Source organism: Pseudomonas sp. QL9 (genome assembly GCF_041409665.1).
Taxonomy (GTDB): Bacteria; Pseudomonadota; Gammaproteobacteria; order Pseudomonadales; family Pseudomonadaceae; genus Pseudomonas; species Pseudomonas knackmussii.
In genome coordinates, this window is the sequence record NZ_CP166971.1 from 789,342 (window position 1) to 1,015,526 (window position 226,185).

214 protein-coding genes, 4 tRNA genes, 4 rRNA genes and 3 pseudogenes (2 of these 225 running past the window's edge) are annotated in these 226,185 nt (G+C 65.2%); 84 read left to right on the forward strand and 141 right to left on the reverse strand.

Translation table 11 applies throughout. The features are described from left to right. Positions 1–19: the final stretch of a patatin-like phospholipase family protein gene (locus tag ACA097_RS03650; RefSeq protein WP_160286432.1), read on the forward strand. It extends 1,016 nt beyond the left edge of the window; only the last 19 of its 1,035 coding nucleotides appear in the window; its start codon lies off the left edge, out of view; it ends in the stop codon at positions 17–19. Between the two features lie 12 nt (positions 20–31). Here ACA097_RS03650 and ACA097_RS03655 read toward each other — a convergent pair whose 3' ends face one another. Continuing rightward, entirely contained in the window at positions 32–931 is a 900-nt protein-coding gene (locus tag ACA097_RS03655) for a LysR substrate-binding domain-containing protein (protein WP_160286431.1), read from the reverse strand. Positions 932–1,124: 193 nt separating this feature from the next. Here ACA097_RS03655 and ACA097_RS03660 point away from each other — a divergent pair, with 193 nt between their 5' ends. The 5 genes from ACA097_RS03660 to ACA097_RS03680 all read left to right on the forward strand — a co-directional run bounded on the left by ACA097_RS03660 (position 1,125) and on the right by ACA097_RS03680 (position 7,131). Beyond that, a complete protein-coding gene (locus ACA097_RS03660; RefSeq protein WP_371370473.1) occupies positions 1,125–2,747 on the forward strand; it encodes a 5-guanidino-2-oxopentanoate decarboxylase in 1,623 nt (540 codons plus the stop codon). 359 nt (positions 2,748–3,106) lie between these two features. Continuing rightward, positions 3,107–4,210, forward strand: coding sequence for a PotD/PotF family extracellular solute-binding protein (locus tag ACA097_RS03665; RefSeq protein ID WP_371368574.1), 1,104 nt, complete (start codon positions 3,107–3,109; stop codon positions 4,208–4,210). A gap of 101 nt (positions 4,211–4,311) precedes the next feature. Then, the gene (locus tag ACA097_RS03670; protein WP_236658364.1) at positions 4,312–5,220 is read left to right on the forward strand and encodes an ABC transporter permease; all 909 of its coding nucleotides are present in this window, start codon (positions 4,312–4,314) and stop codon (positions 5,218–5,220) included. Beyond that, entirely contained in the window at positions 5,217–6,062 is an 846-nt protein-coding gene (locus ACA097_RS03675) for an ABC transporter permease (RefSeq protein ID WP_043250979.1), read from the forward strand. The genes ACA097_RS03670 and ACA097_RS03675 overlap by 4 nt, the downstream gene beginning before the upstream one ends. A 13-nt stretch (positions 6,063–6,075) precedes the next feature. Next, positions 6,076–7,131, forward strand: a complete 1,056-nt coding sequence (locus ACA097_RS03680; RefSeq protein WP_371368577.1) for an ABC transporter ATP-binding protein — start codon at positions 6,076–6,078, stop codon at positions 7,129–7,131. Positions 7,132–7,355: 224 nt separating this feature from the next. Here ACA097_RS03680 and ACA097_RS03685 read toward each other — a convergent pair whose 3' ends face one another. The 6 genes from ACA097_RS03685 to kdpF form a co-directional block, all read right to left on the reverse strand. Next, positions 7,356–8,051, reverse strand: a complete 696-nt coding sequence (locus tag ACA097_RS03685) for a response regulator (RefSeq protein WP_160286428.1) — start codon at positions 8,049–8,051, stop codon at positions 7,356–7,358. A gap of 43 nt (positions 8,052–8,094) precedes the next feature. Further along, positions 8,095–10,752 (reverse strand): DUF4118 domain-containing protein, encoded by a 2,658-nt coding sequence (locus ACA097_RS03690; protein WP_371368579.1) that lies wholly within the window; start codon positions 10,750–10,752, stop codon positions 8,095–8,097. A gap of 28 nt (positions 10,753–10,780) precedes the next feature. Beyond that, complete coding sequence (kdpC, locus tag ACA097_RS03695) at positions 10,781–11,329, reverse strand: potassium-transporting ATPase subunit KdpC (RefSeq protein WP_371368581.1); 549 nt, start codon at positions 11,327–11,329, stop codon at positions 10,781–10,783. 120 nt (positions 11,330–11,449) lie between these two features. Further along, complete coding sequence (kdpB, locus tag ACA097_RS03700; RefSeq protein WP_371370474.1) at positions 11,450–13,498, reverse strand: potassium-transporting ATPase subunit KdpB; 2,049 nt, start codon at positions 13,496–13,498, stop codon at positions 11,450–11,452. Between the two features lie 32 nt (positions 13,499–13,530). Continuing rightward, positions 13,531–15,225, reverse strand: a complete 1,695-nt coding sequence (kdpA, locus tag ACA097_RS03705) for a potassium-transporting ATPase subunit KdpA (protein WP_371368583.1) — start codon at positions 15,223–15,225, stop codon at positions 13,531–13,533. Positions 15,226–15,234: 9 nt separating this feature from the next. Next, on the reverse strand, positions 15,235–15,324 hold the full coding sequence (kdpF, locus tag ACA097_RS03710; protein ID WP_043250967.1) for a K(+)-transporting ATPase subunit F: 90 nt from the start codon (positions 15,322–15,324) through the stop codon (positions 15,235–15,237). Between the two features lie 285 nt (positions 15,325–15,609). Here kdpF and ACA097_RS03715 point away from each other — a divergent pair, with 285 nt between their 5' ends. The 5 genes from ACA097_RS03715 (at position 15,610) to ACA097_RS03735 (ending at position 20,223) form a co-directional block, all read left to right on the forward strand. Then, entirely contained in the window at positions 15,610–16,368 is a 759-nt protein-coding gene (locus ACA097_RS03715) for a response regulator (protein WP_371368585.1), read from the forward strand. Positions 16,369–16,394: 26 nt separating this feature from the next. Continuing rightward, complete coding sequence (locus ACA097_RS03720) at positions 16,395–17,465, forward strand: ATP-binding protein (protein ID WP_371368587.1); 1,071 nt, start codon at positions 16,395–16,397, stop codon at positions 17,463–17,465. A gap of 111 nt (positions 17,466–17,576) precedes the next feature. Then, complete coding sequence (locus ACA097_RS03725; RefSeq protein ID WP_371368589.1) at positions 17,577–18,104, forward strand: EF-hand domain-containing protein; 528 nt, start codon at positions 17,577–17,579, stop codon at positions 18,102–18,104. A 192-nt stretch (positions 18,105–18,296) separates the two neighbouring features. Then, on the forward strand, positions 18,297–18,941 hold the full coding sequence (locus ACA097_RS03730) for a FadR/GntR family transcriptional regulator (RefSeq protein ID WP_371368591.1): 645 nt from the start codon (positions 18,297–18,299) through the stop codon (positions 18,939–18,941). 28 nt (positions 18,942–18,969) lie between these two features. Beyond that, positions 18,970–20,223, forward strand: a complete 1,254-nt coding sequence (locus ACA097_RS03735) for a CynX/NimT family MFS transporter (RefSeq protein WP_371368593.1) — start codon at positions 18,970–18,972, stop codon at positions 20,221–20,223. Here ACA097_RS03735 and ACA097_RS03740 read toward each other — a convergent pair. From ACA097_RS03740 to ACA097_RS03790, 11 genes are all read right to left on the reverse strand, one after another. Continuing rightward, a complete protein-coding gene (locus tag ACA097_RS03740; RefSeq protein ID WP_371368595.1) occupies positions 20,220–21,278 on the reverse strand; it encodes an AI-2E family transporter in 1,059 nt (352 codons plus the stop codon). The genes ACA097_RS03735 and ACA097_RS03740 overlap by 4 nt on opposite strands. Before the next feature lie 75 nt (positions 21,279–21,353). After that, on the reverse strand, positions 21,354–22,157 hold the full coding sequence (locus ACA097_RS03745) for a DUF4892 domain-containing protein (protein WP_371368597.1): 804 nt from the start codon (positions 22,155–22,157) through the stop codon (positions 21,354–21,356). Between the two features lie 194 nt (positions 22,158–22,351). Beyond that, a complete protein-coding gene (locus ACA097_RS03750; RefSeq protein ID WP_371368599.1) occupies positions 22,352–23,212 on the reverse strand; it encodes an alpha/beta fold hydrolase in 861 nt (286 codons plus the stop codon). A 5-nt stretch (positions 23,213–23,217) separates the two neighbouring features. Further along, a complete protein-coding gene (locus tag ACA097_RS03755) occupies positions 23,218–24,021 on the reverse strand; it encodes an alpha/beta fold hydrolase (RefSeq protein WP_043250944.1) in 804 nt (267 codons plus the stop codon). Between the two features lie 98 nt (positions 24,022–24,119). Beyond that, positions 24,120–24,761: a LysE family translocator gene (locus tag ACA097_RS03760; RefSeq protein WP_043250941.1), complete on the reverse strand. Its 642-nt coding sequence runs from the start codon at positions 24,759–24,761 to the stop codon at positions 24,120–24,122. Between the two features lie 38 nt (positions 24,762–24,799). Continuing rightward, a complete protein-coding gene (locus tag ACA097_RS03765; protein WP_371368601.1) occupies positions 24,800–25,603 on the reverse strand; it encodes an AraC family ligand binding domain-containing protein in 804 nt (267 codons plus the stop codon). A 114-nt stretch (positions 25,604–25,717) separates the two neighbouring features. Continuing rightward, complete coding sequence (locus ACA097_RS03770) at positions 25,718–26,146, reverse strand: hotdog fold thioesterase (RefSeq protein ID WP_043250937.1); 429 nt, start codon at positions 26,144–26,146, stop codon at positions 25,718–25,720. A 15-nt stretch (positions 26,147–26,161) separates the two neighbouring features. After that, positions 26,162–27,829 carry an AMP-binding protein gene (locus ACA097_RS03775; RefSeq protein ID WP_371368603.1) on the reverse strand — a complete coding sequence of 556 codons (1,668 nt, stop codon included), beginning with the start codon at positions 27,827–27,829 and terminating at the stop codon, positions 26,162–26,164. Positions 27,830–28,056: 227 nt separating this feature from the next. Beyond that, complete coding sequence (sixA, locus tag ACA097_RS03780; protein WP_160286412.1) at positions 28,057–28,521, reverse strand: phosphohistidine phosphatase SixA; 465 nt, start codon at positions 28,519–28,521, stop codon at positions 28,057–28,059. Next, entirely contained in the window at positions 28,518–28,859 is a 342-nt protein-coding gene (locus ACA097_RS03785; protein ID WP_371368605.1) for a DUF4389 domain-containing protein, read from the reverse strand. The genes sixA and ACA097_RS03785 overlap by 4 nt, the downstream gene beginning before the upstream one ends. A gap of 10 nt (positions 28,860–28,869) precedes the next feature. Beyond that, entirely contained in the window at positions 28,870–29,892 is a 1,023-nt protein-coding gene (locus ACA097_RS03790; protein ID WP_043250930.1) for an NAD(P)H-dependent glycerol-3-phosphate dehydrogenase, read from the reverse strand. A 205-nt stretch (positions 29,893–30,097) separates the two neighbouring features. Between ACA097_RS03790 and ACA097_RS03795 the strand changes: the two genes are divergently transcribed. The 3 genes from ACA097_RS03795 (at position 30,098) to fabB (ending at position 33,994) form a co-directional block, all read left to right on the forward strand. Then, entirely contained in the window at positions 30,098–32,017 is a 1,920-nt protein-coding gene (locus tag ACA097_RS03795) for an ATP-binding protein (RefSeq protein ID WP_043250927.1), read from the forward strand. A gap of 232 nt (positions 32,018–32,249) precedes the next feature. Continuing rightward, positions 32,250–32,765, forward strand: a complete 516-nt coding sequence (fabA, locus tag ACA097_RS03800) for a 3-hydroxyacyl-[acyl-carrier-protein] dehydratase FabA (RefSeq protein WP_043250924.1) — start codon at positions 32,250–32,252, stop codon at positions 32,763–32,765. A gap of 11 nt (positions 32,766–32,776) precedes the next feature. Further along, positions 32,777–33,994 (forward strand): beta-ketoacyl-ACP synthase I, encoded by a 1,218-nt coding sequence (gene fabB / locus ACA097_RS03805; RefSeq protein ID WP_043250923.1) that lies wholly within the window; start codon positions 32,777–32,779, stop codon positions 33,992–33,994. Positions 33,995–34,555: 561 nt separating this feature from the next. Here fabB and rrf (ACA097_RS03810) read toward each other — a convergent pair. From rrf (ACA097_RS03810) to ACA097_RS03885, 16 genes are all read right to left on the reverse strand, one after another. After that, positions 34,556–34,671: ribosomal RNA gene (rrf, locus tag ACA097_RS03810) — 5S ribosomal RNA — on the reverse strand. Positions 34,672–34,777: 106 nt separating this feature from the next. Then, positions 34,778–34,893 (reverse strand): 5S ribosomal RNA (gene rrf / locus ACA097_RS03815). A 132-nt stretch (positions 34,894–35,025) separates the two neighbouring features. After that, positions 35,026–37,916 (reverse strand): 23S ribosomal RNA (locus tag ACA097_RS03820). A gap of 231 nt (positions 37,917–38,147) precedes the next feature. Then, positions 38,148–38,223: transfer RNA gene (locus ACA097_RS03825), tRNA-Ala, on the reverse strand. 15 nt (positions 38,224–38,238) lie between these two features. Next, positions 38,239–38,315, reverse strand: a tRNA-Ile gene (locus ACA097_RS03830). Between the two features lie 81 nt (positions 38,316–38,396). Beyond that, positions 38,397–39,933, reverse strand: a 16S ribosomal RNA gene (locus tag ACA097_RS03835). The 16S, 23S and 5S rRNA genes sit together here with 2 tRNA genes alongside, the layout of an rRNA operon. A gap of 952 nt (positions 39,934–40,885) precedes the next feature. After that, positions 40,886–40,962, reverse strand: a tRNA-Pro gene (locus ACA097_RS03840). 84 nt (positions 40,963–41,046) lie between these two features. Next, on the reverse strand, positions 41,047–41,403 hold the full coding sequence (locus ACA097_RS03845; protein WP_043250922.1) for a MerR family transcriptional regulator: 357 nt from the start codon (positions 41,401–41,403) through the stop codon (positions 41,047–41,049). Continuing rightward, on the reverse strand, positions 41,384–41,686 hold the full coding sequence (gene ihfA, locus ACA097_RS03850; protein ID WP_003090661.1) for an integration host factor subunit alpha: 303 nt from the start codon (positions 41,684–41,686) through the stop codon (positions 41,384–41,386). Before ihfA ends, ACA097_RS03845 begins: the two co-directional genes overlap by 20 nt. Positions 41,687–41,689: 3 nt before the next feature. Continuing rightward, on the reverse strand, positions 41,690–44,068 hold the full coding sequence (pheT, locus tag ACA097_RS03855) for a phenylalanine--tRNA ligase subunit beta (protein WP_371368608.1): 2,379 nt from the start codon (positions 44,066–44,068) through the stop codon (positions 41,690–41,692). Between the two features lie 37 nt (positions 44,069–44,105). Further along, entirely contained in the window at positions 44,106–45,122 is a 1,017-nt protein-coding gene (gene pheS / locus ACA097_RS03860; protein WP_371368610.1) for a phenylalanine--tRNA ligase subunit alpha, read from the reverse strand. A 98-nt stretch (positions 45,123–45,220) separates the two neighbouring features. Further along, on the reverse strand, positions 45,221–45,577 hold the full coding sequence (gene rplT, locus ACA097_RS03865) for a 50S ribosomal protein L20 (protein ID WP_043250919.1): 357 nt from the start codon (positions 45,575–45,577) through the stop codon (positions 45,221–45,223). An 18-nt stretch (positions 45,578–45,595) separates the two neighbouring features. Further along, on the reverse strand, positions 45,596–45,790 hold the full coding sequence (gene rpmI / locus ACA097_RS03870; protein WP_043250918.1) for a 50S ribosomal protein L35: 195 nt from the start codon (positions 45,788–45,790) through the stop codon (positions 45,596–45,598). Positions 45,791–45,850: 60 nt separating this feature from the next. After that, a complete protein-coding gene (gene infC / locus ACA097_RS03875; RefSeq protein ID WP_197539269.1) occupies positions 45,851–46,402 on the reverse strand; it encodes a translation initiation factor IF-3 in 552 nt (183 codons plus the stop codon). Continuing rightward, positions 46,402–48,324 (reverse strand): threonine--tRNA ligase, encoded by a 1,923-nt coding sequence (thrS, locus tag ACA097_RS03880; RefSeq protein ID WP_043250916.1) that lies wholly within the window; start codon positions 48,322–48,324, stop codon positions 46,402–46,404. The genes infC and thrS overlap by 1 nt, the downstream gene beginning before the upstream one ends. Before the next feature lie 229 nt (positions 48,325–48,553). Further along, a complete protein-coding gene (locus tag ACA097_RS03885; protein WP_371368613.1) occupies positions 48,554–49,387 on the reverse strand; it encodes an alpha/beta fold hydrolase in 834 nt (277 codons plus the stop codon). A 288-nt stretch (positions 49,388–49,675) separates the two neighbouring features. Between ACA097_RS03885 and ACA097_RS03890 the strand changes: the two genes are divergently transcribed. Both ACA097_RS03890 and ACA097_RS03895 read left to right on the forward strand, forming a co-directional pair. Continuing rightward, entirely contained in the window at positions 49,676–50,035 is a 360-nt protein-coding gene (locus tag ACA097_RS03890) for a histone-like nucleoid-structuring protein, MvaT/MvaU family (RefSeq protein WP_043250914.1), read from the forward strand. A 407-nt stretch (positions 50,036–50,442) separates the two neighbouring features. Next, entirely contained in the window at positions 50,443–50,667 is a 225-nt protein-coding gene (locus tag ACA097_RS03895) for a hypothetical protein (protein WP_043250912.1), read from the forward strand. A 59-nt stretch (positions 50,668–50,726) separates the two neighbouring features. On the opposite strand, the gene ACA097_RS03900 is transcribed toward ACA097_RS03895, so the two are convergent. Next, the gene (locus tag ACA097_RS03900) at positions 50,727–51,299 is read right to left on the reverse strand and encodes a DUF4946 domain-containing protein (RefSeq protein ID WP_371368615.1); all 573 of its coding nucleotides are present in this window, start codon (positions 51,297–51,299) and stop codon (positions 50,727–50,729) included. 172 nt (positions 51,300–51,471) lie between these two features. Here ACA097_RS03900 and ACA097_RS03905 point away from each other — a divergent pair, with 172 nt between their 5' ends. Both ACA097_RS03905 and ACA097_RS03910 read left to right on the forward strand, forming a co-directional pair. Then, positions 51,472–53,316 (forward strand): putative bifunctional diguanylate cyclase/phosphodiesterase, encoded by a 1,845-nt coding sequence (locus ACA097_RS03905; protein ID WP_371368617.1) that lies wholly within the window; start codon positions 51,472–51,474, stop codon positions 53,314–53,316. Between the two features lie 200 nt (positions 53,317–53,516). Next, positions 53,517–53,831, forward strand: a complete 315-nt coding sequence (locus tag ACA097_RS03910; RefSeq protein WP_043250910.1) for a hypothetical protein — start codon at positions 53,517–53,519, stop codon at positions 53,829–53,831. A 392-nt stretch (positions 53,832–54,223) separates the two neighbouring features. On the opposite strand, the gene ACA097_RS03915 is transcribed toward ACA097_RS03910, so the two are convergent. Next, positions 54,224–54,300, reverse strand: a tRNA-Val gene (locus ACA097_RS03915). Positions 54,301–54,485: 185 nt separating this feature from the next. Here ACA097_RS03915 and ACA097_RS03920 point away from each other — a divergent pair. Then, a complete protein-coding gene (locus tag ACA097_RS03920; protein WP_371368619.1) occupies positions 54,486–55,769 on the forward strand; it encodes an NAD(P)/FAD-dependent oxidoreductase in 1,284 nt (427 codons plus the stop codon). Between the two features lie 56 nt (positions 55,770–55,825). On the opposite strand, the gene ACA097_RS03925 is transcribed toward ACA097_RS03920, so the two are convergent. From ACA097_RS03925 to moaA, 5 genes are all read right to left on the reverse strand, one after another. Then, a complete protein-coding gene (locus ACA097_RS03925) occupies positions 55,826–56,740 on the reverse strand; it encodes a PA2778 family cysteine peptidase (RefSeq protein ID WP_371370475.1) in 915 nt (304 codons plus the stop codon). A 35-nt stretch (positions 56,741–56,775) separates the two neighbouring features. Beyond that, positions 56,776–57,171: a PA2779 family protein gene (locus ACA097_RS03930; RefSeq protein ID WP_371368621.1), complete on the reverse strand. Its 396-nt coding sequence runs from the start codon at positions 57,169–57,171 to the stop codon at positions 56,776–56,778. Between the two features lie 142 nt (positions 57,172–57,313). Further along, complete coding sequence (locus ACA097_RS03935) at positions 57,314–57,826, reverse strand: hypothetical protein (protein WP_371368623.1); 513 nt, start codon at positions 57,824–57,826, stop codon at positions 57,314–57,316. A gap of 80 nt (positions 57,827–57,906) precedes the next feature. Next, positions 57,907–58,734, reverse strand: a complete 828-nt coding sequence (locus ACA097_RS03940) for a transporter substrate-binding domain-containing protein (RefSeq protein WP_371368625.1) — start codon at positions 58,732–58,734, stop codon at positions 57,907–57,909. Between the two features lie 46 nt (positions 58,735–58,780). Continuing rightward, entirely contained in the window at positions 58,781–59,776 is a 996-nt protein-coding gene (gene moaA / locus ACA097_RS03945) for a GTP 3',8-cyclase MoaA (RefSeq protein WP_371370476.1), read from the reverse strand. Between the two features lie 178 nt (positions 59,777–59,954). Between moaA and ACA097_RS03950 the strand changes: the two genes are divergently transcribed. Continuing rightward, positions 59,955–60,608, forward strand: coding sequence for a TetR/AcrR family transcriptional regulator (locus tag ACA097_RS03950; RefSeq protein WP_043250905.1), 654 nt, complete (start codon positions 59,955–59,957; stop codon positions 60,606–60,608). Positions 60,609–60,845: 237 nt separating this feature from the next. Here the strand turns inward: ACA097_RS03950 and ACA097_RS03955 are convergent, their stop codons facing one another. Next, the gene (locus ACA097_RS03955; RefSeq protein WP_371368627.1) at positions 60,846–61,277 is read right to left on the reverse strand and encodes a heme-binding protein; all 432 of its coding nucleotides are present in this window, start codon (positions 61,275–61,277) and stop codon (positions 60,846–60,848) included. A 188-nt stretch (positions 61,278–61,465) separates the two neighbouring features. Next, positions 61,466–62,380, reverse strand: coding sequence for a LysR family transcriptional regulator (locus tag ACA097_RS03960; RefSeq protein WP_371368629.1), 915 nt, complete (start codon positions 62,378–62,380; stop codon positions 61,466–61,468). 110 nt (positions 62,381–62,490) lie between these two features. Here ACA097_RS03960 and gcl point away from each other — a divergent pair, with 110 nt between their 5' ends. The 8 genes from gcl (at position 62,491) to sstT (ending at position 72,681) form a co-directional block, all read left to right on the forward strand. Further along, positions 62,491–64,266 carry a glyoxylate carboligase gene (gene gcl, locus ACA097_RS03965; protein ID WP_371368631.1) on the forward strand — a complete coding sequence of 592 codons (1,776 nt, stop codon included), beginning with the start codon at positions 62,491–62,493 and terminating at the stop codon, positions 64,264–64,266. A 107-nt stretch (positions 64,267–64,373) separates the two neighbouring features. Then, positions 64,374–65,156 carry a hydroxypyruvate isomerase gene (hyi, locus tag ACA097_RS03970; protein ID WP_371368633.1) on the forward strand — a complete coding sequence of 261 codons (783 nt, stop codon included), beginning with the start codon at positions 64,374–64,376 and terminating at the stop codon, positions 65,154–65,156. Between the two features lie 96 nt (positions 65,157–65,252). Next, positions 65,253–66,143 carry a 2-hydroxy-3-oxopropionate reductase gene (locus ACA097_RS03975; RefSeq protein WP_371368635.1) on the forward strand — a complete coding sequence of 297 codons (891 nt, stop codon included), beginning with the start codon at positions 65,253–65,255 and terminating at the stop codon, positions 66,141–66,143. Between the two features lie 191 nt (positions 66,144–66,334). Further along, the gene (locus tag ACA097_RS03980) at positions 66,335–67,609 is read left to right on the forward strand and encodes a glycerate kinase (RefSeq protein WP_371368637.1); all 1,275 of its coding nucleotides are present in this window, start codon (positions 66,335–66,337) and stop codon (positions 67,607–67,609) included. Further along, positions 67,606–69,039, forward strand: coding sequence for a pyruvate kinase (gene pyk / locus ACA097_RS03985; protein WP_371368639.1), 1,434 nt, complete (start codon positions 67,606–67,608; stop codon positions 69,037–69,039). The genes ACA097_RS03980 and pyk overlap by 4 nt, the downstream gene beginning before the upstream one ends. A 404-nt stretch (positions 69,040–69,443) precedes the next feature. Further along, positions 69,444–70,334, forward strand: a complete 891-nt coding sequence (locus ACA097_RS03990; RefSeq protein WP_160286329.1) for an urea transporter — start codon at positions 69,444–69,446, stop codon at positions 70,332–70,334. A 69-nt stretch (positions 70,335–70,403) separates the two neighbouring features. Beyond that, on the forward strand, positions 70,404–71,237 hold the full coding sequence (gene dapF, locus ACA097_RS03995; RefSeq protein ID WP_371368642.1) for a diaminopimelate epimerase: 834 nt from the start codon (positions 70,404–70,406) through the stop codon (positions 71,235–71,237). Between the two features lie 199 nt (positions 71,238–71,436). After that, on the forward strand, positions 71,437–72,681 hold the full coding sequence (gene sstT, locus ACA097_RS04000) for a serine/threonine transporter SstT (protein WP_371368644.1): 1,245 nt from the start codon (positions 71,437–71,439) through the stop codon (positions 72,679–72,681). Between the two features lie 67 nt (positions 72,682–72,748). Here the strand turns inward: sstT and ACA097_RS04005 are convergent, their stop codons facing one another. Together ACA097_RS04005 and ACA097_RS04010 are read right to left on the reverse strand one after the other, a co-directional pair. Next, a complete protein-coding gene (locus tag ACA097_RS04005; RefSeq protein ID WP_371368646.1) occupies positions 72,749–73,849 on the reverse strand; it encodes a P1 family peptidase in 1,101 nt (366 codons plus the stop codon). A gap of 19 nt (positions 73,850–73,868) precedes the next feature. Further along, positions 73,869–75,233: an APC family permease gene (locus ACA097_RS04010; RefSeq protein WP_371368648.1), complete on the reverse strand. Its 1,365-nt coding sequence runs from the start codon at positions 75,231–75,233 to the stop codon at positions 73,869–73,871. A 195-nt stretch (positions 75,234–75,428) separates the two neighbouring features. On the opposite strand from ACA097_RS04010, the gene ACA097_RS04015 reads away from it, so the two are divergent. The 3 genes from ACA097_RS04015 to ACA097_RS04025 all read left to right on the forward strand — a co-directional run bounded on the left by ACA097_RS04015 (position 75,429) and on the right by ACA097_RS04025 (position 78,489). Beyond that, positions 75,429–76,232: a helix-turn-helix transcriptional regulator gene (locus tag ACA097_RS04015; RefSeq protein ID WP_160286326.1), complete on the forward strand. Its 804-nt coding sequence runs from the start codon at positions 75,429–75,431 to the stop codon at positions 76,230–76,232. A 137-nt stretch (positions 76,233–76,369) separates the two neighbouring features. Beyond that, positions 76,370–76,954, forward strand: a complete 585-nt coding sequence (locus ACA097_RS04020; protein WP_160286325.1) for an HD domain-containing protein — start codon at positions 76,370–76,372, stop codon at positions 76,952–76,954. Positions 76,955–77,097: 143 nt separating this feature from the next. Next, positions 77,098–78,489 carry an adenylate/guanylate cyclase domain-containing protein gene (locus ACA097_RS04025; protein WP_371368651.1) on the forward strand — a complete coding sequence of 464 codons (1,392 nt, stop codon included), beginning with the start codon at positions 77,098–77,100 and terminating at the stop codon, positions 78,487–78,489. Between the two features lie 169 nt (positions 78,490–78,658). Here the strand turns inward: ACA097_RS04025 and ACA097_RS04030 are convergent, their stop codons facing one another. Then, complete coding sequence (locus tag ACA097_RS04030) at positions 78,659–79,135, reverse strand: hypothetical protein (RefSeq protein WP_371368653.1); 477 nt, start codon at positions 79,133–79,135, stop codon at positions 78,659–78,661. A 212-nt stretch (positions 79,136–79,347) separates the two neighbouring features. After that, the gene (locus tag ACA097_RS04035) at positions 79,348–80,640 is read right to left on the reverse strand and encodes a dicarboxylate/amino acid:cation symporter (protein WP_371368655.1); all 1,293 of its coding nucleotides are present in this window, start codon (positions 80,638–80,640) and stop codon (positions 79,348–79,350) included. Positions 80,641–80,975: 335 nt separating this feature from the next. Here ACA097_RS04035 and ACA097_RS04040 point away from each other — a divergent pair, with 335 nt between their 5' ends. Beyond that, positions 80,976–81,977, forward strand: coding sequence for an AraC family transcriptional regulator (locus tag ACA097_RS04040; protein ID WP_371368657.1), 1,002 nt, complete (start codon positions 80,976–80,978; stop codon positions 81,975–81,977). Positions 81,978–82,085: 108 nt separating this feature from the next. Here the strand turns inward: ACA097_RS04040 and ACA097_RS04045 are convergent, their stop codons facing one another. From ACA097_RS04045 to ACA097_RS04055, 3 genes are read right to left on the reverse strand one after another with little or no spacing between them, the layout of a single operon-like run. Then, positions 82,086–83,429, reverse strand: coding sequence for an ATP-binding protein (locus ACA097_RS04045; protein WP_371368659.1), 1,344 nt, complete (start codon positions 83,427–83,429; stop codon positions 82,086–82,088). Next, entirely contained in the window at positions 83,426–84,103 is a 678-nt protein-coding gene (locus ACA097_RS04050) for a response regulator (protein WP_371368661.1), read from the reverse strand. The genes ACA097_RS04045 and ACA097_RS04050 overlap by 4 nt, the downstream gene beginning before the upstream one ends. A 51-nt stretch (positions 84,104–84,154) precedes the next feature. After that, positions 84,155–84,760, reverse strand: coding sequence for an outer membrane protein (locus tag ACA097_RS04055; RefSeq protein WP_043250861.1), 606 nt, complete (start codon positions 84,758–84,760; stop codon positions 84,155–84,157). A gap of 186 nt (positions 84,761–84,946) precedes the next feature. On the opposite strand from ACA097_RS04055, the gene napE reads away from it, so the two are divergent. The 6 genes from napE to ACA097_RS04085 are packed head-to-tail and all read left to right on the forward strand — an operon-like array spanning position 84,947 to position 89,501. Continuing rightward, entirely contained in the window at positions 84,947–85,114 is a 168-nt protein-coding gene (napE, locus tag ACA097_RS04060) for a periplasmic nitrate reductase, NapE protein (protein WP_043250859.1), read from the forward strand. Positions 85,115–85,123: 9 nt separating this feature from the next. Continuing rightward, on the forward strand, positions 85,124–85,603 hold the full coding sequence (gene napF, locus ACA097_RS04065; RefSeq protein WP_371368664.1) for a ferredoxin-type protein NapF: 480 nt from the start codon (positions 85,124–85,126) through the stop codon (positions 85,601–85,603). Continuing rightward, complete coding sequence (locus ACA097_RS04070; RefSeq protein ID WP_052355218.1) at positions 85,596–85,904, forward strand: chaperone NapD; 309 nt, start codon at positions 85,596–85,598, stop codon at positions 85,902–85,904. Before napF ends, ACA097_RS04070 begins: the two co-directional genes overlap by 8 nt. Further along, the gene (gene napA, locus ACA097_RS04075; protein WP_371368666.1) at positions 85,901–88,405 is read left to right on the forward strand and encodes a nitrate reductase catalytic subunit NapA; all 2,505 of its coding nucleotides are present in this window, start codon (positions 85,901–85,903) and stop codon (positions 88,403–88,405) included. The genes ACA097_RS04070 and napA overlap by 4 nt, the downstream gene beginning before the upstream one ends. 10 nt (positions 88,406–88,415) lie before the next feature. Continuing rightward, positions 88,416–88,895, forward strand: a complete 480-nt coding sequence (locus ACA097_RS04080) for a nitrate reductase cytochrome c-type subunit (protein WP_160286319.1) — start codon at positions 88,416–88,418, stop codon at positions 88,893–88,895. Between the two features lie 9 nt (positions 88,896–88,904). Then, positions 88,905–89,501: a cytochrome c3 family protein gene (locus ACA097_RS04085; RefSeq protein ID WP_371368669.1), complete on the forward strand. Its 597-nt coding sequence runs from the start codon at positions 88,905–88,907 to the stop codon at positions 89,499–89,501. A 300-nt stretch (positions 89,502–89,801) separates the two neighbouring features. Here ACA097_RS04085 and ACA097_RS04090 read toward each other — a convergent pair whose 3' ends face one another. After that, positions 89,802–91,001 carry a lytic murein transglycosylase gene (locus ACA097_RS04090; protein ID WP_371368671.1) on the reverse strand — a complete coding sequence of 400 codons (1,200 nt, stop codon included), beginning with the start codon at positions 90,999–91,001 and terminating at the stop codon, positions 89,802–89,804. A 115-nt stretch (positions 91,002–91,116) separates the two neighbouring features. On the opposite strand from ACA097_RS04090, the gene ACA097_RS04095 reads away from it, so the two are divergent. Then, positions 91,117–91,899 carry a dienelactone hydrolase family protein gene (locus ACA097_RS04095; protein ID WP_043250850.1) on the forward strand — a complete coding sequence of 261 codons (783 nt, stop codon included), beginning with the start codon at positions 91,117–91,119 and terminating at the stop codon, positions 91,897–91,899. Positions 91,900–92,205: 306 nt separating this feature from the next. After that, entirely contained in the window at positions 92,206–92,955 is a 750-nt protein-coding gene (locus ACA097_RS04100) for a 4'-phosphopantetheinyl transferase (RefSeq protein ID WP_371370477.1), read from the forward strand. A gap of 21 nt (positions 92,956–92,976) precedes the next feature. Here the strand turns inward: ACA097_RS04100 and modC are convergent, their stop codons facing one another. The 9 genes from modC to ACA097_RS04145 form a co-directional block, all read right to left on the reverse strand. Further along, entirely contained in the window at positions 92,977–94,065 is a 1,089-nt protein-coding gene (modC, locus tag ACA097_RS04105; protein WP_371368674.1) for a molybdenum ABC transporter ATP-binding protein, read from the reverse strand. 1 nt (position 94,066) lies between these two features. Next, entirely contained in the window at positions 94,067–94,747 is a 681-nt protein-coding gene (modB, locus tag ACA097_RS04110; protein WP_371368676.1) for a molybdate ABC transporter permease subunit, read from the reverse strand. Between the two features lie 13 nt (positions 94,748–94,760). Next, the gene (gene modA / locus ACA097_RS04115) at positions 94,761–95,516 is read right to left on the reverse strand and encodes a molybdate ABC transporter substrate-binding protein (protein WP_371368678.1); all 756 of its coding nucleotides are present in this window, start codon (positions 95,514–95,516) and stop codon (positions 94,761–94,763) included. A gap of 188 nt (positions 95,517–95,704) precedes the next feature. After that, a complete protein-coding gene (locus tag ACA097_RS04120) occupies positions 95,705–96,067 on the reverse strand; it encodes a YidH family protein (protein ID WP_371368680.1) in 363 nt (120 codons plus the stop codon). Continuing rightward, a complete protein-coding gene (locus ACA097_RS04125) occupies positions 96,067–96,480 on the reverse strand; it encodes a DUF6691 family protein (protein ID WP_371368682.1) in 414 nt (137 codons plus the stop codon). Before ACA097_RS04125 ends, ACA097_RS04120 begins: the two co-directional genes overlap by 1 nt. Positions 96,481–96,482: 2 nt before the next feature. Then, positions 96,483–96,917, reverse strand: coding sequence for a YeeE/YedE family protein (locus ACA097_RS04130; protein ID WP_371368684.1), 435 nt, complete (start codon positions 96,915–96,917; stop codon positions 96,483–96,485). Next, entirely contained in the window at positions 96,914–97,237 is a 324-nt protein-coding gene (locus tag ACA097_RS04135) for a helix-turn-helix transcriptional regulator (RefSeq protein ID WP_043250837.1), read from the reverse strand. Before ACA097_RS04135 ends, ACA097_RS04130 begins: the two co-directional genes overlap by 4 nt. 80 nt (positions 97,238–97,317) lie before the next feature. Next, the gene (locus ACA097_RS04140; protein ID WP_371368686.1) at positions 97,318–98,934 is read right to left on the reverse strand and encodes an ATP-binding protein; all 1,617 of its coding nucleotides are present in this window, start codon (positions 98,932–98,934) and stop codon (positions 97,318–97,320) included. Positions 98,935–99,028: 94 nt separating this feature from the next. After that, positions 99,029–99,730, reverse strand: a complete 702-nt coding sequence (locus tag ACA097_RS04145) for a response regulator (protein ID WP_043250833.1) — start codon at positions 99,728–99,730, stop codon at positions 99,029–99,031. Between the two features lie 714 nt (positions 99,731–100,444). On the opposite strand from ACA097_RS04145, the gene ACA097_RS04150 reads away from it, so the two are divergent. From ACA097_RS04150 to ACA097_RS04165, 4 genes are all read left to right on the forward strand, one after another. Then, positions 100,445–103,333 carry a ribonucleoside-diphosphate reductase subunit alpha gene (locus tag ACA097_RS04150; protein ID WP_371368688.1) on the forward strand — a complete coding sequence of 963 codons (2,889 nt, stop codon included), beginning with the start codon at positions 100,445–100,447 and terminating at the stop codon, positions 103,331–103,333. Between the two features lie 230 nt (positions 103,334–103,563). Continuing rightward, positions 103,564–104,811, forward strand: a complete 1,248-nt coding sequence (locus ACA097_RS04155; RefSeq protein ID WP_043250829.1) for a ribonucleotide-diphosphate reductase subunit beta — start codon at positions 103,564–103,566, stop codon at positions 104,809–104,811. Positions 104,812–104,951: 140 nt separating this feature from the next. Further along, entirely contained in the window at positions 104,952–106,172 is a 1,221-nt protein-coding gene (locus ACA097_RS04160) for a hypothetical protein (RefSeq protein WP_371368690.1), read from the forward strand. 336 nt (positions 106,173–106,508) lie between these two features. Further along, positions 106,509–106,973 (forward strand): Bro-N domain-containing protein, encoded by a 465-nt coding sequence (locus ACA097_RS04165; protein ID WP_371368692.1) that lies wholly within the window; start codon positions 106,509–106,511, stop codon positions 106,971–106,973. 85 nt (positions 106,974–107,058) lie between these two features. On the opposite strand, the gene ACA097_RS04170 is transcribed toward ACA097_RS04165, so the two are convergent. Then, entirely contained in the window at positions 107,059–107,385 is a 327-nt protein-coding gene (locus tag ACA097_RS04170) for a hypothetical protein (RefSeq protein ID WP_043250823.1), read from the reverse strand. A gap of 649 nt (positions 107,386–108,034) precedes the next feature. On the opposite strand from ACA097_RS04170, the gene ACA097_RS04175 reads away from it, so the two are divergent. The 4 genes from ACA097_RS04175 to ACA097_RS04190 all read left to right on the forward strand — a co-directional run bounded on the left by ACA097_RS04175 (position 108,035) and on the right by ACA097_RS04190 (position 112,525). Further along, on the forward strand, positions 108,035–109,984 hold the full coding sequence (locus ACA097_RS04175; RefSeq protein WP_371368694.1) for an LTA synthase family protein: 1,950 nt from the start codon (positions 108,035–108,037) through the stop codon (positions 109,982–109,984). A 166-nt stretch (positions 109,985–110,150) separates the two neighbouring features. Continuing rightward, positions 110,151–111,647, forward strand: coding sequence for a hypothetical protein (locus ACA097_RS04180; protein ID WP_371368696.1), 1,497 nt, complete (start codon positions 110,151–110,153; stop codon positions 111,645–111,647). A 171-nt stretch (positions 111,648–111,818) separates the two neighbouring features. Further along, the gene (locus ACA097_RS04185; RefSeq protein ID WP_236658361.1) at positions 111,819–112,028 is read left to right on the forward strand and encodes a hypothetical protein; all 210 of its coding nucleotides are present in this window, start codon (positions 111,819–111,821) and stop codon (positions 112,026–112,028) included. 152 nt (positions 112,029–112,180) lie between these two features. Further along, positions 112,181–112,525: a cupin domain-containing protein gene (locus tag ACA097_RS04190; protein WP_043250796.1), complete on the forward strand. Its 345-nt coding sequence runs from the start codon at positions 112,181–112,183 to the stop codon at positions 112,523–112,525. Positions 112,526–112,738: 213 nt separating this feature from the next. Here ACA097_RS04190 and ACA097_RS04195 read toward each other — a convergent pair whose 3' ends face one another. After that, positions 112,739–113,584 carry a CAP domain-containing protein gene (locus ACA097_RS04195; protein WP_371368699.1) on the reverse strand — a complete coding sequence of 282 codons (846 nt, stop codon included), beginning with the start codon at positions 113,582–113,584 and terminating at the stop codon, positions 112,739–112,741. Positions 113,585–113,728: 144 nt separating this feature from the next. Here ACA097_RS04195 and ACA097_RS04200 point away from each other — a divergent pair, with 144 nt between their 5' ends. Next, positions 113,729–114,427 (forward strand): hypothetical protein, encoded by a 699-nt coding sequence (locus tag ACA097_RS04200; RefSeq protein WP_371368701.1) that lies wholly within the window; start codon positions 113,729–113,731, stop codon positions 114,425–114,427. Positions 114,428–114,436: 9 nt separating this feature from the next. Here the strand turns inward: ACA097_RS04200 and ACA097_RS04205 are convergent, their stop codons facing one another. The 6 genes and pseudogenes from ACA097_RS04205 to ACA097_RS04230 form a co-directional block, all read right to left on the reverse strand. Then, on the reverse strand, positions 114,437–114,817 hold the full coding sequence (locus ACA097_RS04205) for a hypothetical protein (RefSeq protein ID WP_371368703.1): 381 nt from the start codon (positions 114,815–114,817) through the stop codon (positions 114,437–114,439). A 182-nt stretch (positions 114,818–114,999) separates the two neighbouring features. Then, positions 115,000–115,650 (reverse strand): glycoside hydrolase family 19 protein, encoded by a 651-nt coding sequence (locus ACA097_RS04210; protein ID WP_371368705.1) that lies wholly within the window; start codon positions 115,648–115,650, stop codon positions 115,000–115,002. Between the two features lie 9 nt (positions 115,651–115,659). After that, positions 115,660–115,941 carry a peptidase M48, Ste24p gene (locus tag ACA097_RS04215; protein ID WP_160286296.1) on the reverse strand — a complete coding sequence of 94 codons (282 nt, stop codon included), beginning with the start codon at positions 115,939–115,941 and terminating at the stop codon, positions 115,660–115,662. A 276-nt stretch (positions 115,942–116,217) separates the two neighbouring features. After that, positions 116,218–117,440 (reverse strand): IS3 family transposase gene (locus tag ACA097_RS04220; RefSeq protein ID WP_200890662.1). Its coding sequence is split into 2 segments (ribosomal slippage): positions 116,218–117,095 and positions 117,095–117,440, totalling 1,224 coding nucleotides; the frame shifts between segments, so codons are not numbered across the junction. 822 nt (positions 117,441–118,262) lie between these two features. Continuing rightward, positions 118,263–119,954, reverse strand: coding sequence for a ricin-type beta-trefoil lectin domain protein (locus ACA097_RS04225; protein ID WP_371368708.1), 1,692 nt, complete (start codon positions 119,952–119,954; stop codon positions 118,263–118,265). 297 nt (positions 119,955–120,251) lie between these two features. Continuing rightward, positions 120,252–120,866 (reverse strand): annotated as a pseudogene (locus ACA097_RS04230) (autotransporter outer membrane beta-barrel domain-containing protein). Positions 120,867–121,380: 514 nt separating this feature from the next. Between ACA097_RS04230 and ACA097_RS04235 the strand changes: the two are divergent. The 10 genes and pseudogenes from ACA097_RS04235 (at position 121,381) to ACA097_RS04280 (ending at position 130,703) form a co-directional block, all read left to right on the forward strand. Beyond that, positions 121,381–123,255, forward strand: a complete 1,875-nt coding sequence (locus ACA097_RS04235; RefSeq protein ID WP_371368710.1) for a hypothetical protein — start codon at positions 121,381–121,383, stop codon at positions 123,253–123,255. A 415-nt stretch (positions 123,256–123,670) separates the two neighbouring features. Further along, positions 123,671–124,456: a transcriptional regulator gene (locus ACA097_RS04240; RefSeq protein WP_371368712.1), complete on the forward strand. Its 786-nt coding sequence runs from the start codon at positions 123,671–123,673 to the stop codon at positions 124,454–124,456. Next, positions 124,453–124,953 carry a hypothetical protein gene (locus tag ACA097_RS04245; RefSeq protein WP_371368714.1) on the forward strand — a complete coding sequence of 167 codons (501 nt, stop codon included), beginning with the start codon at positions 124,453–124,455 and terminating at the stop codon, positions 124,951–124,953. The genes ACA097_RS04240 and ACA097_RS04245 overlap by 4 nt, the downstream gene beginning before the upstream one ends. Before the next feature lie 282 nt (positions 124,954–125,235). Further along, positions 125,236–125,940 (forward strand): response regulator transcription factor, encoded by a 705-nt coding sequence (locus ACA097_RS04250; RefSeq protein WP_371368716.1) that lies wholly within the window; start codon positions 125,236–125,238, stop codon positions 125,938–125,940. A gap of 160 nt (positions 125,941–126,100) precedes the next feature. Then, a complete protein-coding gene (locus ACA097_RS04255) occupies positions 126,101–126,688 on the forward strand; it encodes an NAD(P)H-dependent oxidoreductase (protein WP_371368718.1) in 588 nt (195 codons plus the stop codon). A gap of 283 nt (positions 126,689–126,971) precedes the next feature. Beyond that, positions 126,972–127,253, forward strand: coding sequence for a peptidylprolyl isomerase (locus tag ACA097_RS04260; protein WP_043250780.1), 282 nt, complete (start codon positions 126,972–126,974; stop codon positions 127,251–127,253). 287 nt (positions 127,254–127,540) lie between these two features. Further along, a pseudogene (locus tag ACA097_RS04265) lies at positions 127,541–128,179 on the forward strand (PAS domain-containing protein); the annotation flags it as partial. A gap of 153 nt (positions 128,180–128,332) precedes the next feature. Continuing rightward, positions 128,333–128,767 (forward strand): annotated as a pseudogene (locus ACA097_RS04270) (methyl-accepting chemotaxis protein); the annotation flags it as partial. Positions 128,768–128,940: 173 nt separating this feature from the next. After that, entirely contained in the window at positions 128,941–130,065 is a 1,125-nt protein-coding gene (locus tag ACA097_RS04275; protein ID WP_043250775.1) for a PilT/PilU family type 4a pilus ATPase, read from the forward strand. 143 nt (positions 130,066–130,208) lie between these two features. Then, entirely contained in the window at positions 130,209–130,703 is a 495-nt protein-coding gene (locus ACA097_RS04280) for a hypothetical protein (protein WP_043250774.1), read from the forward strand. Between the two features lie 3 nt (positions 130,704–130,706). Here the strand turns inward: ACA097_RS04280 and ACA097_RS04285 are convergent, their stop codons facing one another. After that, on the reverse strand, positions 130,707–131,579 hold the full coding sequence (locus ACA097_RS04285) for a YihY/virulence factor BrkB family protein (RefSeq protein WP_043250773.1): 873 nt from the start codon (positions 131,577–131,579) through the stop codon (positions 130,707–130,709). 217 nt (positions 131,580–131,796) lie between these two features. Between ACA097_RS04285 and ACA097_RS04290 the strand changes: the two genes are divergently transcribed. The 3 genes from ACA097_RS04290 to ACA097_RS04300 all read left to right on the forward strand — a co-directional run bounded on the left by ACA097_RS04290 (position 131,797) and on the right by ACA097_RS04300 (position 132,698). Next, entirely contained in the window at positions 131,797–132,270 is a 474-nt protein-coding gene (locus tag ACA097_RS04290) for a hypothetical protein (protein ID WP_371368721.1), read from the forward strand. Next, entirely contained in the window at positions 132,267–132,458 is a 192-nt protein-coding gene (locus ACA097_RS04295; protein ID WP_043250769.1) for a hypothetical protein, read from the forward strand. The genes ACA097_RS04290 and ACA097_RS04295 overlap by 4 nt, the downstream gene beginning before the upstream one ends. Positions 132,459–132,566: 108 nt before the next feature. Then, positions 132,567–132,698: a hypothetical protein gene (locus ACA097_RS04300; protein WP_269090902.1), complete on the forward strand. Its 132-nt coding sequence runs from the start codon at positions 132,567–132,569 to the stop codon at positions 132,696–132,698. Positions 132,699–132,847: 149 nt separating this feature from the next. On the opposite strand, the gene def is transcribed toward ACA097_RS04300, so the two are convergent. Continuing rightward, complete coding sequence (def, locus tag ACA097_RS04305; RefSeq protein ID WP_043250767.1) at positions 132,848–133,387, reverse strand: peptide deformylase; 540 nt, start codon at positions 133,385–133,387, stop codon at positions 132,848–132,850. A gap of 222 nt (positions 133,388–133,609) precedes the next feature. Between def and ACA097_RS04310 the strand changes: the two genes are divergently transcribed. Continuing rightward, the gene (locus ACA097_RS04310; protein WP_160286268.1) at positions 133,610–134,164 is read left to right on the forward strand and encodes a magnesium transporter; all 555 of its coding nucleotides are present in this window, start codon (positions 133,610–133,612) and stop codon (positions 134,162–134,164) included. Between the two features lie 85 nt (positions 134,165–134,249). Here the strand turns inward: ACA097_RS04310 and ACA097_RS04315 are convergent, their stop codons facing one another. Beyond that, positions 134,250–135,086: a S1 RNA-binding domain-containing protein gene (locus tag ACA097_RS04315; protein WP_371368724.1), complete on the reverse strand. Its 837-nt coding sequence runs from the start codon at positions 135,084–135,086 to the stop codon at positions 134,250–134,252. 30 nt (positions 135,087–135,116) lie between these two features. Continuing rightward, positions 135,117–136,886 (reverse strand): ABC transporter transmembrane domain-containing protein, encoded by a 1,770-nt coding sequence (locus ACA097_RS04320; protein ID WP_371368726.1) that lies wholly within the window; start codon positions 136,884–136,886, stop codon positions 135,117–135,119. A 157-nt stretch (positions 136,887–137,043) separates the two neighbouring features. On the opposite strand from ACA097_RS04320, the gene ACA097_RS04325 reads away from it, so the two are divergent. From ACA097_RS04325 to ACA097_RS04340, 4 genes are all read left to right on the forward strand, one after another. Then, the gene (locus ACA097_RS04325; protein WP_043250759.1) at positions 137,044–137,235 is read left to right on the forward strand and encodes a hypothetical protein; all 192 of its coding nucleotides are present in this window, start codon (positions 137,044–137,046) and stop codon (positions 137,233–137,235) included. 210 nt (positions 137,236–137,445) lie between these two features. Then, positions 137,446–138,540 carry an AI-2E family transporter gene (locus ACA097_RS04330; protein WP_043250756.1) on the forward strand — a complete coding sequence of 365 codons (1,095 nt, stop codon included), beginning with the start codon at positions 137,446–137,448 and terminating at the stop codon, positions 138,538–138,540. Between the two features lie 61 nt (positions 138,541–138,601). Further along, entirely contained in the window at positions 138,602–139,324 is a 723-nt protein-coding gene (locus ACA097_RS04335) for an rRNA pseudouridine synthase (RefSeq protein WP_043250753.1), read from the forward strand. Positions 139,325–139,506: 182 nt separating this feature from the next. Continuing rightward, a complete protein-coding gene (locus tag ACA097_RS04340) occupies positions 139,507–139,749 on the forward strand; it encodes a hypothetical protein (protein ID WP_043250751.1) in 243 nt (80 codons plus the stop codon). 3 nt (positions 139,750–139,752) lie between these two features. Here ACA097_RS04340 and ACA097_RS04345 read toward each other — a convergent pair whose 3' ends face one another. Beyond that, positions 139,753–141,561, reverse strand: a complete 1,809-nt coding sequence (locus tag ACA097_RS04345; RefSeq protein ID WP_371368729.1) for a monovalent cation:proton antiporter-2 (CPA2) family protein — start codon at positions 141,559–141,561, stop codon at positions 139,753–139,755. A 54-nt stretch (positions 141,562–141,615) separates the two neighbouring features. Further along, positions 141,616–142,335 (reverse strand): lipoate--protein ligase family protein, encoded by a 720-nt coding sequence (locus tag ACA097_RS04350; RefSeq protein ID WP_371368731.1) that lies wholly within the window; start codon positions 142,333–142,335, stop codon positions 141,616–141,618. A 154-nt stretch (positions 142,336–142,489) separates the two neighbouring features. On the opposite strand from ACA097_RS04350, the gene ACA097_RS04355 reads away from it, so the two are divergent. Further along, complete coding sequence (locus ACA097_RS04355; protein WP_371368733.1) at positions 142,490–143,689, forward strand: GGDEF domain-containing protein; 1,200 nt, start codon at positions 142,490–142,492, stop codon at positions 143,687–143,689. Positions 143,690–143,789: 100 nt separating this feature from the next. On the opposite strand, the gene ACA097_RS04360 is transcribed toward ACA097_RS04355, so the two are convergent. From ACA097_RS04360 to ccmA, 10 genes are all read right to left on the reverse strand, one after another. After that, positions 143,790–144,200, reverse strand: a complete 411-nt coding sequence (locus ACA097_RS04360; RefSeq protein WP_371370478.1) for a hypothetical protein — start codon at positions 144,198–144,200, stop codon at positions 143,790–143,792. A gap of 37 nt (positions 144,201–144,237) precedes the next feature. Further along, positions 144,238–145,449, reverse strand: a complete 1,212-nt coding sequence (gene ccmI / locus ACA097_RS04365) for a c-type cytochrome biogenesis protein CcmI (protein WP_160286261.1) — start codon at positions 145,447–145,449, stop codon at positions 144,238–144,240. Further along, complete coding sequence (gene ccmH / locus ACA097_RS04370) at positions 145,446–145,916, reverse strand: cytochrome c maturation protein CcmH (RefSeq protein ID WP_160286260.1); 471 nt, start codon at positions 145,914–145,916, stop codon at positions 145,446–145,448. The genes ccmI and ccmH overlap by 4 nt, the downstream gene beginning before the upstream one ends. Further along, complete coding sequence (dsbE, locus tag ACA097_RS04375; RefSeq protein ID WP_371368736.1) at positions 145,913–146,455, reverse strand: thiol:disulfide interchange protein DsbE; 543 nt, start codon at positions 146,453–146,455, stop codon at positions 145,913–145,915. The genes ccmH and dsbE overlap by 4 nt, the downstream gene beginning before the upstream one ends. 2 nt (positions 146,456–146,457) lie before the next feature. Continuing rightward, positions 146,458–148,434: a heme lyase CcmF/NrfE family subunit gene (locus ACA097_RS04380; RefSeq protein WP_043250732.1), complete on the reverse strand. Its 1,977-nt coding sequence runs from the start codon at positions 148,432–148,434 to the stop codon at positions 146,458–146,460. Between the two features lies 1 nt (position 148,435). After that, positions 148,436–148,915 carry a cytochrome c maturation protein CcmE gene (ccmE, locus tag ACA097_RS04385; protein ID WP_043250730.1) on the reverse strand — a complete coding sequence of 160 codons (480 nt, stop codon included), beginning with the start codon at positions 148,913–148,915 and terminating at the stop codon, positions 148,436–148,438. Next, positions 148,912–149,088, reverse strand: a complete 177-nt coding sequence (gene ccmD, locus ACA097_RS04390) for a heme exporter protein CcmD (RefSeq protein ID WP_043250728.1) — start codon at positions 149,086–149,088, stop codon at positions 148,912–148,914. Before ccmD ends, ccmE begins: the two co-directional genes overlap by 4 nt. After that, a complete protein-coding gene (locus ACA097_RS04395) occupies positions 149,085–149,831 on the reverse strand; it encodes a heme ABC transporter permease (protein ID WP_156958007.1) in 747 nt (248 codons plus the stop codon). The genes ccmD and ACA097_RS04395 overlap by 4 nt, the downstream gene beginning before the upstream one ends. Before the next feature lie 64 nt (positions 149,832–149,895). Then, positions 149,896–150,567 carry a heme exporter protein CcmB gene (gene ccmB / locus ACA097_RS04400; RefSeq protein ID WP_043250723.1) on the reverse strand — a complete coding sequence of 224 codons (672 nt, stop codon included), beginning with the start codon at positions 150,565–150,567 and terminating at the stop codon, positions 149,896–149,898. Next, positions 150,564–151,220: a cytochrome c biogenesis heme-transporting ATPase CcmA gene (gene ccmA, locus ACA097_RS04405; protein WP_371368740.1), complete on the reverse strand. Its 657-nt coding sequence runs from the start codon at positions 151,218–151,220 to the stop codon at positions 150,564–150,566. The genes ccmB and ccmA overlap by 4 nt, the downstream gene beginning before the upstream one ends. Before the next feature lie 190 nt (positions 151,221–151,410). Between ccmA and ACA097_RS04410 the strand changes: the two genes are divergently transcribed. Further along, positions 151,411–153,009 (forward strand): flagellar hook-length control protein FliK, encoded by a 1,599-nt coding sequence (locus ACA097_RS04410; protein WP_160286258.1) that lies wholly within the window; start codon positions 151,411–151,413, stop codon positions 153,007–153,009. Next, positions 153,006–153,353 (forward strand): EscU/YscU/HrcU family type III secretion system export apparatus switch protein, encoded by a 348-nt coding sequence (locus tag ACA097_RS04415; protein ID WP_052355210.1) that lies wholly within the window; start codon positions 153,006–153,008, stop codon positions 153,351–153,353. Before ACA097_RS04410 ends, ACA097_RS04415 begins: the two co-directional genes overlap by 4 nt. On the opposite strand, the gene ACA097_RS04420 is transcribed toward ACA097_RS04415, so the two are convergent. The 22 genes from ACA097_RS04420 to ACA097_RS04525 form a co-directional block, all read right to left on the reverse strand. Further along, positions 153,310–153,801, reverse strand: coding sequence for a hypothetical protein (locus tag ACA097_RS04420; RefSeq protein WP_371368743.1), 492 nt, complete (start codon positions 153,799–153,801; stop codon positions 153,310–153,312). The genes ACA097_RS04415 and ACA097_RS04420 overlap by 44 nt on opposite strands. Positions 153,802–153,953: 152 nt before the next feature. After that, positions 153,954–154,364 carry a DUF2802 domain-containing protein gene (locus ACA097_RS04425; protein WP_371368745.1) on the reverse strand — a complete coding sequence of 137 codons (411 nt, stop codon included), beginning with the start codon at positions 154,362–154,364 and terminating at the stop codon, positions 153,954–153,956. 1 nt (position 154,365) lies between these two features. Beyond that, on the reverse strand, positions 154,366–154,845 hold the full coding sequence (locus tag ACA097_RS04430) for a chemotaxis protein CheW (protein WP_043250714.1): 480 nt from the start codon (positions 154,843–154,845) through the stop codon (positions 154,366–154,368). Positions 154,846–154,924: 79 nt separating this feature from the next. Next, a complete protein-coding gene (locus tag ACA097_RS04435; protein ID WP_371368748.1) occupies positions 154,925–155,827 on the reverse strand; it encodes a chemotaxis protein CheW in 903 nt (300 codons plus the stop codon). An 82-nt stretch (positions 155,828–155,909) separates the two neighbouring features. Beyond that, positions 155,910–156,698, reverse strand: a complete 789-nt coding sequence (locus ACA097_RS04440; protein WP_371368750.1) for a ParA family protein — start codon at positions 156,696–156,698, stop codon at positions 155,910–155,912. Positions 156,699–156,744: 46 nt separating this feature from the next. Then, positions 156,745–157,623 carry a flagellar motor protein MotD gene (gene motD, locus ACA097_RS04445; RefSeq protein ID WP_371368752.1) on the reverse strand — a complete coding sequence of 293 codons (879 nt, stop codon included), beginning with the start codon at positions 157,621–157,623 and terminating at the stop codon, positions 156,745–156,747. Positions 157,624–157,636: 13 nt separating this feature from the next. Further along, complete coding sequence (locus ACA097_RS04450; RefSeq protein WP_160286255.1) at positions 157,637–158,377, reverse strand: flagellar motor protein; 741 nt, start codon at positions 158,375–158,377, stop codon at positions 157,637–157,639. Positions 158,378–158,394: 17 nt separating this feature from the next. After that, positions 158,395–159,501, reverse strand: coding sequence for a chemotaxis response regulator protein-glutamate methylesterase (locus tag ACA097_RS04455; RefSeq protein ID WP_043250704.1), 1,107 nt, complete (start codon positions 159,499–159,501; stop codon positions 158,395–158,397). Positions 159,502–159,550: 49 nt separating this feature from the next. Continuing rightward, positions 159,551–161,812, reverse strand: coding sequence for a chemotaxis protein CheA (locus ACA097_RS04460; protein ID WP_371368754.1), 2,262 nt, complete (start codon positions 161,810–161,812; stop codon positions 159,551–159,553). A 30-nt stretch (positions 161,813–161,842) separates the two neighbouring features. Then, the gene (locus ACA097_RS04465) at positions 161,843–162,628 is read right to left on the reverse strand and encodes a protein phosphatase CheZ (RefSeq protein WP_043250700.1); all 786 of its coding nucleotides are present in this window, start codon (positions 162,626–162,628) and stop codon (positions 161,843–161,845) included. A 19-nt stretch (positions 162,629–162,647) separates the two neighbouring features. Then, positions 162,648–163,019 carry a chemotaxis response regulator CheY gene (locus ACA097_RS04470; RefSeq protein ID WP_156958006.1) on the reverse strand — a complete coding sequence of 124 codons (372 nt, stop codon included), beginning with the start codon at positions 163,017–163,019 and terminating at the stop codon, positions 162,648–162,650. Between the two features lie 225 nt (positions 163,020–163,244). Continuing rightward, positions 163,245–163,988: an RNA polymerase sigma factor FliA gene (gene fliA, locus ACA097_RS04475; RefSeq protein ID WP_371368756.1), complete on the reverse strand. Its 744-nt coding sequence runs from the start codon at positions 163,986–163,988 to the stop codon at positions 163,245–163,247. Beyond that, positions 163,985–164,815 carry a flagellar synthesis regulator FleN gene (gene fleN / locus ACA097_RS04480; protein ID WP_371368758.1) on the reverse strand — a complete coding sequence of 277 codons (831 nt, stop codon included), beginning with the start codon at positions 164,813–164,815 and terminating at the stop codon, positions 163,985–163,987. Before fleN ends, fliA begins: the two co-directional genes overlap by 4 nt. A gap of 158 nt (positions 164,816–164,973) precedes the next feature. Then, positions 164,974–166,284: a flagellar biosynthesis protein FlhF gene (gene flhF / locus ACA097_RS04485; RefSeq protein ID WP_371368760.1), complete on the reverse strand. Its 1,311-nt coding sequence runs from the start codon at positions 166,282–166,284 to the stop codon at positions 164,974–164,976. 11 nt (positions 166,285–166,295) lie between these two features. After that, complete coding sequence (gene flhA, locus ACA097_RS04490) at positions 166,296–168,419, reverse strand: flagellar biosynthesis protein FlhA (RefSeq protein WP_043250695.1); 2,124 nt, start codon at positions 168,417–168,419, stop codon at positions 166,296–166,298. A gap of 120 nt (positions 168,420–168,539) precedes the next feature. After that, on the reverse strand, positions 168,540–168,722 hold the full coding sequence (locus ACA097_RS04495; RefSeq protein ID WP_371368762.1) for a DUF1289 domain-containing protein: 183 nt from the start codon (positions 168,720–168,722) through the stop codon (positions 168,540–168,542). A gap of 142 nt (positions 168,723–168,864) precedes the next feature. Next, positions 168,865–171,162: a beta-glucosidase BglX gene (gene bglX, locus ACA097_RS04500; RefSeq protein ID WP_371368764.1), complete on the reverse strand. Its 2,298-nt coding sequence runs from the start codon at positions 171,160–171,162 to the stop codon at positions 168,865–168,867. Between the two features lie 202 nt (positions 171,163–171,364). Then, complete coding sequence (gene scpB / locus ACA097_RS04505) at positions 171,365–172,336, reverse strand: SMC-Scp complex subunit ScpB (protein ID WP_371368766.1); 972 nt, start codon at positions 172,334–172,336, stop codon at positions 171,365–171,367. Between the two features lie 82 nt (positions 172,337–172,418). Then, positions 172,419–173,261 (reverse strand): ScpA family protein, encoded by an 843-nt coding sequence (locus tag ACA097_RS04510; protein WP_236658405.1) that lies wholly within the window; start codon positions 173,259–173,261, stop codon positions 172,419–172,421. A gap of 306 nt (positions 173,262–173,567) precedes the next feature. Beyond that, positions 173,568–174,782: a tryptophan--tRNA ligase gene (locus tag ACA097_RS04515; RefSeq protein WP_043250684.1), complete on the reverse strand. Its 1,215-nt coding sequence runs from the start codon at positions 174,780–174,782 to the stop codon at positions 173,568–173,570. Positions 174,783–174,828: 46 nt separating this feature from the next. Then, positions 174,829–175,458: an L-threonylcarbamoyladenylate synthase gene (locus ACA097_RS04520; protein WP_371368768.1), complete on the reverse strand. Its 630-nt coding sequence runs from the start codon at positions 175,456–175,458 to the stop codon at positions 174,829–174,831. Continuing rightward, positions 175,455–176,324 carry a PHP domain-containing protein gene (locus tag ACA097_RS04525; RefSeq protein ID WP_371368770.1) on the reverse strand — a complete coding sequence of 290 codons (870 nt, stop codon included), beginning with the start codon at positions 176,322–176,324 and terminating at the stop codon, positions 175,455–175,457. The genes ACA097_RS04520 and ACA097_RS04525 overlap by 4 nt, the downstream gene beginning before the upstream one ends. Positions 176,325–176,470: 146 nt before the next feature. Between ACA097_RS04525 and ACA097_RS04530 the strand changes: the two genes are divergently transcribed. From ACA097_RS04530 to ACA097_RS04560, 7 genes are all read left to right on the forward strand, one after another. Then, the gene (locus tag ACA097_RS04530) at positions 176,471–177,067 is read left to right on the forward strand and encodes a septation protein A (RefSeq protein ID WP_043250677.1); all 597 of its coding nucleotides are present in this window, start codon (positions 176,471–176,473) and stop codon (positions 177,065–177,067) included. A 1-nt stretch (position 177,068) separates the two neighbouring features. Beyond that, positions 177,069–177,368 carry a YciI family protein gene (locus tag ACA097_RS04535; protein WP_043250675.1) on the forward strand — a complete coding sequence of 100 codons (300 nt, stop codon included), beginning with the start codon at positions 177,069–177,071 and terminating at the stop codon, positions 177,366–177,368. Between the two features lie 113 nt (positions 177,369–177,481). Further along, positions 177,482–177,904, forward strand: a complete 423-nt coding sequence (locus ACA097_RS04540) for a translation initiation factor 2 (IF-2, GTPase) (RefSeq protein ID WP_371368772.1) — start codon at positions 177,482–177,484, stop codon at positions 177,902–177,904. Positions 177,905–177,917: 13 nt separating this feature from the next. After that, complete coding sequence (locus ACA097_RS04545) at positions 177,918–178,595, forward strand: response regulator transcription factor (protein ID WP_371368774.1); 678 nt, start codon at positions 177,918–177,920, stop codon at positions 178,593–178,595. 145 nt (positions 178,596–178,740) lie between these two features. Continuing rightward, on the forward strand, positions 178,741–179,190 hold the full coding sequence (locus ACA097_RS04550) for a Spy/CpxP family protein refolding chaperone (RefSeq protein ID WP_160286247.1): 450 nt from the start codon (positions 178,741–178,743) through the stop codon (positions 179,188–179,190). A gap of 94 nt (positions 179,191–179,284) precedes the next feature. After that, positions 179,285–180,622 (forward strand): sensor histidine kinase, encoded by a 1,338-nt coding sequence (locus ACA097_RS04555; protein ID WP_371368777.1) that lies wholly within the window; start codon positions 179,285–179,287, stop codon positions 180,620–180,622. 14 nt (positions 180,623–180,636) lie between these two features. Further along, complete coding sequence (locus ACA097_RS04560) at positions 180,637–181,098, forward strand: hypothetical protein (protein WP_371368778.1); 462 nt, start codon at positions 180,637–180,639, stop codon at positions 181,096–181,098. Here ACA097_RS04560 and ACA097_RS04565 read toward each other — a convergent pair. Next, positions 181,079–181,639, reverse strand: a complete 561-nt coding sequence (locus ACA097_RS04565; protein ID WP_371368780.1) for a nitroreductase family protein — start codon at positions 181,637–181,639, stop codon at positions 181,079–181,081. The genes ACA097_RS04560 and ACA097_RS04565 overlap by 20 nt on opposite strands. A 438-nt stretch (positions 181,640–182,077) precedes the next feature. On the opposite strand from ACA097_RS04565, the gene ACA097_RS04570 reads away from it, so the two are divergent. After that, positions 182,078–183,532 (forward strand): TrkH family potassium uptake protein, encoded by a 1,455-nt coding sequence (locus ACA097_RS04570; protein WP_043250664.1) that lies wholly within the window; start codon positions 182,078–182,080, stop codon positions 183,530–183,532. Between the two features lie 6 nt (positions 183,533–183,538). Here ACA097_RS04570 and ACA097_RS04575 read toward each other — a convergent pair whose 3' ends face one another. From ACA097_RS04575 to ACA097_RS04645, 15 genes are all read right to left on the reverse strand, one after another. Continuing rightward, a complete protein-coding gene (locus ACA097_RS04575; RefSeq protein ID WP_043250662.1) occupies positions 183,539–184,183 on the reverse strand; it encodes a DUF1345 domain-containing protein in 645 nt (214 codons plus the stop codon). Between the two features lie 57 nt (positions 184,184–184,240). After that, a complete protein-coding gene (fliJ, locus tag ACA097_RS04580; RefSeq protein ID WP_371368782.1) occupies positions 184,241–184,684 on the reverse strand; it encodes a flagellar export protein FliJ in 444 nt (147 codons plus the stop codon). A 40-nt stretch (positions 184,685–184,724) separates the two neighbouring features. Further along, positions 184,725–186,080: a flagellar protein export ATPase FliI gene (fliI, locus tag ACA097_RS04585; RefSeq protein WP_371368784.1), complete on the reverse strand. Its 1,356-nt coding sequence runs from the start codon at positions 186,078–186,080 to the stop codon at positions 184,725–184,727. Then, entirely contained in the window at positions 186,070–186,852 is a 783-nt protein-coding gene (fliH, locus tag ACA097_RS04590; protein WP_371370479.1) for a flagellar assembly protein FliH, read from the reverse strand. Before fliH ends, fliI begins: the two co-directional genes overlap by 11 nt. A gap of 3 nt (positions 186,853–186,855) precedes the next feature. Beyond that, on the reverse strand, positions 186,856–187,863 hold the full coding sequence (gene fliG, locus ACA097_RS04595) for a flagellar motor switch protein FliG (RefSeq protein ID WP_160286243.1): 1,008 nt from the start codon (positions 187,861–187,863) through the stop codon (positions 186,856–186,858). A 6-nt stretch (positions 187,864–187,869) separates the two neighbouring features. Continuing rightward, entirely contained in the window at positions 187,870–189,660 is a 1,791-nt protein-coding gene (gene fliF / locus ACA097_RS04600; protein ID WP_371368786.1) for a flagellar basal-body MS-ring/collar protein FliF, read from the reverse strand. A 19-nt stretch (positions 189,661–189,679) separates the two neighbouring features. Further along, positions 189,680–190,015 (reverse strand): flagellar hook-basal body complex protein FliE, encoded by a 336-nt coding sequence (gene fliE / locus ACA097_RS04605; protein WP_043250649.1) that lies wholly within the window; start codon positions 190,013–190,015, stop codon positions 189,680–189,682. Positions 190,016–190,209: 194 nt separating this feature from the next. Then, the gene (gene fleR / locus ACA097_RS04610; RefSeq protein WP_371368788.1) at positions 190,210–191,634 is read right to left on the reverse strand and encodes a sigma-54-dependent response regulator transcription factor FleR; all 1,425 of its coding nucleotides are present in this window, start codon (positions 191,632–191,634) and stop codon (positions 190,210–190,212) included. Positions 191,635–191,638: 4 nt separating this feature from the next. Continuing rightward, positions 191,639–192,844 carry a PAS domain-containing sensor histidine kinase gene (locus ACA097_RS04615; RefSeq protein ID WP_043257051.1) on the reverse strand — a complete coding sequence of 402 codons (1,206 nt, stop codon included), beginning with the start codon at positions 192,842–192,844 and terminating at the stop codon, positions 191,639–191,641. Between the two features lie 123 nt (positions 192,845–192,967). After that, positions 192,968–194,443: a sigma-54 dependent transcriptional regulator gene (locus ACA097_RS04620; protein ID WP_043250644.1), complete on the reverse strand. Its 1,476-nt coding sequence runs from the start codon at positions 194,441–194,443 to the stop codon at positions 192,968–192,970. Between the two features lie 226 nt (positions 194,444–194,669). Next, the gene (locus ACA097_RS04625; RefSeq protein WP_043250641.1) at positions 194,670–194,966 is read right to left on the reverse strand and encodes a hypothetical protein; all 297 of its coding nucleotides are present in this window, start codon (positions 194,964–194,966) and stop codon (positions 194,670–194,672) included. Between the two features lie 26 nt (positions 194,967–194,992). Continuing rightward, positions 194,993–195,373, reverse strand: a complete 381-nt coding sequence (gene fliS / locus ACA097_RS04630; RefSeq protein WP_043250639.1) for a flagellar export chaperone FliS — start codon at positions 195,371–195,373, stop codon at positions 194,993–194,995. Positions 195,374–195,505: 132 nt separating this feature from the next. Then, on the reverse strand, positions 195,506–196,906 hold the full coding sequence (gene fliD, locus ACA097_RS04635; protein WP_371368791.1) for a flagellar filament capping protein FliD: 1,401 nt from the start codon (positions 196,904–196,906) through the stop codon (positions 195,506–195,508). Between the two features lie 84 nt (positions 196,907–196,990). Beyond that, a complete protein-coding gene (locus ACA097_RS04640; protein ID WP_043250635.1) occupies positions 196,991–197,341 on the reverse strand; it encodes a flagellar protein FlaG in 351 nt (116 codons plus the stop codon). Positions 197,342–197,419: 78 nt separating this feature from the next. Next, positions 197,420–198,562, reverse strand: a complete 1,143-nt coding sequence (locus ACA097_RS04645; RefSeq protein WP_043250633.1) for a flagellin — start codon at positions 198,560–198,562, stop codon at positions 197,420–197,422. Between the two features lie 216 nt (positions 198,563–198,778). Here ACA097_RS04645 and ACA097_RS04650 point away from each other — a divergent pair, with 216 nt between their 5' ends. Continuing rightward, complete coding sequence (locus tag ACA097_RS04650; RefSeq protein ID WP_371368794.1) at positions 198,779–200,434, forward strand: hypothetical protein; 1,656 nt, start codon at positions 198,779–198,781, stop codon at positions 200,432–200,434. Beyond that, positions 200,431–202,293, forward strand: coding sequence for an FkbM family methyltransferase (locus ACA097_RS04655; protein ID WP_371368796.1), 1,863 nt, complete (start codon positions 200,431–200,433; stop codon positions 202,291–202,293). Before ACA097_RS04650 ends, ACA097_RS04655 begins: the two co-directional genes overlap by 4 nt. Positions 202,294–202,356: 63 nt before the next feature. Here the strand turns inward: ACA097_RS04655 and ACA097_RS04660 are convergent, their stop codons facing one another. The 13 genes from ACA097_RS04660 to ACA097_RS04720 form a co-directional block, all read right to left on the reverse strand. Beyond that, positions 202,357–203,946 carry a flagellar hook-associated protein 3 gene (locus ACA097_RS04660; protein ID WP_371368798.1) on the reverse strand — a complete coding sequence of 530 codons (1,590 nt, stop codon included), beginning with the start codon at positions 203,944–203,946 and terminating at the stop codon, positions 202,357–202,359. Positions 203,947–203,956: 10 nt separating this feature from the next. After that, complete coding sequence (gene flgK / locus ACA097_RS04665; RefSeq protein WP_371368800.1) at positions 203,957–205,954, reverse strand: flagellar hook-associated protein FlgK; 1,998 nt, start codon at positions 205,952–205,954, stop codon at positions 203,957–203,959. 9 nt (positions 205,955–205,963) lie between these two features. Then, on the reverse strand, positions 205,964–207,181 hold the full coding sequence (gene flgJ, locus ACA097_RS04670) for a flagellar assembly peptidoglycan hydrolase FlgJ (protein ID WP_160286232.1): 1,218 nt from the start codon (positions 207,179–207,181) through the stop codon (positions 205,964–205,966). A gap of 10 nt (positions 207,182–207,191) precedes the next feature. After that, positions 207,192–208,301 (reverse strand): flagellar basal body P-ring protein FlgI, encoded by a 1,110-nt coding sequence (locus ACA097_RS04675; protein WP_197539246.1) that lies wholly within the window; start codon positions 208,299–208,301, stop codon positions 207,192–207,194. Between the two features lie 14 nt (positions 208,302–208,315). Then, positions 208,316–209,008 carry a flagellar basal body L-ring protein FlgH gene (gene flgH / locus ACA097_RS04680; protein ID WP_043250618.1) on the reverse strand — a complete coding sequence of 231 codons (693 nt, stop codon included), beginning with the start codon at positions 209,006–209,008 and terminating at the stop codon, positions 208,316–208,318. 58 nt (positions 209,009–209,066) lie between these two features. Next, on the reverse strand, positions 209,067–209,852 hold the full coding sequence (gene flgG, locus ACA097_RS04685; RefSeq protein ID WP_043250616.1) for a flagellar basal-body rod protein FlgG: 786 nt from the start codon (positions 209,850–209,852) through the stop codon (positions 209,067–209,069). Between the two features lie 46 nt (positions 209,853–209,898). Then, positions 209,899–210,642 carry a flagellar basal-body rod protein FlgF gene (gene flgF, locus ACA097_RS04690; RefSeq protein ID WP_160286231.1) on the reverse strand — a complete coding sequence of 248 codons (744 nt, stop codon included), beginning with the start codon at positions 210,640–210,642 and terminating at the stop codon, positions 209,899–209,901. A 192-nt stretch (positions 210,643–210,834) separates the two neighbouring features. Next, a complete protein-coding gene (flgE, locus tag ACA097_RS04695; protein WP_043250610.1) occupies positions 210,835–212,142 on the reverse strand; it encodes a flagellar hook protein FlgE in 1,308 nt (435 codons plus the stop codon). A 31-nt stretch (positions 212,143–212,173) separates the two neighbouring features. Beyond that, positions 212,174–212,887, reverse strand: a complete 714-nt coding sequence (flgD, locus tag ACA097_RS04700) for a flagellar hook assembly protein FlgD (RefSeq protein WP_043250608.1) — start codon at positions 212,885–212,887, stop codon at positions 212,174–212,176. Between the two features lie 23 nt (positions 212,888–212,910). Then, positions 212,911–213,354, reverse strand: coding sequence for a flagellar basal body rod protein FlgC (gene flgC, locus ACA097_RS04705; protein ID WP_043250606.1), 444 nt, complete (start codon positions 213,352–213,354; stop codon positions 212,911–212,913). A 5-nt stretch (positions 213,355–213,359) separates the two neighbouring features. Then, positions 213,360–213,767 carry a flagellar basal body rod protein FlgB gene (gene flgB / locus ACA097_RS04710; protein ID WP_043250604.1) on the reverse strand — a complete coding sequence of 136 codons (408 nt, stop codon included), beginning with the start codon at positions 213,765–213,767 and terminating at the stop codon, positions 213,360–213,362. A gap of 582 nt (positions 213,768–214,349) precedes the next feature. Further along, positions 214,350–215,177 (reverse strand): protein-glutamate O-methyltransferase CheR, encoded by an 828-nt coding sequence (gene cheR / locus ACA097_RS04715; protein WP_043250603.1) that lies wholly within the window; start codon positions 215,175–215,177, stop codon positions 214,350–214,352. Between the two features lie 118 nt (positions 215,178–215,295). After that, entirely contained in the window at positions 215,296–216,228 is a 933-nt protein-coding gene (locus tag ACA097_RS04720; RefSeq protein WP_043250602.1) for a chemotaxis protein CheV, read from the reverse strand. Positions 216,229–216,295: 67 nt separating this feature from the next. On the opposite strand from ACA097_RS04720, the gene flgA reads away from it, so the two are divergent. The 4 genes from flgA to ACA097_RS04740 all read left to right on the forward strand — a co-directional run bounded on the left by flgA (position 216,296) and on the right by ACA097_RS04740 (position 218,858). Continuing rightward, positions 216,296–217,054, forward strand: coding sequence for a flagellar basal body P-ring formation chaperone FlgA (flgA, locus tag ACA097_RS04725; protein WP_371368804.1), 759 nt, complete (start codon positions 216,296–216,298; stop codon positions 217,052–217,054). Positions 217,055–217,186: 132 nt separating this feature from the next. Then, a complete protein-coding gene (gene flgM / locus ACA097_RS04730; protein ID WP_043250600.1) occupies positions 217,187–217,504 on the forward strand; it encodes a flagellar biosynthesis anti-sigma factor FlgM in 318 nt (105 codons plus the stop codon). 52 nt (positions 217,505–217,556) lie between these two features. Then, the gene (locus tag ACA097_RS04735) at positions 217,557–218,024 is read left to right on the forward strand and encodes a flagella synthesis protein FlgN (protein ID WP_371368806.1); all 468 of its coding nucleotides are present in this window, start codon (positions 217,557–217,559) and stop codon (positions 218,022–218,024) included. 129 nt (positions 218,025–218,153) lie between these two features. After that, on the forward strand, positions 218,154–218,858 hold the full coding sequence (locus tag ACA097_RS04740) for a flagellar brake protein (protein WP_371370480.1): 705 nt from the start codon (positions 218,154–218,156) through the stop codon (positions 218,856–218,858). Positions 218,859–218,893: 35 nt separating this feature from the next. Here ACA097_RS04740 and ACA097_RS04745 read toward each other — a convergent pair whose 3' ends face one another. The 6 genes from ACA097_RS04745 to ACA097_RS04770 form a co-directional block, all read right to left on the reverse strand. Beyond that, entirely contained in the window at positions 218,894–220,207 is a 1,314-nt protein-coding gene (locus tag ACA097_RS04745) for an MFS transporter (RefSeq protein ID WP_043257047.1), read from the reverse strand. A 187-nt stretch (positions 220,208–220,394) separates the two neighbouring features. Continuing rightward, positions 220,395–221,633: a glutamine synthetase family protein gene (locus ACA097_RS04750; protein ID WP_167333389.1), complete on the reverse strand. Its 1,239-nt coding sequence runs from the start codon at positions 221,631–221,633 to the stop codon at positions 220,395–220,397. A gap of 319 nt (positions 221,634–221,952) precedes the next feature. Next, positions 221,953–223,563, reverse strand: a complete 1,611-nt coding sequence (locus tag ACA097_RS04755) for an inorganic phosphate transporter (protein ID WP_371368808.1) — start codon at positions 223,561–223,563, stop codon at positions 221,953–221,955. Positions 223,564–223,838: 275 nt separating this feature from the next. After that, positions 223,839–224,735: a polyphosphate kinase 2 gene (gene ppk2, locus ACA097_RS04760; protein WP_371370481.1), complete on the reverse strand. Its 897-nt coding sequence runs from the start codon at positions 224,733–224,735 to the stop codon at positions 223,839–223,841. Between the two features lie 105 nt (positions 224,736–224,840). Continuing rightward, entirely contained in the window at positions 224,841–225,860 is a 1,020-nt protein-coding gene (locus ACA097_RS04765; protein ID WP_160286227.1) for a transporter, read from the reverse strand. A gap of 99 nt (positions 225,861–225,959) precedes the next feature. Further along, positions 225,960–226,185, reverse strand: partial view of a TIGR03364 family FAD-dependent oxidoreductase gene (locus ACA097_RS04770; protein WP_371368811.1) — the final stretch only. The gene runs 905 nt beyond the window's last position; only the last 226 of its 1,131 coding nucleotides appear in the window; its start codon lies beyond the right edge, outside the window; the stop codon is at positions 225,960–225,962.

A 226,185-nucleotide genomic window follows, 5' to 3' on the forward strand; every position in this document is an offset into this window, starting at 1 on the left:
CGAGGCGGAGAATTCCTGAACCACGGCAGGGTCAGGCGATCTGTTCGCCTTCGACCCCGGCGGCCTGCAGCAACAGCCAGTCGATCAACTCACGCAACTGCGGCGACGGTTCCCGGCGCTGCGGATAGACCAGGTAGTACGCCAAGCCGGTACGCACCTTCAGCGAGAAGGGCGCGACCAGGCGACCGGCGCGCAGATCGTCGCCGCTCAGCACCCAATCCCCCATCGCCACGCCGGCTCCCTGCACTGCCACCGACATGGCCAGGTCCAGGGTGTCGAAGTGCTGCCCCTTGCCGATATTTCTGACCCGCGTGCCGGCGGCGCGCAGCCAGGCTTCCCAGTCGCGCTGGTCGCGGGTGGGGTGCAGCAGCATGTGCCGTTCCAGGTCCGCGAAGACCTCCAGCGGCTGGGGCCCGGCCAGCAGTTGCGGGGCGCAGACCGGCGTCAGCTGCTCGTCGAACAGGCGATGACAGGACAATTGCTCGTCCGGCTGGCCGCCGTAGATCACCGCGGCATCGAACTCCTCGCTGCGGAAATCCACCGAGTGCTGCACGGTGGTGGTCAGCTCCACCGGCACGTCCGGTCGCTCGGCCTGCCACTGCAGCAGGCGCGGCAGCAGCCAGCGCATGATGCAGGTGGGCGCTTTAAGCTGCAGCGCCTCGCGCTTGCCGCCGACCTCGCCCACGGCCTCTTCGATCAGCGCGAACACCTGCTGGATGCGCGGCAGCAGCTCGCGCCCCTGTGTCGTGAGGCTCAGCCCGCGGGCCTGGCGCTGGAACAAGGGATAGCCCAGGTGGCTTTCCAGGCCGGCGATCTGCCGGCTCACCGCGCCCTGGGTGATATGCAGCAGACCGGCCGCATGGGTGAAATTGCAGCACTGCGCGGTGACCAGGAAGGTGTGCAGAGCAGGCAGGGGGGGAAGCCGCTTCATCGATGCCCAGGCATGAGGTGAGAACATGCCTAGTATGACAAATTTTGGTTTGTCAGCACCTGGCGCCGGCAGGCTCAATCCCGTCTCCCATACGCGCCCCCTCGACTGCCTCCCTGCCCCTCGCCCCTTGTCTGGCGTCGGCGAACCCGCCGAGATGGCGCGCCCGATCGACGACAAGAAAAGGACGATGACCATGGCCACATGCGGCGAAGTTCTGGTGCACCTGCTCGAAGGCTACGGTGTCGAGCAAGTGTTCGGCATCCCCGGCGTACATACCGTGGAGCTCTATCGCGGGCTTGCCCGCTCGAAAATCCGCCACGTCACGCCGCGCCACGAGCAAGGCGCCGGCTTCATGGCCGACGGTTACGCGCGCACCAGCGGCAAGCCCGGCGTGTGCTTCATCATCACCGGCCCGGGCATGACCAACATCGCCACGGCCATGGCCCAGGCCTACGCCGACTCGATTCCGATGCTGGTGATCTCCAGCGTGCAGTCGCGCAGCCAGCTGGGCGGCGGGCGCGGCAAGCTCCATGAGCTGCCGTCGCAGAGCAACCTGATCGCCGGTTGCAGCGCCTTCTCCCACACGCTGATGTCGGCCGCCGAACTGCCGGCCGTGCTGGCCCGCGCCTTCGCCCTGTTCCAGGCCGGCCGCCCGCGTCCGGTGCACATCGAGATCCCCCTCGACGTGCTGGTGGAGAACGCCGACGCGCTGCTCGCCAGCCAACCAGTCCAGGTAGCGCGCGCCGGCGCCGCACCGGCAGCGGTGGCCGAGATGGCCAGCCTGCTCGCAGGAGCGCGGCGTCCGCTGATCCTCGCCGGCGGCGGTGCGATCGATGCCGGCCCTGCCCTGCAGCGCTTGGCCGAGCACCTGCATGCCCCCGTGGCGCTGACCATCAACGCCAAGGGCCTGCTGCCTTCGCGCCACCCGCTGCTGATCGGCTCGACGCAGTCCCTCGAGGCCACCCGCGAACTGGTCAACGAGGCCGACGTGGTCCTCGCGGTCGGCACCGAGCTCGGCGAAACCGACTACGACGTGACCTTCGCCGGCGGATTCAAGATTCCCGGCGCCCTGCTGCGCATCGACATCGACCCGGATCAGACGGTGCGCAATTACCCGCCGCGTGCCGCGCTGGTCGCCGACTCCCGGCTGGCACTGGAAGCCTTGCTCAGCGCCCTGGACGGCCAGCCCCTGGCGGTCGACACCGAGCACTGGGGCGCCCGCCGCGCCGCCAGCCTGCGCGAAGTGCTGCTGGGAACCTGGGACGACAACCTGCGTGCCCAGACCCGCTTCCTGCGCGCCGCGCTGGACGAGCTGCCCGAAGCCGTGCTGGTCGGCGATTCGACCCAGCCGGTGTACACCGGCAACCTCACCCTCGACCTGGAGCAGCCGCGCCGCTGGTTCAACTCCTCGACCGGCTACGGCACCCTCGGCTACGCGCTACCGGCCGCCATCGGCGCCTGGCTGGGCGACGCGTCGCGACGCCCCGTGCTGTGCCTGATCGGCGACGGCGGACTGCAGTTCACCCTGCCGGAGCTGGCCAGCGCCGTGGAAGCGCACGTGCCGCTGATCGTCCTGCTGTGGAACAACCACGGCTACGAGGAAATCAAGAAGTACATGGTCAACCGCGACATCGAGCCGGTCGGCGTGGACATCTACACCCCCGACTTCATCGGCGCGGCCAAGGCACTGGGCTGCAAGGCGCATCGCGCGGGCGACGAAGCGGCACTGCGCGCCGCGCTGCGCGAAGCCGGCGCCAGCTCGCTGCCGACCCTGATCGAGATCGACCAGGCGACCTGGATGAGCAGCCTGGGCTGATGCCTCTCTCCCTGCCGCACCGGGCGGCAGGGATATTCCTGGGGATCGTTCCCCGCCCCGCGCCGTCTTCACGGCGCTTTTTTTCGACCGTGAAACAGCTCTAGAACGGACCTTCCAGGGGAGGCCTGTCGTTTGTGCATGGACGCACGCCAGCCATGCGCCCAGGACATGGCTCCGATGACATTTTTTCGATTGTTGGCCCCTCGCCGAGGTCGCAGGATGACCCCGCCGAAACGCCTGCACCCTCCGGATTCCGGGGCCGCCGGGCGTATCCGACAGGCGGGGGTCGACAGCCCTGACCACCCGCAACGCACCAGTGACCTTCCTCAACAAAAGCGATAAGAGCAAAGGAGTCCCAGATGGGCGAGCGTGATTTCAGCAGAAGGCAATTCATCAAGACCGTAGGTGCCGCCTCGGTAGCGGCAGCCGCCATGTCCATGCCGTTCGTCCGGGCCAGCGCCAGCGACAACCGCTTCCAGGGCAAGACCCTGCGCCTGCTCACCTGGTCCGACGACACCGGCCTTGCGGCACTGCGCAACATCGCCGCGACCTTCGAGGCCAAGACCGGCGCCAAGGTGATCGCCGACCGCACCGGCAGCACCTCGGAGATGGTCGCCAAGCTCAAGGCCGGCGGCGACCGCCCGCAGTACGACGTCATCACCCTGGCCGGTGTCGGCGCCGAGGGCCTGGCCAGCGCCGGACTGCTGGAAAAGCCCGACCTCAACCGCATCCCCAACCTCAAGGACGTACCGGCGAAATACCAGACCGGCGCCGACGGCCACGGCATCGGCTACCTGCTGTGGTGCAACAGCCTGGTGTACAGCACGCGCACCGTGAAGGACGTGCCGGACAGCTACGCGGCCCTGTGGGATGAGAACTACGCCGGCCGCCTGTTCCTGCCGCCGCCGAACTGGACCGAGGCCATGGACCTGATCATCATCGCCGCGAAGCTCGCCGGCGGTGACGAGCACAACATCGAACCGGGCTTCAAGAAGCTCGAAGAGCTCAAGGACCGGGTCATGATGCTAGGCGAAAACCCCAACCAGATCGCCGAGCTGTTCCGCACCGGCTCGCTGGACATCGGCGGCCTCTACGCGCCGGCGTTCTTCCCCAAGCAGATCCGCGACCCGAACTACGGCCTGGGCGCCACCTTCGGCATGAAGGAAGGCTTCTACACCGACCTGATGCTCTCGGTGCTGCCGAAGAACCGTCCGGGCGACACCGACCTGGCCCACGCCTTCATCGACCACTCCCTCGACCCCTACGTGCAGGGCAAGATGGCCGAAGACATCTTCAACGGCCCGGTCAACGCCAAGGCGATCATCTCGGCCGAAGCGCGCAAGAGCCCGTACATCCTCACGCCCGAGCAGATCGCCGAGAAGGCGATCATGCACGACAACGCCTTCCTCGCCACCGTCCACGAGCAGTGGATCCGTCGCTACACGGAAATCTTCTCTTCCTGATGCAGCCATGGCCGCCCCGGCAGCCATGAATCGTCGCGCGCCGGCAGCTCACCCTGCCGGCGTGCGACGCGGACATTCTCCGTTCTGACGAGAGACGCGACATGCAATCGAGCAATCCGACCCGCCCGGTCGGCGAGGCGCCCCTGCGCCCGCCCCGGCCCTTTTCACCGACGGCGCGTGCCTGGCTCTTCCTCACGCCGTCCCTGTGCTTCCTCATCGTGCTGATCGCCGCCAGCCTGTTGGTGCTGCGCATGAGCGTCGGCGAGAAAGGCGCCGAATGGACCGGTTTCAGCCTGGCCAGCTATGCCCAGCTGCTGCAGCCGTACTACCTCAAATCGCTGCTGCTGACCCTGCGCCTGGCCTTCTTCAGCGCGCTGATCGCGGTGCTGCTGGCGATCCCCGTCGGCTACAGCATGGCGCGCCTGCAGTCGCCCCTGCTGCGCCGGGTCTTCCTCGCCGCCGTGCTGCTACCGCTGCTGGTCAACCTGCTGCTGCAGAGCTACGGCTGGCTGGTGATCCTGGGACCGGCGGGCATGCTCAACAAGGCGCTGCTGGCCATGGGCCTGATCAAGCGCCCGGTGATGCTGCTGTACAACCAGAACGGCGTGCTCATGGGGCTGGTGCAAACCGCCTTCCCGCTCGCCGTCCTGCCCATCGCCAGCGCCATGCGCGGGATCTCGCGCAGCTACGAGGAAGCCGCCGCGACCCTCGGCGCCAGCCGCTTCCAGGTCTTCCGCCAGGTGGTGCTGCCGATGAGCCTGCCCGGCATCCTCACCGGGGCCACCCTGGTGTTCGCCTACAACGCCAGCAGCTTCGTGGTCCCGCTGCTGCTCGGTGGGCGCCGCGTGCCGATGCTCGCGGTGATGGTCCACGACCAGATCGCCCCGCTGATGAACTGGCCGGCCGCCTCCGCCGCCGGCGTCGTACTGATCGTCACCACCCTGGCGATCATGACCCTTTCGGAAATCGTAACCGGTCGCCGCAGGCGCATCCTGGAGGCCTCGCAATGAGCACCGCAACCCGCCGCCAGCCGACCCTGCCGGGCGATACCGGACGCTTCGCGCTGATCCTCTCCGGCTTCATCCTGCTGCTCGCCGTGCTGCCGATCCTGAGCATGATCGTGATGTCCTTCAGCGGCGCCGCGAACCTCGACTTCCCGCCCGCGAGCTACAGCCTGCAGTGGTACCAGGCCGCCTGGCACACCTTCGTCTCGCCCGACGCCAGCGACGTGCTGAGCCTGGGCAAGGCACTGACCACCAGCCTGCTGGTGTCCTGCCTGACGATGGTCCTCGCCACGCTGGTCGCGGTGCCGGCGGCCTATGCGCTGACCCGCTGCGAGTTCCGCGGCAAGGCCGTCGCCCTGCAGCTGATGTCGCTGCCGCTGGTGTTCCCCATGGTCGTGCTGGGCCTGGCCCTGCTGCTGGTGTTCGACAGCCTGCCGCTGCACCTGGACACCTCGCGCCTGGTCATCGCCCACGTGATCCTCGCCCTGCCCTTCGTGGTGAAGAACTGCACGGCGGCGATGGTGGCCATCGGCAGCGAAGTGGAAGAAGCCGCGCAGATGCTCGGCGCCTCGCCGCTGCGGGCCATCGTCGACGTGGTGGTGCCGCTCATGCGCTCGGGCATCCTCGCCGGGATGCTGCTGGCCTTCATCGTGTCGTTCAACGAATTCACGGTGACCTACTTCCTCTACAACATCGACGTGATGACCGTGCCGATCTGGATGTACAGCCGCACCGTGTCGTCGCTGGACCCCACCGTATTCTCGTTCGCCGTGCTGATCGTGCTCATCGACTTCGCCCTCATCTGGGCGCTGGAGAAGCTGGTCGGTGAAGACGGCGTGTCGTTCTGATTCGAGGTGAAACATGAATGGACTGAACCTACATAACGTCGAGAAGCGCTACGGCTCGGCCTGCGCCGTGAAAGACGTCAACCTGCACCTGCCGCAGGGCAAGCTGGTCTGCTTCCTCGGCCCTTCCGGCTGCGGCAAGACCACCCTGCTGCGCATGATCGCCGGCCTGGAAAGCCTGAGCGGCGGCGAGATCCTCCTCGATGGCGAGGACATCAGCCTGATCCCCGCGCACCAGCGCAACTTCGGCATGGTGTTCCAGTCGCTGGCGCTGTTCCCGCACATGACCGTCGGCGAGAACATCGCCTATCCGCTGAAGCTGCGCGGCGTCGGCAAGGCCGAGCAGCAGGCGCGGGTCGGCGAGCTGCTGCAGATGATCCAGCTGCAGCAGATGGTCGACCGGCCAGTGGCCAAGCTCTCCGGCGGCCAGCGCCAGCGCGTGGCGATCGCCCGCGCCATCGCCTCGCATCCGAAACTGCTGCTGCTCGACGAGCCGCTGTCGGCGCTCGACGCCAAGCTGCGCGAATCGATGCAGGTGGAAATCCGCCAGCTGCAGCAGCGCCTGAACATCACCACCATCATGGTCACCCACGACCAGCGCGAAGCCATGACCATGGCCGATGTCGTGGTGGTGCTTGGCGAGCACCGTGTCCAGCAGGTCGGCACGCCCATCGAGATCTACCGCAACCCGGCCAATGCCTTCGTCGCCGACTTCATCGGTTCGGGCAACATTTTCCCGGCGACCGCGTTGGGCAATGGGCAGGTCGGGCTGCCCGGCGGCGCGGCGCTGAATGCGGCGCACTGCCCGAGCATCCAGGCCGGCGCCAGCGTGCGCATGCTGGTGCGCCCGGAGGACCTGCAGCTGTCGATAGCGCAGACTCCGGCGGCCAACAGCCTGCCGGGCACCGTGACCTTCATCCGCGACATAGGCGCGACCATCGAGACCACCGTCGAGTGTTCCGGGGTCTCGCTGACCGCCCTCAGCACGCCCTGCCAGGACATAGGCCTGCGCGTAGGCCAGGCCGTCTCGGTGACCATTCCGGAACACGCCTGCCGCGTGCTCGGCGCCTGACGCAAGGGCTGGTGCACCGGCCGTGGTCGCAGGGCGCTTCGGGTTCGACCTCGAAGTGAACGGACAGGAAGGTGAAGCGGCGTACAACCGCGAACGGTTGTACGCCCTACGCCAGGATCGGGCCGAACCTAGGCCGGATAACGTTCGACGTTATCCGCCGATTGGCCTTGGTTCCGGGGTGCTTCGGGTTCGATCTCGAAGTGCGCGGTGGCACAGGTGGCGGGTTAGGCATCGCGCAAGCGATACCCCACGCCCGCCTCGGTGACGATGAAGCGCGGATTGGCCGGATCGTCGGCGAGCTTCTGCCGCAGGTGGCCGACCACCACGCGCAGGTAATGGGTGTCCTCGACGTGGGTCGGGCCCCAGATGTCCTTGAGCAGTTGCTGCTGGGTCACCACCCGGCCAAGGTGGCGGGCGAGCATGGCCAGCACCGCATATTCCTTGCGCGTCAGTTGCACCTCGACGCCGTCGAGGGTGACGCGGCGGTAGGCGAAGTCGAGGCTCAGCGGGCCGACGCCGACGCAGGCTTCCTGACTCTCGCCCTGGTTGCCCTGGCGCAGCAGCACGCGGATGCGCGCGAGGAATTCCTGGATGCCGAACGGCTTGGTCACGTAGTCGTTGGCGCCGCCGTCCAGGGCCAGCACCTTCTCGCTCTCGGCGGCGCGCACCGAGAGCACCAGCACCGGCACCCGCGACCACTCGCGCAGTTCGCGCAGCACGTCCTGGCCGTCCTTGTCCGGCAGGCCGAGGTCGAGTACTACAAGGTCCGGGCGGGTCAGCGCGGCCTGCGCCAGGCCTTCCTCGCCGTTGGCCGCCTCGACCACGCGGTAGCCGCCGGCGCTGAGGCTGATGCGCAGCAGCTTGCGGATCTGCGGTTCGTCGTCGATGACCAGGATGCAGGCAGCGTTGGTGGAGCTCATGGGATCCGGCGGGCTAGGGGAAACGGCGCCTAGCTTGGTCCTTTCAAGCACCGGCATCAAGTTCCTCCAGGTCCGGCTGGCGCTGCAGCGGCAGGTGCAGCGTGAGGCGCGTGCCGTGGCCATCGAGACCGTCGCCGACACTGATCCGCCCGCCATGGGCGCCGACCATGCCCTGGCAGATCGCCAGGCCCAGGCCGGTGCTCGGCCCGCCGCGATCGCCACGGGCGGCGGTGTAGAACATGTCGAAAATCTTCTCGCGCTCCGCCTCGGGAATCCCCGGCCCCTCGTCGCTGACGCTGAACTGCAGCTCCTCGCCGACCTGCTCCGCCGCCACCCGCAGGCGCCCGTTGGGCGGCGAGAAGCGCGCGGCGTTCTCCAACACGTTGACCAGCGCCTGCTCGATCAGCGCGGCATGTACGTATAGCAACGGCAGTTCGGCCGGCACGCGGGTTTCCACCCGGTACGGCGCGAGCAGCGCGCGCAGCCGATGCACGGCGCTGCCGACGATGTCCTCCGGCGCCACCCAGTCGCGCGCCAGCTTCAGCCCGCCGTGGCCCAGACGGGTCATGTCGAGCAGGTTCTGGATGTAGCGGTCCAGGCGCTCGGCCTCATCCCGCGTGCTTTCCAGCAGCTCCTTGCGATCGTCCGGCGGAATCGCATCGCCGAGCGCCAGCAAGCTGTCGATGGCGCCGCGCATGGTCGTCAGCGGGGTGCGCAGATCGTGGCTGACCGAGGCCAGCAGCGCGCTGCGCAGTTGTTCGGTTTCGCCGTGCAGGCGCGCGGCTTCCAGGTCGTCGGCCAGGCGTGCGCGGGACAGCGCCTGGGCCAGCGGCTGACCGAGCGCGGCGAGCAGGCGGCGACGCTGGCCGGGCAGCGGCTGGCCGTCCTTCGGGCGCACGCCGAGCAGCGCCAGCGGCCCCTCCTCCAGCGACAGCGGCCACCACCACCAGCGCCCCGAAGGCAGGGTGCCGGTGCCCAGCCCTGCGGGCTGGTCGTGTTGCCAGGCCCAGTCGGCGGCGGCGCGTTCCTGGTCCTCGAAGGCGCGCACATGGCCGCTCTCGATTTTCCATTCGTCGTGCTGGCGGCCGAGCACGCAGATGTCCAGGTCGCTCCACTGGGCGAACTGCTGGCCGGCGGCTGCCATCACCGCCTGGCGGTCGGTGGCGGCAGTGAGTTTGCGCGACAGCTCCAGCAGCGCGCCGGTCTCCTCCTGGGAATCGCGCAATACCTGCAACTGACGGCGCTGGCGGGCGGCCAGGTTGCCGGTGAGCGCGGCCATGAGCAGGAAGAACAGCAGGGTCAGTACGTCCTCTTCGCGCTCGATGGTGAACGAGAAGCGCGGGGGGATGAACAGGAAGTCGTAGGCCAGGAACGACAGCACTGCGCAAGCCAGCGAAGGCCACAGGCTGCTGCGCACCGCCACCAGCAGCACGGCGGCGAGGAACACCAGGGAGATATTGGGTAGCGCCAGCAGTTGCGACACCCCCCAGGCCAAGGCGCTGGCGCCACCGGCGGCGACCGCCGCCAGCAGGTAGTCGCGCCAGTGGCCGCGCTCGCGTGCCCGCGGCCCGGCCGGAGCCAGGTCCGCTTCGCTGTCCAGCACGCTGATTTCCAGCCCTTCGCCCAGGCGCAGCAGGCGCGCGGCCAGGCCACCGCCGAACAGCCGGCGATACCAGCGCTGCCGCGAACGGCCGACCAGGATCACGCTGGCGCGGCGTTCGCGGGCATGTTCAACCAGGGTGCGCGCCACCTCTCCACCGCGCAGCTGGAGGATCTCCCCACCCAGTCGCTCGGCCAGTTGCTGGGCGTTCTGCAGGTGCAGGCGCGACTGCTCGTCACGCGCGCCACCCGTGTCGACATGCACCAGCGTCCACGGCAGGTGTCGGCGCTCGGCCACCCGCGAGGCGTGGCGCACCAGGCGCTCGGCATTGTGTTCGCCGTCCACCGCCACCAGCAGGCGGCCACGCACGGCAGGCGCCTCGCTGCCCAGTTGGCGGTAGCGTTGCGCGAGGTCGGCGTCGACCCTCGCGGCGGCCGTCTGCATGGTCAGTTCGCGCAGCGCGGTGAGGTTGGTCTGGCTGAAGAAGGCGTCGATGGCCGCGCGCGCCTGTTCCGGCACGTAGACCTTGCCCTCGCGCAGGCGCTCGAGCAGTTCGCGCGGCGGCAGGTCGACCAGCAGCAGCTCGTCGGCCTCCTGCAGCACCCAGTCGGGCACCGTCTCGCGGACCTGCACGCCGGTGATGTCGCGCACCTGGTCATTGAGGCTCTCCAGGTGCTGCACGTTGACCGTGGTGTAGACGTCGATGCCCGCCGAAAGCAGCTCCTGGATGTCCTGCCAGCGCTTGGCGTGGCGGCTGCCGGGGGCGTTGGTGTGGGCCAGCTCGTCGACCAGCGCCAGTTGCGGCGGGTCGCGCAGCAGGCCGTCGAGGTCCATCTCGGCGAGCCGAATACCCCGGTATTCCGAGCGCAGCGGCGGCTGTTGCGGCAGGCCCACCAGCAGGGCTTCGGTCTCGGCTCGGCCGTGGGTTTCGACGACACCCGCGCGCAGCTTCACGCCCTGGCGCAGCTGGCCCTGGGCGGCCAGCAGCATGGCGTAGGTCTTGCCCACGCCGGGGGCGGCGCCGAGGAAGACCTTCAGGCGTCCGCGGCCATTGCGCTCCACTTCGGCTAACAGGGCGTCGGCGCGCTTGGAATCGGTCATGTCGGTCTCCTCGGGATTGCGCGCAAGTCTAGCGACGCGCCTGTTCGAGAGCCATGTTCAGCGCCAGCACGTTGACCACCGCCGGGCCCACCAGCGGGCGCTGGGTGTTCGCGTCGATCAGGCGCTGCACATCATCGGCCGGCAGATTGCGCGCGGCAGCCACGCGCGGCACCTGATAGAGCGCGGCCTCCGGCGGCAGCTGCGGATCGAGGCCGCTGCCGGACGTGGTGACCAGCGCCTGCGGCACCGGTTGCCCGCCTACCGCTTCGCTGGCGGCGTCCTTGGCGATGCGCGCGGCCAGCGCCGGGTTGCCCGGAGACAGGTTGGAAGCGCTGCTGGAAACGGTCGCGAAATCGCCGGCCGAGGGCCGCTCGTGGAACCACTGCGGGCCCTCGAACTTCTGCGCGATCAGCGACGAGCCGCGCACCTGGCCCTGGGCGTCGCGCACCAGGCTGCCATTGGCCTGCGCCGGGAAGGCGACCTGGGCGATGCCGGTGACGACCAGCGGATAAGCCACGCCGGTGACCACGGACAGCAGGGCCAGGGAGGCGATGGCGGGACGGAGTTGCTTGAGCATTTGGGTGTTCCTCGATTCGATTGGGCGTCTTCTGGGCTCCCGCATTCGCGGGAGTGACGGGATGGGACGCCCTCCCCCTCCTCGTCATCCCCGCGTACGCGGGGACCCGGAAACCGAACGTCAGGCCAGGCCCAGCGCTACCAGCAGCAGGTCGATGGCCTTGATGCCGATGAAGGGCGCGATGATCCCGCCCACCCCGTAGATCAGCAGGTTGCGCCGCAGCAGGTGCATGGCGTCGGTCGCCGCCACGCGCACGCCGCGCAGGGCCAGGGGGATCAGCGCGATGATGATCAGCGCGTTGAACACGATGGCCGAGAGGATGGCGCTCTGCGGGCTGGCCAGGTGCATCACGTTGAGCACCTGCAGCTGCGGATAGATGCCGGCGAACAGCGCGGGCAGGATGGCGAAGTACTTGGCCACGTCGTTGGCCACCGAGAAGGTGGTCAGCGCGCCGCGGGTCACCAGCAGTTCCTTGCCGACCTGCACCACGTCGAGCAGCTTGGTCGGGTCGCTGTCCAGGTCCACCAGGTTGGCTGCCTCGCGGGCCGCCTGGGTGCCGTCGTTCATCGCCATGCCGACGTCCGCTTGCGCGAGAGCCGGGGCATCGTTGGCGCCGTCGCCGCACATCGCGACCATGCGCCCTTCACCCTGTTCCTGGCGGATACGCGCCAGCTTCTTCTCCGGGGTGGCTTCGGCGATCACGTCGTCCACGCCCGCTTCGGCGGCAATCGCGGCGGCGGTCAGCGGGTTGTCGCCGGTCACCATCACGGTGCGGATGCCCATGCGGCGCAGCTCGGCGAAGCGCTCGCGGATGCCCGGCTTGACCACGTCCTTCAAGTGGATGGCGCCGAGCAGCTTGCCGTCCGCCACCACCAGCAGCGGAGTGCCGCCGCTCTGGGCGATGCGCTCGACTTCCTTGGCCAGGCTTTCCGGCATGTCGTTGCGGGCGCGGCCGATGAAGGCCAGCGCGGCGTCCACGGCACCCTTGCGGTAGACGTGGTTGTGGATATCCACGCCGGACAGGCGGGTTTCCGCGCTGAAGGCGATTGGGGTCATCAGCTCGCGCGCAGGCTCGGCAATGCGGTGCAGGCCGCGAACGTACTCGACGATCGACTTGCCCTCGGGGGTGTCGTCGGCCAGCGAGGCCAGCAGCGCGCCCTCGGCCAGCTGCACGGCGGCGACGCCAGGCGCGGCATGCAGTGCGCTGCAGCGACGGTTGCCGAAGGTGATGGTGCCGGTCTTGTCGAGCATCAGCACGTGCACGTCACCCGCCGCCTCCACGGCACGGCCGGACTTGGCGATCACGTTCAGGCGCACCAGGCGGTCCATGCCGGCGATGCCGATGGCCGAGAGCAGGCCACCGATGGTGGTCGGGATCAGGGTCACCAGCAGCGCTACCAGGAACACCAGCGGCAGGTGGCCGCCGGCGAACAGGGCGAAGGGCTTCAGGGTCACCACCACCAGCAGGAAGATCAGCGTCAGGCCGATCAGCAGGATGTCCAGCGCCACCTCGTTGGGGGTCTTCTGGCGCTTGGCACCTTCGACCAGGGCGATCATCCGGTCGAGGGTCGACTCGCCCGGGTTGACGCTGATCCGCACCACCAGCCAGTCGGAGACCAGGCGGGTATTGCCGGTGACGGCCGAGCGGTCGCCGCCGGATTCGCGGATCACCGGCGCCGATTCGCCGGTGATGGCCGACTCGTTGACCGCGGCCACGCCCTCGATCACCTCGCCGTCGCCGGGGATCAGCTCGCCGGCCACCACGCGCACCACATCGCCTTTGCGCAGGCTGCTGGCGGGCACGCTCTCGTAGGCGCCGTCGACGTTCAGGCGCTGCGCCATCAGGCCCTGGGTGCCGGCCTTGAGGCTGTCGGCGCGGGCCTTGCCGCGGCCCTCCGCGAGGGCCTCGGCGAAGTTGGCGAAGAGCACGGTGAACCACAGCCAGGCAGCGATCTGCGCGGCTACCGCGAGCGGCACGTTATCGCCGCCGGTGAAGCACAGCACGGTGGTGAGGACGGCGGTCAGCTCGACCACCAGCATCACCGGCGAGCGCTGCAGCTGACGCGGGTCGAGCTTGACGAAGGCCTGCAGCAGCGCCGGCTTCCACAGCGCGGCGAAGCTCAGGCTCTGGCGTTTATCGGAAGCGGGCATGGCAGCTTTCAGCGACATGTCCTGGGTCTTGGCATTCATCTGTTGGCTCCTCAGAAGCCGAGGGTCAGGTGATCGGCCACCGGGCCGAGGACCAGGGTCGGCAGGAAGTTCAGGCCGCCGACCAGGAGGATGGTCGCGGTCAGCAGGCCGATGAACAGCAGTCCGTGGGTGGGGAAGCTGTTCGGCCCGACCGGCACGCGCTTCTTCGCCGCCAGGCTGCCGGCAATCGCCAGCACCGGGACGATGTAGCCGAAGCGGCCGATGAGCATGGCCAGGGCGATCATCAGGTTGTGGAACGGGGTGTTGGCGCCGAAGCCGGCGAAGGCCGAGCCGTTGTTCGCGGTGCCCGAGGTGTAGGCATACAGCAGCTGGCTGAAGCCGTGAGCGCCAGGGTTGGTGACGGCCGATGCCGGGCCCGGCAGGCTGGCGGCGATGGCGCCGAGCACCAGCACGCCGACCGGCATCACCAGCAGGGTGGCGACCAGCAGGCGAACCTCGCGGGCCTCCAGTTTCTTGCCGAGGTATTCCGGGGTGCGGCCGATCATCAGGCCGGCGAGGAACACCGCGACCAGGACGAACAGCAGCATCCCGTAGAGGCCCGAGCCAACGCCGCCGAAGATCACCTCGCCGAGCATCATGTTGAACATCGCCACCAGGCCGCTGAGCGGGTTGAGGCTGTCGTGCATGGCGTTCACCGAGCCGTTGGAGGCGGCGGCGGTGGTCACGGCCCAGAGCACGCTGGCGGTGGTGCCGAAGCGGCTTTCCTTGCCTTCCAGGGGGGCGCCCTGGGTGATCGGCAGGTGCGCCAGGGTCGGGTTGGGCTGGTACTCGGCCCACAGCGCCACGCCCAGGCCGATGACCAGCATCAGCAGCATGCAGCCGAGGATCGCGCGGCTCTGGCGCAGGTCCTTCACGTAGTGGCCGAAGGTGAACACCAGCGCCGCTGGAATCAGGATGATCGAGGCCACCTCGAACAGGTTGGCCCAGGCGGTGGGGTTCTCGAACGGGTGCGCCGAGTTCACGCCGAAGAAGCCGCCGCCGTTGGTGCCCAGCTGCTTGATGGCGATCTGGCTGGCCGCCGGACCGAGCGGGATGACCTGGTCGGCGCCCTGCAGGGTGCTGGCGTGGACGTAGTCGAGGAAGGTCTGCGGTACGCCCTGCCAGACCAGGAACAGCGCCATCAGCAGGCACAGCGGCAGCAGGCCGTAGAGGGTGGCGCGGGTCAGGTCGACCCAGAAGTTGCCGAGGTTTTGCGTGGACTTGCGGGCAATGCCGCGCGCCAGCACCACCAGCACAGCCACGCCAACCGCCGGGCTGACGAAGTTCTGCACGGTCAGGCCGAGCATCTGGCTCAGGTAGCTCAGCGAGGCTTCGCCGCTATAGGCCTGCCAGTTGGTGTTGGTGACGAAGCTCACCGCGGTGTTGAACGCCAGGGTCCACTCCAGACCCGGCATGTGCTGCGGGTTGAGCGGCAGCGCGCCCTGCCCGACCAGGATGGCGAAGAGCACGGCCAGGCCGACCAGGTTGAAGGCCAGCAGGGCCAGGGTGTAGGTCTTCCAGTTCTGCTCGGCCTGCGGATCGACCCCGCAGACGCGATAGATCATCCGCTCCACCGGCAGGAACACCGGGCTGAGGAAGGTCCGCTGGCCCTCCATCACCTTGTAATAGAAACGTCCCAGCAGCGGCGCGGGCGCCAGTACCAGAACGAAGAAGGCCACCAGCAGCAGCACATCGTGGCTGTTCATGCGGCCTCCTTAGGTGCGGTCGGCGCGCAGCAGCGCCACCAGCAAGTAGATGAATAGTCCCGTGGCCAGAACCAGGGACACCCCGTCGAGCACGCTCATGTCTTTGTCTCCTCACGCAGGCGAATCCTTGCGATGGGGAAAGTGTCCGCAAAGGGGGTGTAAAGAAGCGATTGGCGGCCTGTCGGCGGGGCATAAAGAAAGCGTAAAGAAGCCTCTGGGGTCGGCTTCGGCGGGCTTTGTAGCAATCCGGATACACGCATGACATTTCGTCGATATGCACGTCCGTCAGGCTCCTCCAGCCTGGCCGCCCGTGTAACCGCGGGTTAGCATCCGCCCCCCTGCCCCGACACTCGCCGAGCGTGTCCCGCCCGCCACAGGACTCCCATGCAGCGCAGCCCCTCTCCCGCCACCACGCCCTCCGAAGCCCCCCGCCGCTGGACCACCCGCGCCCTGCTGGTGGACGACGACGAGCCGATCCGCGAGCTGCTCTGCGGCTACCTCGCGCGCTTCAACATCGAGACGCGCGGCGTCGCCGACGGCCAGCAGATGCGCCAGGCGCTGGCCGAGGAAAGCTTCGACGTGGTGGTGCTCGACCTGATGCTGCCGGGCGAGGACGGCCTGTCGCTGTGCCGCCACCTGCGCAGCGAGTCGGATATCCCGATTCTCATGCTCACCGCGCGCTGCGAGCCGGCCGACCGCATCATCGGCCTGGAGCTGGGCGCCGACGACTACATGGCCAAGCCCTTCGAGCCGCGCGAACTGGTGGCGCGCATCCAGACCATCCTGCGCCGCGTGCGCGGCGACGAGGGCACGCGCAACGAACCGCGCTCGCAGGTGCGCTTCGACCAGTGGCGCCTGGACAGCGTGCTGCGCCAGCTGCACACACCGGACGGCCTGGTGGTGCCGCTGTCGAACGCCGAGTTTCGCCTGCTCTGGACCTTCATCGAGCGCCCGCGCCGGGTGCTCAACCGCGAGCTTCTTCTGGACGCCGCGCGCGGCCGCGCCATCGAAGCCTTCGACCGCAGCATCGACCTGCTGGTCTCGCGGCTGCGGCAGAAGCTCGGCGACGACCCGCGCTCGCCGAAGCTGATCAAGACCGTGCGCGGCGAAGGCTACCTGTTCGACGTCGGCGAAATCGCCTGAGACGGCGCAAGGCCGGAGACCGATCGATGAAAAAGCGCACGCTGCACTTCGCGGATACCCTGTTCGCTCGCCTGTTCGGGGTCTTCCTGCTGGCCATCGTCATCGCCCACCTGCTGGCCTTCGTCTGGTTCGAGCACTACCACCGCCACGACTTTCCGCCTCCGCCGCCGCACGAGCAGGCCACCTTCGCCCCGCCTGCGCCAGGCCAGCCACCGGCGTTCGGCCCGCCACCAGGCCCGCCGCCCCATCACCCGCCACTGCTCGGTGGGCCCTTCCTGTTCCAACTGCTGACGTTGGTCGGCGCCGCCTGGTTCGGTGCACGCCTGTTGGCGCGGCCCGTGCAGCGCCTGGGCGACGCCGCGCGCCAGCTCAGCGACGACCTCGACAGCCCGCCGATACCCGAAACCGGCCCGCAGGAAGCCAAGCAGGCGGCGCAGGCCTTCAACCGCATGCGCGAACGCATCCGCGAACAGGTGCAGCAGCGCAGCCGCATGCTGGTAGCGGTATCCCACGACCTGCGCACGCCGCTCTCGCGGCTGAAGCTGCGCGTCGAGGAAATCGACAACCCGCAGCTGCGCACGCGCATCAGCCAGGACCTGAGCGAGATGATCGGCATGCTCGACTCGACCCTGCACTACCTGCATCAGGAGCGCGCCAGCGAGCCGCGGCAGTGGTTGGACGTCATGGCGCTGGTCGAATCCCTCGCCGAAGACGCCTGCGAGCATGGCGCCAAGGTGCGCGTCGAGGGCCAGTGCGCCCCGCTCAAGGTTCAATCCATGGCCCTGCGTTCGTGCCTGAGCAACCTGCTGGACAACGCCCTGCGCTACGCCGGCGATGTGGAGTTCGTCCTGCGCGACGGCGGAGGCCGCGTGGAAATCCGTGTGCAGGACCACGGCCCGGGCATCCCCGCCGAGATGCGCGAGCAGGTTTTCGAGCCGTTCTTCCGCCTGGAAGGCTCGCGCAACCGCAACTCCGGCGGCGTAGGCCTGGGCCTGGCGATCGCCCGCGACGCCGCGCGGCGCCACGGCGGCGAGCTGTACTTCGAGGAAACCCCGGGAGGCGGCGCCACCGCCGTGCTGAGCCTGCCGCGCACCTGACTTTGTCGGCGCGCACATACAAAGCGCACATACCCTCGACAACTGCCTCACCGACGCTGGCATGACCGGGAAACCGGGGTCCGGCAGAAGAACCTTCTTGGAGGCAGTCCAATGATCAGCGGAGTCAGCAGCTACAGCAGCTACTACAGCGGGCTAACCAGCACGCAGCGCAGCACCACCAGCAGCACCCAGACCACCACCAGCAGCACCGGCGGCAACGACAAGGCGAAAGCGTTCGCCGCCAACCTGTTCAAGTCGCTGGACAGCGACGGCGACGGCAGCATCAGCAGCGACGAGCTGACCGCAGCCAGCAGCGCTTCGAGTACCGACACCAGCGACCTGTTCAGCGCGCTGGACAGCGACGGCAACGGCAGCATCAGCAAGGACGAGCTGACCAGCGCCCTGCAGCAGACCCAAGGCGACATGCCACCGCCTCCGCCGCCCTCGGGCAGTGACGCCGGCAGCAGCCTGACCGCCAGTGCCAGCAGCGATTCGAGCAGCTCAAGCTCCAGCGACGGCAGCACCAGCAACTCCGACATGGTGCAGCAGATGCTCGCCATGCTGGCCAAGCACTACCAGGACAGCAGCTCGGCGAGCTACCAGAGCACCAGCGGTAGCCTGCTGAACGTCGCCGCCTGAATCGACGCGGGCCGGGCACCCTCCGGCCCGCGCGTCTTGCCTCTCGCCCTTGGCCTTTCGCTTTTCGCTTTCTGCCCATTCCCGCGACGCCATCCCAACAGTGCGTGCGCTTGTCCTGATTCCAGCACCTTGCCCTCGCCTCCCCACAGGCGTACCCTGCCCAACCGAATCATCCGATGATTGGATGTATATATGACAAATCCCCTGAAGCGCTCCCTCGTCGACATCGCCCTGGAGCAGATCCGCCAACGCATCGACAACGGCAGCTGGGCGCTCGGTGAGCGCCTGCCGCCGGAGCCGGAGCTCGCCGAGCGCCTCGGCATGAGCCGCAACACCGTGCGCGAGGCGGTACGAGTCCTCGCCTTCTCCGGCGTACTGGAAGTGCGCCAGGGCGACGGCACCTACGTCCGCGCTCGCACCGATCCCCTGGAAATCATGCTCACCCTGGCTCGGGGCTCCATCGAGCAGGCCCTGGAGGCACGTGGCGTCATCGAGGTCGAGGCCGCGCGCCTCGCCGCCCAGCGCCGCGATGAAGACGACATCGCCGCCTTGCGCGCGGCACTCCAAGCCAGTGCGGACGCCCATGGCCTGGACCTCGAGCAGTACGTCGAGTGCGATCTGGCCTTCCACCAACGCATCGTCGACAGCGCCCACAACCCTCTGCTCAGCGAGCTGTATCGCTACTTCTCGCAAGTGATCGGCGCCGGCCTGCGCCAGACCATCAGCGAACCGGGACGCCCGCAACCGGCCTTCGACCTGCACTGCCAGTTGCTCGACGCCATCGAACGTGGCGATGCCGACGCCGCTGGAGCGGCCAACCGCGCGTTGCTGATCTGAGCACTTCTTCTGCCTTGCGATACCGACCATGAAAGACTCCGCTCCCCATGGCGTCGACGAACTGTTGATCGACGCCGAAATCGACGACGCCCCGTCGCCTCCGCCCACCGCCCGCCGCAACGGACTGCTCCTGCTCGGCCTGGTGCTGGTGGCGCTCAACCTGCGCCCGGCGCTTTCCAGCCTTGCTCCCCTGCTCCACCAGGTGCGCGACACGACCGGTCTTTCGGCGGCCGCTGCCGGCCTGCTGACTACGCTGCCGGTGCTTTGCCTGGGGTTATTCGCCCCGTTGGCACCGCGCCTGGCCCGACGCATGGGCGCCGAACGCACGGTACTGGTGATCCTCGTGGTACTGGCCTTCGGTATCGTCCTGCGCAGCCTGTTCCCCGTCGCCGGCCTGTTCTTCGGCAGCCTGGTGGCCGGCGCCAGCATCGGCATCATCGGCGTACTGCTGCCGGGCATCGTCAAGCGCGATTTCCCGCACATCGCCGGGATCATGACGGGCGTCTACACCATGGCCCTGTGCCTGGGCGCGGCGCTGGCCGCCGGCGCCACCGTGCCGCTGGCCGGGTGGCTGGACGGCAGCTGGCAGCTGGCCCTGGCGAGCTGGGCAATCCCCGCACTGCTGGCAGCGCTGATCTGGCTGCCGCAGGCACGGCAGACGCAACATGCACAGCGCCATATCGCGAGCGTGCGCGGCCTGTGGCGCGACGCCCTGGCCTGGCAGGTCACCCTGTACATGGGCCTACAGTCGTCGCTGGCCTACATCGTCTTCGGCTGGCTGCCGTCGATCCTCATCGACCGCGGCATGAGCCCCACGGCCGCCGGGCTGATGCTTTCCGGCTCGGTGCTGGTGCAACTGCTCAGCGCCCTCGCCGCTCCCTGGCTGGGCACTCGCGGACGCGACCAGCGCCTGGTCGTAGTGCTGGTCCTGGCACTGACCCTGGCCGGGCTGCTCGGCTTCCTTTACGCGCCACTGGATAGCATCGGGCTCTGGGCGGTAGTGCTCGGCCTGGGCCAGGGCGGCACCTTCAGCATCGCCCTGGCGCTGATCGTGCTGCGCTCGCCCGACGCCCACGTCGCCTCGCACCTGTCAGGCATGGCCCAGGGCGTGGGCTACACGCTGGCCGCGGCAGGCCCCTTCGTGGTTGGCCTGGTGCATGACCTCACCGGCGGCTGGAATGCCGTCGGTGCGATCTTCGTGGCGCTGAGCGTCGGCGCGCTGCTGGCCGGCCTCGGCGCCGGCCGCGCGAAACTGGTCGGGGTGCGCAGCGAGGCGCCTTAAGGCGCCTTGTCGGTGGGCGGCGGCAGCACGCGTTTGGGGCTCTCGATCCAGTCGCTGACAAGGCTGTAGACCACTGCCAGCAGGACCGGGCCGAGGAACAAGCCGATGAAGCCGAAGCTGAGCAAGCCGCCGAGCACACCGAGCAGCACCACTACCAACGGCAGGTTGCCGCCGCGACTGATCAGGTAGGGCTTGAGGATGTTGTCCACGCCGCTGATGACGAAGAAGCCCCAGATGGCGAGGAACACCCCGTAGCCGTAGCTGCCCTGGACGAACAGCCATACGGTGGCCGGCCCCCAGATCAGCGGCGGGAACATCAGCAGGCTGCAGACGAAGGTCAGCCCGCCGAGGATGAAGGCGCCCGGCACGCCGGCGATCAGGAAGCCGATCAGCGCCAGGATCGCCTGTGCCGCCGCGGTGCCGATCACGCCGTTGACCACCCGTTGCACGGTACCGGCGATCAGCTCCATGTAGTGTTCGGCGCGCTGCCCGATCAGGCGTTCGAGCACCTGGTAGGCGAAATGCTCCAGGCGCCGGCCGTCGCGGTAGAAGAAGAAGATCAGTACCAGGCTCAGGACCAGTTCGAAGATGCCGCCGGCAAGCTTGGCCGAGCGCGCCAGTACCCAGTTGCCCATCTGCCCCATGTACGGTTTGAGGTTGGCGAACATGGCCACACCCTGCTGGTCCAGGGAATACCACCAGCCGATCAGGCGGTCACCGATCAGCGGGGTGCGCGCCAGCCACGGCGGCGGTGGCGGCAAGCCGGAGACCTGGAGGTTCTTCACCAACTCGACGCCGGCACGCATTTTTTCCGCCAGGCCAAAACCGAGCCAGAGCAGCGGCAGCGCTACCAGGACGATCCATAAAGCGGTCAGCAACCCGGCCGCCAGCGCCTCGCGGCCGCCCAGCAGGCGCGTCAGCAGGCGCATCAGCGGCCAACTGGCGAAGGCCAGCACGGCGGCCCAGAACAGCGCGGTCCAGAACGGCGCCATCACCCACAGGCTGGCGCCGAGCAGGAAGATCAGAAGAATGCGTAAAAGCAGGTTATCGAACATCGGGGCCGGACTCCTCGGCAACTCGGCGATGACGTCGGCCAGGGCCCGGCGCGACGTCGCTTCATCGTAGGTAACTCAACGCAGCCAGGTGAGGTGCAGGCCAGCGCCCTCACCGCTGCCCAGCTCCAGGCGCGCGTCGCGCACGTTCTGCGCGATCAGCGCAGTACGCCAGTCGGCGGCATGGCTGCCGGCGAGTTCGACGCGCACGCCGGTGTCCAGGCGCAAGGTGCGCACCAGCAGATCGAGCCAGGCGCCACCAGGTTGCGCCGGCACATGGCTGAGCGTCAGTTCGCCATTGGCCTTGAGCAGACGCAGCAGCGTCGCCGGGCTGGGCAGCAGCTCGCCGAGCGGCGCACCGGCATCCAGTTGCTCGGCGTGCAAGTAGGCGCGGCGGTTGCCACGGGTGATGGTGTAGACCGCCAGCAGGCTGTCCTGTTGCGGCGCGGCGAGGCGCACCAGCAGGTAGGCCTGCTGGTCGTCCGGGCCGTACAGCATGGAGCTGCCGAACACCGTGTTGGCCAGCAGGCTGCTCGACCCGCAGTCGCGCCCCTCGCACCAGAACAGCGGCGTGGCGTCGGCTTCGAGCAGGCTCTTGCGCGCAGCGGCAAAGGCGTCCGCGCTGGAGTCCTCATCGGGGAGCTGGTAGGTCAGCGAGGTCAGTTGGCCGACGGCGCGTACCTCGCCCTCCATGCGCAGCCGACCGCTGATGCGGCTGATCGCACCGCGCGGGTAGACCCGCTCCACGGAGGCGTTGCTGGAGAAGTCGACGATATTCGCGCGCGGATAGCGCGGCAGCACGGTCAGGTCGTGGCTATCGGGAACGTCGGCGGCGAAAACGGCGCCGGACAGTGCCAGGCCAAGAAGAAAGAGGAAGCGCATGATCAGATCGCGCACTCCCGTTGGCAGCAGCGCGGCGCATATGGCCCCACTGCGGTGAAATCCTTGTCGACGCGGGCGGCGGCCGTGGCGTAGAGCGCGATCATGCGGAAACTCCCTGCTGCGATCCGTGCAGCCTCGTGGCAAGCCCCGCTTTAGTCAAGCCGACGCCGGCAAGCGCATGCGCCCCTTGGCGATCATTCGAGGAGGAAAGACCGGAAGATCGCCGCCACTGCCTCGGCGCCGGACTCGTCGTCCAGGTGCAGGTGATGACCGCCGGGCAGCTCGTGCACGGCGAACGGACGCCCTTCGAGAATCTTCCGCACACCCGGCTCGGCAGCCAGCATGCCGCCCTGGGCCAGCACAAGACTGACCGGACACTGCAGGGCCTGGACGAAGGCGAAGGCGTGGGCGCGGGTCAGGCGCAGCGGCGACGGCAGGGTCAGGCGTGCATCGGAACGCCAGGTGAAACCACCGGGCACCGGCATCAGGCCGCGACGTGCCAGCAGTTCGGCGGCCTCGCGGCTGACCGCACCGACGCCCTTCATGCGCGCCTCGACAGCGCGGTCGATCGCCTCGTACACCGGCTTGCGCTTGTTCGGCAGCGCCAGTTGCGCCTTGAGTGCTTCGCCGAGCTTTTCCGGCGCCTTGTCCGCCTCGCCGGTGAAAGGCACCAGGCCGTCGATCAGCGCCAGGCGCTCGATGCGCTCGGGCATAGCGCCGGCCAACAGCACCGAGACGATCGCGCCCATCGAGTGGCCGAGCAGGGAGAAACGCTCCCAGCCCAGTTGCTCGGCTACCGCCAGCACGTCGTAGGCGTAGTCCCAAAGCAGGTAGCTGGCACCGGCAGCGCGGTGCGCCGAGTGGCCGTGCCCGGCGAAGTCCAGGGCGACGATGCGCAGGCCGTCCAGTTTCGGCGCCAGGCGCGCGAAGCTCATGGCGTTGTCCAGCCAGCCGTGCAATGCCAGCACCGGCTTGCCGTCTTCCGGGCCGAACAGGTGGGCGGCCAATTCGATGTGTGGCAGGTTCAGGCGGATCTCTTCGACCTTGGCTGTCATGACAATCACTTCTCCTCGTCGGCGCGGCGCTGCCAGCGCGCGAATATCTGCTTGATCAGCTCGGCGGTGTCGCGCGGCCGCTCCAGCGGGAACATGTGCCCGCCCGGCACCGACAGCGATTCGCCCTGCGGCACCCGGCGCAGCACGCGCGCATGATGCGGCAGCACGACCCGGCTGTGGCGACCGCGCACCAGGGCGAGCGGCACGACCAGGCCGCGCGGGCTGCCCGGCGCGGTGTGCGGCACGTTGCGGTAGATGCTGATCTCGGTGGCCGGGTCGAACCTCAGCCGCAACCCCTCGCCCTGCCGGGCCAGGCCGTGGCGCACATAGTCCTGCAGGCAGTCTGGGTCGAAGCGACGGAACAGCGATTTGCCGGCGAAATAGTCCAGCGCCTCGTCGAAATCGGCGAAATCCTCGCGCCGGCCAAGTGTGCGCCCGGCCGGGGTGATGCGGTCGATGAAGCCGAAACGCTTGGCGGCGCGGATCACCCACTGGTCGGCGAAGGTCAGGGTTGGCGAGTCGAGCATCACCACCCCGCGGTAAAGCTCCGGGCGGCGCATCGCGGCATGGTAATGCAGCAACCCGCCCAGGGAATGCCCGACGCCCCACACCGGCTCGCCCTGCCCTTCCAGATGGAACAGCAACTCGTCCACCAGATTCCCCCAGTTGGCGTTCACCGGGAAGCGCGGGTCGTGGCCATGCATCTCCAGGCGACGCACCTCGAACTCCGGCGCCAGGGCGTCGAACAGCTTGCCGTAGGTGGCAGAGGGAAAACCGTTGGCGTGGGCGAAGAAGATCGCTCGGGACATGCCGATCACCGCAAGAAAAGGATCGGGAAATTCTCCATCAGCACCGTCGCCCGGACAATGACCGCGGCGGCTAGCGGCCAGGGCACTCCGGCCAAACCTCAGAACTGCCGCGCCAGCCCTGCCGCGATGACGCCGGCGACGGTCAGGAACATCAGGCCGCAGAGGCCGTCGATCAGCGGCACCGCGCGTAAAAGACGCTGCTGCAGGGCCGGCTGGGTCAAGGTCACGCTAAGCAGGCTGAACCAGGCGAAACCGGTGCCGAACAGCATGATCGCCACCGCCAGCTTGCCCCCTACCGACATGTCCAGCGGGATCAGGCTGCTCAGCAGGGCGAGGAAGAACACCAACGCCTTCGGATTGCACAGATTAGTCGCCAGTCCGCGCAGCCAGGGCCCGAGCGGCGAGGCCGGCAGTTCGCCGTCGAGTCGCCCTGCCCCGCCCTTGCCACGGCGCAACCAGGCCCGGATCGCACCGATGCCAAGCCAGGCGAGGTAGAGCGCGCCGGCGCCCTGCAAAAGGCCGAATAACAGCGGCGAGTGGCGCAGCAGCAGGGATACGCCAGTCAGCACCAGGGTGCCGTGGACCAGGATGCCGCAGGCCAGGCCGAGGGCGCTGAGCACCCCGGCTCGACGCCCCTGGTGCAGCGCGGTGCGCACCACCAGCGCGACGTCCGGCCCCGGGCTGACCAGGGCGACGGCGAAGACGGCAGTGAGCGTGAGCAAGACATAGGCCTCCTGCATGACGGGATTCTCCTGTGGAAAAGCGAAAGAAGGGGGCGTCAGCGTGGACGCAGGCGAGCCGGCGGCAAGCCGTAGGTACGGCGGAACAACCGGCTGAAATGCGCCTGGTCGTAGAAGCCCAGGCTCAGGGCGATCTCGCTCAATGGCTGGCCGGCAATCACCCGCGGCAAGGCTCGCTCCAGACGCAGCTGCGTCAGCCATTGATGCGGTGGCAGCCCGCAGTGGTTGCGGAAGCGTCGCAGCACCTGCCAAGAACTGAGGTCGCAGAACGCCGCCAGCTCATCCAGCGTCGGCGGGCTCTCCAGGCGCGACTCGAGCCATTCGCGCAGTCGCCGCCAGGTCGCCGCTTCGAACCCCTGGCCGGGCTCGCGGATGCGCAAGCGGGAAGTGCGCTCCAGCAATGTCGCCAGTCCCTGCCAGAGTCGCCCTTCCTGTTCCAGGCGTTCGCCTGCCATCAGCACCTGGTGCAGGCCATGCAATTGCTGTTGCAGTTGCGCATCGCGCAGTTGGCTGGCGAGCAGCTGTGGCGTCCCCTGCCGACCGTCGCTGAAGGCGCGCGCAGCCTGCTCCAGCCACTGCGGCTCGAGCGACAACACGCGGATGCGGTAGCCGGCGTCGTCCTCGCTGGCGCCGTCATGGATGCTTTCCGGGGTCATCAGCAGGATGTCGCCGCCACCGGCGAGGCAGCTTTCGCCGCCATGCACATAGCGCTGTCTACCGTCGAGCATCAGCCCGATGTGGAAGTCCAGGTGAAAGTGCCGGGGAAAGGCGAAGCGATGGTATTCGGCGTCGATGAAGCGCACGCCGGGCAAATCGCTGCAGTGGTGTTCGATGCGTTCCATGGCCCCACTCTAGCGGCGCGGCGCGGGCGGGTCTTGGACAAAATTGCGGGGGTGGAGCGCCGCGCGGGCTGTTCGCAGGAGCGAGCTTGCTCGCTCCTGCGGGTATCTCGGGGTTCAGCGCTCCAGCGGCACCACCGCCATGGTCAGCCGCGAGATGCAACTGGGCTTGCCATCGTCCCCGTGCAGGCGAATTTCCCATACGTGGGTGGAGCGGCCGATATGCACCGCCTTCGCCACCGCCGTCACCCGCCCGCTGCGCAGGCCGCGCAGGTGGTTGGCGTTCACTTCCAGGCCCACGCAGTAGTACTTGCTGTTATCCAGGCACAAGTAGCTGGCGGTCGAGCCGACGGTTTCCGCCAGCACCACAGAGGCGCCGCCGTGCAGCAGCCCATACGGCTGGTGGGTGCGCGAATCGACCGGCATGCTGGCAGTCAGCGAGTCGTCGTCCACCGCCTCGAAGCGGATGCCCAGAACCTCACCGATGGTGTTCTTCTGGTTGGCGTTGAGGGCCTCCAGGTTCGGCTGGGTACGCCACAGGCTCATGCATTCACTCCTTGCTCAGTCATGCCACTGCACCGCTTCGCGGCGCTCGGCCCAGTCGTTGAAATGCGCGCCATAGGCACTTTCCACCACGTTGCGCTTGATCTTCAGGGTCGGTGTGAGGAAGCCGTTGTCCACCGTCCAGACCTCCTTCACCAGTACCAGGCCGGCCAGACGCTCGTGCTTGTCGAGCTCGCCGTTGACCTCCTCCAGCAGCGTGCGCAGGCTCTGCTCCAGCGCCGGACGCGAGCCGTTGGCGGCCTCCTGGCGGCCCACCTCGGAGAGCACGCAAAGGCCCAGCGGTGCCACCAGGCCGTCGCCGACCACGCAGATCTGCTCGATGCGTGAATGCACCGCGAGGCGATTCTCGATCGGCGCCGGGGCGACGTACTTGCCCTTGCCGGTCTTGAAGATTTCCTTGAGCCGGCCGGTCAGGCGCAGGTTGCCATCGGCGTCCTGCTCGCCCTTGTCGCCGGTACGCAAGAAGCCGTCCTCGGTAAGGGTTTCGGCGGTCTTCTCCGGGTCCTTGAAGTAGCCGAGCATGGTCGCGCCGCTACGCACCTGCACCTCGCCTTCGTCGCTGATGCGCACTTCCACGCCTGGGCTGTTCTGGCCGATCCAGCCCTCGCGCTGCTTACCGGGCCGGCACACATGGGAATAGCCGCAGTTCTCGGTCATGCCGTAGACCTCCAGCACGCTCAGGCCCAGGCGCTTGTACCAGTCGAGCAAGGCCGGAGGCACCGGCGCGGCACCGCACAGGGCGTAGCGCACCGCGTCCAGGCCTAGCCCGGCGAGGACCTTGCGCCCGACCAGACGCCCGATGATCGGCAAACGCAGCAGGCGGTCGAGCTTCTGCGCCGGCATCTGCGAGTAGACGCCCATCTGGAACTTGGTCCAGATCCGCGGCACGCCGAAGAACACCGTGGGCCGAGCGCGGCGCATGTCGGCAACGAAGGTATCCAGGCTCTCGGCGAAGAAGATCGTCTGCCCGGCATAGATTGACGCCATTTCCACGAACATGCGCTCGGCCACGTGGCACAGCGGCAGGTACGACAGAAGCCGATCATCCTCGCCTACGCCGAACAACTCGATGGCGTGGCTCGCGGCGAAATCGAAATTGGCGAAGGAATGCATCACGCCCTTGGGCGTGCCGGTGGTGCCGGAGGTGTAGATAAGGGTGGCGAGCGCGCTCGGATCGGGCAGCTGCACGTCCTGCAGCGGCTCAACGGCCTGGAGGTCATCCCAACTGTGATCGAAGCGGCCTTCTGGGTGCAGCGGCAGCGCCACGCTGAGCACGCCGCTCGGCAGCCCGGGCGCCATCGCCGGCCAGTCGTCGAGCTTGCCGACGAAGGCAACGGCAGTCTCCGAGTGGCTCAGCACCTGGCGCGCCGACTCGGCAGTGAGGTTGGGATACAAGGGCACCGAGACGTATCCGGCCATCCAGATGGCGATATCGGCGACGATCCAGTGCGCGCAGTTCTTCGAGATGATCGCCACCCGGCTTCCCGCCGGAAGCTGCAGGCTGCGCAGCCAGGCGGCGGCGCGCCGCGCCTGCTCGCCGACCTGGGCCCAGGTCAGGCTTTCCACCTGTCCGCCCGGCAACGGCTGGACCAGGTAGCGCTTGTGCGGATGACGTGCCTCGCGTTGCAGGAATTGCTCGAGCGGAGAACGGATTGCAGTGACCACATGCCCCTCCTTTTTTGTTGTTCTAGAGGTGTAGCGATAGATCGACCAAGCACTTGCTTGGTCGACTATTCCACGCCCGACAGAGGGCAGGCAAGCAGGGATATGTGAACTTTTGTAGGGAAATTCGTCAGACGAATATGACAGAACAGCGCTGTAATCCCGCTACGGAGCAGCGTTTCAGCGAGGGGGAAACGTCGAGGCCCCTAGCGGGGCCTCGTACAGCGGACTCAGGAATGCCCGGGATGGTAGAGCGATACCAGGTTCATCAGCCCCGCCAACGGGCAGTCGCCCTCAAGCTCTGCAAGCGATGCGGTGCCCATTGGAAGGGCCTCGTCCCGGCTGCCATGCACCAGCAGCCCACCGAGCGCGCCGATCAGCGGCTGGTGGCTGACCAGCAGCAGGTTCTGCTCGCCGCGCCCATCGAGAAAACGCAGCACATCGCGCGGATCGTCGTCTGGCGTCAACCAGGGCGCAGTGCCGACCGCTCCGGCGAAACCCAGGGCCTCGCGTACCAGCTCGGCGGTCTGCTGGGCCCGCACATAGGGGCTGGCGAGAATGCCGTCGAGCGCATGGCCGGCCAGGTGCCCGGCACTCTGCAGCACTTCCTTGCGGCCATGGGCAGTGAGCTGTCGGTCGGCATCACGGCGCGCCTGCGGCTCGGCCTGACCGTGGCGCAGCAGCCACAGTTTCACAGCTTGGGCTCCTCGTCCCGCACCGGGTGCGGCGCCGGCGGCACCGCATGGGCGGCCTCGCCTTCCGGGGCACGTGGAGTCGGCCAGTCGGCAAACGGCCAGGGCTTCTCGTCGCTGTTGAAGGTGCCGAAGCGGCCGATCTGGGCGAGGTACTGGCTGAGGCTGTCGCCGAAAGCCAGCAGGCCCGCGCTCGGTGCGCTGTAGATGATGCGGTAGATCAGCTGCACGACGACCACGGCGCCAAGCAGCATCTGGGCGACGTACCAGACCAGGGCGAACAGCAGCATCCAGAGGACGCGCAGGACCAGCGATTCCTTTTCCATACGATCGGCGGACATGTGTACCTCCTCAGAAACCACTGGTTGGAATGAAGTCGACATCGGTCTTCGGCTCGCCGCTCATCAGGGCCTGGATCACCTGGGCCAGCGTGCGCCCGCCGAAGAGGATGGCGTAGAGCCCGGCGACCAGCGGCATGTACACGCCCAGCTCGTCGGCCTTGGTCTTGAGCACCTTGAGGGTGTTCACCCCCTCGGCCGTCTCGCCCATGCGCGCTACCGCCTCTTCCAGGCTCAGGCCTTCGCCGAGGGCGAATCCGACCTGATAGTTACGGCTCTTGGGTGACGAACAGGTGACGATCAAGTCGCCCACGCCGGCCAGGCCGAGGAAGGTCATGGGGTTGGCGCCGAGCTTGACGGCGAAGCGGGTCATCTCCGCCAGCGCACGAGTGATCAGCATGCCCTTGGTGTTCTCGCCCATGCCCAGCGCGGCAGCCATGCCGGCGATGATGGCGTAGACGTTCTTCAGCGCACCACCCAGCTCGACGCCGAAACGGTCGGCGCTGGCATAGACGCGGAAGGTGCGGCCGTGCAGCGCTTCCTGCACTCGCTCGCAGAGCACTTCGTCCTCGCTCGCGACCACTGTGGCGGTCAACTCATGCTCGGCGATCTCGCGGGCCAGGTTCGGTCCGGAAATGACCCCGATGCGGGCTTGTGGAGCGATCTCCTCGAGGATCTGGCTCATCAGCTTGAAGCTCTGCGCCTCGATACCCTTGGTCAGGCTGATCAGCAGCTTGCCCGCCAGTTGCTCGGCGAACGGCTGCAGGACGTTGCGCAGGGCGCTGGACGGCACGGCAACGAAGATCAGCTCGCAGTCGCGCAACGTCGCCGCCAGGTCAGTGACCGGCTCGACGTTGTCGTGGATGCGCACGCCCTTCAGGTACCGCGGATTCTCGCGCTGGGCGCGAATGCTCGCGGCCTGCTCCTCGTCGCGCATCCATTGGCGCACGCGCTGACCATTCTCCGCCAGCAGGTTGGCGAAGGCGGTGCCGAAACTGCCACCTCCCAGCACGGCGATGGGTTGCTGCTCTGTCATGACACTTCCATAACGAACCGCACGAGGGCGGCGATTGGGGCATTATAAGGCCCCTCTGCCGAGCGGCCAGTGCGGATCAACGCACTGGCAATGGCCACGGCCTCGTTTAACATCCTCCAACCGAACAGAATCGAGAACAGGGCCGTTCCGAGTACGCCATGCTTCACTCCCGAATTTCGCTCGCGTCCAGCCACGGAGTCCGACCATGACCCCGCCCAAGGGCTGGAACATCCAGAACCGCATGCTCGCCATCAGCCTGGGCCCGGCCCTGCTGCTGACCCTGTTGCTGACCGGCTATTTCATCCACTCGCGGCTGCAGGACCTGCGCCAGGAGCTGAACCACACCGGCCAGCTGATCGCCAACCAGCTCGCGCCGGCGGCGGAGTACGGCGTCCTCAGCGGCAATCTTCCGGTGCTGCAGAGCCTGCTGCGCACGACCCTGACCACGCCACACGTGCGTTTCATCGAAGTCCGCAATCGCGACGACGAGATCCTCGTCTACGCCGAGCACGAGGCGGCTGTCGCCGGCCAGGAGAGCCCCAAGGTCGAGGTCTTCCACGCGGCCATCCAGCGCGAACATGTGGCGCCGGCTGAAGTCGCGGCACACCACAACCCGGGACAGACGTCCCCAGCGAGCGGTAGCGATGCCGACTACCTGGGGCGCGTGGTCGTCGGCATGGCCAACGACGCCTTCAGCGAGCGTCAGCAGGAAATCCTCTTCAAGGCCGCCCTGCTGGCCTTCTTCGCCCTGCTGCTCACCCTGCTCCTTGCGCGGCGCCTGGCACGGCGACTAGCAGCACCGATCAGCAGCATGGCCAGCGCAGTGCAGGCGATCCAGGCCGGCGATTACCAGACCCACCTGCCAATCCTCGACGAAGGCGAAGTCGGCGACCTGGCGCGCCACATCAACAACCTCGTCCAGGGACTGCAGCGAGCCAGCAACGAGCAGGAGCGGATGATTGCCCAGCTCGTGGCCTCCCGTGAGGAAGCCGAACAGGCCAACCGCAGCAAGTCGGACTTCCTCGCGATGATGAGCCACGAGCTGCGCACGCCCATGAATGGCGTGCTGGGCATGCTGCAGTTGCTGGAAACCACCGAGCTCAACCATGAGCAGGCCGAATACACGGCGCTGGCCACCGAATCCACCGAACACCTGCTCAAGGTCATCAACGACATCCTCGACTTTTCGCGCATCGAACGTGGCGCCCTGGAACTGGAGCGCATCCCGTTCAACCTGCTGGAGCTCATCCATGGCTCGGTGCAGGTGTTCCAGCACAGCGCCCAGCAACGCGGCCTGGATCTGCGCATGGACGTCCAGCGCGGGCTGGAGGCGCTGGAGGTGCGTGGCGACCCCACGCGGCTGCGGCAGATCCTGGTCAACCTGCTGGGCAACGCGCTCAAATTCACCGAGGAAGGCGCCATTCGTCTGGAAGTCCGCTGGCAGGCGCTGGACGACGAAGTGCTCTGGCTGACTTGCGCGGTGAACGACAGCGGCATCGGCATCTCCGCGGAGCGCCTGGAGCACATGTTCGAAGCCTTCCGCCAGGCCGACTCTTCCACCTCGCGGCGCTACGGCGGCACCGGCCTGGGCCTGGCGATTGCACGCACCCTGGCCGAGCGCATGGGCGGCACGCTGCAGGCGTCCAGCGAAGAAGGCCTGGGCTCGACCTTCACCCTCGAGATCCCCCTGCCCTTCCAGGCGCGCCATGGTGTCGCAGCTGCGGACCCGAATCGTCCCCCGGAATTGGCCAGCGGGCAGTCTGTTCTGCTGGTGGAGGACAATCCGGTCAACCAGACCGTCATCGAGGCAATGTTGCGCAGCCTCGGATATAGCGTCACCCTTGTTGGCGATGGAGCCCAAGCCGTAAGCACGGCCGAGCGCGAGCAGTTCGACGCCATCCTGATGGATTGCCGTCTACCGCTGCTCGACGGCTACGAAGCGACGCGGCAGATCCGAGGTCAGACAGGGCACCAACAGGTACCGATCATCGCCCTGACCGCGAATGCGCTGCAGGGTGATCGCGAGGCCTGCCTGGAAGCGGGCATGGACGACTACCTGGCCAAGCCTTTCAAGCGTGCCGATCTGCAGCGCATGCTGCAGCGCTGGATAGCGCCGGGACGTTGATCGCTCGGCCCTGTTCGCCCACACTGCGACACCTGCCGCAAACCCGTAGGGCTCGGCAGAAAGTGGAAAGCACCAAATAAAGTGAACAACCGTTCGCCCGGTGCTGTGACTTTAACTGTAAGGCAATAGTCTATGACTAGGCTGCCGCTGGACGCCGCGACAACAACCAGGCGCGCGGAGCCGCAGGACGATTGATGATCGCCCTGCCGTTGAGGATTTTTGAGGAGCTCGCATGACCAAACAAAACGCCTTCACCCGAGAAGACCTGCTGCGCTGCAGCCGCGGCGAGCTCTTCGGCCCGGGTAATGCGCAACTGCCCGCCCCCAACATGCTGATGATCGATCGCATCACCCACATCAGCGACGTCGGCGGCAAGTATGGCAAGGGCGAACTGGTCGCCGAGCTGGATATCAACCCGGACCTGTGGTTCTTCGCCTGCCACTTCGAAGGCGATCCGGTGATGCCGGGCTGCCTGGGCCTCGACGCCATGTGGCAGCTGGTTGGCTTCTACCTGGGCTGGCAGGGCAACCCCGGCCGTGGCCGTGCCCTGGGCTCGGGCGAAGTGAAATTCTTCGGTCAGGTCCTGCCGACCGCGAAGAAGGTCACCTACAACATTCATATCAAGCGCACCATCAACCGCTCGCTGGTCCTGGCTATCGCCGATGGCAGCGTTAGCGTCGACGGTCGCGAGATCTACAGTGCCGAAGGCCTGCGCGTCGGCCTGTTCACTTCCACTGACAGCTTCTAAGGGTTATCCGCATGCGTCGCGTCGTGATCACCGGCCTCGGCATCGTCTCCTGCCTGGGCACTGACAAAGAAACCGTATCCGCCAACCTGCGCGCCGGCCGTGCTGGCATCCGCCACAACCAGTCCTACGCGGACATGGGCCTGCGCAGCCACGTTTCCGGTTCGGTGAACCTCAACCTCGAAGAGCTGATCGACCGCAAGGTCCTGCGCTTCATGGGCGACGCCGCGGCCTTCGCCTACCTGTCGATGGAACAGGCGATCAAGGACTCGGGCCTGACCGAAGAGCAGATCTCCAACCCGCGCACCGGCCTGATCGCCGGTTCCGGCGGCGCTTCCACCCTGAACCAGATGGAAGCCATCGACACTCTGCGCGAAAAAGGCGTCAAGCGCATCGGCCCATACCGCGTCACCCGCACCATGGGCAGCACCGTATCCGCCTGCCTGGCCACCCCCTTCCAGATCAAGGGCGTGAACTACTCCATCTCCTCGGCTTGCGCCACCAGCGCGCACTGCATCGGCCACGCGATGGAACAGATCCAGATGGGCAAGCAGGACGTGGTCTTCGCCGGCGGCGGTGAAGAAGAACACTGGAGCCAGAGCTGCCTGTTCGACGCCATGGGCGCCCTCTCCACCCAGTACAACGACACCCCGGAGAAAGCCTCCCGCGCCTACGACGCCAAGCGTGACGGCTTCGTCATTGCTGGCGGTGGCGGCATGGTAGTGGTGGAAGAACTCGAGCACGCACTCAAGCGCGGCGCGAAGATCTACGCCGAGATCGTCGGCTATGGTGCCACCTCCGACGGCTACGACATGGTCGCTCCGAGCGGCGAAGGCGCGATCCGCTGCATGCAGCAGGCGCTGTCCACCGTCGATACCCCGATCGACTACCTGAACACCCACGGCACCTCGACCCCGGTCGGCGACGTTGCAGAAATTCGCGGCATCCGCGAAGTGTTCGGCGACAAGGCCCCGGCCATCAGCTCCACCAAGAGCCTGTCCGGTCACTCCCTGGGCGCGGCCGGCGTGCACGAGGCGATCTACTGCATGCTGATGATGGAAGGCAACTTCATCGCCGGTTCCGCCAACATCGACGAGCTGGACCCGGAAGTCGCCGACATGCCGATCCTGCGCGAGACCCGCGAAGGCGCCAAGCTCGACACCGTAATGAGCAACAGCTTCGGCTTCGGTGGCACCAACGCCACTCTGGTGCTGAAGCGTTACAACGGCTGATCTCTAGCCGAATCGAGAAAGGCGCCCTAGGGCGCCTTTTTTGTGCCTGCGATTCCTGTCTGCTGCCCTCCTGGCGCAGGCCAAGAAGGACATCCAAGCAGACCGATCTGATAAGAGCTGCCCGCAGCAACGATAAGACCACCTTCAGCAAACTGATGGCGGCAGCGAACGGGAAAGCAACGAGCAGGGGCGTTGAACCAGCTCATCAGCCATCTCTAGCCACACCCCCCAACCGGCATACCGAATATGCGCCAAACCTTCGTTGCCAGAATGGGAGCAAGATCGTTGGCACTTGAGCGCTGCGTGGCAATGCAGTGCTCAACTCCTCGACTCCGCCTGGGCTGCAGCATGAAGAGAATCGCGCAGGCCTGCGAGGAAGCCCTCCTGGAGTGCAGACGCGATGTCTCGCTAGCGCCCTCTGACTTGTCGCCAAAGGCTTCTAAACCGACGTTAAACAGCAGTATCTGCCCTCACCGACTGATAGCGGAACCGAGTATTTTTCCGCCCCAAAAGACAAAGCCCCCGACCAGCTTTCGCTGATCAGGGGCTTCGGAATTAGAAGCTTGACGATGACCTACTCTCACATGGAGAAACTCCACACTACCATCGGCGATGCGTCGTTTCACTTCTGAGTTCGGGATGGGATCAGGTGGTTCCAACGCTCTATGGTCGTCAAGCAATTCGCTTGGATGCTCGCCTTGGCGCTCATCCGAATTCGGTCTGCTTACACTAATAAGCAAAACCCCCGACCAGCTTTCGCTGATCAGGGGCTTTGGGATAGGTGCTTGACGATGACCTACTCTCACATGGAGAAACTCCACACTACCATCGGCGATGCATCGTTTCACTTCTGAGTTCGGGATGGGATCAGGTGGTTCCAACGCTCTATGGTCGTCAAGCAATTCTTTCGGATGCTCGTGGCTTACGCACACGCTCATCCAGATTCGGGTATGTGACAGGTAATTTGCGGTTCACACGAACTTTCGGTTCGTCGACTTCACCGTCTAACACACAAATTGTTTGGGTGTTATATGGTCAAGCCTCACGGGCAATTAGTATTGGTTAGCTCAACGCCTCACAGCGCTTACACACCCAACCTATCAACGTCGTAGTCTTCGACGGCCCTTTAGGGGAATCAAGTTCCCAGTGAGATCTCATCTTGAGGCTAGTTTCCCGCTTAGATGCTTTCAGCGGTTATCTATTCCGAACATAGCTACCCGGCAATGCCACTGGCGTGACAACCGGAACACCAGAGGTTCGTCCACTCCGGTCCTCTCGTACTAGGAGCAGCCCCTCTCAAATCTCAAACGTCCACGGCAGATAGGGACCGAACTGTCTCACGACGTTCTAAACCCAGCTCGCGTACCACTTTAAATGGCGAACAGCCATACCCTTGGGACCGGCTTCAGCCCCAGGATGTGATGAGCCGACATCGAGGTGCCAAACACCGCCGTCGATATGAACTCTTGGGCGGTATCAGCCTGTTATCCCCGGAGTACCTTTTATCCGTTGAGCGATGGCCCTTCCATACAGAACCACCGGATCACTAAGACCTACTTTCGTACCTGCTCGACGTGTCTGTCTCGCAGTCAAGCGCGCTTTTGCCTTTATACTCTACGACCGATTTCCGACCGGTCTGAGCGCACCTTCGTACTCCTCCGTTACTCTTTAGGAGGAGACCGCCCCAGTCAAACTGCCCACCATACACTGTCCTCGATCCGGATAACGGACCAGAGTTAGAACCTCAAGCATGCCAGGGTGGTATTTCAAGGATGGCTCCACGCGAACTGGCGTCCACGCTTCAAAGCCTCCCACCTATCCTACACAAGCAGGCTCAAAGTCCAGTGCAAAGCTACAGTAAAGGTTCACGGGGTCTTTCCGTCTAGCCGCGGATACACTGCATCTTCACAGCGATTTCAATTTCACTGAGTCTCGGGTGGAGACAGCGCCGCCATCGTTACGCCATTCGTGCAGGTCGGAACTTACCCGACAAGGAATTTCGCTACCTTAGGACCGTTATAGTTACGGCCGCCGTTTACCGGGGCTTCGATCAAGAGCTTCGCTTTCGCTAACCCCATCAATTAACCTTCCGGCACCGGGCAGGCGTCACACCCTATACGTCCACTTTCGTGTTTGCAGAGTGCTGTGTTTTTAATAAACAGTCGCAGCGGCCTGGTATCTTCGACCGGCATGGGCTTACGTAGTAAATACTTCACCCTCACCGGCGCACCTTCTCCCGAAGTTACGGTGCCATTTTGCCTAGTTCCTTCACCCGAGTTCTCTCAAGCGCCTTGGTATTCTCTACCCAACCACCTGTGTCGGTTTGGGGTACGGTTCCTAGTTACCTGAAGCTTAGAAGCTTTTCCTGGAAGCATGGCATCAACCACTTCACGTTCTAAAAGAACGCTCGTCATCAGCTCTCGGCATTAAGATCCCGGATTTACCTAAGATCTCTGCCTACCACCTTAAACTTGGACAACCAACGCCAAGCTGGCCTAGCCTTCTCCGTCCCTCCATCGCAGTAACTAGAAGTACAGGAATATTAACCTGTTTCCCATCGACTACGCTCTTCAGCCTCGCCTTAGGGACCGACTAACCCTGCGTCGATTAACGTTGCGCAGGAACCCTTGGTCTTTCGGCGTGGGAGTTTTTCACTCCCATTGTCGTTACTCATGTCAGCATTCGCACTTCTGATACCTCCAGCAAGCTTCTCAACTCACCTTCACAGGCTTACAGAACGCTCCTCTACCGCACATCTTACGATGCACCCGTAGCTTCGGTGTATGGTTTGAGCCCCGTTACATCTTCCGCGCAGGCCGACTCGACTAGTGAGCTATTACGCTTTCTTTAAAGGGTGGCTGCTTCTAAGCCAACCTCCTAGCTGTCTAAGCCTTCCCACATCGTTTACCACTTAACCATAACTTTGGGACCTTAGCTGACGGTCTGGGTTGTTTCCCTTTTCACGACGGACGTTAGCACCCGCCGTGTGTCTCCCACGCTGACACTTCCAGGTATTCGGAGTTTGCATCGGTTTGGTAAGTCGGGATGACCCCCTAGCCGAAACAGTGCTCTACCCCCTGGAGTGATACGTGAGGCGCTACCTAAATAGCTTTCGAGGAGAACCAGCTATCTCCGAGCTTGATTAGCCTTTCACTCCGATCCACAAGTCATCCCCTACCTTTTCAACGGGAGTGGGTTCGGTCCTCCAGTCAGTGTTACCTAACCTTCAACCTGCTCATGGATAGATCGCCCGGTTTCGGGTCTATACCCAGCGACTAAACGCCCTATTAAGACTCGCTTTCGCTACGCCTTCCCTATTCGGTTAAGCTCGCCACTGAATATAAGTCGCTGACCCATTATACAAAAGGTACGCAGTCACCTAACAAAGTAGGCTCCCACTGCTTGTACGCATACGGTTTCAGGTTCTATTTCACTCCCCTCTCCGGGGTTCTTTTCGCCTTTCCCTCACGGTACTGGTTCACTATCGGTCAGTCAGTAGTATTTAGCCTTGGAGGATGGTCCCCCCATATTCAGACAAAGTTTCTCGTGCTCCGTCCTACTCGATTTCACTTCCAAGAACCTTTCACATACGGGGCTATCACCCACTATGGCCGCACTTTCCAGAGCGTTCTGTTAGATTCAAAGAAGCTTAAGGGCTAGTCCCCGTTCGCTCGCCACTACTAAGGGAATCTCGGTTGATTTCTTTTCCTCAGGGTACTTAGATGTTTCAGTTCCCCTGGTTCGCCTCTTACACCTATGTATTCAGTGCAAGATACCCAGCTTATGCTGGGTGGGTTCCCCCATTCAGAGATCTCCGGATCAAAGTCTGTTTGCCGACTCCCCGAAGCTTATCGCAGGCTACCACGTCTTTCATCGCCTCTGACTGCCAAGGCATCCACCGTATGCGCTTCTTCACTTGACCATATAACCCCAAGCAATCTGGTTATACGTCTCGAACGTGAAGACGACATTCGCCGAAAATTCGCGCTTGAACTCGCAAATTTTACCTTGACTTGAATAATCACCAGTGAAAGAGATTATTCAGTCTACTTCTATCACATACCCAAATTTTTAAAGAACGGTTCCGGTACAAAGACCAGACATCAATGTTCCATTACCCTGAACATTCATGTCTGAACTTTCGCGACGTGGATGGTGGAGCCAAGGAGGATCGAACTCCTGACCTCCTGCGTGCAAAGCAGGCGCTCTCCCAGCTGAGCTATGGCCCCCTCTTTTCCAACGATTGGTGGGTCTGGGCAGATTCGAACTGCCGACCTCACCCTTATCAGGGGTGCGCTCTAACCGACTGAGCTACAGACCCATATAGGGTTGCCTAACCGTCGCTTTACCAGTGAATCAAGCAATTCGTGTGGGAGCTTATGAGAAAGCCGGGATCTTCGATTAAGGAGGTGATCCAGCCGCAGGTTCCCCTACGGCTACCTTGTTACGACTTCACCCCAGTCATGAATCACTCCGTGGTAACCGTCCCCCTTGCGGTTAGACTAGCTACTTCTGGAGCAACCCACTCCCATGGTGTGACGGGCGGTGTGTACAAGGCCCGGGAACGTATTCACCGTGACATTCTGATTCACGATTACTAGCGATTCCGACTTCACGCAGTCGAGTTGCAGACTGCGATCCGGACTACGATCGGTTTTATGGGATTAGCTCCACCTCGCGGCTTGGCAACCCTCTGTACCGACCATTGTAGCACGTGTGTAGCCCTGGCCGTAAGGGCCATGATGACTTGACGTCATCCCCACCTTCCTCCGGTTTGTCACCGGCAGTCTCCTTAGAGTGCCCACCATAACGTGCTGGTAACTAAGGACAAGGGTTGCGCTCGTTACGGGACTTAACCCAACATCTCACGACACGAGCTGACGACAGCCATGCAGCACCTGTGTTCCGATTCCCGAAGGCACTCTCGCATCTCTGCAAGATTCCGGACATGTCAAGGCCAGGTAAGGTTCTTCGCGTTGCTTCGAATTAAACCACATGCTCCACCGCTTGTGCGGGCCCCCGTCAATTCATTTGAGTTTTAACCTTGCGGCCGTACTCCCCAGGCGGTCGACTTATCGCGTTAGCTGCGCCACTAAAATCTCAAGGATTCCAACGGCTAGTCGACATCGTTTACGGCGTGGACTACCAGGGTATCTAATCCTGTTTGCTCCCCACGCTTTCGCACCTCAGTGTCAGTATCAGTCCAGGTGGTCGCCTTCGCCACTGGTGTTCCTTCCTATATCTACGCATTTCACCGCTACACAGGAAATTCCACCACCCTCTACCGTACTCTAGTCAGGCAGTTATGGATGCAGTTCCCAGGTTGAGCCCGGGGATTTCACATCCATCTTACCAAACCACCTACGCGCGCTTTACGCCCAGTAATTCCGATTAACGCTTGCACCCTTCGTATTACCGCGGCTGCTGGCACGAAGTTAGCCGGTGCTTATTCTGTTGGTAACGTCAAAACAGCAAGGTATTAACTTACTGCCCTTCCTCCCAACTTAAAGTGCTTTACAATCCGAAGACCTTCTTCACACACGCGGCATGGCTGGATCAGGCTTTCGCCCATTGTCCAATATTCCCCACTGCTGCCTCCCGTAGGAGTCTGGACCGTGTCTCAGTTCCAGTGTGACTGATCATCCTCTCAGACCAGTTACGGATCGTCGCCTAGGTGAGCCGTTACCTCACCTACTAGCTAATCCGACCTAGGCTCATCTGATAGCGTGAGGTCCGAAGATCCCCCACTTTCTCCCGTAGGACGTATGCGGTATTAGCGTTCCTTTCGAAACGTTGTCCCCCACTACCAGGCAGATTCCTAGGCATTACTCACCCGTCCGCCGCTGAATCAGAGAGCAAGCTCCCTTCATCCGCTCGACTTGCATGTGTTAGGCCTGCCGCCAGCGTTCAATCTGAGCCATGATCAAACTCTTCAGTTCAATACTGATTGGGTTTTGAGAAAACCCTAAACTTGGCTCAGCAATCGCAAAAAACTCTCGAATTCACGAGTGTTACTTGTGATGCTGATAATCTTGCGATCACCAGTCTTAACTCACAAGCACCCACACGAATTGCTTGATTCAACTTGTTAAAGAGCGTTTCGGCGAAGTCTTTCGTCTCAACCGAGGCCGCGCATTCTACAGCAGCCCTTCTTGCTGTCAAGCTGTTTTTCGAAAATCTCTTTTCTACTCAACCGCTTGCGCTTTCGAGCAGCAACGCTTCTCGTCAGCGGGAGGAGCATATTACAGCGTTGAATTTCGCTGTCAAGCACCTCGGCGATCTTCTTTCATCGAGCCCGCAGAGGCGAACAAGAGAAAGCGGCAAGCGAGTCGCCTGCCGGACCACCACTCTCAGCCTCGAGAACCTGTAAGTGCTTGATTTTCAAGCTCTTTCAGCGCTTCGTCGCTGGGAGTGGTGCGCATTATAGGGACTTAAAAATGCCCGTCAACGACTTTCTGAAAGAATTTTCAGCGCGAGACCAAACAAGCGCGCCCACCTTTTTCTCGCAATAGATAGGCAAATGCCGCCGCACAAGCGAAAGCGCTTACAGCCCCTAAAGCGCACAAGCAGCAACAGCCCCACCACCAACTGCAATCGATCGCAGCCTATACACAGCTACATAAGGCATACCCCATCGAACCAGACGACACCACAGAGACCAGTAGAAATCACCCTCCACAGGACATCCAACACCAGAATGAGGCGCAAACATAGAACCAGGAGGCAAACCAACGACCAAGAGCGCCGAAACACTCAAGCTAGAACGACTGGGCGTCAAAGACATGCAGATGCAGCGCATCCCAGCAGGATAAGGAGAAGAGAAGCCAGGCAATTTAGAACTGCCAAATGCAAAAAAGGCCGGTCATTTCTGACCGGCCTTTTTGCCGAATTTGGTCGGGACGGAGTGATTCGAACACTCGACCCCTTGCACCCCATGCAAGTGCGCTACCAGGCTGCGCTACGCCCCGACGTTACTTCCGGTTGCCCGGTAAGCGGATCGCACTATACCGCAAGGAATCCATTCGGCAAAGTACTTTCCTGATTTTTTTCAGCTACTTGCGTAGCACCTGCAGAACGTCTTCCAGCTCGGTGATCATCTGACGAATGAGCAGCTTGTACTGGGTTACGTCTTCACGCGCTTCGTCACCAGAGAGGCGCTGACGCGCCCCACCGATGGTGAAGCCTTGATCGTAAAGCAGCGCGCGGATCTGGCGAATCATCAGCACATCCTGGCGCTGATAATAGCGGCGATTTCCGCGACGCTTGACCGGGTTGAGCTGCGGGAACTCCTGCTCCCAATAACGCAGCACGTGCGGTTTGACTGCGCACAGATCACTTACCTCACCGATGGTGAAGTAGCGTTTGCCCGGAATCGCAGGCAGTTCGGCGTTATGACTTGGTTCCAGCATAAGCCTCAACCCTGGCTTTTAGTTTCTGGCCTGGACGAAAGGTGACGACGCGGCGAGCCGTGATCGGGATCTCTTCCCCGGTCTTGGGGTTGCGCCCAGGGCGCTGGCGTTTGTCGCGCAGGTCAAAATTGCCGAAACCGGACAGTTTCACCTGTTCGTTATGCTCCAGCGCCTGGCGGATCTCTTCGAAGAAGAGCTCCACCAGTTCCTTGGCTTCCCGTTTATTCAGGCCCAGCTCTTCATACAGACGTTCGGCAATCTCAGCTTTCGTCAGAGCCCCCATACGCTACTTCCTTAACGTGGCGTTGAACCTTTGCTCCAGCGAGGCAACGATTTGCAGCGTAGTCGCGTTCACCTCGTCATCATTAAGAGTGCGTGATGGATGCTGCCAGGTCAAGCCAACCGCCAAGCTTTTTCCAAGCGGATCAATGCCTTTACCTTGATAGACGTCAAACAGCCTGAGGTCCGTGAGCCACTCCCCCGCCTCCTCGCGAATAGTCGCGAGGATCGATTCGGCCGGAACATCGCGATTCACAACCAGCGCCAGATCGCGGCGCACTTCCGGGAAGCGCGACAGTTCACTGAACTTCGGCAGTCGGCCACGCACCAGCTCACCCAGCACTAGTTCGAACAGATACACCGGGCGATCCAAGCCCAGCGCCTTGGCAAGCTCCGGGTGCAGCGCTCCCACGTAACCCACCAGTTCACCCTCACGCTCCACACGAGCAGTCTGCCCCGGGTGCAGCGCCGGGTGCTCGCCCGGGACAAAGGTGAAGCTGTCGGCTGCGCTAGCACTGGCCAGCAGCGCCTCAACATCGGCTTTCATATCGAAGAAGTCGACGTTATCACGCACGTTCGCCCAGCCCTCAGGCTGACGGCCGCCGCAGATCACACCGGCCAGCATGTTTTCCTGCTTCAGCCCCTCAAGCTGCCCGACAAAACGCAGGCCGCTTTCGAACAAGCGAACACGGGTTTGCTGACGGTTCAGGTTGTGCTGCAGCGCCTTGACCAGGCCCGGCCACAGCGAGGCGCGCATGGCGGCCATATCTGCAGAGATCGGGTTAGCCAGCGTCAAGGGCTTTACGCCCGGGTGGAACAGCTCGAACCACTTCGGATCGATGAAGCTGTAGGTAATGGCTTCCTGATAGTCGCGAGCAATCAGGAGACGGCGCAGCGCCGGCAGCTCTGCCTGGGTCTCGGACTTGTTGTTCGGGGCCAGGCGCGCTTGCGGATAACGTACCGGCAGGCGGTTGTAGCCATACAGGCGACCGAGCTCTTCAATCAGGTCGACCTCCAGGGAAACGTCGAAGCGATGACTGGGAACTCCCACCGTCCAGCGCCCTTCCCCATCAGATTTCACCTGGAACTCCAGCGCGGAGAGCAGGCGCTCGATTTCCGTAGCGTCCATCTTCATGCCCAGCATCTGCTCGACACGCTCGGCACGCAGCACCACCGGCTCAAGCTTCGGCAGATGCGCCTCGCTGACTTGCTCGGTAACAGGACCGGCCTGCCCACCCACGATCTGCAGCAGCAGTTCGGTGGCGCGCTCCATGGCGCGACGGGCCAGCGCGAAGTCCACGCCACGCTCGTAGCGATGCGAGGCGTCGGTGTGCAGGCCATACGAGCGAGCCTTGCCAGCGACAGCGATGTTGTCGAAGAAGGCGCTTTCCAGGAACAGATCGCGAGTCTTCTCACTGACACCACTGTGCTCGCCGCCCATCACGCCAGCCATAGCCAGCGCGCGCTCGTGGTCGGCAATCACAAGGGTATCGCCGCGCAGAGCCACTTCCTGGCCGTCCAGCAGGACCAGCTTCTCGCCCTCTTCAGCCATACGCACACGAATGCCGCCCTTGATCTCATCAAGATCGAAGGCATGCATCGGCTGGCCCAGCTCGAGCATCACGTAGTTGGTGATGTCCACTGCTGCGTCGATGCTACGGATATCCGAACGTCGCAGGCGCTCAACCATCCACAGCGGGGTCGGCTTGCTCAGGTCGACATTGCGGATAACCCGGCCGAGGTAGCGCGGGCAGGCGCTCGGCGCCAGCAGTTCGATGGAACGAATATCATCGATGCTCGGTGCAACCGGCTTTACGTCAACGAAGGTAACGGGCGCTGCGTACAGCGCGCCGACTTCGCGAGCAAGACCGGTCAGCGACAGGCAGTCACCGCGGTTTGGGGTCAGACCGATCTCGATCGAGGCGTCATCCAGCTCCAGGTAGTCGCGAATGCTCGCACCCACCGGGGCATCGGCCGCCAGCTCCATGAGCCCTGCGTTGTCGTCGCTGATTTCCAGCTCTTTGGCCGAGCACAGCATGCCGTTGGACTCAACGCCACGCAGCTTGGCCTTCTTGATCTTGAAGTCACCCGGAAGCTCTGCGCCAATCATGGCGAAGGGGATCTTCAGGCCCGGGCGCACATTCGGCGCACCGCAGACGACCTGGAAGGTCTCGCTGCCATTGCTGACCTGGCACACGCGCAGCTTGTCTGCATCCGGGTGCTGCTCGGTGCTGAGCACCTCACCCACAACCACGCCGCTGAAGACGCCGGCTACGGGAATCACGGCATCGACCTCAAGGCCTGCCATGGACAGACGAGCAACCAGCTCGTCACGGGAAACCTGCGGATTCACCCAGCTCCGCAGCCACTGTTCACTGAATTTCATCCTGCTCTCCTAATAATTCGTTGACGTCGTGCGCGGCCTAGCGGAATTGCCCGAGGAAGCGCAGGTCGTTGTCGAAGAACAGGCGCAAGTCATTGACGCCGTAGCGCAGCATGGCCAGACGCTCGATACCCATGCCAAAGGCGAAGCCCTGGTACTTTTCTGGATCGATGCCGGACATGCGCAGCACGTTCGGATGCACCATTCCGCAACCCATCACTTCCAGCCAGCCCGTTTGCTTGCACACGCGGCAGCCTTTGCCGCTGCACAGCACGCACTGGATATCGACCTCAGCCGAAGGCTCGGTGAACGGGAAGAAGGACGGACGGAAGCGCACCGAGAACTCTTTCTCGAAGAAGGCGCGCAGGAACTCCTCGATGGTACCTTTCAGATCCGCGAAGCTGACGTCTTCGTCGATCAGCAGACCTTCGATCTGGTGGAACATCGGGGAGTGGGTCAGGTCGGAGTCGCAGCGGTACACACGACCGGGGCAGACGATGCGGATCGGCGGGCGCTGGCTCTCCATGGTACGCACCTGCACCGGCGAGGTGTGGGTACGCAGCAGCATGTTCGCGTTGAAATAGAAGGTGTCGTGCATCGCCCGCGCCGGATGGTGGCCGGGGATATTGAGCGCTTCGAAGTTGTGGTAGTCATCTTCGACTTCCGGCCCCTCGGCTACTTCGTAACCGATACGAGTGAAGCACTGCTCGATGCGCTCCTTGGTACGGGTGACCGGATGCAGGCCACCGGAGGACTGGCCGCGGCCCGGCAGGGTCACGTCGACACGCTCAGCCGCCAGTTTGGCTGCCAACGCCGCGCCTTCAAGGTCGGTCTTGCGGGCGTTCAGCGCGTCCTGAACCTTTTCCTTGGCAACGTTGATCAGCGCACCGACCTTGGGGCGCTCTGCGGCCGGCAGGTCGCCCAGGGTCTTCATCACCTGAGTCAGCTCGCCTTTCTTGCCGAGGTAGTGAACCCGGATCTGCTCCAGGGCGTTGACGTCTTCGGTGTTCCGCACGGCGTCCAGGGCCTGCGAGACCAGCGCGTCCAGGTTTTCCATGTACCAACTCCAGATACAAAAATAGGGGAAGAGCGGTAAGGCTCTTCCCCTATCGGTGACGTTACCTCCGGACCGAGATCCGGTAACTGTCGTAGGGCTTAAGCCAGGCTGGCCTTCGCTTTCTCGACAATCGCGGTAAACGCCGCTTTTTCGTTCACAGCCAGATCGGCCAGGACCTTACGGTCGATCTCGATGGCCGCCTTCTTCAGGCCAGCGATCAGACGGCTGTAGGACAGACCGTTCATACGAGCACCGGCGTTGATACGAGCGATCCACAGGGCGCGGAACTGACGCTTGCGCTGACGACGGTCACGGTAGGCGTATTGGCCGGCCTTGATCACCGCCTGCTTGGCAACGCGGAACACGCGCGAACGCGCGCCGTAGTAGCCTTTGGCGAGTTTCAGAATCTTCTTGTGACGACGACGGGCGATCACGCCACGCTTAACACGAGCCATTTACATATCCTCCAAAAATCAACGCAGACGCAGCGAGCGTTCTACACGGCGTACATCAGACTTCGCGAGCAGCGAGGTGCCGCGCAGTTGACGCTTACGCTTGGTGGTCATTTTGGTCAGGATGTGGCTCTTGAAAGCGTGCTTGTGCTTGATGCCACCAGCAGTCACTTTGAAGCGCTTCTTAGCGCCACTCTTGGTTTTCATCTTTGGCATGTTTGGTACTCCGCATTCGTTAACAACTGATAACCATCAGGCCTGCCAGTGCCCGGGAGGTTATTTACGCTTCTTGGGAGCGATGACCATCATCAGCTGGCGTCCTTCCAGCTTAGGATGCTGTTCCACGGTGCCGAATTCAGCGAGATCGGTTTCGACCCGCTTCAACAGCTCCATGCCCAGCTCCTGGTGGGCCATCTCACGGCCACGGAATCGCAAGGATACCTTGGCCTTGTCCCCATCACTCAGGAAACGTACCAGGTTGCGTAGTTTTACCTGGTAATCCCCTTCTTCCGTCCCTGGTCGGAATTTGATTTCTTTGATCTGTTGCTGGTGCTGGTTCTTCTTCGCAGCCGCCGCCTGCTTCTTCTTCTCGAACAGGTGCTTGCCGTAATCCATGATGCGGCAGACAGGAGGCACCGCATCAGCAGAGATTTCCACCAGGTCCAGCTTGGCCTCTTCGGCGTGGCGCAGTGCCTCGTCGAGGGTGACTACACCGATCTGCTGACCGTCAGCACCGATCAGGCGCACTTCACGTGCGGTGATGTTCTCGTTGATCGGCGGTTTCGGGAGAGCCCGCTTATCCTGTCTCATTTCACGCTTAATAATGATTACTCCAAGTCTTGGCGACCACGCCGGGAAACCGCCCCAGTCAGTAGCTCGACGAACTGGGAAAGCGGCATCGAGCCGAGGTCTTCCCCTTCGCGCGTACGTACGGCGACGGCCTTCGATTCAACCTCCCGATCCCCAATAACTAGGAGATAGGGAACCTTGAGCAAAGTATGCTCGCGGATTTTAAAGCCGATTTTCTCGTTTCTCAAGTCGGACTTGGCACGGAATCCGCTTTGCTCGAGCTGGCGGACCACTTCTTCCGCCCATTCGCCCTGTTTATCAGTGATGTTCATCACCACCGCCTGGGTCGGCGCGAGCCAGGCTGGGAACAGGCCGGCGTAGTGCTCGATGAGCATACCGATGAAGCGCTCGAAGGAGCCAAGGATCGCGCGATGCAGCATTACCGGACGGGTACGGCTGTTATCTTCGGCGATATAGCTGGCATCCAGTCGCTCGGGCAGGTTCGGGTCGTATTGCAGGGTCCCGCACTGCCAGTTACGGCCCAGGCAATCCTTGAGGGTGAACTCGATCTTCGGACCGTAGAAAGCGCCCTCGCCCGGCTGGTATTCCCACTCCAGGCCCGACTCGTCCAGCGCATCGGCCAGCGCGCGCTCGGCGCGATCCCACAGCTCTTCGGAACCCACGCGCTTGGCCGGGCGGGTCGACAGCTTCATGGAGATGTCGGAGAAGCCGAAGTCGGAGTAGACCTGCAGGGTCAGCTTGATGAAGTCGGCAGCTTCCTTCTTCACCTGCTCTTCGGTGCAGAAGATGTGTGCGTCATCCTGGGTGAAGCCACGAACGCGCATGATGCCGTGCAGCGCGCCCGAGGGCTCGTTGCGATGGCAGGCGCCGAACTCAGCCAGGCGCAGCGGCAGATCGCGGTAGGACTTCAGGCCCTGGTTGAAGATCTGCACGTGGCACGGGCAGTTCATCGGCTTGACCGCGAAATCGCGACTTTCCGACGAAGTGGTGAACATGTTCTCGGCGTAGTTCGACCAGTGGCCCGAACGCTCCCAAAGAATGCGGTCGACGACCTGAGGGGTACGAACCTCCACATAACCGTGCTCGCGCTGCACTTTGCGCATGTACTGCTCGAGCACCTGATAAACCGTCCAGCCGTTGGGGTGCCAGAAGACCATGCCCGGCGCTTCTTCTTGCAGGTGGAACAGGTCCAGCTGCTTGCCGATGCGGCGGTGGTCGCGTTTCTCAGCTTCCTCGATGCGCTGGACGTATGCCGCCAGCTGCTTCTTGTCGCCCCACGCCGTGCCGTAGATACGCTGCAGCTGCTCGTTCTTCGAATCGCCGCGCCAGTAGGCGCCGGAGATCTTAGTCAGCTTGAATGCCTTGAGGAAACGAGTGTTGGGCACGTGCGGACCACGGCACATGTCCACGTACTCTTCGTGGTAGTAAAGGCCCATGGCCTTCTCATCGGGCATGTCGTCGATGAGGCGCAGCTTGTATTCCTCGCCGCGGGACTTGAAGACCTCGATGACCTTGGCGCGCGGAGTCATCTTCTTGATGACGTCGTAGTCCTTGTCGATCAACTCGGCCATGCGCTTCTCGATCGCCGCCATATCGTCAGGCGTGAAGGGACGCTCGAACGAGATGTCGTAATAGAAGCCTTCATCGATGACCGGACCGATGACCATCTTGGCAGTCGGGTACAGCTGCTTGACCGCATGGCCGACCAGGTGCGCGCACGAGTGGCGGATGATTTCCAGCCCTTCCTCGTCCTTCGGGGTGATGATCTGCAGGGTCGCGTCGTGCTCGATCGGATCGCAGGCATCGACCAGCTTGCCGTTGACCTTGCCGGCCACGGTGGCCTTGGCCAGGCCCGCACCAATGGATTGCGCCACCTCGGCCACGCTGACCGGGTGATCGAAAGACCGCTGACTACCGTCGGGAAGAGTAATGATGGGCATGGCGCCTCCTCTCCTAGTGGTGACCCCTACGAAAGGCCACATGGGTTGGGATGTGCCAGTAAGCGTCGCCCGCCGGGCGTGCCTGCCTCACAGTGGCAGGCGCCTTGTCGGCACCCTGCGCATTCGCGCGCGGACGGAGATCACTGGAAGATCGAATTGGGGCCCGGAAGCTCCAGGCCAAAATGAAGCGTGCATGGTACTGCAACTCGCCGAAACTGACGAGCGGCAGCTAGAGCGTAGCGATGAAACCCAGCACTGCACGATTGAAGGCCGCTGGACGAGTGGCGTTCATCCCGTGCGAGGCACCGGCGATGCGCGCCACCTGAGCAACCGGAAGCACCTTGTGCAGCGCCTCTGCCACGCTGGGAAATGGCTCCGGACTGCGCTCGCCACTGATCAGTAGCGTGGGCACATCCAGACCGGACAACGCCGCAAGCGAGAGAGGCTCAGGCTGATCGGCAACCTGGCCTATCAGGGTCATGGCGTTGTCCGCCGCCATTTCGCGAAAATGCCGGGAAGACCGCTGCCAGACGCCTTCACCGCTCACGGTGTCGACGAACAGCTGCAATCCAGCCTCTCGCTCGCCCTGCCTGATCAGCTGTAGCGCCTGCTCGCGAAAACGATTGCGCTCGGCCGGCGCGACCGGAGCGACCATACCTGCCGCACGAAACACATCTGCCGCGAAGTCGCCACCCGGATCGGCCAACACCAGCGAGCGCAAACGCTCGGGAGCCGCCAACGCCACCCTCAAGCAGAGATTGCCGCCACGCGAATGCCCCAGCAGATGCGCCGGCTCGCCAATCCAGTCGAGCAATGCCAGCAGATCCTCTACATGTTGGTGCGTAGTGAAATCGCCGCCCTCGCCGCTCCAAGCCTCCGGATAATAGTGACGCAAGCTCGGCACTATCAGCCGGCAGTGCTCACCCAGCCCGCGTAATTGCCATTGCCAATAGCGGTAATCGCAAAGGGAGCCGTGCACCATTACCAGGGGCGCCCCCTCCCCCTCTACCTGACACGAGAAGTCACGACCATTCAGGCGCAAGCTCAACAACGGGGAAGACATCGTTCTACCTCTTGAACAACACACGCAAAACGCGGGCGAGATCGTTCGCAAGAGCTCGCCCTTTATTGATTGAACGCAATTATCCGCGCATCCGGGGTCAGCAATAAAGTCGGCAATCGAAATGGTCTTCGTCAATTCTTGAGACGAAGTAGAAACGGCATGCGAAGAGATTGCACAGTCGGCCGCTTTAAATTAATAATTTCGCGCCCATAAAAATTCCGAATCCCGAATTCGTCACTCTCGACTCATTCGGCAAGCGTTTCGGAAAGACCCTCCTGGAGTGCATCAATGTCCAAACTTGCAGAATTCCGCGAAGCCGAGCGCCTGCTCAAAGAACAACTGGCCCTGCTGGAAAAGCTGAAAAGCGACAGCAGCCTGAAGAAAGAACTGGAATTCAAGGACGAACTGCAGGCCCTGATGGACGAATACGGCATGAACCTGCGCAACGTGGTCGAGATTCTCGATCCGCATGGCACCCGCAATGCCGTGCCCGCAGCAGTCGCGCCGCGCCGTACTCGCCAACTGAAGGTCTACAAGAACCCGCAGTCCGGTGAAGTCATCGAGACCAAGGGCGGTAACCACAAGACCCTGAAAGCCTGGAAACAGCAGCACGGCGCTGCAACCGTCGAATCCTGGCTGCAGAGCTGATTCACAAAGGGCGCCCAAAGGCGCCCTTTTTCATTCTTCCTTACAAACTCGACTTGAATAAAATCTGATCAATCGCGTAGAATCCGCGCCGCGAGTTACGAACCAAGGTCGCCCCTCCCAGCACCTCCCCGATTGGGCACGCTACTGGGATCCACAGGGCCTCGGCCAATAGCCAGCAGAACGTCGACATCCTCCCAGGCTCGATCCCGACTCGGATCGCCAGATCGACGCCAGCAGCTGAAGCTTTCAGGATTGCCATCCTTCGCCTGCGCATACCTGACGAACAACCTGAAGTTTTCATTCGCTGCCATATTCCAGTCACAGAGCTAACGCATCCTCAATTGACCGGAGTTTTTTACGATTCGAACGGTCTATAGCACCGTTACAGTTTGGAAGACCAAGACAACATGAAAAAGACCATCCAGATCCAGGAGGCGATCCGCACCCTCAAGGTGGCATTCGCCCCGCTCAACTGCATCATCATGGCCGCGCGCAAAGACAGTTTCAGCTTCACGCTGGTCAATGAGCACGGTATCGCCCGCCACAGCGAGCGCCTTTATCCGCAGCAGTATCAGAACCCGGAGCCGCTGCAAGCCGTTATCGAGCGTGTGCAGACCTCGCTCGCCGCCTGATCGCCAAGGCAAACGCAAAGCCCCGCATCGAGCGGGGCTTTTCATATCTGCAGCATTTACTACTGCAATTTCAAAGCAGACTTCACAGCCTCTATATCGGCCTTCTGCTCCTGATACTGCGCCGCCGGGGAGGCATAGCTCAGCGAATAAGCCGCCTCCTTGCCGACCGCCACCTGCAACACCTGCTTCAGCACCTCATTGCCGTTCTGGCTCACCGAGCAGATCAACTCCACCGCCGCCAACCCTCCCAAGGTCGCATCCTTCGGCTTGCTACAAGCCGCCTGGAGCCCCTGGCGAAGAAAATCAATCTGCAATGACTTGCGCATCTGCAGGATCACTCGCTGCATGTCCACATCATGCGAAGCCGCCAGGCGACTGCGGGTGACTTCCATGACAAGCACCTGAGTACCGTCAGCCGCCAGCTTGACGCCCCGCTCGCGCACCAGCGGCACGTCATCCGTCGGAGCCTCCGGCGAGCGCGAAACCTGCCACCCCGCCGGCCAGCTCACCACACCCTCCTCGGCCGACCACGCGACAAAGGCTGCCCCCATTCCCAGCAGCGCCACGCCCAACCTCGACCAACCCCGCATAGAACCTCCAGAAACCTGCCGCAAGCCTTGCAGCACGACCATGAGCGGCAGAACCACTCCACTTTCGCCAGGCAAACTACACTGTTTTTTCGTCGACAGCCTGTTCCGCCCGGACGCCTCTCAAGCGTCGCCCGACCGGCCCACGACAGCACCAGGGACAGGAATGGCTCAAGAGGGATACTCGATGCATAGCGAAGAGCCCCAGGGAAAGGAGATGCCTTTTCCACCCCGCACCTCCGACAGCGCCGCGTCGCATGAGCCCGCTTCACTCTTCCCGGTTGCGGCGGACGAGCAGGAGCGCCTGCGATCTCTATATAGCAGCGGCTACCTGGACACACCGGCCAACCCGCAGTTCGACACCTTCACCCGACTGGCTGCACATCTATATAGCGTGCCGATTTCGGCCATCTCGCTGATTGCTGCCAAACGCGCCTGGCTTCTCTCCGCCAGCGGCCTGCCCCACGGCCTGAGCACACCGCGCGAAGACTCCTTCTGCGCCCGCTGCAGCCTCCGGCCCGGCGGCGTGATGATCGTCGAAGACGCATCCCGCCACCCAGACTTCCAGGACAACCCACTAGTCACCGGCCCGCTGGGTTTCCGCTTCTACGCGGGTGTCGCGGTCAAGGATGCAGACGGTCGCGCCCTGGGCGTGCTCTGCATAGTCGATACCCAGCCGCGCAGCGTGCGCGAAGACGAGCTAGGACATCTGTGCGACCTCGCCAATTGCATCTCCGCACTGATCCAGCGCGACCAGAAGATCTCCCAGGAGACCGACCGCGACCCCATCAGCGGCCTGCCGAACCGCCAGGCCCTGCTGCGCGCGCTTTCCGAGAAGCTCAGTCACTACCATCTCGGCGAGAGCCTTCCAACGCTGATCACCTTCGACATCGAAGGTTTCGAACAACTGCGCAACGGCCTCGATCCGCGCGACGTCGACGCCCTGCTCAAGGCTTTTGCCGGGCGCCTGGAAGACTGTTTCCCGCAAGCCGAGCTGCTAGCCCACCTGGGCGCCGACGAATTTGCCGTAGTGCTGCCGCAACAGCTGGAAGGCGAACATCTGACATCGATGATCCAGAACGCCATCAGCCGATTGCGCGAACCCTTCGGCCTTGAGGAGCGCACGCTTTCGCTGGAAGTCACTGCCGGCCTGGCCTCAACATCAGAAGAACAGATGAGCGCCGACCGCGTGCTACGCAATGCCATCCTCGCCAAACGTAGCGCGCACGGATTGCCGATGGACAAATGGCAGAAGTACTCACCCGAGCTTGAGGCCAGTCTTCCTTCGCTTTACAGCCCGCCGCAACTCAACCTGCGCAACGCCCTGCAATTCGGCGAGCTGTCACTGGCCTACCAGCCCATCGTGCAATCTCCCGAACGGTGCATCGCCAGCTTCGAGACCCTGCTGCGCTGGAACCATCCACAACTGGGCAGCGTGCCGCCTTCAGAGTTCATCCCCCTGGCGGAGAAGAACGGCATGATCATCCCCATCGGTACCTGGGTGTTGCGCGAAGCCTGTCGCGAAGCGGCGCGCTGGCCGCAGGACGTGAAGGTGTCGGTGAACGTCTCGCCGCTGCAGATCAACCGCGCCCTGCCCACCCTGGTCGCGGAAACGCTGGCCGAATTCGGCTTGCCGGCGGGCAACCTGATGCTGGAGGTCACCGAGAGCACGGTGCTGGAGGCATCCGAAGAGAACGTCGCCATCCTGGGCGAGCTACGCAGCCTGGGCGTACAGATAGTGCTGGACGATTTCGGCACCGGCTTCGCCTCGCTCAACTATCTGCTGCGCTTCCCGTTCGACAAGATGAAGATCGACCGCTCCTTCATCAGCGGGGTGCTCGAGCGCCACGACTGCCAGACCATCGTTCGCGCCATCATCGGCATCGGCGAATCGCTGAACATCCCGATCATCGCCGAGGGCGTGGAAACCGCCGAGCAACTGGCCTGGCTGCAGGACAACGGCTGCCGGCTGATCCAGGGCTACTTGACCGGCCGGCCGATGCCGCGCAACGCCATCCGCGCGCTGCTCAGCAGCATTCATCACGACTCCAAGGTTGCCTGACGCCTACGACGCAGCCTAATCCGCGGAATGAAGTGCGGAAGGATCATCCTGCCCCAATCAAAAGGGCAATAGAGCAAGCAGCCCTGATGACGAACACCCTCAACTGCCCGCAGAGAAAAAGCACCCGCGAGGCCGGCAAGCCGCCCTAGTAGGCTCCATACTCTTATTAGGATCCGCGCCAGCAGGCTCAATGAGCGTATATGAAGAAACTATTCGTCTTGGTCATGCTGCTGATCCTTGCGACAAGCAGCCAAGCCTCCGAGTTTTGCACGGGCATAGGGCTGTTCGCTCGCGCCGGCGCCATGTATCGAGACCAGGGCACCACCGAGGAACAGGCCATTGCGGCCGTCGACCAAGGCAGCAGCAAGTACGATGCGGACACCAAGGTAGTAGTGAGGTACTTCCTGCGCTTCGGCTATCGCGGTAACCAAACGCCCGACCAGGCCTTCGCCAGTGCCGAGCAAAAATGCCGGCAGTACGAAATCGAAAGTGCAGAAAGCAATGCGATGAAGTGAGCTCTGTCAGAGGCCGCTCCCGACCTCCATCTCCCGCCGCTCCCGCAGCCGAGCAAGCCCTCCTCCAGCATCCAACCACCCCCATTCCAACATCGCCAACCCACGCGGTCATCTGACGAAGGTCGACAACACCCCACTGATGGCTATCGACTGCGTTTTGCTTTCTATATAGGAGGGCGAACAGGTTCAGACAGAGCGGCTGCCTGGGAGCGTCGATGACCGGACTGCAGCAGGCCGGGCACGCGAAGGGGCTGGTGCTATACCAGAAGATGGGAGCCGGCCTGTGGCTGTAGACCGAAGGGCGCGCCCCGATGCATTGGCCAAAAATCGCCCAAAACAAAAAGGGCGATCCTTTCGGATCGCCCTTTTCGGTGCTGCCTAAGCAGCAGATTTGGTAGGCACAATTGGACTCGAACCAACGACCCCCACCATGTCAAGGTGGTGCTCTAACCAACTGAGCTATGTGCCTGTCGTGTGGGGCGCATTCTACGCGACGCTTTTGTAGCGTCAAGCACTTTTTTCGCTAAGCCACTGAAAAAGTGAATTTTTTTATGTTCGACCTTCCGTAAATTATTTTGCACAGGCACTAGCCGCCGGAATTCGACTCAGGTAGCATTCGTTCGTCTCGTAAAAAATAACAAACACAGGTGCAATATGCCGCACACTCCCTACCCCACTTCCTATTACGCAGCCTCCGCCAATCCGGTGCCGGCGCGTCCGGAACTCCAGGGTGAGACCGAAACCGATGTGTGCATCATCGGCGCCGGTTACACAGGTCTGTCCACCGCCCTCTTCCTGCTGGAAAACGGCTTCAAGGTCACCGTCCTCGAGGCCGCCAAGGTCGGCTTCGGCGCGTCCGGCCGTAACGGTGGTCAAATCGTCAACAGCTACAGCCGCGACATCGACGTCATCGAACGCACTGTCGGCCCGAAGCAGGCCCAACTGCTCGGCCAGATGGCCTTCGAAGGCGGCCGCATCATTCGCGAGCGCATCGCCAAGTACAACATCCAGTGCGACCTGAAGGACGGTGGCGTGTTCGCCGCTCTCAGCGCCAAGCAGATGGGTCACCTGGAGTCGCAGAAGAAGCTCTGGGAGCGCTTCGGCCACACCCAGCTGGAACTGATGGATGCCAAGCGCATGCGCGAGATCGTCGCGACCGACAGCTATGTCGGCGGCATGCTCGACATGAGCGGCGGCCACATCCACCCGCTGAACCTCGCCCTGGGCGAAGCGGCAGCCGTGGAATCGCTCGGCGGCGTGATTCACGAACAGAGCCCCGCCGTGCGCATCGATCGCGGAGCCAACCCGGTGGTTCACACCCCGCAAGGCCGCGTGAAGGCGAAGTTCGTTGTGGTTGCCGGTAACGCCTACCTGGGCGGCCTGGTGCCGGAACTGGCCTCCAAGTCCATGCCGTGCGGCACCCAGGTGATCACCACCGAGCCGCTGAGCGCCGACCTGGCCAAGTCCCTGCTGCCGCAAGACTATTGCGTCGAGGACTGCAACTACCTGCTGGACTACTACCGCCTGACCAGCGACAACCGCCTGATCTTCGGTGGCGGCGTGGTCTACGGTGCGCGCGATCCGTCGAACATCGAGGCGATCATTCGTCCGAAGATGCTGAAAGTGTTCCCGCAACTGAAGAACGTGAAGATCGACTTCGCCTGGACCGGCAACTTCCTGCTGACCCTCTCGCGTCTGCCGCAAGTGGGCCGTATCGGCGACAACATCTACTACTCCCAGGGCTGCTCCGGCCACGGCGTGACCTACACCCACCTCGCCGGCAAGGTTCTGGCCGAGGCGCTGCGTGGCCAGGCCGAGCGTTTCGACGCTTTCGCCGACCTGCCGCACTACCCGTTCCCGGGCGGTCGCATGTTCCAGGTTCCGTTCTCCGCGATCGGCGCCTGGTACTACAGCCTGCGTGACAAGCTGGGCGTGTAATCCGCACACCCCGCCAAAGAAAACGGCGCCTTCGGGCGCCGTTTTCGTTTCTGAGCTCAGGACCCCGGGCAAGCCGGCAACGCCTGGCACTGCCCAGACGCCGCCCCACTGCCCGGTGCCGCTGCAAAGCGCGAGTCACCCGGCGCCAGCTGACGAGCACAACTCGCGGCCACCTGTGCCTGCGATGCGCAGCCCCGCTCGCCCAGCACGTTGGCGAGGTTGTACCAGCCCGCAGCGAAGTCCGGGCGCGCCGAAAGGCTCTGCCGCAGCGCGCCCTCCGCCTCGTCCAGGTGACCGGCTGCATAGCGCGAATTGGCCAGGGCGAACCAGCCCAGCGGCTCCTTCGGCCAGGCGTGCGTCGCCGTGCGGTAGGCTTCGTCGGCCAACGGTTTCTGCCCGGTTTCTTCCAGGTCGTGCGCAGAACGCAGCCAGCGCAACGAGTCGGCGGTCGCCGGAAGACGATCCGCCGGAACCGTCACCATCGCCCAACGATTGCTGCGCGCCCAGGTAACGTCGAATGCCGTGTAGTCGATCACCAGGCGTTGGGTGATGCCCGAGCGCAGCACCAGTTCGTGGCGGTCGCGATCAAAGCCGACCACCACTGCGTAGTGCCACATCGGCAGCCAGTCCAGGCCGTTGTTCTGCAGCACCAGCACCGGATTGCCGGCCGCGACTTCCTTCAGCACGTCTTCCAGCTTTGGCCGCAACGGATAAGCCAGCAGCCCCTGCTCGCGCGTGGCCGCGACCAGCTCGACCTGCAGGCTCCCCTGGCGCCCCGGGATATAAACCCGCTCCTTCAACTGCCGCGGCGTAACCCGCACGCCGCGCTGGTTGAGCATGGTCGCCAGCGCCGCCGGGCCGCACTGGAACTCCTGCTGGGGGAAGAACTGCACATCGGTGAGTTCGACGCGCGACGGCAGCGCATCGATGTCCGCCGGCAGCTGCGGCGTCCTGGCACAACCGCCAAGCAGCGCGGCGGCCAGGACGAGGGGCAGCGCCCGGTAACTCAACGCTGGCACCGGACGAAGGTGAAGATGTGCGTGATGCAGAGCATGTCGGTGATCACGAAGATCAGCAGGAACAGGATGATGATGCCGATGATCCCGCCTGCCGGCGCCTGGTCCAGTTGCTGGTTGAATTGCGCCAGCTCCTCATTGGAAAGGCTCTTGATGCGCTGCTCGACCTTGCTGCGCTCCACGCCCATGGACTGCAGTTTCTTCTGCACGCCCTGGTCGTCCAGCATGTGCAGCAATTGCTCACGATCAACGCGTTGCTGCTGAGCCTCGAGCACTTCACCCGTGCCCACCATTGCCGCCTGCGCCAGCGGAACCTCCGCCACCACGGCCAACTGGGCAGCGATCAGCACCGCTGCCAGACGCTTTACCCGCTTTGTCATTGTCATTCTGGGGAACCTCTCCTAAGACACTTTCGCAAGGAACCCGGGCAATACCCCGGATATCAAGACGCCGCCCAGTCGGGCGCACGTCATCACTGTCGAGCCGGCGGTTGCCCTCGGCTTTCGACATGATTCGTAAGATTTCCTCTTAAGAATTTAGTTCGAAGCGCAGGCGCGGCCAGTCCAGCTGGAAATAGCCGAGGTAGACGCAGGCAGCGTCGTGAGGAAGGAGGAAGTGCTCACCGCCCTCCGCCGCGAGACCGGCGCGGCGAAGATCCAGGCGCAACAGGCGCCCCCAGGCGTAAGAGGTGAGATCGATGGACGACTTATTGATGCCCGCCTGCGGCCAGCGGGACTGACACCAGCCCAAAATATCCGCCGGCTCATGCGCAGCTGACAGCGCATCGAGCTGTACCGCATCTTCACGCCAGCCGATCACCTGCTGAGGGCCGAAGGCCGGCTGACGATCCAGCGGCAATGGCTGGACCCAGCGGCCGTCTGCGCGCTCGGTCAGCTCCACGGCCAAGGGACGCCAGATGCGTTGCTCGATGGCCCAGAGCAGATCGCCGTCGAAATCCAGCGACGGCCTGCCCGCCACCTGCAGGCGGAACCCATCGCAGACCAGGCAGCAATCGCCCAGTGGAATTCGCAGTTGACTCACGCTCACATCAGCCTCGCAGCCCGACGACCTTGGCGGGCAGGCGCGATTCTAGGGAAAGCGCGCAGCGGGCGGGAAGCCCGTCACGGCGACGGAACGGTCTTTTGCTTCGCCTTCTGCCGCTCCAGGTAGTCGAGCTTCCATTGCTCGACGCCCAGGTGCGCCGGATCCAGGCTGGCCTCCACGCCGTAGCGCGCCTTCAGCGCGGCGACGTCGGCGGCATGCTCCACCAGGAAGCGGTCGAAGCGCTGGATCAACTCGGGGTGTCGCTCGCTGGAAAGCCGGAAGCTGCTGCGCGTATGCGGAAGTGACGGATCGAAGACCAGCGCCCCCGGGCGGGCGCGGATGTTGTCCAGGTAGTAGGTGGCGACCACCACATTGAAGTAGGCGCCATCGGCCTCGTGCTTCAGCGCCTGCTGGATCATCTGCCGCAGGTCGCCGCTGGGCAGGCGCTCCACCCCGCCGCTGTCGATGGCTTTCTCGTAGCCCCACGGCGACCAGCCATCGACCACGGCCAGGCGCTTGAGCACCGTCACCCCCTGACCAACTCGCTCGGGCGCAACCAGCACGCCATCGACGTACTGCACCACCGGCTGGCTGTAGCGCAGCCTGTGCCCGGCCCTCTCTTCGCCGGCCCAATCCGGGTTATCGGGGTACTTGAGGTCCACCTCACCTGTGAGCAACGACGGCAATAGCTGCGACACCGGCAACGGTCGGTACTCCAACTGCACACCAGCGCTGGCGGCGAACTGGTCGAGCAGCTCGCGGGCAAAGCCCTGGTAGCGCCCCTGCGCATCGGTGCTGTAGTGCGGCAGGAATGCCAGGTTCTCCACACCCACCACGTAGGTCTGCGCCAGCGCCGGAAAAGGCAGCGCGGCAACCATCGCCCAGCCGAAACCCTGGAGCTTCATGCTCTCTCCTTGTCGATCTTGTTGTTCTTGTTTCGCGCGGCGCGGCTCAGCCGCCGGTCATGCTCATGAAGCGCAGCACCTGCACCTGCTCGGCGGCGTCGAAGTGGTGGCGCTGCGGCTTGAGCTGCAGCGCATCGACCAGCGCCGCGCGCAGGCGCTCGTTGTCGCCGGGATGGCTGCGCAGCAACTGGCGAAGATCCAGCGCACCTTCGTGCCCCAGGCAAAGCACCAGCTTGCCTTCGGCGGTGACGCGCACGCGATTGCAGTCGCCGCAGAAGTTGTGGCTGTGCGGAGAGATGAAGCCGATGCGGCTGGCGAAACCGTCGACGCGGAAGTAGCGTGACGGGCCGCCCGTGCGTTCAGCGCTTGGCAGCAACTCCCAGCGCTCGGCCAGTCGCGCACGCACTTCGTCGCTGCTGCACAGGGTCTGCGCGCGGCTGTGGCTGTCGATGCTGCCGAGCGGCATTTCCTCGATGAAGCTGATGTCCAGGCCTCGCTCCAGGGCGAAGGCGGTCAGCGCGCAGACCTCGTCGTCATTGCGGCCTTTCTGCACGACGCAGTTCAGCTTGATCCGCTCGAAGCCCGCCGCACGCGCCGCCTCGATGCCATCCAGCACCTGCGGCAGCCGATCGCTGCGGGTGAAGGCGGCGAAGCGTTCGCGGCGCAGCGAGTCGAGGCTGACGTTCAGGCGGCGCACGCCGGCGGCGCGCAGCTCGGCGGCGCGCTCGGTCAGTTGCGAGCCGTTGGTGGTGATCGCCAGGTCGTCCAGTTCGTTGCGTGCGCCCAGCCGCGCCAGCAGCCCGGTAAGCCCCTTGCGCACCAGCGGCTCGCCACCGGTGATGCGGATGCGCCGCACACCCAGGCCGATGAATGCGTCGGCCACGGCGTAGAGCTCTTCCAGGCTGAGCACCTGGTCGCGCGGCAGGAACTGCATGTCTTCGCTCATGCAGTAGGTGCAGCGGAAATCGCAGCGGTCGGTGACCGACAAGCGCAGGTAGGTGATGCGACGGCCGAAGGGGTCGACCAGGCGGGTATCGGTCATGGCGGCGGCAGGCTCGCGGAAGTGGATCACCGGCGGGACACCGGAGCGGCCGACTGTATAGAAAAACTGAACGGCGGGTCAACTTCTCTCCGGCACCTTGCTTGAGAGGCCCGCCGGCCCGGTGCTACCATCGCCGCCCCACCTACGCGGCAGCCCGCGCACGAGTAGCCTCAGGACCATGACCAGCATCCGCGAACGCAACCGACGCCTGATCCTCCGCGCCGCCAGCGAAGAGTTCGCCGAGAAGGGCTTCGCCGCGACCAAGACCAGCGATATCGCGGCCCGCGCCGGTCTGCCCAAGCCCAACGTCTACTACTACTTCCAGTCCAAGGAAAACCTCTACCGCAGCGTGCTGGAGAGCGTGGTCGAGCCGTTGCTGCAGGCTTCCGCGCCGTTCCGCGATGACGATGAGCCGGCCGAGGCGCTGAAGTCGTACATCCGCTCCAAGGTGCGCATTTCCCAGGAGCTGCCGCACGCCTCGAAGGTGTTCGCCAGCGAGCTGATGCACGGTGCGCCGCACCTGCCGAAGGAATACCTGGACGAGCTGAACGCCCAGGCGCAGCGCAACATCGCCTGCCTGCAAAGCTGGATCGACCGTGGCCTGCTGGCGCCGGTGGACCCGCACCACCTGCTGTTCACCATCTGGGCGGCGACCCAGACCTACGCCGACTTCGACTGGCAGATATCCATGGTCACCGGCAAGGAAAGCCTCAGCGACGCCGACTTCGAGGCGGCCGCCGAGACCATCACCCGCCTGGTGCTGCGCGGCACCGCGCCGGAAGGCGGCGAGGCCGACAAGGGCGAGGCGCGGTTGCGGCCATTGCCGCTCTAGCACTCGCGCCTAAGCGCCAACCCCGCAACGGGTTTGAACGGCTTTTCGTAGGAGCGAGCTTGCTCGCGAAACGAGTCCGCTGCGGGACCGTTCGCGAGCAAGCTCGCTCCTACAGGTCCATCCCGCCCTTTGGCAATTAACGGGTTATCGCCCTACTTCTTTGGGTCCCCGCGTTCGCGGGGATGACGATTCAGTTCCGTCACTCTCGCGAACGCGGGAGCCCAGTAAACAGCAGTCTTAGCCCGCGTCAGCAAACAGCCCGGCGGCCTGGATGCCGCGGATCGCGCATTGTTCGTCGATGTCCGAAGCGTCGCCGCTGATGCCGATGGCGCCCAGCACGCGGTTGTCGCTATCGCGGATCAGCACGCCGCCCGGTGCCGGCACCACATTGCCCTGGGCCAGGGTGTTCACCGCCGCGATGAACGACGGGCGCTGCTGAGCGTCCGCCGCCAGCGCGCGCGACGACTTGCCCAGCGCCACTGCGCCCCAGGCCTTGCCGATGGCCACTTGCGGGCGCAGCAGGCTGGCGCCGTCTTCGCGCTGCAGGGCCACCAGGTGGCCGCCGGCATCCAGCACCGCCACGGTCAGCGGCGCGGTATGCAGCTCACGGCCCGCGGCCAGGGCGTTGCGGGTGATGTCCAGCGCGGTGTTCAGGTTGATTTCGCTCATCGGGAATTTCCTCTTGGAGTTGTAGTAGGCGTTCGCCCGCACCCACCCGGCGGGTGGGCGCGGCATGGCAAGACCCCTAATGCAATAGCCGAAGGCAATCCCGGACGCAATCGATAAATACAATCATGCGACAATCTGTACACAACATTTCAAGCTAAAAATCGACAATCAAAGTATCGACTAGCCGCTCAAGAATGCCGGGCTTCCCAGTATCCCGGGGTGTTGTAGATCGCCTTCAGGTAGTCGATGAAAAAACGCACCTTGGCCGGCAGGTAGCGCTGCTGCGGATACACCGCCTGGATGTCGTAGGCCGGGATCTCGTACTCGTCGAGCACCGTCACCAGTTCGCCGGCCTTGAGCTCGGCCTGGATCTCCCAGGTCGAGCGCCAGCCGATGCCCAGGCCCTGCTTGACCCAGTCGTAGAGCAGCTCGCCATCGTTGCAGTCGAGGTTGCCCGACACCCGCACCGCCACCTGCTTGCCGTCACGCAGGAAGGTCCAGCCGCGCTGCTGGCCGCCCTGCAGGTTGAACGCCAGGCAGTTGTGCCGCACCAGGTCCTCGAGGGTGCGCGGCACGCCGTGCAGCTCGAAGTAGCGCGGCGCGCCGCAGACCACGCGGCGGTTGGGGAACATCTTGACCGCCACGTAGTTGGGGTCGGTGACCTCGCCGATGCGGATGCCCATGTCGTAGCCCTGGCGCACCAGGTCGACCAGGCTGTCGGTGAAGTTGAACGACAGCTTCAGGTCCGGATAGCGCGCCAGGAAGGCCGGTGCGTGCGGCGCGATATGCCGCCGGCCGAACGCCGCCGGGGCCGACACCACCAGGTGCCCGCGTACCGAGTTGCCGCCGCGGGTCACGCTGGCGTCGGCCTCGTCGAAGTCCTTGAGCAGGCTGCGCGCGCGCTCCAGGTACTGCTCGCCGAGGTCGGTCAATTGCAGGCCGCGGGTCGAGCGGTGCATCAGCTTGACCCCGAGGTGTTGCTCCAGGGCGTCCAGGCGCCGGCCCATGACCACCGGGGTCACGCCTTCGCTCAAGGCGGCCGCGGCGAAGCTGCCGTTGTCCGCTACCAGGACGAAACTGCGGATGAGGGTATAGCGGTCCATTCGATACTCCAGATATCGACAGAACTGAAGTATCCATCAATTCCGCCGTTTTGGCACAGTCGGCATCCTTGCCCCCAACGAGATAAACCACCGACTCAAGGGGAAAGGCCATGGCCAAAATGAGAGCAATCGAGGCAGCCGTTCTGGTCATGCGTCGCGAAGGCGTGGACACCGCATTCGGCGTGCCGGGCGCTGCCATCAACCCGATGTACGCCGCGATGAAGAAAATCGGCGGCATCGACCACGTGCTGGCCCGCCACGTCGAAGGCGCCTCGCACATGGCCGAAGGCTACACCCGCACCAACGCCGGCAACATCGGCGTGTGCATCGGCACCTCCGGCCCTGCCGGCACCGACATGGTCACCGGCCTGTACTCGGCCTCCGCCGACTCCATCCCGATCCTCTGCATCACCGGCCAGGCGCCGCGTGCCCGCATGCACAAGGAAGACTTCCAGGCCGTCGACATCACCAGCATCGTCAAGCCGGTGACCAAGTGGGCGACCACCGTCCTGGAGCCGGGCCAGGTGCCCTACGCCTTCCAGAAAGCCTTCTACGAAATGCGCAGCGGCCGTCCCGGCCCGGTGCTGATCGACCTGCCGTTCGACGTGCAGATGGCCGAGATCGAGTTCGACATCGACGCCTACGAACCGCTCGCCGTGCACAAGCCGCGCGCCACTCCTGCCCAGGCCGAGAAGGCGCTGGCCCTGCTCAATGCCGCCGAGCGTCCGCTGCTCGTCGCTGGTGGCGGCATCATCAACGCCAATGCCTCGGCCAAGCTGGTCGAGTTCGCCGAAATCACCGGCGTGCCGGTCATCCCGACCCTGATGGGCTGGGGCACCATTCCCGACGACCACCCGCTGATGGCTGGCATGTGCGGCCTGCAGACCTCGCACCGCTACGGCAACGCCACCCTGCTGGAATCGGACATGGTGTTCGGCATCGGCAACCGCTGGGCCAACCGCCACACCGGTTCCGTCGACGTCTACACCAAGGGCCGCACCTTCGTTCACGTGGACATCGAGCCGACCCAGATCGGCCGCGTGTTCACCCCGGACCTGGGCATCGTTTCCGACGCCGGCTCCGCCCTGGATGCCTTCCTCGAAGTAGCCCGCGAGTGGAAAGCCGCCGGCAAGCTGAAGGACCGCAGCGCCTGGGTCGAAGCCTGCCGCGAGCGCAAGCGCACCCTGCAGCGCAAGACCCACTTCGACGAGGTGCCGGTCAAGCCACAGCGCGTGTACGAGGAGATGAACGAGTTCTTCGGCAAGGACACCTGCTACGTCAGCACCATCGGCCTGTCGCAGATCGCCGGCGCGCAGTTCCTGCACGTCTACAAGCCGCGCCACTGGATCAACTGCGGCCAGGCCGGCCCGCTCGGCTGGACCATCCCGGCAGCGCTGGGCGTGGTGAAAGCCGACCCGAGCCGCCAGGTCGTCGCGCTGTCCGGCGACTACGACTTCCAGTTCATGATCGAGGAGCTGGCCGCCGGTGCGCAGTTCAACCTGCCGTACATCCACGTGCTGGTGAACAACTCCTACCTGGGCCTGATCCGCCAGGCGCAGCGCGGCTTCGAGATCGACTACTGCGTGCAGCTGGCGTTCGACAACGTCAACGCACCGGAACTCAACGGCTACGGCGTCGACCACGTCGCGGTGGTGGAAGGCCTCGGCTGCAAGGCGATCCGTGTGTTCGACCCGAACCAGATCGGCGCCGCCTTCGCCCAGGCCCGCGAACTGATGCAGCAGCACCGCGTGCCGGTGGTGGTGGAAGTGATCCTGGAGCGCGTGACCAACATCGCCATGGGCACCGAGATCAACGCCATCAACGAGTTCGAGGCGCTGGCCGAGAGCCGCGACGACGCCCCGACTGCGATCTCGCTGCTGGACTGACGCAAGTACCGGGCCCCGCGTGGGCGGATCCCGTGGCAGGGAAAGCCACGACCCGCCCATCGCAGGCCCACCCCAGGAAAGAAGAATCATCACCAGGAGGCCCCGACATGCCCCGTTTCTGCGCCAACCTCTCGATGCTGTTCACCGAAGTGGACTTCCTCGACCGCTTCGACGCCGCCGCCAAGGCCGGTTTCAGCGGTGTCGAGTACCTCTTCCCCTATGACTTCCAGGCCGAGGCCATCAAGGCCAAGCTGGACGCCAACGGCCTGCAGCAGGTGCTGTTCAACCTGCCGGCCGGCGACTGGGGCAAGGGCGAACGCGGCATCGCCTGCCATCCGGACCGCGTCGAGGAATTCCGCGCCGGTGTCGACAAGGCCATCGCCTACGCCAAGGTGCTGGGCAACCAGCAGGTCAACTGCCTGGCCGGCATCCGCCCGCAGGGCTACGACTGCGCGACCATCGAGAACACCTTCCTGAACAACCTGGAGTACGCCGCCGAGAAGCTCGAGGCCGCGGGCATCAAGCTGGTCATGGAGATGATCAACACCCTCGATATCCCCGGCTTCTATCTGCAGACCACGAAGCAGGCCCTGGAGATTCGCGAGAAGGTCGGCAGCCCCAACCTGTTCCTGCAGTACGACATCTACCACATGCAGATCATGGAAGGTGACCTCGCCCGGACCATGGAGAAGAACCTGCCGGCGATCAACCACATCCAGTTGGCCGACAACCCCGGCCGCCACGAACCGGGCACCGGCGAGATCAACTACCGCTTCCTGTTCGGCCACCTGGACCGCATCGGCTACCAGGGCTGGGTCGGCTGCGAATACAAGCCGGCGACCACCACCGAGGCGGGCCTCGGCTGGCTGAAGAGCCATAACGCGATCTGATGCTTTTTGCTGGGTCCACGCGAACCCGGGGGCCCAAAAACCACGAACACACCGCGCCCTGCGCGAACCCCTCACGAGAAACCAGGAGACACCCTCATGGCCAAGATCGGATTCATCGGCACCGGCATCATGGGCCTGCCCATGGCGCAGAACCTGCAGAAAGCCGGCCACCAGCTCTTCATCTCCACCCATCACGATGCCGCTCCGGCCGCCCTGGTCGCCGGCGGCGCCATCGGCCTGGCCAATCCGAAGGAAGTGGCCCAGGAAGCCGAGTTCATCATCGTCATGGTGCCGGACACCCCGCAGGTCGAAGACGTGCTGTTCCGCCAGGACGGCATCGCCGAAGGCGTTGGCCCGAACAAGGTGGTGATCGACATGAGCTCGATCTCGCCCACCGCGACCAAGGCCTTCGCCGAGAAGATCAAGGCTACCGGCGCGCAATACCTGGACGCCCCGGTGTCCGGCGGCGAAGTCGGCGCCAAGGCGGCCAGCCTGAGCATCATGGTCGGCGGCTGCCCGAACGCCTTCGAACGCGCCCTGCCGCTGTTCCAGGCCATGGGCAAGAACATCACCCGCGTCGGCGGCAACGGCGACGGCCAGACCGCCAAGGTGGCCAACCAGATCATCGTCGCGCTGAACATCCAGGCAGTCGCCGAGGCCCTGCTGTTCGCCGCCCGCAACGGCGCCGACCCGGCCAAGGTGCGTGAAGCGCTGATGGGCGGCTTCGCCTCCTCGCGCATCCTCGAGGTCCACGGCGAACGCATGATCAAGGGCACCTTCGACCCGGGCTTCCGCATCGCCCTGCACCAGAAAGACCTCAACCTGGCCCTGGCCGGCGCCCGCGAACTGGGCCTGAACCTGCCCAACACCGCCAACGCCCAGCAGGTGTTCAGCACCTGCGCGGCCATCGGCGGCGCCAACTGGGACCACTCCGGCCTGATCAAGGGCCTGGAGCACATGGCCAACTTCTCGATCCGCAAGGACTGAGGAATCGGCTGTCACCTGCTGCCCCTGGTTATGGGAGTGACCGGGGCCGGCAGGCAGCAACGAAGCTTTCGAACCCCGGCCGGCGTGAATCACGGCCTCGCCGGCCGGGTGTTTCGAAGGCATCCCCCAGGCGCTTCTCGCCAGGCGCCTGCGGAATGCCGCAAGGACAACAAGAACCTGAGGAACCCGACATGAGCCTCGACCCACGCACCCTGCTGCGCGAGCTGTTCGACACCGCCATCGCCGCCGCCCACCCGGCGCAGACCCTGGCCCGCCACCTGCCGCGCGTGCACGGCGGGCGCACCATCGTCATCGGCGCCGGCAAGGCTGCAGGCGCCATGGCCGAAGTGGCCGAGGCGCACTGGAACGGTGAGGTCGACGGCCTGGTGGTCGCCCCCTACGGTTACGGCGCCAATTGCCAGCGCATCGAAGTGGTCGAAGCCGCGCACCCGGTGCCGGACGACGCCGGCGAGCGCGTCGCCCGCCGCGTGCTGGAACTGGTCAGCGGCCTGACCGAGGACGACCGCGTCATCTTCCTGCTTTCCGGTGGCGGCTCGGCCCTGCTCGCCCTGCCCGCCGAAGGCATCAGCCTCGACGACAAGCGCGCGCTGAATAAAGCGCTGCTCAAGTCCGGCGCCGCCATCGACGAGATGAACTGCGTGCGCAAGCACCTCTCGGCGATCAAGGGCGGCCGCCTGGCCCGCGCCTGCTGGCCGGCGAGCGTCTACACCTACGCGATTTCCGACGTACCCGGCGACGAAGCGACAGTAATCGCCTCCGGCCCCACCGTGGGCGACCCGACCACCTCCGCCGACGCCCTGGCGATCCTCAAGCGCTACGGCATCGAAGTGCCCGCACACATCCGTGCCTGGCTGGAAGACCCGCGCTCGGAGACCGTGAAGCCCGGCGACCCGTGCCTGGCACGCAGCTACTTCACGCTGATCGCCACCCCGCAGCAGGCCCTTGACGCGGCCGCCGCCAAGGCTCGCGAAGCCGGCCTCGAGGTACTGATCCTGGGCGACCTGGAGGGCGAATCGCGCGACGTGGCCAAGGTCCATGCCGGCATCGCCCGCCAGATCCGCAAGCATGGCCAGCCGCTCGCGGCGCCCTGCCTGATCCTCTCCGGCGGCGAGACCACCGTGACCGTGCGCGGCAAGGGCCGTGGCGGGCGCAACGCCGAATTCCTGCTCAGCCTCACGGCCGCGCTCAAGGGCGAGCCGGGCATCTGGGCGCTGGCCGGCGATACCGACGGCATCGACGGCATGGAGAACAACGCCGGCGCGCTGATGAGCCCCTGCAGCTACAAGCGCGCGCTGGCCGCCGGGCTGAACCCACTGCACGAACTGGACGACAACAACGGCTTCGGCTTCTTCGCCGAGCTGGGCGACCTGGTCACCACCGGGCCGACCCGCACCAACGTCAACGACTTCCGCGCCATCCTGATTCTCGAGAGTGCCGAGCAATGAACAGCGACAAGAAGGTCAAGATCCTCGCCACCCTCGGCCCGGCCATCAAGGGCCGCGAGGACATCCGCGCCCTGGTGGACGCCGGCGCCAACCTGTTCCGCCTGAACTTCAGCCACGGCGAATTCGCCGACCACGCCCAGCGCTACCAGTGGGTGCGCGAAGTGGAGGCCGAGCTGAATACGCCCATCGGCATCCTCATGGACCTGCAGGGGCCGAAACTGCGCGTCGGTCGCTTCGAAAGCGGCGCGGTGCAGTTGACCAAGGGGCAGACTTTCACCCTCGACCTCAATGACGCGCCAGGCGACGAGCGCCGCGTGATGCTGCCGCACCCGGAAATCATCCAGGCGCTGGAGCCGGGCATGAGCCTGCTGCTGGACGACGGCCGCATCCGCCTGCAGGTGCTGAACAACCACGGCGACGCCATCGAGACCCGCGTGCTCAACAGCGGCGAGCTGTCCGACCGCAAGGGCGTCAACGTCCCAGAGGCGGTGCTCAAGCTCAGCCCGCTTACCGCCAAGGACCGCCGCGACCTGGCGTTCGGCCTGGAGCTGGGCGTGGACTGGGTGGCGCTGTCCTTTGTGCAGCGCCCGGAAGATATAGAAGAAGCCCGTGCGCTGATCGGCGACAAGGCCTTCATCATGGCCAAGATCGAGAAGCCCTCGGCGGTGCAGTCCATCGAAGAGATCGCCCGCCTGGCCGACGCCATCATGGTCGCCCGCGGCGATCTCGGCGTGGAGGTGCCGGCGCAGAACGTACCGGGCATCCAGAAACGCATCATCCAGGTCTGCCGCGAGCTGGGGCGCCCGGTGGTGGTGGCCACGCAGATGCTCGAATCCATGCGTTTCTCGCCGGCACCGACCCGCGCAGAAGTGACTGACGTGGCGACCGCCGTCAGCGAAGGCGCCGACTGCGTGATGCTCAGCGCCGAGACCGCCTCCGGCCAGTACCCGGTGGAAGCGGTGGAGATGATGGCGAAGATCATCCGCCAGGTCGAAGCCGAGCCGGATTACCAGGGCCAGCTGGAGCTGAACCGCCCGGAGCCGGAAGCCACGGTCTCCGACGCCATCAGCTGCGCCATCCGCCGCATCAGCCGCATCCTGCCGGTGGCGGTGCTGGTCAACTACACCGAGTCCGGCGCTTCCACCCTGCGCGCCTCCCGCGAGCGGCCGAAGGCGCCGATCCTCAGCCTCACGCCCAACCTGCGCGCGGCGCGGCGGCTGAGCGTGGCCTGGGGCGTGTACTCGGTGGTCAACGAACAGCTGGCGCACGTCGACGAAATCTGCGCCACCGCCCTGGAAATCGCCCTCGCCCAGCGCATGGCGCAGCGTGGCGACACCGTGGTGGTCACCGCCGGCCTGCCGTTCGGCCAGCCGGGCAGCACCAACATGCTGCGCATCGAGACAGTAGCGCCGGCACTCTCCGCTTCGTAGGAGCGAGCTTGCTCGCGAATAGCCTCGCGCCTGACGGCGCGAGAAAAAGCATTCCGGAGCCACGCCAAGGCGTGCCTCCACACAGCGTCACTCCCGGACGGACGGGGCCGGGAAAACGGGGCCGCGACCCTGTCCGTCCGGGATTGGCCTTGAACGGCCCGCAACGACTGTCGGCCATAGCCACCTCGCAACCTCCCACGCAGGCTATGGACATTCGAGGCCACCCGCCGGCGATCCCGGCGACCGGCCTCTTTTTTATTCACGCCCCAAAATGGTGCCGTGGCAGAATGGCGCCCGCAGATTCTGCCCACGGAGCTTCCCGCGATGCCCTCCCCCGATGGAAGGCACGGCCGCCGACGCGGAACCGGAGAAGCCCGGATACCCCTTGACTGCCCAGACCTCAGATGCGCCCACTTCCTTTATTAACCCTCTGGCTGCGCGGCTTCAGCCAGGTATTCCTGCAGCCCGCTCCGCTGTTCGGCCTGCTTTGCCTGGCCCTGATCGGCGCCTGCGCGCCCGCCCTGCTGCCCGGCGCCCTGCTCGGCGCCATCGCCGGCCCGGCTTGCGCCAGCCTGCTGCGCTACCGCGCGGACGACATCGACGCCGGCCTGTACGGCTACAACGCCGTGCTCATCGGAATGCTGCTGCCACTGAAGTTCGCCTGGTCGCCGGCGCTGGTGATCCTGGTGCTGCTCGCCAGCATCGCCAGCGTGCTGCTGCAGCACCTGCTGCTGAACGCCTCGCGTCACCGCCGTGGCTTGCCGCCCTACACCCTGGCCTTCGTGTTGCTCGGCTGGAGCCTGCCGCCGCTGGGCCATTGGCTCGGCCTGGGCGCCGCCGCGCCCGGCGCGGGCCTGCTGAACCTGCCGCTGCCGGCCTTCCTCGAAGCCACCAGCCGCGCCTTCGGCCAGGTGATCTTCCTCGACGCTCCGTTGGCCGGCGCGCTGATCTTCCTCGGCCTGCTGCTCGGCGCGCCGCGTGCGGCGACATGGGCCCTGTTCGGCGCGGTGATGGTGCTGCCGGTGGCGGTGTTCGCCGGCATTCCGCAGGGCAACGTACAGAGCGGGCTGCTCGGCATGAACAGCGCCCTGGCCGCCCTCGCCCTGGCCCTGCGCAGCCCGAGCCTGGTTGCCCCGCTCGCCGGCGCCGTGCTGGCCCTGCTGCTGCAGCGGGCGATGGTCACCCTTGGCATTCCCTTCATGACCTCGCCGTTCATCTTCGCCTGCCTGCTGGTGATCCTCGGCGAACGGCTGCTGCGCCCGGCCTCGCGGCGAGCCCCGCTGGCCAACAGCTGAGGCGGATCGGGCGGGCGCGCGCGGGCCTGGCTATAGTGCTGGGCTCCGCCACCTGGGACCCGATCCGCGATGCGCTTCCTCAAGTACCACGCCCTGGGCAACGACTACCTGGTCTACGCCGGCAGCGAGCCCTTCCCCTTCAATGACGCAGCGGTCGTGCGCATCTGCGACCGCCATCGCGGCCTGGGCTCGGACGGCATCCTCGTCCCCGAGGGCCGCGACGCCGGCGCCTTCGGCCTGCGCATCCTCAATCCCGACGGCTCGCTCGCCGAGCGCAGCGGCAACGGCCTGCGCATCTTCTCCCGCTACCTGTGGGACCAGGGTCTGGTGGATGAACAGCCGTTCCGCATCGTCACCGTGGCCGGGCCGGTCACCAGCCAGGTGTTCGACCAGGGCCGCGAGGTCGAGGTGGACATGGGCCACGCGCAGTTCGCCAGCGCCGCCATCCCGGTGCGGGTCGACACCCCGCAGGCGCTGGACATTCCGCTGCAACTGGACGGCCACGACCTGCGCCTGAACGCGGTGTCCATGGGCAATCCGCATTGCGTGGTCTTCGTCGAACACACCGAGGCGCAACTGGCGAAAACACTGGGGCCACTGCTGGAAACCCATGCGCTGTTCCCCAACCGCACCAACGTGCAATTCGTCCAGGTGCTCGGGCGCAACGACCTGCGCGTGGAAATCTGGGAGCGCGGCGCCGGCTACACCCTCGCTTCGGGCACCAGCAGCTGCGCGGCGGCGGCCGTGGCCCGGCTGAAGGGCTACTGCGACGGCGAGATCACCGTTCACCTGGCCGGCGGCCTGCTGAGCATCCGCGTAGAGGACGACTACCGCGTGCATATGCGCGGTGCCGTGCAGCACATCGGCGAGCTGCATCTGGATGCGGAGTGCCTGCGCGACTGACGGTCGCGGCGTTCTGCGACGGAGCTGGCATAGGTCAAGGGAATGGCGGGTAGCGCGGGCGATACTGCGGCTACCTTCAGCCCGAATGCCCACGCGATTTCCGACGGCCGTCGAGCAATTCCCCGCCCATGACGGCATAATCCGCGCCCTTCCGCGGCCCGTACGGTTCGCGTTCCCATTCTCAAGCAGCGGTAAGGTCATGACTCTTCCGGCTCCAACTCTCTTCCAACGCATCCAGCGCAGCAGCCTGGTGATGCGCATCTTCGTCGGCATGCTGGCCGGCATCGCCCTCGCCCTCCTCGCCCCGCAGGCGGCGCTGGCCGTCGGCCTGCTCGGCAAGCTGTTCATTTCGGCGCTCAAGGCCGTGGCTCCGGTCCTGGTACTGGTGCTGGTCTGCGCCTCCATCGCCAACCACAAGGCCGGCCAGCGCACGCACATCCGGCCGATCCTGGTGCTCTACCTGCTGGGCACCTTCGCCGCGGCCGTGGTCGCCGTGTCCGTCAGCTTCGCCTTCCCCTCGACGCTGGTCCTGAGCACTGCGGCTGCCAGCGAGACGGCGCCGCCGGACGGTATCGGCGAAGTGCTGCACACCTTGCTGTTCAGCATCGCCAGCAACCCGATCAAGGCGCTGGAAGAGGCCAACTTCATCGGCATCCTCGGCTGGGCCGTGGGCCTGGGCATCGCCCTGCGCCACGCCCGGCAAAGCACCCGCGACCTGCTCGACGACCTGGCCGGCGGCGTCACCCTGATCGTCCGCGTGGTGATCGCCTTCGCCCCGCTGGGCATCTTCGGCCTGGTCGCCAGCACCCTGGCCGAATCCGGCTTCGATGCGCTGCTCGGCTACCTGCGCCTGCTCGCGGTACTGCTGGGCTGCATGCTCTTCGTGGCGCTGGTGGTGAACCCGCTGATCGTGTTCTGGAAGCTGCGCCGCAACCCCTACCCGCTGGTGTTCACCTGCCTGCGCGAAAGCGGCGTGACCGCCTTCTTCACCCGCAGCTCGGCGGCCAACATCCCGGTCAACCTGCAGCTGTGCGAGCGCCTGGGCCTGCACGAGGACACCTATTCGGTCTCCATCCCGCTGGGCGCGACCATCAACATGGCCGGCGCGGCCGTGACCATCAGCGTGCTCAGCCTGGCCGCGGCCAACACCCTGGGCATCGCCGTCGACCTGCCCAGCGCGCTGTTGCTCTGCGTGGTGTCCGCGCTCTGCGCCTGTGGCGCTTCCGGCGTGGCCGGTGGCTCGCTGCTGCTGATCCCGCTGGCCTGCGGCCTGTTCGGCATTTCCGGCGAAGTGGCCATGCAGGTTGTGGCGGTGGGCTTCGTCATCAGCATCCTGCAGGACTCGGCGGAAACCGCGCTGAACTCCTCCACCGACGTGCTCTTCACCGCTGCGGCTTGCCTGGCAGAGGAGCCAGAGGACGCTGGCGTAGGCGAGCGCAGCTAAAGCAGGCCTGACGCAGACGTAAAAAAGCCGGGACCGCGCGAGCGCTCCCGGCTTTTTCATGCCTCGATCACCAGCCGCGCCAGCCCACCTGGCGTAGCGTTTTCAACAACCGTTCGCCCCCCAGCGCCGGCACCAGCACGCCGTCCGCCGTGCGCATGTCGATGCCCGCCAGCAGCGCATTGACGATGGCCTCCTCCACCGCCTCGGCAGCGGCGGCAAACAGCGGCGAGATGTGGTCGTTGTTGAGCATCCGTACCGCGGTGTCCTGCGGCAGGCCCTTGCGCCCGTAGTTGGCCGGCGGCAGATCGGTGTTGCCGGTAGCGAAGGCCAGGAAGATGTCACCGCTGGAGTCCTCGGTGCCGCCGCCGGTGCGAGCGATGCCAATGGAGGCGCGCTGCGCCAGGCGCTGGCACTGGTGCGGAAGCAGCGGCGCGTCGGTGGCGAGGATCACCACGATGGAGCCCATGCCCGGCTCGCCACGGTCGGCGAAGGGCGAGGCGATCCCGCGCAGCTGGCGTCCAACCGGATAGCCGTCGACCCGCAACTCCTCGCGCTTGCCGTGGTTGGCCTGCACCAGCGCGCCGACCGTCCAGCCGCCCTGCTCCGCCGACAGCTTGCGCGAGGCCGTGCCGATGCCGCCCTTGAACTCGTGGCAGATCATCCCGGTGCCGCCACCTACTGCACCTTCCTCCACCGGGCCGGACTCCGCGCGGGCCAGGGCTTCGCGCACCTGCTCCGGGCCGACGTGCTGGCCCCAGATGTCGTTGAGCAGGCCGTCGTAGGTTTCCATCACCACCGGCATGCACCAGTACACCGACGGATCGGCCAGGGCATCGCGCTCGGCTGCGACCAGTGCGTCTCGGACCACGCCGACGCTGTGGGTGTTGGTGATGGCGATGGGCGTGGTCAGCACGCCGGCCTCGCGAATCCATTCCAGGCCGGTGGCGTCACCGTTGCCGTTGAGCACGTGAACGCCGGCGAAGCAGGGTTGCAGGCGCGCCTCGCCGACTCGCGGCTGCACCGTGGTGACACCGGTACGAACCTGCTTGCCGTCGCGCTCGGCGATCAATGTGCTGTGGCCGACCCGGACGCCGGGTACATCGGTAATGGCGTTGAACTCACCGGGTGTACCCAACCCCAGGGTGATGCCGAGTTGACGAGCGCGCATGCGGACTCCTGTCGTGTCTTCAGAGTTTCTGGAAGGCCGGGCTGAACTTGCCGTAGGTGCTGTAGAGAATCACCGATACGGCCAGGATCCCGCCAATGATCATGTTGTCTCGCAAGGAAGCCGCGAGCATGTTGTTGAGCAGCAGATAGCCGGCACCGACTACCGCCAGCAGCGCCGGCGCCGGCCAGAGCGGCATGCGGTACGGGTGCTCGCGGTCACGGCGCAGCACGCGGCTGAACAGGGCGCTCAGGGCCACCGCCAGGTAGACCATGACCAGCAGCAGCACGGTGAACGAGGTCAGGTCGGCCAGGTTGGAGCTGAAGCTCAATGCCGCCGAGGGCACCGCGAGGAACAGCGTGGCCAGCCACGGCGATTCCCAGCGCGGGTGGATGCGGGTGAACAGGCGGTTCAGCGAGGGCGTCCACAGCTCGTCGCGGCCGCTGCTGAAGATCACCCGGCCCGACTGGATGACGATGGCGATGATGGCGTTGAACACCGAGAGGAAGATGCCGGCGCTGACCAGCCGCGACAGCGTGGCGTTGCCGTGGGCGGTGAGCAGGTAGCCGATGGGGTCGGGGCTGGCGAGCATGTCCTGCAGCGAGGGCGCGCCCAGCAACAACGCGGTGATCGGCACCAGTTCGATGATCACCACCAGCACCAGCGACCAGAGCACCGCACGGTGCACGCCACGACCGCCGTCCTTCATGTCCTCGGTGAGCATCACCGCCGCGCCGAAGCCGTTGTAGGAGAACAGCGCCGTGCCCATCGCGCCAATCACCAGCGCCATCGGCGCTACCGACATCACGCCATTGTCGAGGAACTGCGGATGCGACAGCACGCTGAGCGGCTGGCTGACGTTGCCGAAGCCCAGCGCGACTATCACCAGCAGCGCCGCCACTTCGCAGACCAGGAACAGCCCGGTGACCCAGGCGTTGACGCGGATATTGAGGATGCCCAGGGCGTAGCTGGCTGCCACGATGACCAGCGCCACTGTCTGGGTATCGAACTGCGTGCCCAGTGCGCCGTTGAGGTAGGTCGCCGCGCCCGTCGCCAGCACCGGTGGAATGAACAGCAGCGAGACCATCACGGTAAGGAAGGTGGCGTAGCCGGCCATGCCGCCGAACACGCGCTTGGCATAGACGTATTCACCACCGGCGGAACTGTGCGCGCGGCCCAGCTCCGCGTAGCACCAGGCGAACATCAGCGCCAGCACGGCGGCCAGCACGAAGCTCAGGAAGGCGCCGCTGCCGGCTTGCTGGATGGCGAAAGGGGCGATGACGAAGACCGAACTGGCCGGAGTGACCGCCGAGACGGTGATGGCTACCACATCGAGCATGCCCAGACTGGGCTTGAGCGCGCCCTCGGGCGCCGCGGAAGAGCTCATGTCGTTTTCCTCGAATTGTCATTGTTGGTTGAGGCAGGTACGAAAACCCTTGTGCGTGTCCTCTGCTTGGGACGCTGCATGGGGCGCAATCTAGGCCTGCCGCAGCTGGCGGCCAATCACCATTTGGGGTTACGCCCCTTGACGGCAGGGCGCTAAAAGGAGGAAACCGGAGCACCTTTTCCGGAGTGCCCAGGGATGCAGAACCTGTTCCGCGAGGTCGGCATGCACGCCAACCTTGCCCGCGCCATCGAGCAGATCGGCGAGCCGCGCTTCTGGAAGCAGCTGATCCTGCTGCTGCACCAGTGGCTGCCGTTCGACAACGCGCTGGCCGCCTACTACCCCGCTGGCGGTACACCCGTGTGGCTGGAGGAATACGACGCCGACCCGCAGGCGGGCCCGGCGGCCATGTCCGTCTACCTCGACGGCCTGTACCAGCTCGATCCCTTCTACCAGGCCTGCCGCGAGGGACTGCCCAGCGGCCTGTATCGCCTGGAAGAGATCGCCCCGGACCATTTCCGCCAGAGCGAGTACTTCCTCAACTACTTCCACGAGAACGTGCTGGAAGATGAGGTGCAGTTCATCCTCCAGTTGCCCGGCCAGGGCGCGTTGTCGCTGTCGCTGGGCATGCGCAAGCCGTTCGACGGCGAGCAGTGCGGCCTGCTGACGATGCTCTGTCCCTGGGTCCTGGCGCTGATGCAGCAGCACTGGCAGCTGCGCAGCCAGCGTCTGCTACCGGCCAATGCTGAAGGCGTGGCCACCCAGGTGCGCGATGCACTCAGCCATTTCGGCGCCAACGTGCTGTCCGAGCGTGAGCTGGAGATCGCCCGGCTGATCCTGCGTGGCTACTCGTCCAAGGCCATGGCCGAGCGCCTGGCGATTTCCCCGGAGACCATCAAGGTCCACCGCCGGCACCTCTACACCAAGCTGGACATCTCCTCGCAACCGGAGCTGTTCTCGCTGTTCCTGCAGTCCCTCGGCCACGACCCGGAGAACCCCTGAAGCGATCAGCGGCGGCGATGACGGGGCATTCGCGCACCGCCAAGACAGCCGAACGGCGCGCATGGACACTGGCCGCGGCGCGCCACGCTCCTAGACTGGAGGCCGTCCAATCCCAACAAGCACAAGAGGACAGCCCGATGAATGCCCGCGCCACCTTCACCCACATGGAAGACGGCAGCGCCGCGGACTGGGCGATCATCGCCCAGGACTTCGCCCAGTACGCCGCCCTGCTGCCCGACCGCATCCTCGCCCACCTGCGCCTGCTCGACGGCGACTTCGGCGGCTTCCCGGTGGATCGCCTGACCCACTCGCTGCAGACCGCCACCCTCGCCCACCGCGACGGCCGCGACGAGGAGTACGTGGTCTGCGCCCTGCTCCACGACATCGGCGACACCCTGGGCTCGTATAACCACGCCGACATCGCCGCGGCCATCCTCAAGCCGTTCGTCAGCCCGGAAAACCACTGGATGGTCGAGAAGCACGCGATCTTCCAGGGCTACTACTTCTTCCACCACCTGGGCCTGGACCGGCACCTGCGCGAGCAGTTCAAGGACCACCCGCAGTTCGAGCAGACCATCGAGTTCTGCGCACGCTACGACGCCGCTGCCTTCGACCCGGAAGGCGAAACCCTGCCGCTGGATTTCTTCGAGCCGATGCTGCGCCGCGTCTTCGCCAAACCGCGGCAGACCCTCTACGCCCGGCCCGACGGCAGCATGGCCTGAGCCACAAAGTGACCGCCGGTCCGCGACAAGATGTTTCGGGCCGGCGCTGGCTCCCGGACAGACGCTTGGTTAAGATTCTTCCTACCGCAATCGCGGGAAGCGTCCTACAGAGACGCTGAACTGACCAGGGAAGCCAGCAGCGCATGAAGTCCTCCGTCCTGGAACGGCCACAGTCGCACGGGTCGTCCTCGCCCCTGCGCGAGTACCATGCCCGCGTGCTGGCCTACATCAGCATCGCCGCGACGGTCGCCGCCGGGACCTTCAGCGGCTACTTCAGCTACGAACTGCTGTGGATGGTGCCGTACGCCCTGCTCTACCCGCACCTCGCGCAACAACTGAACAACCGCTTCAAGATCCAGTACCCCGAACGCACCCGCCAGTTCCTGCAAGGTGCGGACGCCGTGCACGCCGGCGCCAGCGCCGCATTGCTCGGTTTCGCCGTGGTGCCGGCGCTGATGCTGCTGCTGACCCTGGGCTTCACCAGCCTGATCATCGGCGGCCTGCGCCTGTTGGGCGGCGCCATGCTGGTATCGCTGTCCACCGCTGCAGTGACCGGCGCCCTGCTCGGCCCGGGCTTCAAGGGCAACCCGCCGCTGCTGGTGAACCTGGCGAGCATCGCCTTCTCCACCCTGTACATCTTCATCGGCGCCTTCTTCGTCCATCAGCAAGGCCTGCGCCTGGCCCAGGCCCGCGGCGAAATCGCCCGCGAGCAGGAAAAGGCCGCGCGGCTGGCGAGCAACCTGGCCAAGTACCTGTCGCCGCAGGTCTGGGAGTCGATCTTCAGCGGCAAGAAGAGCGTGCGCCTGGAAACCCAGCGCAAGAAGCTCACGGTGTTCTTCTCCGACATCAAGGGCTTCACCGAGCTGTCCGAGGAACTGGAAGCCGAAGTGCTCACCGACATGCTCAACAACTACCTCAACGAGATGTCGAAGATCGCCCTCAAGTACGGCGGCACCATCGACAAGTTCGTCGGCGACTGCGTGATGGTGTTCTTCGGCGACCCGACCACCCAGGGCGCGAAGAAGGACGCCGTGGCCGCCGTGTCCATGGCCGTGGCCATGCGCAAGCACATGAAAGTGATGCGCCAGCAGTGGCGCGCCCAGGGCATCACCAAGCCGCTGGAAGTGCGCATGGGCATCAACACCGGCTACTGCACAGTGGGCAACTTCGGCGCCGACACGCGCATGGACTACACCATCATCGGCCGCGAAGTGAACCTCGCCAGCCGCCTGGAAAGCGCCGCCGAAGCCGGCGAGATCCTCCTCAGCCACGAGACCTATTCGCTGGTGAAGGACGTGATCATGTGCCGCGACAAGGGCCAGATCGCGGTGAAGGGCTTCAGCAAGCCGGTGCAGATCTACCAGGTGGTCGACTTCCGCCGCGACCTGGGCGCCAACCCCAGCTTCATCGAGCAGGAGCTGCCGGGCTTCTCCATGTACCTCGACACCAACAACGTGCAGAACTACGACAAGGATCGGGTGATCCAGGTGCTGCAGCAGGCGGTGGAGAAGCTCAAGGACAAGATCATTCTCTGATCTGTCCGGCCCTGCACCAATCTCCGGCGCAGGAGCGGATCTCATCCGCGATGTTCACGCACGGTGCTCCCCGTAGGAGCGGATTCATCCGCGATCTCTTTCGCGGACAAGGTCCGCTCCTACAGTCACGCTCCCTTCCACGCCTACGAGTGGGTCGTCGAGCGTGGCATCAGGTCCGCCGTGCAGCCTCACGCAGCAGCCGCAAGCCGCCCTGGTAATCGATCCTCGGCTGAGTCGCAGACACCACCGCAGCGCTGACGGACACCTTGGAGCGCAGTGAATGCCCCAGCTCCGCAAGGTCATCGTCTGCCCAGGACAATGCCGCGTCATGCCTGCGCAACGTCCGCTGCAACCGGTATTTCAGCGCCTCGATTCGGACGAAGATATCCTTCTGCAGGTCATCGCCGAGCAGCTCGCAGCAAGGCTTGCAAGCCTTCACCTGCCAGTATTGTTCGCGCTCCAGGTAGAGCTTCTGGTAATCGTCGACACGCGACAGCGGCGGCTGGTGATCCAGCGCATCGGCTGGCTGCCCGCAGTAGACGCACAGCGGCCAGCCATGCGGCGAACGCTCGGCCGGCGCATGCGTATACAGCCCGATATGCGGGTGCGGTTCCGGCAGCTTCTGCCCCTTCTGCGCTTTCTTCATTTACCAAGCCCCTCTTCCGAAAAACACCGTCAGCCTCCAGGAAGCGCTTCCAGCCCCCATTTCCGACCCCGCCATTCTAGCCCCAAGACCCGTTATCTCTGGCGCTGCACAGGCCGTCCGGGCATGGCTCGGAAATAAAAAAGCCCGCTACGAGAGCGGGCTTGAAGGTGGCGCGGCGCTTCACGTCGCCACGCCTAACCGGAGAATCGTCGTCACACAGCGCGGGCTTCCTGGGCCTCGACTGCGGACGGGCCGCTGGCCAGTTCCTTGTGCAGCTTGCTGGCGTCGAGTTGCTTGCACCACTTGGCGACCACCACGGTGGCCACGCCGTTGCCGACCAGGTTGGTCAGGGCGCGGGCTTCGGACATGAAGCGGTCGATGCCGAGGATCAGCGCCAGGCCCGCGACCGGCAGGTGGCCGACGGCGGACAGGGTGGCGGCCAGCACGATGAAGCCCGAACCGGTGACGCCCGCGGCGCCCTTGGAGGCGATCAGCAGCACCGCCAGCAGGGTCAGCTGGTGGGTGATGTCCATCGGCGTGTCGGTGGCCTGGGCGATGAACACCGCGGCCATGGTCAGGTAGATCGAGGTGCCGTCGAGGTTGAAGGAGTAGCCGGTGGGGATCACCAGGCCGACCACGCTCTTGTCGCAGCCGAGCTTCTCCATCTTGGCGATCATGCGCGGCAGCGCCGACTCCGAGGACGAGGTGCCGAGCACGATCAGCAGCTCTTCGCGGATGTACTTGATGAACTTCACGATGCTGAAGCCGTGGGCGCGGGCGATGCTGCCCAGGACCAGCAGCACGAAGAGCAGGCAGGTGATGTAGAAGCACAGCATCAGCTGACCGAGCTGCACCAGCGAACCCACGCCGTAGGCGCCGATGGTGAAGGCCATGGCGCCGAAGGCACCGATCGGGGCAACCTTCATGATCACGTTGATGATGTTGAACATCACCTGGGTGAAGCGCTCGATGAACTGGAAGATCGGCTGGCCGTAACTGCCCATGCGGTGCAGGGCGTAGCCGAACAGTACGGAGAAGAACAGCACCTGCAGGATGTCACCGTTGGCGAAGGCGCCGACGATGGTGCTGGGGATGATGTTCATCAGGAAGTCGATGGTGCTCTGCTTCTCGCCGGCGGCGGCGTAGGCAGCGATCTTGCTGGTATCCAGGCTGGCCGGATCGACGTGCATGCCGGCGCCGGGCTGCACGACGTTGACCACCACCAGGCCGATGATCAGGGCGATGGTGGAGACCACCTCGAAGTACAGCAGCGCCATGCCGCCGGTCTTGCCGACCGCCTTCATGCTCTGCATGCCGGCGATGCCGGTGACCACGGTGCAGAAGATGATGGGCGCGATGGCCATCTTGATCAGTTTGACGAAGCCGTCGCCCAGGGGCTTCATCAGCACGGCGGTGTGCGGGTAGAAATGGCCCAGGGCGATGCCGATGGCGATGGCGATCAGCACCTGCACGTACAGGCTCTTGTAGAAGGGTTGCTTGGTCATGGCGGCAGGGTCCTCTCGGGCGGCGGGGCATCGTCCTGATGCCGGCGCGGGCGCCGAAGCGTTATCTCCCTTCAATGGGAGAATTTGTTTTTCGCCCTGCCCGTCGGCAGGTCTTACATGAGGTATAGCAATGCCTGCGCCAACCTGAGCAAATCCTATTTATTTATTATATTTCAATAACTTATAAATAAATCCAGTTTCAGAAAGACCTTTGGATTGGCGGAAACCCGCCATAGCCGCGGCGGATTTCCCGCCACTTGGCGGGTATCCGCCAGGGCCATGGCTGCCGTAGATTGTTCGCCGCGCCGGCCACCGAACAACAACAAGGACACCCCATGCGTGAACGCACCATCGCCAGCCATTTCGTTCGCGCCGCCTTGCGCGGTGCGCAGCGGCGCGACCAGGACATCCAGCCCCTGCTGCGCGCAGCCGGTATCCAGCCGGCGCTGCTCGAGGAAGCGCGCGCGAGGGTGTCGCCGGAGCAGTTCGGCCGGCTGATCCAGGTGATCTGGGAAAGCCTCGACGACGAGTACATGGGCTTTGGCGAGCTGCGCAGCAAGCGCGGCACCTTCGCCATGATGTGCCACGCCATCATCCAGTGCCGCACCCTGGAAAAAGCGCTCGCCCGTGGTTCGCTGTTCTACGACCTGTTCCCCGAGGCGCCGCACATCGAGCTGCGCCGCGTTGGCGAGCGCGCCGAGCTGGTCCTCGACCACAGCCGGCTGCACGACCCGGAGCACTTCCTGACCGAAAGCCTGCTGGTGATCTGGCATCGCCTGGGCAGCTGGCTGATCGGCCAGCGCATCCGTCTGGAAGAGGCTCGCTTCGCCTACCCCGAGCCAGCCCATGCGAGCGAGTACGACCTGCTCTTCCCCTGCCCGCGACGCTTCGACGCCGACAGCACCGGGCTGAGCTTCCAGGCGCGCTACCTGGACATGCCGCTGCTGCAGGATGAACGCAGCCTCAAGCACTTCCTCAAGGATTCCCCGGCCGACCTGCTGGCCCGACCGGACGGCGGCGACAGCCTGACCAGCCAGATCCGCCGCCTGCTCGGCCGCGACTGCCGCAACTGGCCCGACCTGGAAAGCGTGGCGCAACAGCTGCACATGAGCCCGCAGACCCTGCGCCGCCACCTGCGCGAGGAAGGGCCGAACTTCCAGGAATTGAAGGACCAGCTGCGCCGCGACCTGGCGATCTATCACCTGGGCCGCGACGAGCTGTCGATCCAGGACATCGCCGAACAGCTCGGCTTCTCCGAGCCCTCGGCCTTCCACCGGGCGTTCAAGAAGTGGACCGGGCTGACCCCCGGCGCCTACCGGACGCAACAGGGGGAGTGAGGCGTCGGGGATCACCTGTAGGAGCGGCCCATGGCCGCGAAATCGCGCGCATGGCGCGCTCCTACAGGGAGAGGCGCAGCGGCGCACAACCGCGAACGGTTGTACACGCTACCCCGGCAGCTGCATGCGGAAGCAAGCGCCACCCAGGTCGGAGTCGTCCAGCTCCAGGCTGCCGCCGTAGCTGTCGAGGATGTCCATTACCACCGCCGTGCCTATGCCCTGCCCCGGGTGCTGGGTGTCCAGGCGCTCGCCGCGGCGCAGGATGCGCTGGCGCTGGTCGGGTGGGATGCCCGGACCATCGTCCTCCACCACCAGCTCGAAATTGCCGTTGCGCTTGCTGGCACCGACGCGCACACGGCCCAGGCTCAGGCGGTAGGCGTTCTCCAGCAGATTGCCGAGCAGCTCCAGCAGCGCGCCGCGCTCCAACGGCAGGCTGAGACTTTCCGGAAAGTCGCGCTCGAGGATCACCTGCTTGTCGCGGTAGACCTTGTCCAGCGCACCGCTCAGGGTGTCGAGCAGCGGCCCCAGTTGCACGCGGTGGCGCACCAGGCCGCTCTTGCGCAGGCTGGCGCGTTGCAGCTGGTAGCCGATCTGCTGGCTCATGCGCTCGATCTGGCTCTGCAGCACCTGCACCTGCTCGCGGTTCTGCGCGTGGCCGGCGAGGTTCTCGCTCACGCCCTGCAGCACCGCCAATGGCGTCTTCAGGCTGTGCGCGAGGTCGGCCAGGGAGTTGCGGTAGCGCTCGCGCTGGGTGCGCTCGCTGTCCAGCAGGCGGTTCAGCGAATCGGTCAGGCGCAGCATTTCCCGGGGATGGTCGTCGCTCAGCCGCTCGCGCTCGCCGGACTCGATCTGGTCCAGCTCGTCGCGCAGCCCGCGCATCGAGCGAAAACCCCAACCCAGCCCCAGCCAGAGCATGCCCAGCAGTATCAGCAGGGCACCGCCCAGCCACAGGTAGAGCTGCTCGCGGAAGCCGTGCACCAGCTCGCGGAAAGCGCTCACCGGCTGCATGGTGACGATGCTGTAGGCCGCCTTCTGGCCGCCCAGCAGGTCGATCTCCACGTCGTAGACAAAGAACTCGCTGCCTTTTTCGTCGCGGGTGCGGGTAAAGACGTCGAGCTTGCCGGTGTAATGCGGGCGGTAGCTGACGCTTTCGTCCTGGGCGGAACTCGAACGCCAGACCAGCTTGCCATCGCGGTCATAGATGAAGCCCAGGAGCTTGGACTCGGGCAGGTTGAAGTCTTCGACCGCCAGGTGCTCGGGCATGTCGAGGCGATCGCCCTCGATCCGCGCGGAAGACACCAGGGTCGCGACGTCGGCGGCCAGGCGCTGCTGGATGGCGTCCTCCAGGGCGATGCTGAAGGCCCGCTGCAGCGCCGGCAGCAAGGCCAGCATGAAAAGGATCGCCAGCGTCGCCGCGCCGATCATCAGGCGAACCCGCAGCGAGCGCATCATCGGCAGCGCTCGGTGAACAGGTAGCCCTGGCCGCGCACCGTGTCGATCGGGCGGAAGCCTTCGTGGGTCTCCAGCTTGCGCCGCAGACGGCCGACCAGCACTTCGATGACGTTGGGGTCGCGATCGTCGTCGTCCGGGTACAGCTGCTCGATCAGGCGCTCCTTGCTCACCACCTGCTGGTGATGACGCATGAGGTATTCGAGGATGCGGTACTCGAAGGCGGTCAGGTTGAGCGCTTCACCGTCCACGGCGGCCTGCTTGCGGTTGAGGTCGAGCACCAGGGGGCCGGCCTCGATGGTCGCCTGGACGAAGCCGCTGGAGCGACGCAACAGGGCGTTCAGGCGCGCTTCCAGTTCCTCGAACTGGAACGGCTTGACCACGTAGTCGTCGGCGCCGGCGGCCAGGCCTTCGACCTTGTCCTGCCAGTTGCCGCGCGCGGTGAGAATCAGGATCGGGAAGGTCTTGCCCTGGCTGCGGAACTCGCGGATCAGGTCCAGGCCGCTCATGCCCGGCAGGCCGAGGTCGACCACCGCCAGGTCGTGGTGGTACTCGCTGGCCCGGTACAGGGCCTCTTCGGCATCGCCCACGGCATCGACCACATGGCCCTGCTCGCCGAGTCGGGTGAACAGGTGATGGCGCAGCAGCGCCTCGTCCTCCACCACCAGTAACTTCATGGGTAATCCTCCTTATGCGGTGGCCGGGCGCGAGGCCCGGCCGGTTGCCAGTCAGAACCGATAGTTGGCGCCCAGGTAGATCTGCGAGCTGCTGTGCAGGTCAAGCGATCCGACCTTGGAGCCGCCGTGCGGGCTCATCTCCGTGCTGGCATTGGTCCGCAGGTAACGATAGCCGCCTTCGATGGAAGCGTTCTTGCCGATATCCTGCAGGACACCCGCCTGGGCGCCGATGGCGTAGCCGACATCGCTGTCACGCTTGAAGCCACGCGACTCCTGTTCCAGCTTGGTCAGGCCGACAGTACCGCCGCCAAACAGCTTGGTGCCCTGTTCATTGATCGGCAGGAAGGCGTCGTAGCTGCCGAGCAGGTTCTGCTGGCGCAGCTTCATGCCGCTGTAGGTATCGGACGTGTTCTCGTAGGTCGCGTAGTAGCGGCCTTGTTCATTCTGCTGGCCGGCGCGCACGCCCCAGGTGCTGCTGTTGTTGATCACGCTGTCGAGCTTCGGATCGTTGAGGTTGCGGTTCAGGTCTGCGGATTTCTGGATGTTGTTGCTGGTTTCACCCCAGGTCAGACCTACGAAGTTTTCCGAGGCCTGGGCCATGCCGATGCTGGCACCGAGGATGGCAGTGGCGAGAGCGAGCTTCTTCAGGGTTTTCATCGTCATTCTCCGTCAGAGAGGTGTGTAAGTAGTTGACGGAGAACAGGTTAAGCGGGGGCGACTGAACGCAACCTGTCAGCTCTCTGAACCTCGGCTGAACGAACCGCTCGTCCGCTTGTGGGACACCGAAAGCCACATTTCTACTGCGGTCTATACTCCCCAACGGCATCGCTTGGAGGCTGCCACATGAGCGAAAAGAGCCCAGTGGAAGTGGCGAAGGGCAAGGAGACCCGGCTGTTCCTGTTTCTCGTGATCTGCCTGTTCCCGCTTTTGTCCGTGGCTGTCGTCGGCGGCTACGGATTCATCGTCTGGATGTACCAGCTGTTGGCCGGCCCGCCGGGACCGCCAGGCTAGGTGCGCGCCGTGCATCCCCGACGCGCCCTGCTGCGCCGCCTGGCTGGCGCGGAAACCCCGCGCCTACCGCCGTGGACCGCCGACGACTTCAGCGACCGCTGCACGCGCTGCGGCGATTGCGTGCGCGCCTGCCCGGAACAGGTGCTGCGCCTGGGTGACGGCGGCTTTCCGCAACTCGACCTGACTCACTCTGGCTGCAGCCTTTGCGGCGCCTGTGCCGACAGCTGCGACGCCGGCCTGTTCGACCGCGCGCAACCGGCCTTTCCCTGGCGCGCGCGCATTGGCGAACGCTGCCTGGCGCTGGCCGGCATCCATTGCCGCGCCTGCGAAGACAGCTGCGAGGCCCGCGCCATCCGTTTCCGCCCGCAGCTCGGCGGCCCACCGCTGCCGCAACTCGACTCCCTGGCCTGCACGGGTTGCGGCGCGTGCCTCGCGCCCTGCCCGAGCCAGGCCATCCAACTCAGCGAGGAGATGACCGCCGATGCCTGACTGCATCCAGATAGCCAGTCTGCTGGTCCACGCGCGCCCGGAACTGCTCGGCGCGGTGAAGGCAAACCTGGCCCGCCTGCCGCACCTCGAACTGCACCAGGAAAGCCCGCTGGGCAAGCTCGTGGTGGTGCTGGAGGCCGAGCAAGAGGAACAGATCCTCGCGACCCTCGAAGCCATCCACAGCCTGCCCGGGGTGCTCAACGCGGTGCTGGTCTACCACGAGACCGTGGAGCAGCCCGACGCCCCGCAGAAACCAGCCGCCGACGCCCCCGTCGGTCTCGCCGCCGGAGGTACACGATGAACCTCACCCGCCGCCAGTTCGCCAAGGCCAACGCCGCCGCCATGGCGGCGGCCGCCGCCGGGCTGCCGATCCTCAGTTCCGCCAGCAACCTGGTCACCGAGGCGGACATGACCACGCTGGACTGGAACAAGGCGCCCTGCCGCTTCTGCGGCACCGGCTGCAGCGTCATGGTCGCCACCCGCGACGGCAAGGTGGTCGCCACCCACGGCGACATCAAGGCCGAGGTCAACCGCGGGATCAACTGCGTGAAGGGCTACTTCCTGTCGAAGATCATGTACGGCAGCGACCGCCTGACCCGCCCGCTGCTGCGCATGAAGGACGGCAAGTACGACAAGCAGGGCGAATTCCAGCCGATCAGCTGGGACGCCGCCTTCGACATCATGGCCGAGAAGTTCAAGGCCGCACTCAAGGCCAAGGGGCCGACCTCGGTGGGCATGTTCGGCTCCGGGCAATGGACGGTATGGGAAGGCTACGCCGCCAACAAGCTGTTCAAGGCCGGCCTGCGCAGCAACAACATCGACCCCAACGCGCGCCACTGCATGGCCTCGGCGGTAATGGGCTTCATGCGCAGCTTCGGCATGGACGAACCCATGGGTTGCTACGACGACTTCGAGGCCACCGACGCCTTCGTGCTCTGGGGCTCGAACATGGCCGAGATGCACCCGGTGCTCTGGTCGCGGGTCACCGACCGCCGCCTCAGCGCGCCGCACGTCAAGGTGGCGGTGCTCTCCACCTTCGAGCACCGCAGCTTCGACCTGGCCGACATACCCATGGTGTTCACGCCGCAGGCCGACCTGCACATCCTCAACTACATCGCCAACCACATCATCCAGAGCGGCGCGGTGAACCGCGACTTCGTCAGCCAGCATGTGCGCTTCGCCAAGGGCGCCGAGGACATCGGCTACGGCCTGCGCCCGGAAGAGCCCATTGAGAAAAAGGCGCAGAACGCCGCCAAGGCCAACACCTGGACCGACATCGATTTCGACGCCTTCGCCGCCTTCGTCAAGCCCTACACCCTGGAGCGCACGGCCAAGGAAAGCGGCGTGCCGGCCGAACGCCTCAAGGCCCTGGCCGAACTCTACGCCGACCCGAAACGCAAGGTGGTGTCCTTCTGGACCATGGGCTTCAACCAGCACACTCGCGGTGTCTGGGCCAACAACCTGATCTACAACATCCACCTGCTCACCGGGAAAATCAGCGAGCCGGGCAACAGCCCCTTCTCGCTCACCGGCCAGCCTTCGGCCTGCGGCACTGCGCGCGAGGTCGGCACCTTCGCCCACCGCCTGCCGGCGGACCTGGTGGTGACCAACCCGAAACACCGCGAAACCGCCGAGAAGATCTGGAAGGTCCCGGCCGGCACCATCCAGGAGAAAGTCGGCTTCCACGCCGTGGAGCAGAGCCGCAAGCTCAAGGACGGCGTGCTCAACGTCTACTGGACCCAGGTGTGCAACAACATGCAGGCCGGGCCGAACGTCATGCAGGAAGTGCTGCCGGGATGGCGCAACCCGGAAAACTTCGTGATCGTCTCCGACGTCTACCCGACCGTCTCGGCCCAGGCCGCCGACCTCATCCTGCCCAGCGCCATGTGGGTGGAGAAGGAAGGCGCCTATGGCAACGCAGAGCGACGCACGCAGTTCTGGCACCAACTGGTGAGCGCGCCGGGCGAGGCGAAGTCCGACCTCTGGCAACTGGTGGAATTCTCCAAGCGCTTCACCACCGACGAGGTGTGGCCCGCCGACCTGCTGGCCAAGGCGCCCGAGCTCAAGGGCAAGACCCTCTACGAAGTGCTGTTCCGCAACGGCCAGGTGGACGCCTTCGGTGCCGAACAGGTGGCCAAGGGATACGCCAATGACGAAGCCAAGGCCTTCGGTTTCTACCTGCAGAAGGGCCTGTTCGAGGAATACGCCCGTTTCGGCCGCGGCCATGGCCACGACCTCGCGCCCTTCGACGCCTACCACGAGGCGCGCGGCCTGCGCTGGCCGGTGGTGGACGGCAAGGAAACCCTCTGGCGCTACCGCGAGGGCCTCGATCCCTACGTGGCCAAGGGTAGCGGCGTGCAGTTCTACGGCTACCCGGACAAGAAGGCGATCATCTTCGCCCTGCCCTACGAGCCGCCGGCCGAGGCGCCAGACGCCGACTACCCGTTCTGGCTGTGTACCGGCCGCGTGCTCGAACACTGGCACACCGGCAGCATGACCCAGCGCGTGCCGGAGCTGTACAAGGCGGTGCCCGATGCCCTGGTGTACATGCACCCGGACGACGCCACGAAGCTGAAGCTCAGGCGCGGCAGCGAGGTGAAGGTGATCAGCCGGCGCGGCGAGATCCGCGCGCGCATCGAAACACGCGGGCGCAACAAACCGCCTCAGGGGCTGGTATTCGTGCCCTTCTTCGACGCCAACAAACTGATCAACAAGGTCACCCTGGACGCCACCGACCCGATCTCCAAGCAGACCGACTACAAGAAGTGCGCGGTCCGCATCGAACTGGTCAGCCTGGCCTGAGGAGCGCGCCATGAAACGCCTGATCCCGTTCCTGCTCCTGCTGCTCGGCCTGCCGCTGCTGGCCGCGCAGCCAGACTACCCGCTGGACGCCCCGGCCCCGGACGGCCGCCGCCCCGGCGGGACCATCAGCCAGGACCGCCCGGCGCCGCCGCTGGCGCCGGAAGAGAACAAGGACATCCGCCGCGAACGCGCCTACCCCGAGCAGCCGCCGACCATTCCGCACACCATCGTCGGCTATCGCATCGACACCAACAGCAACAAGTGCCTGTCCTGCCACAGCCGCGCCAACAGCGCGAAGGTGCAGGCGCCGATGATCAGCATCACCCACTACATGGACCGCGACGGCCAGGTGCTGGCCTCGGTGGCGCCACGCCGTTACTTCTGCGTGCAGTGCCACGTGCCCCAGGAGGACGTGAAGCCGCTGGTGGGCAACAGCTTCGAAGACATCGACAGCATCCTCAAGCGCGACGCCGCCGCCAGCAAACCCTGAGGAGGGGCCATGAAAGCACTCATCGCCTGGCTTGGCGGTTACTGGACGGTCCTGCGCCGGCCCAGCGTGCACTACAGCCTGGGGTTCCTGACCCTGGCCGGGTTCATCGCCGGGATCATCTTCTGGGGCGGCTTCAACACCGCGCTGGAGGCGACCAACAGCGAGAAGTTCTGCACCTCCTGCCACGAGATGCGCGACAACGTCTATGTCGAGCTCAAGGACACCATCCACTACACCAATCGCTCGGGCGTGCGCGCCACCTGCCCGGACTGCCATGTGCCGCACAAATGGACCGACAAGATTGCCCGCAAGATGCAGGCGTCCAAGGAGGTCTGGGGCAAGATCTTCGGCACCATCAACACCCGCGAGAAATTCCTCGACCACCGCCGCGAACTGGCCGAGCACGAATGGGCGCGGCTCAAGGCCAACGACTCACTGGAATGCCGCAACTGCCACAACTTCAACTTCATGGACTTCACCCGCCAGAGCCCCCGCGCCCGGCAGATGCACTCCACGGCCCTGGCCTCGGGCGAAGCGACCTGCATCGATTGCCACAAGGGCATCGCCCACCACCTGCCGGACATGAGCGGCGTGCCGGGGTGGTGAATTTCGCCTGAGGGCCAGTGCGTCCCCGCGAACGCGGGGATGACGCAAATGATGGGAATGACGGGAGTGGAGTTGGGAGTTCGAGCGGGGCTGTCCCCCAACCAATCGTCATTCCCGCGAACGCGGGAAGCCAGCGTCGTAGACGAGCCCGGCCCGCGATCAACACTCCTCGCTGCCCCAGGCGCCTGCAATTGCCCTACCCAGCCATCCCGCGCATGCCGCAGAGAGATCGGCGTCAGTCCCAGACACCTGCGTCGCCAGGGAGCGCCGTTCGCGAGCTCGTTCCTACAAAGAGCAAGTTCAGTGCGCGGCTTGCATCGCCTTGAAGATCTTCTGCCCGGCGCGACCGTCGGCCGGCTGCAGGCCCAGGCGTTGCTGCTCGGCCTGGATGGCGCGGCGGGTGTTGTCGCCGATCATGCCGTCGGGTTCGCCGATGGCGTAGCCGCGGGCGAGCAGCAGCTTCTGCAGCTCCTTGCGCTGGGCGCGGCTCAGGCCGGGGTCATCGGTCGGCCAGGGCGTGCGCAGGCCGGGGCCGCCACGCAGGCGGTCAGACAGCAGGGAGATCGCCAGCGCGTAGCTCTCGGCGGCGTTGTACGAATAGATGGCGTCGTAGTTGCGCAGCACCAGGAAGGCCGGGCCGGCCTTGCCGGTCGGGATCAGGATGGCCGCGCGGGTGTCGCCCGATGGCAGCGGGCCGCCGTCGACGCGCTGCACGCCCATGGCTTTCCAGTCCGCCACGGTGCGCCGCTTGGTGCGTCCGGCCTGCGACTCGGCGAAGCTCGCCGGCAGCTTCACCTCGAAGCCCCACGGCTGCCCCGGCACCCAGCCGGCCTTGCTCAGGTAGTTGGCGGTGGACGCCAGGGCGTCGGGCACGCTGCCGACCAGGTCGCGATGGCCGTCGCCGTCGAAGTCCACCGCGATGCGCGCATAGGTGCTGGGCATGAACTGCGTCTGGCCGAAGGCGCCGGCCCAGGAGCCGGTGATGCCGGCATCGCGCAGGTCGCCCTGCTGCAGCAGCTTGAGGGTGGCGAAGAACTCGCCCTGGAAGAACGCCTGGCGCCGCCCGTAGCAGGACAGCGTGCCCAGCGAAGTCAGCAGCGGGCGCTTGCCGGCGATGCGGCCGAAATCGCTCTCCACGCCCCAGACCGCGACCACCGCGTACTTGTCCACCTGGTACTGCCGCGCGACGCGGTCGAGCAGCTCGCCATGCTGGGCGAGCATCGCCTTGCCGTCGGCCACGCGCTGGTCGTCGACCAGTCCTGCCAGGTAGTCCCACAGCGGCGTGACGAACTCCGGCTGGGCATCGAGCAGCGGCAGCACGGTCAAATCAGCTTGCAGGCCCTGGGTGTAGCGCCGGTAGCTGGCGGCATCGACACCCTTGGCGGCGGCCTGCGGCTGCAGCCTTGCCAGGCAGCTGCCGAACTCATCGGCCAGGCTCGCCGGGGCTTGAGAAAGGCCGGCGCAGAGCAGCAGGGGCGACAGGAAACGAACGGAGCGCATGGGGCCTTCCTCGAAGCAACGACACGGGGCGGCAAGGGTAGCCGAAGGCGCCCTCCCGGGCGAGCCGCGCCGCAGCGTCTATCTTGTTCAGTTCCACACACAGGGAGGACGCGCCATGCGCCTGCTCGCCACCTTGCTGTTGCTGACCCTGGGCCTGAGTGCCCAAGCCGCGATCAAGACCCAGGAGATCCCCTACCAGGCCACCGACGGCACCAAGATGATCGGCTACTTCGCCTATGACGACGCCATCAAAGGCGCGCGTCCGGGAATCATCGTGGTGCACGAGTGGTGGGGGCTGAACGACTACGCCAAGCGCCGCGCCCGCGACCTCGCCGCCTTGGGCTACAGCGCCATGGCCATCGACATGTACGGCGAAGGCAAGCACACCGAGCACCCCAACGAGGCCACCGCCTTCATGCAGGAAGCGCTGAAGAACGCCGACGCCGCCAAGGCGCGCTTCCAGGCCGGGCTCGACCTGCTCAAGCAGCAGCCGCAGACCGACCCGAACAAGATCGCCGCCATCGGCTACTGCTTCGGTGGAAAGGTGGTGCTCGACATGGCGCGCCAGGGCCTGCCGCTGCTCGGCGTGGCCAGCTTCCACGGCGTGCTGGCAACCGCTACGCCGGCGCAAGCCGGGGCGGTGAAGGCGAAGATCCTGGTGGAGCACGGCGGTGGCGACACCCTGGTGCCGGCCGACAGCGTGGCGGCGTTCAAGAAGGAAATGGACCAGGCCGGCGCCGACTACAAGTTCGTCGTGCAGCCAGGCGCCAAGCACAGCTTCACCAACCCGGACGCCGACAAGCACAAGGGCCACGGCCTGGACGTCGGCTACGACAAGACCGCCGACCAGAAGTCCTGGGCCGACCTGCAGGCTTTCCTCAAGCAAGTCTTCGGCTAGAGAAAGACGCGCCCGGCCCCAAGCGGGCCGGGCGATGCAAAAACGCGGGCAAAAAAAAACGGAAGTCCGCAAAACGAACTCCCGCACACGATCAGTGAAAAAGCCGGAGCTCGCGGCTCCGACAACAACCTCACCTGCGTTCCCTAGGGAACGCGAGGCGCAGTGTGCAGCTTCCCCGCCCGGCGATCCGTAGCGCTTGCGTTAACCTTTGCAATCGAATGTAAAGCGTTTGTGACCAGCCGGACGCGACTGTACGGTCACAAACCAACTGCTAGCCTCTGGCCAGAACGCCCGTCGAGCGGCAGAATTCGCGCCATGTCCGAATCCGCCGACTTCCTCACCCCGCCCCAGGCGCACTGGCCGCTGCCGCAAGCCGTGCCAGGCGCCATCCTGCACAGCAGCCAGTTCCAACCCGCCCGCCTCGACGCCGATGCCTTCGTCCGCCACGGCGTGGACCTGCCGGCCAACATCGGCCGTGCGGTGGCCAAGCGCCGCGCCGAGTTCCTCGCCGGGCGCCTCTGCGCCCGCGCCAGCATCGGCCAGTTGCAAACCATGGCGGTAGCGCCGGGCCTGGCCGCGGACCGCTCGCCGATCTGGCCCGCCGGCCTCTGCGGCTCCATCACCCATGGCGACGGCTGGGCCGCGGCAGTTGTCGCCCCGCGCAACCAATGGCAGGGCCTGGGCCTCGACGTCGAAAGCCTGCTCGACGACGCACGCGCCACGCGGCTGGTGGAAGAACTGCTTACACCCGCCGAGCGCGAGCGCCTGGACCCGGCGCTTTTGGGGTTCACCGTGACCCTGACCTTCTCGCTCAAGGAAAGCCTGTTCAAGGCGCTCTACCCCCTCGTCGGCAAGCGCTTCTACTTCGAGCACGCCGAACTGCTGGAATGGAATGACCAGGGCCAGGCGCGCCTGCGGCTGCTCTGCGACCTCTCCGAACAGTGGCGCAGCGGATGCGAACTGGACGCGCAGTTCGCCACCCTCGACGAGCGCCTGCTCAGCCTCGTGGCCATCCCCGCCTCCTGCGTCATCCCCGCGAACGCGGGGACCCAATGAACCACGTCGCGAGACCTCGCCTCAGGCCAGCACCGCCACCGACTTGATCTGCGCCCACAGCCCCTGCCCTTCGCGCAGGCCAAGCTGGTCGGCGGAATAGCGGGTGATGCGCGCCAGCAGCGGATTGCCCGACACCTCCAGACGCACCAGCAGGTGCGCCGGATTGTCGGTGGCGACCATCTCCACCACCGACGCCGGCAGGCGATTGAGGATGCTGCTGTGCTCCGGGCGCTCCAGGCTCAGGCTGACGTCACGGGCCTGCACCTTGATGCGCAGCGCCTTGCCTTCGGGCAGCGCCGCATGGGCCAGGCGAATGCGTTCGTTGCCACCGGGCAGGCCAAGGTCGAGCAGGCCATAGGCGCTGTCGTGGCCAAGCACGCGGCCGTCGATCACCACGCCGGCATCCTCCAGCATCGAAGTCGGCAGGTCGGTGCGCGCCAGGGTTTCCCCTACCGCGCCGCTGGCCAGCACTCGGCCGCCGTCGAGCAGCACCAGGTGATCGGCCAGGCGCGCCACTTCGTCCGGCGAGTGGCTGACATAGAGAATCGGGATATCCAGTTCGTCGTGCAGGCGTTCGAGGTACGGCAGGATCTCGGCCTTGCGCTTGACGTCGAGCGATGCCAGCGGCTCGTCCATCAGCAACAGGCGCGGGCTGGTCAGCAGCGCACGGGCGATGCCGACCCGCTGCCGCTCGCCGCCGGACAGGTGCCTTGGCATGCGCTCCAGCAAGTGGCCGATACCGAGCAGTTCGCAGGCCTGGTCCAGCGCCACGCGATGCTCACGAGTGGACACGCGCTTCATGCCGTACGCCAGGTTGCGCCGTACGCTCAGGTGCTCGAACAGGTTGGCGTCCTGGAATACGTAGCCGATGGCGCGCTTGTGCGGCGGCAGGAACAGGCCGCGCTCGCTGTCCTGCCAGGTCTCGCCGTTCACTTGCAGTCGTGCGCGACTCGGCCGCTCCAGGCCGGCGAAACAACGCAGGCAGGTGGTCTTGCCGGAACCGGAATGGCCGAACAGCGCGGTCACCCCGCGCCCCGGCAGCTCGAGATCGACGTCCAGGGAAAAGTCCCGGTAGTCGAGGCGGAATTTCGCTTCGATGGCTGCGCTCATCTCAGCTCCAGGCCGCGCGCGTGCGCCGTGTGGAATACAGCCCCAGCAGCACGAAGAAGGAGAACACCACCATGCCGCCGGCCAGCCAGTGCGCCTGGGCGTACTCCAGGGCTTCGACGTGATCGAAGATCTGCACCGAGACCACGCGGGTCTGGCCGGGGATGTTGCCGCCGATCATCAGCACCACGCCGAACTCGCCGACGGTGTGCGCAAAGCCGAGGATGGCGGCGGTGACGAAACCCGGCCGCGCGAGCGGCAGGACCACGCTGAAGAAGGCATCCAGCGGGCTCGCGCGCAGGGTCGCGGCGGCCTCCAACGGACGCTGGCCAATGGCCTCGAAAGCGTTCTGCAGCGGCTGCACCACGAAGGGCAGCGAGTAGAACACCGAGCCCACCACCAGCCCGGCGAAGCTGAACGGCAGGCGCCGCCAACCCAGCGCGTCGGTGAGCTGGCCGATGGGGCCGTTGGGGCCCAGGGTGACCAGCAGGTAGAAGCCGATAACCGTCGGCGGCAGCACCAGCGGCAGCGCCACCAGCGCCCCGATCGGGCCCTTGAGCCACGAGCGGGTGCGCGCCAGCCACCAGGCGACGGGGGTGCCCAACAGCAACAGGATCAGGGTGCTGACGCAAGCCAGCTCGAGGGTGAGCCGGATTGCCGTGAGGTCCGCCGCGGTCAGTGGCATCGCTTTCCTTGCCTTACAGCTCGTAGCCGTAGGATTTGATCACCGCCGCCGCCTTCGGCCCCTTCAGGTACTCGACCAGGGCCTTGGCCGCCGCGTTGTCCTTGCCTTTTTCGAGGATCACCGCGTCCTGGCGGATCGGTGCGTAGAGGTCGACCGGGACGATCCAGACCGAACCGGCGGTCACCTTGCCATCCTTGTAGACCTGCGACAACGCCACGAAGCCCAGCTCGGCGTTGCCGGTGGAAACGAACTGGAACGCCTGGCCGATGTTCTGGCCCTCGACGAGCTTGCCGGCCAGCTTGTCCATCAGGCCCAGCTTGTCCAGCACCTGGGTGGCCGCCAGGCCGTAGGGCGCAGTCTTCGGATTGGCGATGGACAGGTGCTGGAAGTCGCCCTTCTTCAGGACATCGCCCTTGGCATCGACATAACCGTCCTTCGCCGACCACAGCGCCAGCTTGCCGATGGCGTAGGTGAAGCGCGAACCGGGGACGGTGGCCTTTTCCTGCTCGAGCTTGGCCGGAGTCGTGTCGTCGGCGGCGAGGAACACCTCGAAGGGCGCGCCGTTCTTGATCTGCGCGTAGAACTGCCCGGTGGCGCCAAAGGAAGCCACCAACTTGTGTCCGGTGTCCTTCTCGAAGTCCTTGGCGATGGCCTGGATGGGCGCGGTGAAGTTGGCCGCCACGGCCACCTGGACCTCGTCGGCGAGTGCGGCTTGGGCAAGCAGACTAACCGCAAGGGCCAGGGTGAAACGTGCGGCGGTGCGATTCATCGAGGTGCTCCTGAGTGGGACATCCGTTATATCAGAAACGATATACCGCTTGGCGCATCCTCGCCGCTGCGGCCGTTTCCGGCGTCCGATGGGGCGGGTCAGTCAGGGAGGAGGCATGCAGCGCGGGCGCGGAAGGTGCCGCGCCGCGAGCATTTTGCACGCATTGACCCGAAGGTCAACTTTATCGATCAGAAGGCCAGGTACAGCGTCAGCACCAGGCCCAGCACGGCCACCAGCAGGTTGAGCCAGGGCCCGGCGTTGACCCGGTAGCCCTCGGGAATCTCCACCGGCTTCAATCCTTGCACCACGCGGCGGAACTGCAGCGCCGAGCTGCAGGCGGCGAAGCAGCCAAGCAGGATGAAGCCCAGCGCCACCCAGAACGAATAGTGGCTTACCGCATCGGTGTCGGCCCCGCCATGCAGCAGGCGTAGCAACAGGCCGCTGCGCTCGATGACGAAACCGAAGGCGATCAAAGCCAGCGCCGTGCGGTTCCAGGCCAGCAACGTGCGCTCGGCGGCGAAGAACACGCGCGGGTCGTCGAGGCCGGACATCACTTGCCTCCCTGCAGCTTCTGGAACACGCCCATGCCCACCAGCATGGCCGCGACGAACAGGCCCGCCTGCCAGTAGCCGGCGCCCAATCCCACCAGCGCAGGTCCCGGGCAGATCCCCGCAATGCCCCAGCCCATGCCGAACACCAGGCTGCCGAGGACCAGCCGGCGGTCCAGGTCGCGCGCCTTCGGCAGTTGCATGGCGCCACCGAGCAGGTTGCGCGTTTGCCGGCGTGCCCAGGTGAACGGCAGGAAGGCCGCGCCTATGGCGCCGACCATCACCAGCGCCAGGGACGGGTCCCAGGCGCCGGCCAGGTCGAGGAAGCCCAGCACCTTGGTCGGGTCGGCCATGCCGGCCAGCAGCAGGCCGATGCCGAACAGCAGCCCGCAGAGAAGAGCGATCACAGCAGCCATGTTCAGACTCCCAACAGATGACGCAGGACGAAGACGGTAGCGAAGCCGCTGCCCATGAAACACAGCGTGGCCACCAGCGAACGCGGCGACAACCGCGCGAGGCCGCAGACGCCATGCCCACTGGTGCAGCCGGCGCCATAGCGGCTGCCGATGCCGACCAAGAAGCCCGCCACCACCAGCGCCAGCCAGCCGCCCTGGTAATGCAGCTCGGGCAGCCTGCCCCAGAGCATCCACAGCGCCGGTGCGGCCAGCAGGCCGAGGAGGAACAGCAGGCGCTCCAGGCGCCCTTCCCTGCTGCCCGCCAACACGCCGCCGAGCAAGCCGCTGATGCCGGCAATGCGGCCGTTGAGCACGGCGAACAGGCCGGCGGAAAGGCCGATCAACACGCCGCCGGCCAAGGCGCTCCAGGGGGTGAAAGCCGTCCAGTCGATGCTCATTGCCCATCCTCCGCGCAGTACAACCGGTAAAGGGTCTGGATCACCGCCAGCGCTTGCGGGCTGCTGATCCGGTAGTAGACCTGCTTGCCGTCCTTGCGGGTTTCCACCAGGCCTTCGCGGCGCAGCACGCCCAACTGTTGCGACAGCGTCGGCTGGCCAATGCCCAGGCGCTCTTCCAGCCCGCCGACATGGCTTTCGCCCTGCGACAGCAGGCACAACAGCAACAGGCGGTCTGGATTGCCCAGGGCTTTGAGCAGGCGTCCGGCTTCGTCGGCGGACTGGCGCATGCGGGTCAGATCAGGGGATTCGGTGGACGACATGGCAACGGTCTACGAAAATACAATATATAAATTTATATACTATAAAGTCGCAAACTGTCCAGCCACCGCCCGTCGCCGGCCTATTCCTTGAGCAATGCCTGGCGCCGTGGCCAGGCCAAGGTGAAGCAGGCGCCGCCCAGGCTCTCGCTGCGGCTGATCGAGGCGCGCCCGCCGTGCCAGTGAATGATCCGGCGCACGATGGAAAGGCCCAACCCGTGCCCGCCGGTGACGCGCGTACGGCTGTCGTCGACGCGGAAGAACGGCGTGAACAGCCGCTCCCAACGGTCTTCGGGAACGCCCGGGCCATCGTCCTCGACGTCCACCTGGCAGCGGTCCAGGCTCACCCGGTAGCTCACCCGCACGCGCCCTTCGGCATAGCGGATGGCATTGCTCAGCAGGTTCTGCAGGGCGCGGTGCAGATAGCGCGGCTCGGCCTCGATCCAGCTGCCCTGGTCGAACGGCACCAACGGCCCGGCCTCGCAGGTGACCAGCACCTCGCGGCGCAACGGGGCGATCTCGGTAATCACCTGCTCGATCAGCGCGCCCAGCTCCACGGCCTTGTAGCTCAGCGCCGGCGAGCCCTGTTCCAGGCGCGCGTAGGTGAGCATCTCGTCCACAAGTTGGTCGAGGTCCTGGATGTCGCCGTCCATGCCCACCATGTACTTCTGCCGCGCCGCGTCGGTTTCCGCCGACTCGATCATCTCCAGGCCGAAGCGCAGCCGCGCCACCGGCGTGCGCAGCTCGTGGGACACCGCGCGCACCAATTCGCGCTGGACCATGATCAGCCGCTGGATCTGCACCGCCATGTGGTTGAAGGCGCCGGCCAGGCGCCCTACCGAGTCGGCGCCGCTGACTTCCGCGCGGGCGTCCAGGCTGCCGCGGGCCAGGCGCGCGGCGGCCGATTCGAGGCTGCGCAGGCGCTGTTCCAGGCGGCTGACCAACAGGTAGAGGGTGAGGCCGATCAGCGTCAGTCCGAGCGCCGCGATCAACAGCAGCAGCTGCGGCGGATAAGGGTTCATGCGTTCGATGGGGCCCAGCTCCAGCACCCATTGCGTACCGACAATACCGGCCAGCACCCGCAGCGAATCGCCGTTCTTGCCCAGCGCCAGCACGGTGTCGCCCTCCTCCACGCGGCGGCTCTGGTCGTCGTCGAGGTCGACCTCCTTGAGCCGCTTGAGGTGCACGTCGTAGCCGAACTGCTTGTCGCGGACGATGCGCGCCAGGTGGTAGGGCTGTTCGCTCGCCGGGTAGCGGCGCAGCTCGTCCATCACCATATAAAGGGTGGCGCGCGCCAGTTGCTCGCTGACCTGCTCCACCTCGCCCACCAGCACCAGGCTCTCCTGCAGGCTGACCTGGGAATAGACCTTGAACAGGTGCGGCGCGCTCTGCTCCACCAGTACCTCGCCATTCATGAGGCGCGCACGGGCGCGGCTTTCCAGGCCCAGGCTGTCGAGGTGCTGCAGGCTCAGCGGAATGCCCATCAGCCGGCTCCACTGCAGGATGGCGCGCTTGCGGTCGACCTCCTCCATCGGCACCAGCTCGTCGGACATCAACCGGAAGGTGCCGCGCGCCAGCTCCTGGCGGTAGTCCTGCGCGCGCACGTCGTTGACCACCCGCAGCGTCAGCAAGCCGAGCGCGCCGACCACCACCAGGGTCAGGAGCATGCCGCCGTAGATGCGCAGGAAGATGGATTTCATCGCCGCTCTTGCCGGGTTGCTTTCTGTTTATTGGGTTCCCGCAGTTTGCTGGGTTCCCGCGTTCGCGGGAATGACGAGGCGAAAAAGCCGCGCCCTAGAGCTCGCCGACGAACAGGTAGCCCTTGCTGCGCACCGTCTTGATCAGCCGCGGGTGCATCGGGTCGTCGCCGATCTTCGGGCGGATGCGCGAGATGCGTACGTCGATGGAGCGGTCCTGGCCGTCGTATTCGATGCCGCGCAGGTTGTTGAAGATCTCCTCGCGGGAGAGGATGCGCCCGGCGTTGGACGCCAGCAGCCAGAGCAGGTCGAACTCGGCGCTGGTCAGCTCGATGGTCACCTCGTCGAGCCAGGCCTCGCGCATGGCGTTGTCGATCACCAGCTTGCCGAAGGTGAGGCGCTTGCCCGAGGACGGTGCAACTTCGCCACCGTCGCTGCGCCGCAACAGGGCACGGATGCGCGCCAGCAGCAGGCGCGGACGCACCGGCTTGCACACGTAGTCGTCGGCGCCCATCTCCAGGCCCTGGACCTGGTCCATGTCGTCGGTGCGCGCCGTCAGCATCAGGATCGGGCCGTCGTAGTCCGGGCGCAGGCGCTTGCAGATCGACAGGCCGTCCTCGCCCGGCAGCATCAGGTCGAGCACCACCAGGTCCGGACGTTCCTCCAGCACCCGCGCCACCGCGCGCGCGCCATCGGACTCCACGCCGACCTTCAGGCCGTTGCTCTCCAGGTAGTCCTGGGTCAGCTCGGCCAAGCGCTGGTCGTCCTCGACGATCAGGATTCGCGCCTCTTGTTCCACACCGCCTCCTAACAACGCACAGCGGGCCGCGCAGGCCCTGGCAGAGGCCGGCATTCTACCCACATTGCCGGGCAGGCCGCACGGGCGTTCCGGCACTGGCCATAACCACTAGATATTGTGGTAGGGTTCACGCCCTGAACGCATCGTCGCAGGCACCGCAATCGCTTCGTCACAGATGACGAACGGCAAAACAGCGGCGCCATGCGGCCTGCCGCGCAGTCCCGCGAGTCACCCACATTTCACCCACATTTTATCCACAGCTTCTCCCCAGATCCTCACCTTGCAAAGCCCCCCTCAGCGCATTATCTTGTATCCCCGTTGCGGATAACCCCTACATCTTGGGTTGACCGCCAACAACCGGACACAAGAAGAAGCACGAAGTCGCGAGCCTTTTCCATGGCTCCTCCGGTTCCCCGAAAGCTGCATCCAGACGTACTGAGGTCCAAAGCGGCGCAGACCGCAAGGAGCGATTGATGTCGATGGCACTGCGGTACGCGTGTTGCAACCGTTCGTTCAACACCACTAGGTATTGTGGTTCCGGCCCATAAGGGGCGGACACCCGACTAGGGCCAGGGAGGCCGCTGAGTCCCCCATCCCCTGTCCAAAGATTCACGTGGCCGGTTCCGCCGGACGCGACGCTCTTTTGTTGTTTTTCGGGAAGGCGCCCCGGCGCCCGCACAGAAACCCATTACGAGAATGTGGAGATAACCACCCATGCAGATCGACACCACTCGCGAGAACCCGCAGGCCGCAGCGCCCCAGGCCGCCGAATCCGCCCAGGATCTGGCCGCCACCGCGCCCGGCCAGCTGCGCGTGATCAAGCGCAACGGCACCGTCGTCGCCTACACCGATGACAAGATCACCGTAGCCATCACCAAGGCGTTCCTCGCCGTGGAGGGCGGCACCGCCGCCGCCTCGTCGCGCATCCATGAAACCGTCGCGCGCCTGACCGAACAGGTCACCGCGACCTTCAAGCGCCGCATGCCCTCCGGTGGCACCATCCACATCGAAGAAATCCAGGACCAGGTCGAACTGGCCCTGATGCGCGCCGGCGAACAGAAAGTCGCCCGCGACTACGTCATCTACCGCGAAGCCCGCGCCAACGAGCGCAGCAAGGCCGCCGTAGGCAGCGACGTCGCCCAGCCGCACCCGAGCATCCGCATCACCAAGGCCGACGGCAGCACCCAGCCGCTGGACATGGGCCGCCTGCAGACCATCATCCGCGAAGCCTGCGAAGGCCTGGCCGAGGTCGATGGCGAGCTGATCGAGCGCGAGACCCTGAAGAACCTGTACGACGGCGTGGCCGAGAAGGACGTCAACACCGCCCTGGTGATGACCGCCCGTACCCTGGTCGAGCGTGAGCCGAACTACTCCTACGTCACCGCCCGCCTGCTGATGGACACCCTGCGCGCCGAAGCCCTGAGCTTCCTCGGCGTGGCCGAGAGCGCCACTCACCACGAGATGGCAGAGATCTACGCCAAGGCCCTGCCGGCGTACGTCGAGAAAGGCTCCGAGTTCGAGCTGATCGACAGCAAGCTGAAGACCTACGACCTGGCGAAACTGGGCGCCGCGCTGAACCACGAGCGCGACCAGCAGTTCACCTACCTGGGCCTGCAGACCCTGTACGACCGCTACTTCATCCACAAGGACGGCGTGCGCTTCGAACTGCCGCAGATCTTCTTCATGCGCGTGGCCATGGGCCTGGCCATCGAAGAGCCGCAGAAAGAAGAACGCGCCATCGAGTTCTACAACCTGCTGTCGTCCTTCGACTACATGTCGTCGACCCCGACCCTGTTCAACGCCGGCACCCTGCGTCCGCAGCTCTCCAGCTGCTACCTGACCACCGTGCCGGACGACCTGTCGGGCATCTACAACGCCATCCACGACAACGCCATGCTGTCCAAGTTTGCCGGCGGCCTGGGCAACGACTGGACCCCGGTGCGCGCGCTGGGCTCCTACATCAAGGGCACCAACGGCAAGTCCCAGGGCGTGGTTCCGTTCCTGAAAGTGGTGAACGACACCGCCGTCGCCGTGAACCAGGGCGGCAAGCGCAAAGGCGCCGTCTGCGCCTACCTGGAAACCTGGCACCTGGACATCGAGGAATTCCTCGAGCTGCGCAAGAACACCGGTGACGACCGTCGTCGTACCCACGACATGAACACCGCGAACTGGATCCCTGACCTGTTCATGAAGCGCGTGTTCGAAGACGGCACCTGGACCCTCTTCTCGCCGTCCGACGTCCCGGACCTGCACGACCTCTACGGCAAGGCCTTCGAAGAGCGCTACGAGTACTACGAAGCCCTGACCCAGTACGGCAAGCTGAAGCTGCACAAGGTCGTCCAGGCCAAGGACCTGTGGCGCAAGATGCTCTCCATGCTCTTCGAGACCGGCCACCCGTGGCTGACCTTCAAGGACCCGTGCAACCTGCGCAGCCCGCAGCAGCACGTGGGCGTGGTCCACAGCTCGAACCTGTGCACCGAGATCACCCTGAACACCAACAAGGACGAGATCGCGGTCTGCAACCTGGGCTCCGTGAACCTGGTTAACCACATCGTGGACGGCAAGCTCGACATCGAGAAGCTCGGCCGCACCGTGAAGACTGCAGTTCGCATGCTCGATAACGTCATCGACATCAACTACTACTCGGTCGACCAGGCTCGCAACTCGAACCTGAAACACCGCCCGGTAGGCCTGGGCATCATGGGCTTCCAGGACGCCCTGTACCTGCAGCACATTGCCTACGGCTCCGATGCCGCCATCGACTTCGCCGACAAGTCCATGGAAGCCATCAGCTACTTCGCCATCCAGGCGTCGTGCGACCTGGCCGACGAGCGCGGTGCCTACGAGACCTTCAACGGCTCGCTGTGGTCGCAAGGCATCCTGCCGATCGACTCGCAGAAGCTGCTGATCGAAGCCCGTGGCGCCAAGTACATCGAAGTCGACCAGAGCGAGAGCCTGGACTGGGCCCCGGTGCGCGAGCGCGTGAAGAAAGGCATCCGCAACTCGAACATCATGGCCATCGCGCCGACCGCGACCATCGCCAACATCACCGGCGTATCGCAGTCGATCGAGCCGACCTACCAGAACCTCTACGTGAAGTCGAACCTCTCCGGCGAGTTCACCGTGATCAACCCCTACCTGGTACGCGACCTGAAGAACCGCGGCCTGTGGGACCCGGTCATGGTCAACGACCTGAAGTACTACGACGGCTCCGTGCAGCAGATCGAGCGCATCCCGCAAGACCTGAAAGACCTGTACGCCACCGCCTTCGAAGTGGAGACCAAGTGGATCGTCGACGCCGCCAGCCGCCGCCAGAAGTGGATCGACCAGGCCCAGTCGCTGAACCTCTACATCGCCGGCGCCTCGGGCAAGAAGCTCGACGTGACCTACCGCATGGCTTGGTACCGTGGCCTGAAAACCACCTACTACCTCCGTGCCCTGGCCGCGACCAGCACCGAGAAGTCGACCATCAACACCGGCAAGCTCAACGCCGTGTCCTCGGTGATCGACGAGACCCTGCAAGCCGCTCCGGCCGAGCCGAAACCGGCACCGGTCCCGCAAGCCTGCAGTATCGATAACCCGGACTGCGAAGCCTGCCAGTAATGGTTTAAGCGCGGCCCTCGCCCGAGGGTCGCGTTCGCCAGGCAGCACCGAACAGTCCCCTCTCCCGCTTGCGGGAGAGGGCTAGGGAGAGGGGCTCTTAAAGCCCCATCCCCACCAGACATAACAGCTTCCCCCTCCGTCATTCCCGCGAACGCGGGAACCCAGAAGGCAGGGAAGCAAAGCAAGCTTTAGCGTGCACTCATCACGCAACCAGACCAGGAGAGGAACCGATGCTCAGCTGGGACGAATTCGACAAGGAAGACCCTTCCGAAGCCAAGGCCGCCCCGGCCGTGGCCCAAGCCGCCGCCAAGGCCGCCGACAAACTGGATGACGAAGCCGCCGGCTCCGTCGAAGACGCCCGCGCCGTATCGGCCAACGATTCCGACGCCGTCGCCCGCGCCAAGAAAGCCCTGGATGACCTCGACATCCAGGAAGGCCTGGACGACCTGGAAGGCGCCAGCGCCCGCGTACACGTCGGCGACAAGCAGATGATCAACGCCCGCGCCGACCTCAACCAGCTCGTACCCTTCAAGTACGACTGGGCCTGGCAGAAGTATCTGGATGGTTGCGCCAACCACTGGATGCCGCAGGAAGTGAACATGAACGCCGACATTGCTCTGTGGAAGAGCAAGGACGGCCTCAGCGAAGACGAGCGCCGCATCGTCATGCGCAACCTCGGCTTCTTCTCCACCGCCGACTCCCTGGTTGCCAACAACCTGGTCCTGGCCGTGTACCGCCTGATCACCAACCCCGAGTGCCGCCAGTACATCCTGCGCCAGGCGTTCGAAGAGGCGATCCACACCCACGCCTACCAGTACTGCATCGAGTCGCTGGGCATGGATGAAGGCGAGATCTTCAACATGTACCACGAGATCCCGAGCGTCGCGAAAAAGGCCTCCTGGGGCCTGAAGTACACCCGCTCGATCTCCGACCCGATGTTCCAGACCGGCACCCCGGAAACCGACCGCCAGTTCCTGCGCAACCTGATTGCGTACTACTGCGTCCTGGAAGGCATCTTCTTCTACTGCGGCTTCACCCAGATCCTCTCCATGGGCCGCCGCAACAAGATGACCGGCACCGCCGAGCAGTTCCAATACATCCTGCGCGACGAATCCATGCACCTGAACTTCGGCATCGACGTGATCAACCAGATCAAGATCGAGAACCCGCACCTGTGGGATGCCCAGATGAAGGACGAAGCGACCCAGATGATCCTGCAGGGCACCCAGCTGGAAATCGAATACGCACGCGACACCATGCCGCGCGGCGTACTGGGCATGAACGCCGCGATGATGGAGGACTACCTCAAGTTCATCGCCAACCGCCGCCTGACCCAGATCGGCCTGAAAGAAGAGTACCCGGGCACCAGCAACCCGTTCCCGTGGATGAGCGAAATCATGGACTTGAAGAAAGAGAAAAACTTCTTCGAGACCCGCGTGATCGAGTACCAGACCGGCGGCGCGCTGAGCTGGGACTGACCGAAGTAGTAGCAAAGCAGCAAGTCAAGACCATTAGAACACTGATACTCGAAATGGAATTTTGGGGCAGTGATTAGAAAGACGAAAAGCCCCGCCTTTGTGCGGGGCTTTTTTTTGCACACAAACTGGACGGTGCGAACATGATTCATGAAAGAGTCATTGGCTGCTCAACAACTCTGGAAGAGAACAATACTTACTATACAGACATCGGGCAAATTCTTAGGCGCCTACTTATTTTTGAAGAGTACACAATAAAATCCATACGTCTAAGGGAATTTGAAGCCCTTTCGAACACCCTAGGAATTGAAAAGACTCTGGAGCTAATAAAGGAATCTCCATTAAAAATAATTGCAGACCCGACTACTTTCGCCCAGACGGGTCAAGCAGCCATTCTTGACAAAAGAATCAGGAGCGGCGTGCTTCCCCTTGGTTCTTACAGCCTCAGCGTTTTATCAGTACCCGACAAGAGGGACTACATCAGCGGCTGCTTTTCCGAGTCTACAAGCAGAATTAACGCCCATAAAAACAAAGTCAAAAAATTAAAACTTGAAATCGCAAAAAAAATAATACATCCAGACATAGAAATAAGCACAGAATCATTAAAACAAACCCATTTAGACCTAAACTCTCAATCACCAACACTAAACTATCTAATTGAGAGAAACTTAAAATCACTCCACAACATCACCCCCTCTCACGGAGAGATAAAAACCAGCATCACACAGATAGACAATGAAGACTTCAGAATTGAAACTAACATAGGGAGAAGCACAGGACTAGACATGCAAAATGAGCACAAGCTGGTAGAAAAAGCTGTTCTGGAACTGGCCGGCCTCAACAAAGTCCTTTCTGAGATGAATCATTTTGAAGCCATGTCAGGCTTCAAAGAAAGCGACATCGAAGCTTTGCAGTCGAAACTATCCTTCCTGCTTAAAAAGCTAAACCCAAAAGCACAAGAAGAGAGATTCACTAGAGTAATCGAGATACTAGATCTTCCGGACTTTAGCGACTTAGAGTATGGCTGCACTATAGACGTTGATAAATTCATAGAAGCCAGAAACAGTGCAGACTGCAGAGAATTCAGAGAATGGCTAAGGAAATCAGAAAATCTTAGCGAAAAGGAAATAAGAGACGCCGTAAACGGCCTTCGAGCAAAAATATCAAATTTCACAACAAGCAAAACAGGACGCTCATTGCGCTTCATCGCAACAACCGCTGTAGGACAAGTACCAGCAGTCGGCACACTAGCCAGCACTTGCATTGGCGCGATAGACAGCTTCATCCTAGATAAAATATTTAAGAAAAAGTCTTTTTCGACATTCATTGGCAAAACCTACCCAAACCTATTCAAAGACTATTGACGAACAAAATCACACCCCCTACCCTCCCGCCCGGCGCCTAAGAAACGCCTGTCACACAGCGGCCTGACCGCTCCCGAAAGTTAAGCGGCTTTTTCGAGCACGCCGGCTTCATTCGTCCTCGAAAAACCTCTGCGACGTCGGGAGTGGGCTAATACAAGACCCGAAAGGGGAATACGTCCGGCCCTCTGTGTGGGGTTTCTTAGCTCCCGGCACCCCAGCCCTAAGAAAGCTGGTCAAATCGCACAGAGGTAATGGAAATGCCTACCGACCCAAGCCTTCAGCCCGAAGGCACTTCGCTGCACCCGCCCTCTTCCCCCTCCACCCCGGAGGTGCGTCATGTCTGAAGAGGTCCTGATCCCCACCGTCTTTACCCGCCACAAGCGCCAGCTGCGCGCGCTGCTGCTGGAAGACCAATGCTGGTTCTGCGCCCACGACCTCGGCCGGCTGATGGGCCTGCCGCTGCTGGAAGACCGCGTGACCCGCAACCTCGACGACGACCAGCACCGTTCGGCCTGGCTGCGCGCCAGCCACGGCGACTACGAAGACGCCCTGCTGCTCAGCGAATCGGCGCTGTACGCCACGCTGATCCACCATTACCACCCGGAAAACCGCTGCATCCGCCAATGGATCACCCAACACGTGATCCCAACGCTGCGCGATATGCACCGCCACGACACCCGCCAACCCCGCCGCGAAACCCTCCACGGCCCAACCCAGGCGCTGACGGTGCTGCGCTGGCAAGGCCTGTTGTGGGTGCCCTACCGCCAATGGCCGGACCTGCCCGGTCCAACCACGGCCTGATCGGTAATCCCGGTGAATCGGCGTACAACCGCGAACGGTTGTACGCCCTACGGATGAAGGCCGGCGCGGTAATTTCGCTGCAGGGTTACTGCTGCGTGCCCACGCGGGCCGTGTCGCTGATCGCGTTGCAGTTGGTGGATTCGAGGCAATAGGTGATGTAGGTCGCCTGCCGGCCGCAGCCGCGTACGCCGATGGTGTATTCGGTGCGTTGGTAGCCGAAGCGGGTATGGGTGACCTTGCTGGTCAGGACGCTGGCATCCACCTGCTGGCAGTTGAGCTCGAACTTCGCCCGCGATTCGGTGGCACTGAGGGCGGCTTTCTGGTTGGAAGCGATGAACTCCTGATCGCTCATGCAGCCCGACAGCGCGGCGCCCACCGCCAGCACGGGCAAGAGTTGGGGAAGACCTTTCATGATGAAACGCTCCTTCTGATTGCGCAGGCAAAGCCTTGGCCCCAGTGAGTCTAGATACCGATTGCGCAATGGCAGGCAGCCGCCCCGGCCACGTGACGGCCGGCGAGCGCCCATGCCCTGTAGGTGCGAGCTTGCTCGCGAACGGCGCTTACCGGATGTGCTGGTGCTTCGGATTGGTTCCGCTCCCTCTCCCCAGCCCTCTCCCGCAAGCGGGAGAGGAGCCCGTTCGGCGTGGTCGGAAGATGCGGTGTCAGCCCGTAGGAGCGGATCTCATCCGCGAAAATCCCCGCGCCAAAGCCCCCTGTAGGAGCGCGCCATGCGCGCGAATCGCGGACAGGGTCCGCGCCCACAGGGAGCGCCGTGCGTTGCAGGTTCGCGAGCAAGCTCGCTCCTACGACGAGCGCGCGCGGCGCGTCTTCGGGGAATCCGCTCTACGCCGGTCTTCCGGACGCGTTTGCGCCGGTAACGTCGCTGAAACGCCGGACAAGCACCTTGCTCGATGGCTGACACAACTCGAAACATCCGTTCGTCCGACCATGACATTTTCTTGCCCTTCACCTCTGTAAGGTCCCGCCCGGAGCATCGCCGCGCCACGGTTTCCGGTATCGTGCGCCGGCTCGCTCGGGCAACTCATTACAAGGAAAAACCCATGCAACTCTTCCGCTCGGCGCCGATGCGCTTCCTGGCGCTGACCACCCTGCTGTGGCTCGTCATCTTCCTGCTGACCCGCGTGGCGCTGCTGGCTGGCCACATGGCGGAGTTCGGCGCCGCGAACCTGACCGTCTTTGGCGTCGGCATCCTTTATGACTTGAGCTTCCTCGCCTACGCCCTGCTGCCGATGGGGTTGTTCCTGCTCCTGCTGCCCGCGCGCATCTGGCGCTCGCGAGTCTGGCGCTGGCTGCTGGAAGCATCGCTGTTCGTCTGCGTGTACGTGATGCTTTTCACCGCCGTCGCCGAGTGGCTGTTCTGGGATGAGTTCGGCGTGCGCTTCAACTTCATCGCGGTGGATTACCTGGTGTATTCCGATGAAGTCCTGAACAACATCCGCGAGTCCTACCCGCTCGGCACGCTGCTCAGCCTCCTGGCCGGCGCCTCGCTGCTGGTGACCCTGGCCCTGCACCGCACCCTGACGCGCATCTGCGCCGCCCCCGTGCCGCTGCTGCGCCATCGCATGGCGCGCATGGTCGTGCTGGGGAGCGCGGCGCTGCTGGCCGGCTTCACGGTCGACCAGGATCATCCGCGCGGCGACGGTGGCAACACCTACGTGCGCGAGCTGTCGAGCAACGGCCCGTACCAGTTCTTCGCCGCCTTCCGAAACAACGAGCTGGACTACCAGCAGTTCTACGCGACCCTGCCGGCCGACGAAGTCGCCAAGCAGATCCGCTCCGAGCTGGCCGAGCCCAATGCGCACTTCGTCGGCAGCGATCCGATGGATATCCGCCGCACCATCAGCAACCCCGGTACGCCGCGCAAGCTGAACGTGGTGCTGGTGACCATCGAGAGCCTCAGCGCCAAGTACCTGGGTAGCAACGGCGATAACCGCAACCTCACGCCCAACCTCGACGCGCTGCGCAAGCAGAGCCTGTACTTCAACAACTTCTACGCCACCGGCACCCGTACCGACCGCGGCCTGGAAGCCATCACCCTGTCCATCCCGCCGACCCCGGGCCGCTCCATCGTCAAGCGCATCGGCCGCGAGAGCGGCTTCGCCAGCCTCGGCCAGCAGTTCAAGGCCAAGGGCTACGACGCCGTGTTCATGTACGGCGGGCGCGGCTACTTCGACAACATGAACGCCTTCTTCGGCGGCAACGGCTACCGCATCGTCGACCAGAGCAGCGTTCCGGAGGCGGACATCCACTTCAAGAACGCCTGGGGCATGGCCGACGAAGACCTCTACGCCCAAGCCACCCGCGTGGCCGACGAGGACTTCGCCAAGCAGCAGCCGTTCTTCCTGCAGCTGATGACCACCTCCAACCACCGCCCGTACACCTACCCGGACGGGCGCATCGATATCCCGTCGGGCAAGGGCCGCGACGGCGCGGTGAAGTACACCGACTACGCCATCGGCAAGTTCCTCGAGAACGTGCGCAGCAAGCCGTGGTTCGACCAGACGATCTTCATCTTCGTCGCCGACCACACGGCCGGCAGCGCGGGCAAGGAAGACCTGCCGGTGGAGAACTACCAGATCCCGCTGTTCATCTACGCGCCCAAGCTGCTGCCCACCGGCGAGCGCGGCGAGCTGGCGAGCCAGCTGGACCTGGCGCCGACCCTGCTGGGCATGCTCAACCTGAGCTACGAGTCGACCTTCTTCGGCCGCGACCTGATGCGCCCGAACGCCCTGCCGCCGCGCGTGGTGATCGGCAACTACCAGCACCTGGGCCTGTTCGACGGCACCGACCTGGCAATCCTCAGCCCGCGCCAGGCCCTGCGCCGCCACAACCAGGCACTGGGTGCGAGCGAGGAGGTCAACGCCAAGGCCGACGATCCGTTGGTCGCCCGCGCCATCGCCTACTACCAGGCGGCCAGCCACGGCTACAAACAGCGCCTGTTGGGCTGGAACGCCCCCGAGCAGCAGCCGGTGGTGAGCCAGAAGGAGTGACCCCAAGCCCCGCCCCGTGCGGGGCTTTTTCTTGAGTGCGCCCTCTTCCGTGACATCACCTAGCCATTAAACTGGCCCCCACTCAGGCGCTGGAAAGTGCGCGCGAGCGATCAGCGCACGCAGGGCGAAGAGGACGCTCGACCCACCCGACACAAGGAGGTGCTCCATGCCGCACACGTCATTCCTGTCGCACTGGCAACAGTTCGCCGCCCCGCTGTTCGCCGCCCTCGCCTCCTGCTCGTCCGCCCCCAGAAACTTCCCGCAACCCACGGCCGAAGAGCTCGCCTACAGCAGCGGCGATACGTCCTTCAAGGGGTTCGATCTGCAGGAGGCGAAGGACGCCATCGAGTTCTGCGTCGACCTCGACTCGCAGGACGACCGCCTCTTCACCCGCGAGGCATTGAAGAACGCGCAGAACTCCCCCGAGCAGCGCCAAACGCTGGAGGCCAACCTTCAGGGTTTCACTCCGCAGCTCGATCCCGCGCGCTGGAACCTGAAGCCGCTGTTCGACAGCCGCCAGGCCGTGGCGGACGCCTACCTGGCCTACAAGCAGCTGCCGGCCCAGGCCAGCGGCGACCTCGCCGAGGACGACCTGCGCCACTGGCACAAACTCTTCGAGGACCTGGAGAAGCGCGCCGAGTCGCTGAAGATCGACATGGCATCGCTGATGGACTCGAGCGTCATCTACAACGACCCGCGCCTCAACGGCTTCGGCCCCTGGCAGAACGCCTGGGTGCTGTATCAGGGCGTGGGTGTCAACGCCGGGCGCTTTGCCGTTGCGATTCGCGGCACGGTGATGTCCAGCCACCCGAGCGTGGTCGATGACGTGTACTTCCAGCCGGCCTATGCGCGTTCGTTCCTGTCGAAGCACTTCCAGCTCACCGACCACCCGGGCGCAGCGGTACACAGCGGCTTCGCCCACGCCACCTTCAGCACCCTGCTCGACCTGCGCTTCGGCATCCTTCCGGTGCTGGAAAAGCTGGTCCCGCCAGGGGCCGACGTCTACGTCATCGGCCACAGCCAGGGCGCCGGCATCGCCACGCTGGTGCACGCGGCGCTGCACTACGGAATGCTCGCCGGGGATGTGAGGGGCGACAACGCACTCGGCCTGAAGGGCAAGCGCTACCGGCTCAAGTCCTACCAGTTCGCCCAGCCCAAGCCGGGCGACATGGGCTTCTCGGCGTCCTTCGCGCGCATCACCCAGGCCACCGACAACGCCTTCGTCATCAACAACGACCTCGACCCCATCGTGCAGGTGCCGCTGACCCTGCAGACCGTCGGCGACCTGTCGACCGACTTCAGGACCCAGTCACTCCTCGCGCGCGCGGTGCGCGGCATCTCCACCTTCGGCATCTACATCCGCCGGGGGCTGGGCCACGTGCTGGAGAAGCACACGCGGGAGAGTTCGGCGGGCTACGCCTACTACTACAACTACCTCCAGCTGGCCGGCCCGGACCGCAAGCTGGAGCAGATCGCGGTGAGCCCGAGCTGGAACTTCACCAGCGCCGGCCGGGTGATGTGGGTCTATGGCCAGAAGCCCCCGGCGGCGAACAGCAAGGACGACTTCTACCAGCACCATGCAACCACCTACCGCGTGCTGCTGGACCAGCTCGCCAGCCCGACACCGCCGGCCGTGCAGCCATTGGCGGGGGTCGAGCCCTAGCCGGCGGATGCCCGCATTTTGTGAGCGGGTCGACATTTCTCCGTCTGCCCACTACCGCTCGCCCCCTGCCCAGCGCCAGCCAGGGTCCCGCGATCTACGCTCAGCCTGATGCACAAGACCTCAGCTGACCCCGTGATTCGGAGCGATGCGATGACAATAACGATCAGCGACATGAAGCTCGAAGACCTCAGCCTGGAACCCCAGGAGCCGGCAGCGCCGCCCCCCGAGACCAAGGGCCCGGCCAAGTTCGCCATCGATACCCGCCACGTGACGGACCGACGCAGCGGAAGCGACCGCCGGCAGTCGATCCGCTTCGAGGCCGATCGCCGCCAGGGCGACCGAAGAGCCAAGCGCGGCCCCTGGGAAAACGGCTCCTACTGAGGCGCAGCGCACTGACCAGACTTTGCCGGCCGCCCCGCGCCCGGCCGGCGCTCCCTTGCGTTTCCAGGCAACTCGACGTCGAACCCAGGCAAACCCCGCGAGCGTGACCGCCCTATGGTGACGGGCCATTCCCTCACCAGCCTGGAGCTGTCATGTCCGACTTCATCACCGTCCTGCGTGAAACCTGCCCCGTCCCGGTCGTGGACGCCACCAAGTGGAAGCGCATCGGCGGCGACCCGCACACCGTCAACCTCAACGCCTACCTGTCGAAAGACGGCAGCAAGATCATGGGCACCTGGATCTGCACCCCCGGCAAGTTCGAGGTGAACTACGAGAAGTGGGAGTTCTGCCACTTCCTCGACGGCTACTGCATCATCACCCCCGAAGGCGAGCAGCCGATCCACCTGAAGGCCGGCGACGTGTTCGTCATCGAGCCCGGCATGAAGGGCACCTGGGAAGTGGTGGAGACGGTGCGCAAGTACTTCGTCTTCGCCTGACCGCAAACCTCAACGCTCGCGCCCCCTTGTAGGAGCGGCCCATGGCCGCGATTCGCGCGCATGGCGCGCTCCTACAGGCGGACGTTGGTGCAGGGATTTTCGCGGATGGAATTGCTTTGGTAGGGCGAATAACCCCGAGGGGGTTATCCGCCGCGTTCGCGCCGGGCATTGGCGTATAGCCGCGAACGGTTATACGCCCCTACAGGTGGCGCCTTACTGCGCGCCGAACATCCCGGTCCAGTAGATGCCCGCGTCGCTCTTCGGGTCCACCGCGTAGGCCGCGCCCATCTCGCGGAACTGCGGGTTCATCAGGTTGGCGCAGTGGCCGGCGCTGGCCAGCCAGCCGTCGAGCACGCGCTGCGGGGTGCCTTGGCCGGCGGCGATGTTCTCGCCGATCTGCTGGGCGCTGTAGCCGGCCAGTTCGGCGCGGTCGCCCGGGGTCTGGCCGGCGCGGTCCTTGTGGTCGAAATAGTTGTTGTTGGCCATGTCGCGGCTATGCGCCTCGGCCGTGCTGCCAAGCACCGCGTTCCAGCTCAGCGGCGGCGCCGCAGCGTAGGACTGGCCGCCGCACTGGCGCGCCTGGCTGCGTGCCTTGTTCACCAGTTGCAGCAGTTGCTGGCCCTCGGCTTGCCAGTCGCCCAGCTTGCCCTTGAGCAGCGGCCGCGCCAGCAGGATGCGCCAGTCGTTGCCGTTGCGGTTCACGCCGATGTCGACGAACTGCGGGTCGAGGATGACCTGGCAGAAACTCTCGCGCAGCGCGGTCATCGCCGCCTGCTCGTCCTTCGGCCCGGTCAGCCCGAGCATGCGGGCGCTGCTCATCGGGTAGCCGCTGTTCTTCAGCAGCACCTGCCAGTCGCCGGCCGTGGGCGTCTGCACCAGGCGCGGGTCCTCGGTGAGCGGCGGCAACGGCGCCGAGGCCTGGCCGCCGCAGGATTGCGGCTGGCTGCGGAAGTCATTGATGGCATCGAGCAGGGCCTGCTGGTTGGCGGCGTGGGCGGCGGCGGCCGACAGCCCCAGCGGCAACAACAGGCAACGCAGTACGAACGGCAACACGCGCATGGACAGCTCCCCCTTGGCGAAATGCGCACATGATGCGCGATTCCACACCGCGCGCAACTGCGCGCGAGCCGACTGCTGGCGCGCGTACCGCCTGCCGGCCCTTGTTACCATGCGCGCCTTCTGCCCGCCCTCCGGAGTCCCGTCGTGAAAGCCGCCCTGCCCCTACTCTGCCTCGCCCTGTTCCTGGCCCCCGCTGCCCAGGCGAAGGAGAAGCCCAAGGACCAGCCGCTGCCGGGCGACGCGCAGTACCGCCAGGCCCTGCCCTTCCTGGACCAGGCGCGGCAGCAGATCGCCGGCATGGAGAAAGGCCGCGAGGCCGGGCTCGCCCCGGACGCCGCCGCCCAGCCGTATCGGGATGCGCTGTCGGCGAACCTCCGGCAGGCCATGCCGCTGCTCGACAAGGCCGCGCGACAGAAGCACCCGGTGGCCGAGCTGCGCCTGGCCCAGCTGCTGGCGGACTTCGCTCAGGACGAGAAGAGCCAGCAGCGCGTCTGCCAACTGCTCGGCGACAGCCTGAAGCAGGGCTTCGCCCCCGCGGCGCTGGAAGCGGAAACCCTCTGCCCCGATCTCGCCAAGCAGGACGCCTTCGTCGGCCAGGCCGAAGCGGCAGCCCGCTCGACCCGCTATGCCAGCTACTTCCCGCAACCCAGCCATGCGCTGGGCTGGTGCCAGGTGGGGCGCTCCATGTCGCTGCTCGCGCCCAAGGGCAGCCAGCAGCAGTACCAGGCCGATATCAACTTCATGCTCGCCAGCAAGGCGCCGCAGGCCAAGCGCAAGGGCTACCTGGAACGCGCCGCCAAGCTGAACTGCTCGCAGGCGCGCCAGGCGCTGGGCAAGAGCTGAGCCTGAGCCTTACTCCGCTGCGTTCACGCGGGCCAGAACGCGACGCAGGACCATCGCGTCCGGCGTACCGGGCATGTTCAGCAGGAGCGCCTGGCGCCGCCGCTTGATCTCGATGGGGCCCGGCTCGCGATCGTCGCTGCGGTAGCAGAGCACATGCTGGCGTCTCTCCTTGCCCAGCAGCTTGCGCCCGAGCTCGCTGTGCTCCGAGCCGAACAGCGATTGCTCGATCAGCAGCAGATCGAAACCGAAACCGAGCAGTTTCATGGTATCGGCAGTGGTGCATGCCGTCGCGACACCGTGGCAACCCTGGGCGTTGAGCAGCTTCTCCAGGGTCTTGCGGCGCCGTGGTTTGGGCTCGGCAATCAGAATTCGCAAACTGGCTTTCTTCATGGTCACTAGTCCTTAGGACAAAAAAGACACACTAAATAGCCCTAGGCGAAGCCCGCGGACTATCAGACCGTTCCGATACTTTGGGTCGGTTTTCCTCGTGTTGGCGCGGCCGCTCGTAGTGCAAGGAACCCCCGATCATGCGGGCCCCCGGCACACAGCGAACTGACCTCGATCAAGGCCCTTCACCCCTCGAGCAGCACAGCCCTGGCCCGCAGCCACAGCTGCCGGCGCTCCTGCGCACCAATCGGCACGCGCCCCTTGCGACCGGTGTTGATGAGGCTGCCGATCTCGTCGATGGCCTCGGCATCGGCCAGGGCATTGAGCTTGTGCGTGCGCCACCACCAGGTCGCCGACAGGCAGGCCGCCGGCGGTTCGGCCAGCAGTTCGGGGCACTCCAGCAAGGGCAGGTCGAGCCCCGCCGCCACCGCCTGGTAGTTGGCGCGGCCGGTCACCTGCAGCAAGCCGCGACCTCGATAGCGCCAGCCATCGCCCGACTCCACCGGCCCGTTGCCATTGCGCTTGGCGTAGGTGTGGTTGGCGATGGATTCGGGTTGCCCGGCCAGCTCAATGGCCAGCAGGTTGGGCAGGCCATCGGCGGCGCGGTAGCGCTTGGGCCAGACCCGCGCGAGGCCGGCCGCGCTGTAGTCCAGCGACTCCACCGTGCGCCGCAGGTAGACGCTTTCGTGCAGCACCTGGGCGAGGAAGGCGGCCACCCGCAAGGGCCGGTCGATGCCGTGGCGCGCCATGGCCTCGTTCAGTGCCGGCACGAAGGCGCTGGCGCGCTCGTTCGCCTGCGGCGCGATGCGCGAAAGTCGGGATTCGTCGATCAGCATGTCAGCCCCCTACGCAAAGCGCCCGATGATGGCGCGCAGCGCCGGCACGATGCTGATCGCCAGCAGGCCGAGGACGAAGGCCGCCGCGCACAGCAGGTAGTTGTCGAAGTCCAGCTGCAGCTCGCGGCTGGCATAGATCGCCACCGGGCGTGACAGATATTGGCCGAAGCCCATGCCGGTCAGCACGGCGAGCAGAGACTGCTTCCAGGTGGGTTCGCTGACCAGGCCGAGCGATAGCAGCCCGCCGGAAAGAGAGGCGATGAGGGTTTCCCAGAATTCCAGACCGAACATGGGCGGCTCCGTAGACACAACGTTGAGTGCGGCGGCAGATGGCTGTCGCCATTCGCTGGATGCGATCAGGCCCAAGCACAGGCAACCAGCACCCAGATGCCCGCCACCCTGGGCGCCCCGTCGGTTATTTGAAAATCATTAATTGCAACGATCGGGAAGCGATGGGCACGCCAAGCCGCCCGTACACGTCCGTCGGACAGATGGGGGCCGATTGCGCGCTGCCGCCGGGGTTTAGGCGCTGGACTTGCCCCTATCAAACCGGACACCGGCACCCCGTTAAGTTGATGTCTCAGCCAGTCGCCTGAACTCGCGAGGTGAGCGGTAGTTCAGTGCGCTGTGCGGGTGTTCCTCGTTGTAATGCTCGAAGGCGATGGCCAGGTTGCGCAGGGCCGTCGCTCGATCGGGCTTGGGCATGTGGCGGATGTAGTCGCGCTTCATGGTCTTCACGAAGCTCTCTGCCATGCCGTTGCTCTGCGGGCTGCACACCGGAGTTGTCAGAGGCAGCAGGCCGATCTGCCGGGCAAAGGCCCGGGTCTGTTCGGCGGTATAGGCCGAGCCGTTATCGCTCAGCCATTGCACCGGCGATGCCGGCAGCTCGCTGCCGAAGCGTTGCTCGATGGCTTCCAGCATCACGTCGCGGACATCGTCGCCACTGTAGCCGTGTGGGCTGGCCACCCAACTGATGGCCTCGCGGTCGCAGCAGTCCAGGGCGAAGGTCACGCGTAGTTTTGCGCCATCCTCGCAGCGGAACTCGAAGCCATCCGAACACCAGCGGGTGTTGCTCGTGTCCACGGCGACACGACCTTCGTGACGCCGCGCCACACCCGGCTGTTTGCGCCGGCGTTCCAGCAACAGATCGTGGTCGCGCATGACGCGGTACACCCGCTTCACGTTGACCGGTGGCTGGGCCTGCTGCTCATGCTGCCGTCGCAACAGACCCCAGACCCGCCGGTAGCCATAGCTGGGCAACGCGCCGACGGCCTGCTTGATCTGCTCGACCAGAGCCGCATCGTTGAGCGTCCGGCGACGACGTGGCTGCGGCATGGGAGTGGGTTGCTTGAGTCGAGCAGTCAATTGCGAGCGCGCCACACCGAGACTCTCACTGACCGCCTTCACTGGTCGTCCCCCGGTAACAAGGGTGAGTGCGCAATCCATTTTCGCGAGCGGGCGATCTCCACCGCTTCCTTGAGGATCTCGGCCTCCATGGTTTTCTTGCCCAGCATCCGTTGCAGTTCACGGATCTGCTTGAGGGCATCGGCCAGCTCGGAAGCGGGCACCACCGCTTCACCGGCACTGACCGCCGAGAGGCTGCCATCCTGGTAGAGCTTGCGCCAGTGGAACAGTTGGTTGGGATTGATGCCGTTGCGCCGGGCCACCACCGAGACGCTTTGCCCGGGCTCCAGGCTCTCGCGCACCATGGCCAGTTTCTCCTCGACGCTCCAGCGGCGACGCCGCTCCTGGCCGAGCACTTCGATGCTTTTGTCTTTGCTGGTAGTCATAAACACAGTCGTTTGCCTATCCTTTATGGTAAGGGGGAAACGGTGTCCTGTGTTTCAAGGGGCTCGTTCACGGGAGTTGCAATCACCCATCTTGCGCATGAGCACTCGCAACGGATGCTCGACCTTGTTCCGCACCTATCTCCGAGTCTTCTCGTACCACCGGATCGCGTGTGCAGGGCGCTGCGCGTTCCATGCTTAACGGAGGTTCCATGCCAAGCCACGATCAACCGGATTACATGCCACTGCGTATGCTTTTCGCACGACTGGGCACTGCATGACACGCATTCGGCAGGTAATTGGATTCCGCTCCTTGCCGCAGGGAAAGCGCCTGCAATCTGGGCCGCCGCAACCACCACACCCTGCCACTGACCGCAGTCGTCACCCGCACCTAAATGCGCCTACTGGCTGAATGGTTACAGGTTGGTTTTCTTGGCCAGGCGTAAGTCCGAGACGCTCTTGTCGCCTTGGCTCTGGATCCATCGATCGGCATGGCGCTGACCGTGGAGCCTCAGCACAGTGGCAAATTCCGCCCCCAGATAGCCATCGAAAATGGAAGCCCCCCGCCGCCAGCTCATGATTTCAGCAAACATCCGAAGGCGAGGATGATGCTTTCTGCCGGAATTGTCTCAAGGCTGGCTCCGACAAACTGAGGGAGGCTGGTCGTCGCACTCGCTTTCCCCCTGACTGACCTCTCGCCGATGTCCGGAAATGACAATACCCAGCATTACGTCCAGCAGGACTCAACCGGCATTGCTGCTATCGGAATATGAGCCGCGCCGGGAACTCGCTTCGAAGCAGCCCGGCGCAGTTCAATTCCGGCACTTACTTACTGAGTGCTTCGACCTTCCAGGGCGGAATTGTCCATTTCTGCTTATCAGATGAGTTACACGCTTCCAGACTCACACCATTTGAGCCGTTGGCCGTCATGCAAGCACCCGCGCCCAGAGTGGAGCGAATGGTCTTGAGAGAGGGGGAGTAGTCCCACTTCTGATTATTGGAAATGTCATCACATGGCCGGCTAAAGACATTCCAGTCTTCATCGGTTAGACATTGATTGAACCTATTCCTAATCGTACGATCCTTTCCGAAAACCCAACCACTTTCATGGGAAATCCCTGAAAAAACGTACCAATACTGCGCTCGCACTCCCCCCTCGCACTTTTCTGTACGCAATGTGAAGTCCGATTGCAGTGTAATGCACTCGTCTGCCACTCCCAGCTTGTTGTCGGGCATCAGATACCATCTTTGGCTATCCATTTCAGTCTGGCTACAGGCTACGGGAACTATCTTCCGATTCAGCCCCGGAAGGCTATTCTCATGATCCAGGCATGCTCCCGTCTCTGGATGCCTAATCTGAAATCCTCCATTTACCATCGGCGCCATCATCCACCTCTGTTGCGTAACTCCACTGCAACCTCGGCCATGCACATCCGTGCCGTCATTATCTATGCAAAGCGCCTGATCGGTGAATAGACCGTCATCGCTAAACTTGAGCGTAGAGAGCATGATCGAGTCAGGCACTCGCTCAACGGAGCCATTGGAAGCTCCTTGCACAACCGTATTGTCGAACGCGACTATCGGACCACGAGCGGAATTGTACTTTGCCGCAGTAAGAACGACACCGCCATCCTGAATCTCTATTGAAGTATCATTCTGGCAATTATTCGGCGTTGCATGCGTACTTGTCACATCAGCGCTTACAACTTCTCCATTGCTGACCTTCGTAAAGGGAACAGTGAATTCGGCCCGGGAGTATGGCTGATTCATGCAGTTTGAATCACTAGAACTCCACTCAAAGTACTCCACCCAGTTCCCCATCTTGGGGCTAATGAAACTCGCTCCATTTCTAATTCGCCCTATATTGAGGGTTTTTCCTTCGCTGACATCCGTGACCTTCAGGCTGACCCAACCATCGGGCTCCATGGCCAGATTGAACTTGTAATCATGATTCTCCACCCAGGGGTAGCGCATCCTGCAGCTTCTGCCGCGGCCTTCCCCAGTAAAGGTCGTGCAGTAGCTTTGCAGATCACCGGGCTCTGCCTCAGTAGTATCCCAGACGGAAAAAATAATCGTTCTTTCCTGAACTGAACCATTCGCCTGAAAACCAAAATATGAACCACTGCCTCCTTCAAAACCATAATTCAACGCCAAGAACACGTTAGCGGCTCGACCAGGGTCATCGAGCACTCGGAACGTAGTGCTCAGGTTAGTGAGAGCTGCAACACCCTTAAACTCATAATCGGCATAAGAACCAGGAGTATCTCCATAGGGCTTTACTAGCGAAGCAGGTAAAGCATGAGCAACGCCTTTATCGATATCTTCGCTTGCAAAAGCATTGATGGCTCCAACTGAGCAAGCCATCAGGATCGCACTCATTAGCGTTGGACCAAACTTTCTCGGAACCTTAGTTTTTTTTGCCAAGCGCTGCATAAATGGCTCGAACTTGCCATTCACCAGCCTGTGCACATCAGCAAGATGCGCCGAACTTTCCTTGGGGCGCGTAAGTTTCTGCACTGGACTTTCCTCTTATTCATGGCGAGTTGCAGTTATTGCCTCGCACAGAGAAACCTACAGTGCGAACCCATACTAGGAAAATCATTAATCCATCTTCACTTATGATACTTACATATAACGAACACCCAGCGACTTATCAGCAAACACCCCCAAAACCTCTGAAAAACCGAAGCACCTCCGTACAACTAAAATCCATGCCAAAAATGTTCCGGCTGCGTCCTTGCACATATTTATTATTTCTGCCGGAAACAAAAAAGGCTTGCCAAATGGCAAGCCTTTTCCGTGCTCCGGCACCAATCAGAAGTTGTAGCGCAACCCCAGGTTCACCCCGTACGGCTGCTCGACGTTCTTGCCCTTGCTGTAGTCGAGGTCCAGGTGCAGTTGCAGTTTCTCGCTCACCTGCGCGGCCACGCCGCCGCCGATCTCGCCACGGGTGCCGGAGAGGTCGTTGTTGAAGCGGTCGCCGTTGACCCGCACCAGGTTGTTGTCGGCGAACTAGTGGGCCACCGCCAGCTTCAAGTAGGGTTCGGCGAAGCCGCCGCTGGCCAGCGGGATGCGCTTGCCGAAGCTGCTGCCGAGCTTGCCCAGCAGCGAGTTGGCGTGGTTGCTCGACGCCTGCATGCCGTTGTCCAGCTCGTAGTCGTCACCGTTCACGCGCAGCGCGGCGAACTGGGCGTAGGGCTCAAGGAACCAGCCGTCCTCCAGATCGCTTTTTGCCCGATCTCGGAACAAACCGGCATCCCCAAAGGCACTTTCGAAATAGCTGGCGAAAGTATCGTCCCGCAACAGCGGGTCCAAAGCCTGGATACAACCGCCCAGAATGCCGAGCAGCAGGATAGGAAGAACCCAAGCCGAACCGCAGAAGTGCGTACTGGGAACAAGGGGCGTTTGAAGATGGAGTGACAACGGCATGGATGGCAACTGAGCGGCAAGCTGAAAAAGGCAACCCTTGGCAGACGCAGCCACTGGAGTGTCGGAGCCGGATCGCGCCGGCCAAGGGCAGCCACCTTCCCGGGCCGCTCAGGGGCAGGCCGGCAAGGCGGGGCGAACCTTCGCAGAAAGTCCGGCTTGAGCAAGTAAGACGCTTCCACAACCCCTGAGTGAAATTTCCTCACGCAATTAATCCGTCTTGCACCATGCGGCGTCGCCCAAGCACCCTCCGTCTCCCGCCAGCCGACCCACTCGCACCGTGCCAGCCCGCGTCCTTTCTGGCCTGGCGACAGTCCGAAAAAGGCGCTCAAGCGGATCGTTAATTCCAATGATCCGGCCTGGGACACAAATGATTTGCCGCCTGCCCCGTCGGCTCCCTAGCGTCGACTCAGCCTTGCCAGCTTGCGAGCGCCCCACACGGATCGATGCGATCCCGATGGCATTCGCCGGCTGATCGGCCCCCCGTAACGGCCCACCCAGCACAGGGACACATGACATGAATCCGCCATTGTTGATCACCACCCACGACGCCCGAGTCACTCACCTGCGCCAGCGTCAGGAGCACCAGCTGCAACGTGCGCGGCAAGCCATTCCAGCACCTTACGTGGCACAGCTGCGTAACGACGGCAGCCTGCCGGATGCACTGCGCCAAGCCGACCAGCCGGTGCGGATTGCGAGCAGTGCCGGCCTGCTGCAACCGGGCGACGGCTACCAGCTGTTGTGGGACGACGAACCTGTCGGATTGGTACGCCCGCTGGATGGCAACGAGCGCTATCCGTTGGAGATGCGCCTGCCCAGGACATGCCTCGAACAAGATGGCCCGCATGAGTTGAGCTACCGAATCGTCGGCGCCTCGGGGAGCTCACAACGCTCGGTCGCGCTTCCCATAGTGCTGGCCACCAGCAGCAACGAACCCGATCCCTATCCCGAGCTAGACGTGGACCAGGAGGTGACGGAAATCGGCGTTACCCTCGACTACCTGGCCAAGCACCAGGATCACTTGAAGCTGAAAGTGCCGACGCCCGCGCGCCTGGCTACCTGTCAGCAGGTCGAGTTGTACTGGCGCACCGCATCATTCGGCATGGTCGTCGCCGCTCGCTGCGAAATCACATCGGCGCATCGCTCCGGCAGCCCCATCGAAATCGCAATCGAGGGCGCGTTCATTCGCCAGCATGCCGACAGTTCGGCCGAGCTGAGCTATGCCTTCGTGGACGCCATCGGCCAGCGCTCGCGTGAATCGCAATTGCGCAGCATCGCGCTCTATCTGACCCCACTGCCGCGCACCTTGCCGGAGCCCCGCGTGCCACTCGCCGATGACCCGATCGGCATTGACCTGGCCGACCTGCAGTGCGGCGTGCGCGTAGAAATCCCCTTCATCGCCGATGCCCGTTCGGGCGACCGTATCCTTGTCTGCTGGGGCCAGGAGCGCCTGCCGGAAGTGACCCTCGGCGACCCAACGGCGAGCGGCTTTCCCCTGTGGGTCGAGGTGCCCAGTCTTACCCTGGGTCGACTCGGCAGCGGTCGCTTCAAGGTGTTCTACGAGTTGCACTGCGGCGAAATCGTGCTGACCTCCTCCGCCCTCTTTGTATCCGTCGATATCGAAACGGTCGGTCCCTCGCCCCACGAACCACACGCCCGGGTCAACGACGCCTTGCTCCCGGCCACGCTGCGCGGCGCGCTCTCGGGCTACGACAACGAGATCACCCCGGCGGATGTCGACCGCCCAGTGAGCGTCGCGGTGCCCTTCTACGAGGGGGCCCGGGAGGACGACATCATCCGCCTGTACTGGGGTGAGCAGGAACGGCCGGCGGCGGAGTATCGGGTCCAGCGGCAGGACCTCGAACAACGGCTGTTCGCCCCGATAGGTATCGACTGGGTTCGCGTGGCGAGCGAGGGCAATGGCGCAGCCGTCGCGCTCCGCTACGGCGTCAGCGCGGGCGACAACGGCAACGAAACACGCTCCCCGGCAACCCAGGTCAATGTGCATTTCGCCCTGCCCGGCGGGCCGGTCCTGTCGAGCGAAATCGAGTTTCCCGAACGCAACGAGCGGGGCTGGCTGGTACCGGCTTCCCCGTGCGGCACGACGGTGCGAGTGCCGGCCTATCGCAACATGGCAATCGGCGATGCGGTGGAGGTGCGGTGGCTGGGGCTGGACGGCACCGCCGGCGGCGACGCGGGCAGCCGCTTGCAGAGGATCGTCGAAGAGGCAGACCTCGGCGAAGGCATGGAGCTGCAGTTGGACCTGCTCGGTGGCGAGCCGATCATCCATGGCATTGCTGCCGTGCAGTACCAGGTGACGCGCGATGACATCGTTTTTCGCGGACCGCGCAGCCTGGTCCTTGTCGATGTGCGGGAAGCCATAAGGCACTGACGCCCCCACCCCAGGAGCAATACCACCTCGCTGCCATTACACGGCAGCAACCGCTTCGAATCCCCCAGCACCATCGGTCTGGAAACCGGAGTACCTGAACACATAACGCCCACAACTCCCGGCGACGAATCAGGACGCGACAAACATTCGAGAAGGTCAGCAGAAACACACATTAATCAAATGGCAATCATTCGGTAACAAATTCGCAATGCGTTTTTAAGATGTTTTCAACCTCTCTAAATCAAGCCATCTGAAAAATCAGGTAATTTATCGCCCCCGCCGAACAGAGCATTTAGGAATACACCAAGCACACATACAAGCGATAAGAGAAAGCCCCTTCAAACCCCACTTAATGGACCGTAGAAACAACCAATAACCACCCTGATCCAACAGAAGAAAAAAGGAAATTCGTACCATGCAGTTCATTGCAAACAACGTCTGGAAATGCCAACTGAACAGCGTCTCGAGGGTATTCGAGGCCAGACATCCCCAAGGCCCGCAGGTCTCCTGCCATCTGAGCCAGCCCGAAGTACGGCTTCTTGAAAAACTCCTGGAAAATGCCAATACGCCGGTCGCGCGGCAGGCGCTGATCGATTTTGCCTGGGGCGGCCGGCCCGTGGCCTCGGGCAGCCTGAACCACGCCATCTTCAACCTGCGCAATGCCTTCGGCCAGGGCGAGGGCCACAAGGTGATCCAGACGGTGCCGAACAAGGGCTACAAGATTCGCGCCATTCTGCTCAATGGATTGCCAGGCTTCATGCTCGCAGAGGAAGAAGAGTTGGCCACGCCGCAGGAACAGATAGCGCCAGCGGCTTCGGCACCGCCTCCCTGGACGCCCCGGATAAGCCGAAAGTGCCTGGCCCTGTTGCTGGCGATCAATGTGGGGCTGGCATTGGCCACGTACTGGGTGATCGAGCGCAAGGTCGACACCACAATCCCCACGCTGTCCTACGCCCCCCTCAAGAAAACCGGCGACACCGAGTACTTCACACGCCAATCCCTTCCCCAAGACGAGCGCCTCGCCAAGGCAGTCGACGCCCTCGCAGCCAACCCCTCGGCGCTTTCCTCCTCACGCCCATTCGTCTACATCAATGCCGCCACGAGCACGGGGCAATACAGCTACTTCCTCTGCGACAGGGCCATCACCGAAAACGCTGCAAACTGCGGCGCCTACGTCATCGAATCGACGGAGGTCCTATGAAGAGCCCCCTTCGGCGCCTGGCCTGCCTTCCGCTCCTCCTCTTGCCTTGGCTGGCGCTCTATTGCTGGTATTCCGCCGCGCAGACGGGGAAATCCTGCGTGGCGCAAGTGGAGGTGTTGGATCTGATCGACCGCGGCGCCCCTGTGCACACCACGGGTTTGCTCACCTACCACTTCGAATCCAACGACCGAGCCCTGTTGCGTTTCGCCGGCGAGCTGAAAATCAGCGGAAAGCAGTCGGAACATTCCTACAAGATCAATCGAACCGCGGAAGTAGCGCTCGCCATCGTCGGCGATCACGTCAAGACCACCACCCTCGGGGCGTCCCGCTCCTTTGCCGATGACGCGCCCGACGAGCTCGTCTACCGCTACGCCCATCCGTCGCTGCAGAGCGGCAGCTACTACCACGCGCGGCTGTACCGCATCACGGCGGACCTGATCGCCACCGGAACGGACCTGGCGCCCCGCAACCTCTGCAACATCGCCCCATCGAGTTGAGGGACGCCCGGCTCTTGCTCTAATCACGGCAAGTAGTCTGCCCCACTAACAACACCCGACACATACAGCTCGTTCAAAGCCATCCATACATATGGATAAGCGGGCGAATATTGCCTTGTAGTTAACGCACGCCTGGCCAGGCAACTTCAACCCAATTACCAGCAGGCATCGGGATTATTAAAAACGAAGACTGGATATTGATTTCCAAATCACGCAAACACGCCCCACCTATTTGTCATGCAAATAGGCAAATGAAGTTGTGCAATCGAGTCTGAGCGAAGTTTGAGAGGAGTCATTATGCGAGCACTTGTCATCGACCCTAACGAAGAAAGCGCAAGCAATATCCGGCAGGAATTGCACGGTGATGGATTCGTGATCGATATCGCCCACAGTGGCGGAGTCGGTATTGCTTATTGCAAGGACAATAACTACGACCTGCTCATAATGGATATCCAGTTGCAGGACATGAACGGCTGGCACGCGCTGAAACTCCTGCGAAAACTCAGCTCGGCCTGCATCCTGATCGTGACCGCCGAAACCCGCCTGAGCGAAAAGCTCCGCGCCTTCGAATTGGGCGCCGATGACTTCCTGGAAAAGCCCGTTCAACTCCCGGAACTGCTGGCGCGCGCCCATGCCCTCCTGCGCCGCCCGCCGGCTGGCAACCTGGACGGCAGCCTGCAGGTCAGTGACCTCCAGCTCGACCCCGCCCGCTTCCGTGTCCAGCGTGGCGGCCGGCGGCTGCATCTGCCGGCCAAGGAGTTCGCCCTGTTGCACCTGCTGATGCGCGACGCCGGCAAGGTGGTTTCCCGGCGCAAGATCATCTCGGCGCTATGGGACAACGGCGCCTACTACGACGACGCCGCCGTCAGCGTCGCCATCTGCCGCCTGCGCTCGCGCATCGATGCGCCCTTTGCGAGCAAGCTCATCCATACCCAGCGCGGGATCGGCTACGTCCTGGAGGAGCGCTCCGCCGCCCAGGAGCAATGAGCACGCACGACGGCGCGCCCCACCGATTCCCTGACCTGGATCGGGCTCCCCCGCAGGATTCGTGATTACAGTGCACGAATCATTTGCCCCGCCGGTGGTTTTTCCGCGCCCTTGCCGCCTCTATCCTGCCGGCCAATCGCACCTTCCGGAGTCCCCTCCCATGAAAAAGATCCTCCTGCTCAACGGCGGCAAGCAGTTCGCCCACTCCAACGGCCAGTACAACGCCACCCTGCACGAAGCCGCCATCGCCCACCTCGACCGCCTGGGCCACGACGTGCGCGAGACCTTCATCGACGGCGGCTACGACATCGAGGAAGAGGTACAGAAAATCCTCTGGGCCGACGTGGTGATCTACCAGATGCCCGGCTGGTGGATGGGCGCGCCCTGGACCGTGAAGCAGTACCTCGACGACGTGTTCACCGCCGGCCACGGCAGCCTCTATGCGAACGACGGCCGCACCCGCTCCGATGCCTCGCAGAAGTACGGCAGCGGCGGCCTGCTGCAGGGCAAGCAGTACATGATTTCCGCTACCTGGAACGCACCGCAGCAGGCCTTCGACGACCCGACCGATTTCTTCGAAGGCAAGGGCGTGGACGCCGTCTACTTCCCCTTCCACAAGGCCAATCAGTTCCTCGGCATGAGCCCGCTGCCGACCTTCCTCTGCGTCGATGTGATGAAGCGCCCGAACGTCGAGACCGATGTGCAGCGCTACCTGAGCCACCTCGACGAAGTGTTCGGCCAACGCTGAAAGCGCCTGCCTTATGTAGGAGCGAGCTTGCTCGCGAACAGTGCTGGTGCGAGGCGGTTCGCGAGCAAGAACTGGGCGTCCCCCTCGCTCCTACGAAAAGCAGACTCCACTCGGGATATCGAGCGCGCGGCTCACTGGGCCCCATCGCGAACAGCGCTTGCGCTGGCCCGAAGGGGAATCACCCAATCAACCACTGCACCGACCGTTCGCCGCCGAATTGGGCCGCGCCCCGCAAATGCGCTAGGCTTCGCCTCCCTCCCAACAGCATTTCAGGAGCATTACCATGGCCCGTGCCTCTGCCCGTCACATCCTGGTTTCCAGCGAAGCCAAGTGCAATGAACTCAAGGCTGCCATCGAAGGCGGCGCCGACTTCGCTCAAGTAGCCCGCGACAACTCCACCTGCCCGTCCGGCCGCAGCGGCGGCGACCTCGGTTCCTTCCGCCCGGGCCAGATGGTCCGCGAGTTCGACCAGGTCGTGTTCAGCGCGCCGCTGAACCAGGTCCAGGGTCCGGTTAAGACCCAGTTCGGCTATCACCTGGTCGAAGTCACCAGCCGCGAAGACTGATCGACTTTCCTGGCCACGGCCGCCGCCTGCCCCGTCCTGGACGGGTAGCAGCCGGCGGCCGTTGCATTTCTGCCTGGCAATCGTCTGCAGGCCGCGTCAAACGGGCGATTCACTCGCAAAGAGCGACTAAAGAAGTGGGCCGGGCTGCCGATGCAATGGATAACGGCAAGCCCCCTCACCTGTCCCGAGTCGCCCCCATGTTCAACACCCGTTTGAAGCAGGAATTGCAGAGCCTGCGCGAAGAGCTGTCGTCCATCGAACAGGTACGCGCCAGCCTCGAGGAAGAGATGCTCGTGCTGTCCCTCGATCCGAAGGGATGCATCGAGTCGGTCAACGCCAACTTCGAAAAGGAAATGCTCTACCGCGGCGATCAGCTCGTGGGGCGCTCGCTGCTCGACCTGATTCCCGAGCACGTGCGCAACCTCGACTTCCACCATCGGGTGCGTAATGCGCTGCAGCGCGGCGAACACCTGGCCGGGGTCATCCGCCTGCTGCGCGGCAACGGCGAAGAGGCCTGGCTGCGCTCGATCCTGCAACCGATCCGCGACAGCCGCGGGGTGATCCAGCACTTCTCCATCTACGCCAGCGACCTGACCCGCACCATCGAAGCCTCGCGCGAGCACGAGAACCTGATCGCCGCGCTGCAACGCTCAACCGCGGTAATCGAGTTCAACCTCGATGGCGAGGTGCTGGACGCCAATGGCCGCTTCCTCGACGCCATGGGCTACAGCCTGGCGCAGATCAAGGGCAAGCATCACCGCATGTTCTGCGAGCCGAGCGAGTACCAGTCCTCGCAGTACCAGGGTTTCTGGGACCAGCTGCGCCGCGGCGAATTCGTCGCCGGCCGCTTCCAGCGCGTCGACGCCCACGGCCGCACCGTGTGGCTGGAGGCCTCGTACAACCCGATCACCGATGCCCACGACCGCCTGTACAAGGTGGTGAAGTTCGCCACCGTGATCACCGACCAGGTGAACCGCGAAGCGGCAGTGGCCGAAGCTGCCAGCCTGGCCTTCGAGACCTCGAAAGGCACCGACGACAGCGCGCAGAAAGGTGCGTCGGTCGTGCAGCAGACCGTCGAAGTGATGCGCGAGCTGGCCAACCGCATGCAGGAAGCGGTGAACGGCATCGAGGCGCTGGACAAGCAGTCGCAGATCATCGGCACCATCGTCAAAAGCATCAGCAGCATCGCCGACCAGACCAACCTACTGGCCCTCAACGCCGCCATCGAAGCCGCCCGCGCCGGCGACCAGGGCCGCGGCTTCGCGGTGGTCGCCGATGAGGTCCGACAGCTCGCCTCGCGCACCAGTGAAGCGACAGTGGAAATCAGCAAGGTGGTGGAGCAGAACCAGCAGCTCGCCGAGCAGGCCGTGGCCATGATCGACCGCGGCCGCGAACAGGCCGAGCTCGGCCTGGAACTGTCCGGCCAGGCCGGCAACGTGATCGTCGAGATCCAGGACAGCGCCCAGCGCGTGGTCAATGCGGTGGGGCAGTTCAGTAATCAGCTGTCGGGCTGAACGCTTCGACAAAGGCGGCTTCGGCCGCCGCACGTCGCCAGGGCGATCCAGATCAACGCAGGCGACGCCTGCCTTTCCTACGCTCAAGGCTTGCCGGTAGCCGCTGCCGCGAACGAGCGGATTCAACATGGGAGCCCGGCGCAAGGCCAAGCTCCCCGAGCGAGGAAAACCAGATGAGCGACGCCGCCGACAACGCCCTGCCCGACGTCTACACCTATCTCAACCTGCTCCCGCAGCATGCCGGCTCGGATATGTTCTTCAGCGTCGGCGCGCCGCCGCATATCAAGATCGAGGGGCTCAGCCGGCCGGTGGGGGAGCGCGCCTTGCGGGAGGGCGAGGTGCGGCTGCTGGCCTACCAGATGCTCACGCCGAAGCAGGTCGAGGAGTTCGAGCGCGACCTGGAGCTGAACATGGCGTTGAACGTGCCGGGCAGCGGGCGCTTCCGCATCAACCTTTACTTCCAGCGCGGCGAAGTGGCGATGGTCGCCCGCTTGATCAAGCACGTGATCCCGGACACCGCCAGCCTCGGGCTGCCGCCAATCGTGGAGAAGCTCGCGCTGCAGGATCGCGGGCTGATCCTGGTGGTGGGAGCCGCGGGCTCGGGCAAGTCGACCACCCTCGCCTGCCTGCTCGATTTCCGTAATCGCCAGCGCAGCGGACACATCGTCTGCATCGAGGACCCGATCGAGTTCATCCACAGCCACCAGCGCTCGATCATCGACCAGCGCGAGGTCGGCCTCGATACCCACAGCTTCGAGGATGCCCTGCGCAACGTGCTGCGCGAGGCGCCGGACGTGATCATGCTCGGCGAGATCCGCGACGCCGCGACCATGCAGCACGCCCTGCACTATGCCGAGACGGGGCACCTGTGCGTCGCCACCCTGCACGGCACCAGCGCTCGCCACGCGATCGAGCGGATCGTCCGCTTCTTCCCCGATGAGGCGCGCCACCAGGTGCTGGCGGACCTCTCGCAGAACCTCCTCGCCGTGATCGGCCAGCGCCTGGTCCCGGGGACGACCCAGCGACGGGTGGCAGCAATCGAGCTGGTGCTGGGTACGCCGCATATCCGCGGGCTGATCGAACGCGACGAATTGACGGAGCTGCGCGGGGCCATCGAGCGCGCCCTGGAGCACGGCATGCAGAGCTTCGACCAGGCGCTTTATCGGCTACTCGAGGAAGGCCGTATCAGCGTGGCCGAAGCGCTCAAGTTCGCCGATTCGCGCACCGACCTGAGCCTCAAGATCAAGCTCGAGCGCGGCCTGGACGACGCGGACAACAACCTGCTTTTCGGTGCCTGACGGCTGCAGTCGAAAGGGGTCGAACCCAGGGTTTCCGGTGCTCTCGTGGATTTTCCGGGTTCCTGTGCAGGGCCCTGCCCGGCTATGCTTCGCCCCTGCGGGCACGCCTGTCCCCGCGTTCATCTGCCGCCGAGGGACCTCCATTGGGCAACCGCCTTTGCCATCGTCATCCGACCCTGCTGGGTCTGCCCCTGCTGCTGGCCGCCTGCGCCAGCCACAACGCCGAGGAACAGCATCAGGCGTACCGCCAGGACATGCTGCAGGCCAAGCTGCTGATCGCCTCCGCCAACCCGGCCAACTACGAGCAGGCCAACAGCCTGCTGGAAAGCGCCAAGAGCCAGGACAAGCGCGGCGAAGTGTCCTTCTACGAAGCCCTGCTGAAGATTCGCCAGAAGGCGCCGGCCGAAGACGTGTTGCCGCTGCTGGAGCGCGCTGCCGATGCCGGCCAGCCCTATGCCGTCGCCCTGCTCTATCGCGTCTACAGCCAGCCGATGCTGGGCCAACAGGCCGACGCGCTGAAGGCCGAGGACTACCGCCAGGCCTACGCCAACCTGGATGTCGCCAAGAGCGGCTACCCCAGCTTCGAGCGTGCCCAGGAAATCGTCGAGATGCTGCTGACCCAGCAGCCGGCGCAGTAACCCTCAGGCGTTGTCGGCAGGCGGCGGATCGTGCGGCAGGTGCTGCTCGATCGCCGCGTTCAGCTCGGCGCCCAGCAGCAATACGGCGGCGGAGATGTAGAAGTACAGCAACAGCACGATGATCGCGCCGACGCTGCCGTACATGGCGTTGTAGTTGCCGAAGTGCTTCACGTAGAAACCGAACGCCAGCGACGCCGCCACCCAGGCCACCACCGCCAGCACCGAGCCGGGCGTGATGAAGCGGAAGCGATGCTTCACGCAGGGGGCGACGTTATAGATCACCGCCACCGCCATCATCATCAGCAGGATCATCAGCGGCCAGCGCAGCAGCGACCAGAGCAGCACCACGAAGTCCTGCAGGCCGACCTTCTCGGCGATCCAGCCCATCACCTGCGGGCCGAGGATCATCAGCGCCGTCACCAGCATCAGCATCACCACCAGGCCCAGGGTGTAGAACACCGAGAGTGGGAAGCGCTTCCACACCGGGCGCGTCTCGGGGACGTCGTAGGCGGCGTTGAGCGCGTGCATCAGCGAGCGCACCGCCGCCGAGGACGACCAGAGCGCGATGATGATACCGATGGACAGCAGGCCGCCCTGGCGCTGCTGCAGCTGGTCGATGACCGGGTTGACCTGGTCCAGCGCCTGGGCCGGCAGCACGTAGGCGGCCTGGCCGCGCAGCCAGTCGAAGAACTCCGGCAGGTGCAGGAAGCCCAGCAGCGCGATCAGGAACAGCAGGAAGGGGAACAGCGAGAACAACCCTTGATAGGCCAGGGCTGCGGCGTAGGTCGGCATCTCGTCCTCGACGAACCCCTCGACGGTCAGTTTCAGCAGTTTCCAGGGGCCCAGCTTGAGGCCCCGCATGTCCATGAATCGCATCCCCCGGCTTCCTTCCTCCAGCGTGACTGTCCTGCGGCCGGGCAACGGCCGCGTGCCGGCTATTGACCCCGGCGGCGCCCGGCAAGTTTCGCCAGGCGCCGTATCCCCAGCGCAAGCCTAGACCTCGCCGGCGCGCAGGTGAAGCCACGCAGCGGCTGCGCAGGGCAGAGAATTGGCCTATACACTTCAGCGCACCCACTGCCGGAGGAATACCCGCATGTCCATCCCGATGTCGCGTCCCGCCCCAGCCCGCCGCCTGCTCGGTGGTGCCGCCCTCGTCCTGTTCGGTCTGGCCCTCGGGGGCTTCCAGCAACAGGCCCGGGCCGAGGACGAAGCCACTTTCCTCAAGGAGTCGGCGGCCTTCTTCGACCAGCAAAGCAAGACCAGCCTGCCGCTGCAGGTAGACCAGGCGACTCGCCTGGAGAAGGTCAATCTGGATACCGGCAGCAAGGTCCTGCACTACCACTACGGCCTGAACAACATGAAGGCCGATGGCCTGGATGCCGCCGCCCTCGACAAATTCCGCGGCGAACAGCGCGCCCGCCTGGAGCGCGGCACCTGCCAGCAGCCGGCGCTGCTCGAGCGCATCCGCCAGCATGGCATCCGCATCTCCCACGACTACGACGGCAGCGACGGCAAGCCGCTGGCGAGCATCGAGATCGATCCGCAGACCCTGCAGTGCAAGGGATGAGCCGCGCCGCCTATCACCAGGAGCATGCCGAGCGGGCCCGGGACGAAGCCCGGCGCCTGCTCGCCGAGCGCGAACGCCTGGGCGCTCGCTGGCTGAGCTGGGTGGCTACTGAGCTGTACCAGCTGAAACCGCCGCAGTACGCCGCCATGGTCCGCCGCGAGCTGCAGCAGCTCAGCGGCGACGCCTGACGCTTTGCGCGGGTCTATGCTGATGGAGCGCCGGCCCGCGCGATCGGGCCGCGGGAGCATCTTCCGCAGGGACGCCGTCCGCAGTTCCCATCCGACGAGGAAACGGCCATGAGCAAAGGTCTGAACGCCCACAAGGAAGGCAAGAAGAAGCCCATGAAGACCGCCCAGGAGAAACGCATGGCGAAACGGCAGAAGAAAGCCGGCCCTGCGCTGCTCGGCACCCACGGGCAACAATCCTGAAACCCTGTCGCGGACGACCGCAACGGCGGTTGTCCGCATTCCCCTCCCCCTCGCATTTCACCCCGTAGGAGCGGACCTTGTCCGCGATTTCGCTCGCGGGATGATTTCGCGGATGAGATCCGCTCCTACGCGAGCAACGCTCCTCTTAGTTAGTCGTCCGCTTTCGGATCCAGCCCCGGGAACAGCACCTCGGTGAAGCCGAACTTGGCGAAATCGACGATCCGCGACGGGTACAGACGACCGATCAGGTGATCGCATTCGTGCTGCACCACCCGCGCGTGAAAGCCCTCCACGCTGCGGTCGATGGGTTGGCCCTGCGGGTCAACGCCCTGGTAGCGGATGCGCGTGTAGCGCGGCACCGCGCCGCGCAGCCCGGGAACCGACAGGCAGCCTTCCCAGCCCTCTTCCTGCTCGTCGTCCAGTGGCGTGATGACCGGGTTGAGCAGGATGGTCGGCGGCACGGGCGGTGCGTCCGGGTAACGCTCGCTGCGCTCGAAGCCGAAGATCACCAGCTGCAGGTCGACACCGATCTGTGGCGCGGCCAGACCGACGCCGCCAGCGTGGGCCATGGTGTCGAACATGTCGTCGATCAGCTGTTGCAGCTCGGCGCTGCCGAACAGTTCGGACGGTACCGGCGGCGCGACGCGCAGCAGCCGGTCGTCACCCATCTTGAGAATCTCGCGGATCATGCCGCCAGGCTCCATGTGCACGTTAGGGAACCGGCATCCTCCGCCTGCGCGCGCCTTCCTGCAAGCGCCGCAACGCCCGTCGCGCGGGGCTCCGCGAGAGGGGCCGGGTGCTAGAATTCAAAGGTGCCAAAGGTTGCGAAAAGCCGCGATCCCTGGGGGATCTGCGGCGATATTTCGATGGTTCCACTGGGGGAAGTTGGGGGAATGTCCTGGAGGTATCTCATGAACAGGCATTACTACATCAGCGACAACCTGGACGAACTGGAAAACCTGGAACACGAACTGCAGGACAAGGGCATCGAGATGGAGCAGATGCACGTGCTCAGCGAGCAGGACGCGCAGCTCGACCAGCGGCACCTGCACGAAGTCCCCGACGTCATGCGCAAGGACGTGGTGCGCGGTGGCAAGTACGGCCTGGCCATCGGCCTGACGCTGGCCGTGGCGGTGCTGGTGATCGGCTACTTCGCCGGCTGGAGCGAAAGCGCGGCGGGCTGGGTTCCGGTGCTGTTCCTGGCTGCCGTGCTGCTCGGCTTCAGCCTGTGGGAAGGCAGCTTCTTCGGCCTGCAGCGCCCCAGCGGTGACGTGCGCCGCTTCGGCCAGCCGCTCAAGTCCGGCCAGCACGTGTTCTTCGTCGATGTGCGTCCGGAACAGGAGCCGCTGCTGGACATGGTGGTCAGCCACCACCCGCGCCTGGAGATCGCCGGCTTCGGCCAGGCCATGCCGCGCTGGGTGCTGGCCTGGGAACAGGCCTGGCATCGCTTCCGCCGCATGATGTGAGGGCGTCCCGGTAGCCGCGTGGCGACCGGGAGAAAAGGCTGGATATGGGTGCCTTTGGCGCCCGAGGGGAGCTGCGTGCCTAAGCTCAGCGCAGCTCGATATGGTCGTCCTGGATGGCGATCAGGCCCTGCTTGAACAGGCCACCGATGGCCTTCTTGAAATTGCCCTTGCTGACCCCGAAGGCACGGCTGATGTCCTCCGGTGCGCTCTTGTCGGACAGCTCCAGGCGCCCGCCGGCCTGGCGCAACGCTTCGAGAATCTGCTCGCCGAGGTCGTCGCGCGCGGCCTGGCCGACTGGCTGCAGGCTCAGGCTGATCTTGCCGTCGGCGCGCACTTCCTTGATGTAGCCCTTCTCGCTCATGCCGTTGCGGACGAACTTGAACAGCTCGTTCTTGTGGATAAGTCCCCAATGCTTGCCGTCGATGATCGCCTTGAAGCCGAGGTCGGTGCGCTCGACCACCAGCAGGTCCACTTCCTGGCCGGCGCGATAGCTCGCCGGAGTGGTGTCCAGGTAGCGGTCCAGGCGCGCGGTGGCGGTGATGCGGCGGGTGCGCTCGTCGAGGTAGCAATAGACCACGCAGTAGTCGCCGACCTGCAGCGGGCGCTTCTCTTCCGAGTGCGGCAGCAGCAGGTCCTTCGGCAGGCCCCAGTCGAGGAACAGGCCGATGCGGTTGACCTCCACCACCTTGAGGCTGGCAAAGCCGCCGACCTGTACGCGCGGCTTGAGGGTGGTGGCGATCACCCGGTCCTCGCTGTCGAGGTAGACGAACACGTTGAGCCACTCGCCGGGCTCGGTGGGTTCGTCCTTGGGCACGTAGCGCTTGGGCAGGAGGATCTCGCCGTGCGGGCCGCCATCCAGGTAGAGGCCGAATTCGGTGTGCTTGACCACCTGCAGGGAATTGAAACGGCCGATGGCTGCCATCTGCGCTACTCCGGGTAAAGGGCGGGCATTCTACACGCTCTGCGCCTGGCCGAACTGCAATTCCGCCAGGCGCGCATACAGCGGGTTGCCGGCTACAAGCTCGGCGTGGCTGCCCAGCGCCAGCAGACGACCATGATCGATCACCGCGATGCGGTCGGCGCCCAGCACCGTGGCCAGGCGGTGGGCGATGACCAGTGTCGTGCGCCCGCTCATCAGGCCTGGCAAGGCCTGCTGGATCAGGTGCTCGCTTTCCGCGTCGAGGGCGCTGGTGGCTTCGTCGAGCAGCAGGATGGGCGCATCCACCAGCAATGCGCGGGCGATGGCCAGGCGTTGCCGCTGGCCGCCCGACAGGCCTACGCCAGCCTCGCCCAGGTGCGTGCGGTAGCCGTCCGGCAGACGGCGGATGAATTCGTCGGCATGCGCCGCACGGGCCGCGGCCTGCACCTCTGCGTCGCTGGCGTCGGGGCGGCCGTAGCGCAGGTTCTCTTCCACCGTGCCGTAGAACAAGGCCGGGTTCTGCGACACCAGGGCGAAGCAGCGGCGCAGGTCGCGCGGATCGAGGCGAGCGATGGGTCGGCCGTCTATACGGATTTCGCCATGCTGCGGGTCGAAGAAACGCAGCAGCAGGTCAAACAGCGTCGACTTGCCGGCGCCGGATGGCCCGACCAGGGCCAGGGTCTCACCGGGGCGCACGTCCAGATCGATACCGTCGATAGCCCAGTGCTGGGCACGCGTCGGATAGGCGAAACGCAGGCCTCGCAGTTCGATGCGCCCTTCCACGCGTTCTGGTAGCTGCAGCAGGTCGCTGGTCGGCGGGACGATTTCGCTGCGCGCACGCAGCAGTTCGGCTATGCGCTCGGCAGCACCAGCGGCCCGCTGCAGTTCGCCGAGCACCTCGCTCAAGGTGCCGAATGCCATGCCGACCAGCAGGCTGTAGAACACGAAGGCGGCCAGCGCGCCGGCGCTGATGCGCCCGGCGATCACGTCCATGCCGCCGACCCAGAGCATCACCCCGACCGCGCCCAGCACCAGGAGGATGACCACGCTGACCAGCCAGGCGCGCTGCAGGATGCGCTTGCGCGCCGTGGCGAAGGCAGCCTCCACGGTGGCGCCGAAGCGCTCGCGGTCCTGCGCCTGGTGGTTGTAGGCCTGCACCGTCTTGATCTGGCCGAGGGTTTCGCCGACATAGCTGCCGACATCGGCGACGCGATCCTGGCTCTGCCGCGACAGCTCGCGCACGCGGCGACCGAACAGCAGGATGGGCGCGATCACCAGCGGCAGCGCGGCGACCACGATGCTGGTGAGCTTGGCGCTGGTGACGAACATCAGTACCACTCCGCCGACCAGCATCAACGCGTTGCGCAATGCCATCGACAAGGACGCGCCAATTACCGTCTGCAGCAACGTGGTGTCGGCGGTCAGGCGCGACTGGATCTCCGAAGCGCGGTTGCTTTCATAGAAGCCGGGGTGCAATTCGATCAGGTGGTCGAAGACCCGCCTGCGCATGTCGGCAACCACCCGCTCGCCGATCCAAGACACCAGGTAGAAGCGTGCGAAGGAGCCTACCGCCAACCCCACCACGAGCAGGAAGAAAAGCCCGATGGAACGGTTCAGCAGCTGCTGCGACTGGGTCATGAAGCCCTGGTCGACCAGCAGGCGGATACCCTGCCCCAGTGACAGCGTGATGGCCGCCGTCACCACCAGCGCCAGCAGGGCTCCGGCGGCTTGCCAGCGGTAGGGGGCGAGAAACCCGCGAGCCAGGCGCAAAGCCGTGCGCTGACGGGAGGAAAGCAGGGACATGGAGGACTCGCTGCGCGGTTGGAAGCGTCGAGGTTAGCACCCGTACCGGACGACGGCGACGCCGGGGCCCATGACCGTTCGGGCAGTTTCTGCCCCGGAGGCGGCGCCGTTCCTGTATACTGGCCGGCCGTTTTGCGATTTAAAGGTAATGGCAAGCATGATCCGCAAGCCCGCCACCCGGCAGAAAGCCACCCCGAAACCCGCCGCGGCCGTCACCAGCCGTGAGTCCCTGGAAGCCCAGGTAGCCGCGTTCCTCAACGCTGGCGGCGAGATCCAGGAGATCGCCAAGGGCGTTACTGGTCAGCCTGGCGGCGCCGTCAGCCGTCATATCAGCCTCGACCGCAAGTAATCCCCCGCCCTTCGCTTCGTCCTGAAGCGAACTTGCCCGCGACGCGGCCCGGTGCCGCAACGCCGAACACGGCGAATCGCGGGCAAGCGCCGGGCACGCCCCGTCGCATCCCACCCGTTTACGTAGAACTTTCCAAGTTCAGGCTTGGCAATCGGCCAATCTCGACCAATGCTCTGTGCACTTTTTTCAGAGCTTCAAAGGAGCGAGGCCATGCTGCCCCCGGCAGACCGATTGCAATCCCGCAACCTGCTCGACGTGCTGATCCGCGCCGGCCTGATCCTGCTGCTGGCCGTGTTCTGCTATCGCATCTTCCATCCCTTCCTCGACCTGATGCTCTGGGCGCTGATCCTCGCCGTCACCCTTTACCCGCTGCAGTTGCTGCTGCAACGCCTGCTCGGCCAGCGCGCGGTGCTCGCCTCGTCGCTCCTGGCGCTGTTCGGACTGGCGCTGCTGCTGGTGCCGGTGGTGATGATCGGCTTCTCCATCGCCGATTCGGTGGCCGACCTGGTTCACCGCTTCCAGGCCGGCGACCTGCATGTCCCGACTCCACCTGAAGGCGTCGCCGACTGGCCGCTGGTCGGCCCTTACGTGTTCAGCGCCTGGCAGCGCGTGGCGCAGGACTTCCTCGGCGTCGCGCAGCAGGCGGCACCGCACCTGCAAGGGGTGGCCAAGGTGATGCTGGGCAAGGTCGCCGGCGTCGGTATCGAGCTCATGCAATTCCTCGGCGCCTTCCTCGTGGCCTGCGTGATCATGGTCTACGGCCCGCTCGGCACGAAAACCGCCGAGGACATCGCAACCCGCATCTCAGGCCCGGAACGCGGCCCGGAGCTCGCCGCGCTGTGCACCTCGACCATCCGCGCGGTGGCCCAGGGCGTGGTCGGCGTGGCCTTCATCCAGACGCTGCTGCTGGGCCTGGGCTTCATCGTCATGGGTATTCCCGGCGCCGGCCTGCTCTCGCTGGGTGTGCTGCTGCTGGGCATCGTGCAGATGCCGGTGGCGCTGGTCTCCCTGCCGGCGGTCGGCTACGTGTTCTGGAGCGGCGACTACGGCACCGTCAGCGCGGTGATCTTCACCATCTGGACGGTCCTGGCCGGGCTCTCGGACAACGTGCTCAAGCCGCTGATGCTCGGCCGCGGGGTCGCTGTGCCAATGCCGGTGATCCTCATCGGCGCGCTGGGCGGCATGATCACCGGCGGCATCATCGGCCTGTTCATCGGCCCGGTGTTCCTCGCCCTGGGCTTCCAGCTGTTCATGGCCTGGGTCCGCGACCGCGCGCCGGCAACCGAGCCTGGCACCAGTCAATGACCAGCATCACGGGCGCCGCAACGGCTACAATGGGCGCCCTTTCCGCAATTCGCAGCCCGTCATGACCGAAGCCGTCCGCCTGTCCAAACGCCTCGCCGAACTCCTCCCCTGCTCGCGCCGCGAGGCCGAGCTGTATATCGAGGGCGGCTGGGTCACGGTGGACGGCCAACCTGTCGAGGAGGCGCACTTCCGCGTCACCGACCAACGCATCGAGCTGCTCCCCGGCGCCCGCCCCGATCCGATCCACCCGGTGACCCTCCTGCTGAACAAGCCGGTCGGCTACGGCAGCGGCAATGGCGCCAACTCGGCGCAGCAACTGCTCAGCGCCGAACGCCGTTGGCCCGAAGACGCCAGCGGCATGCGCCTGCTGCGCAAGCACTTCGCCCACCAGGAATCGACCACCGCGCTGGAAACCGACGCCAGCGGCCTGATGATCTACACCCAGAGCCGCGGCGTGCTGCGCCGCCTGGTCGAGGACGCGGCCAGCGTCGAGCACGAGTACGTGGTAGAGGTCAGCGGGCAGATCGCCGCCAACGGCCTGGAGCGCCTGCGCCACGGCCTGAGCTACGAAGGCAAGCCGCTGCCGCCGCTGAAGGTGAGCTGGCAGAACGAAACGCGCCTGCGCTTCGCCGGCAAGGGCTTCCGTCCCGGGCAGATCGGCCACATGTGCCGCGCGGTGGGCCTGCAGGTCGAGGCGATCCGTCGCCTGCGCCTGGGCGGCGTCTCCATGGGCAAGCTGGAAGCCGGGCAGTGGCGTTACCTGCTGCCCAACGAGCGCTTCTGAATCTCACCGAGGGTGCATAACCGCCTTGCGGTTATGCACCCTACCTCCCGGACTCCAGGGCTTCAGCACCATCGACGGCGTCGATAGTCACCAGCAGGCAGATTCAATTCTCTTCAGAACCTGGCCAGGCGAGCATTCGTCCAAGCCCCGCGAATCAATGGACGGGGCGAACGAGGCAGCCAGTGCGTGCATTCACCGGACCGCCCCGCATCCCGAACGAGGCACTGGAGGATCGCATCATGCAGGCAGCCCTGGATTTCCTGCTCATCGTCGGCTCCCTGGCGGAGCTGCTGCTCTACGTCGCCATGGGCGCCATCGGCCTGGCCGGCACCCTGCTGCTGACCGTGATCGCGGTGCTGACCCTGCGCTCGCCCGGCGAGCCGATCCGCATCGATGCGCCGCCGCGCCGTCGCGTGCGCGGCTGAACCTCAGCGAACGCCCTGATCCTCCAGCTGGTCGGCCTCGAACAGGGTCTCCAGCTCCAGGCGCGCCTCGCGGGCGGTCTGGATCACCGCCGCGGCGTCGTCGTAGACCTTGTACTGCGCCATCAGCACGTCCTCGTCGTGACGACGGAAGCGACGGATGCGCGCCAATGCCTGCTCCTCGCTCAGCCCCATCTCCACCAGCACCCGCCGGCTCATTTCCAGGCTCGAATGGAACAGCTCGCGCACCGGGCTCGCGCCGGCATCGAGCAGGTGGTAGACGTGCTGGCGGTTGCGCGCGCGAGCGATGATCTTCACGTGCGGATAGAGCTTGCGCACCAGCCGCGCGGTGTCGATGTTGACCTGCGGATCGTCGGTGGCGACGACGAAGAACTCCGCCTTGTCGACCTGTGCCGCCCGCAGGATCTCCGGCCGCAGCGGGTCGCCGTAGAAGATCGGAATGCTGCCGTAACTGCGGCTCAGCTCGATGCTCTCCACCGAAGTGTCGAGGGCGATGAAGGGCACGCGCTGGGCGCGCATGATCCGCGCGATCACCTGGCCCATGCGGCCCATGCCGGCGATCACCACGCGCGGTGTATCGCCTTCGATGCGTGTGTACTCCTCCGGCGGTTCGCCCTTGGGCTCCGGCTTGGCCTTGATCATGCGTCCGGCGAGCAGCACCAGCAGCGGCGTCACCGCCATCGACAGGGTGATGCACAGCACCAGCCGGCCGTACATGCCCGAATCCATCAACCCTTCGGCGTGCGCCAGCTTGAACAGCACGAAGGCGAACTCACCGCCGGCGGCGAGGACGATGCCCAGGCGCAGTGCGCTCTGGTTGTCGAGACCACCACTGAGGCGGCCGAGCAGGTACAGCAGCGGCAGCTTGATGCCGATCAGCAGCATGGTCAGGCCCAGCACCCAGAGCGGCGAGCTGAGCAGCAACCCGAGGTCGGCACTCATTCCCACGCTGATGAAGAACAGGCCCAGCAACAGCCCCTTGAACGGCTCTATCTGCGACTCCAACTCGTGGCGGTATTCGGAGTCGGCCAGCAGCAGGCCGGCGAGGAAGGCGCCCAGGCCCATCGACACGCCGGCGTGCTCCATCAGCCAGGCGGTGCCGACCACCACCAGCAGGGCGGTGGCCGTCGAAAGGTCGGGCATGCCGGTGCGCGCGACCACACGGAACACCGGGCGCAGCAGATAGCGGCCGCCGATGACCACCACGGCGATGCTGCCAACCACTTCGATGACATGGCGCCAATCACCGCCCGGCGCTGCATCGTCGGCCCGTGCGCCGAGCAGCGAGACCATGGCGATCAGCGGGATCGCGGCTATGTCCTGGAACAGCAGGATGGCGAAGGCCAGGCGCCCGTGCGGGCTGTTCAGCTCCTTGCGTTCGGCGAGGATCTGCAGGCCGAAGGCCGTTGATGACAACGCCAGGCCGCCACCGAGCACTACCGCGGTATTCAGCGGCAACTCGAATGACAGGTGCACCAGCGCGCCTATCACCAGCGCTGTGAGCAGCACCTGCGCCAGGCCGATGCCGAACACCGCCCTGCGCATCACCCACAGGCGCTTGGGCGACAGCTCCAGGCCGATGATGAACAGCAGCAGCACCACGCCCAGCTCGGAGAGGCTGGCGACGCTTTCCGGGTTGTCGATCAGGCGCAGTACCGAAGGACCGATCAGCACCCCGGCAAGCAGGTAGCCGAGCACCGCGCCCAGTTGCAGGCGCTTGGCCAACGGCACCATGAAGACGGTGGCGATGAGGAAGATCACCGCCGATTGCAGATAATTGGAACCCTGTTCCATGCCGTGAGACTCCTTGGCAGAACGAGCCCGGCGAGCGCCGCCGGGCGAATGAAACTAAAGCGGCGGCAGCTCCAGGCCCTGGCTGGCCAGGTGGTGCTGGAAGTGTGCGGCCAGCGCTTCGACCTGCGCCCAGGGCTGGGAGTGCCGTTCGTCCAGGGCAATGTGGCTTTCCGCGCGGATATCCGCCGGCAAATCGCATGCACGGTAGAAGGCGTTGACCACGTCGGCCATCGCCGCTCGCTGGTTTTCCATGAGGATGGCGCCGTGGGCCAGCACCACGTAGCGCCCGTCACGCGCTCGGCGGCGCCAGCGCTGGGCAGTGCCGACCAGCTTGCGACCGCCAATGTTGACGTTGTAGCGGCCGTCACAGAAGGCACCCTCGACCTCGCCCAGGCCGGCTTCCAGGCCTAGCGCAGCGAGCCAGTCGCACAGCGGCTGGCAAAGGCGCCGATACGCGGTATCGATGCGCGTCTGCTCGTTGTCGGCGACGGGTACCGCGTAGCTCAACGCAACGTTGAGCACCGCCGGCGACTGCGGCACCGGCTCGCCGCCGGTATCGCGCAGGGCGATGGGCCAGCCGAGTTCGCGGCAGCGCGCTTCAGCCTCGGCGAAACCCGCCAGGCGACCGAGCCGGCGCGGCATCACCAAGGCCTGCTCGAGCGGACGCCAGAACAGCAGGCGGCTGTCCGATTCACCACCGAACACGCGCTCCAGGGCATCGCGCTCGGCATCCAGCCCCGCCTCGGCGGACAGTCGCAGCACTCGTTCGCGCATTCTCGTTCTCCTTCACCAGCCTGACCTGAAAGGTAGCGGACTATGCCCAGCCCGGGCGCGATGCCGCAAGCCGCAATGCGGCGACCAACGGGACAGGCCGGGTTGCGCTGTCTATGCTCAGAGCCGGATGCCCTTGCGCAAAGGACGGCCTGCCGTGTCCCAGCCCTTCTCGCAACGCCTTCGCCAGCTGTACCGGCTGACGCCGTCGCTCGCCCGCTCGGTCGCCTCGGAAAATCTCAAGCGCCTGACCTGGCTGGCCCTGATCGGCGTACCCTTCGGTCTGCTGCACATCCTGGCGTTCTCGCTGAACCTGCAAGGCACGCGGGCCGAGTTCGACGGCTGGCGGCACGGCATCATCGCCACCCATGCAGTGGTCGCCCTGCTGCTGGCATGCATCGGGTTGCTGGCCTGGTACGCCAGGCGCCGCACCGAGCCCGCCCCCCTGCTCTACTGCGAAGCGCTCGGCACCGGCGCCGCCGGGGTTCTGCTGGCGTTCGGCCTGACCATTACCTTCTTCGATCAGCAGGTCACCAGCAGCATCACCCCCTTCCTGATGGGCTGCGTAGCCGCCGCGTTGATCCTGCTGTTGCGCCCGTTGGCGGCCGCGACCCTCTACGTCGGCGCCTTCGTGGCCTTCGAGCTGGCCATGGAGCTCGCCCAGCCCGATCCGCAGATGCGCCTGTCCAACCAGATGGGCGGCCTGACCATCTGCGGCATCGGCATCCTGCTGTCGCTCATCCTCTGGTCCGGCAACCTGCGCAACCTGCGCCAGCGCCAGCACCTGCGACGCCAGCGCAAGGAGCTCGAGGAGAAGAACCGGCAACTGGAGTACCTCGCCGGCCACGACCCGTTGACCGGGCTGTTCAATCGCCGCCAGTTCGATCAGCTGGTGAAGCAGGAACTGGCGCGCTGCGACCGCCAGCCGATGCCGGTAAGCCTGCTGATGATCGACCTCGACCACTTCAAGTTCATCAACGACCGTTATGGGCATCCGCTGGGCGACGAGGTGATTCGCCACACCGCAAACCTGTTGCGCAAGCACATGCGCAGCACCGACAGCGTGGCGCGCCTGGGTGGAGAGGAGTTTCTCCTGCTGCTGCCTGACTCGGCGGTGCCGCAGGCCATGGCGATCGCCGAGAAGCTGCGCAAGTTGCTCGAGGAAACGCCGCTGCCGATGAAGGACGGCCTGCTCTATCTGACCGCCAGCTTCGGCATCGCCACCCTCGAAAGCGGTGTGAGCGGTACCTACGAGCGCCTCTACGCCACCGCCGACCAGGCGCTGTACCGGGCCAAGGCCAGCGGCCGCAACCGCGTCGAAGTGATGGATGCGGCGCCTTGCGGCACCTTGGAATAGACGAGCAAGCGGCTCTTCGTAGGAGCGAGGGGGGCGCCTAGCTCTTGCTCGCGAAAGACCCCGTACCAAAGCTGTTCGCGAGCAAGGTCGCTCCTACAGCTCAGGGCGTGTTGTAGCGGCTGTTCAGCCCCGGCGGGATACCGCTGGAGTCGGTGGCGGTCCACGGGCCTTGCGGGCCGACGCCCCAGAACCAGCCGTTGTCCCAGTGGTAGTAGGTGCGCTGCCGGTAGTACACGTCCTTCTGCCCCTGGATCACGTAGACGCCCAGGTTCGGGTCCCAGCGGCCCTTGCCGCCGGGCGGCGGGGCGAACTGCGTATGGGTGCGCGCCTTGGTCGCGCCGCCCTGCTGCTGGCTCGGGGTGATGGCGTTGCGCGGCGCCGGACGATTCGGCTGGGCCGCGCCGGCTGGCTTGGCGCCACTGCCGGACTGCGGCATCGGCGCCGGGCTTTCGCTGTAGGGCTGTTGAGCCGCGCAGCCGCCCAGGGCGAGCAGCGCGGCAAGGGCGATCATCCGGGCGTTCACGGACGCACCTCCTGCTGGGTTTCGGTCAATGCGAGTCCGGGCTGTCGATTGTCACTGCCTGATCGCCCGCACCGGCAGCAGTAGACAACGGCTGGCTGCGTCCGATCCATTCCCCGCTGATCGCATTGCCAGCGCGCGACACGCGCGCCACGAGTTCGACGTTGGGGAAAGCCGACAGCTTGAGCTGCGGCATCATGGCGTCGGCATCGCTGAGCGTGACCGCGCGCGGCAGATCGGCGACCTTCAGGCGCTTGACCGCCAGCGGCATGGGCGGGCCGTTCACCGCACGGGCGAAGACGAAGACGCTGTCGTCCGGCTTGACCTGCCCTTTCACCGCGTCGCTCAGGCTGACTTCGACCTTCAGCTGCAAACCGTTGCTGGCCGGTGCAGCCGGGGCTTCCGGCAGGCTCTCGCCGCGCTCGGCAAGGCGTTGGCGAGCGCGTTCGATGCCGCTCTGGATCGCCTCGCGCGAAGGATCGTCGGCCGGCAGCACCTCGACCAGGCGTTGCCAGTAGCCGGCGGCGTCGGCGTAGCGCTTGTCCTCGAAGGCTGCGATGCCCAGCAGGCCGAGGGTGGTGACTTCGTGCGGGTCCTGCTTGAGCGCCTCGTCGGCCACCGTTTGCGGCTGACCGGCCATCTTCTTGCCATTGGCGAAATACAGCGCCTGCGCCCACTGGCCAAGCACCTCGGCCTGGCGACCGGAAAGCGTGGCGGCGCGCTCGAAGGCGGCGGCGGCGTCGGTGAAGCGCTCCTGGGTCATGTAGGTACGGCCGAGGAAGTACCAGCCTTCGGCGGAATCCGGTTGGGCCTTCACGGCCTTCTCCAGGCGCGCGGTCATCTCTTCCATCGAGTGCGGCGGCTGGGCGAATTCACGGGCCAGGGCGAGCTTGTCGCTGGCGCCCCAGTGCAGGTAGAGCCCAAGACCGAGCAAAGGCAGCAGTACCACGGCGATCAGCGGAGCCACGCGCCCCAGGCGCGAGCGGCGTTCGCCATCACCTTCGGTGTCGGCCAGCAGTTCGCGGCTGGCCTCGTTGCGGCCGGCCTGCAACTGGGCGTCGTCGAGAATGCCCGCGGCGTGTTCCGCGGCCAGTTCGGCCAGGCGCTCCTTGTACAGCGCGACGTTGAGGGCGGTGCGGTCTTCCTCGGTCTGGGCGCGACGGCCACGCAACAGCGGAATCAGCAGGAAAGCCATGGCCACCAGCATCAGCAGGCCGGCGGCGAGCCAGAAGTCGATCATTTGTCTTGGTTATCCAGCAATTGATTCAGACGAGCCTGTTCCTCGGCGGACAGCGTGGCGGCAGGACCGGTGGCGCCGCGGCGGCGACGCGCAACCATGACGCCTATCACCAGCACGCCGAAGCCCAGCAAGGCAGCCGGGCCGAACCAGAGCAACCAGGTGCGTTCGTTGACCGGCGGCTTGTAGCGCACGAAATCGCCGTAGCGGGCCACCATGTAGTCGACGATCTGGTCGTCGCTCTTGCCCTGCTGCAGTTGCTCGTAGATCTGCTTGCGCAGGTCGGCGGCGATGGGCGCGTTGGAGTCGGCGATGTCCTGGTTCTGGCACTTAGGGCAGCGCAGCTCGGTGGTCAGGTCGCGGAAACGCTGGCGCTCGCCTTCGTTGGGGAATTCGTAGGTGTCGATCGCGGCGCGTGCCACGCCGCACAGGGTCAGGCCCAGCAGGGCCACGGCAAGCAGGCGCTTCATTTGCCACCCGCCTCGTCGACCAGGCCCTGGTAGATCGGCGCGAGCTGCTCGCGCCAGACCTTCTCGTCGACGGCGCCGACCAGCTTGTGGCGGATGATGCCGTTCTTGTCGATCAGGTAGGTTTCCGGCGCGCCGTACACGCCCAGGTCCAGCCCCAGGGTGCCCTGGGCGTCGGCGATGTTCAGCACGTAGGGGTTGTGCAGCTCGTTCAGCCACTTCTGCGCGGCGGCGTTGTCGTCCTTGTAGTTGATCCCGACGATCACCACGCCCTGCTCCGCCAGCTGGGTCAGCACCGGATGCTCGAAGCGGCAGGTCGGGCACCAGGTGCCCCATACGTTGACCAGCGCCGGCCGGCCCTTGAGGTCTGCCAAGGTGAAGGTGCGGCTCGGTTCCAGCACGCCAGGCAGCGAGAAGGCCGGGAACGGCTTGTCGATCAGCGCCGAGGGCAGCTCGGACGGGTCTTTCCACAGCGCCTTGTAGAGGAATACCGCGACGATCAGGAAGATCGCCAGCGGCAACAGCAGGATCGCACGCTTCAAATTCAGGCTCCCTGTCCGGCGGCGAGACCTAGGGCCTCGCGCACCTTGGTTTTCACTTTCAGCCGGTAGCGTCGGTCGAGCGCCGCCAGCACCCCGCCGAGGGCGGTCAGCAAGCCGCCCAGCCAGATGAAGCGCACGAACGGCTTGATGTGCAGGCGCACGGCCCAGGCACCGTTGTCCAGCGGCTCGCCCAGGGCGACGTAGAGATCGCGGGTCAGGCTGCCGTGGATGCCGGCCTCGGTCATCATCGAGCGCTGCACGCTGTACAGGCGCTTCTCCGGGTGCAGCACGGCCACTTCGCTACCGTCACGGGTGACGCGGATGGTGCCCTTGTCGGAAGTGAAGTTGGGGCCTTCGAAGTGCTTGGTGCCCTCGAAGGCGAACTGGTAGCCGGCCAGTTCGACGCGATCGCCCGGCGCCATGCGCAGGTCGCGCTGGGCGCTGAACTGGCTGGTCAGCACCACGCCGATGGCGCAAACGGCAATGCCAAAGTGCGCCACCTGCATACCCCAGTAACTGCGATTGAGGCTGGCGGCACCGGCGATCACACCCTTGTGGCGGACCTTGTCGAGGAAATCACGCACGCCGCCCAGCACCACCCAGGCGGCCAGCAGGAAGACTGCCAGCACCTGCCAGTGCAGGTCGCCATAGGCGAAGGTGGCAAGGCCGCCCAGCACTACGGTGGCGATCAGCACAGGCGTGAGCATGCGCAGCAGCCATTCGCCCGGAGTGCCTTTCCAGCGCACCAGCACGCCGACGGTCAGGGCCAGCATCAGCGCCGCCATCAGCGGGATGAACAGGGCATTGAAGTACGGCGGGCCGACCGACAGCTTGGCCCCGCTGATGGCGTCGAGCACCAGCGGATAGAGGGTGCCGAGCAGGATCATCGCGGCGGTAACCACCAGCACCACGTTGTTCAGCAGCAGCAGGGTCTCGCGGGACCACAGGGCGAAGCCGACCTGGCTCTTCACCACCGGCGCGCGCAGGGCGAACAGCGTCAGGGAGCCGCCGACCACCAGCAGCAGGAAGGCGAGGATGAACACACCGCGCTCCGGATCGGAGGCAAAGGCGTGTACCGAAGTCAGCACGCCCGAGCGGACCAGGAAGGTGCCCAGCAGGCTCAGCGAGAAGGCGGCGATGGCCAGCAGCACCGTCCAGCTCTTGAATACCCCGCGCTTCTCGGTCACCGCCAGCGAGTGGATCAGCGCGGTGCCCACCAGCCAGGGCATGAAGGAGGCGTTTTCCACCGGGTCCCAGAACCACCAGCCGCCCCAGCCCAGCTCGTAATAGGCCCACCAGGAGCCGAGCACGATGCCGATGCCGAGGAAGGTCCAGGCCACCAGGGTCCAGGGCCGCGACCAGCGCGCCCAGGCGGCGTCGAGGCGGCCGCCGAGCAATGCAGCGATGGCAAAGGCGAAGGCCACCGAGAACCCGACATAACCCATGTAGAGCATCGGCGGGTGGATGATCAGGCCCGGGTCCTGCAACAGCGGGTTGAGGTCGTTGCCGTCGGCCGGCGACTGCGGCAGCAAGCGCGAGAAGGGGTTGGAGGTGATGATCAGGAACAGCAGGAAGCCGGTGCTGATCATGCCCATCACCGCCAGCACCCGCGCCAGCATCTCTTCGGGCAGCTCGCGGGAGAAGATCGACACGGCGAAGGTCCAGCCGCCGAGGATCAGCGCCCAGAGCAGCAGCGAGCCCTCGTGGGCGCCCCACACGGCGCTGAACTTGTAGTACCAGGGCAGCGCGCTGTTGGAGTTGCTGGCCACGTAGGCGACGGAGAAATCGTCATGCAGGAACGCCCACGCGAGGCAGGCAAAGGCGAAGACGAGGAAGCTGAACTGCCCCCAGGCTGCCGGGCGCGCCAGGCTCATCCACTGGCGATCGCCGCGCCAGGCGCCGATCAGCGGGAAGCTGGACATCACCAGCGCCATGCACAGGGCGAGGATCAGGGACAGGTGGCCGAGTTCCGGGATCATCTCAGTTGCTCCCCTGGGCGACGTTGCCGGGCTTGGCGGACTCGACCTGGCCGAGCTTGCCGCTGTCCTTCAGCGCCTTGGTGACTTCCGGCGGCATGTATTTCTCGTCGTGCTTGGCCAGCACTTCGTCGGCGGTCAGCACGCCGTTCTCGTCGAGCTTGCCCAGGGCCACGATGCCCTGCCCTTCGCGGAACAGGTCGGGGAGGATGCCGCGGTATTTCACGGTGACTTCCTTGGCGAAGTCGGTGACCACGAACTGCACGTCCAGGGAATCGGCCGAACGCTTGAGCGAACCCTTCTCGACCATGCCGCCGGCGCGGATGCGCGTGTCGTGCGGCGCCTCGCCGTTGGCGATCTGCGTCGGCGTGTAGAACAGGTTGATGTTCTGCTGCAGCGCAGACAGCGCCAGGGCGGCAGCAGCCCCTACGCCGGCGACGATGGCGAGGACGATGTACAGGCGTTTCTTGCGAACCGGATTCACTTGTTGGCCTCCCGGCGCAGACGGCGCGCCTCTTCTTGCAGGTAACGCTTGCGGGCCAGCAGCGGCATGGCCACGTTGAGCGCCAGCACCACCAGGCTGATGCCGTAGGCCGACCACACGTACGGACCGTGATGCCCCATGGCGAGGAAATCGGAGAACGACTGGAAACTCATAATGCGCGCTCTACCTCGCTGCGAACCCAGGATGCGCGGGACTCGCGCTTCAGCACTTCCAGGCGCATGCGCACGAGCAGCACGGCAGCGAAGAAGCAGTAGAAGCCGAGCACCATGATCAGCAGCGGCACCCACATGGAAGCGGGCATCGCCGGCTTCTGGGTGATGGTGAAGGTGGCCGGTTGGTGCAGGGTGTTCCACCACTCCACCGAGTACTTGATGATCGGGATGTTCACCACGCCGACGATGGCGAGCACGGCGCTGGCCTTGGCCGCGCTGTCGCGGTTGCCGATCGCCTGGCCGAGGGCGATCACGCCGAAATAGAGGAACAGCAGGATCAGCATCGAGGTCAGGCGCGCGTCCCAGACCCACCAGGCGCCCCAGGTCGGCTTGCCCCAGATGGCGCCGGTGACCAGCGCGACAAAGGTCATCCAGGCGCCGATGGGCGCAGCGCACTGCACGGCGACGTCGGCGATCTTCATCTTCCAGATCAGGCCGATGGCGCCGGCCACCGCCAGCATCACGTAGCAGGACTGCGCCAGGAACGCCGCCGGCACGTGGATATAGATGATTCGGAAGCTGTTGCCTTGCTGGTAGTCCGGCGGCGCGAAGGCCAGGCCCCAGACCAGGCCGACGGCGATCAGCAGCGCTGCAGCGACGGCAAACCAGGGCAACCAGCGACCGCTGATCTCGTAGAACCACTTGGGCGACCCAAGCTTGTGAAACCAAGTCCAGTTCATCATCAGGCTCTGTCTGTCAGGGCACTTCTTCTAGTTGCCGGCGCCGCTTGCGCGCCCCCGGCAGGTGTCACTCGCCCACGCTGATCTTCAGGCCGGCAGCGATGGCGAAGGGTGTCAGCGTCAATGCTAACGCGGTCAGACTGGCCAGCCAGAGCAGGTGCCCGGCGGTCGGCAGCCCTTGCAGCGACGCCTGCAGGGCGCCACTTCCAAGAATCAGGACGGGGATGTACAGCGGCAGGATCAGCAACGCCAGCAGCAATCCACCACGCTTCAGGCCAACGGTCAGCGCCGCGCCGACCGCGCCGAGCAGGCTGAGCACCGGGGTTCCGAGCAACAGCGACAGCAACAGCACCGGCAGGCAGCGTACCGGTAAACCCAGCATCAGGGCCAGTAGCGGTGACAGCAGGACCAGGGCCAGCCCCGAAACGAGCCAGTGTGCCAGCACCTTGGCCAGAACCAGAAGGGGCAGCGGGTGCGGCGAAAGGACCCACTGCTCGAGCGAGCCGTCCTCGAAATCGCTGCGGAACAGGCCATCCAGCGACAGCAGCACCGCCAGCAGCGCCGCTACCCACACCAGGCCCGGCGAGAGGTTCTGCAGCATCTGGCTTTCCGGGCCGACGGCGAGCGGGAACAGGGCGATGACGATGGCGAAGAACACCAGCGGGTTGGCCAGCTCCGCCGGGCGACGGAACTGCAGGCGCGCCTCGCGCGCCAGGAGCAGGCCGAAGACGTTGCTCATGCGCCCTCCCCCGCCATTGCCCGGGCGTGCTGGCCGAGGTCCAGGTCGCGATAGCCCGAGGGCATGCGGGTCAGCGTGTGGTGCGTGGTCAGCACCACCAAACCGCCCTTCTCGCAATGTTGCGCCAGGTGCTCCTCAAGCTGGGCGACACCTTGCTTGTCGAGGGCGGTGAAGGGTTCATCGAGAATCCACAGCGGCGGCGCGTCCAGGTATAGGCGTGCCAGTGCCACGCGGCGCTGCTGGCCGGCAGAAAGGGTGTGACAGGGAACGTCTTCGAAACCGCGCAGGCCGACCGCCTCCAGCGCTCGCCAGATCGAGGCTTTGTCGGCCGGCTGATGCAGGGCGCAGAGCCAGGCGAGATTTTCCTCGGCGGTCAGCAGCCCTTTGATGCCCGCGGCGTGGCCGATCCACAGCAGGCTGCGGGCCAGTTCGCCGCGTTGGTGTTCCAGGGGTTTGCCGTTGAGTCGCACTTCGCCGTCGGTTGGCTGCATCAGGCCGCAGAGCAGGCGCAGCAGGCTGGTCTTGCCGCTGCCGTTGGGGCCGACTACCTGCAGCATCTCGCCGGCGCCCAGGCGCAGGTCGAGCCGCTCGAAGAGCATGCGCCAGTCCCGCTCGCAGGCGAGCGCCACGGTTTCGAGAAGCGGACTGGTCAAGGCATCGGCCCCCGTCGGAAAAGCGAAATCAGGCTAAAGTCGGTGCTCGGCAGGCCGCTATAGTGGCCAAGGGCGGCGCATTATACACGCCGCATTCCGGCCCCGGCGCCGGCATTTTTGACACTTTGTGAGGGCTTGCGGCGTCCTTTCGCCGCACCGACTCAGGTCGGGGCCCCTGGTAGAAGACTCCATGCCGAGCGAGATTGGCGCCTCCCGCCCGCTCCCGATCCTGCCGCAATCGCGCGCCACACTGAACGCCGCGGAGCTTTCGCTCAAGCTCGCGCAGAGCATCGGCGACCTGCTCCAGCCGGGGCAAAGCGCCCACGCGGAAGTCCTCGCAGCCCGGCAGGAACCTCTGAATTTCCAGTTGCTGTTGCGCCTTACCCTGGCCAGCGGCCAACAGGCCCTGGTGGTTGCCGACAGCCCGCAAGCGCTGCCCAAGGGCAGCAGCCTGACCATCTCGGCCCTCACCGGCACCAGCCTGGCCGCCACGCTGCTCTCTTCCACCGTCCAACAGCTCGACGAAAGTCTGCCGCTGACCAGCCTGGACCTCGACCAATTGCCGGTCGGCAGCCTGGTACAGGGCAAGGTGCTGTCGAGTACGCCGCAGGGCGGCACGCAGGCGCAGCCGGCGAGTTACCGGGTGCTCCTCAGTCTGATCGGTGGCGCCTTGGCCGGGCGCGTTCTGGATATCGACTCAAGCCGCCCGGTGCGAACCGGCACCCTGCTGAGCGCGCAGGTGCAGGACAGCCGCGCCCTGCTCTTCCTGCCGCTGGCAGGCCGCCTCGACCGCCTCGAACTGAACAACCAGTTGGGCGTGCAGCAGGCCCGCCAGGCCTCTCCCGAAGGCCTGGTCAGCGCCCTGCAGAACCTGGTCAAAAGTGGCAGCGATCTGCCACAGCCACTGCGCACAGCCGTCGAGCAACTGCTTGCCGGCTTGCCCGACGCCCGCCAGCTCAGCGATCCCAAGGGCGTCGCCCAGGCGCTGCAGCAGAGCGGCAGCTTCCTCGAGGCGCACTTGCTGCAGGGCAATGGCCCCCAGGGAAGCGACTACAAGGCCAACCTGCTGCGGCTGATCAACCAGTTGCTGCCCGATGTCGGCGAAGGTGGCCCCGATACCAGTCCGGGCCTGCTGGCGAACTTCGCCAATGGCGCCGCCGCGAACCTGGCGCGTAGCCTGCCGGCCTTCGTCCGCAACGCCCTGGGCACCCTCAACCAGAACGGCACCCCGCGCGTGCAGGGCAGCGACTTCCCGCTACCGAACCGGCAATTCAAGCAGCTGGAACAGGAGCAGGAGGAAGACCTGGAAACCCTGCTCAAGCTTGCCAGCGCCGCCCTGGCCCGCCTGCAGACCCATCAACTGAGCAGCCTGGTACAGAGCGAGCCGCTGCCCGGCGGCGGCCAGCTCAACACCTGGCAGCTGGAAATCCCGATGCGCCACGGCGACGGCGTCTTGCCGCTGCAAGTGCGCGTCCAGCAGGAAGAAGGGCGTAGCGAGCGCGAGCAGGAGCAACCTCGCGAGAGCATCTGGCGCCTGGACCTGGCCTTCGACCTCGACCCGCTCGGGCCGCTGCAGGTGCAAGCGATGCTGGCGCCGCTGGGCCTGAGCAGCCAGCTGTGGGCGGAGCGCGATAACACCGTGCGCCTGATCGACCGGGAGTTGGGACACCTACGCGAACGCCTGCAGAACGCCGGCTTCACGGTGCGCGAATTGTGCTGCCACAAGGGCAAGCCGCCGCAGGGAATGCGCACGGCATTGGAACAACGCTGGGTGGACGAAAAGGCATGAAGAGCAACAAGAACCGCCCCCGCCAGGCCATTGCCCTGAACTACGACGGGCAGAGCGCACCGACCCTGAGCGCCAAGGGCGACGCCGAGCTGGCCGAGGCCATCCTGGCCATCGCCCGCGAGCATCAGGTGCCTATCTACGAGAACGGTGAGCTGGTCAAACTGCTGGCGCGCCTGGAGCTGGGCGACGCCATTCCGGAAGCGCTGTATCGCACCATGGCGGAAATCATCGCTTTCGCCTGGTACCTCAAGGGCAAGAGCCCCGCCCCGCGCCCCGGCAACCAGGCGCTGCTGGCCGGGCCTAGCAACCTGCCCGTCGACCCAGCGGCCGAGCAACATCACTGAGCGACGCATTGAACGAACCCGGCGCGGCCTGCAGCCGCGGCTTCGTGCGCGGTTCGACGACGCTGTAATCGACCAGCGCAGCCAGCGCCTGGCGCAAGTGCGCCAGGCCGAACGGGCGCGCCAGTACCGGCAGCAGAGGAACACGACGGCTCCAGGCCCAGCGCAACAGGTCGAGCCGTTCCTGCTCGTTGAAACCGCCGATCAGCAGGAACTGCTCGATGGACGCTTCGTGCGCCAAGCGCTGCAGGTGATCCAGGTCTTCGCGGGAGAAATCGTCGTAGATGAACAGGCTGTAGCGCTGCCCATTTGCCAGCGTGGCCTCCACTTCCTCGATGCTCGTACAGAGACTCAGGTGGTAGACCTCTAGGCGATTGAGCCAGATGGCGAATTGCTGCAGGCAGCCGTGGTGCGGACAGAAAACCAGGACCCGGCGGGATGCTGGAAGCATGGAGAGGCTCCTCGACATGGCGAAATGCACGCCAATCTACCGAGCCACCCTTGTCGCTCCGATCAGATAAGTCTGATTCTTCTGTAGCCTGACTCTCAACTGGCAGCCCCCTCTCGGCACAGACAATCTCGCCGGGGTGGTTGGGAACGGCCTTACTCCTGGACCTGGCCGCCCCGATGCAGGCGCGCGATCAGGTCCGCCTCGGCCTGGGAGAGCCCGCAGGCCTGGGTCAGGTCGGCGGCCGAAGCGCCCATGCCGGCCAGGCGCGCGGCCTGGCTGAAGGACAGGCTGGTGGGATCGCGCTGCTCCAGGCGCGCCAGGCGCTCGGGCAGCGTGGCGACCTGCTTGCGCAGCTCGCCGAGCTCTTCGCCCATGCGCACGTTGACCCGCTGGTAGGCCTCGCCGCGCTTGGCCAGTTCCTTCAGGCGCAGCTCTTGCGCTGCGATCTGCGAGGCCTGCTGGACCAGCAACGCAGCCTGGCGGCGCTGCCCAAGCAGCAGCCAGACGCTGAACCCCGCCAGCGCCAAGCACGCGACCACCAGCAACCCCACCGCGACCCACATGTCAGATGCTCTCCAGCTCCGACCACTCTTCCTCGGTCATCATCTTGTCGAGTTCGACCAGGATCAGCAGCTCGCCGTTCTTGTTGCAGACGCCCTGGATGAACTTCGCCGACTCGTCGTTGCCGACGTTGGGCGCGGTCTCGATTTCCGACTGACGCAGGTAGACGACTTCGGCGACGCTATCGACCAGGATGCCGACCACCTGCTTGTCCGCCTCGATGATGACGATGCGGGTGTTGTCCGAGACCGGCGCCGGATCCAGGCCGAAGCGCTGGCGGGTGTCGATCACGGTGACCACGTTGCCGCGCAGGTTGATGATCCCCAGCACGTAGCTGGGCGCGCCCGGCACCGGAGCGATCTCGGTGTAGCGCAACACTTCCTGGACCTGCATCACGTTGATGCCATAGGTTTCGTTGTCCAGGCGGAAGGTGACCCACTGCAGAATCGGATCTTCGGCACCTTGCGCTGACGTCTTGTTCATATCCCCTAGCCTCTCGTGTGCTGCCGCGCCTGCGAATGGGCGCGGCGGTTGTCGTTCAAAGAATTACCGGGCCGGCTGCTCAGCCGCGCCCCAGGTTGCGCGCAGCGCCGCTGTCGATCAGCCCGGCGAGGGCCGAGACATCGAGCAACGCGCACATCTGTTCGATCACCGTGCCGGCCAGCCACGGGCGCTGCACGCGCTGGCTGCGCCACTTCACCTCGGACGGGTCCAGGCGCACCGAGCGGCTGACCTGGTGTACCGCCAGGCCCCATTCGTAGCCCTGCACGGAAATCACGTACTGCAAGCCTTCGCGATAGTCCTCGCGGTAGCGCTCGGGCATCACCCAGCGTGCGGTGTCGAGCACCTTAAGGTTGCCGGCCTGGCCGGGCAGGATGCCGAGGAACCAGTCCGGCTGACCGAACAGCGGCGTCAGCTCCTTGCCGGCGAGCGGGTAGATCGAGCCCAGGCACACCAGCGGTACCGCCAGGGTCAGCCCGGCGACGTCGAACAGCAGGCACTCGAAGGGCTCGGCAGCCCAGGTCGGGCGACCGTCGTCGAGCAGTGCCAGCGGTGCGGCCGGCATCTGTGCACTGCCCGGAACGTGTAAATCGATGACTTCGGCTTCGACCGGCAGCTCCGGCGTGGCAACCACCACTTCGGGCTCGACCACCGGGGCTTCGGCGCGCGGCGCGTGCAGGCGCGCATCGCGCACCTGCTCTTCGAGCACCGCAGCCTCGAACTCATCCAGGCTGACGCTCTCGACCACCGGCGTTTCGACCACCGGCTCTGCAACCGGCTGCACGACAGGCGCTTCGGCAACCAGGGTCAGCGGCGCAACGAGCACCGGAGTCGGCTGTACCGGCGCGGGCGCGGGAGCCTCGGTCTCGGCGAAGGCATCTTCGAATGTGGCCTCCTGCAGCAGCGCGTCCAGGTAGGACTGCAGCGCGAGCTGGGGGCGAGTGGCGGTAGCGGAACGGCTCATGCAGATAATCCGCGCAAAAGGGTTAAGCAGCCTATCGGCAGGACCTGGGCCGGACTTGATGGTTCTCGTCGGAAAAGCATGGTCAGGCCACCTGGCTCGCCGGCACCTGACCGAGCAGGTGCTTGAGCAGTGCGCGGTAGGCGATCACGCCGCGGCTGTTGGCGTCGTGGCGCGACGGCACCAGGCCGTGACGGCTGGCATCGCGCAGGCGGGTGTCCACCGGGATGAACGCTGGCCAGAGGGTTTCCGGATAGGTGTCGCGCAGCACGCGCAGGGCACCGATGGACGCCTGGGTACGGCGGTCGAACAGGGTCGGCACGATGCTGAACGGCAAGGCCTGGCGGCGCGAGCGGTTGATCATGTTGATGGTGTTGACCATGCGCTCCAGGCCTTTCAGGGCGAGGAACTCGGTCTGCACCGGGATCACCAGGTGCTGGCTGGCCGCCAGGGCGTTGACCATCAGCACACCGAGCAGCGGCGGGCTGTCGATGATGGCATGGTCGAATTCCTGCCAGAGCTGGGCCAGGGCCTTTGAGATCACCAGGCCGAGGCCGTTCTGCCCAGGCGACTGGCGCTCCAGCGTAGCCAGCGCAGTGCTCGACGGCAGCAGCGCAATGCGTTCGTGACTGGTCGGCAGCCGCAATTGCTGCGGCAGCCCCTCGGGCACCGCGCCCTGGTGCTGGAACAGGTCGAACACGCTGTGTTCGAGGGAATCCGGATCATGCCCGAAGTAGCTGGTCATGGAGCCATGCGGGTCCAGGTCGACCACCACCACGCGCTTGCCCGCATCGGCCAGCAGGCCGGCCAGGGCGATGGACGAAGTGGTCTTGCCGACGCCGCCCTTCTGATTGGCAACCGCCCAGACTTTCATGCTGTTCTCCCCGATCCGGATGCCCGGTTGTTGCAGTTCATTCGACTCAGCCCCCCGGCGTCGGCGACGGTGATTTGACGGCACCGGTCGCGGAAGCCTCGTTGACAGGCTCTGGTGCAGATTGCGTGCCAGCCTGCCGCAGGGTCGCGTCCGGCTGTGCCCTGGCGCTACCCACACCGCTGACACTGCGGCGCACCTCCAGGTTGCGGGAGATCACCAGCACCACCCGGCGATTGCGCGCCCGGCCTTCCGCCGTGGCATTGTCGGCCAGCGGCTGGAACTCGCCATAGCCCACCGCCGCCAGGCGCGACGGATCGACGCCGTCCTGCGCCAGAAGACGCACTATGCTCGCCGCGCGCGCGGCGGACAATTCCCAGTTGGTGGGGTACTGCGCGTTGTGGATGGGCACGTTGTCGGTGAAGCCTTCGACGTGCACCGGGTTGCGATAGGGCGCCAGAATTCCGGCGACCTTGTCGATGATGGTAAAGGCCGCATCGTTGGGCAGCGCGTCGCCGCTGGGGAACAGCAGGCTGGAATTGAGGGTGATCTCGATCCACAGCTCGTTGCCGCGCACGCTCAGCTGGTCGCTCTTGATCAGCTCGCCGAATTGCGAGCGCACCGCATCGGCAATCTGCGTCAGCGGGTCGCCGTCGACATTGTCCTCACCGCCCTGCTGCATGCTGTCGTTGGGCTGCTGGGTGGTGCGCGGGCGGTCGTCGCCAACCGGGATCGGCTTGATCGAGCGGTCCGGCTGGTTGAAGACGCCGGTCAGGGTTTCCGAGAGGATCTTGTACTTGCCCTCGTTGACCGAGGAAATCGAGTACATGACCACGAAGAAGGCGAACAGCAGGGTGATGAAGTCCGCGTAGGACACCAGCCAGCGTTCGTGATTCTCATGCTCCTCACGGTGGGGACGACGGGCCATGGCGCGACTCCGGTCAACCGAGGAAGCCTTGCAGCTTCAATTCGATGGAGCGTGGGTTTTCGCCCTCGGCGATGGACAGCAGCCCCTCCATGAGCATTTCCCGATAGCTCGACTGGCGCATGACGATGCTCTTGAGTTTGTTGCCGATCGGCAGCAGCAAGAGGTTGGCGAAGCCTACACCGTAGATGGTGGCGACGAAGGCCACGGCGATACCGCTGCCGAGCTGGCTGGGATCAGCCAGGTTGCCCATCACGTGGATCAAGCCCATGACGGCGCCGATGATACCGATGGTCGGCGCGTAACCGCCCATGCCCTCGAATACCTTCGCGGCCTGCAGGTCACGGCCTTCCTGGTTGAACAGGTCGACCTCGAGGATGCTGCGGATGGATTCGGGCTCGACGCCGTCGACCAGCAGTTGCAGGCCCTTACGGGCGTAAGGATCGCGCTCGGCGTCGGCCACCACTTCCAGGCCCAGCAGGCCTTCCTTGCGCGCGGTCATGCTCCAGCCGACCACGCGGTTGATGCCGCCAGGCAGATCAACCTTGGGCGGCAGCACGACCCAGCGCAGCATCGTCAGGGCGCGCTTGAGTACCGGCACCGGCGTCTGCAGCAAAGCTGCCGCCAGGGTGCCGCCGACCACGATGAGCGCCGCCGGGCCGTTGGCCAGGGCACTGATGTGCCCACCCTCGAGGAAGTTGCCGCCAATGATGGCGACCAGCGCGAGGATCAGGCCGACCAGGCTGAGCACATCCATTCAGCTCGCCTCCGGAGTCATGCGCAGGCCTCGGTGATATGCCGGCCGATGTCGTCGAGGCTGTAGATGGCGTCGGCCAGGCCGGCCTTGGCGATGGCCATCGGCATGCCGTAGATCACGCAGCTGGCTTCGTCCTGGGCCCACACCTGGCTGCCGCTCTGCTTGAGCATGCGCGCACCTTCGCGGCCGTCCGCGCCCATGCCGGTCAACACCACCGCCAGTACCTTGTCGGCATAGGCCTTGGATGCCGAGCCGAAGGTCACATCGACGCAGGGCTTGTAGTTCAGGCGTTCGTCGCCGGGAAGAATGCGCACCGCGCCGCGCGCGTCGACCATCATCTGCTTGCCGCCTGGCGCCAGCAGGGCCACGCCGGGACGCAGCAGGTCGCCGTCCTCGGCTTCCTTGACGGTGATCTTGCAGAGCTTGTCCAGGCGCTCGGCGAAAGCCTTGGTGAAGGCCGCCGGCATGTGCTGGATCAGCACCAGGGGCGCGGGGAAGTTGGCCGGCAGCTGGGTCAGGACCCGCTGCAGCGCCACCGGCCCACCGGTGGAGGTACCGATGGCGACCAGCCGGTAGGGCTTACGCTTTGGGGCGGCGCTGGTCGCCGCAGCAGCCGGGGCAGCCGGCGCATGCGCAGGAGCCGTGGCCGGCCGAGCGGAGAACCCGCCGCTGGCCGCCGGCGGCGTACTGGTCGCCGGCGTGGTGTGGAACGAGGCGTAGCGACGATTGGCGCGGGCGATGCTGTGCACCTTCTCGCAGAGCATCTGGCGCACCTTGTCCGGATTGCGCGAGATGTCCTCGAAGTTCTTCGGCAGGTAGTCCACCGCGCCGGCGTCCAGGGCGTCGAGGGTGACGCGGGCGCCTTCGTGGGTCAGCGAGGAGAACATCAGGACCGGCGTCGGGCAACGCTGCATGATGTTCCGCACCGCGGTGATGCCGTCCATCATCGGCATCTCGTAGTCCATCGTGATCACGTCGGGCTTGAGCGCCAGTGCCTGATCGATGGCCTCGCGGCCGTTGGTGGCCGTGCCGATCACCTGGATCTGCGGATCGCCGGAGAGGATTTCCGAGACGCGGCGACGGAAGAATCCCGAATCGTCCACCACCAGGACTTTGACTGCCATAAACACTCCCTAGGGGTCTTGGCGCGCGGGCGTCCCCGCGCGCGTCGGATCAGATACGTCGTGCGTAGCGCTTGAGCATGCTCGGTACGTCGAGGATCAGGGCGATGCGCCCGTCGCCGGTGATGGTCGCACCGGCCATGCCTGGCGTGCCCTGCAGCATCTTGCCCAGCGGCTTGATCACCACTTCCTCCTGGCCGACCAACTGATCGACCACGAAGCCGATGCGCTGGGTGCCCACGGAAAGGATCACCACGTGGCCCTCGCCCTGTTCCTCATGGGCTTCGCCGGGAACCAGCCAGCGCTTGAGGTAGAACAGCGGCAGCGCCTTGTCGCGGACGATCACCACTTCCTGGCCGTCGACCACGTTGGTCTTGGACAGGTCGAGGTGGAAGATCTCGTTGACGTTGACCAGCGGGAAGGCGAAGGCCTGGCTGCCGAGCATGACCATCAGCGTCGGCATGATCGCCAGGGTCAGCGGGACCTTGATGACGATCTTCGAGCCCTGGCCCTTGGTCGAATAGATGTTGATGATGCCGTTGAGCTGGGAAATCTTGGTCTTCACCACGTCCATGCCGACACCGCGGCCGGAGACGTCGGAGATCTCGGTCTTGGTCGAGAAGCCCGGGGCGAAGATCAGGTTGTAGCAATCCGACTCGCTCAGGCGGTCCGCGGCATCCTTGTCCAGCAGGCCCTTCTCCACCGCCTTGGCGCGGAGGATGTCCGGGTCCATGCCTTTGCCATCGTCGGAGATGGACAGCAGGATGTGGTCGCCTTCCTGTTCGGCGGAGAGCACCACCCGGCCGCCACGCGGCTTGCCGGAGCCTTCGCGCTCCTCGGGCGACTCGATGCCGTGGTCCACGGCATTGCGCACCAGGTGCACCAGCGGGTCGGCCAGGGCCTCGACCAGGTTCTTGTCGAGGTCGGTCTCTTCGCCCACCAGTTCGAGGTTGATCTCTTTCTTCAGGTTGCGCGCAAGGTCGCGGACCAGGCGCGGGAAGCGGCCGAAGACTTTCTTGATCGGCTGCATGCGGGTCTTCATGACCGACATCTGCAGATCGGCGGTGACCACGTCGAGGTTGGCCACGGCCTTGGCCATGGCTTCGTCGCCGCTGTTGCTGCCCAGGCGCACCAGGCGGTTACGCACCAGCACCAGTTCACCGACCATGTTCATGATCTCGTCCAGGCGCGCGGTGTCCACGCGCACCGTGGTTTCGGCCTCGTTGGCGCTCTTCTCCGGCGCCGGTGCGCTGGCCTGGCGTGGGCTCTCGGCAGGCTTGGCCGGAGCGGGAACGGGCTTGGGCTTGGCCACGGCAGCCGGCTTGGCCGGCGCAGGAGCGGGAGCAGCGGCGGCAGCAACCGGGCCTTCCGGCGCATCGCCGAACTTGCCCTTGCCGTGCAACTGATCCAGCAGCGCCTCGAATTCGTCGTCGGTGATGTTGTCGCCACCGGCGGCCGGCGCGGGAGCTTCGGCGGCGGGTGCGGCGGGCGCAGCAGCAACCGCTGCCACTTCGCCCTCGGCGGGGGCGCCGAACTTGCCCTTGCCATGCAACTGGTCGAGCAGCGCTTCGAACTCGTCGTCGGTGATCTCGTCGCCTTCGGCACTGACAGGCGCGGCCGGGGCCGCCGGCGCAGCAGCGGCCGGGGCCGACTCACTGGCAGCGCTGAACTTGCCCTTGCCATGCAGCTGGTCGAGCAGCGCTTCGAACTCGTCGTCGGTGATTTCGTCACTGCCGGCTTCGCTGGCCGGGGCCGGCTGTTCGACTGGCGCGGCCGCTTCGGCGCCCGGCTGCAGGGCATCGAGCAGTTGCTCGAACTCGGCATCGGTGATGTCGCCGTAGGCGGCCGGCTCGGCAGCTGGAGCCTCGACTTCGGCAGCGGCCACGGGGGCAGCAACTTCAGCAATGGCCTCTTCCTCGTCACCGCCCGGCTCGGCCAGGCGCGACAGCGCGGCGAGCAACTCGGCGGAGGCCGGAGTCGGCTCCTCGTTGTCGCGCACCTGGCTGAACATGACGTTGACCGTATCCAACGCCTGCAGGACCACGTCCATCAGCTCGGAGCTGACGCGGCGTTCGCCCTTGCGCAGGATGTCGAAGACGTTCTCGGCGATATGGCAGCACTCCACCAGCGCGTTCAGCTGGAGGAAACCTGCCCCACCCTTGACGGTGTGGAAACCACGGAAGATGGCATTGAGCAGGTCCATGTCATCGGGTCGGCTTTCCAGCTCGACCAGCTGCTCGGACAGTTGCTCGAGAATCTCGCCGGCCTCCACCAGGAAGTCCTGGAGGATTTCGTCATCGGCGTCGAAGCTCATTCGGTGCTCCCCACGGCGCGTTTGCGCACTTCAGAATCCAAGGCTGGACAACAGATCGTCGACATCGTCCTGACCGGACACGACGTCTTTCCTTGTATCGGCAGCGATCTGCGGACCTTCACCCTTGGACGATCTTTCTTTTTCGACTTCGTCGCGCATGCCCTGGTGGTCGTGCTCGATGCCCGCGTAGCGGTCCACCTGCCCGGCCATCCAGACCAGCTTGACCAGGTTGCTCTCGACCTCGGTGACCAGCTTGGTGACGCGCTTGATCACCTGCCCGGTGAGGTCCTGGAAATCCTGTGCGAGCAGGATGTCGTTCAGGTGTGCAGAAAGCTTGCGGCTGTCCTGGGCACTGACGTAGAGGAACTGCTCGACGCGCTTGGCCAGGTCGCGGAAGGCATCCGGACCGATCTCGCGGCGCATGAAGCGCGACCACTGCTCCTGCAGGTCCTTGGCCTCGTGCTCGATGTGCGTGAGCAGCGGCGAGCACTCCTCGACCAGGTCCATCGTGCGGTTGGCGGCCTTCTCGGTCATCGTCACCACGTAGGACAGACGATCGGTGGCATCGGCGATCTGCGACATTTCCGCGGCGTGCCGGGAATTCGGATCGATCTGGAAATTGACGATCGCGTTGTGCAGTTCGCGGGTGAGCTTGCCGACCTCCTGGTAGAGGCCGCGATCGCGGGTCTGGTTGAGCTCCTGGATGAGCTGCACGGCCTGCTGCACCTCGCCGCGCTCCAGGCTCTCGACCAAATCGCGCGCGTGTTTTTTCAGGGTCGACTCGAAGTCACCCGTGGAATCGTTGACGAGCTCCATGACGCCCTCTTGGTCGGAATCAGCCGACCCGCTCGAAAATCTTCTCGATCTTTTCTTTCAGCACTTGAGCGGTGAAAGGCTTGACCACGTAGCCATTGACCCCGGCCTGGGCCGCTTCGATGATCTGGTCGCGCTTGGCTTCGGCGGTCACCATCAGCACCGGCAGGTGCTTCAGGCGGTCGTCGGCGCGCACGGCACGCAGCAGGTCGATGCCGGTCATGCCGGGCATGTTCCAGTCGGTGACGAGGAAGTCGAAATTGCCGCTGTGCAGCATCGGCAGCGCGGTGGTGCCGTCGTCGGCTTCCGCGGTGTTGGTGAACCCCAGGTCGCGCAGGAGGTTCTTGATGATGCGCCTCATCGTGGAGAAGTCGTCCACGATGAGAATTTTCATGTTCTTGTCCAAGCCTGCCTCCGTCCAGTCCCGGTGCGCCGCTGCAGGCGCACCTTGAATACCTTTTGGCGAGTGCCGAGGCGGCACCTGCCTTGTTGCTTGTCTGGCACAGAGCCGCTGTTCGCCGCTCTGCCCTTTCGACGAATCGCCTGGCCATTCGCCAGTGATCGTCGGACCGGCGGGATTCTATACGTCCCGTCGGAAAATTCCGTTACTTCCGTGCACTTAGTGCGCGCGCCACTCCGACAGCCTTGCCCGCAGGCGCGCTGCGCACTGGCTATGCAACTGGCTGACCCGCGACTCGCTGACCCCGAGCACCTCGCCGATCTCCTTGAGGTTGAGCTCTTCGTCGTAGTACAGCGCCAGCACCAGGCGCTCGCGCTCGGGAAGCTTGGTGATGGCATCGGCCAGCGCCGCCTGGAAACGCTCGTCCTCCAGACCGTGGGAGGGTTCGTTGTCCAGGTGCGAGGTGTCTTCCGCCGGCCCCTGGGCCCCTTCCTGCAACAGGTCGTCGAAGCTGTACAGGCGACTGCCCTGGGTGTCACTTAAGATCGCGTAGTAATCGTCGAGACTCATATTGAGTTCGGCAGCGACTTCCTGATCTTTAGCGTCGCGACCGGTTCGCGCTTCGATGGCACGGATCGCGTCGCTGACCATGCGCGTGTTGCGATGCACCGAACGCGGCGCCCAATCGCCCTTGCGCACCTCGTCGAGCATGGCGCCGCGGATGCGAATGCCGGCATAGGTCTCGAAGCTCGCGCCCTTTCCGCAGTCATATTTCTTCGCCGCCTCGAGCAGGCCGATCATACCGGCCTGCATCAGGTCCTCGACCTGCACGCTGGCCGGCAGGCGGCCCAGCAGGTGGTAGGCGATCCGCTTCACCAGCGGTGCGTAGCGCTGGATCAGCTGTTCCTGGGAGTTCTGCGCCTGTGCCTTGGTGTACATACGCGCTCCGGAGCCGCTCATCATACGGTCGAACCCGCGGTGGGATTCTGCACCAGGCGTTCCACGAAGAACTCCAGGTGGCCACGGGGGTTGGCCGGCAGCGGCCAGCTGTCGACCTTCTGTGCAATCGCGCGGAAGGCCAGCGCCGCCTTGCTGCGCGGGAAGGCCTCATAGACTGAGCGCTGCTTCTGCACCGCCTTGCGCACCGATTCGTCGTACGGAATCGCGCCGACGTACTGCAGCGCCACGTCGAGGAAGCGGTCGGTGACCTTGGTCAGTTTGGCGAACAGGTTGCGCCCTTCCTGCGGGCTGTGCGCCATGTTGGCCAGCACGCGGAAGCGAGTCATGCCGTGATCGCGGTTGAGCAGCTTGATCAGGGCGTAGGCGTCGGTGATCGAAGTCGGCTCGTCGCACACTACCAGCAGGACTTCCTGCGCGGCGCGGACGAAGCTCACCACCGAATCGCCGATGCCGGCCGCAGTGTCCACCACCAGCACGTCGATGTTTTCGCTGATATCGCTGAACGCCTGGATCAGGCCGGCGTGCTGCATCGGCGACAGCTGCACCATGCTCTGCGTGCCGGACGCCGCCGGGACGATGCGGATGCCGCCCGGCCCCTGGAGGATGACGTCGCGCAGGTCGCATTCGCCCTCGATGACGTCAGCCAGCGTGCGCGTGGGCTGCAGGCCCAGCAAGACGTCGACGTTGGCCAGGCCGAGGTCGGCGTCGAGCAGCATGACGCGACGGCCGAGGTCGGCCAGCGCCATGGACAGATTCACCGAGACGTTGGTCTTGCCTACGCCGCCTTTGCCACCGGTGACCGCGATTACCTGAACGGGATGCATACCCATAAAAATTACCTTGTCTCTTCAACGATCCCGCCACCGGGACCCTGCCAGCTGCGGTGCTCGGCCGCAGTTGGCGTGACGGATCTACCTTGAGCATCCGTATCCGCTTGGCGGCCATCCGGCCACCGTGGGCCCCGTCTCCGGTGCCCGTCTGGAATCCTTTATCCGGCGTGTCTTGCCGGTTGCTGATACAGGCCGGCGAACATGCCGGCCATGGTGTCCTCGCAGGGCTCTTCGGGCACCTGCAGGCTCACCGCACGGCTGACCAGCTGGTGCGCGCGCGCCACCTGCAGATCATCCGGAATTCGCGGCCCGTCCGCCAGATAGGCAACAGGCAGGCGTTGTGCTATCACGAGCGACATCGCCTCGCCCAGGCTACCGGCCTCGTCCAGCTTGGTCAGTACGCAGCCGGCCAGTCCGCAGCTGCGGTAGGCGTGCCAGGCGGCCTTGAGCACCTGGCTCTGGCTGGTTGCCGCCAGCACCAGGTAATTCTTCACGTTCAGGCTCTGCGCGGCCAGCGCTTCGAGCTGCATGCGCAGCGCCGGATCGCTGGCGGGCAGACCGGCGGTGTCGATCAGCACCAGGCGCTTGCGCGCCAGCGGAGCCATGGCCTGGAGCAGAGACTGGCCGGGATCGACCAGGGTCACAGGGACATTGAGGATGCGCCCCAGCGTCTTGATCTGCTCCTGCGCGCCCAGGCGGAAACTGTCCATGCTGACCAGCGCCAGGTTGTGTGCGCCGTACTTCAGCACATAGCGGGCCGCAAGCTTCGCCAGGGTGGTGGTCTTGCCCATGCCGGCCGGACCGACCAGGGCGATCACCCCGCCCTGCTCCAGCAGGTCTTCGTCGGGTGTGCGGATGGCGCGTGCCAGGTGCGCCAGCAGCATGCGCCAGGCCTGCTTGGGATCGGCGATGGAGGCGACGCGTTCGAGCAGCTGGCGACCCAGGTCGGCCGGCACGCCCATGCGTTGCAGGCGGCGCCACAGGCCAGCCTGTTTCGGCCGCTGGCTCTGCATCTGGTTCCAGGCGATGGAGCCCAGTTGCACTTCGAGCAGTTCGCGCAAGCCGTTGAGTTCGAAACGCATCGCGTCCAGCGACTGCTGGCTGACCGCAGCCGGCGCCGGGGTTGCCGGAGCGTCCGGGGCCGCCATGGCTTCGGCCAGGGTCGGGCGCTTGGCCGGCTCGGCGCCGTACAATTGACGATCCTTGCGCGGGCTGGCGGCGGCGCGGGCCGGCGTGTCCAGTTCAGCACGGGCCTGGGCGATGCGCGCCTGGGTCTTGCGCAGCTCGGCTTCCAGCGCCGGGTTCGGCTTGCTGGCCGCGGCCGGCGGTTGGTAGTCCAGCGCCGCGGTCAGCTCGACACCGCCGGCAACCCGGCGGTTGCCGATGATGGCGGCATCCGCGCCCAGCTCATCGCGGACCAGTTTCATGGCCTGACGCATATCGGCGGCGAAGAAGCGTTTAACCTGCATGGCGCTGTCCTTCAATTCTGTCCAACGGTGGCGACGATGGTCACTTGCTTGTTATCCGGGATTTCCTGGTAGGCCAGCACGCTCATGCTGGGCACCGCCATCCGAGCGAATCGCGACATCATCGCGCGGATGGGGCCGGCTACCAGGAGGATCGCCGGTTTCCCGAGCATCTCCTGACGCTGCCCCGCCTCGACCAACGAGCGTTGCAGCTTCTCGGCCATCCCCGGCTCCAGAAGAATGCCTTCTTCCGAGCCTTGTCCGGCCTTCTGCAAGCTATTGAGCAAGATCTGTTCCAACCTTGGCTCAAGAGTGATCACAGGCAGCTCCGGCTCAAGCCCCACAATGCTTTGCACGATTGCGCGGCTCAGCGCGACGCGAACCGCGGCGACCATCGCGGCGGGATCTTGACTCTTGGCGGCCACGTTGGCGATGGATTCGGCGATGGTACGGATGTCGCGTACCGGCACCTGTTCCTGCAGCAGCGCCTGCAGGACCTTGAGCAGAGTCGACAGGGAAATCAGCCCCGGAACCAGCTCTTCCGCCAGCTTCGGCGAGGATTTGGCCAGCAGCTGCATCAGTTGCTGGACCTCTTCGTGGCCGAGCAGCTCGTGGGCATGCTTGTGCAGCACCTGGTTGAGGTGCGTGGCGACCACGGTGCTGGCGTCCACCACCGTGTAGCCAAGGGACTGCGCCTGGTCGCGCTGGCCGGCCTCGATCCACACCGCTTCCAGGCCGAACGCAGGGTCCTTGCCGGCGATGCCGTTGAGGCTGCCAAACACTTGACCGGGGTTGATCGCCAGTTCGCGGTCCGGATAGATCTCCGCTTCCGCAACGCTGACGCCCATGAGCGTCAAACGATAGGCGTTGGGCAGCAGGTCCAGGTTGTCGCGAATATGTACCGAGGGCATGAGGAAGCCCATGTCCTGCGACAGCTTCTTGCGGACGCCCTTGATCCGCGCCAGCAACTGGCCGCCCTGGTTGCGATCGACCAGCGGGATCAACCGGTAGCCCACTTCCAGGCCGACCATGTCCACCGGGGTCACGTCGTCCCAGCCCAGCTCCTTGGTCTCCTGGGCGCGCTGCGCCGGCAGCAGCTCCTGCTGACGCTGCACTTCCTGGGCCTCAGCCTGGGCCGTCTTGCGCTGGCGCTGCACGATCATCCAGGCGCCAGCACCGGCCAGCGCACCGAGGCCGATGAAGGAAATGTGCGGCATGCCCGGGACCAGGCCCATGGCGATGAGGATGGCGGCAGAGATGGCCAGCGCCTTGGGCGAGGAGAACATCTGCCGGTTGACCTGGGCGCCCATGTCTTCGGCGCTGGACACGCGGGTCACCATGATCGCGGCGGAGGTCGACAACAGCAGCGAAGGCAACTGCGCCACCAGGCCGTCACCGATGGTCAGCAGGGCATAGACCTTGCCGGCGTCGCCGAAGGACATGGCGTGCTGGATCACGCCGATGGCCACGCCACCGATCAGGTTGATGAAGAGGATTAGCAGGCCGGCGACGGCGTCGCCGCGGACGAATTTCGAGGCACCGTCCATGGAGCCGTAGAAGTCGGCTTCCTGGGCCACTTCGGCGCGGCGCTTCTTCGCCTCGGCCTGCTCGATCAGGCCGGCGTTGAGGTCGGCGTCGATGGCCATCTGCTTGCCGGGCATGGCGTCGAGGGTGAAGCGAGCGCTCACTTCGGAGATACGCCCGGCGCCCTTGGTGACCACCACGAAGTTGATGATCATCAAGATCGCGAAGACCACGATGCCGACCACGTAGTTGCCGCCGATCACCACCTCACCGAAGGCCTGGATCACCTTGCCGGCAGCAGCGTGACCGTCATGGCCGTGCAGCAGCACCACGCGGGTTGAGGCGACGTTCAGCGCCAGGCGCAGCAAAGTGGCGACCAGCAGGATGGTCGGGAATACGGCGAAGTCCAGCGGGCGCAGGGCGTACACGCAGACCAGCAGGACGACGATGGACAGCGCGATGTTGAAGGTGAAGAGCACGTCCAGCAGAAACGGCGGGATCGGCAGCGTCATCATCGCCAGCATCGCCAGCAGCAGCAGCGGCACGCCGAGGCTGCCACGGCCCATCCCGGCCAGGTTGCTGCGCACTGTTCCGATCAATTGCGTACGATCCACCCCGAACTCCCCTGCCCTGGCGCGGGCCTTTGGCCCACGAACATCAAAGTTTTGACGCCGGCATGGGCGTCACAGGGGTAATAGCAGGAAGCGTTCCAACTTTTCCGAAAGTGCCAATCCTCAGCGGAACTTGCGTCGCCCGCGCGCCTGCAGCACCAGCAGGCGCATGTCGGCCTCGGCCAGCACGGCCAGGCGCTGCGGCCGGTCCAACTTCTTCCAGGCCCGTATTTCCGCGCGGCTACGCCCGCAACCGCGGCAGATACCGTCGTCGAACTCGCAGACACTGATGCAAGGATCTTTCATGCGCGCCTCCTCATTTGCTGCATTGAACATGGGGGCGGCGGAGCCAGGCTGCCGGCACGCGCGACGAGCGGTCCCGCGCCAGAAAGACATCGCCCCGAGCGGCAAGGCCGGTCGGGGCGATGGATGGAACGTCGAGAAGCGATCAGAGCAGGGTGAACTGCCCTTCCTTCACGTCGTCCGAGTCCAGGCCGATCATCACCTTGAAGTCGCCCGACTCCGAGGCGTAGCGCAGGCTGGCATCGTAGAAACGCAGGTCCTGTTCACGGATCGGGAACTCGACCACCTTCGACTCGCCCGGCTGCAGCATGACCTTGCGGAAGCCCTTGAGCTCCTTGACCGGCCGGCTGATGGACGCCACCAGATCACGCAGGTACAGCTGCACCACGGTCTCGCCGGCCCGCTTGCCGGTGTTCTTCACGGTCACGCGCGCGGTCAGAGTGTCGCCCTTGTGCATTTTCGAGCTGGACAGTTTCACGTCGGAGACGCTGAAGCTCGTGTAGCTCAGGCCGTAGCCAAAGGGATACAGCGGGCCGTTCTGCGAGTCGAAGTAGCGCGAGGTGTACTTGTTCGGGTGCTCGTGGTCGAACGGACGGCCGGTGTTCAGGTGGTTGTAGTAGATCGGGATCTGCCCCACCGAACGCGGGAAGGTCATGGCCAGCTTGCCCGCCGGGTTGTAGTCGCCGAACAGCACATCGGCGATGGCGTTGCCGCCCTCGGTGCCGCTGAACCAGGTTTCCAGCATGGCGTCGGCGTTCTCGCTTTCCCAGCGCAGGTCCAGCGGACGGCCGTTCATCAGCACCAGCACCAGCGGCTTGCCGGTGGCCTTGAGCGCCTTGAGCAGGTCGAGCTGGCTCGCGGAGATGCGCAGGTTGGCCTTGCTCGATGCCTCGTGGGCCATGCCCTGGGCTTCGCCGACCACGGCCACGACCACGTCGGCCATCTTCGCCTTGGCCACTGCCTCGTCGATCATCGCCTGCGGGCTGCGCTTATCGATCACCACGTCCTGGTTGTACTCGTTGAGGTACTTGATGATCTCTTCGTCATTGGTGACGTTGGCGCCCTTGGCGTAGAGCAGCGCACCCTTGCCGCGGGTGGCATGGCCCATGCCCTCTAGCACGGTCACGGCCTGGAAGGCCTTGCCGGCGGCGGACCAGCTGCCCATGACGTCGCGCTTGCTGTCGGCCAGCGGGCCGATCAGCGCGATGGTGCTGTTGCGCTTGAGCGGCAGCACGTCGCCCTGGTTCTTCAGCAGGACCATGCCCTTGCGCGCCACGTCGCGGGCTTCGGCGCGGTGCAGGCGGCTTTCGGCGTCGGTGTCCACCGGGTCGGCGCCTTGCAGGTAGCGGTACGGGTCCTTGAACAGGCCCATGTCCCACTTGGCCGCGAGCACGTCGCGGCAGGCGCGGTCGATGTCGCTCTGCTGGATGGCGCCGGCCTTGAGCAGCTCCGGCAGTTCCTTGCCGTACAGGTCGTCGTTCATGTTCATCTCGACGCCCGCGGCGATTGCCAGGCGCGCCGCTTCACGCGGTTCACCGGCGACGCCGTGCTTGATCAGCTCCATGACCGCGCCGTGGTCGCTGAGCAGCACGCCCTTGTAGCCCCACTGCTGGCGCAGCACATCCTGCAGCAGCCATTTGTTGGCGGTGGAGGGAACGCCGTTGACGCTGTTCAGCGACACCATCACCGCGCCGGCGCCGGCGTCGATGGCCGCGCGGTACGGCGGCAGGTAGTCCTGGAACATGCGCGGCAGGCTCATGTCGACGGTGTTGTAGTCGCGGCCGCCCTCACCGGCGCCGTACAAGGCGAAGTGCTTGACCCCGGCCATGATGGTGCCGGGCTGGTCCAGGCCCTTGCCCTGGTAGCTCTTGACCACGGTCTCGGCGATACGGCTGACCAGGTAGGTGTCTTCGCCGAAGCCTTCGGAAACACGGCCCCAGCGCGGATCGCGAGCGATATCGACGGTCGGCGAGTAGGTCAGGTTGAGGCCGTCGGCGCTGGCCTCTTCAGCGGCGATGCGCGCGCTGGTGGCGACCGCGCCCATGTCCCAGCTGGCGGCCAGGCCCAGGCCGATGGGGAATACGGTGCGGTGGCCGTGGACCACGTCGTAGGCGAAGAACAGCGGGATCTTCAGGCGGCTCTTCATGGCCGCGTCCTGCAGGTCGCGAATGCCCGGACGCACCACGGTGTTGAAGATCGCGCCGGTGGTGCCGGCGGCGATCTCGTCGAGCAGGACCGGCTTCGGATGATCCGGGCCGACACTGACCAGGCGCAGCTGGCCGATCTTTTCCTGCTGGGTCATCTGCCCCATCAACTGATTGATGAAGTCGTCCTTGGACTGCCCCGGCTGCGGTACGGCCGGCCCTTCGGCAGCCAGCAGACAAGCGCTGTTCAGCCCGAGCAGCAGGCCGAGCCCGATGCGGCTGATTCGAGTTCTTTTCATTGAGCGCACTCAGTGGTCTGCACGATGACGGCAGCCGACTGTTGAAAGATGAATGTGTTGGTATCTGCCACGAACGGCGGGAATCCGACGGTTCCCCCAGGTGCCACCGTCGCCGCCCGTTCCGGCGCGGCACATAAGGTCGTCGCGCACGCGGCGGAAGTCAACGGTTGAACGTTTTGCGGTGGCGCCAGACCGACGAAGATCAGTGGTCGCGATCGCGCGCCAGGGCCTCGAGCTCCTCGCGCATGGCCTCGGCCAGGGCGCGCTCCTCGTCGTACTCCTCCTCCACCGGCTGCGCCGGTTCGGCGGCGGGCGCAGGCGCAGGCTCGGCGGCCGGCGGCTCGGGCATGGTGGCGGCCGGTTCTGCCGGCGCCTCTTCGTCGGGCGCTTCCGGCGGCAGCACCAGCAGGTCGTCGAAGTCGGTCTTCAGCCCAAGCTCCATCTCGTCCAGCTCGGCGAGCAGGCTGCGGAAGCTGGTTTCCTCGGGCTTTTCTTCCGGCGGCGCGGGCTCCGGCTCTTCGCCGGCTTCGCGCAGGGCCTGGTCGGCCAGCGCCTGGATCGACGCCGGCACGTAGTCCTCGTCGAGAACCGGGCTGGGCAGGTTGATCGGCACCAGCTGCACGTCTTCGGGCTCGGCCTCCATTTCGCGCAGCTCCGCCAGCGGCGGCAGCTCTTCCAGGCTCTTGAGGTTGAAATAGTCGAGGAAGGTGCGGGTGGTGGCGAGCATCGCCGGGCGCCCCGGGACCTCGCGGTAGCCGACGATGCGGATCCACTCGCGCTCCATCAGCGTCTTGATGATCTGTGTGTTCACCGCCACACCGCGGATGTCCTCGATCTCGCCACGGGTGATGGGCTGGCGGTAGGCGATCAGCGCCAGGGTTTCCAGCAGCGCGCGGGAATAGCGCTGCGGGCGCTCCTCCCACAGGCGGCCGACCCAGGGCGCCAGCGGCTCGCGAATCTGCAGGCGGTAGCCGGTGGCCACTTCCTTCAGCTCGAAGGCCCGCCCCGCGCAGGACAGCGCGAGGATCGACAGGGCGTCGCGGAGCTGCTGCGGCTCGGGCCGCTCGGCCTCCTCGAACAGCTCGCCCAGGCGCTCCAGCGACAGCGGCTTACCGGAGGCCAGCAGGATGCCTTCGAGCAGGGTCGCCAGTTCGTGCGGGTCGGAGAGGTTCATCGGGTCGCTCGGATCGGGGTCGGGAATTGCCAGGTTGGCGGGGAAAGCTACTCAATGCCGGCGGTGGCGGCAATGCCAGGGATCAGATCGGCTCGTCTTCGTCGGCATCCGTCGAGCCGCCGAACTCGATGTCCTCGAACGCAGGCTCAGGCGCGGGCTCCTCGCTTGGCTCGAAGACGCCTTCGTCGCCTTCCTCCAGGGCTTCGCTCGCCGGCGGCCCCTCCTCCACCTCACTCCGGGCGCGCACATGGATAGGCGCGAAGGCCTGGTTCTGCACCAGCTCTACCAACTGTTCCTTGACCAGTTCGAGCACCGCCATGAAGGTCACCACCACGCCCAAACGGCCTTCCTCGACGCGGAACAGCTCGATGAAGGGCACGAAACCGGCATCCTTCAGGCGTTCGAGAATTTCGCTCATGCGCTCGCGGGTAGAGAGCATCTCGCGGGTGACCTGGTGGCTTTCGAACAGGTCGGCGCGGCGCAGCACCTCGGCCATGCACAGCATCAGCTCCTGCATGTCCACCTGCGGCAGCAGCTTGCGCGCCTTCGCCTCGGGCGCGGCCACGGTCGGCACCACGTAGTCGCGGCCCTGGCGCGGCAGATTGTCGAGGTCCTCGGCGGCCTTCTTGAAGCGCTCGTATTCCTGCAGGCGGCGGATCAGCTCGGCGCGCGGGTCTTCTTCCTCGTCCTCGACCTCGGCCGAGCGCGGCAGCAGCATGCGCGACTTGATTTCGGCGAGCATGGCGGCCATCACCAGATACTCGGCGGCCAGCTCCAGCTGCACCGACTTCATCAGCTCGACGTAGCCCATGTACTGGCGGGTGATTTCCGCCACGGGGATGTCGAGGATGTTGATGTTCTGCTTGCGGATCAGGTAGAGCAGCAGGTCGAGCGGGCCTTCGAAGGCCTCGAGGAAGACTTCCAGGGCATCCGGCGGGATGTACAGGTCCTGCGGCAACTCGGTGACCGCCTCGCCGTAGACGAGCGCCAGCTGTACCGGCTCACGGTACTCGGGGACGCTGGAAGGGACTTCCGGCTCGGTCAGGTCGCTCATCGGCCTCTCGTCGGGCTCTGCAGATTCAGGGCGGCATTATCCCTGCTTTCATGAGCGCCGGGGAAGCAAAGGGACGGAGCGGCACATGCGAGCCCGTAGGAGCGGACCTTGTCCGCGATGGCCGGAATGGCCGGCGCAATTCGCGGATGAGATCCGCTCCTACGGAGGGAGACTGCGCTAGCGGTAGGTCAGCCCCATGGCCTGGCGCACTTCCACCAGGGTTTCGCGGGCTGCCTCGCGGGCCCGTTCGGCGCCTTCGGCGAGGATGCTGCGCACCAGCTCCGGGTTGTCTTCGAAGTCCAGGGCGCGCTCGCGGATTGGCGACAGCTCCTGGTTGATCGCCTCGATCAGCGGCCGCTTGCAGTCCAGGCAGCCAATGCCGGCGCTGCGGCAGCCTTCCTGCACCCACTGCTGGCAACCGGCGTCGGAGTAGATCAGGTGCCACTGCCAGACCGGGCAGCGCTGCGGGTCGCCCGGATCGCTGCGGCGCACCCGCGCCGGATCAGTGGGCATGCGCGAGAGCTTTTCCTCGACCTCGGCCGGGCTTTCGCGCAAACCGATGACGTTGCCGTGGGACTTGGACATCTTCTGCCCGTCCAGCCCGGGCATGCGCGCGTTCTTCGCGGTCAGCGCCTGGGGCTCGGGCAGCAGCACGCGGCTGTAGCCTTCGAGGTAGCCGAACAGTCGCTCGCGATCGCCGAGGGTGAGGTTCTGCTGCTCCTTGAGCAGCGCCCGCGCGGTTTCCAGCGCATCACCGTCGCCCTGCTCCTGCCAGGCCTTGCGCAGGCCGCTGTAGAGCTTGGCGGTCTTCTTGCCGAGGCGCCCGATGGCCGCCTGGGCGCGTTCCTCGAAGTCCACCTCACCGCCGTACAGATGGTTGAAGCGCCGCGCTACTTCACGGGAGAACTCGACGTGAGCCATCTGGTCGGAGCCCACCGGCACCAGGCCGGCGCGGTAGATCAGGATGTCGGCGGCCTGCAGCAGCGGGTAACCAAGGAAACCGTAGGTGGACAGGTCCTTGTGGCTGAGGCGCTCCTGCAATTCCTTATAGGTGGGCACCCGCTCCAGCCAGGACAGCGGGCAGATCATCGACAGCAGCAGGTGAAGCTCGGCGTGCTCGGGCACCTGGGACTGGATGAACAGGGTCGCGGCACTGGGGCTGACGCCCACGGCCAGCCAGTCGATGGCCATGTCGCGCACATGCTGGCGAATCTGCCCGACATCGTCGTACTCGGTGGTCAGCGCGTGCCAATCGACGATGGAGAAAAAACACTCGTATTCGTGCTGCAGGCGAACCCAGTTCTGCAGCACGCCGTGCAGGTGTCCCAGGTGCAGGCGCCCGGTGGGGCGCATGCCGGACAGCACACGGCGCTGGGAATCGACGTTGCTCAAGCGCGGGGCCTCGGAATAGCGGACAAGGGATCGATCATGGGCAGGATCAGGCGACAACCTCGAACGGCGTCGGATCGCCGCAACCGACGCGCACCACTTCCGCCTCGTCGCCGGAAAGGTTGATCACGGTGGAAGCCTCGACGCCGCCGAAACCGCCATCCAGCACCAGGTCGACGTCGTGCTCGAGCATCTGGCGCATCTCGTAGGGGTCGCTCAGCGGCTCGCTCTGGCCTGGCAGGATCAGGCTCACGCTCATCAGCGGCTCGCCCAGCTCCTGCAGCAGCGCCTGGGCGATCGGGCAGCCCGGAACGCGCAGGCCGATGGTACGGCGCTTGGGGTGCAGCAGCATGCGCGGCACCTCGCGGGTGGCGTTGAGGATGAAGGTGTACGGCCCCGGTGTGTGCGCCTTGAGCAGGCGGAACAGACCGGTATCGACCTTGGCATAGAGCCCAAGCTCGGAAAGATCGCGGCAGACCAGGGTGAAGTTGTGCTTGTCGTCCAGCTTGCGCAGGCGACGGATGCGCTCGACCGCGCCCTTCTCACCCAGACGGCAGCCCAGCGCATAGGAGGAGTCGGTGGGATAGGCGATCACCCCGCCCTGGCGGACGATCTCCACCGCCTGCTTGATCAGGCGCGGCTGCGGGTTTTCCGGGTGGATCTGGAAGAACTGGCTCATTGAGTCTCCTCTAGGACCTGCGCCACTCCCTTGAAGCGCATCCACAGCGGCGGCAGGTCGTCCGGCACGGCGCGGTACAGCCCCAGCTCCGACCAGTCGCTGGGACCGTGGAAATCGCTGCCGGCGCTGACCAGCAGGCCGAATTCGCGGGCCAGGATGCTCAGCACCCCGACCTGCTCGGCCGGCTGCGGCCCGTTGACCACCTCGATGGCGTGGCCGCCGGCCTGGATGAAGTCGGCGATCAGCTTGCGTCGCTTGGTACGCGTGAAATCGTACTGGTAGGGGTGCGCCAGGCTGATCCAGGCCCCCGCTTCGCGCAGCGTCCCGACCGCCTCGGCGAGCGCCGGCCAGTGCTGCTTGACGTCACCCAGCTTGCCGGCGCCAAGCCATTTGCGGAATGCCTCGGCGCGGTCGCCAACGTAGCCTTCGCGGACCAGGAACTCGGCGAAGTGCGGGCGCGCAGGAGCGTTGCCGCTGTCGCCCAGTTCGCGCTGGATCGCCCGCGCGCCTTCGAAGGCGCCGTGCATGCCCTTGGCGTCGAGGCGGCGGCCGATCTCTTCGGCGCGCGCCCAGCGACCGTGGTGCAGATCTTCCAGCGCGCGCAGCAGCGGCTCGGCCTGCAGATCGAAGCCGTAGCCCAGCACATGGATGGTCGCGCCGCCCCAGGTGCAGGACAGCTCGACCCCGTTGACCAGGTGCAGCCCCAGCTCGTCGGCGGCGCTACGCGCCTCGGCCAGGCCTTCGAGGGTGTCGTGGTCGGTCAGCGCGAGCACGCGCACACCACGCTCGTGGGCGCGGCCGACCACCACGGCCGGGGGAAGCTGGCCGTCGGAGGCGGTACTGTGGCAATGCAGGTCGACACGCATGGGCAATCCGGAAGGTGTTTTCTTCTGTATAGACGCTGTGCCGCGGGCGTTCACGGCATTCGCTCAGGAGCGGACGAGACGGGTGACTATTTCAGATCGTCCGCAGGTTGGTATTATGCCGCCTCGACTGGGCTCTGGCTGCCGCAATGAAGCAATTCATCGATTTCATCCCCCTCATCCTGTTTTTCATTGTCTACAAGCTGTCTCCGCGCACCGTCGAACTGGCGGGCAACGCCTTCGAATTCGGCGGTATCTACAGCGCCACCGCCGTGCTGATCGGCACTTCGGTGCTGGTCTACGGCGCCCTGCTGATCAAACAGCGCCGGCTCGACAAGGGCCAGTGGCTGACCCTTGCCTGCTGCCTGGTGTTCGGCGGCATGACCCTGGCCTTCCACAGCGAAACCTTCCTGAAGTGGAAGGCGCCGGTGGTCAACTGGCTGTTCGCCCTGGGTTTCCTCGGCAGCACCCTGGTGGGCGACCGCCGCCCGCTGATCGAGCGCATCATGGGCCATGCGGTACAGCTGCCGGAGCATCTCTGGCAGCGTCTGAACCTGGCCTGGGTGCTGTTCTTCGTGATCTGCGGCTGCATCCAGCTGTTCGTTGCCTTCACCTTCCAGAGCATCTGGGTGGACTTCAAGGTGTTCGGCAGCCTGGGTATGACCCTGCTCTTCCTGATCGGCCAGGGCGTGTTCCTGGCTCGCCACATGCACGACGCCCCAACCGGCGAAAAGCCCAAGGACTGACATGCTCTACGCAATCATCGCCCGCGATATCACCGCCTCCCAGGAACGCCGACTGGCTGCCCGCCCGGCACACCTGGCCCGTCTCGAGCAGCTGAAGGAAGAAGGCCGTCTGGTCCTCGCCGGCCCGCACCCGGCAATCGACAGCCCCGACCCGGGCGCCGCGGGCTTCACCGGCAGCCTGATCGTCGCCGAGTTCGAGTCGCTGGCCGCCGCCCAGGCCTGGGCCGATGCCGACCCCTACCGCGCGGCCGGCGTGTACGCCGACGTCGTGGTCAAGCCGTTCAAGAAAGTCCTGCCGTAAGGCACGGGGCGGCGCAGGGAGCGCGCCCCCGCAGGCAGCAGAGGATATTTCCTATCGCCGGGTATCGCCGGGAGCGCGATGATCCGAGGTTCATCCCAGTACAAGGAGTTGCGATGCGCCCTCGACAGCTGTTGCCCCTTCTGTTCTGCCTGAGCCTGCCGCTCGCCAGCCTGGCCGAAACCAGCGCCCCTCCTGCCACCGACGCTCAACCCGCAAGCAGCCCCGAAAGCCCCGAAGTCGATGAGTTCGCCCAGCGCCTGAACGAATTGCAGAAGCGCCTGGACGATAGCGAAAGACAGCGTGCCGACCTCACCGCCCAACTGAACGGTGCCGGCAATGCAGTGGTCGATCGTTTACGCCAGGAAAACCAGCGCCTGAAATCGCAACTGCGCGATGCCCAGGCCCAACAACCGCCACGCCTGCTCAGCGACGAGCAGACCTGGTTCGCGACCGGGGGCGCCACCGCCCTGCTCGCCTTCATCCTCGGCGCCCTGAGTCGCGGCCGTCGCCGCCAGCGCCGCGAGTGGATCAACTGAAAGAAGCCGGACCATGAGTGAGCTGCTGCTGATCGACGATGACCGCGAACTGTGCGAACTGCTGTGCACCTGGCTAGCCCAGGAAGGCTTCAGCGTCCGGGCCAGCCACGATGGCAGCGCGGCCCGCGCGGCGCTGTCCGGACGCACGCCGGATGCGGTGGTGCTGGATGTCATGCTGCCCGACGGCAGCGGCCTGGAACTGCTCAAGCAACTGCGCAGCGAGCACCCCGACCTGCCGGTGCTGATGCTCTCCGCACGCGGCGAGCCGCTGGACCGCATCCTCGGTCTGGAGCTCGGCGCCGACGACTACCTGGCCAAACCCTGCGACCCGCGTGAACTGACTGCCCGTCTGCGCGCGGTGCTGCGGCGCAGCCATCCAAGCCAGCCCAGCGCCCAGGTCGACCTCGGCGACCTCAGCCTGAACCTGGCCCGCGGCGTCGCCAGCGTCGGCGGCGAGGACGTCGGCCTGACCCTCTCCGAAAGCCGCATCCTCGAGGCGCTGCTGCGCCAGCCGGGCGAGCCGCTGGACAAGCAGGCCCTGGCGCAGGTCGCCCTGGGCCGCAAGCTGACCCTCTACGACCGCAGCCTGGACATGCACGTCAGCAACCTGCGCAAGAAGCTCGGCACGCACCCCGACGGTCGCCCGCGCATCCTGGCCCTGCGCGGGCGCGGCTATTTCTACGCCCCCTGATGCGCAGCCCCGGCCGAAAAGCCCGGTGCAGAGCCTTAGACGCAATCTTTACCGAAGCTTTACCGGGGCCTGACCGCCCTTGACCTTGCCATGCCTAGACTGGGCACATCCGGTTCAGAAACCGGTCCACGAAAGGAGAAGTTTCATGCGCAAGACCCTCACCGCCCTGCTGTTCGCCGCCACCCTGCCGACCCTGGCGATGGCCGCCACCCAGGCACCGAGCGACGTCCCGCCGCCCCCCGCCGGCGCTCCGATGATGGATGGCCACGGCGGCAAGCACTTCGGCCACGGCGGCCCGATGCGCGAGCTGAACCTGACCCAGGAGCAGCGCGAGCAGATCGGCAAGCTGATGGGCGATTCGATGAAGTCGCGCCACGAGATCACCGAAAAGTACTTCAACAAGCTGCCGGCCGCTGAACGCAAGGCCATGCAAGACGAGCTCAAGGCCAACCGCGACAAGACCGACCAGAGCATCCGCGGCCTGCTCACCCCGGATCAGCAGAAGAAGTTCGACGAAATCAAGGCCAAGCGCGAGCAGCGCAAGGCCGAATGGGCCGCGAAGCAGAAAGCGCCGGCGGACGCCAAGACCAACTGACGGCAACCCACACGAAACGCCGGGCACCCGCCCGGCGTTTCGTCATTCATGAAACCCCGACCCGAGCAGGCCGATGCGACTGAACCGAAAGACCATGCGATCGCTTTTCTGGCGGATTCTCGCCGCTTTCTGGCTTGCCCTGCTGCTGGTCGCGGGGCTTTCCATCCTGCTCGGCCGCGCGCTCAATCAAGACACCTGGGTCATCGCCCGCTACCCCGGCCTGCACGACCTGGCCAAGCAGTGGACGGTGCTCTATGAGAACCAAGGGCCCGCCGCCGCGCAGCAGCTGCTGGAGCAGCGCCGCCACGACTTCGACCTGTCGGTGCAGGTGCTCGACGAAACCGGGCAGCGCCTGGTCGACGGCACCTACCTGCCGCGTCCGCCGAAACGGCCCGAGGCAGGCTTCAACCCGCAGAACCTGCCGCGCTTCCCCTGGCGCCAGCTGAGCCAGGAATACACCAGCGCGCAGACCGACCACACCTACCTGTTCATCTACCGAATTCCGCACGGCGCCCTGGAGGCCTGGCATCGCGGCAGCCTGCTGTGGCCGCTCAGCGCCCTGGGCATCGCCCTGGTGGTGCTGACCATCTTCAGCCTGCTGCTGACCCTCTCCATCACCCGCCCGCTGAACCGCCTGCGCCGCGCCGTGCATGACCTCGGCCAGACCGCCTACCAGCAGGACAGCCTGGCCCTGCTGGCGCGCCGCGGTGACGAGCTGGGCGTGCTGGCACGCGACTTCAACCGCATGGGCGCACGCCTGCAGCGGCTGATCAGCAGCCAGCGCCAGTTGCTGCGCGACGTCTCCCACGAGCTGCGCTCGCCGCTGGCGCGCCTGCGTATCGCCCTGGCCCTGGCCGAGCGGGCCACGCCGGAACAGCGCGCCACCATGTGGCCGCGCCTGGAGCAGGAGTGCGACCGCCTGGAGGCGCTGATCGCCGAGATCCTCGCCCTCGCCCGCCTCGACGCCGATCCCGGGCCGGCCAGCAAGATCGCCCTGCTGCCGATGCTCGAACGCCTGCGCGAGGACGCCCAGTTGCTCGCGCCGGAACAGCACATCCAGTTGCGCGTGCCCGAAGACCTGGCGCTCGACGGCTGGCCGGACATGCTCGAACGCGCACTGGACAACCTGCTGCGCAACGCCCTGCGCTTCAACCCGCCGGGCAAACCGCTGGAAGTCGAGGCCGACAGCGACGGCCACCTGCTGCACCTGCGCGTGCGCGACCACGGTCCGGGCGCCGACGCCGCGCATCTGGGGCAGCTCGGCGAACCTTTCTACCGCGCGCCCAACCAGGACAGCCCGGGCCATGGCCTGGGCCTGGCCATCGCCCGACGCGCGGTGGAACGCCACGCCGGGCGCCTGCGCCTGAGCAATCACCCGGAAGGCGGGTTCGTGGCGAGCATCGAAGTGCCGCTCACCCGCCCTCACGTCTGACCGCGGAGCCTGCCATGAACGCAACCGCACTGATGTCGCCCGTCGCCCTGCCGACGCCGCTGCTACCGGAAAATCCCGGCGCCGAGCCGCAAAGCCTGGTCATGGCGGTGGAGCTCGGCCTGCTCGCGCAACGCTGGCGGCGGCGCTGGCCGGAATTGCGCCTCAGCCTGCCGGCGGGCGGCACCTGGCCGCTGCTGAGCTGGCCGGAGGCCTTGCAGCAGGCACTGGATGCGCTACTGGCCGATGCCGTGGAATGGCAGGACGACGCGGCCGTAGCGCTCGGCCTTGGCCTGCAGCGTGGCGCCTTGCGCGTCGACCTCGACGGCGATGACGCCCAGGCCCGGCGCTGGCTGCCGCGGGCCCTGCTGGCCGCGCAGAGACTGGCGGCCTGGCAGGGCGGACGGCTGCGCTGGCGAACCAGCGGCAACCACTGGAAGGTACGCCTGGAACTGCCGCTCAGCCCCGCCAGGCGCTGACGAAGTCCGCCGGATCGAGCGCGACCGGCTGACGCAGCTCGCCGATCGGCGTGCCCAGGTAGATGAAACCGACGATGCGTTCGTTGGCGGCCAGCCCCAGTCCTTCGCGCACCACGGGCTCGAACGCCATGGCGCCAGTGCGCCACATGGCACCCAACCCTTCCACGAAAGCGCCCTGCACCACGCCATAGGCCGCGCAGCCGGCCGCCAGCATCTGCTCGATCTCCGGCACCTTCGGGTGGTCCTGCAGACGCGCGATGGCGACCACCAGGGTCGGCGCACGCATCGGCATGGCCCGCGCCTTGGCCAAGGCTTCGGGGGTGGCGTCGGGTTGCTCCGCACTCAGGGCGCGAGCGAAGAGTTCGCCCAATTGCACACGAGCATCGCCCTCGACGGTGAGGAAGCGCCAAGGCCGCAGCTGACCGTGATCCGGCGCGCGCAGCGCCACACGGAACAGCCGATCGAGCTGCTCGGCGCTGGGCGCCGGCTCGCCCAGGCGGGCATGGGAAACTCGTTTGAGCAGCGTTTCGTAAGCCTCCATGGGCTACCTCCGGCAAGAACGCAAAGACGCACATTGTAGACGCAATGGGTTCTCATCAGCGCAGGGGGTGAAGCGATAGTCGTGCGCAATCCGCCGCTGTTAGCACCCCATGTAGGAGCAACTGCCTTCTGGGCTCCCGCGCTCGCGGGAGTGACGGGACTAAGATTCGCTTTCTCCTGCGCCATCCCCGCGAACGCGGGACGCGGCTTCATCGCGAACAGCGCTTGCGCTGGCCCGAAGGGGTATCACCCAGAAAACACAAGCGGACCTTGCCCGCGAAGCGCGCTAAGCGCGCTCCCGAATGGGATATGAGTGCGGTTTTTTCGCGGATAGGATCCGCTCCTACAGAAGGGCACGCTCCCTCAGTCGGCCGCGAAGCACTGCACGGCGGCCCGGCGGCAGGTAGACTTGCGCGTTTACGACCGCTGAGCGCGCCCCATGGCTTTGCCGACCCTACGCATCCTCGGATACATCATCGGCCTGTTCCTGATCACCCTGGCGGTGGCCATGCTGGTGCCCGTGGCCACCCTCTTCCACTACCACCGCGCGCATGAGATCTCGCCCTTCCTCTGGTCGAGCCTGCTCACGCTGATCGCCGGCCTGGGCATGGTCCTGCCCGGCCGCCCCGAGCAGGTGCGCTTGCGTCCGCGCGACATGTACATGCTTACGGTGTCGAGCTGGATCATCGTCTGCTTCTTCTCCGCCCTGCCCTTCATCCTCGCGCGCCACATGAGCTTCACCGACGCCATCTTCGAGAGCATGTCGGGCATCACCGCCACCGGCTCCACCGTGCTCAGCGGGCTCGACGGCATGTCGCCGGGCATCCTCATCTGGCGCTCGCTGCTGCACTGGCTGGGCGGCATCGGCTTCATCGGCATGGCGGTGGCGATCCTGCCCATGCTGCGCATCGGCGGCATGCGCCTGTTCCAGACGGAGTCCTCGGACCGCAGCGACAAGGTCATGCCGCGCTCGCACATGGTCGCCAAGTACATCGTCGGGGTGTACGTCGGCATCACCCTCCTCGGCACCCTGGCGCTGTGGTGGGCCGGCATGGGTCTGTTCGATTCGCTCAACCACGCCATGTCGGCGATCTCCACCGGCGGTTTCTCCACCTCCGACCAGTCCCTGGCCAAGTGGCACCAGCCGGCGGTGCACTGGGTGGCGGTGGTGCTGATGATCCTCGGCAGCCTGCCCTTCGCCCTCTACGTCGCCACCCTGCGCGGGCACCGCAAGGCGCTGTACAAGGACCATCAGGTGCGCGGCTTCCTCGGCCTGCTGGTATTCACCTGGCTGGTGATGGGCACCTGGTACGCGTTCAACTCGAACCTGTCCTGGCCCGACGCTTTCCGCATAGTCGCGGTGAACGTCACCTCGGTGGTCACCACCACCGGCTTCGCCCTGGGCGACTACAGCCTCTGGGGCCACTTCTCGATCATGGTGTTCTTCTACCTGGGCTTCATCGGCGGCTGCTCCGGCTCTACCGCCGGCGGCCTGAAGATCTTCCGCTTCCAGGTCGCCTTCATCCTGCTCAGGAGCAGCCTGTACCAGCTGATCCACCCGCGCGCGGTGCTCAGCCAGCGCTACAACGGCCACCGCCTGGACGAAGAGATCGTGCGCTCGATCCTGACCTTCTCGTTCTTCTTTGGCGCGACCGTGGCCGGGCTCGGCCTGGCCCTGACCTTCCTCGGCCTGGACTGGATGACCGCGCTGACCGGCGCCGCCAGCACCGTGGCCGGCGTGGGGCCGGGGATGGGGCCGATCATCGGCCCGTCGGGCAACTTCGCACCGCTGCCGGATGCGGCCAAGTGGCTGCTGTCCTTCGGCATGCTCTTCGGCCGCCTGGAGATCCTCACCGTGCTGGTGCTGTTCACCCCGGCCTTCTGGCGGCACTGACTCGCGTCAGCCGATGAGGCCGGCGGCGATGTTGATGCTCAGGCCGAGGATCGCGGTGTTGAACAGGAAGAACACGATGGACTGCACCAGCACCAGCTTGCGCATCGCCGGCGAGACGATGCTCACGTCGGAGGTCTGCACGGCGACGCTGATGGTGAAGGCGAAGTAGGCGAAGTCCCAGTAGTCCGGCTGCAGCTGCGCGTCGGGGAAGTGCAGCGGTGGCTGCTCGGCGCTGTAGTACAGCCGCGCGTAATGCATGCTGAAGAGCGTGCCGATGAAGAACCAGGAACCGAGCACGGTGCTGCCGGTGAAGACATAGCGCAGCAACTTGGCGCTGCCCTGCAGGTCATGCGCGCCGGCCAGTTCGAACACGATGGCGACCAGGCTTGCGAGCGCCGCTAGACAGGCGATTGCCAGCACCGCACGGGCATTCTCGTCCTCGATCTCGGCCAGGCGCCGTACCTCCTCGGCGCGCGAGCGCGCGGCATGGCCGGCGATCAGCAGCACGTACAGCCAGGCCGTCAGGTTCCAGCCGGCCAGTGCGCGCGGCAGCGGCGCCAGCGGATTGGCCGCCAGGGCCAGCAGCAGGCCGGCAGCTGCGGCAATCAACAGGCGCGGATGGGTTTGCAGCAGGGCGCGATTGAACGGCATCGGCGAGGTTCTCGGACGAATCGGGTGCAACGTGCGCCGAAGCCTAGCAGGAAGGCCTCAGTACGCGCTTGGCTTGAGGCGCTGGGCGAACTCGTCGAGCTGCTTCTGTTCCTGCTTGTCCGCCAGCAACTGCGCTTCCTGGCGGTAGCGTTCGACCAGCTTGCGCAGGCCTTCGAGGCGGGCGTACTTCTCCTGCCAGCTGGCGCGGGCCTTGTCGACCACGTCCTGGTGCCAGGCCAGGCTGCGGCCCTGCTGCTCCACGGCGGTTTCCAGCTGCGAGAGGAAGCGCTGGTAGTTCATCAGCCACTGACCGCTGACGCCATGCTGGCCGCGCTCGATCCATTGCTGCTGGTAGTCGCCGCGAAAGCGCTCCAGCTCGGCCATCTTGCGCTGTACCTGGAGCAGTTGGTTCTGCGCCTGGCCGAGCTGCCGCGCGGCCTCGCGCTCGGCCTTCAGGGCCATGTCCACCACCGGCGCCAGGCGTTCGGCGCGGCGGTTCATGGTCGACCCTCGTCAGTTACGCAGGACATGAAGCGCGACCTCAACCGGCCTTGCCGGTCAGCACGGCGTCGAGCAGCAGGCTGCTGTCGTCGAGGCTCTGGCTTTCCGTCAGGCCCTGGCGCAGGAACTGGCGCATCACCGGGAAGCGCTGGATCGCAAGGTCGGTCTCGGCGTCGCCGCCGGCAACGTAGGCGCCGACGCTGATCAGGTCGCGGCTCTGCTGGTAGCGCGACCACAGCTGCTTGAAGCGCTGGGCGTTCTGCAATTGCTCGAGGCTGACCACCTGCGGCATTACCCGGCTGATCGAAGCCTCGATGTCGATGGCCGGATAGTGACCTTCCTCGGCCAGTCGGCGCGACAGCACGAAGTGGCCGTCGAGCACACCGCGCGCGGCGTCGGCGATCGGGTCCTGCTGGTCGTCGCCCTCGCTGAGCACGGTGTAGAAGGCGGTGATCGAGCCGCCGCCCTTCTCGCCATTGCCGGCACGTTCCACCAGGCGCGGCAGCTTGGCGAACACCGACGGCGGATAGCCCTTGGTCGCCGGCGGCTCGCCGATGGCCAGGGCGATCTCGCGTTGCGCCTGGGCGTAGCGGGTCAGCGAATCCATCAGCAGCAGGACATTCTTGCCCTTGTCGCGGAAGTATTCGGCGATACGCGTGCAGTACTGCGCCGCGCGCAGGCGCATCAGCGGCGCATCGTCGGCGGGGGATGCGACTACTACGGAACGCTGGAGGCCTTCCTCGCCGAGGATGTGCTCGATGAATTCCTTGACCTCGCGGCCCCGTTCGCCAATCAGCCCGACCACGATGATGTCGGCCTTGGTGAACTTGGTCATCATGCCCAGCAGCACCGACTTACCCACGCCGGTACCGGCGAACAGGCCCAGGCGCTGGCCGCGGCCGACGGTGAGCAGCGAGTTGATCGAGCGGATGCCGACGTCCATGGGTTCGTGGATAGGTTCGCGCGCCAGCGGGTTGATCACCGGGCCGTCCATCGGCACCCAGTCTTCGGCGCGCATCCCGCCCTTGCCGTCGAGCGCGCGGCCGACACCGTCGACCACGCGGCCGAGCATCGACATGCCCATCGGCAGGCGGCCGCTGTCCGGCAGCGGCACCACGCGGGCGCCGGGAGCGATGCCGACGAGGCTGCCCACCGGCATGAGGAAAATCTTGTTGCCGGAGAAGCCCATGACCTCGGCTTCCACCTGCACCGGGTGATAGCCGCCGTCGTTGATCACCAGGCAGCGGCTGCCCACCGCGGCCTGCAGGCCTTCGGCTTCCAGGGTCAGGCCGACCATGCGCAGCAGGCGGCCCTCGACCACCGGTTGCGATGGCAGTCGAGTGGCCTCGACATAGCCTTCCAGGCGCTTGGCGAAGCTCACCCGGTCAAGACGCATGGGGCGCATCCAGGTCGATGTGCAGGTCCGGCTCCAGGGCGTGCGTGGCCTGGTCGCGCTGCTGCTCGAAGAGCTGCTTGCTGGCCTGCGCCAGGCGCGTCTCGATGCTCGCGTCGATGCGCGAATGTTCGGTCTCGATGCGGCAACCGCCGGGCAGCAGCGCGTCGTCCTCGAGGATGCGCCAGCTTTCCTCGTGGCGGTCGCGCATGGCCTTGACCAGCTCGAAGTCTTGCGGATTGACGTGGATGCGAATGTTCTCCGCGCCCATCGGCAGCAGCTTGAGCGCCTCGCGCAGGACCTGGCGAATCTGGCTGGAATCGGTCGAGAGTTCGCGCTGGATCACCTGCCGCGCCAATTGGCTGACCAGGTTGACCATGGCCTGCTCGATCAGCTGATCCTGCTCGGCGATCGGTTCGAACAGCTGGCCCATCAGGGTTTCTAGGCTCTTCAGGCGCTCCTGCAGGACCACCTCGGCCTCTTGCCGGGCCTTCATCTGGCCGCTGTGGAAACCGTCTTTCTCGCCGGTGGCGAAGCCCTCGTTGTAGGCGTCCTGGCGGATCGCCTCGAGTTCTTCGAGCGTCAGCGGTTTGACTTCCTCGACCGGGACTTCCTCGATCTCGGGGATTTCTTCAACCACGGGCTCCGGCTCGGGCTCGGGCCGCTCCACCACCGGGTCGAAGCTGGGCAGCGACCACAGATCGAAGGCCGCAACGTCGCGCGCGCGGATCAGGCCGGCGGCATCTTCGTCACCCTTTGGCTTGCCTGGGTTCACCACTTAGATCATCTCCTCGCCGCCCTTGCCGCCGAGGACGATTTCCCCGGACTCGGCCATGCGCCGGGCAATGGTGAGGATTTCCTTCTGCGCGCCTTCCACTTCGCTGACGCGCACCGGGCCCTTGGCCTCGAGGTCGTCGCGCAGCAGCTCGGCGGCACGCTTGGACATGTTGCGGAAGATCTTCTCGCGGATGCCCTCGTCGGAGCCCTTGAGCGCCAGCACCAGCACGTCCGAGGAGACTTCCCGCAGCAGCGCCTGGATGCCGCGGTCGTCGACGTCGGCGAGGTTGTCGAAGACGAACATGAGGTCTTCGATCTGCCCGGAGAGGTCTTCGTCCACTTCGCGGATGGCGTCCATCAGCGCGCCTTCCACGCCGCTGTCGAGGTAGTTCATGATGTCCGCCGCGCGCTTCACGCCGCCCATGGTGGTGCGGGTGGAGTTGGCGTTGCCGGCGAACTGCTTCTCGAGGATCAGGTTGAGTTCCTTCAGCGCCGAAGGCTGCACGGTGTTCAGCGAAGACACGCGCAGGACGATGTCCAGGCGCACCTTGTGGTCGAAGTGGCTGAGCACTTCGGCGGCCTGGTCCGGGTCCAGGTAGGCGACCACGATGGCCTGGATCTGCGGGTGCTCGTAGCGGATCACGTCGGCGACGGCGCGCGGCTCCATCCACTTCAGGCTGTCCAGGCCGCTGGTGTTGCCGCCCAGCAGGATACGGTCGATGAGGTTGTTCGCCTTGTCCTCGCCCAGGGCCTGGGTGAGCATCTTGCGGATGTAGCTGTCGGCGCCGACGCCCAGGCTGGTCTGGTCGCCGACGATCTCGACGAACTCGCCCATCACCTGCTCGACCTGTTCGCGATGCACGTTGCGCATCTGCGCCATGGCCACGCCGACCTTCTGCACTTCCTTCGGCCCCATGTGCCGCAGCACCTGCGCCGCGTCGGTCTCGCCGAGCGACAGCAGGAGGATGGCGGCCTTGTCGACCTTGCTCAGTTTGGCGGTAGCGCTCATACAACGTCACTCATCCGAGTTGATCCATTCCTTCACCACCTGGGCCACGCGGCCCGGGTCCTGGGCGACCAGGCCCTTGATGGCGTTCAGCTGCGCATCGTACCCCTCGCTGGGGCTGGGCAACAGGATGCTCGACGGACCGCCGAGGCTCACCCGGTCCTCGGCCAGCTCGCCTTCCATGCCGCCCAAGTCGCCGAGGGACATGTCGCCGCCGGCGCCGGCCACCAGGGCCTTGTTCTTGCTGCCGCTGAGGTTGTTCAGCACCGGGCGCAGCACGCCGAGCACCAGCACCAGGATGAAGACGATGCCCAGCACCTGCTTGACCACGTCCCAGAACCACGGCTGCGAGTAGAACGGCGGCGAGGCGACGTCCAGGTTCTGCTCCGGGGCGAAGGGCGCGTTGATCACGCTGACGCTGTCGCCACGGCTGGCGTCGTAGCCCACTGCGTCCTGCACCAGGCGGGTGAAGCGCGCCAGTTCTTCGGCGGTCCAGGGCTTGTGGCTGACTTCGCCGGTCTTGGCGTCGAGGCTGATGCGGTCGTCCAGCACCACCGCGACGGACAGCCGGCGCAGACGGCCCTGCTGCTGCTTGGTGTAGCTGATCGAACGGTCCAGCTCGTAGTTGCGGGTGTTCTGTTCGCGCTTGTCGGTCGGGTACGGCGCCAGTTCCGGCTTGCCGGTCTTCGGATCGATGATGGGCTGGCCGTTGGCGTCCTTCAGCGGCTGGCCCGGCGCGATGTATTCCGAAGAGCTGTTCTGCGCGGTCTTCTGCGGCGCGCTGGCCGGAGTCGGCGGCTGGTTCGACAGCGCACCGGGCACGCCCTGGACGCCGCCGGGAGTCTGCCGCTCCTCGTTGTTGACCTGCTCGCTGCGCAGCGCCGGCTGGTCCGGGTTGTAGGACTCGGCGGTGGATTCCACGGCGCTGAAGTCGACGTCGGCGGAAACCTCGGCCTTGTAGCGGCCCTCGCCCAACACCGGCTGCAGGATGCTGTGCACGCGCTGGGTGAAGTTGCTTTCCATGCGCCGGGTGTAGTCGAACTGCTTGCCGGCCACGGTCAGCTCGGAGAGCTCCTGCTGGTCGGAGAGCAGGTTGCCTTTCTGGTCGACGACGGTGACCTGGCCCTTGTCCAGTTCCGGCACGCTGGTAGCCACCAGGTTGACAATGGCGAGCACCTGGCTCGGCTCCAGGCTGCGGCCCGGATACAGCTCGACCAGCACCGAGGCGCTGGGCTTGCGGTCGTCGCGAACGAACACCGAGCTCTTCGGGATGGCCAGGTGCACGCGGGCACCCTTGACGTTGTTCAGGCTGGAGATGGTCCGCGCCAGTTCGCCTTCAAGGCCACGGCGGTAGTTGGTGGCCTCCATGAACTGGCTGGTGCCAAGGGTCTGTTCCTTGTCGAGGATCTCGAAGCCGACGTTGTTGTCGGTCGGGGCGATGCCCGCGCCGGCCACCTTGATGCGCGCACGACCCAGGTCGTCGGCCTTGACCAGCAGGGCGCCGGAGCTGGGGTCGACCTTGTAGGCGATGTCGGCGGCGTTGAGCGTATCCACCACCTTGTTGGCGTCGACACCATTGAGACTGCCGTACAGCGGCTTGTAGTCCGGCTGCTGCGACCAGAGCACCATGCCGAAACCGATGGCGATGCTCGCCGCGAGCCCGACGAGCAGGCCGACCTGACGCAGCACCGGCATGTCGGCGAGGTTCTCGAGGAACTGCAGGCCCATCAGCGGCTTCTTCAGCATTTCTGCTGCGCCGGCCTTGGCGGGGACCTGGTTGTCTACAGTGGCATCGGCCATGAACTATCTACCCCGTGAATCAGATGGGCATCTGCATGATGTCCTGGTACGCCTGGACAACCTTGTTGCGTACCTGGGTCATGGCCTGGAAGGAAACGCTGGCCTTTTGCGATGCGATCATCACGTCGGTCAGGTCGACGTTGCTCTGGCCGACCTCGAAGGCATTGGCCAGGCTGCTGGCCGCCTGCTGGGTGGCGTTCACCTTGTTCACCGCCTGCCCGAGCATGTCGGAGAAGTTCGGCGCGCCTTCCACGGCAGCCGGTGCGGTTGCCACCGGCTTGGCCTTGGCCATGGCGTCCATCTGCATGGAACGCATTTCCAGCAGCAGGCGGTTGAACTCGATACCCTGACTCATTTCCCTTCCCCTCTACATCGGCTACGGCTTTTTGACGCCGGCATCGCTTTGCCAGAAGGAATTGCAACAAGGGTGCCAGATTTTCGAAGCGCCCGGATGGCGCGGCTTCCAGCTCTATTCGGAGGTTTAGGGACGCCTGCGCGCCAAGAAAGAGGCCCGCACGCGGCGGGCCTGAAAGGGGAAAGCGATGCTGCTTAGCTGGCGTACAGGTAGGCCTCGACATCCATGCCGGCGTCACGCATCTGCGCGAGCTTGTATCGCAACGTGCGCGGGCTGATGCCCAGGCGCTCGGCGGCCTCCTTGCGGCGGCCGCGCTCGCTGCGCAGGGTGTCGATGATCATCTGGAACTCGCGACGCTTGAGGTCCTCACCGAGCGCGCCGGCAATGTCCGCGACGGCCGGCGACGGAATTCCGGCGCTGCTCGGCACACTCGCCGGCGGCGGCGTCAAAGTCACCACCGACGCCATCACCGGCACCGGCCGATGACCGATGGGCGCAGTCAGGCACAGGTCGTGCGGCTGGATCTGGCCGCCCTGCTGCAGGATCAGCGCACGCTGGATGGCGTTGTCCAGCTCGCGCACGTTGCCCGGCCACGGGTGCTCCAGCAGCGCAGTGCGGGCCTCGGCCGACAGGGTCGTCGCAGCCATGTTCATCTTCTTCACGTACTTGGCCAGCAGGCGCTCGGCCAGCGGCAGGATGTCCGCCGGGCGTTCGCGCAACGAGCGCCAGGCCAGGGGGAACACCGAAAGGCGGTAGTACAGGTCTTCTCGGAAGCGCCCTGCCGCCACTTCACCGAGCAGGTCGCGGTTGGTGGTGGCGAGCACACGGATGTCCAGCTCGATCGGCTTACGCGCGCCTACCCGCTCCACCTCGCGCTCCTGCAGCACGCGCAGCAGCTTGGCCTGCAGCGCCAGGGGCATCTCGGAAATCTCGTCGAGCAGGATGGTGCCGCCGTCGGCCAGCTCGAACTTGCCCGGCTGCGCGGCGATGGCGCCGGTGAAGGCGCCCTTCTCGTGGCCGAACAGGGTGGCCTCGAGCATGTTGTCGGGAATGGCCGCGCAGTTGATGGCAATGAAAGGCTTGCCCGCACGCGGCGACTGCTGGTGGATGTAGCGCGCCAACACTTCCTTGCCGGTGCCGGACTCGCCGGAGATCAGCACCGTGGAATCGCTGCGCGCGACCCGTGCAGCCAGTTCCAGCAATTGCAGGCTGGCTGGCTCCACGGCCACCGGTCCCTCGCCTTCAGCGGCGATCGAACGGCCCAGGGCGTGGCGCCCCACCAGCTCCAGCAGCACCTTCGGCTCGAAGGGTTTGACCAGGTAATCGGCGGCGCCTTGACGCATGGCGTCCACAGCGCGATCCACCGCGCCGTACGCGGTCATCAGCAGCACCGGCAGTTGCGGGTAGCGTGCGCGGATCAGGCCGAGCAGCTGGTGACCGTCCATGCCTGGCATGTTCACGTCGCTGATCACCAGGCCGAAGCCTTCGCGCTGCAGCGCGACCAGCGCCGCCTCGGCACAATCCACCGCGGTGAAGTCGCAGCCGCCGAGCAGCAGGGTATCGGAGAGCGCCTCGCGCAGCGCGCGATCATCTTCGACGAGCAGAATTTTGGCGGACATGCGGTTATTCCTTGTGTTCGCGAACGGCCGCCGCGATCAGCGGCAGGTCGAGGATGGCGCAGGTGCCGCGGCCGGGCCGCGAGCGCAGCTGCAGCGCGCCCTGGTGGGCCTTGGCAACGGCCTTGACCACCGCCACGCCGAGGCCGGTGCCGGTGTTCTTGGTGGTGAAGAAAGGCTCGCCCAGGCGCGCCAGGGTGCTGGCGTCCATGCCCGGGCCGCTGTCGCTGATCGCCAGGCGCAGGCAGTCGCCGCGGGCGAACAGGTGCACCTTGAGGCGCACATTGCTGCCGCCTGCCTGGATGGCGTTGTGCAGCAGGTTGAGCACGCTGCCGACCAGGGTGTCGCGATTGCACAGCAACTCGCCGTGGCGGGCGTCGCACTGCCAGCGCAGTTGCAGGCCGGCGACATGAGGGTCGGCGGCGGCGCGCAGGCTGGCGAAGAGTTCAGAGGGGCTCAGGCGGTCCGGCAGCGGCAGTTCGCCACGGGCGAACACCAGCATGTCGCGCACCTGGTTTTCCAGTTCGTGCAGGCGCTCCTTGAGGCGCCCGGCGAAACGCTGTTGCTGTTCCAGCGGCAGCTCGTGCTCGCTCAGGTGGCTGGCATAGAGCATGGCGGCAGACAGCGGCGTGCGGATCTGGTGGGCCAGCGAAGCGACCATCCGCCCCAGCGCGGACAGGCGTTCGTGACGCGCCAGCTGATCCTGCAGGCGACGGGTTTCAGTCAGGTCGTTGAGCAGCACCAATTGCCCGGGCTCGCCGTCGAGCGAGCGGGTGGCGATGGACAGGCGGCGTCCGTCGCGCAGGGAAATCTCGTGGCCGTCGTCCTTGCGCGGGGCGAAGCAGCGCGCGATGACCTGGCGCCAGAGCATGCCTATGAGTGGTTGGCCGAGGAAACCGATCGCCGCCGGGTTGGCCTCGCGCACCACACCCTGGCCGTCGATGACGATGACGCCGCCGGGCAGCAGGTCGAGCAGGCTTTGCAGCTGGTTGGCCAGGCGCTCCTTCTCGGCGAGTTCCTGCATGCGCTGGGCGCTGACCAGGGCGAGCTGGCCCTTCAGCTCGCTGACGCGCGCTTCCAGCATGCTGTAGGACTGGCTGAGCTGGTTGCCCATCTGGTTGAACAGGGCGAAGGCCTGTTCCAGATTGGCACGGCTGCTCTCCTCCATGCTTTCGCTGGAGGTCGGCTCGGACTGCTGGGATACGGCTTGCATCATGCGGCTCTCTCTTCCACCCGACGTCATCGAAGCGTCGGCTGGAAGAGTCTTAGCAAACCGCGTGCCTAAAATTTATTCCTTTATTTTCAGGCACTTAAGAAATAGAGCATGGCGAAGGCGTCAATCCTCCGCCATTTCCTCCTCGCGCCGGCTCATGCCGTACTTGCGCATTTTCTCCACCAGGGTGGTGCGGCGGATGCGCAAACGCTCGGCGGCACGGGCGACTACGCCGTTGGCATCGTCCAGCGCCTGCTGGATCAGCCCCTGCTCGAGGTTGGCCAGGTAGTCCTTGAGGTCGATGCCCTCTGCCGGCAGCATCGCCGGCGAATCCAGGCCGGGCAGACCGGCGGTGATGGCCGCACGCTCTTCCAGCTCCTCGCGCAGGCTGGTGGCCAGATCCTCGTCCTCGTCGTCGACGTGACGGAATTTCTTCGGCAGCTCGCCGACGCCGATCACCCCATAGGGATGCATGATCGCCAGGCGCTCGACCAGGTTGGCCAGCTCGCGCACGTTGCCCGGCCAGTCGTGACGGCAGAGCGACATGATGGCGGCGGAGTTGAAACGGATCGAGCCGCGTTTCTCGTGCTCCATGCGCGAGATCAGCTCGTTCATCAGCAGCGGGATGTCTTCCACGCGCTCGCGCAGCGGCGCCATCTCGATGGGGAAGACGTTCAGGCGGTAGTACAGGTCCTCGCGGAAACTGCCGCCCTCGATCATCTTTTCCAGGTTCTTGTGGGTCGCGGCGATGATGCGCACGTCGACGTTCTGCGTCTTGTTGCTGCCCACGCGTTCGAAGGTGCGCTCCTGCAGCACGCGCAGCAGCTTGACCTGCATCGGCAGCGGCATGTCGCCGATCTCGTCGAGGAACAGGGTGCCGCCGTTGGCCAGCTCGAAGCGGCCGGCGCGGGTCGTGATGGCGCCGGTGAAGGCGCCCTTCTCATGACCGAAGAGTTCGCTTTCCAGCAGCTCCGCCGGGATCGCCCCGCAGTTCACCGGGACGAAAGGCGCGTCGCGGCGCTTGGAGTGGTAGTGCAGGTTGCGCGCCACCACTTCCTTGCCGGTGCCGGACTCGCCGAGGATTAGCACGCTGGCGTCGGTATCGGCGACCTGTTGCATCATCTGCCGAACCTGCTGGATCGCGCGGCTGGTGCCGACCAGGCTGCGGAACAGGTTGGGCTCGCGCTGGCGGCCACGCTCGCGCGCCTGGTCGTACATCTCGCGATAGACCTGGGCACGGTGCAGGGAGTCGAGCAGCTTGTTGTAGCTGGGCGGCATTTCCAGGCTGGCCAGCACGCGGCGGCGCAGCTCTTCCGGCCAGTCCGTCGGCGCCGGTTCGCCGATCAGCAGCACCGGCAGGTATTCGTCCCAGGCGGCGAGCTGCTTGAGCAGCTCCAGCGCCCCACCCTTGTTTTCGATGTTGCCGACCAGCACGCAGAGCACGTCGCGGCTGCCATTGGGCAACGGATCGACGGTCAGGCGCCAGTCACGGCTGCGGCAGGACAGCTGGTCCTCGCCAAGGAAGTTGAGGATGACCGAGAGTTCGTGGCAACGCTCGGCGTTGTCGTCAATCAGCAGGATCTTGGTTTCACGCCACATGTTGCTCTTATCTTCCGATGGCTTGGAGGGCCGATGACCGGCGACTGGAAGGGAAAGGCAGAAACGAACTGCCATCAACTGGCCACTAGTAAAGTCAAAAATGTGGCAGCAGTCAAATTAATGGCGTGTTTTTCTCGTTGTTTCCGACGAAGAAGAACTTACTCGCTCGGCTGCGCGGCGGCAATGTCGGAAAGAAGGGCCGCGCCGAACGGGCGACCCGACCGGATCAACCGAACAGCTGGTAGACCTTCGCGCCCTTGTGCGAACGGTTCACCCGAATGATTTCCTCGGCGACGTTCTCGCGCTGCCGCGTGACTTCCTGGACCAGCTGGCGATAGAGCATCAGCAAGCCTTCGAGGCTGCGCTTGAGGTCGCTGTCATCATCCATCGGCTCGAGCATGGCGGCGTCGACATGCTGGCGGCACTCCAGGTCGAGCCGTGCGACGGCTTCCCAGTCCTGATCGGCCAGTGCGGTGCCCAGGGCAGCGCGGGTCTGTTCGATTCGCTCGACGGCGAGGGTCATGGTCGGTATCTCCTGGCGGTCCGTCGTTATTGGGCGACAGCGTCCCAGCCTTCCTTAAGGGTACGCAGCAGGCCGGAGACCTCATCGAGGATTTCCACGTCGTTGCTGCGGTTGGCCTCGCCCAGGCGACGGCTCATGTAGTCGTAGAGATTGGCATAGTTGTGCGCCAGCTCACCACCGACTTCGAAATTCAGCGCTTCGCGCAGGCCGCCGATGATAGCGACGGTCTTGGCGATCAGCATGCCCTTCTGCGCGAACTCTTCGCGCTCCATGGAGCCCCTGGCCTGGGCGATACGGCTCAGGCCACCTTCCATCAGCATCTGGATCAGACGATGAGGCGAAGCGTCGTGCACCGCGGACTGGGTGTTGACGTTCTGGTACTGGCGCAGCGCAGCCATGGCATTCATGCGATATCCCCTTGATTCCTTGAACGATCAGATCGTTGGTATCCAGGGTATCGGCGATGTTACGGGAATCTTTAGGAGGAAAGCGGCTGGAATGCGACTTGCGCCATTCCAGCCGTTCGAAGGGAAGCCGGATCAGCTGCTGGAGCTGTTCTTGTTGTTCAGCGCGTTCAGCGTGGTCAGCACGCTGCTGCTGGTGGACTTGAGCTGGGCGACCAGGCTGTCCATGGCGTTGTACTTGGCCATCAGCGTGGTGTTCAGCTTGTCCATGCGGTTATCCAGCGTGGTTTGCTGGGTCGCAAGGTCGCTCAGGGTCTGGTTCAGGTTCGAAGTGCGCTGATCGAGCAGGCCGTTGCTCTGCGTGTAGCTCTTCAGGCTGCTGGTCATGCGATCGAGCAGGCCGCCGCTGCCGGTAAAGAAGCCCTGCACCGAGGCGAAGTTGTTGTTCAGCGCCTTGTCCAGCTTGGTGTCATCGATATCGAGGGTGCCATCGTTCTGCGTGGCAATGCCCAGTTGCGAGAGCAGCTTGATGGTCCCGCCACTTGCCGAAGTACCCACCAGCTGGTCGCGCAGGCCGCTTACCAGGTTACGGGTCATGGCGTCGCCTGCCAGGGCCGCAGCCGAGGTAGTGGCGTTGCCGCTGCTGTCGGTGGTGTTGGTGACCTTGGTCAGCGAGTTGATCGAAGTCGTCAGCGCGTTATAGGCGTCGACGAAGGACTGGATCGAGGTCTTCAGACCGTCCTTGTTGGTGTCGACGGTTACCGTCGATTTACCGGCAGAGACCAGGTCGAACTCCACACCGCTGATTGCGCTGGTGATGGTATTGGTGCTGCTGGACATCTGCAGCCCGTCGATGGTGTACGACGCATTGGCGGCCGGCGCGGAGACATAGCCACCGGCAGTTGCCGAGGCCTGGGTGCCGGAGCCGTCGATGTTGAGCACGTTCAGGCTGCTGTCGCCCGACGCGGCAATGCTGATGTCGCTGCCCGCCCCCGTGGTGCTGGAGCTGAGCACCAGGCGCGGGCCGGTGGAGTCGGTAATGATGTTGGCGGTGATGCCGCTGGACTTCAGCTGGGTGTTGATGCTGTCGCGAATGGTCGACAGGCTGGAGCCGTCTGCAACGTTGACGTTGTAGGTGCTGCTGCCCTGGGTGATCTTCAGGCTGCCGGCGCCGAAGCTGGTCGAGGCACCGACATACTGGGTGGCAACCTTGGAGCTGGTGGCCAGGCTGGTGACGTTGATCGCGTAGGTGCCCGCCGCAGCGCCGGTGCCAAGCTTGGCGGTCAGCACGTCGGTCGACGAGGATTTGACGGCCAGGCCGGCGAAGGAACTCGAATCGTTGAGCTTCTCCAGGGCGGTCTGGAAGGTCGACAGCGCACTCTTCAGGCTGCCGAGCGCCGAGAGCTGGGTATTGGCCTTGGTCTGCTGAGTGGTGATCTGACTCTGCTTCGGAGCCTTCTGGGCGTTGACCAGCGACGACACGATCGAGTCGATGTCGTACCCGGAGCCCACCCCATTGATTGAAGTCCCAGCCATCTCAGCACTCTCCTATCCAAAATCCCGGCGGTTTTTCGTCACCGCGTTCGCTGTTCCGGTCTCATTCAAGTTTCGCGCCAGCTTTCAGGCACGCTCGAACAACAGGTTGCCGGACTCCTTCAGACTCTCCGCCAACTTGAGTGCGACCTCGGACGGAATCTGCCGGATCAGCTCGCCGGTATCGGAGGCTACCACCTTGACCACGGTTTCACCGCTGGCTTCATCCACCGAAAACTCCAGGTTGCGCTGCACGCTCTGGGCGTGATCCTGCAACTGGCGTACGGCTTCGCCCAGGTCGGACGGTTTGGCGGCAGGCGAATTCTTGTCGTCCTGCGGCAAGGCGTTGCCGCTCGAGGCAGCGCTGGTCGACCGGCCTGCGGTGAATCCGACGGTGTCGACGGAGCCCAGAGTCGTGATGCGGATGTTCGTATCCATCTGGCTTTACCCTCCACACGCAAAGCAAGGAAGGGCGCCGAGCGCCCTTCCCCCATTTTCTGCCTTCAGGCGCCCCTGTTACTGGAGCAGCTTCAGCACGCCGGACGGCAGCTGGTTGGCCTGGGCCAGCACCGCGGTGGCGGCCTGTTGCAGGGTCTGCTGCTTGGTCATTTCGGCGGTTTCCGAGGCGAAGTCCACGTCCTGGATGGTGCTACGTGCGGCAGTGGCGTTCTGCGACACGTTCTGCAGGTTGGAGATGGTGCTGTCCAGGCGGTTTTCCACGGCACCCAGGGCGGAGCGTTGGGTGTCGATCTGCTTCAGCGCGGCGTCGATCACCTGGGTAGCGGACTGGGCACCCTTGGAAGTGGTGATGTCCAGCTGCTGAACGGTGAAGGACGACGGAACGGTGTTGGTGCTGCTGGCGGTCGCCGCAGTGGCACCGCTACCAGCACTGACGATTACGGTGCTACCGGAGTGCAGGATGATCTTGGTGCCAGTGCTGTCGGTGGTGGCAGTCACACCGCTGACGTTGGTGTTGATCGCGCTGATGATGTCCTTGGTGGTCGACCCCTTGGCGATGTTCACGGTGGTGCCGTCGATTTTCATGGTACCGGCAGTTGCGGTCACGGCGTTGGCCGAGGCCAGGGCGGTGGTCAGGGTTACGTTGACCGAAGCCAGGGAGGACGAACCTTTCAGGGCCGAAGCGCCCATGTCGCCGAGGCTGAAGCTGATGGTTTCGTTGGCGTTGGCGCCGACCTGGAAGGTCATGGTGCCGTTGGTGCCGGCGGTGCCGTCGAGCAGCTTGATACCGGAAGTACCGCCACCGAAGGTGGTGGTCTTGGAGATACGGGTCAGTTCAGCGGTCAGCGACTTGAACTCCTGGTTCAGGGAAGCCTGGTCTTCGGAGCTGTTCGAGCCGTTGGCCGACTGCAGGGACAGTTCACGCATACGCTGCAGGATGTTGGTGGACTCCTGCAGGGCGCCTTCGGCGGCCTGGGCGATGGAGTTGGCGTCCTGGGCGTTCTTCACCGCCACATCGAGGCCTTTGACCTGGCTGGTCAGACGGTTGGAAATCTGCGAGCCGGCGGCATCGTCCTTGGCGCTGTTGATACGCAGGCCGGTGGACAGGCGGGTCATCGAGTTCGACAGCGAGTTGGCAGCCTTGCTCAGGTTCTTCTGAACGGACAGCGAAGCGATGTTGGTATTAACAGTAAGAGCCATGACGAGATCCTCGTAATTTGGGCAACTGTGGCTCCCAGCCTTGGCAACCGCCCGAAGTGGCCTGGAGAACCTTCGTTAGGGTTATCGTCGGGACGCGGCTGGCCTTTAGCCCTTTTTCAAATTTTTTTTCCATCCCTCTTGCAAAGCGGCGCTGGCCCCCTTCTTGCAACCCTCCTGCATCCCGTCAAGGCAACGTCACTTCAAGGTAAAGGCTCCATGCAGACACCGACCCTCCAGGCCCAGGTCCAGCGTATAGCGCAGGCGCTGGGCGAAGCCGAACGGACCGGGGACGAGGAAGCCAAGATTCCTCTATATCGCCAGTTGCTGAAGCTGCTGCCCGACCTCGCGCTGGCCCACGCCCACCTTGCCGCCCTGCTGCTCGAGCGTGATCGCGAAGACGAGGCGCTACCGCACGTGGAGCACGCACTGGCATTGCCTCAGGACGACCAGGTAGACAGCCTGCTGTTCGACGAATTGGCCAAGCGCCCGCGTTTCAATGGCCACCTGGTGAAGGCACAGCAGTGGTACGACGCCAAGCCGAACCTCTGGCGCTTCAAGCTGCTGCTGGCTGCGCTGAATCGCATCGAAGCCCACGCCGACGCCGAGCAGCTGATTCTCAGGACCCTGGAGCAGCCGCTGCCGTCCTCCGAGCAGACCCAGGTTCTGAACCTGCTGGCCCAGCTCTACTACAACACCGGGCGCTTCCACGAGAGCGTCGCCTGCTGCCAGCTCGGCCTGGAACAGGCGCCGGACAGCGTGCCGTTGAATTTCAACTACGCAGTCGCCCAAGAACAGGTCGCACGCTATAGGGAAGCCTTCGAGGCCTATGCCAAGGTCCTGCGCCTGGACCCCGAACACGTCGCCACCCACAACAACCTGGCCTTGCTGATGCTGCGCCTGGGCGAGTTCGAGCAGGGCTGGCAGCAATACGAGTGGCGTTGGGCCGAGGTGCAGAAGGAGCACAACCAGTTCTTCAGCATTCCGCGCTGGCAAGGCGAGCCCCTGGAAGGCAAGACATTGCTGGTCTGGGCGGAACAGGGCATTGGCGACCACATCATGTTCGCCAGCATGCTCGAAGAGCTGACCAAGCTGGGCGGCACCATCCACTACGAAATCTACGAGCGCCTGGATGCCCTCTTCAGCCGCAGCTTCCCCTCGGTCCAGTTCGTTCGCCGCGAACTGCAGGGCACCGCAAAGGATGGCGCCCAAGTCATGCATCGGCAGACCTGGCCGAGAAGCGATTATCAGATTCCCATGGGCAGCCTTCCCGCACTGCTGCGACCCAGCCTGGAAAGCTTCCCGCGGCAGCCGCACTACCTGCAGGCCGACCCGGCCATGGCCGCCGAACTCCGCCAGGACTACCAGCAGCGCTTCCCCGGCAAGCGCCTGATCGGCGTTTCCTGGCGCGGCGGCACCAGCGTCTCGAACGAGAAGCAAAGCCGGATCATCCCAATCCCAAGTCTGGCGATCCTTGCGGCGCAGCCCGATGTGCAACTGGTCAACCTGCAATACGGCGACACCAGCACCGAGCGCGAAAGAGCCCGCGAGAACGGTTTCGAGATCCATCACGACGAGAGCGTCAACCCGCTGCACGACATGGACCGCCAGGCGGCCCAGATCGCGGCCCTGGACGCCGTGGTGAGCATCGACAACACCACCGTGCACCTGGCGGGCGCGCTTGGCGTGCCGGCCTATGCCCTGCTCCCGCTGAATCCGAACTGGCGCTGGGGGCTGGAGGAAGGCCCCAGCTACTGGTATCCGAGCGTGCGGCGGGTACGTAACCACAAACTGAACGAATGGGACGATGTCCTGACTCGAGTGGCCGGGCAATTGCGCGGCGACGGCATTCTCCAAGAAGGATCAATCGCATGAAGTGCTGCGTCATCATCCCGGTCGGACCGGGACACCTGGAACTCGCCCAACGCGCCGCAGCCTCCGTGGAGCGCGCCAAGGCACAGGGCACCGGAGCCTTCGATGACATCGAGATCCTGATCCAGGACGACAGCCAGGGCCTGGGCCGCTCGCGGGCGCGCAATCTTGCCGTCGCCGCGGCCGGCGAGAAAGGCGCCGACTGGCTGTTCTTCCTCGACGCCGACGACCTGATGGTCGAAAGCGCCTTCCTCGAAGTGGCTGACCTGCTCCAGGAGCAGGACGGCATCTGGGGCGCGATCTACGTCGCCGACCTGCAATCGCAGCAGGCACAACGGCGGCCGCAGCAGATCAGTCCGCTGACGACCCTCGAACAGCTGTTGCTCAACGACCCTTACCTGACCCTGCAAATGGGTCACTTCGTCCGCCAGGAAGTCGCAGCCGCCTACCCGTTCGACACGGAGATGGATACCGGCGAGGACTTCGATTACTACCTGCGCGTGTGGAAGGAAAATCGCTGCATCAAGATCGACCGGCCGCTGTTCCTCAATGTCCGCGGCCAGCACTCCACCGGGCCGCGCTCGGCCACCGGCACCGACTGGCGCAACGCGATCAACCGGGTGTTCAGCGACTTCTGCCGCGACAACGACGTCATCGCCAGCGTGCCTTTCGGCGGGCAGCAGGTGCACTTCCGCCTCGGCAATACCCTGGACCTGATCCAGAACCAGCTCGCCCGCGAGCATTTCTTCGAGGTCGCGGAACTCTCCGAGACCCTGCTCTGCCTGCCGAAACAGGCGCGGATACTGGACGTGGGCAGCAACATCGGCAACCACGCCCTGTTCTTCGCCTGCATCGGCGAAGCGGCGGAGATCCACTGCTTCGAGCCGGCCGAGCACATCGCCGAGCAATTGGAAGTGAACTTCCGCATCAACGAGATCGAACCGTCACGCTACGGCATCCATCGTCTTGGCATCGGCGCCAGCAGTGGCCGCGCGAGCCTCGACCGGATCGACACGAGCAACCTCGGCGCCACCAGCCTGAAGAACGACGAACACGGTCAGATCGAAGTCGAGACCCTGGACCGGCTGTTCCCGGATGCCGACATCGACCTGCTGAAGATCGACGTGGAAGGCATGGAGCTGGAAGTCCTGGCCGGCGCCCAGGCGCTCATCCAGCGTGCCCGACCGCTGCTGCTGATCGAGATCGCCAACGCCAACAAGTCGCCGTTCCTGGCCTGGGTCGCGCACAACGGCTACCGCGTGCATCGCGTGTTCGAACTGGTCAACGCATCCAACTACCTGCTGCTGCCGCTGCAGGAGCGCAAAGGATTCTACGAGCGTGGAGTCGCTGCACACCGCGAGTGGAAATCACGCGTACCGCTGGTTCCCGGGCAAGCGCCCTGCGGATGGTCGATTCCGGACTACCTGCAGGCTTACCTGGGTGACGCCCCGACCCTGGAGCTGCGCGTCGCCGACGGCCGCCTGCTGGCCCACGACCTGCAACGCGGGCTCGACATCGAGCTCGGCAACGACGCCCTGGCCGATCTTTCGCGGCGCTTCCCGACCGCGAACCTGGTGCTGGGCGACATCCTCGGCCGCCTCAACGACGAACAGTTCAGCGCCGTGCTCGCGAGCCTCGGCGGACACCGAGGCGACCTGCTGCTGCTGGACATCATGGATGCTCGCTGGAACCTGTCCCACGACCAGGCCGGCCGCTACCGCGACGCCGAGTGGTACCTGGGCCAGGCCAACCGCCACGGGTTCCTGCTGCACGACCACCAGAAGTTGCCGCACAAGGCGGCCCTGGGCCTGCACGAGCAGCTCGACAACCGCCTCACCCTCCTCCGCCTGAAGAAAGCCTGACCCTCAGGCCAATGAAAAAGGGGATGCCGATGGCATCCCCTTTTTCATGTCCGCTGGAAAACCTCAGAGCTTGTTGAACAGGCTCAGTTGGCTGATTCTCGCGAACGCTGCCTGCGCGGCCTCCAGCATGGTCTGCTGCAGCACCAGCTGCGAGGTGGCCGAGGCCATGTCGGTATCGCGGATCGACGACTGCGTGGTGGTGTTGGTCAGGCTCAGGCTCTGGTTCTCCTGGCCGAGCAGGTCGATGGTGTTCAGCCGCGAGCCGATCGACGACTGGGTGCTGAGCACCTGGTTCATGCCGTTGTCGATGTTGCTCACGGCGCTGGCGACCATGTCGCGAATGGCCAGTTGGGCCTGGGGGTTGTTGGTGGTCGAGGTATCCAGCGCCTTGCGCAGGTCGCCCAGGGTATTGAGGATGTTCTGCCGTTCCGGCGAGGTGGCGGTGATGCTGAACTGGTCGCCAGTGTTCGGCGCCGCGCTGATCGACAGGTCGACCCCGCCGACGGTGATGGTCTGCGGGAAAGTGGCGCCAAGGCTTCCGCTGGTCATCGGCGTGGCGCTGGAGCTGGTCGGCAGCGCGTAGACATCGTAGGTCGTGGCACTGGTGAACTTCAGCTGCACACCACCATTGGGGAACTGAGTGTTGTAGGCCGTGGTGTTGCTGACCGTGGCGCTGGTGATCTGCGCGGCCGAGGTGTTCGACGCGTTGCGCTTGATCGCCATGGCATCGGGTGCGGTACCGAAGCTGAAGCTGTAGCCGCCGACCAGGGTGTTCATCTGGGTGGGATCGTCGCCCTTGGCCAGCGACACGTCGAGCTGGAACTGCGAGCCGCGGAACAGGATGGTGTTGCTGTCGCTGGAGGTCGCGTCGAAGGTGCCATTGGTATTGGCCTCGGCGGTGACGTCGTTGCCGCCACTGTCGAGGATCTGGTACTGCGTCCCGCTGAGCACCTTCAAGGTGTAGGGCGCGCCGCTACGGAAGTCGGCGTTGTAGCTGGTGTTGTCGGTCACCGTGCCCTGCGAGAGGAACGCTCGCTGCACGCCGTCGGCGTTCGGGTTGGTGGTCAGCGAGCTGGTGGTGCGACTGGCGTTGGCGGCCATCTCGAAGATGCCCCAGCCACTGTCTCTGATCGGCATCAGCAGGTTGTCGGACACCTGCAGGTCCAGCGCGCTCTGGTCGCCCTGGTAGCTGTAGCTTCCGTCGGCGTTCTGCACGAAGGGCTGCACAGTGCTCTTGCTGCCGGAGAACAGGTAGTTGCCGCTGGCGTCCTTGCTGTTCATCAGGGTGAGCAGCTGGTTCTGGATCTGCCCAAGCTCGTCGCTCAGCGCGCCGCGGTCCTCGTCGGTCAGGGAGCCGTCGCCAGCCGACAGCGTCAGTTCGCGGGCGCGCTGCAGGGCGCTGTTGATCGAATCGAGAACGCTCTGTTCCTGGTTCAGGCTGTTGGTCGCGGTGGTCATGTTGCCGCTGTACTGGGTCAGCAGCGCCTGCTGCTGTTGCAGTTGCAGCAAGCGCGCGGCGCCGACCGGGTCGTCCGCCGGCGTCTGGATGCGCACGCCGCTGGAAATCTGTTCCTGGGTCTTGGCGATGCTGGCGTAGCCGCGTTGGTAGCCGTCGATGTTGGAGTTGAAGATCTGCGGGGTGGAAATACGCATCACGGCCGCCTCAGATGTTGTTGATCAGGGTGTCGAAGAGCGTCTGCGCAGTCTTGATGATCTGCGCGGAGGCCGTGTAGTACTGCTGGAACTTCACCAGGTTCGCCGCTTCCTCGTCGAGGTTCACCGCCGACAGCGAGTCGCGGTTGCTTTGCGACTGGGTCAGCACCGCGTCGGTCGCCGTGGCATCGAGCTTCGCCTGGTTGGCCGTGGCGCCGACGTTCTCGGTAAGGCTGGCGTAGGCACCGGTGAGGCTCATGCCACTGCCGCTGCCCGTGCCGCTGCCGACCGTCTTGGTGCTCTGCAGGTCGATGAGTTTCTGGCCGTTGGTCTTGTCGGCATCGCCATTGGCGTTGAAAGCCAGGGTGAAGCTGTCGTTCTGTCCCGGATAGCCAGCGATGGTGGTCTGCAGGCTGAACGCCGGCGGGCCGGCCAGGTTCACGGCAATGTCGTTGCTCTGCCCCGGCACGATGCTGCCGGTGCCCAGGGAGTTGCCCGCCGAATCGTAGACGGTATAGCCCTGGGTGCCGCCGCTGGCGGCGTCGAACACCAGCTTGACCGGCAGGCCGGCCTGGATGGCCGCCGGCAGCGTGGCGCTGTTGCTGGCGTCGAGCTGCGTGGTGAGGCTGGTGCCGCTGATGACGCCGCTGCCGATATTGCCGGTGGTGGTGGAACCGACCACGGGCGCGGCGAAGGCCAGGCGGTTGGCATCTGTCATGGTGACGCCGATGTCGGAGGCGGCGGTGCGCGTCGGGATCACCGTGAAGCGGTCGCCTGCCTGGATGGTGCCGACGCTCTGCTGGCTCAGGCTGAAGCCGTCGAAATCCTTCGGCGGGCTGTCGGTGAGGTCGCCGGTACCCATCGACTGGCCGTCGGACAGACGACGCACCGAATACCCGGTGGCCGAAGTGAAGGTCACTTCGTAGTCGCTGGTGGTCAGGGCGCTGCTGTCGTCGATGCTGACGTTCAGGTTGCCGGTGCCGACGTTGTGCGCGTTGGCCAGGCTGCGGTTGCCGATCACGCTCGGGTCGTTGATGTCCTTGAACAGTTCGGCGCCGAAATTGCCGTTGAGGTCCAGGCCCTGGCCCAGCTGGCTGTTGAAGGTATCGGCGAGCACCACCGCCATGCGCCCCAGTTCGTTCTGGGTGGTGTCCAGCACATCGGTGCGATAGCGCAGCAGGCCGCCCATCTGGCCACCGGTGACCACCGAGGTGACATCGACATCGACGCTGCCGCTGGTCAGGGTCAGGCTGTCCTGCGACGGGTTGTTGGCGCTGGGGCCGGCGCTGAGGGTCGAGGCGTTGCTGCCGACCACCAGCGGTTGCCCGGAACCGAGGTAGAGGTTGTAGGCACTGCCCTGCTGCACGACGCTCACGCCGACCATGCTCGACAGCTGCACCACCGCCTGGTCGCGCTTGTCCAGAAGGTCGTTGACGCTGGCGCCGCTGGCCGAGGCCGCGGTGATCGCCTGGTTGTAGCCGGCAATGGTCTTGGCGAGGTCAGTGACCTGCCCGGCCAGGCTTTCCATCTGCGTATTGACGTAGCTGTTCTGCGTGCCGAGCTGGGTGGAGATGGAGTTGAAACGCTGCGCCAGGTTTTTCGCCTGGGTCAGCACCAGGCCGCGCGAGGCCGCGTCGGTGGGCGTGGCGACGGCCGTCTGCAGCGAGGCGAAGAAATTCTGCATCACGGTCGACAGGCCGGTGGTGCTGTCCGAGAGCAAAGAGTCGACCTGGTTCACCTGGGTCAGGTAGGTCTGCGCATCGTTGTCCACCGCCGTGGCGCCGCGCAGCTGGTTGGCCAGGAACTGGCTGTAGAGGCGGCGAACGTCCTGCACCGTGGTACCGGTGCCGACGTAGTACTGGCCGGCGAACTGCGATGCCGAGGCGACCGGCACCGACTGCTGGCGCGTGTAGCCTTGGGTGTCGACGTTGGTGATGTTGTTGCCGGTGGTGGTCAGCGCCGTCTGCGAGGCGTTGAGGCCCGACAGGCCGATGGATAACAGGTTCATGGGCTTTCCTTAGAGCGTCCGGGTCGGCGCGTCGGCCATGGCGACGGACTGGTAGACCTGCATCTGCTTGGCGATCTGCGACACCTTGCGCGCGTATTGCGGGTCGGTGGCATAACCGGCGCGTTGCAGTTCCTTCATGAATTGGTCGGGGCGCGCGGTGGAGTCCAGCGCGCCCTGATAGCGGTCGTTGTTCTGCAGGAAGCTGACGTAGTCCTGGAAGCTCTGCTCGAAGGAGTTGTAGGCGCGGAACGAGGCCACCTCCTTCACTTGCTTGCCGTTCTCGTACTCGCTGGTCACTGCGCGCGCCGAGGCGCCGTCCCAGTTCGAGCCGCTCTTGACGCCGAACAGGTTATGGCTGCTGCTGCCATCGCGCTGGGCGATCATCTTCTTGCCCCAGCCGGTTTCCAGCGCGGCCTGGGCGACCAGGTAGCGCGGGTCGACGCCAATGCGCTTAGCGGCGCGTTCGGCCATCGGCATCATGGTGGCGACGAAGTCGTCGGCGGAGGCGAACATCGGCTTGCCCGGCTTGACCGACATTTTGGCGCTGGAGGCATCGGCACTCGCCTGGCTGGCATCCTGCTGCGCGTCATAGGCCTTGCCCTGGCGCCAGTTGTCGTTGCCCAGAGACTGCCCTTGCGTGTCGCTCGCGGCCCTGGTGTAGGCGCCGCTGATGCCGGCGACCTGGCGGTCGCTGAGCTTGCCTGGCAGCGCCAGGCGACGGGCGTTCAGCGCGGCGCGGTCGTCGCGGCCGGCGGCCGGCACCGGCAAGGGTTTGCCGCTGGAAGACCACAGGCTCTTCGCCTGTTGGCGCTCGCCGGTGGCCTGGGCCTGGCTGGTGGCGTCGGTCTGCGCCTGGGTCGTGGCGAAGGGGTTGTCGCCGGTGTGGCGCACGCCCTGCATCTTGTCCATCTGCTTGACCAGCATGTCGGCCAGGCCGATGCCGTGGCCGTTGCGCGACAGGCTCACGGACAGCTGCTGGTCGTACATGTCCTGGTATTGCTTGCCGGCCTCGCTGTTCATCGGGTTGTCCTTGGCGAACACCTCGTTGGCCGAGCGCATCGACTTGAGCATCTCGTTCATGAACAGCGACTCGAACTCCTGGGCCACCTTGCGGATGTTGCCCTGGCTGTTCTTGTCGCCGGTCTTGAGCTGGCTCAGGCGATTGAGGTCGGTGTAGGCCTGGCTATCGCTGCTGGCGGTGCCGGAGTTGAGCAGTCGTGCGTCCATGGTGGCGTCCTCAGATGACGATCAGCTCGGCCTGCAACGCGCCGGCCTGCTTGAGGGCTTCGAGGATGGCCATCAGGTCGCTGGGCGCCGCGCCGACCTGGTTCACCGCCCGGACGATCTCGTCGAGGGTGGTGCCCGGGCCGAACTTGAACATCGGCTTGGCTTCCTGCTGGGCGTTGACGGTGGAGCGCGGCGTTACCGCGGTCTGGCCGTTGGAGAAAGGTGCCGGCTGGCTGACCTGGGTGTCCTCGGTGATGGTCACGGTGAGGCTGCCGTGGGTCACGGCGGCCGGCGAAACCCGCACGTTCTGGCCGATGACGATGGTGCCGGTACGCGAGTTGATGATGACCTTGGCCACCGCCTCGCCGGACTGCACTTCGAGGTTCTCCAGCACCGACATGTAATCGACCCGCTGGTTCGGATCCAGCGGCGCGCTGACCCGCACGGAACCGCCGTCGATGGCCTGGGCAACGCCCGGGCCGAGCATGTCGTTGATGCGGTCGACGATGTGCTTGGCGGTGGTGAAGTCCGGACGGTTGAGGTTCAGGGTCAGGCTGTTGCCCTGGTCGAAGCCGCTCGGCACGGTACGTTCGACGGTAGCGCCGGAAGGAATGCGCCCGGCCGACGGCACGTTGACGGTGATTTTCGAGCCGTCGCGGCCTTCGGCATCGAAGCCGCCGACCACCAGGTTGCCCTGGGCGATGGCGTAGGTCTGGCCGTCGATGCCTTTCAGCTGGGTCATCAGCAGGCTGCCGCCGCGCAGGCTCTTGGAGTTGCCGATGGAGGAGATGGTGACGTCGATGGTCTGGCCCGGCTTGGCGAACGGCGGCAGGTCGGCATGCACCGACACCGCGGCGACGTTCTTCAGCTGCACGTTGCCGCTGCCGGCCGGCACCTTGATGCCGAACTGCGCCAGCATGTTGTTGAAGGTCTGCAGGGTGAACGGGGTCTGCGTGGTCTGGTCGCCGGTGCCGTTGAGGCCGACCACCAGGCCGTAGCCGATCAGCTGGTTGCTGCGCACGCCCTGGATGCTGGCGATGTCCTTCAGGCGCTCGGCCTGGGCGGCGAACGCCAGGCAGGACAGGCCGAGGACAAGGAGCAGGCGAGAGAACATCGACATCTCAGGTCACCCCGTCAGAACGGCCACAGGGGGCTCAGGAAGAAGCGGTCCAGCCAACCCGGCTGGCTGGCGTCGGCGAAGGAGCCGGTGCCCGAATAGGTGATGCGCGCATCGGCGACCCGGGTCGAGGACACGGTGTTGTCGGTGGCGATGTCGTCGGCGCGGATCAGGCCGGCGATGCGCACCAGCTCATTGCCTGTGTTCAGCGTCATCCACTTTTCACCGCGTACAGCGAGGATGCCGTTGGGCATGACTTCGGCCACGGTCACGGTGATCGAGCCGGTCAGGCTGTTGCTCTGCCCCGCCGAGCTGTCGCCCTTGGATTCGCGGCTGCCGTTGTACTCGGCGCCGAGGTTCAGGCTGCCACTGCCGAACGGGTTATCGGTCGACGGTGTGCTGCCGAACAGCGAGGTCACGCCCAGCTTGTTCTTGCTGTCCTTGGAGACATCCGAGTTGGCCTTCTTGCTCGCCTGGGTCTTCTCGTTGAGGGTCACGGTGATGATGTCGCCGACGCGGAACGCCTTGCGATCGCCGTAGAGGTTGTTCTCGAACCCGGACTGATAGATGGAACCGTTGTTCTGCGCCGCCGGCATCGGGGTACGCGGCATGACCGGTGCGTAGTAGGGATCGTCCGGCTTCGGCGGAGGACTGACGCAACCAGCCAGTGCGGTGATCGCCAGCAGCGGAAGGACGTGGAAACGGTTCATTGCAACTACCTCTCGGGGAGAGCTTTCAACTACCCGGGCCTCGCGGCCCGGTCACTCATCACAGGTTCTGGCTGATGAAGCCCAGCATCTGGTCGGCGGTGGAAATCACCTTGGAGTTCATTTCGTAGGCGCGCTGGGTGGTGATCATGTTCACCATCTCTTCCACCACGCTGACGTTGGAGTTCTCCAGGGTGTTCTGCTGTACGGTGCCCAGGCCGTTGAGGCCCGGCGTGCCGACCTGCGGCGCACCACTGGAAGCGGTCTCCAGGAACAGGTTGTTGCCGTTGGCCTGCAGGCCCGCCGGGTTGATGAAGTCGGCGGTCTGGATGTTGCCGATCACCTGCGGCGTGGAGTTGCCGGCGACGGTGACCGAGACGGTGCCGTCGGTGCCGACGGTGAAGGTCTGGGTTTCCGCCGGGACCACGATGGCCGGCTCCAGGGCGTTGCCGTTGGAGGTGACGATCTGGCCGTCGGAGTTCAGGTGGAAGCTGCCGTCGCGGGTATAGGCGACGGTGCCGTCCGGGGTCAGCACCTGGAAGAAGCCGCGACCGTTGACCGCCATGTCCAGCGGGTTGTCGGTGGTCTGCAGGCTGCCGGCGGTGAAGTTCTTCTGGGTGCCGACGATGCGCACGCCGGTGCCCAGCTGCAGGCCCGAGGGCAGCTGGCTGTCCTGGGTCGAGTTGGCGCCGGGCTGACGCTTGATCTGGTACAGCAGGTCCTGGAATTCGGCGCGATCGCGCTTGAAGCCGGTGGTCGAGACGTTGGCCAGGTTGTTGGAAATGGTGGTCAGGTTCATGTCCTGGGCGGCTAAGCCCGTCTTGCTGACCCACAGAGCCGGAAGCATGTCGGTTCTCCTCGGGCGTCGGATTCATGACGCCTCTACCGGGTGATTAGCTAATTTGCAAAACCTTTGCCGCCGCCTGGGAGTCATCCTCGGCGGTGCGCATCATCTTCACGTGGAGCTCGAACTGGCGGGACAGCGCGAGAATCGAGGTCATCTCTTCCACCGCGTTGACGTTGCTCGATTCGAGGAAGCCGGACTGCACGCTGGCATTGGCGTCGGCCTGCGGCGCCGGTTGGCCCTGGGCGACGCGGATCAGGCCGTCGGGGCCCTTCTCCAGCTGCTTGGGATCCGGGGTGACCAGCTTGATGCGGTCGACGGTGGCCAGCGCATTGGGGTTGTTGCCCTGGCCGCGGATGGTGATGGTGCCGTCCTCGCCGATGTCGATCTTCTCTTCCGGCGGCACGGCGATCGGCCCGCCATTGCCCAGCACCGGCATGCCGTCGCCGGTACGCAGCTGGCCGAGCGCGTCGATTTCCAGGCTGCCGGTGCGCACGTAGGCTTCACCGCCGTCCGGCGCCTGCACGGCGATCCAGGCATTGCCCTTGGCAGCTACGTCGAGGTCACGTCCGGTTTCCTGCAGGGAGCCGCCGCTGAAGTCGGTGGCCGGCCGTTCGCTCATGGCGTACACACGCGCCGGAAAACTGTCGCCGAAGACCGGCATGGCACGCGCCTGCTCGAAATCCCGACGGAATCCGGTGGTGGAAATGTTCGCCAGGTTGTTGGCGTGGGCCTGCATCGCCAGGGTGTTCTGGCTGGCCCCGCTCATGGCGACGTAGAGCATTCTGTCCAAGGTGATCCTCCAAGGCCGGGTCGGTTTCCCGGCGCTGCTGGAGGTACTTCAGCAAGGGCTGTGCCAAATCTGAAAAATAAGAATAAAACGCTGATATGAAAGGGAAAAACAAAAACAGAAGGCTCCCGAGGGAGCCTGGAGGGACCGCTGGCGGCGACGGACTGCCGCCAGCGGCAAGACGCCTTGCCGCCGTTAGCGGATGTTGATGATCGCGTCGGAGATGGTGCTTTCGGTCTGGACCGTCTTGGCGTTCGCCTGGTAGTTGCGCTGCGCCACGATCAGGTTCACCAGCTGCGCGGTGAGGTCGACGTTGGATTCTTCCAGCGAACCGGAGCCCACCGAACCCAGGGTGCCGGAGGTCGGTGTGCCCACCACCGCCTCGCCGGAAGCCAGCGACTGCTTCCAGCCGGTATTGCCCACCGGGGTCAGGCCCTGGGTGTTGGCGAAGTTGGCGAGAATCACCTGACCGATCACTTTGGACTGGCCGTTGGTGTAGGTGGCGTACATCTGCCCGTCCTCGGCCACCGACAGGCCGGACATCTGGCCTGTGGAGTAGCCGTCCTGGGTCACTGCGGTGACCGCGAAGCTGGCGTTGGTCTGGGTGGTCTTGGTGAAGTCCATGTTGATGCCGCCGGAAGCGGCCGCCGCGCCGTTGGCACCCCAGGTCACCGGATTGGTGTTGGCGTTGGTGACCGCGGCCGGCACCCAGCCGTTCAGGGTCAGGCTGTTGTCGGCGTTCACCGTCAGGTCGGTGGAGCTGATCCCGGTGAGCTGGCCGGCGCTGCTGAAGGTGAGCTGGGTGGTCATCGGCGTGGTGCTGGCCGGGTTGGTCGGCGAGCGGCCGTCAACCAGGCTGTACATGCTCCAGTTGTTGCTGCTGTCCTTGACGAAGTAGTTCGTCATGGTGTGCGAGTTGCCCTGGGAGTCGTAGATATCCACCGAGGTCGACCAGTTGTAGGTGTCCGAGTTGGTCGCGTCGAACGGCGTGGTGGTCGGAGTGGTGGCCTTGGAATTCAGGCTCAGGGTCGAGGTGATCTTCGAGGTCGGGCTCGGCGGCTGGTTGGCAGTATCGACCTTGAGGTCGGTGATCACGCCGTTGACCACCGAACCGGTGGAGCTCACGCCGTAACCCTGCAGGCGGTTGCCAGAGCCGTCGATGATGTAGCCGGCGGCGTCGGTATTGAAGGTGCCGTTACGGGTATAGATGCGCGAGCCGTTGTCGCTGGTCATGAAGAAGCCGTTGCCGCTGATGGCCAGGTCCAGGCTGCGACCGGTGTTGCTCAGGTTGCCCTGGGTGAACTGCTGGGACACCGACTGGGTGATGACCCCGCTGCCCACGGCATTGCGCCCGGTGCCGAGCATGGAAGAGGCATAGAGGTCGGCGAACTCGGTGCGCGACGACTTGAAGCCGGTGGTGCCGACGTTGGCGATGTTGTTGCCGGTCACGTTCAGGTCAGTGCTCGCGGCGTTCAGTCCACTCAGGGCGGTATTGAAAGACATGGATCAGCTCCCGTGCCGAAGGACGGCGTGATTATTTGCCAATGGTCTGGATGCTGGAGGCCGAGACGGCGCCGATGCCAGCGAGATTGAGGGTCATGCTCGCGCCGTTCTGGCCCAGCGTGACGCTGTTCACCGTCGCCGGCAGGTAGGTGGTCAGCGCGGTGCTGGTGCCATCGATCGTCGAGGTGGCCTTGAAGGTGTAGGCGCCGGCATCCACCAGGTTGCCGCTGTCGTCCTTGCCGTCCCACTTGAAGTCGATGTTGCCGCTCTTCTGCGTGCCCATGTCGATGGTGCGCACCAGGTCGCCGTCGGCGTCGTAGATCTTCACCGCGGTGCCGTCGCCGGCCGAAGGCATCACCAGGGTGCCCGCGACACCGGCAGTCGGATCGTCGAGCTGGGCCTTGCCGGAGGCGACTATCACCGAGCGGCCGACCAGCGACGAAGCCTGCAGGGCCTGCGAGGACTGGAAGGAGGAGTAGAAGGAGCCCAGGGTGGTATCCAGGTTCTCCATGCTCTCCAGGCTACTGAACTGCGCCAGCTGCGAGACGAACTGGGTGTTGTCCTGCGGGTCCAGTGGGTTCTGGTTGTTCAGCTGGGTGACCAGCAGCTGCAGGAACGAATCCTTGCCCAGCGAGCTGGTGCCGGTTTCCGCAGTAGAGCTCGACGAACTCGACGAGCCGGCGTTGAGTGCCGACAGGATCGAGGCGCTGGAGCTGCTGTTGGTGGCGCTGGAAGTGGTGGTCATTTTCTATCCTTCGAGGCGGCGACTCACTGACCCAGGGTCAGCACCTTCTGCATCATCTGCTTGGCGGTGTTCATCATTTCCGCATTGCTCTGGAACGAGCGGCTGGCGGAGATCATGTCGGCCATCTCCTGCACCACGTTGACGTTCGGGTAGTACACGTAGCCGTTGGCGTCGGCAGCCGGATGGTTCGGCTCGTAGCGCGGCACCAGCGGGCTCTGATCCTCGACCACGCCGAGCACCTGCACACCGCTGCCGGCCTGGTTGTTGCCGTCGTCGAACAGCGAGCCCTGGTCGCCCTGGGCCTGCTGGAACATCGCGGAGAACACCGGATGGCGCGCGCGGTAGGTCTGATCGATGCTCGAGGACACGCTCTCGGCGTTGGCGAGGTTGGAGGCGGTGGTGTTCAGACGGGTGGTCTGGGCACTCATGCCGGTACCGGCGATGTTGAAGACACTGGCCAGAGACATGGCGATCACTCCCCGCGAATGGCGGTCATCAGACCTTTGAACTTGCTGTTGAGGAAGGTGAAGCTGGCCTGGAACTGGGTGGCGTTCTCGGCGTACTTCGCCTGCTCGACCTGCGCGTCGACGGTGTTCTGGTCGAGCGCGGGGTTGGCCGGAATGCGGTACTTCAGCGCGTCGTCGCTCAGGCTCACGCCGTCGGCTTCGATGTGCCGGGAGTTGGTGAGTGTGGTGGCGAAGTTGCCGCGCTGGGCATTGCCGGACTGGGCCGCGAGCACCGAGGCGAAATCCATGTCGCGTGCCTTGTAGTTCGGCGTGTCGGCGTTGGCCAGGTTGTTGGCCAGGACCTCGGCGCGCTGTGAGCGGAAGCTGAGGGCCTGCTGATGGATGCCGAGGGCGGTATCGAAGCTGATGCTCATGGTCACGAACCTGTTTGCCGGTGTGGGCTTGCCATCACTTCAGCAAGGTGCGTGCCAAAATATAAAACCCTTTTAAATCAAGGCATTAAGCAAAGATCAAGAGCGGCAAGAGGCGGCAAATCGCGGCAAGCGGCAAGGCATTTCCGCCTGGCGGCAAGGGTGCCCTGCCCTTTTGACGGGGTGTTCGAGCTCCGCTCGCAGCTTCCCGTGATCTCCGCGAGTGCGAGGCTGCGCCTGCGATTTTTCGCGGACAAGGTCCGCTCCTACAGTCGCGCATCGAGCTTCCCTTCCAGGTCATGCAGGAGCGGATTCATCCGCGAAAATTCTCGCGCCAATTTGAACCTGTAGGAGCGCGCCATGCGCGCGATTCGCGGCCATGGGCCGCTCCTACAGGGATCACGGTGCCGTACGGTTCACGGATGAATCCGCTCCTGCAGGATGACGCCGGGATTTCCGCACACGCCGGACAGCCCCCTCTCCCGCTTGCGGGAGAGGGGTGGGGAGAGGGAGATCGGATCGGCAACAGACCGATAGGCCTGCACCAGATGCACGGGCCGGCCGCAACGCCGGTCCGGCCACGGCCTACTTGGCCTTGTAGATGATCCCCGGGTTGCACTGGACCATCTGGTAATGATCCGGCAGGCCGTTGAGCGCTTCGGAGGCGCCGAGGAACAGGTAGCCGCCCGGCTTCAGCGCGGCGTGCATGCGCAGCAGGATGTCGCGCTTGATCTCGGCGGAGAAATAGATGAGCACGTTGCGGCAGAAGATCAGGTCGAACTTGCCGAGGCTCGCGTAGCTGTCCAGCAGGTTCAGCGCGCGGAACTCGACGCGGCTCTTGATTGCCGGCTTCACTGCCCAGCGTCCCGGCCCCTTGGCGTCGAAGTAGCGCTGCAGGCGCTCCTGGGACAGGCCGCGGCCGATCGCCAGGCTGTCGTACTCGCCGGCGCGGCAAGCGTTGAGCATGGAGCCGGAAAGGTCGGTCGCCACGATCTGCACGCCGGCCTTGAGCTGGCCGAGGTTGGTCTTCTCGAACTCGTCGATGGTCATCGACAGCGAGTAGGGCTCCTGGCCCGACGAACAGGCCGCCGACCAGATGCGCAGGCGCTGTCCGGGACTGGCCTTGATGCTCTCGGCCAGCACGCGGTTCTTCAGCACCTCGAAGGGATAGGTGTCGCGAAACCAGAGGGTTTCGTTGGTGGTCATGGCATCCACGACCAGCTCGCGCAATTGACCGCGCGACGGGCCCTGGATCTTCTGCACCAATTCGCCGAGCGTCTTGATGCCCTGCTGTTCCATCAACTTGTTCAGACGGCTGGCGACCAGGTACTGCTTGTTGGCACCCAGCACGATGCCACAGGTCTTTTCCAGGAAGTCCCGGAACAGCTCGAATTCCAGATTGGTTGATGTCACCTATGAACGCCCCTTTGTGTTGGCCCGATGCCCACTGCGGCACCGTGCAGGCCGGAGTCGACCCCGGCCTTGGACGGCACTGGGGCCGCCCGTGGTCACCTTGCGGGTGTTCCCCGTGTCAACGTGCGTCGAACGCGCGAATCCGTTCGGCTACTCGTGCCGCCAGGTCGTCCGGACGGAACTTGGCCAGGAAATCGTCGGCGCCGACCTTCCTGACCATCGCCTGGTTGAACACCCCCGACAACGAAGTATGCAGGAGAATATGCAAATCCTGCAGTCGCGGATCATGGCGAATTTCTGCTGTCAGCGTGTATCCGTCCATCTCCGGCATTTCGATGTCGGAAATCACCATCAACAGCTCCTCGCCCGGCTTACCGCCGGCATCCAGCATCTGTTGAAGGTAGTCCAGCGCCTGGCGGCCGTCATTGAGCGCCAGCACTTCGACACCGACAGTTTCCAGGCAGCGCACCAGCTGCTTGCGGGCCACGGAGGAGTCGTCCACCACCAGCACGCGCTTGCTGATCGCGCGAGCCTGGGTATCGGCATCCACGACGCCCTCGGAGATTTCCTCACTGGTCGGCGCCACTTCGGCGAGGATCTTCTCCACGTCGATGACTTCCACCAGCTGCTTGTCCACACGAGTGACCGCCGTCAGGTAATGATCGCGGCCGGTGCCCTTGGGCGGCGGATGGATCTCGCCCCAGTTCATGTTGACGATGCGTTCCACCGAGTGCACCAGGAAGCCCTGCACCTTGGTGTTGTACTCGGTGATGATCACGAAACTGTTTTCGATATCGCGCAAGCCGCGGCGGCCGGTGGCCAGCGACAGGTCGAGGATCGGGATGGTGCCGCCGCGGATGTTCGCCACACCGCGCACCACCGGACTGGACTTGGGCATCACGGTCAGGCGCGGGCACTGCAGTACCTCTTTCACCTTGAACACGTTGATGCCGTAGAGCTGGCTGCCATCCAGCCGGAACAGCAGTAACTCGAGACGATTCTGGCCAACCAGCTGCGTGCGCTGGTTGACCGAATCCATGACTCCGGCCATTGCGCCTCCATTTGCCGCCGCAGCGCGATTCCACGCCAAGCGGCACGAGCATTGCTTGGATCGTTGCATGAAACAGTCAACGACATTTTTCCGACAGTCCCGAAAACGCGTCCGGACACTCTGCGGAGTTCTGGGGGCGACCGGCCTGTTCGGACTGGGCATGGCCCAGGCAGAGGACTTCACCGCTCCCGAAATCCTTATCGGCTCGACCCAGGGGTTTCTTGAGTTCAAGGTTGAAGATTATCTACGTAACAGCGGCATCGACGCACGCTACGAAATCGAAGTGGCGCGCCTCGATCCGCGCCTGCGCCTGGCGCAATGCGACAAGGACCTGTCGCAGTCGCTGGAAAGCCCGGCGCAGCCGCTCGGCCGGGTGACGGTGCAGGTGCGCTGCGACGGCAGTTCGCCGTGGACCGTGTACATTCCGGCCACCGTGCACCTCTACCGCCAGGTGGTGGTGACCACCCAGCCGCTCAAGCGCGATCACGTCATCGAGCCGGGCGACATCAGTGTCGTCGAGCGCGACGTCGGCCAGCTCGGCCAGGGCTACCTCACCGAACCGGACCGCGCGGTCGGGCAGAAGCTCAAGCGTCCGACCACCAACGACCAGGTGCTCGCCCCGGTATTCCTGGAGCAGGCAGCAGTCGTTCACAAAGGAGATCAGGTGGTGATTCGAGCCTTGACCGGCTCGGTCACCGTGGCCATGCAGGGCGAGGCCCTGGCCGATGGCGTGCCCGGCGAGCAGATTCGCGTGCGAAACCTCAGTTCGCAGCGCATCATCAAGGCCCAGGTGGTGGAGGCCGGAGCGGTTCAGGTAGCGCTCTAGTGACGGAAGTCTGGCGCTGACGCGCCAGCCTTCACTAAACTGTGGGAAGACGCACAAAAAGTCGCCCTAAAGTTTTCCCGGCGGCGGCCGAAACCTTTGGCAAGCGTCCTGAACCCCCAGAGGCTAAATACCATGGTCATCGACTTCAACCGGCTGAACAATGCCAGCGCTCCGGCCAGTACCGGCAGCACCGGCAAGGCCAAAAGCGGCCCGAGCGAAGCCGCCGGTAGCGAACCGACCGCCAGCACCCCGGCCCAAAACAGCGGTGAACCCGTGCAGCTGAGCAGCACTGCCCAGCAACTGCAGAAAGCCAGCGACCAGCTGAAAGACCAACCTGTCGTCGACTCGGAAAAGGTCGCGCGACTGAAGCAGGCCATCGCCGATGGCAGCTACAAGGTCGACAGCCAGAAAGTCGCCGGCAAACTGCTCGACTTCGAATCCCAGCGCTGAGCCCTGGTGCCAGCGCCGGGAACTCCTTGGACGCCCAAGCCCCGAGCCCGAGATGCCCAACGCCCCCCTGCTCCACCTGTTGACCGAGGATATCGGCGCCGCCCAGCGGCTGCTGCAGCTCATCGAGGACGAACTCCAGGCCCTCGAGGCCCGCGACCTCGAACGCCTGCAGAGCCTGCTCGACGCCAAGCTGCCGCTCCTGCAGCAGATGGAGAACAACGGCCGGCAGCGCAGCCAGCTGCTGCAACAGGCTGGCGTGAGCAGCGATCGCCAGGGTCTCGCCGAGCTCGCCGCGCTGGGTAGCGTGGATGCCGATACGCTCGCGCGCAGCGACGAACTGGGCGAACTCCTGGAGCGTTGCAAGCAGGCGAACCTGCGCAATGGTCGGGTCATCCGCAGCAACCAGCACGCCACCGGCCGGCTGCTGGACATCCTGCGCGGCCAGGAAACCCCCAGCCTCTACGACCGCCGCGGCAGCGCCACCCAGGGCAACCGCCAGCGTCCTCTCAGCCAGGCCTGAGTTCTAGTATCGTCCCCGACGTTACGGCACAATGCCGTCGCCCCCGTGCAGCTCATAACAACCACAATTGGAGACCCGAGGACCGTGTCGAGCCCGTTCGCCGAGGAAAATGGCCCGCAACCGCCGAAGATGCTCAAGGCGCCTGTGGAAATTCAGGCCAACCTGCGAACCCTCATGGAAAGCCACGATCCCCTGGTCATCACCTTCGCCGAGCGCAACCAGCGCTTCCAGAGCTTCGTCGTCGCCATCGAGCGCGAACGCAACCGCGTCGCCCTGGACGAACTCATCCCCAATGACGGCGAGCGCTACCTGCAGAATGGCGAGGCCTTCCGCATCGAAGCCTTCCACGAGGGCGTGCGCATCGCCTGGGATTGCAAGCAGGGTGCACAGGTCAGCGAACTGGACGGCTCGCGCTGCTACTGGCTGCCGTTCCCCGCGGAAATGCTCTACCACCAGCGCCGCAACGCCTATCGCGCAGCGATCCAGCAGGGTCAGCCGGTTGCCGTGGAGCTGGGTGGGCAGAAGCTCAAGGCAGCGGTTACCGGCACTCTGCTGGATATCTCCGCCACCGGCTGCAAGGTGCGCTTCGGCGGCAACGTGAGCGAGCGCCTGCAGACCGGCCAGGTCTACGATCGCTTCATCGCACGCCTGCCGTTCGGCGCCATCACCGTGGAAGTCGAACTGCGCCATGTGCATTTCGACGAAAAGGCCGACGTGAGTTTCGCCGGCCTGCGCTTCCATCGCATGAGCGGTCTGGAGCAGCGCCACATCGAGCGCTTCGTCTACCAGCTGCAGCGCGAAGCCCGTCGCTTCGAGAAAGACGAGCTGTTCTAGTCGGCGCCCGCCATTCGGCGGGCGCATCCCCTGCCCTAGCCCGGGCGACTTTCCTCTTCGGCTTCCGGCATCGGCGCCTTGGCTTCGGTCGGCTTCATCTGCTCGGCCACCGCCGCGTTGGAGACGCGCGGGTCGAGCGCCGCCGACAGCGGCGAGCTGGCCAGGCTGTCCGGCGTCGGCACGTGCTTGACCGGCGCCTCGTCGACCCGGTGCAGGCCGCTGACCTTCTCCGGATGTACGCGCAGGATCAGGATGCAGGCGCAGGCCGCAGCGAAGGCATAGAGCATGTTCGGCCCGAACTCGCGCATCAGCGCACCGGCCACCAGCGGGCCGATACAAGCGCCGACGCCGAAGGTGACCAGCAGCATGGCGGTCAGCGAAACCCGCCGCTCGCCCTCGACGTGGTCGTTGGAGAAAGCCACCGCCAGCGGATACAGGGTGAACTGCACCAGGCAGACGACGAAGCCCATCGGCAGCATCGCCTCCATCGGCCAGGACGGCAGAATCGCCAGCGGCAATGCGGAGATCAGCAGCAGGATCGCGGCATTGCGGATGAGCATGGCGCGGTCGTAACGATCCGAAAGCCAGCCCAGCGGCCACTGCACCAAGAGGCCGGCGAAAATGCACACGCCCATGAAGACGCCGATCTGCTCGACGCTCAGGCCCTGGTCGGTGGCGTACAGCGGCGCCAGGCCGTAGAAGGAACCGATCACCAACCCGGAAACCAGCACCGTGGTCAGCGACTGCGGCACCCGCTTGAGGAAGAAGCGCGGCTCAAGCGGCGCCGGGCGCATGGGCGCCGGGTGGACCTTGTGGGTGATCGACACCGGGATCAGCGACAGGGCGAAGGACAGCGCGATCATCATCGGCATGTCCGGGCCCAGCCCCGGGTGCAGCACCAGGATCAGCTGGCCGGCCACCAGGCCCAGGTAGGAAGCGACCATGTAGCCGGCGAATACCGCGCCGCGCTGACGGGCTTCGGCCTGCTCGTTGAGCCAGCTCTCGATGACCATGTACTGGCACATCATGCCCATGCCGATGAGCATGCGCAGGACCAGCCAGCCCTCCGGCCAGTGGGTCAGGCCGATGCCCAGCACGGCTGCAACCACCAGGCCGCCGCAACCGCCGTAGGCGCGGATGTGCCCGACCCGGGCGATCAGCCGGTGGCCGATCTTGCCGCCGAGCACGAGGCCGGCGTAGTAGGCCGCCATCATGGCGCCGATCCAGAGGCCGTCGACCTTCTCCGCCGCCAGGCGTAATCCGAGGTAGGTACTCAGCAGGCCGGAGCCGGTGAGCAAGGCGATAGTGGCGAAATAAAGCGCACGGAAGGCAGTGAAAATCCGCATCAGACCTCCGGGTCCATCAAGGGCGGGCAAGTGGCCGCCCTACTGCACAAAAGCGCCCGCGGCGAGGCGGGCGTTGGGCTACCAATCTAGAGCCTGGTGACCGGCGAGTCGAGTCCATTGACGGCGACGCAGCAGAAGCTGTCGTCGCCGGGTAAAACGGCGGCAAGCCCTTGCCGCCGCGATTGCTGGATCAGGCCTGGGCGGCCAGGACCCGACGCTCCCACGGCGTGATTTCGTCGAAGAAGCTCAGCAGCTCCATTTCCTTGGTCGCCGCATAGCCGTCGACGAACTCGGCACCGAACACTTTCCGGGCCAGTTCGCTGCGTTTGAGGCGCTGCAAGGCGTCGTACATGGTGCACGGCAGCAGCAGCTCGTCGGGCACCTGGAACTCGCCCTGGATGGGCGCGCTGGGCTCCAGCTCGTTCTCGATGCCGTGCAGGCCGGCAGCGAGGCTCGCGGCAATGGCCAGGTAAGGGTTGGCGTCGGCGCCCGGCAGGCGGTTCTCCACGCGCCGCGCCACCGGCGGGCTGGCCGGGATGCGCAGGCCGGCGGCACGGTTGTCGTGCGACCAGCAGGCGTTGTTCGGCGAGGCGTAGGGATGGCAGAGGCGCTGGAAGGAGTTCACGTTGGGCGCGAACAGCAGGGTGAAGTCGGCCAGGCAGGCCTGCTGGCCACCGATGAAGTGACGGAAGGCCGGCGTGGCTTCGCCATTGGCGTCGCTGAAGATATTGCGCCCTTCCCCATCCACCACGCTCTGGTGGATGTGCATGGAACTGCCCGGCGTGTGCGCCAGCGGCTTGGCCATGCACACCACGATCAGCCCGTGCTTGAGCGCCACTTCCTTGAGCAGGTGCTTGAACAGGAAGGTCTGGTCGGCCAGCAGCACCGGGTCGCCATGCAGGAAGTTGATCTCGAACTGGCTGGTGCCCATCTCGTGCATGAAGGTGTCGCGCTCGAGGCCCACCGCAGCCATGCAGCGATAGACATCCTCGAAGAACGGGCGCAGGCCGTTGTTGGACGACACGCTGAACGCCGAGTGGCCCATCTCGCGCCGACCATCGAGCCCCAGCGGCGGCTGGAACGGCTCGTGCGGATCGGGGTTGGGGGCGAAGACGAAGAACTCCAGCTCGGTGGCGACGACCGGCTTCCAGCCGTGGGCGGCGTAGCGCGCCACCATCTGCTTGAGCAGGCCGCGGCTGGACAGCCCGGACGGTTTGCCGTCGAGTTCCACCGCATCGCAGATCGCCAGGGCTCGCGGGCTGTCGCTCCAGGGCAGGCGGTGTACCTGGGTCGGCTCGGCGACCAGCGCCAGGTCGCCGTCGTCGCTGCCGTAGAAGCGCGCCGGCGGGTAGCCGCCCATGATGCACTGCAGCAAAACGCCACGGGCCAGTTGCAGGCGCCGCCCGGAGAGGAAGCCCTCGCCGGTCATCACTTTGCCGCGCGGCACCCCGTTGAGGTCGGGGGTGACGCATTCGATCTCTTCGACTCCAGCCAGGCGCTCGGCGAGCGGGCTGCGTCCTTCGCTAGTCATGACTTCTTATCCTTGTAGTACGCGTCGCACAGGACGTGCGACCTGTACAAAATACGCACCGCTCGTTCGATATATCAAGCACCCAAAAGGGGAGATTCTGCCTTGCGGGTGCGCGCGCACCTACAGACAAACACTCGCACTTCGTAGGAGCGAGCGGGCTCGCGAACCCAAACGAAAACGCCGCCCCAAAGGGCGGCGTTTCTATACCGGACGGCCGTCAGAACAGCCGGGTGAACAGCCAGTACAACGAGGCGGACAGCACCATCGCCGCCGGCAGGGTCAGCACCCAGGCCATCAGCAAGTTGCGCAGGGTGCGCATCTGCAGGCCGGAGCCATTCGCCGCCATGGTCCCGGCCACGCCCGAGGACAGCACGTGGGTAGTCGACACCGGCAGGCCGTACATGTCCGCCGCGCCAATGGTCAGCATCGCCACCACTTCCGCCGAGGCACCCTGGGCATAGGTCAGGTGGGTCTTGCCGATCTTCTCGCCGACCGTCACCACGATGCGCTTCCAGCCGACCATGGTGCCCATGCCCAGGGCGATGGCCACGGCGACCTTCACCCACAGCGGGATGAAGCGTGTGGCGTCGTCGATCTTGCCCTTGAAGGCCAGCAGGCGCTCTTGGGTGTCGGCGTCGAAGTTGCCGACCTTGTCCTTGTCGATCAGGCGGATCGCCTCGGAGGCGAGGTACATGTCATTGCGCACGTTGGCCATCGCCTCGGCCGGCACTCGCGCCAGGCTGCCGTAGTTCTTCACCTCGCTGCCGATGCTGCCGGTCAGGCTGGCCAGCGAGGGCAGCAGCGCGGAAGTCACCTGGTGGGTACGGATGTAGTCGGACAGCACCGGCCGCGGGTCGGCCGGCGCGGCTCCGGGCGCGCTGCGCTGCAGCGACTGCTGGGTGGCCTCGGCGAGGACCACGAACTGGGTGGTCTGGTCCGCCGGGATGGTGCGGTTCAGCGCATAGGCCATGGGCACTGTGCCGATCAGGATCAGCATGATCAGGCCCATGCCCTTCTGCCCGTCGTTGGAGCCGTGGGCGAAGGACACCCCGGTGCAGGTCAGCACCAGCAGGCTGCGGATCCACCATGGCGGCGGCGTCTTGGTCTTCGGCGCCTTGTACAGCGCACGGTTCTTCACCAGCAGGCGCAGCACCAGCAACAGCAGGGCCGAGAAGACGAAGCCGATCAGCGGCGAGAGCAGCAGCGAATAGCCGACCTTGGTCGCCTGCGCCCAATCCACACCGGCGGTGCCGTCACGACCGTGCATCAGGGCGTTGGCCACGCCGACACCGATGATCGAGCCGATCAGGGTGTGCGAGGACGACGCCGGCAGGCCGAGCCACCAGGTGCCCAGGTTCCAAAGGATCGCGGCGATCAGCAGGGCGAAGACCATGGCGAAGCCCGCCGAGGAACCGACCTGCAGGATCAGCTCCACCGGCAGCAAGGCGATGATGCCGAAGGCCACCGCGCCGCTGGAGAGCAGCACGCCGAGGAAGTTGAAGCAGCCGGACCAGACCACTGCGAAGTGCGGCGGCAGCGAATGCGTATAGATGACCGTGGCCACCGCGTTGGCGGTGTCGTGGAAACCGTTGACGAACTCGAAGCCCAGGGCGATCAGCAAGGCCACGCCGAGCAACAGGAAAGGCGTCCAGGTGGTGACCGCGCTGGCGACGTCGTCGACGTCCTGGATCAGGCTCCAGGCGGAGAACAGCAGGCCGGTGGCGAGCAGCGCGTAGAACACCAGGGCGGTGAGCCGGCCGGGTTTGCCGTCGAGGTGAGGCCGGCCGGCGGTGGCAACGGCGTCGCTGGCCAGGGAATCGGTAGTCATGCGGCAGTCCTGCTTGCGGGAGATGACCGCGCCAGCATGCGCGGCGAGTGTGACAATTCATGTCCCGGGAGTTGGCGTAGGGCGTACAACCGTTCGCGGTTGTACGCCGCTACACCGCGCTAATCGCCATTACCACGGCTGATCCGGACGCCTCTAAATGTAGGAGCGAGCTTGCTCGCGAACCTCTTACCGGCCACGCCGTCGCAGGCCTGTTCGCGAGCAAGCTCGCTCCTACGAAAAGCACCGTGCCAGTAATCGACGGGCGCGGACCGCAATCAATAAACCTCCGGCACCATCATTTGCTTCGGCGTCGGGATGCGCACGTAGTCCTTGTTGCGCTGCCGTGCCGGCAGCTGCACCGCCGGATGCTCGATGTCCTCGTAGGGAATCTGCCCGAGCAGGTGATGGATGCAGTTGAGCCGTGCGCGCTTCTTGTCGTCGGCCTGCACCACCCACCAGCGCGCCTCGGGGATGTGGGTGCGTTCGAGCATGATTTCCTTGGCCTTGGTGTAGGCCTCCCAGCGCCGCCGCGACTCCAGGTCCATGGGGCTGAGCTTCCACTGCTTGAGCGGGTCGTGGATGCGGCTGAGGAAGCGCAGGTGCTGCTCGTCGTCGCTGATCGAGAACCAGTACTTGATCAGCTGGATGCCCGAACGCGCGAGCATGCGCTCGAACTCCGGCACGCTGCGGAAGAACTCCTCGTACTGCTCGTCGCTGCAAAAGCCCATCACCCGCTCGACCCCGGCGCGGTTGTACCAGCTGCGGTCGAACAGCACGATCTCCCCCGCCGCCGGCAGGTGCGAGACGTAGCGCTGGAAGTACCACTGGGTCTGTTCGCGGTCGTTCGGCGCCGGCAGCGCGGCGACCCGGCACACGCGCGGGTTGAGGCGCTGGGTGATGCGCTTGATCACCCCCCCCTTGCCGGCGGCGTCGCGGCCTTCGAAAAGAATCACCACCTTGTGCCCGCTCTTCACCACCCAGCTCTGCAGCTTCACCAACTCGCCCTGCAGGCGGAACAGCTCGCGGAAGTAGCGGCGCCGGGCGTTCTTTTCCTCATCGTCGTCGGGAATGTGCTCATCGAACAGCGCGTCGAGGCTGCGCATGTCTTCCAGCAGCTCCAGCTCCAGCTCTTCGTCGCTCTGGTCGAGCAATTCGCTGTGGATGCGGTGCATCAGGCTTTCATCGATCAAGGTCATGGCGGCACCTCGCAAGTAGGAAATTTCTTACTTTCAGCCTAGTAGAACCCGATGTCAGGCCGGTGACGGACCGAGCGCCGGTCAGGCGTCGTCGCGCTTGCGGAAGGCCCAGCGCCAGGCCAGCAGGGTGAAGCTCGCCACCAGCATCACCAGCACCCAGAAACCGTGCGGATCGCTGGCCAGCGGGACGCCGCCGACGTTCATGCCGAAGAAGCCGGCGACTATGTTGATCGGCAGCGCCAGCACCGTGACCACGGTGAGGGTGAACAGGGTGCGGTTGCTCTGCTCGTTGATCTGCGCGGCGATCTCTTCCTGCAGCAGCTTGATGCGCTCGCCCAGCGCGGTGAGGTCGTTGATCACCAGGGAGAACTCCTCGGTGGCCTCGCGCAGGTCGAGTACGTCAGCCTCCTTCAGCCAGCGTGGCGGTCGGTTCAGCAGACGCAGCAGGGAGCTCGGCTCCAACGCCAGCAGGCGCTGCAGGCGCACCAGTACGCGACGCATGGCGCCGAGGTCGGCGCGGTTGTCGGAGAGGTTCTGCGACAGCAGGCGGTCCTCGATGTTGTCCACGCCGACGGTGGTCTCGCGGACGATCTGGGTAAGGATGTCGCCCTGGTCGCGCAGCAGATGCACAAGCAGCTCCACCGGCGAGCCGAAGCTTTCGCCATGGCGCACCGAGGAACGCAGGCGATCCACCGAGCGCAGCGGCTGCATGCGCGCGGTGATCAGCAGACGGCTACGCGCGCAGACCCAGAGTGTCGCCACGTCCGACGAGACGCTGCCAAAGTTGAACACCACGTCGTTGACTACCGCGAGCAGCGCCCCGTCGACGTGCTCGATGCGTGTCGAGCGCGAGCCTTCGCGCAGGGTTTCGAAAAAGGTATCCGGCAGGTCAAGGTGCGACTTCATCCAGCGCTCGCAGGCGACATGGGCGAGGTTCAGGTGCAACCAGACGAATTCCTCGCCCTCCCCCGGCGCCGCCAGCCAGCGCAGCGCGGCATTGGAGTCCAGCTCCTGGCCGCGCTCGCCGGGGCGGAAGCGGTAACCGTAGAGCAACCCGAACAGGTCGGAATCCCAGGGGTCCTGGGCAAAGCGTTGGTTCATTCGCGCTCGCTGAAAGTGGCATCGCCCTGGGCCGGGCCGGCGGCCTTCCTGCTTAACAGATCGGCATGACGGTCCGGTGACAGGGCGATGACAGCGGCCTCAGCCGAACAGCCCGGCGATGGTCCGTTCGCCCAGCGCCGGGCCCACGCTCATGCCGACGCCGGTGTGCATCAGCACCGCGCTGATCCCCGGCTCGATCGCCAGCTGCGAGAACGGCGCCGGACCGCGCGCGCCGTACACGCCCTGCCAGCGTTCGAGCACCTCGACGCGCATGCCCAGGGTGTCCTCGGCCAGTTCGAGCATCAGGCGGTCCACCGCTTCGGCG

Coding starts and splice junctions, on each gene's coding strand:
- ACA097_RS03655 (WP_160286431.1), bottom strand. CDS start 931: ATGAAGCGGCTTCCCCCCCTGCCTGCTCTGCACACCTTCCTGGTCACC.
- ACA097_RS03660 (WP_371370473.1), top strand. CDS start 1,125: ATGGCCACATGCGGCGAAGTTCTGGTGCACCTGCTCGAAGGCTACGGT.
- ACA097_RS03665 (WP_371368574.1), top strand. CDS start 3,107: ATGGGCGAGCGTGATTTCAGCAGAAGGCAATTCATCAAGACCGTAGGT.
- ACA097_RS03670 (WP_236658364.1), top strand. CDS start 4,312: ATGCAATCGAGCAATCCGACCCGCCCGGTCGGCGAGGCGCCCCTGCGC.
- ACA097_RS03675 (WP_043250979.1), top strand. CDS start 5,217: ATGAGCACCGCAACCCGCCGCCAGCCGACCCTGCCGGGCGATACCGGA.
- ACA097_RS03680 (WP_371368577.1), top strand. CDS start 6,076: ATGAATGGACTGAACCTACATAACGTCGAGAAGCGCTACGGCTCGGCC.
- ACA097_RS03685 (WP_160286428.1), bottom strand. CDS start 8,051: ATGAGCTCCACCAACGCTGCCTGCATCCTGGTCATCGACGACGAACCG.
- ACA097_RS03690 (WP_371368579.1), bottom strand. CDS start 10,752: ATGACCGATTCCAAGCGCGCCGACGCCCTGTTAGCCGAAGTGGAGCGC.
- kdpC (WP_371368581.1), bottom strand. CDS start 11,329: ATGCTCAAGCAACTCCGTCCCGCCATCGCCTCCCTGGCCCTGCTGTCC.
- kdpB (WP_371370474.1), bottom strand. CDS start 13,498: ATGTCGCTGAAAGCTGCCATGCCCGCTTCCGATAAACGCCAGAGCCTG.
- kdpA (WP_371368583.1), bottom strand. CDS start 15,225: ATGAACAGCCACGATGTGCTGCTGCTGGTGGCCTTCTTCGTTCTGGTA.
- kdpF (WP_043250967.1), bottom strand. CDS start 15,324: ATGAGCGTGCTCGACGGGGTGTCCCTGGTTCTGGCCACGGGACTATTC.
- ACA097_RS03715 (WP_371368585.1), top strand. CDS start 15,610: ATGCAGCGCAGCCCCTCTCCCGCCACCACGCCCTCCGAAGCCCCCCGC.
- ACA097_RS03720 (WP_371368587.1), top strand. CDS start 16,395: ATGAAAAAGCGCACGCTGCACTTCGCGGATACCCTGTTCGCTCGCCTG.
- ACA097_RS03725 (WP_371368589.1), top strand. CDS start 17,577: ATGATCAGCGGAGTCAGCAGCTACAGCAGCTACTACAGCGGGCTAACC.
- ACA097_RS03730 (WP_371368591.1), top strand. CDS start 18,297: ATGACAAATCCCCTGAAGCGCTCCCTCGTCGACATCGCCCTGGAGCAG.
- ACA097_RS03735 (WP_371368593.1), top strand. CDS start 18,970: ATGAAAGACTCCGCTCCCCATGGCGTCGACGAACTGTTGATCGACGCC.
- ACA097_RS03740 (WP_371368595.1), bottom strand. CDS start 21,278: ATGTTCGATAACCTGCTTTTACGCATTCTTCTGATCTTCCTGCTCGGC.
- ACA097_RS03745 (WP_371368597.1), bottom strand. CDS start 22,157: ATGCGCTTCCTCTTTCTTCTTGGCCTGGCACTGTCCGGCGCCGTTTTC.
- ACA097_RS03750 (WP_371368599.1), bottom strand. CDS start 23,212: ATGACAGCCAAGGTCGAAGAGATCCGCCTGAACCTGCCACACATCGAA.
- ACA097_RS03755 (WP_043250944.1), bottom strand. CDS start 24,021: ATGTCCCGAGCGATCTTCTTCGCCCACGCCAACGGTTTTCCCTCTGCC.
- ACA097_RS03760 (WP_043250941.1), bottom strand. CDS start 24,761: ATGCAGGAGGCCTATGTCTTGCTCACGCTCACTGCCGTCTTCGCCGTC.
- ACA097_RS03765 (WP_371368601.1), bottom strand. CDS start 25,603: ATGGAACGCATCGAACACCACTGCAGCGATTTGCCCGGCGTGCGCTTC.
- ACA097_RS03770 (WP_043250937.1), bottom strand. CDS start 26,146: ATGAGCCTGTGGCGTACCCAGCCGAACCTGGAGGCCCTCAACGCCAAC.
- ACA097_RS03785 (WP_371368605.1), bottom strand. CDS start 28,859: ATGTCCGCCGATCGTATGGAAAAGGAATCGCTGGTCCTGCGCGTCCTC.
- ACA097_RS03790 (WP_043250930.1), bottom strand. CDS start 29,892: ATGACAGAGCAGCAACCCATCGCCGTGCTGGGAGGTGGCAGTTTCGGC.
- ACA097_RS03795 (WP_043250927.1), top strand. CDS start 30,098: ATGACCCCGCCCAAGGGCTGGAACATCCAGAACCGCATGCTCGCCATC.
- fabA (WP_043250924.1), top strand. CDS start 32,250: ATGACCAAACAAAACGCCTTCACCCGAGAAGACCTGCTGCGCTGCAGC.
- fabB (WP_043250923.1), top strand. CDS start 32,777: ATGCGTCGCGTCGTGATCACCGGCCTCGGCATCGTCTCCTGCCTGGGC.
- ACA097_RS03845 (WP_043250922.1), bottom strand. CDS start 41,403: ATGCTGGAACCAAGTCATAACGCCGAACTGCCTGCGATTCCGGGCAAA.
- ihfA (WP_003090661.1), bottom strand. CDS start 41,686: ATGGGGGCTCTGACGAAAGCTGAGATTGCCGAACGTCTGTATGAAGAG.
- pheT (WP_371368608.1), bottom strand. CDS start 44,068: ATGAAATTCAGTGAACAGTGGCTGCGGAGCTGGGTGAATCCGCAGGTT.
- pheS (WP_371368610.1), bottom strand. CDS start 45,122: ATGGAAAACCTGGACGCGCTGGTCTCGCAGGCCCTGGACGCCGTGCGG.
- rplT (WP_043250919.1), bottom strand. CDS start 45,577: ATGGCTCGTGTTAAGCGTGGCGTGATCGCCCGTCGTCGTCACAAGAAG.
- rpmI (WP_043250918.1), bottom strand. CDS start 45,790: ATGCCAAAGATGAAAACCAAGAGTGGCGCTAAGAAGCGCTTCAAAGTG.
- thrS (WP_043250916.1), bottom strand. CDS start 48,324: ATGCCCATCATTACTCTTCCCGACGGTAGTCAGCGGTCTTTCGATCAC.
- ACA097_RS03885 (WP_371368613.1), bottom strand. CDS start 49,387: ATGTCTTCCCCGTTGTTGAGCTTGCGCCTGAATGGTCGTGACTTCTCG.
- ACA097_RS03890 (WP_043250914.1), top strand. CDS start 49,676: ATGTCCAAACTTGCAGAATTCCGCGAAGCCGAGCGCCTGCTCAAAGAA.
- ACA097_RS03895 (WP_043250912.1), top strand. CDS start 50,443: ATGAAAAAGACCATCCAGATCCAGGAGGCGATCCGCACCCTCAAGGTG.
- ACA097_RS03900 (WP_371368615.1), bottom strand. CDS start 51,299: ATGGTCGTGCTGCAAGGCTTGCGGCAGGTTTCTGGAGGTTCTATGCGG.
- ACA097_RS03905 (WP_371368617.1), top strand. CDS start 51,472: ATGCCTTTTCCACCCCGCACCTCCGACAGCGCCGCGTCGCATGAGCCC.
- ACA097_RS03910 (WP_043250910.1), top strand. CDS start 53,517: ATGAAGAAACTATTCGTCTTGGTCATGCTGCTGATCCTTGCGACAAGC.
- ACA097_RS03920 (WP_371368619.1), top strand. CDS start 54,486: ATGCCGCACACTCCCTACCCCACTTCCTATTACGCAGCCTCCGCCAAT.
- ACA097_RS03930 (WP_371368621.1), bottom strand. CDS start 57,171: ATGACAATGACAAAGCGGGTAAAGCGTCTGGCAGCGGTGCTGATCGCT.
- ACA097_RS03940 (WP_371368625.1), bottom strand. CDS start 58,734: ATGAAGCTCCAGGGTTTCGGCTGGGCGATGGTTGCCGCGCTGCCTTTT.
- moaA (WP_371370476.1), bottom strand. CDS start 59,776: ATGACCGATACCCGCCTGGTCGACCCCTTCGGCCGTCGCATCACCTAC.
- ACA097_RS03950 (WP_043250905.1), top strand. CDS start 59,955: ATGACCAGCATCCGCGAACGCAACCGACGCCTGATCCTCCGCGCCGCC.
- ACA097_RS03955 (WP_371368627.1), bottom strand. CDS start 61,277: ATGAGCGAAATCAACCTGAACACCGCGCTGGACATCACCCGCAACGCC.
- ACA097_RS03960 (WP_371368629.1), bottom strand. CDS start 62,380: ATGGACCGCTATACCCTCATCCGCAGTTTCGTCCTGGTAGCGGACAAC.
- gcl (WP_371368631.1), top strand. CDS start 62,491: ATGGCCAAAATGAGAGCAATCGAGGCAGCCGTTCTGGTCATGCGTCGC.
- hyi (WP_371368633.1), top strand. CDS start 64,374: ATGCCCCGTTTCTGCGCCAACCTCTCGATGCTGTTCACCGAAGTGGAC.
- ACA097_RS03975 (WP_371368635.1), top strand. CDS start 65,253: ATGGCCAAGATCGGATTCATCGGCACCGGCATCATGGGCCTGCCCATG.
- ACA097_RS03980 (WP_371368637.1), top strand. CDS start 66,335: ATGAGCCTCGACCCACGCACCCTGCTGCGCGAGCTGTTCGACACCGCC.
- pyk (WP_371368639.1), top strand. CDS start 67,606: ATGAACAGCGACAAGAAGGTCAAGATCCTCGCCACCCTCGGCCCGGCC.
- ACA097_RS03990 (WP_160286329.1), top strand. CDS start 69,444: ATGCGCCCACTTCCTTTATTAACCCTCTGGCTGCGCGGCTTCAGCCAG.
- dapF (WP_371368642.1), top strand. CDS start 70,404: ATGCGCTTCCTCAAGTACCACGCCCTGGGCAACGACTACCTGGTCTAC.
- sstT (WP_371368644.1), top strand. CDS start 71,437: ATGACTCTTCCGGCTCCAACTCTCTTCCAACGCATCCAGCGCAGCAGC.
- ACA097_RS04005 (WP_371368646.1), bottom strand. CDS start 73,849: ATGCGCGCTCGTCAACTCGGCATCACCCTGGGGTTGGGTACACCCGGT.
- ACA097_RS04010 (WP_371368648.1), bottom strand. CDS start 75,233: ATGAGCTCTTCCGCGGCGCCCGAGGGCGCGCTCAAGCCCAGTCTGGGC.
- ACA097_RS04015 (WP_160286326.1), top strand. CDS start 75,429: ATGCAGAACCTGTTCCGCGAGGTCGGCATGCACGCCAACCTTGCCCGC.
- ACA097_RS04020 (WP_160286325.1), top strand. CDS start 76,370: ATGAATGCCCGCGCCACCTTCACCCACATGGAAGACGGCAGCGCCGCG.
- ACA097_RS04025 (WP_371368651.1), top strand. CDS start 77,098: ATGAAGTCCTCCGTCCTGGAACGGCCACAGTCGCACGGGTCGTCCTCG.
- ACA097_RS04030 (WP_371368653.1), bottom strand. CDS start 79,135: ATGAAGAAAGCGCAGAAGGGGCAGAAGCTGCCGGAACCGCACCCGCAT.
- ACA097_RS04035 (WP_371368655.1), bottom strand. CDS start 80,640: ATGACCAAGCAACCCTTCTACAAGAGCCTGTACGTGCAGGTGCTGATC.
- ACA097_RS04040 (WP_371368657.1), top strand. CDS start 80,976: ATGCGTGAACGCACCATCGCCAGCCATTTCGTTCGCGCCGCCTTGCGC.
- ACA097_RS04045 (WP_371368659.1), bottom strand. CDS start 83,429: ATGATGCGCTCGCTGCGGGTTCGCCTGATGATCGGCGCGGCGACGCTG.
- ACA097_RS04050 (WP_371368661.1), bottom strand. CDS start 84,103: ATGAAGTTACTGGTGGTGGAGGACGAGGCGCTGCTGCGCCATCACCTG.
- ACA097_RS04055 (WP_043250861.1), bottom strand. CDS start 84,760: ATGAAAACCCTGAAGAAGCTCGCTCTCGCCACTGCCATCCTCGGTGCC.
- napE (WP_043250859.1), top strand. CDS start 84,947: ATGAGCGAAAAGAGCCCAGTGGAAGTGGCGAAGGGCAAGGAGACCCGG.
- ACA097_RS04070 (WP_052355218.1), top strand. CDS start 85,596: ATGCCTGACTGCATCCAGATAGCCAGTCTGCTGGTCCACGCGCGCCCG.
- napA (WP_371368666.1), top strand. CDS start 85,901: ATGAACCTCACCCGCCGCCAGTTCGCCAAGGCCAACGCCGCCGCCATG.
- ACA097_RS04080 (WP_160286319.1), top strand. CDS start 88,416: ATGAAACGCCTGATCCCGTTCCTGCTCCTGCTGCTCGGCCTGCCGCTG.
- ACA097_RS04085 (WP_371368669.1), top strand. CDS start 88,905: ATGAAAGCACTCATCGCCTGGCTTGGCGGTTACTGGACGGTCCTGCGC.
- ACA097_RS04090 (WP_371368671.1), bottom strand. CDS start 91,001: ATGCGCTCCGTTCGTTTCCTGTCGCCCCTGCTGCTCTGCGCCGGCCTT.
- ACA097_RS04095 (WP_043250850.1), top strand. CDS start 91,117: ATGCGCCTGCTCGCCACCTTGCTGTTGCTGACCCTGGGCCTGAGTGCC.
- modC (WP_371368674.1), bottom strand. CDS start 94,065: ATGAGCGCAGCCATCGAAGCGAAATTCCGCCTCGACTACCGGGACTTT.
- modB (WP_371368676.1), bottom strand. CDS start 94,747: ATGCCACTGACCGCGGCGGACCTCACGGCAATCCGGCTCACCCTCGAG.
- modA (WP_371368678.1), bottom strand. CDS start 95,516: ATGAATCGCACCGCCGCACGTTTCACCCTGGCCCTTGCGGTTAGTCTG.
- ACA097_RS04120 (WP_371368680.1), bottom strand. CDS start 96,067: ATGTCCGGCCTCGACGACCCGCGCGTGTTCTTCGCCGCCGAGCGCACG.
- ACA097_RS04125 (WP_371368682.1), bottom strand. CDS start 96,480: ATGGCTGCTGTGATCGCTCTTCTCTGCGGGCTGCTGTTCGGCATCGGC.
- ACA097_RS04130 (WP_371368684.1), bottom strand. CDS start 96,917: ATGAGCATCGACTGGACGGCTTTCACCCCCTGGAGCGCCTTGGCCGGC.
- ACA097_RS04135 (WP_043250837.1), bottom strand. CDS start 97,237: ATGTCGTCCACCGAATCCCCTGATCTGACCCGCATGCGCCAGTCCGCC.
- ACA097_RS04140 (WP_371368686.1), bottom strand. CDS start 98,934: ATGAAATCCATCTTCCTGCGCATCTACGGCGGCATGCTCCTGACCCTG.
- ACA097_RS04150 (WP_371368688.1), top strand. CDS start 100,445: ATGCAGATCGACACCACTCGCGAGAACCCGCAGGCCGCAGCGCCCCAG.
- ACA097_RS04155 (WP_043250829.1), top strand. CDS start 103,564: ATGCTCAGCTGGGACGAATTCGACAAGGAAGACCCTTCCGAAGCCAAG.
- ACA097_RS04160 (WP_371368690.1), top strand. CDS start 104,952: ATGATTCATGAAAGAGTCATTGGCTGCTCAACAACTCTGGAAGAGAAC.
- ACA097_RS04165 (WP_371368692.1), top strand. CDS start 106,509: ATGTCTGAAGAGGTCCTGATCCCCACCGTCTTTACCCGCCACAAGCGC.
- ACA097_RS04170 (WP_043250823.1), bottom strand. CDS start 107,385: ATGAAAGGTCTTCCCCAACTCTTGCCCGTGCTGGCGGTGGGCGCCGCG.
- ACA097_RS04175 (WP_371368694.1), top strand. CDS start 108,035: ATGCAACTCTTCCGCTCGGCGCCGATGCGCTTCCTGGCGCTGACCACC.
- ACA097_RS04180 (WP_371368696.1), top strand. CDS start 110,151: ATGCCGCACACGTCATTCCTGTCGCACTGGCAACAGTTCGCCGCCCCG.
- ACA097_RS04185 (WP_236658361.1), top strand. CDS start 111,819: ATGAAGCTCGAAGACCTCAGCCTGGAACCCCAGGAGCCGGCAGCGCCG.
- ACA097_RS04190 (WP_043250796.1), top strand. CDS start 112,181: ATGTCCGACTTCATCACCGTCCTGCGTGAAACCTGCCCCGTCCCGGTC.
- ACA097_RS04195 (WP_371368699.1), bottom strand. CDS start 113,584: ATGCGCGTGTTGCCGTTCGTACTGCGTTGCCTGTTGTTGCCGCTGGGG.
- ACA097_RS04205 (WP_371368703.1), bottom strand. CDS start 114,817: ATGAAGAAAGCCAGTTTGCGAATTCTGATTGCCGAGCCCAAACCACGG.
- ACA097_RS04210 (WP_371368705.1), bottom strand. CDS start 115,650: ATGCTGATCGACGAATCCCGACTTTCGCGCATCGCGCCGCAGGCGAAC.
- ACA097_RS04215 (WP_160286296.1), bottom strand. CDS start 115,941: ATGTTCGGTCTGGAATTCTGGGAAACCCTCATCGCCTCTCTTTCCGGC.
- ACA097_RS04235 (WP_371368710.1), top strand. CDS start 121,381: ATGAATCCGCCATTGTTGATCACCACCCACGACGCCCGAGTCACTCAC.
- ACA097_RS04240 (WP_371368712.1), top strand. CDS start 123,671: ATGCAGTTCATTGCAAACAACGTCTGGAAATGCCAACTGAACAGCGTC.
- ACA097_RS04245 (WP_371368714.1), top strand. CDS start 124,453: ATGAAGAGCCCCCTTCGGCGCCTGGCCTGCCTTCCGCTCCTCCTCTTG.
- ACA097_RS04255 (WP_371368718.1), top strand. CDS start 126,101: ATGAAAAAGATCCTCCTGCTCAACGGCGGCAAGCAGTTCGCCCACTCC.
- ACA097_RS04260 (WP_043250780.1), top strand. CDS start 126,972: ATGGCCCGTGCCTCTGCCCGTCACATCCTGGTTTCCAGCGAAGCCAAG.
- ACA097_RS04275 (WP_043250775.1), top strand. CDS start 128,941: ATGAGCGACGCCGCCGACAACGCCCTGCCCGACGTCTACACCTATCTC.
- ACA097_RS04285 (WP_043250773.1), bottom strand. CDS start 131,579: ATGCGATTCATGGACATGCGGGGCCTCAAGCTGGGCCCCTGGAAACTG.
- ACA097_RS04290 (WP_371368721.1), top strand. CDS start 131,797: ATGTCCATCCCGATGTCGCGTCCCGCCCCAGCCCGCCGCCTGCTCGGT.
- ACA097_RS04295 (WP_043250769.1), top strand. CDS start 132,267: ATGAGCCGCGCCGCCTATCACCAGGAGCATGCCGAGCGGGCCCGGGAC.
- ACA097_RS04300 (WP_269090902.1), top strand. CDS start 132,567: ATGAGCAAAGGTCTGAACGCCCACAAGGAAGGCAAGAAGAAGCCCATG.
- def (WP_043250767.1), bottom strand. CDS start 133,387: ATGATCCGCGAGATTCTCAAGATGGGTGACGACCGGCTGCTGCGCGTC.
- ACA097_RS04310 (WP_160286268.1), top strand. CDS start 133,610: ATGAACAGGCATTACTACATCAGCGACAACCTGGACGAACTGGAAAAC.
- ACA097_RS04315 (WP_371368724.1), bottom strand. CDS start 135,086: ATGGCAGCCATCGGCCGTTTCAATTCCCTGCAGGTGGTCAAGCACACC.
- ACA097_RS04320 (WP_371368726.1), bottom strand. CDS start 136,886: ATGTCCCTGCTTTCCTCCCGTCAGCGCACGGCTTTGCGCCTGGCTCGC.
- ACA097_RS04325 (WP_043250759.1), top strand. CDS start 137,044: ATGATCCGCAAGCCCGCCACCCGGCAGAAAGCCACCCCGAAACCCGCC.
- ACA097_RS04330 (WP_043250756.1), top strand. CDS start 137,446: ATGCTGCCCCCGGCAGACCGATTGCAATCCCGCAACCTGCTCGACGTG.
- ACA097_RS04335 (WP_043250753.1), top strand. CDS start 138,602: ATGACCGAAGCCGTCCGCCTGTCCAAACGCCTCGCCGAACTCCTCCCC.
- ACA097_RS04345 (WP_371368729.1), bottom strand. CDS start 141,561: ATGGAACAGGGTTCCAATTATCTGCAATCGGCGGTGATCTTCCTCATC.
- ACA097_RS04350 (WP_371368731.1), bottom strand. CDS start 142,335: ATGCGCGAACGAGTGCTGCGACTGTCCGCCGAGGCGGGGCTGGATGCC.
- ACA097_RS04360 (WP_371370478.1), bottom strand. CDS start 144,200: ATGATCGCCCTTGCCGCGCTGCTCGCCCTGGGCGGCTGCGCGGCTCAA.
- ccmI (WP_160286261.1), bottom strand. CDS start 145,449: ATGATCGACTTCTGGCTCGCCGCCGGCCTGCTGATGCTGGTGGCCATG.
- ccmH (WP_160286260.1), bottom strand. CDS start 145,916: ATGAAGCGCCTGCTTGCCGTGGCCCTGCTGGGCCTGACCCTGTGCGGC.
- ACA097_RS04380 (WP_043250732.1), bottom strand. CDS start 148,434: ATGATCCCGGAACTCGGCCACCTGTCCCTGATCCTCGCCCTGTGCATG.
- ccmD (WP_043250728.1), bottom strand. CDS start 149,088: ATGAGTTTCCAGTCGTTCTCCGATTTCCTCGCCATGGGGCATCACGGT.
- ACA097_RS04395 (WP_156958007.1), bottom strand. CDS start 149,831: ATGATGAACTGGACTTGGTTTCACAAGCTTGGGTCGCCCAAGTGGTTC.
- ccmB (WP_043250723.1), bottom strand. CDS start 150,567: ATGAGCAACGTCTTCGGCCTGCTCCTGGCGCGCGAGGCGCGCCTGCAG.
- ACA097_RS04410 (WP_160286258.1), top strand. CDS start 151,411: ATGCCGAGCGAGATTGGCGCCTCCCGCCCGCTCCCGATCCTGCCGCAA.
- ACA097_RS04415 (WP_052355210.1), top strand. CDS start 153,006: ATGAAGAGCAACAAGAACCGCCCCCGCCAGGCCATTGCCCTGAACTAC.
- ACA097_RS04420 (WP_371368743.1), bottom strand. CDS start 153,801: ATGCTTCCAGCATCCCGCCGGGTCCTGGTTTTCTGTCCGCACCACGGC.
- ACA097_RS04425 (WP_371368745.1), bottom strand. CDS start 154,364: ATGTGGGTCGCGGTGGGGTTGCTGGTGGTCGCGTGCTTGGCGCTGGCG.
- ACA097_RS04430 (WP_043250714.1), bottom strand. CDS start 154,845: ATGAACAAGACGTCAGCGCAAGGTGCCGAAGATCCGATTCTGCAGTGG.
- ACA097_RS04435 (WP_371368748.1), bottom strand. CDS start 155,827: ATGAGCCGTTCCGCTACCGCCACTCGCCCCCAGCTCGCGCTGCAGTCC.
- ACA097_RS04440 (WP_371368750.1), bottom strand. CDS start 156,698: ATGAAAGTCTGGGCGGTTGCCAATCAGAAGGGCGGCGTCGGCAAGACC.
- motD (WP_371368752.1), bottom strand. CDS start 157,623: ATGGCCCGTCGTCCCCACCGTGAGGAGCATGAGAATCACGAACGCTGG.
- ACA097_RS04450 (WP_160286255.1), bottom strand. CDS start 158,377: ATGGATGTGCTCAGCCTGGTCGGCCTGATCCTCGCGCTGGTCGCCATC.
- ACA097_RS04455 (WP_043250704.1), bottom strand. CDS start 159,501: ATGGCAGTCAAAGTCCTGGTGGTGGACGATTCGGGATTCTTCCGTCGC.
- ACA097_RS04460 (WP_371368754.1), bottom strand. CDS start 161,812: ATGAGCTTCGACGCCGATGACGAAATCCTCCAGGACTTCCTGGTGGAG.
- ACA097_RS04465 (WP_043250700.1), bottom strand. CDS start 162,628: ATGGAGCTCGTCAACGATTCCACGGGTGACTTCGAGTCGACCCTGAAA.
- ACA097_RS04470 (WP_156958006.1), bottom strand. CDS start 163,019: ATGAAAATTCTCATCGTGGACGACTTCTCCACGATGAGGCGCATCATC.
- fliA (WP_371368756.1), bottom strand. CDS start 163,988: ATGATGAGCGGCTCCGGAGCGCGTATGTACACCAAGGCACAGGCGCAG.
- fleN (WP_371368758.1), bottom strand. CDS start 164,815: ATGGGTATGCATCCCGTTCAGGTAATCGCGGTCACCGGTGGCAAAGGC.
- flhF (WP_371368760.1), bottom strand. CDS start 166,284: ATGCAGGTTAAACGCTTCTTCGCCGCCGATATGCGTCAGGCCATGAAA.
- ACA097_RS04495 (WP_371368762.1), bottom strand. CDS start 168,722: ATGAAAGATCCTTGCATCAGTGTCTGCGAGTTCGACGACGGTATCTGC.
- bglX (WP_371368764.1), bottom strand. CDS start 171,162: ATGAAAAGAACTCGAATCAGCCGCATCGGGCTCGGCCTGCTGCTCGGG.
- scpB (WP_371368766.1), bottom strand. CDS start 172,336: ATGAACCTCTCCGACCCGCACGAACTGGCGACCCTGCTCGAAGGCATC.
- ACA097_RS04520 (WP_371368768.1), bottom strand. CDS start 175,458: ATGAGCCAGTTCTTCCAGATCCACCCGGAAAACCCGCAGCCGCGCCTG.
- ACA097_RS04525 (WP_371368770.1), bottom strand. CDS start 176,324: ATGCGTGTCGACCTGCATTGCCACAGTACCGCCTCCGACGGCCAGCTT.
- ACA097_RS04530 (WP_043250677.1), top strand. CDS start 176,471: ATGAAGCAATTCATCGATTTCATCCCCCTCATCCTGTTTTTCATTGTC.
- ACA097_RS04535 (WP_043250675.1), top strand. CDS start 177,069: ATGCTCTACGCAATCATCGCCCGCGATATCACCGCCTCCCAGGAACGC.
- ACA097_RS04540 (WP_371368772.1), top strand. CDS start 177,482: ATGCGCCCTCGACAGCTGTTGCCCCTTCTGTTCTGCCTGAGCCTGCCG.
- ACA097_RS04545 (WP_371368774.1), top strand. CDS start 177,918: ATGAGTGAGCTGCTGCTGATCGACGATGACCGCGAACTGTGCGAACTG.
- ACA097_RS04550 (WP_160286247.1), top strand. CDS start 178,741: ATGCGCAAGACCCTCACCGCCCTGCTGTTCGCCGCCACCCTGCCGACC.
- ACA097_RS04555 (WP_371368777.1), top strand. CDS start 179,285: ATGCGATCGCTTTTCTGGCGGATTCTCGCCGCTTTCTGGCTTGCCCTG.
- ACA097_RS04560 (WP_371368778.1), top strand. CDS start 180,637: ATGAACGCAACCGCACTGATGTCGCCCGTCGCCCTGCCGACGCCGCTG.
- ACA097_RS04565 (WP_371368780.1), bottom strand. CDS start 181,639: ATGGAGGCTTACGAAACGCTGCTCAAACGAGTTTCCCATGCCCGCCTG.
- ACA097_RS04570 (WP_043250664.1), top strand. CDS start 182,078: ATGGCTTTGCCGACCCTACGCATCCTCGGATACATCATCGGCCTGTTC.
- ACA097_RS04575 (WP_043250662.1), bottom strand. CDS start 184,183: ATGCCGTTCAATCGCGCCCTGCTGCAAACCCATCCGCGCCTGTTGATT.
- fliJ (WP_371368782.1), bottom strand. CDS start 184,684: ATGAACCGCCGCGCCGAACGCCTGGCGCCGGTGGTGGACATGGCCCTG.
- fliI (WP_371368784.1), bottom strand. CDS start 186,080: ATGCGTCTTGACCGGGTGAGCTTCGCCAAGCGCCTGGAAGGCTATGTC.
- fliG (WP_160286243.1), bottom strand. CDS start 187,863: ATGAGCGCTACCGCCAAACTGAGCAAGGTCGACAAGGCCGCCATCCTC.
- fliF (WP_371368786.1), bottom strand. CDS start 189,660: ATGGCCGATGCCACTGTAGACAACCAGGTCCCCGCCAAGGCCGGCGCA.
- fliE (WP_043250649.1), bottom strand. CDS start 190,015: ATGAGTCAGGGTATCGAGTTCAACCGCCTGCTGCTGGAAATGCGTTCC.
- fleR (WP_371368788.1), bottom strand. CDS start 191,634: ATGTCCGCCAAAATTCTGCTCGTCGAAGATGATCGCGCGCTGCGCGAG.
- ACA097_RS04615 (WP_043257051.1), bottom strand. CDS start 192,844: ATGCAAGCCGTATCCCAGCAGTCCGAGCCGACCTCCAGCGAAAGCATG.
- ACA097_RS04620 (WP_043250644.1), bottom strand. CDS start 194,443: ATGTGGCGTGAAACCAAGATCCTGCTGATTGACGACAACGCCGAGCGT.
- ACA097_RS04625 (WP_043250641.1), bottom strand. CDS start 194,966: ATGACCCTCGCCGTCGAGCGAATCGAACAGACCCGCGCTGCCCTGGGC.
- fliS (WP_043250639.1), bottom strand. CDS start 195,373: ATGAATGCCATGGCTGCGCTGCGCCAGTACCAGAACGTCAACACCCAG.
- fliD (WP_371368791.1), bottom strand. CDS start 196,906: ATGGCTGGGACTTCAATCAATGGGGTGGGCTCCGGGTACGACATCGAC.
- ACA097_RS04640 (WP_043250635.1), bottom strand. CDS start 197,341: ATGGATACGAACATCCGCATCACGACTCTGGGCTCCGTCGACACCGTC.
- ACA097_RS04645 (WP_043250633.1), bottom strand. CDS start 198,562: ATGGCTCTTACTGTTAATACCAACATCGCTTCGCTGTCCGTTCAGAAG.
- ACA097_RS04650 (WP_371368794.1), top strand. CDS start 198,779: ATGCAGACACCGACCCTCCAGGCCCAGGTCCAGCGTATAGCGCAGGCG.
- ACA097_RS04655 (WP_371368796.1), top strand. CDS start 200,431: ATGAAGTGCTGCGTCATCATCCCGGTCGGACCGGGACACCTGGAACTC.
- ACA097_RS04660 (WP_371368798.1), bottom strand. CDS start 203,946: ATGCGTATTTCCACCCCGCAGATCTTCAACTCCAACATCGACGGCTAC.
- flgK (WP_371368800.1), bottom strand. CDS start 205,954: ATGAACCTGTTATCCATCGGCCTGTCGGGCCTCAACGCCTCGCAGACG.
- flgJ (WP_160286232.1), bottom strand. CDS start 207,181: ATGGACGCACGACTGCTCAACTCCGGCACCGCCAGCAGCGATAGCCAG.
- ACA097_RS04675 (WP_197539246.1), bottom strand. CDS start 208,301: ATGTCGATGTTCTCTCGCCTGCTCCTTGTCCTCGGCCTGTCCTGCCTG.
- flgH (WP_043250618.1), bottom strand. CDS start 209,008: ATGAACCGTTTCCACGTCCTTCCGCTGCTGGCGATCACCGCACTGGCT.
- flgG (WP_043250616.1), bottom strand. CDS start 209,852: ATGCTTCCGGCTCTGTGGGTCAGCAAGACGGGCTTAGCCGCCCAGGAC.
- flgE (WP_043250610.1), bottom strand. CDS start 212,142: ATGTCTTTCAATACCGCCCTGAGTGGACTGAACGCCGCGAGCACTGAC.
- flgD (WP_043250608.1), bottom strand. CDS start 212,887: ATGACCACCACTTCCAGCGCCACCAACAGCAGCTCCAGCGCCTCGATC.
- flgC (WP_043250606.1), bottom strand. CDS start 213,354: ATGTCTCTGGCCAGTGTCTTCAACATCGCCGGTACCGGCATGAGTGCC.
- flgB (WP_043250604.1), bottom strand. CDS start 213,767: ATGAGCATCAGCTTCGATACCGCCCTCGGCATCCATCAGCAGGCCCTC.
- ACA097_RS04720 (WP_043250602.1), bottom strand. CDS start 216,228: ATGGCCGGAGTCATGGATTCGGTCAACCAGCGCACGCAGCTGGTTGGC.
- flgA (WP_371368804.1), top strand. CDS start 216,296: ATGAAACAGTCAACGACATTTTTCCGACAGTCCCGAAAACGCGTCCGG.
- flgM (WP_043250600.1), top strand. CDS start 217,187: ATGGTCATCGACTTCAACCGGCTGAACAATGCCAGCGCTCCGGCCAGT.
- ACA097_RS04735 (WP_371368806.1), top strand. CDS start 217,557: ATGCCCAACGCCCCCCTGCTCCACCTGTTGACCGAGGATATCGGCGCC.
- ACA097_RS04740 (WP_371370480.1), top strand. CDS start 218,154: ATGCTCAAGGCGCCTGTGGAAATTCAGGCCAACCTGCGAACCCTCATG.
- ACA097_RS04750 (WP_167333389.1), bottom strand. CDS start 221,633: ATGACCGGCGAGGGCTTCCTCTCCGGGCGGCGCCTGCAACTGGCCCGT.
- ACA097_RS04755 (WP_371368808.1), bottom strand. CDS start 223,563: ATGACTACCGATTCCCTGGCCAGCGACGCCGTTGCCACCGCCGGCCGG.
- ppk2 (WP_371370481.1), bottom strand. CDS start 224,735: ATGCACCGCATCCACAGCGAATTGCTCGACCAGAGCGACGAAGAGCTG.
- ACA097_RS04765 (WP_160286227.1), bottom strand. CDS start 225,860: ATGAACCAACGCTTTGCCCAGGACCCCTGGGATTCCGACCTGTTCGGG.